General features: G+C 72.0%; 209 protein-coding genes, 12 pseudogenes and 2 riboswitches (1 of these 223 running past the window's edge). Of the genes and pseudogenes, 105 read left to right on the top strand and 116 right to left on the bottom strand.

Translation table 11 applies throughout. The features are described from left to right. The first annotated feature begins 107 nt into the window (after positions 1-107). The 10 genes from clsA (at position 108) to LMU33_RS02355 (ending at position 10,361) form a co-directional block, all read left to right on the top strand. The gene (gene clsA / locus LMU33_RS02310) at positions 108-716 is read left to right on the top strand and encodes a cardiolipin synthase ClsA (protein WP_228616882.1); all 609 of its coding nucleotides are present in this window, start codon (positions 108-110) and stop codon (positions 714-716) included. A 114-nt stretch (positions 717-830) separates the two neighbouring features. After that, positions 831-3,326: a mannose-1-phosphate guanyltransferase gene (locus LMU33_RS02315; RefSeq protein ID WP_228616884.1), complete on the top strand. Its 2,496-nt coding sequence runs from the start codon at positions 831-833 to the stop codon at positions 3,324-3,326. A 144-nt stretch (positions 3,327-3,470) separates the two neighbouring features. After that, on the top strand, positions 3,471-4,379 hold the full coding sequence (locus LMU33_RS02320) for a DUF881 domain-containing protein (RefSeq protein ID WP_228616886.1): 909 nt from the start codon (positions 3,471-3,473) through the stop codon (positions 4,377-4,379). Next, the gene (locus tag LMU33_RS02325) at positions 4,376-4,708 is read left to right on the top strand and encodes a small basic family protein (protein ID WP_003988855.1); all 333 of its coding nucleotides are present in this window, start codon (positions 4,376-4,378) and stop codon (positions 4,706-4,708) included. The genes LMU33_RS02320 and LMU33_RS02325 overlap by 4 nt, the downstream gene beginning before the upstream one ends. A gap of 5 nt (positions 4,709-4,713) precedes the next feature. Beyond that, complete coding sequence (locus tag LMU33_RS02330; RefSeq protein WP_228616888.1) at positions 4,714-5,616, top strand: DUF881 domain-containing protein; 903 nt, start codon at positions 4,714-4,716, stop codon at positions 5,614-5,616. Positions 5,617-5,806: 190 nt separating this feature from the next. After that, positions 5,807-6,634 carry a zinc-ribbon and FHA domain-containing protein gene (locus LMU33_RS02335; protein ID WP_228616890.1) on the top strand — a complete coding sequence of 276 codons (828 nt, stop codon included), beginning with the start codon at positions 5,807-5,809 and terminating at the stop codon, positions 6,632-6,634. A 43-nt stretch (positions 6,635-6,677) separates the two neighbouring features. After that, the gene (ftsR, locus tag LMU33_RS02340) at positions 6,678-7,418 is read left to right on the top strand and encodes a transcriptional regulator FtsR (RefSeq protein WP_228616891.1); all 741 of its coding nucleotides are present in this window, start codon (positions 6,678-6,680) and stop codon (positions 7,416-7,418) included. An 85-nt stretch (positions 7,419-7,503) separates the two neighbouring features. Continuing rightward, positions 7,504-7,977, top strand: coding sequence for a bifunctional nuclease family protein (locus LMU33_RS02345; RefSeq protein WP_053666762.1), 474 nt, complete (start codon positions 7,504-7,506; stop codon positions 7,975-7,977). Positions 7,978-8,205: 228 nt separating this feature from the next. Next, positions 8,206-8,889 (top strand): MerR family transcriptional regulator, encoded by a 684-nt coding sequence (locus tag LMU33_RS02350; RefSeq protein ID WP_228616893.1) that lies wholly within the window; start codon positions 8,206-8,208, stop codon positions 8,887-8,889. A 56-nt stretch (positions 8,890-8,945) separates the two neighbouring features. Next, positions 8,946-10,361 carry a DNA polymerase IV gene (locus tag LMU33_RS02355; protein WP_228616895.1) on the top strand — a complete coding sequence of 472 codons (1,416 nt, stop codon included), beginning with the start codon at positions 8,946-8,948 and terminating at the stop codon, positions 10,359-10,361. Here the strand turns inward: LMU33_RS02355 and LMU33_RS02360 are convergent. After that, entirely contained in the window at positions 10,283-10,654 is a 372-nt protein-coding gene (locus LMU33_RS02360; RefSeq protein WP_228616897.1) for a PRC-barrel domain-containing protein, read from the bottom strand. The genes LMU33_RS02355 and LMU33_RS02360 overlap by 79 nt on opposite strands. A gap of 119 nt (positions 10,655-10,773) precedes the next feature. Further along, positions 10,774-10,868: riboswitch (glycine riboswitch) on the top strand. 176 nt (positions 10,869-11,044) lie between these two features. On the opposite strand from LMU33_RS02360, the gene gcvP reads away from it, so the two are divergent. Beyond that, entirely contained in the window at positions 11,045-13,930 is a 2,886-nt protein-coding gene (gene gcvP / locus LMU33_RS02365) for an aminomethyl-transferring glycine dehydrogenase (protein WP_228616899.1), read from the top strand. Between the two features lie 52 nt (positions 13,931-13,982). Here gcvP and LMU33_RS02370 read toward each other — a convergent pair whose 3' ends face one another. Genes LMU33_RS02370 through modA form a run of 4 tightly spaced genes read right to left on the bottom strand, consistent with a single transcriptional unit; the run spans position 13,983 to position 17,203 of the window. After that, positions 13,983-14,402 (bottom strand): TOBE domain-containing protein, encoded by a 420-nt coding sequence (locus LMU33_RS02370; protein WP_228616901.1) that lies wholly within the window; start codon positions 14,400-14,402, stop codon positions 13,983-13,985. A 28-nt stretch (positions 14,403-14,430) separates the two neighbouring features. After that, positions 14,431-15,528: an ABC transporter ATP-binding protein gene (locus LMU33_RS02375; RefSeq protein WP_228616903.1), complete on the bottom strand. Its 1,098-nt coding sequence runs from the start codon at positions 15,526-15,528 to the stop codon at positions 14,431-14,433. Beyond that, positions 15,525-16,385 (bottom strand): molybdate ABC transporter permease subunit, encoded by an 861-nt coding sequence (gene modB, locus LMU33_RS02380; protein ID WP_228616905.1) that lies wholly within the window; start codon positions 16,383-16,385, stop codon positions 15,525-15,527. Before modB ends, LMU33_RS02375 begins: the two co-directional genes overlap by 4 nt. Beyond that, complete coding sequence (modA, locus tag LMU33_RS02385) at positions 16,382-17,203, bottom strand: molybdate ABC transporter substrate-binding protein (RefSeq protein ID WP_228616907.1); 822 nt, start codon at positions 17,201-17,203, stop codon at positions 16,382-16,384. Before modA ends, modB begins: the two co-directional genes overlap by 4 nt. A 206-nt stretch (positions 17,204-17,409) precedes the next feature. On the opposite strand from modA, the gene LMU33_RS02390 reads away from it, so the two are divergent. Beyond that, complete coding sequence (locus LMU33_RS02390; RefSeq protein WP_228616909.1) at positions 17,410-17,898, top strand: molybdopterin-dependent oxidoreductase; 489 nt, start codon at positions 17,410-17,412, stop codon at positions 17,896-17,898. Here the strand turns inward: LMU33_RS02390 and LMU33_RS02395 are convergent. Beyond that, positions 17,813-18,219, bottom strand: a pseudogene (locus LMU33_RS02395) (molybdopterin cofactor-binding domain-containing protein); the annotation flags it as partial. The gene LMU33_RS02390 and the pseudogene LMU33_RS02395 sit on opposite strands and share 86 nt — an antisense overlap. 75 nt (positions 18,220-18,294) lie before the next feature. On the opposite strand from LMU33_RS02395, the gene LMU33_RS02400 reads away from it, so the two are divergent. Then, a complete protein-coding gene (locus tag LMU33_RS02400) occupies positions 18,295-18,702 on the top strand; it encodes a PucR family transcriptional regulator (RefSeq protein ID WP_308280743.1) in 408 nt (135 codons plus the stop codon). 27 nt (positions 18,703-18,729) lie between these two features. Here the strand turns inward: LMU33_RS02400 and LMU33_RS02405 are convergent, their stop codons facing one another. After that, a complete protein-coding gene (locus LMU33_RS02405; protein WP_031174036.1) occupies positions 18,730-19,125 on the bottom strand; it encodes a TOBE domain-containing protein in 396 nt (131 codons plus the stop codon). An 80-nt stretch (positions 19,126-19,205) separates the two neighbouring features. Here LMU33_RS02405 and LMU33_RS02410 point away from each other — a divergent pair, with 80 nt between their 5' ends. After that, the gene (locus LMU33_RS02410; RefSeq protein WP_228616911.1) at positions 19,206-19,856 is read left to right on the top strand and encodes a DUF1707 SHOCT-like domain-containing protein; all 651 of its coding nucleotides are present in this window, start codon (positions 19,206-19,208) and stop codon (positions 19,854-19,856) included. Positions 19,857-19,948: 92 nt separating this feature from the next. Here the strand turns inward: LMU33_RS02410 and LMU33_RS02415 are convergent, their stop codons facing one another. Together LMU33_RS02415 and LMU33_RS02420 are read right to left on the bottom strand one after the other, a co-directional pair. Continuing rightward, positions 19,949-21,904, bottom strand: a complete 1,956-nt coding sequence (locus LMU33_RS02415) for an APC family permease (RefSeq protein WP_228616913.1) — start codon at positions 21,902-21,904, stop codon at positions 19,949-19,951. Between the two features lie 299 nt (positions 21,905-22,203). Next, positions 22,204-22,734, bottom strand: a complete 531-nt coding sequence (locus LMU33_RS02420; protein WP_228616915.1) for a universal stress protein — start codon at positions 22,732-22,734, stop codon at positions 22,204-22,206. 220 nt (positions 22,735-22,954) lie between these two features. On the opposite strand from LMU33_RS02420, the pseudogene LMU33_RS02425 reads away from it, so the two are divergent. The 5 genes and pseudogenes from LMU33_RS02425 to LMU33_RS02445 form a co-directional block, all read left to right on the top strand. Next, positions 22,955-23,911 (top strand): annotated as a pseudogene (locus tag LMU33_RS02425) (glycoside hydrolase family 43 protein); the annotation flags it as partial. A 267-nt stretch (positions 23,912-24,178) separates the two neighbouring features. Further along, complete coding sequence (locus LMU33_RS02430) at positions 24,179-25,474, top strand: extracellular solute-binding protein (protein ID WP_228616919.1); 1,296 nt, start codon at positions 24,179-24,181, stop codon at positions 25,472-25,474. An 8-nt stretch (positions 25,475-25,482) separates the two neighbouring features. Then, complete coding sequence (locus LMU33_RS02435) at positions 25,483-26,499, top strand: carbohydrate ABC transporter permease (protein WP_228616920.1); 1,017 nt, start codon at positions 25,483-25,485, stop codon at positions 26,497-26,499. After that, positions 26,496-27,326 carry a carbohydrate ABC transporter permease gene (locus LMU33_RS02440; RefSeq protein WP_228616922.1) on the top strand — a complete coding sequence of 277 codons (831 nt, stop codon included), beginning with the start codon at positions 26,496-26,498 and terminating at the stop codon, positions 27,324-27,326. The genes LMU33_RS02435 and LMU33_RS02440 overlap by 4 nt, the downstream gene beginning before the upstream one ends. 29 nt (positions 27,327-27,355) lie before the next feature. Next, on the top strand, positions 27,356-28,399 hold the full coding sequence (locus LMU33_RS02445) for an endo-1,4-beta-xylanase (RefSeq protein WP_228616924.1): 1,044 nt from the start codon (positions 27,356-27,358) through the stop codon (positions 28,397-28,399). 100 nt (positions 28,400-28,499) lie between these two features. Here LMU33_RS02445 and LMU33_RS02450 read toward each other — a convergent pair whose 3' ends face one another. Together LMU33_RS02450 and LMU33_RS02455 are read right to left on the bottom strand one after the other, a co-directional pair. Next, a complete protein-coding gene (locus LMU33_RS02450; RefSeq protein WP_067045924.1) occupies positions 28,500-28,706 on the bottom strand; it encodes a DUF5999 family protein in 207 nt (68 codons plus the stop codon). Positions 28,707-28,981: 275 nt separating this feature from the next. Next, positions 28,982-29,584, bottom strand: a complete 603-nt coding sequence (locus LMU33_RS02455) for a hypothetical protein (protein ID WP_228616926.1) — start codon at positions 29,582-29,584, stop codon at positions 28,982-28,984. A gap of 568 nt (positions 29,585-30,152) precedes the next feature. Here LMU33_RS02455 and LMU33_RS02460 point away from each other — a divergent pair. Both LMU33_RS02460 and LMU33_RS02465 read left to right on the top strand, forming a co-directional pair. Next, the gene (locus LMU33_RS02460; RefSeq protein ID WP_228616928.1) at positions 30,153-31,670 is read left to right on the top strand and encodes a glutamate-cysteine ligase family protein; all 1,518 of its coding nucleotides are present in this window, start codon (positions 30,153-30,155) and stop codon (positions 31,668-31,670) included. A 342-nt stretch (positions 31,671-32,012) separates the two neighbouring features. Beyond that, a complete protein-coding gene (locus LMU33_RS02465; RefSeq protein ID WP_228617605.1) occupies positions 32,013-32,813 on the top strand; it encodes a CPBP family intramembrane glutamic endopeptidase in 801 nt (266 codons plus the stop codon). A gap of 19 nt (positions 32,814-32,832) precedes the next feature. Here LMU33_RS02465 and LMU33_RS02470 read toward each other — a convergent pair whose 3' ends face one another. After that, positions 32,833-33,645 (bottom strand): PhzF family phenazine biosynthesis protein, encoded by an 813-nt coding sequence (locus LMU33_RS02470; protein WP_228616930.1) that lies wholly within the window; start codon positions 33,643-33,645, stop codon positions 32,833-32,835. Between the two features lie 192 nt (positions 33,646-33,837). Here LMU33_RS02470 and LMU33_RS02475 point away from each other — a divergent pair, with 192 nt between their 5' ends. Then, the gene (locus LMU33_RS02475) at positions 33,838-34,464 is read left to right on the top strand and encodes a PadR family transcriptional regulator (protein ID WP_228616932.1); all 627 of its coding nucleotides are present in this window, start codon (positions 33,838-33,840) and stop codon (positions 34,462-34,464) included. Positions 34,465-34,528: 64 nt separating this feature from the next. Here the strand turns inward: LMU33_RS02475 and LMU33_RS02480 are convergent, their stop codons facing one another. Continuing rightward, positions 34,529-34,957: a type II toxin-antitoxin system Rv0910 family toxin gene (locus LMU33_RS02480; RefSeq protein WP_228616934.1), complete on the bottom strand. Its 429-nt coding sequence runs from the start codon at positions 34,955-34,957 to the stop codon at positions 34,529-34,531. A 280-nt stretch (positions 34,958-35,237) separates the two neighbouring features. Between LMU33_RS02480 and LMU33_RS02485 the strand changes: the two genes are divergently transcribed. From LMU33_RS02485 to LMU33_RS02495, 3 genes are all read left to right on the top strand, one after another. Further along, on the top strand, positions 35,238-35,858 hold the full coding sequence (locus LMU33_RS02485) for a Clp protease N-terminal domain-containing protein (protein ID WP_372477857.1): 621 nt from the start codon (positions 35,238-35,240) through the stop codon (positions 35,856-35,858). Between the two features lie 72 nt (positions 35,859-35,930). After that, positions 35,931-36,935: an EamA family transporter gene (locus tag LMU33_RS02490; RefSeq protein WP_228616936.1), complete on the top strand. Its 1,005-nt coding sequence runs from the start codon at positions 35,931-35,933 to the stop codon at positions 36,933-36,935. 192 nt (positions 36,936-37,127) lie between these two features. Then, positions 37,128-38,111, top strand: coding sequence for a DMT family transporter (locus tag LMU33_RS02495; protein WP_228616938.1), 984 nt, complete (start codon positions 37,128-37,130; stop codon positions 38,109-38,111). Here LMU33_RS02495 and LMU33_RS02500 read toward each other — a convergent pair. Beyond that, complete coding sequence (locus LMU33_RS02500) at positions 38,093-38,773, bottom strand: pyridoxamine 5'-phosphate oxidase family protein (protein WP_228616939.1); 681 nt, start codon at positions 38,771-38,773, stop codon at positions 38,093-38,095. The two genes, LMU33_RS02495 and LMU33_RS02500, sit on opposite strands and share 19 nt — an antisense overlap. Positions 38,774-38,849: 76 nt before the next feature. On the opposite strand from LMU33_RS02500, the gene LMU33_RS02505 reads away from it, so the two are divergent. Continuing rightward, positions 38,850-40,181, top strand: a complete 1,332-nt coding sequence (locus LMU33_RS02505) for an aminotransferase class I/II-fold pyridoxal phosphate-dependent enzyme (RefSeq protein WP_228616941.1) — start codon at positions 38,850-38,852, stop codon at positions 40,179-40,181. 108 nt (positions 40,182-40,289) lie between these two features. On the opposite strand, the gene LMU33_RS02510 is transcribed toward LMU33_RS02505, so the two are convergent. Further along, positions 40,290-41,222, bottom strand: coding sequence for a DMT family transporter (locus LMU33_RS02510; protein WP_228616943.1), 933 nt, complete (start codon positions 41,220-41,222; stop codon positions 40,290-40,292). 74 nt (positions 41,223-41,296) lie between these two features. On the opposite strand from LMU33_RS02510, the gene LMU33_RS02515 reads away from it, so the two are divergent. Further along, positions 41,297-42,199: a LysR family transcriptional regulator gene (locus LMU33_RS02515; RefSeq protein ID WP_228616945.1), complete on the top strand. Its 903-nt coding sequence runs from the start codon at positions 41,297-41,299 to the stop codon at positions 42,197-42,199. A gap of 3 nt (positions 42,200-42,202) precedes the next feature. Here LMU33_RS02515 and LMU33_RS02520 read toward each other — a convergent pair whose 3' ends face one another. Next, entirely contained in the window at positions 42,203-42,673 is a 471-nt protein-coding gene (locus LMU33_RS02520) for a pyridoxamine 5'-phosphate oxidase family protein (RefSeq protein WP_228616947.1), read from the bottom strand. A 136-nt stretch (positions 42,674-42,809) separates the two neighbouring features. Between LMU33_RS02520 and LMU33_RS02525 the strand changes: the two genes are divergently transcribed. Continuing rightward, entirely contained in the window at positions 42,810-43,454 is a 645-nt protein-coding gene (locus LMU33_RS02525; protein WP_228616949.1) for a cysteine hydrolase family protein, read from the top strand. Between the two features lie 6 nt (positions 43,455-43,460). Here LMU33_RS02525 and LMU33_RS02530 read toward each other — a convergent pair whose 3' ends face one another. Beyond that, positions 43,461-43,958 carry a Rieske (2Fe-2S) protein gene (locus LMU33_RS02530; RefSeq protein WP_228616951.1) on the bottom strand — a complete coding sequence of 166 codons (498 nt, stop codon included), beginning with the start codon at positions 43,956-43,958 and terminating at the stop codon, positions 43,461-43,463. A gap of 162 nt (positions 43,959-44,120) precedes the next feature. Here LMU33_RS02530 and LMU33_RS02535 point away from each other — a divergent pair. The 7 genes and pseudogenes from LMU33_RS02535 (at position 44,121) to LMU33_RS02565 (ending at position 50,294) form a co-directional block, all read left to right on the top strand. Continuing rightward, positions 44,121-44,889: pseudogene (locus tag LMU33_RS02535) on the top strand (HipA family kinase). Next, positions 44,886-45,335, top strand: coding sequence for a DUF3037 domain-containing protein (locus tag LMU33_RS02540; RefSeq protein ID WP_228616953.1), 450 nt, complete (start codon positions 44,886-44,888; stop codon positions 45,333-45,335). The pseudogene LMU33_RS02535 and the gene LMU33_RS02540 overlap by 4 nt, the downstream one beginning before the upstream one ends. 151 nt (positions 45,336-45,486) lie before the next feature. Next, complete coding sequence (gene fabG / locus LMU33_RS02545; protein ID WP_228616954.1) at positions 45,487-46,248, top strand: 3-oxoacyl-ACP reductase FabG; 762 nt, start codon at positions 45,487-45,489, stop codon at positions 46,246-46,248. 13 nt (positions 46,249-46,261) lie between these two features. Beyond that, positions 46,262-47,029, top strand: a complete 768-nt coding sequence (locus LMU33_RS02550) for an SDR family oxidoreductase (protein ID WP_228616956.1) — start codon at positions 46,262-46,264, stop codon at positions 47,027-47,029. Positions 47,030-47,216: 187 nt separating this feature from the next. Next, entirely contained in the window at positions 47,217-48,794 is a 1,578-nt protein-coding gene (locus LMU33_RS02555) for an ABC transporter substrate-binding protein (protein ID WP_228616958.1), read from the top strand. A gap of 108 nt (positions 48,795-48,902) precedes the next feature. Continuing rightward, a complete protein-coding gene (locus tag LMU33_RS02560) occupies positions 48,903-49,586 on the top strand; it encodes a uracil-DNA glycosylase (protein WP_228616960.1) in 684 nt (227 codons plus the stop codon). A gap of 252 nt (positions 49,587-49,838) precedes the next feature. Next, complete coding sequence (locus LMU33_RS02565; RefSeq protein ID WP_228616962.1) at positions 49,839-50,294, top strand: hypothetical protein; 456 nt, start codon at positions 49,839-49,841, stop codon at positions 50,292-50,294. 106 nt (positions 50,295-50,400) lie between these two features. Here the strand turns inward: LMU33_RS02565 and LMU33_RS02570 are convergent, their stop codons facing one another. The 3 genes from LMU33_RS02570 to LMU33_RS02580 all read right to left on the bottom strand — a co-directional run bounded on the left by LMU33_RS02570 (position 50,401) and on the right by LMU33_RS02580 (position 52,119). Continuing rightward, a complete protein-coding gene (locus LMU33_RS02570) occupies positions 50,401-50,856 on the bottom strand; it encodes a hypothetical protein (RefSeq protein ID WP_228616964.1) in 456 nt (151 codons plus the stop codon). Between the two features lie 115 nt (positions 50,857-50,971). Continuing rightward, a complete protein-coding gene (locus tag LMU33_RS02575; RefSeq protein WP_228616966.1) occupies positions 50,972-51,484 on the bottom strand; it encodes a DinB family protein in 513 nt (170 codons plus the stop codon). Between the two features lie 44 nt (positions 51,485-51,528). Further along, entirely contained in the window at positions 51,529-52,119 is a 591-nt protein-coding gene (locus LMU33_RS02580; protein ID WP_228616968.1) for a TetR/AcrR family transcriptional regulator, read from the bottom strand. A gap of 81 nt (positions 52,120-52,200) precedes the next feature. On the opposite strand from LMU33_RS02580, the gene LMU33_RS02585 reads away from it, so the two are divergent. Both LMU33_RS02585 and LMU33_RS02590 read left to right on the top strand, forming a co-directional pair. Beyond that, a complete protein-coding gene (locus LMU33_RS02585; RefSeq protein WP_228616969.1) occupies positions 52,201-53,370 on the top strand; it encodes an FAD-dependent monooxygenase in 1,170 nt (389 codons plus the stop codon). Positions 53,371-53,380: 10 nt separating this feature from the next. Next, on the top strand, positions 53,381-54,292 hold the full coding sequence (locus LMU33_RS02590; protein ID WP_228616971.1) for a Gfo/Idh/MocA family protein: 912 nt from the start codon (positions 53,381-53,383) through the stop codon (positions 54,290-54,292). On the opposite strand, the gene lnt is transcribed toward LMU33_RS02590, so the two are convergent. After that, positions 54,210-55,784: an apolipoprotein N-acyltransferase gene (lnt, locus tag LMU33_RS02595; RefSeq protein ID WP_228616973.1), complete on the bottom strand. Its 1,575-nt coding sequence runs from the start codon at positions 55,782-55,784 to the stop codon at positions 54,210-54,212. The two genes, LMU33_RS02590 and lnt, sit on opposite strands and share 83 nt — an antisense overlap. 82 nt (positions 55,785-55,866) lie before the next feature. Then, positions 55,867-56,475: a TetR/AcrR family transcriptional regulator gene (locus LMU33_RS02600; RefSeq protein ID WP_228616975.1), complete on the bottom strand. Its 609-nt coding sequence runs from the start codon at positions 56,473-56,475 to the stop codon at positions 55,867-55,869. Positions 56,476-56,589: 114 nt separating this feature from the next. Between LMU33_RS02600 and LMU33_RS02605 the strand changes: the two genes are divergently transcribed. Further along, entirely contained in the window at positions 56,590-57,045 is a 456-nt protein-coding gene (locus LMU33_RS02605) for a nuclear transport factor 2 family protein (protein ID WP_228616977.1), read from the top strand. Here LMU33_RS02605 and LMU33_RS02610 read toward each other — a convergent pair. After that, complete coding sequence (locus tag LMU33_RS02610) at positions 57,042-57,548, bottom strand: nuclear transport factor 2 family protein (protein ID WP_228616979.1); 507 nt, start codon at positions 57,546-57,548, stop codon at positions 57,042-57,044. The two genes, LMU33_RS02605 and LMU33_RS02610, sit on opposite strands and share 4 nt — an antisense overlap. A 312-nt stretch (positions 57,549-57,860) precedes the next feature. Between LMU33_RS02610 and LMU33_RS02615 the strand changes: the two genes are divergently transcribed. Further along, positions 57,861-58,436, top strand: coding sequence for a hypothetical protein (locus tag LMU33_RS02615; RefSeq protein ID WP_228617609.1), 576 nt, complete (start codon positions 57,861-57,863; stop codon positions 58,434-58,436). 218 nt (positions 58,437-58,654) lie between these two features. On the opposite strand, the gene LMU33_RS02620 is transcribed toward LMU33_RS02615, so the two are convergent. After that, positions 58,655-60,715: a restriction endonuclease gene (locus LMU33_RS02620; protein ID WP_228616981.1), complete on the bottom strand. Its 2,061-nt coding sequence runs from the start codon at positions 60,713-60,715 to the stop codon at positions 58,655-58,657. Positions 60,716-60,891: 176 nt separating this feature from the next. Next, positions 60,892-61,071, bottom strand: coding sequence for a hypothetical protein (locus LMU33_RS02625; RefSeq protein ID WP_228616983.1), 180 nt, complete (start codon positions 61,069-61,071; stop codon positions 60,892-60,894). A gap of 316 nt (positions 61,072-61,387) precedes the next feature. On the opposite strand from LMU33_RS02625, the gene LMU33_RS02630 reads away from it, so the two are divergent. Next, positions 61,388-62,593, top strand: coding sequence for a Gfo/Idh/MocA family protein (locus LMU33_RS02630; protein WP_228616985.1), 1,206 nt, complete (start codon positions 61,388-61,390; stop codon positions 62,591-62,593). Positions 62,594-62,596: 3 nt separating this feature from the next. Here the strand turns inward: LMU33_RS02630 and LMU33_RS02635 are convergent, their stop codons facing one another. After that, positions 62,597-63,067, bottom strand: a complete 471-nt coding sequence (locus tag LMU33_RS02635; protein WP_228616987.1) for a winged helix-turn-helix transcriptional regulator — start codon at positions 63,065-63,067, stop codon at positions 62,597-62,599. Between the two features lie 137 nt (positions 63,068-63,204). Here LMU33_RS02635 and LMU33_RS02640 point away from each other — a divergent pair, with 137 nt between their 5' ends. Then, entirely contained in the window at positions 63,205-64,374 is a 1,170-nt protein-coding gene (locus tag LMU33_RS02640; protein WP_228616989.1) for a thiolase family protein, read from the top strand. A gap of 10 nt (positions 64,375-64,384) precedes the next feature. On the opposite strand, the gene LMU33_RS02645 is transcribed toward LMU33_RS02640, so the two are convergent. After that, positions 64,385-65,152, bottom strand: a complete 768-nt coding sequence (locus LMU33_RS02645) for a TVP38/TMEM64 family protein (RefSeq protein ID WP_228616991.1) — start codon at positions 65,150-65,152, stop codon at positions 64,385-64,387. Between the two features lie 98 nt (positions 65,153-65,250). Next, complete coding sequence (locus LMU33_RS02650) at positions 65,251-66,402, bottom strand: glutathione-independent formaldehyde dehydrogenase (RefSeq protein ID WP_228617610.1); 1,152 nt, start codon at positions 66,400-66,402, stop codon at positions 65,251-65,253. 141 nt (positions 66,403-66,543) lie between these two features. Here LMU33_RS02650 and LMU33_RS02655 point away from each other — a divergent pair, with 141 nt between their 5' ends. The 3 genes from LMU33_RS02655 (at position 66,544) to LMU33_RS02665 (ending at position 69,652) form a co-directional block, all read left to right on the top strand. Beyond that, positions 66,544-67,266 (top strand): DNA alkylation repair protein, encoded by a 723-nt coding sequence (locus LMU33_RS02655; protein WP_228616993.1) that lies wholly within the window; start codon positions 66,544-66,546, stop codon positions 67,264-67,266. 306 nt (positions 67,267-67,572) lie between these two features. Next, positions 67,573-68,745 carry an elongation factor Tu gene (gene tuf / locus LMU33_RS02660; RefSeq protein WP_228616994.1) on the top strand — a complete coding sequence of 391 codons (1,173 nt, stop codon included), beginning with the start codon at positions 67,573-67,575 and terminating at the stop codon, positions 68,743-68,745. A 61-nt stretch (positions 68,746-68,806) separates the two neighbouring features. Beyond that, positions 68,807-69,652, top strand: coding sequence for a spermidine synthase (locus LMU33_RS02665; RefSeq protein ID WP_228616996.1), 846 nt, complete (start codon positions 68,807-68,809; stop codon positions 69,650-69,652). Here the strand turns inward: LMU33_RS02665 and LMU33_RS02670 are convergent. Together LMU33_RS02670 and LMU33_RS02675 are read right to left on the bottom strand one after the other, a co-directional pair. Then, positions 69,614-70,909 carry an MFS transporter gene (locus LMU33_RS02670; RefSeq protein ID WP_228616998.1) on the bottom strand — a complete coding sequence of 432 codons (1,296 nt, stop codon included), beginning with the start codon at positions 70,907-70,909 and terminating at the stop codon, positions 69,614-69,616. The genes LMU33_RS02665 and LMU33_RS02670 overlap by 39 nt on opposite strands. Before the next feature lie 84 nt (positions 70,910-70,993). Beyond that, positions 70,994-72,016, bottom strand: a complete 1,023-nt coding sequence (locus LMU33_RS02675) for a DUF8017 domain-containing protein (RefSeq protein ID WP_228617001.1) — start codon at positions 72,014-72,016, stop codon at positions 70,994-70,996. Positions 72,017-72,166: 150 nt separating this feature from the next. On the opposite strand from LMU33_RS02675, the gene LMU33_RS02680 reads away from it, so the two are divergent. Beyond that, positions 72,167-72,619 carry a DUF4442 domain-containing protein gene (locus tag LMU33_RS02680; RefSeq protein ID WP_228617002.1) on the top strand — a complete coding sequence of 151 codons (453 nt, stop codon included), beginning with the start codon at positions 72,167-72,169 and terminating at the stop codon, positions 72,617-72,619. Between the two features lie 63 nt (positions 72,620-72,682). On the opposite strand, the gene LMU33_RS02685 is transcribed toward LMU33_RS02680, so the two are convergent. Beyond that, positions 72,683-73,444: a UTP--glucose-1-phosphate uridylyltransferase gene (locus LMU33_RS02685; protein ID WP_228617612.1), complete on the bottom strand. Its 762-nt coding sequence runs from the start codon at positions 73,442-73,444 to the stop codon at positions 72,683-72,685. 338 nt (positions 73,445-73,782) lie between these two features. Between LMU33_RS02685 and LMU33_RS02690 the strand changes: the two genes are divergently transcribed. The 7 genes from LMU33_RS02690 (at position 73,783) to LMU33_RS02720 (ending at position 92,343) form a co-directional block, all read left to right on the top strand. Continuing rightward, on the top strand, positions 73,783-75,693 hold the full coding sequence (locus LMU33_RS02690; protein ID WP_228617004.1) for an RICIN domain-containing protein: 1,911 nt from the start codon (positions 73,783-73,785) through the stop codon (positions 75,691-75,693). Between the two features lie 389 nt (positions 75,694-76,082). Beyond that, the gene (locus tag LMU33_RS02695; protein WP_228617005.1) at positions 76,083-83,477 is read left to right on the top strand and encodes a type I polyketide synthase; all 7,395 of its coding nucleotides are present in this window, start codon (positions 76,083-76,085) and stop codon (positions 83,475-83,477) included. A 1-nt stretch (position 83,478) separates the two neighbouring features. Continuing rightward, the gene (locus LMU33_RS02700; RefSeq protein ID WP_228617007.1) at positions 83,479-88,962 is read left to right on the top strand and encodes a type I polyketide synthase; all 5,484 of its coding nucleotides are present in this window, start codon (positions 83,479-83,481) and stop codon (positions 88,960-88,962) included. After that, on the top strand, positions 88,959-89,279 hold the full coding sequence (locus tag LMU33_RS02705) for an acyl carrier protein (protein WP_228617009.1): 321 nt from the start codon (positions 88,959-88,961) through the stop codon (positions 89,277-89,279). The genes LMU33_RS02700 and LMU33_RS02705 overlap by 4 nt, the downstream gene beginning before the upstream one ends. A 9-nt stretch (positions 89,280-89,288) precedes the next feature. Next, on the top strand, positions 89,289-90,083 hold the full coding sequence (locus tag LMU33_RS02710; RefSeq protein WP_249813298.1) for an alpha/beta fold hydrolase: 795 nt from the start codon (positions 89,289-89,291) through the stop codon (positions 90,081-90,083). Then, positions 90,080-91,261 (top strand): glycosyltransferase, encoded by a 1,182-nt coding sequence (locus tag LMU33_RS02715; RefSeq protein ID WP_228617013.1) that lies wholly within the window; start codon positions 90,080-90,082, stop codon positions 91,259-91,261. The genes LMU33_RS02710 and LMU33_RS02715 overlap by 4 nt, the downstream gene beginning before the upstream one ends. Then, on the top strand, positions 91,258-92,343 hold the full coding sequence (locus tag LMU33_RS02720; RefSeq protein WP_228617015.1) for a class I SAM-dependent methyltransferase: 1,086 nt from the start codon (positions 91,258-91,260) through the stop codon (positions 92,341-92,343). The genes LMU33_RS02715 and LMU33_RS02720 overlap by 4 nt, the downstream gene beginning before the upstream one ends. 7 nt (positions 92,344-92,350) lie before the next feature. On the opposite strand, the gene LMU33_RS02725 is transcribed toward LMU33_RS02720, so the two are convergent. Continuing rightward, entirely contained in the window at positions 92,351-93,412 is a 1,062-nt protein-coding gene (locus tag LMU33_RS02725; RefSeq protein WP_372477859.1) for a lysylphosphatidylglycerol synthase transmembrane domain-containing protein, read from the bottom strand. A gap of 251 nt (positions 93,413-93,663) precedes the next feature. On the opposite strand from LMU33_RS02725, the gene LMU33_RS02730 reads away from it, so the two are divergent. Continuing rightward, complete coding sequence (locus LMU33_RS02730) at positions 93,664-94,311, top strand: DedA family protein (protein WP_228617016.1); 648 nt, start codon at positions 93,664-93,666, stop codon at positions 94,309-94,311. A gap of 82 nt (positions 94,312-94,393) precedes the next feature. On the opposite strand, the gene LMU33_RS02735 is transcribed toward LMU33_RS02730, so the two are convergent. Further along, positions 94,394-94,921, bottom strand: coding sequence for a gamma carbonic anhydrase family protein (locus tag LMU33_RS02735; protein ID WP_228617018.1), 528 nt, complete (start codon positions 94,919-94,921; stop codon positions 94,394-94,396). Positions 94,922-95,030: 109 nt separating this feature from the next. Here LMU33_RS02735 and LMU33_RS02740 point away from each other — a divergent pair, with 109 nt between their 5' ends. Then, positions 95,031-95,795, top strand: a complete 765-nt coding sequence (locus tag LMU33_RS02740) for an acyltransferase (protein ID WP_228617020.1) — start codon at positions 95,031-95,033, stop codon at positions 95,793-95,795. Between the two features lie 551 nt (positions 95,796-96,346). On the opposite strand, the gene LMU33_RS02745 is transcribed toward LMU33_RS02740, so the two are convergent. Next, on the bottom strand, positions 96,347-97,204 hold the full coding sequence (locus LMU33_RS02745; RefSeq protein WP_228617022.1) for a DMT family transporter: 858 nt from the start codon (positions 97,202-97,204) through the stop codon (positions 96,347-96,349). A 119-nt stretch (positions 97,205-97,323) separates the two neighbouring features. Here LMU33_RS02745 and LMU33_RS02750 point away from each other — a divergent pair, with 119 nt between their 5' ends. Then, positions 97,324-97,896 carry a helix-turn-helix domain-containing protein gene (locus LMU33_RS02750; RefSeq protein WP_228617023.1) on the top strand — a complete coding sequence of 191 codons (573 nt, stop codon included), beginning with the start codon at positions 97,324-97,326 and terminating at the stop codon, positions 97,894-97,896. Positions 97,897-97,928: 32 nt separating this feature from the next. Further along, complete coding sequence (locus LMU33_RS02755) at positions 97,929-98,486, top strand: YbaK/EbsC family protein (RefSeq protein WP_228617025.1); 558 nt, start codon at positions 97,929-97,931, stop codon at positions 98,484-98,486. Between the two features lie 41 nt (positions 98,487-98,527). Here the strand turns inward: LMU33_RS02755 and LMU33_RS02760 are convergent, their stop codons facing one another. From LMU33_RS02760 to LMU33_RS02775, 4 genes are all read right to left on the bottom strand, one after another. Beyond that, positions 98,528-99,751, bottom strand: a complete 1,224-nt coding sequence (locus tag LMU33_RS02760; protein ID WP_228617027.1) for a 4-hydroxybenzoate 3-monooxygenase — start codon at positions 99,749-99,751, stop codon at positions 98,528-98,530. A gap of 168 nt (positions 99,752-99,919) precedes the next feature. Further along, positions 99,920-100,345 (bottom strand): hypothetical protein, encoded by a 426-nt coding sequence (locus LMU33_RS02765; RefSeq protein WP_228617028.1) that lies wholly within the window; start codon positions 100,343-100,345, stop codon positions 99,920-99,922. 258 nt (positions 100,346-100,603) lie between these two features. Next, the gene (locus LMU33_RS02770) at positions 100,604-102,244 is read right to left on the bottom strand and encodes an APC family permease (protein WP_228617030.1); all 1,641 of its coding nucleotides are present in this window, start codon (positions 102,242-102,244) and stop codon (positions 100,604-100,606) included. A gap of 211 nt (positions 102,245-102,455) precedes the next feature. Next, positions 102,456-102,866 carry a CoA-binding protein gene (locus LMU33_RS02775; RefSeq protein WP_228617031.1) on the bottom strand — a complete coding sequence of 137 codons (411 nt, stop codon included), beginning with the start codon at positions 102,864-102,866 and terminating at the stop codon, positions 102,456-102,458. A gap of 105 nt (positions 102,867-102,971) precedes the next feature. On the opposite strand from LMU33_RS02775, the pseudogene LMU33_RS02780 reads away from it, so the two are divergent. The 6 genes and pseudogenes from LMU33_RS02780 to LMU33_RS02805 all read left to right on the top strand — a co-directional run. Continuing rightward, positions 102,972-103,373, top strand: a pseudogene (locus LMU33_RS02780) (hypothetical protein); the annotation flags it as partial. A gap of 435 nt (positions 103,374-103,808) precedes the next feature. Beyond that, a pseudogene (locus LMU33_RS02785) lies at positions 103,809-104,243 on the top strand (hypothetical protein); the annotation flags it as partial. Continuing rightward, positions 104,240-104,782 (top strand): SixA phosphatase family protein, encoded by a 543-nt coding sequence (locus LMU33_RS02790; protein ID WP_228617033.1) that lies wholly within the window; start codon positions 104,240-104,242, stop codon positions 104,780-104,782. The pseudogene LMU33_RS02785 and the gene LMU33_RS02790, both read left to right, overlap by 4 nt. 130 nt (positions 104,783-104,912) lie before the next feature. Then, a complete protein-coding gene (locus LMU33_RS02795) occupies positions 104,913-105,539 on the top strand; it encodes a YigZ family protein (protein WP_228617034.1) in 627 nt (208 codons plus the stop codon). 106 nt (positions 105,540-105,645) lie between these two features. Further along, the gene (locus LMU33_RS02800; RefSeq protein ID WP_228617036.1) at positions 105,646-106,809 is read left to right on the top strand and encodes an exonuclease SbcCD subunit D; all 1,164 of its coding nucleotides are present in this window, start codon (positions 105,646-105,648) and stop codon (positions 106,807-106,809) included. After that, the gene (locus tag LMU33_RS02805; protein ID WP_228617037.1) at positions 106,806-109,796 is read left to right on the top strand and encodes an AAA family ATPase; all 2,991 of its coding nucleotides are present in this window, start codon (positions 106,806-106,808) and stop codon (positions 109,794-109,796) included. The genes LMU33_RS02800 and LMU33_RS02805 overlap by 4 nt, the downstream gene beginning before the upstream one ends. A gap of 27 nt (positions 109,797-109,823) precedes the next feature. On the opposite strand, the gene LMU33_RS02810 is transcribed toward LMU33_RS02805, so the two are convergent. Continuing rightward, on the bottom strand, positions 109,824-110,270 hold the full coding sequence (locus LMU33_RS02810) for an Lrp/AsnC family transcriptional regulator (protein ID WP_228617039.1): 447 nt from the start codon (positions 110,268-110,270) through the stop codon (positions 109,824-109,826). Positions 110,271-110,364: 94 nt separating this feature from the next. Between LMU33_RS02810 and LMU33_RS02815 the strand changes: the two genes are divergently transcribed. After that, on the top strand, positions 110,365-110,850 hold the full coding sequence (locus LMU33_RS02815) for a rhodanese-like domain-containing protein (RefSeq protein WP_228617041.1): 486 nt from the start codon (positions 110,365-110,367) through the stop codon (positions 110,848-110,850). A gap of 26 nt (positions 110,851-110,876) precedes the next feature. Then, on the top strand, positions 110,877-111,392 hold the full coding sequence (locus LMU33_RS02820; RefSeq protein WP_228617042.1) for an immunity 21 family protein: 516 nt from the start codon (positions 110,877-110,879) through the stop codon (positions 111,390-111,392). 7 nt (positions 111,393-111,399) lie between these two features. Here the strand turns inward: LMU33_RS02820 and LMU33_RS02825 are convergent, their stop codons facing one another. The 4 genes from LMU33_RS02825 to LMU33_RS02840 all read right to left on the bottom strand — a co-directional run bounded on the left by LMU33_RS02825 (position 111,400) and on the right by LMU33_RS02840 (position 115,141). Then, positions 111,400-112,629: a cytochrome P450 gene (locus LMU33_RS02825; protein ID WP_228617044.1), complete on the bottom strand. Its 1,230-nt coding sequence runs from the start codon at positions 112,627-112,629 to the stop codon at positions 111,400-111,402. A 34-nt stretch (positions 112,630-112,663) separates the two neighbouring features. After that, positions 112,664-114,055: an NAD(P)/FAD-dependent oxidoreductase gene (locus tag LMU33_RS02830; RefSeq protein WP_228617046.1), complete on the bottom strand. Its 1,392-nt coding sequence runs from the start codon at positions 114,053-114,055 to the stop codon at positions 112,664-112,666. Then, complete coding sequence (locus LMU33_RS02835; protein WP_228617047.1) at positions 114,045-114,311, bottom strand: ferredoxin; 267 nt, start codon at positions 114,309-114,311, stop codon at positions 114,045-114,047. The genes LMU33_RS02830 and LMU33_RS02835 overlap by 11 nt, the downstream gene beginning before the upstream one ends. A 158-nt stretch (positions 114,312-114,469) precedes the next feature. Further along, the gene (locus LMU33_RS02840) at positions 114,470-115,141 is read right to left on the bottom strand and encodes a hypothetical protein (protein ID WP_228617049.1); all 672 of its coding nucleotides are present in this window, start codon (positions 115,139-115,141) and stop codon (positions 114,470-114,472) included. Between the two features lie 537 nt (positions 115,142-115,678). Between LMU33_RS02840 and LMU33_RS02845 the strand changes: the two genes are divergently transcribed. Continuing rightward, positions 115,679-116,521: an SDR family oxidoreductase gene (locus LMU33_RS02845; protein ID WP_228617051.1), complete on the top strand. Its 843-nt coding sequence runs from the start codon at positions 115,679-115,681 to the stop codon at positions 116,519-116,521. Between the two features lie 9 nt (positions 116,522-116,530). On the opposite strand, the gene LMU33_RS02850 is transcribed toward LMU33_RS02845, so the two are convergent. Both LMU33_RS02850 and LMU33_RS02855 read right to left on the bottom strand, forming a co-directional pair. Further along, positions 116,531-118,222, bottom strand: coding sequence for a DUF885 domain-containing protein (locus LMU33_RS02850; RefSeq protein WP_228617053.1), 1,692 nt, complete (start codon positions 118,220-118,222; stop codon positions 116,531-116,533). Between the two features lie 52 nt (positions 118,223-118,274). Then, entirely contained in the window at positions 118,275-118,760 is a 486-nt protein-coding gene (locus LMU33_RS02855) for an Lrp/AsnC family transcriptional regulator (RefSeq protein ID WP_228617055.1), read from the bottom strand. Positions 118,761-118,820: 60 nt separating this feature from the next. Here LMU33_RS02855 and LMU33_RS02860 point away from each other — a divergent pair, with 60 nt between their 5' ends. Beyond that, a complete protein-coding gene (locus tag LMU33_RS02860) occupies positions 118,821-120,020 on the top strand; it encodes a trans-sulfuration enzyme family protein (protein ID WP_228617056.1) in 1,200 nt (399 codons plus the stop codon). Positions 120,021-120,888: 868 nt separating this feature from the next. Here the strand turns inward: LMU33_RS02860 and LMU33_RS02865 are convergent. The 4 genes from LMU33_RS02865 to LMU33_RS02880 form a co-directional block, all read right to left on the bottom strand. Further along, complete coding sequence (locus LMU33_RS02865; protein WP_228617058.1) at positions 120,889-122,325, bottom strand: GNAT family N-acetyltransferase; 1,437 nt, start codon at positions 122,323-122,325, stop codon at positions 120,889-120,891. 316 nt (positions 122,326-122,641) lie between these two features. After that, positions 122,642-124,225 (bottom strand): alkaline phosphatase D family protein, encoded by a 1,584-nt coding sequence (locus tag LMU33_RS02870; RefSeq protein ID WP_228617059.1) that lies wholly within the window; start codon positions 124,223-124,225, stop codon positions 122,642-122,644. Positions 124,226-124,544: 319 nt separating this feature from the next. Then, the gene (locus LMU33_RS02875; protein WP_228617061.1) at positions 124,545-125,375 is read right to left on the bottom strand and encodes an alpha/beta fold hydrolase; all 831 of its coding nucleotides are present in this window, start codon (positions 125,373-125,375) and stop codon (positions 124,545-124,547) included. Positions 125,376-125,480: 105 nt separating this feature from the next. After that, positions 125,481-126,134 carry an NADPH-dependent F420 reductase gene (locus LMU33_RS02880; protein WP_228617062.1) on the bottom strand — a complete coding sequence of 218 codons (654 nt, stop codon included), beginning with the start codon at positions 126,132-126,134 and terminating at the stop codon, positions 125,481-125,483. Positions 126,135-126,255: 121 nt separating this feature from the next. On the opposite strand from LMU33_RS02880, the gene LMU33_RS02885 reads away from it, so the two are divergent. Continuing rightward, positions 126,256-127,140, top strand: coding sequence for an RNA polymerase sigma-70 factor (locus tag LMU33_RS02885; protein ID WP_228617064.1), 885 nt, complete (start codon positions 126,256-126,258; stop codon positions 127,138-127,140). Between the two features lie 254 nt (positions 127,141-127,394). Beyond that, the gene (locus LMU33_RS02890) at positions 127,395-128,156 is read left to right on the top strand and encodes a GntR family transcriptional regulator (protein WP_228617066.1); all 762 of its coding nucleotides are present in this window, start codon (positions 127,395-127,397) and stop codon (positions 128,154-128,156) included. A 133-nt stretch (positions 128,157-128,289) separates the two neighbouring features. Here the strand turns inward: LMU33_RS02890 and LMU33_RS02895 are convergent, their stop codons facing one another. Next, entirely contained in the window at positions 128,290-129,447 is a 1,158-nt protein-coding gene (locus LMU33_RS02895; RefSeq protein WP_228617067.1) for an ROK family transcriptional regulator, read from the bottom strand. A 159-nt stretch (positions 129,448-129,606) separates the two neighbouring features. On the opposite strand from LMU33_RS02895, the pseudogene LMU33_RS02900 reads away from it, so the two are divergent. From LMU33_RS02900 to LMU33_RS02910, 3 genes and pseudogenes are all read left to right on the top strand, one after another. After that, positions 129,607-129,972 (top strand): annotated as a pseudogene (locus LMU33_RS02900) (ABC transporter ATP-binding protein); the annotation flags it as partial. Further along, a pseudogene (locus LMU33_RS02905) lies at positions 129,967-130,643 on the top strand (ABC transporter permease). The pseudogenes LMU33_RS02900 and LMU33_RS02905, both read left to right, overlap by 6 nt. Positions 130,644-130,684: 41 nt before the next feature. Further along, entirely contained in the window at positions 130,685-131,128 is a 444-nt protein-coding gene (locus LMU33_RS02910) for a hypothetical protein (RefSeq protein WP_228617069.1), read from the top strand. Positions 131,129-131,204: 76 nt separating this feature from the next. Here LMU33_RS02910 and mug read toward each other — a convergent pair whose 3' ends face one another. From mug to LMU33_RS02960, 10 genes are all read right to left on the bottom strand, one after another. Next, on the bottom strand, positions 131,205-131,726 hold the full coding sequence (gene mug / locus LMU33_RS02915; protein WP_283844077.1) for a G/U mismatch-specific DNA glycosylase: 522 nt from the start codon (positions 131,724-131,726) through the stop codon (positions 131,205-131,207). Between the two features lie 47 nt (positions 131,727-131,773). Further along, the gene (purB, locus tag LMU33_RS02920; RefSeq protein WP_228617071.1) at positions 131,774-133,219 is read right to left on the bottom strand and encodes an adenylosuccinate lyase; all 1,446 of its coding nucleotides are present in this window, start codon (positions 133,217-133,219) and stop codon (positions 131,774-131,776) included. A 73-nt stretch (positions 133,220-133,292) separates the two neighbouring features. Further along, on the bottom strand, positions 133,293-133,670 hold the full coding sequence (locus LMU33_RS02925; RefSeq protein WP_228617073.1) for a DUF4326 domain-containing protein: 378 nt from the start codon (positions 133,668-133,670) through the stop codon (positions 133,293-133,295). A gap of 10 nt (positions 133,671-133,680) precedes the next feature. Continuing rightward, positions 133,681-134,469, bottom strand: a complete 789-nt coding sequence (locus LMU33_RS02930) for an SGNH/GDSL hydrolase family protein (RefSeq protein ID WP_228617074.1) — start codon at positions 134,467-134,469, stop codon at positions 133,681-133,683. 160 nt (positions 134,470-134,629) lie between these two features. Next, positions 134,630-135,643 (bottom strand): hemolysin family protein, encoded by a 1,014-nt coding sequence (locus LMU33_RS02935; protein ID WP_228617076.1) that lies wholly within the window; start codon positions 135,641-135,643, stop codon positions 134,630-134,632. Next, positions 135,640-136,983 carry a hemolysin family protein gene (locus LMU33_RS02940; RefSeq protein WP_228617078.1) on the bottom strand — a complete coding sequence of 448 codons (1,344 nt, stop codon included), beginning with the start codon at positions 136,981-136,983 and terminating at the stop codon, positions 135,640-135,642. Before LMU33_RS02940 ends, LMU33_RS02935 begins: the two co-directional genes overlap by 4 nt. A gap of 150 nt (positions 136,984-137,133) precedes the next feature. Then, positions 137,134-137,559: a GNAT family N-acetyltransferase gene (locus tag LMU33_RS02945; protein ID WP_228617079.1), complete on the bottom strand. Its 426-nt coding sequence runs from the start codon at positions 137,557-137,559 to the stop codon at positions 137,134-137,136. Positions 137,560-137,604: 45 nt separating this feature from the next. Then, complete coding sequence (locus LMU33_RS02950) at positions 137,605-138,492, bottom strand: LLM class F420-dependent oxidoreductase (RefSeq protein ID WP_228617081.1); 888 nt, start codon at positions 138,490-138,492, stop codon at positions 137,605-137,607. A 46-nt stretch (positions 138,493-138,538) separates the two neighbouring features. Continuing rightward, complete coding sequence (locus LMU33_RS02955; RefSeq protein ID WP_228617082.1) at positions 138,539-141,109, bottom strand: ABC transporter permease; 2,571 nt, start codon at positions 141,107-141,109, stop codon at positions 138,539-138,541. 4 nt (positions 141,110-141,113) lie between these two features. Further along, positions 141,114-141,917, bottom strand: a complete 804-nt coding sequence (locus tag LMU33_RS02960; protein WP_228617084.1) for an ABC transporter ATP-binding protein — start codon at positions 141,915-141,917, stop codon at positions 141,114-141,116. Between the two features lie 117 nt (positions 141,918-142,034). Here LMU33_RS02960 and LMU33_RS02965 point away from each other — a divergent pair, with 117 nt between their 5' ends. Both LMU33_RS02965 and LMU33_RS02970 read left to right on the top strand, forming a co-directional pair. Next, positions 142,035-142,280 (top strand): toxin-antitoxin system HicB family antitoxin, encoded by a 246-nt coding sequence (locus LMU33_RS02965; protein WP_228617085.1) that lies wholly within the window; start codon positions 142,035-142,037, stop codon positions 142,278-142,280. A 4-nt stretch (positions 142,281-142,284) separates the two neighbouring features. Beyond that, positions 142,285-142,659 (top strand): fic family toxin-antitoxin system, toxin component, encoded by a 375-nt coding sequence (locus LMU33_RS02970; protein ID WP_228617087.1) that lies wholly within the window; start codon positions 142,285-142,287, stop codon positions 142,657-142,659. A 53-nt stretch (positions 142,660-142,712) separates the two neighbouring features. Here the strand turns inward: LMU33_RS02970 and LMU33_RS02975 are convergent, their stop codons facing one another. From LMU33_RS02975 to bioB, 5 genes are all read right to left on the bottom strand, one after another. Continuing rightward, positions 142,713-143,402 carry a class I SAM-dependent methyltransferase gene (locus LMU33_RS02975; protein ID WP_228617089.1) on the bottom strand — a complete coding sequence of 230 codons (690 nt, stop codon included), beginning with the start codon at positions 143,400-143,402 and terminating at the stop codon, positions 142,713-142,715. Between the two features lie 91 nt (positions 143,403-143,493). Next, positions 143,494-143,847, bottom strand: coding sequence for a VOC family protein (locus tag LMU33_RS02980; RefSeq protein ID WP_228617090.1), 354 nt, complete (start codon positions 143,845-143,847; stop codon positions 143,494-143,496). Positions 143,848-143,947: 100 nt separating this feature from the next. Further along, the gene (gene bioD, locus LMU33_RS02985) at positions 143,948-144,664 is read right to left on the bottom strand and encodes a dethiobiotin synthase (RefSeq protein ID WP_228617092.1); all 717 of its coding nucleotides are present in this window, start codon (positions 144,662-144,664) and stop codon (positions 143,948-143,950) included. A gap of 1 nt (position 144,665) precedes the next feature. Next, on the bottom strand, positions 144,666-145,955 hold the full coding sequence (locus LMU33_RS02990) for an adenosylmethionine--8-amino-7-oxononanoate transaminase (protein WP_228617093.1): 1,290 nt from the start codon (positions 145,953-145,955) through the stop codon (positions 144,666-144,668). Further along, on the bottom strand, positions 145,948-147,147 hold the full coding sequence (gene bioB / locus LMU33_RS02995; RefSeq protein WP_228617095.1) for a biotin synthase BioB: 1,200 nt from the start codon (positions 147,145-147,147) through the stop codon (positions 145,948-145,950). Before bioB ends, LMU33_RS02990 begins: the two co-directional genes overlap by 8 nt. Before the next feature lie 147 nt (positions 147,148-147,294). Here bioB and LMU33_RS03000 point away from each other — a divergent pair, with 147 nt between their 5' ends. Then, on the top strand, positions 147,295-148,422 hold the full coding sequence (locus LMU33_RS03000; protein WP_228617096.1) for an 8-amino-7-oxononanoate synthase: 1,128 nt from the start codon (positions 147,295-147,297) through the stop codon (positions 148,420-148,422). A gap of 42 nt (positions 148,423-148,464) precedes the next feature. Here LMU33_RS03000 and LMU33_RS03005 read toward each other — a convergent pair whose 3' ends face one another. Beyond that, positions 148,465-148,686, bottom strand: a complete 222-nt coding sequence (locus LMU33_RS03005) for a DUF397 domain-containing protein (protein WP_228617098.1) — start codon at positions 148,684-148,686, stop codon at positions 148,465-148,467. A gap of 9 nt (positions 148,687-148,695) precedes the next feature. Continuing rightward, positions 148,696-149,556, bottom strand: coding sequence for a helix-turn-helix domain-containing protein (locus tag LMU33_RS03010; RefSeq protein ID WP_228617100.1), 861 nt, complete (start codon positions 149,554-149,556; stop codon positions 148,696-148,698). A gap of 213 nt (positions 149,557-149,769) precedes the next feature. On the opposite strand from LMU33_RS03010, the gene LMU33_RS03015 reads away from it, so the two are divergent. Continuing rightward, positions 149,770-150,228, top strand: coding sequence for an ATP-binding protein (locus tag LMU33_RS03015; RefSeq protein WP_228617101.1), 459 nt, complete (start codon positions 149,770-149,772; stop codon positions 150,226-150,228). A gap of 792 nt (positions 150,229-151,020) precedes the next feature. Here the strand turns inward: LMU33_RS03015 and LMU33_RS03020 are convergent. Continuing rightward, on the bottom strand, positions 151,021-151,944 hold the full coding sequence (locus tag LMU33_RS03020; RefSeq protein ID WP_228617103.1) for a LysR family transcriptional regulator: 924 nt from the start codon (positions 151,942-151,944) through the stop codon (positions 151,021-151,023). 93 nt (positions 151,945-152,037) lie between these two features. On the opposite strand from LMU33_RS03020, the gene LMU33_RS03025 reads away from it, so the two are divergent. Beyond that, the gene (locus LMU33_RS03025) at positions 152,038-152,655 is read left to right on the top strand and encodes a LysE family translocator (RefSeq protein WP_228617105.1); all 618 of its coding nucleotides are present in this window, start codon (positions 152,038-152,040) and stop codon (positions 152,653-152,655) included. A gap of 222 nt (positions 152,656-152,877) precedes the next feature. Here the strand turns inward: LMU33_RS03025 and LMU33_RS03030 are convergent, their stop codons facing one another. The 3 genes from LMU33_RS03030 to LMU33_RS03040 all read right to left on the bottom strand — a co-directional run bounded on the left by LMU33_RS03030 (position 152,878) and on the right by LMU33_RS03040 (position 154,876). Further along, the gene (locus tag LMU33_RS03030; protein WP_228617106.1) at positions 152,878-153,351 is read right to left on the bottom strand and encodes a C40 family peptidase; all 474 of its coding nucleotides are present in this window, start codon (positions 153,349-153,351) and stop codon (positions 152,878-152,880) included. A 3-nt stretch (positions 153,352-153,354) separates the two neighbouring features. After that, positions 153,355-153,508: riboswitch (cyclic di-AMP (ydaO/yuaA leader) on the bottom strand. A gap of 419 nt (positions 153,509-153,927) precedes the next feature. Continuing rightward, entirely contained in the window at positions 153,928-154,233 is a 306-nt protein-coding gene (locus LMU33_RS03035; protein WP_228617108.1) for a hypothetical protein, read from the bottom strand. 7 nt (positions 154,234-154,240) lie between these two features. Then, complete coding sequence (locus LMU33_RS03040; protein WP_228617110.1) at positions 154,241-154,876, bottom strand: ATP-dependent Clp protease proteolytic subunit; 636 nt, start codon at positions 154,874-154,876, stop codon at positions 154,241-154,243. Between the two features lie 86 nt (positions 154,877-154,962). Here LMU33_RS03040 and LMU33_RS03045 point away from each other — a divergent pair, with 86 nt between their 5' ends. The 9 genes and pseudogenes from LMU33_RS03045 to LMU33_RS03085 form a co-directional block, all read left to right on the top strand. Further along, the gene (locus LMU33_RS03045; protein ID WP_228617111.1) at positions 154,963-155,241 is read left to right on the top strand and encodes a type II toxin-antitoxin system Phd/YefM family antitoxin; all 279 of its coding nucleotides are present in this window, start codon (positions 154,963-154,965) and stop codon (positions 155,239-155,241) included. Positions 155,242-155,468: 227 nt separating this feature from the next. Further along, positions 155,469-155,771: an urease subunit gamma gene (locus tag LMU33_RS03050; protein WP_228617113.1), complete on the top strand. Its 303-nt coding sequence runs from the start codon at positions 155,469-155,471 to the stop codon at positions 155,769-155,771. Positions 155,772-155,782: 11 nt separating this feature from the next. Next, positions 155,783-156,094 (top strand): urease subunit beta, encoded by a 312-nt coding sequence (locus LMU33_RS03055; RefSeq protein ID WP_228617115.1) that lies wholly within the window; start codon positions 155,783-155,785, stop codon positions 156,092-156,094. Next, positions 156,087-157,808, top strand: a complete 1,722-nt coding sequence (locus LMU33_RS03060) for an urease subunit alpha (RefSeq protein ID WP_228617116.1) — start codon at positions 156,087-156,089, stop codon at positions 157,806-157,808. Before LMU33_RS03055 ends, LMU33_RS03060 begins: the two co-directional genes overlap by 8 nt. A 10-nt stretch (positions 157,809-157,818) precedes the next feature. Next, positions 157,819-158,493, top strand: coding sequence for an urease accessory protein UreF (locus LMU33_RS03065; protein WP_228617118.1), 675 nt, complete (start codon positions 157,819-157,821; stop codon positions 158,491-158,493). Between the two features lie 141 nt (positions 158,494-158,634). Continuing rightward, positions 158,635-159,312 carry an urease accessory protein UreG gene (ureG, locus tag LMU33_RS03070; RefSeq protein WP_228617119.1) on the top strand — a complete coding sequence of 226 codons (678 nt, stop codon included), beginning with the start codon at positions 158,635-158,637 and terminating at the stop codon, positions 159,310-159,312. Further along, positions 159,309-160,076 (top strand): urease accessory protein UreD, encoded by a 768-nt coding sequence (locus LMU33_RS03075; RefSeq protein ID WP_228617121.1) that lies wholly within the window; start codon positions 159,309-159,311, stop codon positions 160,074-160,076. Before ureG ends, LMU33_RS03075 begins: the two co-directional genes overlap by 4 nt. A 119-nt stretch (positions 160,077-160,195) precedes the next feature. After that, positions 160,196-161,794 (top strand): alpha/beta hydrolase, encoded by a 1,599-nt coding sequence (locus LMU33_RS03080; RefSeq protein ID WP_228617123.1) that lies wholly within the window; start codon positions 160,196-160,198, stop codon positions 161,792-161,794. Between the two features lie 97 nt (positions 161,795-161,891). After that, positions 161,892-162,059, top strand: a pseudogene (locus tag LMU33_RS03085) (VOC family protein); the annotation flags it as partial. 7 nt (positions 162,060-162,066) lie between these two features. Here LMU33_RS03085 and LMU33_RS03090 read toward each other — a convergent pair. Together LMU33_RS03090 and LMU33_RS03095 are read right to left on the bottom strand one after the other, a co-directional pair. Beyond that, a complete protein-coding gene (locus LMU33_RS03090; protein WP_228617124.1) occupies positions 162,067-163,092 on the bottom strand; it encodes an NAD-dependent epimerase/dehydratase family protein in 1,026 nt (341 codons plus the stop codon). Between the two features lie 62 nt (positions 163,093-163,154). Continuing rightward, positions 163,155-163,880 (bottom strand): lysophospholipid acyltransferase family protein, encoded by a 726-nt coding sequence (locus tag LMU33_RS03095; RefSeq protein WP_228617126.1) that lies wholly within the window; start codon positions 163,878-163,880, stop codon positions 163,155-163,157. A gap of 170 nt (positions 163,881-164,050) precedes the next feature. Between LMU33_RS03095 and LMU33_RS03100 the strand changes: the two genes are divergently transcribed. Beyond that, entirely contained in the window at positions 164,051-164,323 is a 273-nt protein-coding gene (locus LMU33_RS03100; RefSeq protein WP_228617128.1) for a helix-turn-helix transcriptional regulator, read from the top strand. A gap of 113 nt (positions 164,324-164,436) precedes the next feature. Next, positions 164,437-165,423 (top strand): zinc-dependent alcohol dehydrogenase family protein, encoded by a 987-nt coding sequence (locus LMU33_RS03105; RefSeq protein ID WP_228617130.1) that lies wholly within the window; start codon positions 164,437-164,439, stop codon positions 165,421-165,423. A gap of 45 nt (positions 165,424-165,468) precedes the next feature. Here the strand turns inward: LMU33_RS03105 and LMU33_RS03110 are convergent, their stop codons facing one another. From LMU33_RS03110 to LMU33_RS03160, 11 genes are all read right to left on the bottom strand, one after another. Further along, positions 165,469-166,296 (bottom strand): alpha/beta fold hydrolase, encoded by an 828-nt coding sequence (locus LMU33_RS03110; RefSeq protein ID WP_228617131.1) that lies wholly within the window; start codon positions 166,294-166,296, stop codon positions 165,469-165,471. A gap of 332 nt (positions 166,297-166,628) precedes the next feature. Then, complete coding sequence (locus LMU33_RS03115) at positions 166,629-167,201, bottom strand: TetR/AcrR family transcriptional regulator (protein ID WP_228617133.1); 573 nt, start codon at positions 167,199-167,201, stop codon at positions 166,629-166,631. 188 nt (positions 167,202-167,389) lie between these two features. Then, the gene (locus LMU33_RS03120) at positions 167,390-169,858 is read right to left on the bottom strand and encodes a SpoIIE family protein phosphatase (protein WP_228617135.1); all 2,469 of its coding nucleotides are present in this window, start codon (positions 169,856-169,858) and stop codon (positions 167,390-167,392) included. A 111-nt stretch (positions 169,859-169,969) separates the two neighbouring features. Then, on the bottom strand, positions 169,970-171,190 hold the full coding sequence (gene rocD, locus LMU33_RS03125) for an ornithine--oxo-acid transaminase (RefSeq protein WP_228617137.1): 1,221 nt from the start codon (positions 171,188-171,190) through the stop codon (positions 169,970-169,972). Next, positions 171,187-171,999, bottom strand: a complete 813-nt coding sequence (gene ddaH, locus LMU33_RS03130; protein WP_228617139.1) for a dimethylargininase — start codon at positions 171,997-171,999, stop codon at positions 171,187-171,189. The genes rocD and ddaH overlap by 4 nt, the downstream gene beginning before the upstream one ends. 154 nt (positions 172,000-172,153) lie before the next feature. Next, complete coding sequence (locus tag LMU33_RS03135; RefSeq protein WP_228617141.1) at positions 172,154-172,639, bottom strand: Lrp/AsnC family transcriptional regulator; 486 nt, start codon at positions 172,637-172,639, stop codon at positions 172,154-172,156. A gap of 34 nt (positions 172,640-172,673) precedes the next feature. Beyond that, positions 172,674-172,841: a hypothetical protein gene (locus LMU33_RS03140; protein ID WP_107093214.1), complete on the bottom strand. Its 168-nt coding sequence runs from the start codon at positions 172,839-172,841 to the stop codon at positions 172,674-172,676. 89 nt (positions 172,842-172,930) lie between these two features. After that, positions 172,931-173,881, bottom strand: a complete 951-nt coding sequence (locus tag LMU33_RS03145; RefSeq protein ID WP_228617142.1) for a cytochrome c oxidase assembly protein — start codon at positions 173,879-173,881, stop codon at positions 172,931-172,933. Between the two features lie 102 nt (positions 173,882-173,983). Then, the gene (locus tag LMU33_RS03150; protein ID WP_228617144.1) at positions 173,984-175,009 is read right to left on the bottom strand and encodes a 6-phosphofructokinase; all 1,026 of its coding nucleotides are present in this window, start codon (positions 175,007-175,009) and stop codon (positions 173,984-173,986) included. A 227-nt stretch (positions 175,010-175,236) separates the two neighbouring features. Beyond that, a complete protein-coding gene (locus LMU33_RS03155; protein WP_228617146.1) occupies positions 175,237-175,965 on the bottom strand; it encodes a type 1 glutamine amidotransferase in 729 nt (242 codons plus the stop codon). 29 nt (positions 175,966-175,994) lie between these two features. Then, positions 175,995-177,233 (bottom strand): MurT ligase domain-containing protein, encoded by a 1,239-nt coding sequence (locus LMU33_RS03160; RefSeq protein ID WP_228617148.1) that lies wholly within the window; start codon positions 177,231-177,233, stop codon positions 175,995-175,997. Between the two features lie 151 nt (positions 177,234-177,384). Between LMU33_RS03160 and def the strand changes: the two genes are divergently transcribed. Further along, the gene (def, locus tag LMU33_RS03165; protein ID WP_228617149.1) at positions 177,385-177,924 is read left to right on the top strand and encodes a peptide deformylase; all 540 of its coding nucleotides are present in this window, start codon (positions 177,385-177,387) and stop codon (positions 177,922-177,924) included. Positions 177,925-177,932: 8 nt separating this feature from the next. Here the strand turns inward: def and LMU33_RS03170 are convergent, their stop codons facing one another. After that, positions 177,933-178,577, bottom strand: coding sequence for a TetR/AcrR family transcriptional regulator (locus LMU33_RS03170; protein ID WP_228617151.1), 645 nt, complete (start codon positions 178,575-178,577; stop codon positions 177,933-177,935). 170 nt (positions 178,578-178,747) lie between these two features. Between LMU33_RS03170 and LMU33_RS03175 the strand changes: the two genes are divergently transcribed. Further along, the gene (locus LMU33_RS03175) at positions 178,748-179,974 is read left to right on the top strand and encodes an acyl-CoA dehydrogenase family protein (RefSeq protein ID WP_228617152.1); all 1,227 of its coding nucleotides are present in this window, start codon (positions 178,748-178,750) and stop codon (positions 179,972-179,974) included. Here LMU33_RS03175 and LMU33_RS03180 read toward each other — a convergent pair. Genes LMU33_RS03180 through LMU33_RS03190 form a run of 3 tightly spaced genes read right to left on the bottom strand, consistent with a single transcriptional unit; the run spans position 179,971 to position 182,787 of the window. Further along, a complete protein-coding gene (locus LMU33_RS03180) occupies positions 179,971-180,492 on the bottom strand; it encodes a cupin domain-containing protein (protein WP_228617154.1) in 522 nt (173 codons plus the stop codon). The genes LMU33_RS03175 and LMU33_RS03180 overlap by 4 nt on opposite strands. Before the next feature lie 7 nt (positions 180,493-180,499). Further along, entirely contained in the window at positions 180,500-181,714 is a 1,215-nt protein-coding gene (locus LMU33_RS03185; RefSeq protein ID WP_228617155.1) for a cytochrome P450, read from the bottom strand. Positions 181,715-181,740: 26 nt separating this feature from the next. Further along, positions 181,741-182,787, bottom strand: a complete 1,047-nt coding sequence (locus LMU33_RS03190; RefSeq protein WP_228617157.1) for a type III polyketide synthase — start codon at positions 182,785-182,787, stop codon at positions 181,741-181,743. A gap of 185 nt (positions 182,788-182,972) precedes the next feature. Between LMU33_RS03190 and LMU33_RS03195 the strand changes: the two genes are divergently transcribed. Further along, a complete protein-coding gene (locus tag LMU33_RS03195) occupies positions 182,973-183,629 on the top strand; it encodes a heme oxygenase-like domain-containing protein (RefSeq protein ID WP_228617159.1) in 657 nt (218 codons plus the stop codon). A 1-nt stretch (position 183,630) separates the two neighbouring features. Here LMU33_RS03195 and LMU33_RS03200 read toward each other — a convergent pair whose 3' ends face one another. The 5 genes from LMU33_RS03200 to LMU33_RS03220 all read right to left on the bottom strand — a co-directional run bounded on the left by LMU33_RS03200 (position 183,631) and on the right by LMU33_RS03220 (position 188,346). Beyond that, positions 183,631-183,864, bottom strand: coding sequence for a DUF6213 family protein (locus tag LMU33_RS03200; RefSeq protein WP_228617161.1), 234 nt, complete (start codon positions 183,862-183,864; stop codon positions 183,631-183,633). Positions 183,865-183,890: 26 nt separating this feature from the next. Further along, a complete protein-coding gene (locus LMU33_RS03205) occupies positions 183,891-185,276 on the bottom strand; it encodes an NADP-dependent succinic semialdehyde dehydrogenase (protein WP_228617162.1) in 1,386 nt (461 codons plus the stop codon). Positions 185,277-185,351: 75 nt separating this feature from the next. Then, positions 185,352-185,825, bottom strand: coding sequence for an NUDIX hydrolase (locus tag LMU33_RS03210; protein WP_228617164.1), 474 nt, complete (start codon positions 185,823-185,825; stop codon positions 185,352-185,354). Beyond that, positions 185,822-187,360: an ATP-dependent DNA ligase gene (locus tag LMU33_RS03215; protein WP_228617166.1), complete on the bottom strand. Its 1,539-nt coding sequence runs from the start codon at positions 187,358-187,360 to the stop codon at positions 185,822-185,824. Before LMU33_RS03215 ends, LMU33_RS03210 begins: the two co-directional genes overlap by 4 nt. 29 nt (positions 187,361-187,389) lie before the next feature. Then, positions 187,390-188,346, bottom strand: coding sequence for an NAD(P)/FAD-dependent oxidoreductase (locus LMU33_RS03220; RefSeq protein WP_228617168.1), 957 nt, complete (start codon positions 188,344-188,346; stop codon positions 187,390-187,392). A 65-nt stretch (positions 188,347-188,411) separates the two neighbouring features. On the opposite strand from LMU33_RS03220, the gene LMU33_RS03225 reads away from it, so the two are divergent. From LMU33_RS03225 to LMU33_RS03250, 6 genes are all read left to right on the top strand, one after another. Beyond that, entirely contained in the window at positions 188,412-188,987 is a 576-nt protein-coding gene (locus tag LMU33_RS03225) for a helix-turn-helix domain-containing protein (RefSeq protein WP_228617169.1), read from the top strand. 107 nt (positions 188,988-189,094) lie between these two features. Beyond that, positions 189,095-190,060 carry an NADPH:quinone oxidoreductase family protein gene (locus LMU33_RS03230; protein WP_228617171.1) on the top strand — a complete coding sequence of 322 codons (966 nt, stop codon included), beginning with the start codon at positions 189,095-189,097 and terminating at the stop codon, positions 190,058-190,060. After that, a complete protein-coding gene (locus LMU33_RS03235; RefSeq protein WP_228617172.1) occupies positions 190,057-191,238 on the top strand; it encodes an acyl-CoA dehydrogenase family protein in 1,182 nt (393 codons plus the stop codon). Before LMU33_RS03230 ends, LMU33_RS03235 begins: the two co-directional genes overlap by 4 nt. Further along, on the top strand, positions 191,235-192,308 hold the full coding sequence (locus LMU33_RS03240; protein WP_228617174.1) for an acyl-CoA dehydrogenase family protein: 1,074 nt from the start codon (positions 191,235-191,237) through the stop codon (positions 192,306-192,308). The genes LMU33_RS03235 and LMU33_RS03240 overlap by 4 nt, the downstream gene beginning before the upstream one ends. 161 nt (positions 192,309-192,469) lie before the next feature. Next, positions 192,470-193,333: a phosphatidylinositol-specific phospholipase C/glycerophosphodiester phosphodiesterase family protein gene (locus tag LMU33_RS03245; RefSeq protein WP_228617176.1), complete on the top strand. Its 864-nt coding sequence runs from the start codon at positions 192,470-192,472 to the stop codon at positions 193,331-193,333. Positions 193,334-193,436: 103 nt separating this feature from the next. Further along, positions 193,437-193,631: a hypothetical protein gene (locus LMU33_RS03250; protein ID WP_228617178.1), complete on the top strand. Its 195-nt coding sequence runs from the start codon at positions 193,437-193,439 to the stop codon at positions 193,629-193,631. A 2-nt stretch (positions 193,632-193,633) separates the two neighbouring features. On the opposite strand, the gene LMU33_RS03255 is transcribed toward LMU33_RS03250, so the two are convergent. From LMU33_RS03255 to LMU33_RS03265, 3 genes are all read right to left on the bottom strand, one after another. Next, positions 193,634-194,806 (bottom strand): phosphodiester glycosidase family protein, encoded by a 1,173-nt coding sequence (locus LMU33_RS03255; RefSeq protein WP_228617180.1) that lies wholly within the window; start codon positions 194,804-194,806, stop codon positions 193,634-193,636. A 176-nt stretch (positions 194,807-194,982) separates the two neighbouring features. Further along, positions 194,983-195,342, bottom strand: coding sequence for a DUF779 domain-containing protein (locus LMU33_RS03260; protein WP_228617181.1), 360 nt, complete (start codon positions 195,340-195,342; stop codon positions 194,983-194,985). 105 nt (positions 195,343-195,447) lie between these two features. Then, positions 195,448-195,795 carry a VOC family protein gene (locus LMU33_RS03265; RefSeq protein ID WP_228617183.1) on the bottom strand — a complete coding sequence of 116 codons (348 nt, stop codon included), beginning with the start codon at positions 195,793-195,795 and terminating at the stop codon, positions 195,448-195,450. A 77-nt stretch (positions 195,796-195,872) separates the two neighbouring features. On the opposite strand from LMU33_RS03265, the gene LMU33_RS03270 reads away from it, so the two are divergent. The 4 genes and pseudogenes from LMU33_RS03270 to LMU33_RS03285 form a co-directional block, all read left to right on the top strand. Continuing rightward, the gene (locus LMU33_RS03270) at positions 195,873-196,349 is read left to right on the top strand and encodes a hypothetical protein (protein WP_228617185.1); all 477 of its coding nucleotides are present in this window, start codon (positions 195,873-195,875) and stop codon (positions 196,347-196,349) included. 22 nt (positions 196,350-196,371) lie between these two features. Further along, entirely contained in the window at positions 196,372-196,494 is a 123-nt protein-coding gene (locus tag LMU33_RS03275; RefSeq protein WP_228617186.1) for a DUF2625 family protein, read from the top strand. Positions 196,495-196,679: 185 nt separating this feature from the next. Beyond that, positions 196,680-196,877 carry a hypothetical protein gene (locus LMU33_RS41595; RefSeq protein ID WP_228617188.1) on the top strand — a complete coding sequence of 66 codons (198 nt, stop codon included), beginning with the start codon at positions 196,680-196,682 and terminating at the stop codon, positions 196,875-196,877. A 23-nt stretch (positions 196,878-196,900) separates the two neighbouring features. Next, positions 196,901-197,437 (top strand): annotated as a pseudogene (locus LMU33_RS03285) (DUF2625 family protein); the annotation flags it as partial. On the opposite strand, the gene LMU33_RS03290 reads toward LMU33_RS03285, so the two are convergent. From LMU33_RS03290 to LMU33_RS03300, 3 genes are all read right to left on the bottom strand, one after another. Next, positions 197,320-198,138, bottom strand: a complete 819-nt coding sequence (locus LMU33_RS03290) for a hypothetical protein (RefSeq protein WP_308280744.1) — start codon at positions 198,136-198,138, stop codon at positions 197,320-197,322. The pseudogene LMU33_RS03285 and the gene LMU33_RS03290 sit on opposite strands and share 118 nt — an antisense overlap. Positions 198,139-198,266: 128 nt before the next feature. Then, positions 198,267-198,902 carry a DedA family protein gene (locus LMU33_RS03295; RefSeq protein WP_228617192.1) on the bottom strand — a complete coding sequence of 212 codons (636 nt, stop codon included), beginning with the start codon at positions 198,900-198,902 and terminating at the stop codon, positions 198,267-198,269. 162 nt (positions 198,903-199,064) lie between these two features. After that, positions 199,065-200,264, bottom strand: coding sequence for a cysteine desulfurase-like protein (locus tag LMU33_RS03300; protein WP_228617193.1), 1,200 nt, complete (start codon positions 200,262-200,264; stop codon positions 199,065-199,067). Between the two features lie 108 nt (positions 200,265-200,372). Between LMU33_RS03300 and LMU33_RS03305 the strand changes: the two genes are divergently transcribed. Continuing rightward, positions 200,373-201,317: a LysR family transcriptional regulator gene (locus tag LMU33_RS03305; protein WP_228617195.1), complete on the top strand. Its 945-nt coding sequence runs from the start codon at positions 200,373-200,375 to the stop codon at positions 201,315-201,317. Between the two features lie 216 nt (positions 201,318-201,533). On the opposite strand, the gene LMU33_RS03310 is transcribed toward LMU33_RS03305, so the two are convergent. From LMU33_RS03310 to xylB, 12 genes and pseudogenes are all read right to left on the bottom strand, one after another. Then, positions 201,534-202,418, bottom strand: coding sequence for an FKBP-type peptidyl-prolyl cis-trans isomerase (locus tag LMU33_RS03310; protein WP_228617197.1), 885 nt, complete (start codon positions 202,416-202,418; stop codon positions 201,534-201,536). A gap of 293 nt (positions 202,419-202,711) precedes the next feature. Continuing rightward, entirely contained in the window at positions 202,712-202,891 is a 180-nt protein-coding gene (locus LMU33_RS03315) for a hypothetical protein (protein WP_228617198.1), read from the bottom strand. A 26-nt stretch (positions 202,892-202,917) separates the two neighbouring features. Then, entirely contained in the window at positions 202,918-203,181 is a 264-nt protein-coding gene (locus LMU33_RS03320; protein ID WP_228617200.1) for a hypothetical protein, read from the bottom strand. A 30-nt stretch (positions 203,182-203,211) separates the two neighbouring features. After that, the gene (locus LMU33_RS03325) at positions 203,212-208,782 is read right to left on the bottom strand and encodes a DNRLRE domain-containing protein (RefSeq protein ID WP_228617202.1); all 5,571 of its coding nucleotides are present in this window, start codon (positions 208,780-208,782) and stop codon (positions 203,212-203,214) included. Beyond that, positions 208,773-209,036, bottom strand: a pseudogene (locus tag LMU33_RS41320) (hypothetical protein); the annotation flags it as partial. The gene LMU33_RS03325 and the pseudogene LMU33_RS41320, both read right to left, overlap by 10 nt. Positions 209,037-209,530: 494 nt before the next feature. Next, positions 209,531-211,054, bottom strand: coding sequence for an acetaldehyde dehydrogenase ExaC (exaC, locus tag LMU33_RS03335; RefSeq protein ID WP_228617203.1), 1,524 nt, complete (start codon positions 211,052-211,054; stop codon positions 209,531-209,533). A 57-nt stretch (positions 211,055-211,111) separates the two neighbouring features. Beyond that, entirely contained in the window at positions 211,112-212,419 is a 1,308-nt protein-coding gene (locus tag LMU33_RS03340) for a GAF domain-containing protein (RefSeq protein ID WP_228617205.1), read from the bottom strand. A 56-nt stretch (positions 212,420-212,475) separates the two neighbouring features. Next, positions 212,476-213,126, bottom strand: coding sequence for an N-acetylmuramoyl-L-alanine amidase (locus LMU33_RS03345; protein ID WP_228617619.1), 651 nt, complete (start codon positions 213,124-213,126; stop codon positions 212,476-212,478). A gap of 106 nt (positions 213,127-213,232) precedes the next feature. Continuing rightward, complete coding sequence (locus LMU33_RS03350) at positions 213,233-214,246, bottom strand: acetamidase/formamidase family protein (RefSeq protein ID WP_228617207.1); 1,014 nt, start codon at positions 214,244-214,246, stop codon at positions 213,233-213,235. 40 nt (positions 214,247-214,286) lie between these two features. Then, positions 214,287-215,771 (bottom strand): APC family permease, encoded by a 1,485-nt coding sequence (locus LMU33_RS03355; protein WP_228617208.1) that lies wholly within the window; start codon positions 215,769-215,771, stop codon positions 214,287-214,289. Between the two features lie 271 nt (positions 215,772-216,042). After that, positions 216,043-217,251 carry an ROK family transcriptional regulator gene (locus LMU33_RS03360; RefSeq protein ID WP_228617209.1) on the bottom strand — a complete coding sequence of 403 codons (1,209 nt, stop codon included), beginning with the start codon at positions 217,249-217,251 and terminating at the stop codon, positions 216,043-216,045. Between the two features lie 34 nt (positions 217,252-217,285). Further along, positions 217,286-218,740: a xylulokinase gene (xylB, locus tag LMU33_RS03365; protein ID WP_228617211.1), complete on the bottom strand. Its 1,455-nt coding sequence runs from the start codon at positions 218,738-218,740 to the stop codon at positions 217,286-217,288. A 153-nt stretch (positions 218,741-218,893) separates the two neighbouring features. On the opposite strand from xylB, the gene xylA reads away from it, so the two are divergent. Then, positions 218,894-220,060: a xylose isomerase gene (gene xylA / locus LMU33_RS03370; RefSeq protein WP_228617213.1), complete on the top strand. Its 1,167-nt coding sequence runs from the start codon at positions 218,894-218,896 to the stop codon at positions 220,058-220,060. A 76-nt stretch (positions 220,061-220,136) separates the two neighbouring features. On the opposite strand, the gene LMU33_RS03375 is transcribed toward xylA, so the two are convergent. After that, entirely contained in the window at positions 220,137-221,477 is a 1,341-nt protein-coding gene (locus tag LMU33_RS03375) for an esterase-like activity of phytase family protein (protein WP_228617215.1), read from the bottom strand. A gap of 617 nt (positions 221,478-222,094) precedes the next feature. On the opposite strand from LMU33_RS03375, the gene LMU33_RS03380 reads away from it, so the two are divergent. After that, positions 222,095-222,277: a tail-anchor membrane protein gene (locus LMU33_RS03380; protein ID WP_228617217.1), complete on the top strand. Its 183-nt coding sequence runs from the start codon at positions 222,095-222,097 to the stop codon at positions 222,275-222,277. A gap of 467 nt (positions 222,278-222,744) precedes the next feature. Here the strand turns inward: LMU33_RS03380 and LMU33_RS03385 are convergent, their stop codons facing one another. Both LMU33_RS03385 and LMU33_RS03390 read right to left on the bottom strand, forming a co-directional pair. Further along, positions 222,745-223,662 (bottom strand): hypothetical protein, encoded by a 918-nt coding sequence (locus LMU33_RS03385; protein ID WP_228617218.1) that lies wholly within the window; start codon positions 223,660-223,662, stop codon positions 222,745-222,747. Between the two features lie 141 nt (positions 223,663-223,803). Next, the gene (locus tag LMU33_RS03390; protein WP_228617220.1) at positions 223,804-224,100 is read right to left on the bottom strand and encodes a hypothetical protein; all 297 of its coding nucleotides are present in this window, start codon (positions 224,098-224,100) and stop codon (positions 223,804-223,806) included. A gap of 98 nt (positions 224,101-224,198) precedes the next feature. Between LMU33_RS03390 and LMU33_RS03395 the strand changes: the two genes are divergently transcribed. After that, positions 224,199-225,104: an oxygenase MpaB family protein gene (locus LMU33_RS03395; protein ID WP_228617621.1), complete on the top strand. Its 906-nt coding sequence runs from the start codon at positions 224,199-224,201 to the stop codon at positions 225,102-225,104. Here the strand turns inward: LMU33_RS03395 and LMU33_RS03400 are convergent. Continuing rightward, a pseudogene (locus LMU33_RS03400) lies at positions 225,081-225,308 on the bottom strand (PadR family transcriptional regulator); the annotation flags it as partial. The gene LMU33_RS03395 and the pseudogene LMU33_RS03400 overlap by 24 nt on opposite strands. 6 nt (positions 225,309-225,314) lie before the next feature. On the opposite strand from LMU33_RS03400, the pseudogene LMU33_RS03405 reads away from it, so the two are divergent. Further along, a pseudogene (locus LMU33_RS03405) lies at positions 225,315-225,428 on the top strand (alpha/beta fold hydrolase); the annotation flags it as partial. Between the two features lie 48 nt (positions 225,429-225,476). On the opposite strand, the gene LMU33_RS03410 reads toward LMU33_RS03405, so the two are convergent. Beyond that, positions 225,477-225,836, bottom strand: partial view of a class I SAM-dependent methyltransferase gene (locus LMU33_RS03410; protein ID WP_228617222.1) — the 3' portion only. It continues 246 nt past the right edge of the window; 360 of the gene's 606 nt are visible here — the last part of the coding sequence; its start codon lies off the right edge, out of view; the stop codon is at positions 225,477-225,479.

The raw sequence follows: 225,836 nt of genomic DNA on the forward strand, positions 1-225,836 counted from the left end.
TCCTTTTACAGCTCCGGCTCTTGGGCACTGCCCAGGGGCCGGAGCTTTTTTGCGTTGAGGTAGGGTCAGGGGGCATCGTTGGCTCGTTTCGCACAGGAGGCCCCCGGGTGGAGGTCCAGGAGACCCGTGTCCAGACTGACCGGGTCCTCACCATCCCCAACATCCTCAGCATGGCACGGCTCGTCGGAGTACCCGTCTTCCTGTGGCTCATCCTCAGGCCCGAGTTCGGGGGTCCCAAGAGCGACGGCTGGGCTCTCCTCGTGCTGGCCTTCAGCGGGATCAGCGACTATCTCGACGGCAAGCTCGCCCGGCGCTGGAATCAGATCAGCAGTCTCGGCCGGCTTCTCGATCCCGCCGCCGACCGACTCTATGTTCTTTCCACGCTGGTCGGTCTCACCTGGCGGGAGATCCTGCCGCTGTGGCTGACCGCCCTCCTGCTCGCGAGAGAGCTGATGCTTCTGGTGATGGTGGGCATCCTCCGTCGGCACGGGTATCCGCCGCCGCAGGTGAACTTCCTGGGGAAGGCAGCCACCTTCAACTTGATGTACGCCTTCCCGTTGCTGCTCCTTAGCGACGGGAGCGGTTGGATCGCGTCACTCGCTGCTGTTTTCGGATGGGCGTTCGCCGGATGGGGTACAACGCTCTACTGGTGGGCAGGAGTGCTCTACGTGGTACAGGTCCGCCGTTTGGTTCGTGCGGACGCCATGGCCGATTGAGCTCGGCGATTGTCCGGACTTTACGCCAAGATGGCCCGCGGTGGAAAAGTGCGGGACAATCTGGACGGGTGAAGTCGGCTAGACCGTCGTCTCTTGGAGGAGGACGCTTCCGACATGAAGGCCGTCGTGATGGCCGGGGGCGAAGGCACCCGCCTGCGCCCCATGACCTCTAGCATGCCCAAGCCGCTCCTGCCCGTGGCCAACCGCCCGATCATGGAGCACGTGCTACGGCTGCTCAAAAGGCACGGGCTCACCGAGACCGTTGTCACCGTCCAGTTCCTGGCATCGCTCGTCAAGAACTACTTCGGCGACGGCGAAGAGCTCGGAATGGAGCTCACGTATGCCAATGAGGAGAAGCCACTCGGTACCGCCGGAAGCGTCAAGAACGCCGAGGAGGCGTTGAAGGACGATGCCTTCCTCGTCATCTCCGGCGATGCCTTGACCGACTTCGACCTCACGGAGCTGATCAATTTCCACAAGGAGAAGGGCGCGCTGGTCACGGTCTGTCTGACCCGCGTGCCCAATCCGCTGGAGTTCGGCATCACCATCGTCGACGAGGAAGGCAAGGTCGAACGTTTCCTGGAGAAGCCGACCTGGGGGCAGGTCTTCTCCGACACGGTCAACACGGGCATCTATGTGATGGAGCCCGAGGTGTTCAACTACGTCGAACCGGATGTTCCGGTCGACTGGTCCGGTGACGTCTTCCCGCAGCTGATGAAGGAAGGCAAGCCGATCTACGGCTTTGTCGCCGAGGGCTACTGGGAGGACGTCGGCACCCACGAGAGCTATGTGAAGGCCCAGGCCGACGTTCTCGAGGGCAAGGTCGACGTCGACATCGACGGCTTCGAGATCTCTCCCGGGGTGTGGGTGTCGGAGGGCGCCGAGGTGCACCCCGATGCCGTACTGCGCGGGCCGCTGTACATCGGCGACTACGCGAAGGTCGAGGCCGGCGCGGAGATCCGGGAGCACACGGTCGTCGGCTCGAACGTCGTCGTCAAGAGCGGCGCCTTTCTGCACAAGGCCGTCGTGCACGACAACGTGTACGTCGGACAGCACAGCAATCTGCGCGGCTGCGTCGTCGGCAAGAACACCGACATCATGCGTGCGGCGCGGATCGAGGACGGCGCGGTCATCGGTGACGAGTGTCTGATCGGCGAGGAATCGATTGTTCAGGGCAACGTCCGGGTCTATCCGTTCAAGACCATCGAGGCCGGTGCCTTCGTCAACACCTCCGTCATCTGGGAGTCGCGGGGGCAGGCCCATCTGTTCGGCGCCCGCGGTGTGTCCGGCATCCTGAACGTGGAGATCACGCCGGAACTCGCCGTGCGGCTGGCCGGCGCCTACGCCACCACCCTCAAGAAGGGCTCCACGGTTACCACGGCCCGCGACCACTCGCGAGGCGCCCGTGCGCTCAAGCGGGCGGTCATCTCCGCGCTGCAGGCCAGCGCCATCGACGTACGCGACCTGGAGAACGTGCCGCTGCCCGTTGCCCGGCAGCAGACCGCGCGCGGCAGCGCCGGCGGCATCATGATCCGGACCTCGCCCGGCGTGCCGGACTCGGTCGACATCATGTTCTTCGACGGCAACGGCGCCGACCTGTCGCAGGGCAGCCAGCGCAAGCTGGACCGGGTGTTCGCGCGGCAGGAGTACCGGCGGGCGTTCCCCGGTGAGATCGGCGACCTGTACTTCCCGGCGAGCGTCTTCGACTCGTACACCGGATCGCTGCTGCGGAACGTCGACACGACCGGGATCGCCGATTCCGGCCTGAAGGTCGTCGTCGACGCCTCAAACGGCAGCGCCGGGCTGGTGCTGCCCAGCCTGCTCGGCAAGCTGGGCGTGGACTCCCTGACCATCAACCCCGGTCTGGACGAGTCCCGGCCCACGGAGACGGCCGAGATACGGCGCAAGGGCCTGGTGCGGCTCGGCGAGATAGTGGCTTCCTCGGGGGCCGCGTTCGGTGTCCGGTTCGACCCCGTCGGCGAGCGGCTGTCGCTCGTGGACGAGAAGGGCCGGATCATCGAGGACGATCGCGCGCTGCTGGTGATGCTGGACCTGGTGGCCGCGGAGCGGCGCAGCGGCCGGGTCGCGCTGCCCGTGACCACGACCCGGATCGCCGAGCAGGTGGCCGCTTACCACGGCACCCAGGTCGAGTGGACCACCACCTCGCCCGACGACCTCACGCGCGTCGGCGGCGAGGAGGGCACCATCTTCGGCGGTGACGGCAAGGGCGGGTTCATCGTCCCCGAGTTCAGCAGCGTCTACGACGGCACGGCGGCCTTCGTACGGCTGATCGGGCTGGTGGCGCGCACGCAGCTCACGCTGAGCCAGATCGACGCGCGGATCCCGCGGGCGCACGTCCTCAAGCGGGACCTGGCCACGCCGTGGGCCGTGAAGGGTCTGGTCATGCGGCGGGTGGTCGAGGCCGCAGGGGATCGCTTTGTCGACACGACGGATGGTGTGCGGGTCGTGGAGACGGACGGGCGCTGGGTGATGGTGCTGCCCGACCCGGCCGAGGCCGTCACCCATCTGTGGGCCGAGGGACCCGACGACGCCTCGGCGCAGGCCCTGCTGGACGAGTGGTCGGCCGTCGTGGACAGCGCCGGGAGATAAGGGAACACAGACCGGAACGCAGACCGCCGGACGGCAGAACCCACGCACGCGCGCGTGCCGGACAAGTCCCCCCTGAGGGGGTCTGTCCGGCACGCCGGTGGGGCCATTCGGAGGTACTCCTCGCGACATGCGACGATGTGCGGCATGCCGCAGCAACCCCCCGTTCGGAGCAGCCCCACGCGGCCGCAGCGTCCGGACGCCTCCATGTCGTTGATCACCAACGTCATGGATCACAGCCTCGACGACGGGTATGCCGAGGCCGCCGCCCGCAGGAAGTCCCAGGGCGAGGGCGGCCTGCCCAGGACCCTGCGGGCGAAGCTCGGCCTCGCGGCCGGTCTCGTCCTCGCGGCGCTGGTCGTGACCGTCGGGGCGGCGCAGACGCGGGCGGCGGCGCCGGTGGTCGCCAAGGAGCGGCAGGAGCTGATCGACCGCATCGACGGCGAGACCGCGAACGCGGACAAGCTGGAGGGCACGGTCGACAAGCTCAGGGACGACGTCAGCGCGCGCCAGCGGGCGGCGCTGAAGTCGAGCGGCGGCAGCGCAGAGGCCGACCTGGTGGGCGTGCTGTCGGGGGCCACGGCGGTCCACGGTCCGGGTGTCGAGGTCGTGGTGAACGACGCCAAGGAGGCCAGCACCGGCGGTGACGGTACCAACCCGCGGGAGACCTCCGGGTTCTCCGACACCGGCCGGGTGCGCGACCGGGACATGCAGCGCGTGGTGAACGGGCTGTGGGAGTCCGGCGCCGAGGCCGTCTCCATCAACGGGCAGCGGCTGACCGCCCTGTCCGCGATCAGGGCTGCGGGAGACGCGATACTGGTCGACAACAGACCGCTGGTGCCGCCGTACACGGTGCTGGCGGTGGGGGACGGGGAACGGTTGAACACCGATTTCCGCAACAGCGCGGACGGCCTGTATCTGCACGCCCTGGAGCAGAACTTCGGCATCCGCGCCACCATCTCCACGGCGGGCGACCTGAGGTTGCCCGCCGCACCGAGTGTGATCGTACGCACAGCACAGCCGAGCATCGAGAAGACTGAGAAGGGCACATCGTGATCGCCGTACTGGGCCTCGTCGTGGGAGTCGTGGCCGGCCTGTTGGTCCGGCCCGAGGTTCCGGCGGTCGTCGAGCCTTATCTGCCGATCGCCGTCGTCGCGGCGCTGGACGCCGTGTTCGGCGGTCTGCGGGCCATGCTCGACGGGATCTTCGACGACAAGGTCTTCGTGGTGTCGTTCCTGTCGAACGTGGTCGTCGCCGCGTTGATCGTGTTCCTCGGCGACAAGTTGGGCGTGGGCGCGCAGCTGTCCACGGGTGTCGTCGTCGTCCTCGGCATCCGGATCTTCTCCAACGCCGCGGCGATCCGGCGGCACGTGTTCCGGGCGTGACACCGATGAGCGAGCGGAACGAGCGGAATGAGCAGCCGGACACGCCGGAGAAGCCGGACAAGCCGGAGAACAGGCTGCGCAAGGAATTGCCCGAGGAGGTGCCCGCGCGGGCGCCGGAGTCGGCGCCGGAGCAGCGGGAGCACCCTGAGCAGCAGGAGCACCCCGAGCAGCAGGCGCAAGCGCCGCTGACCGGTCGGCAGCGGCTGGTGAAGGGGCTGTGGCCGCCGCGGGTGACCCGGGCCCAACTCATCGTCGCCCTGCTGCTGTTCGGCCTCGGCTTCGGCCTGGCGGTGCAGGTGGCGTCCAACAGTGACAGCGACAGCGCGCTGCGCGGCGCACGCCAGGAGGATCTTGTTCGCATCCTCGATGAACTGGATTCGCGTACGCAGCGTCTTGAGGACGAGAAGCAGGGACTCGAAAAGCAGCGCCAGGAACTGCAGAGCAGCTCCGACCGGGCGGCGGAGGCCCGCAAGCAGACGGCCGAGAAGGAGAGGCAACTCGGCATTCTGGCGGGCACCGTGGCGGCGCAGGGTCCTGGTATCACGATGACGATCGAGGACACGAAGGGGACGGTCAAGGCGGACATGCTGCTCGACGCGATCCAGGAGCTGCGCGCGGCCGGTGCGGAGGCGATCCAGGTGAACGGTGTCCGGGTGGTCGCGGGCACCTACTTCACGGACTCCGGCAACGGCGTCGGCGTCGACGGGAACAAGATCAACGCCCCCTATCGTTTCAAGGTCATCGGCAAGCCGCAGGACCTGGAGCCGGCGCTGAACATCCCCGGGGGCGTGGTGCAGACACTGGAGAAGGAGCAGGCCACGGTGACGATCCAGCAGTCGGACAAGATCGTTGTGGACGCCTTGCGGCAGGCGAAGCGGCCTGACTACGCTCGGTCGTCCTCCCAGTGAACCGGTGGTGCATGGGGGACGTCAGGCAGGGGCATGAGGTTGCGGGGGGTCGGCGCACCGAAGGGGTGGTGCGTGGTGGAAACTGTCTGGTGGATACGGACGTTGTGAGAATGTCCGGCTCGGCCGGTGTAGGCAATCAGGGTTCGTCCTGCCCCACGGGCGGGTCTGTTTCGGTCAAGGGGAATCGCCCGTGAAGTTGTTTGCGAAGTTGTTCCGCAAGAGCGCGCGAGAAGGCAGCGACAACGCGACCGCTCGTCACCGCGCACAGCCTGACGCGGAAGGCCAGCGCCCGCTGTTCAGGGACCAGGTCGCTGGTCCGGGCGGTGACATTTCCGGAGGTCAGGGCGGGGCGTCGGTTGACCCTGCCCAGTCCGGCGGCATAGGTTTCGGCCAACCGTCAACCTCAGCTGCGGGTGGAGGGTTCGCCCCCGGTCCGTACGCTTCCAACGCCCCGGCGGGGCAGCCGCAGGAGGATCCGTCCATGTCGGTCCTGGTGTGTACGAGGTGCGGTAACCGCAACGCGGAGAACGCCCGCTTCTGTTCGAACTGTGGCGCGCCGTTGCGTCCCGGAGTGGCGCCCGAGCGTGCCTCCGAGACGACGTCCACGATCTCGATCTCCGGCCTCGAGGCCTACGACGCCGAGGTCACCGGCCAGACGCAGATGCCGATGCTGTCGCCCGAGGCGCAGGCTGCGGTGGACGCGCTGCCGATGGGCTCCGCGCTGCTGGTGGTGCGCCGGGGGCCGAACTCGGGCAGCCGCTTCCTGCTGGACAGCGACCTGACCACGGCCGGCCGTCACCCGCAGAGCGACATCTTCCTGGACGACGTCACGGTCTCGCGCCGGCACGTGGAGTTCCGGCGCTCCCCGGACGGCTCGTTCACCGTGGCCGACGTGGGCAGTCTGAACGGCACGTACGTCAACCGCGAGCGGATCGACCAGGTCGCTCTGTCGAACGGTGACGAGGTGCAGATCGGCAAGTACCGGTTGGTGTTCTACGCGAGCCGGCAGGGCATCTGACCCGCCCCCGGACCGGCGTCCGGGGGGACCCGAGGGAAGGTCCATGCTTCAAACACCGAGCGGCGGTGCCGGAAGCGGTACCGCCGCCAGGGACAGTGGGCTGATGAGCATCGGCACGGTGCTGAACGTGCTGCGCGACGAATTCCCCGAAGTCACCATCTCCAAGATCCGTTTCCTGGAGTCGGAGGGGCTCATCGAGCCACAGCGGACCCCTTCGGGGTACCGCAAGTTCAGCGCCGGGGATGTCGAGCGCCTGGCGCATGTGCTGAGGATGCAGCGGGACCACTATCTGCCGCTCAAGGTGATCCGCGAGCACCTGGACGCCATGGAGCGGGGCGAGGCGGTCCAGCTGCCCGTCGTGGGCCGTCAGCGCACCGCCGAGGACGTTCCGGGGCCGGTGGTCGCGGTGCCCACGGTGGCCCGGGTCGGCAGGGCCGAGCTGCTGGCCGCCGCGGAGATCGACGAGGGCGCTCTGAAGGAGTGGGAGTCGTACGGGCTCATCGCTCCCCTGGAGGACGGGGTGTACGACGCCGAGGCGGTCACCGTGGCCGCGCTCGTCGCCGAACTGGGCCGTTTCGGGATCGAGCCACGCCACCTTCGGGTGATGAAGGCGGCCGCCGACCGCGAGGCCGGACTGGTCGACCAGGTGGTGGCCCCGCTCAAACGTCACCGCAACCCGCAGACCAGGGCCCATGCCGAGGCCCGTACGAAGGAGCTGGCCGCGCTCACGGTCAAGCTGCACGCGGCACTGGTGAAGACCGCTCTCGGGGTGCGGCTGCCGTGAACGCCGGGGGCCGCGGGCGGCCGGATCGGGCACCTGTTCCCGGCCCGACTACCCAAACGTCCCGGGCACGGCCTAGGGTTGCTGTGTGAACGAGCTCGATGTCGTAGGTGTCCGGGTCGAAATGCCCTCCAACCAACCGATCGTGCTCCTGCGCGAAGTGGGAGGCGACCGTTACCTCCCCATCTGGATCGGGCCGGGGGAGGCGACGGCGATCGCCTTCGCCCAGCAGGGCATGGCCCCCGCCAGGCCGCTGACACACGACCTGTTCAAGGACGTGCTGGAGGCCGTCGGCCAGGAGCTGACCGAAGTACGCATCACCGATCTGCGTGAAGGTGTCTTCTACGCGGAGCTGGTCTTCGCCAGTGGCGTCGAGGTCAGCGCCCGTCCCTCCGATGCCATAGCGCTGGCCCTGCGCACCGGAACGCCGATCTACGGCAGTGACGCGGTGCTGGACGACGCCGGCATCGCCATTCCGGACGAGCAGGAGGACGAGGTGGAGAAGTTCCGCGAGTTCCTCGACCAGATCTCGCCCGAGGACTTCGGCACCAGCAGCCAGTGAAGGCGAACGGCCGGTGAGCTTCGCAGCCCGGTGCCCGGGCATGTGCCACCGGCCAATGAGAGCGTCCTACGGCCTCCCCCCGAAGCATTCGGCTAGCCTTTCCCCGCGGTGGGGCACGGGAAACCACTCCTAGGGTGATTATCACTCGGCGTGCCGAGTGTGGCGATCGTTGACGCACCCCTGGTGACTGCCTACCGTCGTGAAGGCAGGTCAAGGACGGAGGTCGGCGTGAGAACCAGCGGCGACGGTACGGCTGGGGGTGCCCCCGGACGCGGTTTCGGGGAGAGCGGTCCGTACCCTCCCCCGGGCTCTCAGCTGCGTTCGAACAGGGGGTACCCCCAACCGAGCAGCGCGGTCGATCACGCTCCGCAGCGGCCGACGGTGGTGCCGAACGGCGGAGGGGCGGCGTCCATGGCATCGGAACAGATCGGTTATCGCGGGCCGACGGCCTGCGCGGCCGCCGGCATCACCTACCGGCAGCTGGACTACTGGGCGCGCACGGGGCTGGTCGAGCCGAGCGTGCGGCCCGCGTACGGGTCGGGCACGCAGCGGCTGTACAGCTTTCGTGACGTCGTCGTCCTGAAGATCGTCAAGCGGTTCCTGGACACCGGGGTTTCGCTGCAGAACATCCGCACGGCCGTGCAGCACCTCAGGGAACGCGGTTTCCGCGACCTGGAGCGGTTGACCCTGATGAGCGATGGCGCCACGGTCTACGAGTGCACCTCGCCGGACGAGGTCCACGCCCTGCTCCAGGGCGGTCAGGGCATCTTCGGGATCGCCGTCGGCGTGGTCTGGCGGGACGTGGAAAGCGCCCTCTCCCAGCTGCACGGCGAGCGCATCGACACCGGCGAGACCCTCGTCGGGCACAACCCCGCGGACGAGCTGGCGCGGCGCCGCAACCGGGCGGTCTGACACCGGTCCCGCTCCGCGGCGGGGCATTGTCAGTGCCGTGGTGCAGCATCGGAGATGTGAGAAACGCGCCCACGATCCTGCATCTCGACATGGATGCCTTCTACGCCTCGGTGGAGCAGGCATCCAAGCCGAGCCTGCGCGGGAAGGCCGTGGTCGTGGGCGGGCTCGGACCGCGCGGGGTGGTGGCCACCGCGTCGTACGAGGCACGGGTCTTCGGGGTGCACTCGGCGATGCCCATGGCCCAGGCGCGTCGGCTGGCACCCAACGCCGCGTATCTGGTGCCGCGCTTCACCGTGTACCGGGCGATCAGCGAGCAGGTGATGGCGCTGCTGCGGGAGCTGTCGCCGCTGGTGGAGCCGCTCAGCCTGGACGAGGCGTTCGTGGACCTGGAGGCCGGCGGGACGGCCCGGGACGAGGAATCGGCGCGGCGGGCCGGGATCAAGCTGCGCGCGGACATACGGGCGGTCACCGGGCTGACGGGATCGGTGGGGCTCGCCGCCTCCAAGATGCTCGCCAAGATCGCCTCGGAGCAGGCGAAGCCGGACGGTCTGGTGCTCATCGAGCCGGGGTCCGAGCGGGCGCTGCTGGGGCCGATGCCGGTGCGGACCCTGCCGGGGGTCGGGCCGGCCACCGGCGACCACCTGCGCCGGGCGGGGATCACGACGGTCGAGGAACTGGCCGAAGCGGGCGAGGACGAGCTGGTCCGGCTGCTCGGCAAGGCGCACGGGCACGCGCTCCACGCCATGGCCCTGGCCCATGACGAGCGGCCCGTGGTGGCCGAGCGTGAGGCGAAGTCGGTGTCGGTGGAGGACACCTACGACGTGGACATCCACGACCGGCTGCGGATCGGTCTGGAGGTGCAGCGGCTCGCCGACCGGTGCGTGGGCCGGCTGCGTGGGTCCGGGCTGTCGGGGCGGACGATCGTACTGAAGGTGCGCAGGTACGACTTCTCGACCTTGACCCGCTCCGAGACGCTCAGAGGGCCCACGGACGATCCGGCGGTCGTGCGGGAGGCGGCCGCGCGGCTGCTGGACTCCGTGGACACCACGGGTGGGGTACGGCTGCTGGGCGTGGGTGTCTCCGGGCTCGCGGACTACACCCAGGAGGACCTGTTCGCGCAGGCCATGCCCGCGCGGGTGGCGGAGACGCCGGAGGAGGCCGGGGCCGAGGTCGTCGTGGAGCAGCCCGAGCCGGTCGAGAGGCACTGGCGCGCGGGACAGGACGTGAGACATGCGGACTACGGGCACGGGTGGGTGCAGGGGAGTGGGCTGGGGCGGGTCACTGTGCGGTTCGAGACGCCGCTGTCCCCTCCTGGGAGGGTGCGGACGTTCTTTGTCGGTGATCCCGCGCTGGAGTCCGCCGATCCGCTGCCGTTGGTTGCGGAGGCCTCCGATCAGGTTTCCTCCGATCCCGCCAGCTTGCCGAAGTCGTGGTCCGGGGCCGAGGGGCGTGAGGCCACGTCCAGGCCGTAGTGGTGGTAGAGCTGGAGTTCCTGTTCGGGGGACAGATGGCGGCCCACACCGAAGTCCGGGGCGTCCTTGATCAGCGCGCGGTCGAAGGGCACGTGGAGGGAGCCCTCGATCAGTTCGCTCGGCTCCAGAGGGACGAAGGCGTCGCGGGAGAACAGGCCGGTGCGTATGGCCGCCCACTCGGGCACGCCGGTCGCGTCGTCGAGGTACACCTCGTCGATGGTCCCGATCTTGGTGCCAGTGCGGTCGAACGCCTTGCGGCCGATCAGGTTGCGCGGATCGATGTCGGTCTGCACGGTCCCTCTCCCTCCACGTGGTCGCAATACATCCGTAAGCACTACGAAAGAGCACATTCAGGGCGGTGGCCACTCGAGGGCTCGGGCGTTGACCCCGCTGGTAGGCTGACAGCGGCTGCTGACCCCGTGCGGGAGAGTCCTCCGACCACTTCGGAGGCGCCGAAGGAGCAAATCCTCCCCGGAATCTCTCAGGCTCACGTACCGCACGGACGAGGTCACTCTGGAAAGCAGAGCGGGTGTCGACGGCTTCCGCTCTCACCGACGGTGAAAGCCGGCGTCCCACAGGGCGTCCGGTGAAGCTCTCAGGTTGAGATGACAGAGGGGGAGGCCGTCGGGGCACCCATACCGTGGTGCCCTTCGAAGGTCGCGTCAGACCAGGAGGCCTCCGCAATGACCGCCCATCGTATTCCGCTCTCGGAGCTCGAAGCGGGCATCCCGTTCGAGCAGCGCCACATCGGGCCCGACCAGGAGGCGCGGGCCAAGATGCTCGCGCAGGTCGGCTACGGATCGCTGGACGAGCTGACCGCCGCGGCGGTCCCGGATGTTATCAAGAACGCCGACGCCCTCGACCTGCCGGGCGCCCGCACCGAGGCGGAGGTGCTCGCCGAGCTGCGCTCGCTCGCCGACCGCAACCAGGTCCTCGACTCCATGATCGGGCTCGGGTACTACGGCACCTTCACTCCGCCCGTCATCCTGCGCAACGTCATGGAGAACCCGGCCTGGTACACGGCCTACACCCCGTACCAGCCGGAGATCTCCCAGGGCCGCCTGGAGGCCCTGCTGAACTTCCAGACGACGGTCGCCGACCTCACCGGGCTGCCCACCTCCGGCGCCTCCCTGCTGGACGAGGGCACCGCGGCCGCCGAGGCGATGGCGCTGTCGCGGCGCATGGGCAAGAACAAGAAGGGCCTGTTCCTGATCGACGCGGACGCGTTGCCGCAGACCGTCGCCGTGATCCAGACCCGTGCCGAGCCGACCGGCGTCGAGGTCGTCGTCGCCGACCTCAGCGAGGGCATCCCGGCCGACATCGCCGCGCGTGAGATCAACGGCGTGCTGATCCAGTACCCGGGTGCCTCCGGTGCCGTACGCGACATCAAGCCGGTCATCGACCAGGCGCACCAGCTCGGCGCGCTCGTCACCGTCGCCGCCGACCTGCTCGCCCTGACCCTGCTGACCTCGCCGGGCGAGCTCGGCGCGGACATCGCCGTCGGCACCACCCAGCGCTTCGGTGTGCCGATGGGCTTCGGCGGCCCGCACGCCGGATACATGGCGGTGCACGAGAAGTTCGCGCGCAGCCTGCCCGGCCGGCTCGTGGGCGTCTCCGTCGACGCGGACGGCAACAGGGCCTACCGGCTCGCGCTGCAGACCCGTGAGCAGCACATCCGCCGGGAGAAGGCCACCAGCAACATCTGCACCGCGCAGGTGCTGCTCGCCGTGATGGCCGGCATGTACGCCGTCTACCACGGCCCCGAGGGCCTGCAGACCATCGCCCGGCGCACGCACCGCTACGCCACGATCCTCGCCGAGGGCCTGAAGGCCGGCGGTGTCGAGATCGTCCACGGCGCCTACTTCGACACCCTCACCGCGCGCGTACCCGGCAAGGCCGCCGAGGTCGCCGCCGCCGCCCGGGAGAACGGGGTCAACCTCCACCTGGTCGACGCCGACCATGTCTCCGTGGCCTGCGACGAGACCACCAAGCGGGCCCAGCTGGAGGCGGTCTGGTCCGCCTTCGGCGTCAAGGGCGACATCGAGGCACTGGACGCCACCGCCGAGGACACCCTGCCCGAGGCGCTGCTGCGCACCGACGTCTACCTGACCCACCCGGTCTTCCACCAGCACCGCTCCGAGACCGCGATGCTGCGTTACCTGCGCAGGCTCGCCGACCGCGACTATGCGCTCGACCGCGGCATGATCCCGCTGGGCTCCTGCACCATGAAGCTCAACGCGACCACCGAGATGGAGCCGGTCACCTGGCCCGAGTTCGGCCAGCTGCACCCCTTCGCCCCCGCCGAGCAGGCCGAGGGCTACCTCACGCTCATCCGCGAGCTGGAGGAACGTCTCGCCGAGGTCACCGGCTACGACAAGGTCTCCCTGCAGCCGAACGCCGGCTCCCAGGGCGAGCTGGCCGGTCTGCTCGCCGTCCGCGGCTACCACCGCGCCAACGGCGACGAGCAGCGCACCGTCTGCCTGATCCCGTCCTCCGCGCACGGCACCAACGCGGCCAGCGCCGTGATGGCCGGAATGAAGGTCGTCGTCGTCAAGACCGCCGAGGACGGCGAGATCGACGTCGAGGACCTGCGCGCCAAGATCGAGCAGTACCGCGACGAGCTGGCGGTGCTGATGATCACCTACCCGTCCACGCACGGCGTGTTCGAGGAGCACGTCGCCGACATCTGCGCCCGGGTCCACGAGGCCGGCGGCCAGGTGTACGTCGACGGCGCGAACCTGAACGCCCTGGTGGGCCTGGCCAAGCCGGGCCACTTCGGCGGCGACGTCTCGCACCTGAACCTGCACAAGACCTTCTGCATCCCACACGGTGGCGGCGGCCCCGGCGTCGGCCCGGTCGCGGTCCGTTCGCACTTGGCGCCGTACCTGCCGAACCACCCGATGCAGCCGGCCGCCGGCCCGGAGACGGGTGTCGGCCCGATCTCGGCCGCTCCCTGGGGCTCCGCGGGAATCCTGCCCATCTCCTGGGCGTACGTCCGCCTCATGGGCGGCGAGGGCCTCAAGCGGGCCACTCAGGTGGCCGTGCTCTCCGCGAACTACATCGCCAAGCGCCTGGAACCGCACTACCCGGTGCTCTACACCGGCCCCGGCAACCTGGTCGCGCACGAGTGCATCATCGACCTCCGCCCGCTGACCAAGGCGACCGGCGTCAGCGTGGACGACGTGGCCAAGCGGCTCATCGACTACGGCTTCCACGCGCCGACCATGTCCTTCCCGGTGGCCGGCACGCTGATGATCGAGCCGACCGAGTCGGAGGATCTCACCGAGCTGGACCGGTTCTGCGACGCGATGATCGCCATCCGCGCTGAGATCGAGAAGGTCGGCGCCGGCGAGTGGCTGGCGGAGGACAACCCGCTGCGGGGCGCCCCGCACACCTCCGCCGCGCTCGGCGGTGAGTGGACGCACGCCTACAGCCGCGAGGAGGCCGTCTTCCCGGCCGGTGTCTCGGCCGCCGACAAGTACTGGCCGCCGGTGCGCCGTATCGACCAGGCCTTCGGCGACCGCAACCTGGTGTGCTCCTGCCCGCCGCTGGACGCGTACGAGGACTGAGCAGGTGGTGTCGCAGGGCCCCGTCCGGTTTCCGGGCGGGGCCCTCGGCGTGTCATGCCGTCGCCAGGGACACCTCGGTCGCCTTGATCAGGGCGATGACGTCGGAGCCCACGAAGAGGCCCAGGTCGGCGACCGCGTCCTTGGTGATCGCCGCGGTCAGTTCACCGCCGTCGACGGAGATCCTCACGGAGGCCATGACGGCGCCGGTGGTCAGGCCGACGACCGCGCCGGGAAGCTGGTTGCGGATCGACAGGCCCTCGACCCGATGGGTGGCCAGGGAGACCTCGGTCGACTTCACCAGCGCGCGGACGGGCGAGCCGGGGGTGAGGGAGAGATCCTCGGCGGACTCCTTGGTGATGGCGGCCATGAGGTGCTGGCCGCCGTCCAGACGGAGTTTGACGGTGGCCATGGCCTCGCCCGACTGGACCTCGGTGACGGTGCCGGGGAGCTGGTTGCGGATGCTCAGGGTCATGGGCACTCACGGTAGAGCGCCCATCCGTTCATGCCGGGTATGCGTGTGTCTGCGTCGCTTTGACCGTCGCCCAGACAGCGGCGCCCGGATGCAGGTCGAGCTCGGCTGCGGCGACCGTGGTGAGGTCGGCGGCGAGGGGGAGCCCGCCGGTGAGGTCGGCGCGGATCTGGTCGCCGTGCGTCTCCAGGCCGGCCACCTTGCAGCGCCAGAGGTTGCGGGCGCTGGCGCCGGTGGGCCGGTCCCGGAACAGGGTGACGGCGGACGGCGGGAACGCCACGAAGGCCGGACCGTGCAGCACCTCGGTGGTCGTGATCGCCGGGCCCGTGCCGAGTCGTACCGTATGTCCGTCCGCCTGGCCGCGGTAGAGGTTGAGGCCGACGAGCTGGGCGATGTAGTCGGTGCGCGGATGGCGGGCGATGTCGGCGGGGCCGCCCTCCTGGACGATGCGGCCGTGCTCGATGACGACCAGCCGGTCCGCGAGCACCATGGCGTCCAGCGGGTCGTGCGTGACCAGGACGGCGACCGCCTCGAACTCGGCCAGGTGGCGGCGCAGTTGGGCGCGGACCTCCAGGCGGGTACGGGCGTCCAGGGCAGCCAGTGGCTCGTCCAGGAGCAGCAGCCTCGGACGGGTGGCCAGGGCGCGGGCGAGGGCCACGCGCTGGGCCTGCCCGCCGGACAGGCGGCGCGGCTTGGCGCCCGCGTGGGCGGCGAGGCCCATGCGGTCCAGCCACGCGGCGGCCTGGGCCCGGGCCTCGGCCTTGGACGCGCCCTGGCAGCGGGGGCCGAAGGCGACGTTGTCCAGGGCGGAGAGGTGGGGGAAGAGCAGGTAGTCCTGGAAGACGACGCCCACCGGGCGGGACTCCGGAGGAGTGTGCTCCAACGAGGCGCCGTCCAGGCGGAGGTGGCCGTCGGTGAGAGGGGTGAGGCCGGCGAGGGCGCGCAGGGCGGTGGTCTTGCCGGCGCCGTTGGGGCCCAGGAGGGCGAGGACGTCTCCCGGGGCGGCGGTGAGGGTCATGTCCAGGCGGAACGTGGTGCGGTCGATGACGAGGCGGGCGTCCAGGCCGTCCGTGTCGGGGTGGGGGTGCGGGTGCGGATGCGGATGCGTAGTGGGGCGGGTGTTCGTCATGAGGTCGTCATCCAACGGTCCCGCAACCCCGCCAGCACCGCGATCGACACCGCCAGCAGCACCAGGCTGAGGCAGATCGCGGCGTCGGGGTCGTTCTGGAGGGCCAGGTAGACCGCGAGCGGCATGGTCTGGGTACGGCCGGGGAAGTTGCCCGCGAAGGTGATCGTCGCGCCGAACTCGCCGAGCGCACGCGCCCACGCGAGAACCGCGCCCGCCGCGATGCCGGGCGCGATCAGCGGCAGGGTGACCCGGCGGAACGCGGTGAAGCGGGACGCGCCCAGCGTGGCCGCCGCTTCCTCGAAACGCGGGTCGGCCGCGCGGAGGGTGCCCTCGACGCTGATGACCAGGAACGGCATCGCGACGAACGCCTCCGCGATCACGACCCCGGCGGTGGTGAACGGCAGCGTGATCCCGAACCAGGCGTCCAGCCCCTTGCCGATCACGCCGTTGCGGCCGAGGGCCAGCAACAGCGCCACACCGCCGACCACCGGCGGCAGCACGAGCGGCAGCGTCACCAGCGCCCGTACGAGGCCCCGGCCGGGGAACTCCGTACGGGCCAGCAGCCAGGCCAGCGGCACGCCCAACACCAGGCTCACCGCCGTCGCCGCCGTGGCGCTGACCAGCGACAGCTGGAGCGCCTGCCACACCTCGGTGCTGGACAACTGCTCCGGCAGGCTGCGCCAGGGCGCGCGGATGATCAGCGCGACCAGCGGCAGCAGCAGGAACGCCAGCGCCAGCAGGCCTGGCAGCAGCAGCGGCAACGGCACCCCGCGTCGGCCCCCCGTGCCGACGCGGCGGCGCAGCGGCCGGCCCGTGCGGGGGCCGGCCGCTGCGCCGGGCTTGTCGAGCGAGGTCACGGCTTGAGGAACCCTGCCTCGCTCAGCACCTTCTGGCCCTCGGCGGACCGCACCAGGGCGATGAACGCCTTCGCGGCAGCGGCGTTCGGCGCGTTCTTCAGCAGGACGATCGGGTAGGCGTTGATCGCCTTGGCGGACTCGGGGAACTCCACGCCCTCCACCTTGCCACCGGCGGACTTCACATCCGTCTTGTAGACGACCGCGGCGTCGGCCTCCTTCAGCTCCACCTTGTTCAGGGCGGCCTTGACGTCCTGCTCGTAGGAGACGGGGGTCAGCTTGAGCTTGCTGGCGTCCAGGGCCTTCTGCGCGGCGGCGCCGCACGGCACCGTCTTGTCGCACAGCACGACCTTCAGGCCGGACTTGGTGAGATCCTTCAGGGAGGACACCTTGTCGGGGTTGCCCGGCAGGGTGGCGATCTCCAGCTGGTTGCGCACGAAGGTGGCCGGGGTGCCGTCCGCGTCCTTCTTGCCCGTCACGATCGCCATGGTCTTGGGGCTGGCGGCGGCGAAGACGTCCGCCGGGGCGCCGCCGGTGATGCTCGCGGCGAGGGTGTCGCTGCCGCCGAAGTTGAAGCTGACCTTGGTGCCCGGGTGCTCCTGCTCGAACTGCCTGCCCAGGGCCGTGAAGCTCTCCCTCAGGGAGGCGGCGGCGAACACGGTGATGTTGCCGGACACCTTCGGGGAGGCGGAGCCCGACGTGTCCGACTTGGTGCCGGACGAGTCCGAGGACGAGGAGCAGGCGCTGAGTGCCATCAGGGCGGCGGCTCCCGCACCGGCCAGCTGCAGCATCCGCCGGGTCCGGCGCACGGAACGGGTCATCACGGATCTACTCCTCGGGTTCTGTGGAACGACTGTCGCGCCCTGTCACGGCCGGCGGCACCGGCCGTGCGGCGATGATACTGCCGCATCTGCCAGCCGTAAGTCTCCTGTCGTATCGCATGAGCTGCGAACTTGTGACTTGTAGCTTGCATGTGCGTTTGTACGGCGCTCTGCGGCGGGTACGGTCCTGCGGGAGGTGGTCGCAGATGACGCTCGTGGAAGTCGCCCTGACCGGTGATCTGGCCCGGCCCGCCCGGCTGACCGTGCCCGACCTGCGCCGCTGGCCGCAGCACCGGGTGGACGTCAGCTTCGAGTGCGCGACCAGCGGCGTCCAGCACCACCGGTTCGCCGGACCGCGGCTGTACGACGTCCTCGCCGACGCGGGGCCCGGGTTCGACCCGGCGCGGCGCAAGGACCGGCTGCGCTATCTCATCGCGGTGACCGGCACCGACGGCCACCACGCCGTGCTGTCCTGGGCCGAGATCGACCCGGACTTCGCGGACGCGCCCGTCCTGCTGGGCGTGCGCATCGACGACACCCCGCTCGACGCGGCCGGGCCTCAGCTGGTCCTCCCGCAGGACCGGTGCGGGGCCCGGCACATCAGCGGGATCACGGCGATCCGGGTGGACGGCGGCTATCACTGCGCCGGTCCAGCGCAAGCCACACCCGGTCACGCAGCAGCGGCACCTCGGTGAACCGCACGCCCGTGGCGTCCCGCAGCACGTTGGCCAGGGCCGGAGCGCCCGGGTTGAACGGGCTCTCGCTCATCGACTTGGCGCCCAGCGGACCGATCGCGCCGGAGGTCTCCATGAAGTGCACCTCGGTGCGCGGCACGTCGGCGTACTGCGGGAGCCGGTAGCGGCGGAACGCGGCCGTGTCGACCGCGCCCCGCTCGTCCAGCAGGACCTGCTCGAAGAGCGTGGCGCCGAGGGCCTGGGCGACCCCGCCCTCCGCCTGCCCCGGCACTGCACCGGGTTCATCACCTTCCCGGCGTCGTCCGCGTGCACGCTGCGCAGGCCGGCTGGGCGGACGAGGTGCGGCCGCTGGTCGCCGGCTGCGTGTCCGGTGTCGTGCTGCACGCCGGTGTCGGTATGCCCGCGGCGGAACCCGAGGGGCTGGGGGGCGCGCTGGCGCGGGCCGGTTACGCCCTCGCCTCGGCCCGCACCACCTCGCCCGACGCCTCCCGCCTGGCCGACGCCGGTTCCCTCACCACCCTCGACGCTCTGCTCACGGGCGTGCCGGCCGACCTGCGTGCCGCCTTCAGCCGTACCGTCCTCGGTCCGTTGCCGGAGGATGACCGGCCCGCCACCGCCGTCCTGCTCAGCACGCTGGAGACCTTCCTGGCCTGCGACGGCTCCTGGGCCCGCACGGCACAGGCGCTGCATCTGCACGTCAACACCGTGCACTACCGGGTGGAGCGCATCGAGCGGCTCACCGGGCGCGACCTGTCCCGGCTGCGGGACCGCCTCGACCGGTGGGCGGCGCTGCTGTGCCGGTGACGCCGGTGACGGCAGGGGTGTGACGGGTCAGACGCGGTCGATGTGCACGTTCGTCGACTTCACGCGCGCGGTGGCCTCCATGCCGACCTCCAGGCCCAGTTCCTCGACGGCCTCGCGCGTCAGCAGCGACACCAGCCGGTGCGGGCCCGCCTGGATCTCCACCTGGGCGGCGACGTCACCGAGCTTGATCGCCGTGACGATGCCGGGGAAGGCGTTGCGGACGGAGGTGTAGGAGGCGTCCTCCTCGCCGCCGCCCGCCTTGGCCAGTTCGACCGAGAACGCGGCGAGATCCCTGCCGTCGATGAGCCGCCGCCCGGACTCGTCGCGATGGGTCGCCACCCGGCCCGCGTCGGCCCAGCGGCGGGCGGTGTCCGGGCTCACGCCGAGCAGCCGTGCCGCCTGGCCGATCGTGTAGGACTGCATGCCGGTCACGATAGGGCCAGGGCACGGGAACCGTGGACGTGGGGTTGGCCGTTGGGTATAACGCGATATAGCGTTAGTGCGTGACGACGACCCCCTGCGAGGACCTGCTGAATCGGGGTGAGGGTATGGCGGCCGAGCTGCTGCACACGGAGATGCCGTCCGGGCTGCGTGCCTCGCACGCGGACCGGGACCGGGTGGTGGACGTCCTGACGGGTGCCGCGGGCGACGGCCGGATCACGGCGGAGGAACTGGAGGAGCGCGTGACGGCCGCGCTCTCCGCGCGCACGCTGGGCGAGCTGGCGGCGCTGACGGCCGACCTGCCGGACACCGCCGGAGCCGCACCGTCCAAGGACGTCGTGCGGATCGAGCAGCAGGGCGCATCGGCCGTACGAGCGGACGGCTGGGCGGTGCCGCGCCGGATGGAGGTCACGTCCGCCTGGGGGGACGTGACACTCGACTTCACCGGCGCGCTGATCACCCATGACACCCTCCGCATCGACCTCGACATGCGCGGCGGCACCCTGCGGCTGATCACCCGGCCCGGTGTCGTCGTGGACGCCGACGCGCTGGTGATCGGCTACGGCAAGACCAGGGTGCGGCCCGCCGGCGAGCCCGGCGCGCCGACCGTGCTCCGCGTGGAGATACACGGCCGGCTCAGCATGGGCGTCTGGAAGTACGACCGCCCAGGCGCTGGTTCGGCCGCTAGAACGACCTCGCCGCGGCTGGGGTGACCTCGCCGCGGCGCAGCCCCGCGCCGCGGCGCAGCCCCGCGCCGCGGCGCAGCCCCGCGCCGCGGCCTGTCCCGGTCGCGTCCAGCCCGGTGTCAGCCGGTGTGCACCCGCGGCCGGCGTTCCCGGTCCGGCTCCGCCTCGCGCAGCACCTCACGGGTGACCGGGGCGACCTCGCCCTGGCCGAAGAGGAAGAAGCGCAGGAAGTTGGCGAAGGGGTTGCCCTCGGTCCACTCGAAGTAGATGTGCGGGGTGCAGCCCGTCATGTCCCGGGCATGCAGGAGAAGGGCCGCCAGCGCGTTGGAGATGGAGGCGGACTCCAGGGTCAGCACGCGGTAGCGGTCGTGCAGGACCTCGCCGCGCACGGTCAGGCCCGCCTCGAACTCGGAGGGGTCGGTGACCGTGACCTCGACGAAGACGAAGTCCTCCTGCTCGGGCATGTCGTTGTCGGCGCGGATCTGCTCGACCTTGTCGCGGTACTCGGCCTTGTCCCGGTGGCCGGGCTCGTTGGCGATGAACCGCATCTTGCGGCTGGCCATGTCCCGGATGAATCGTTCCGCCATCGGGTCGAGCGTCACGCTGGTCACGCGCAGTTCGAAGGCACGGGCCAGCCGGGACAGCAGCGAGACCAGGATGATGCCGGCGATGAAGCAGGCACCGATCTTCACACCGTCCGGGCGCTCGATCACGTTCACGACGGTCGTGTAGAGGAACACCGCCGAGATCACGCCGAACCCGATGGTCCACTTGCGCTGTCCGGCCTTGCGCGCCGCGATGGTCACGGCGATCGCCGCGGAACTGATGAGCACCAGCACACCGGTGGCGTAGGCGCCGCCCTGCGCGTCGACGTTGGCGTCGAAGAGCCAGGTGACCAGGAAGGCGATGAGCGTGAAGACGATGACCATCGGGCGCACGGCGCGGGCCCAGTGCGGGGCCATGCCGTAGCGGGGCAGATAGCGCGGCATCAGGTTCAGCAGACCGGCCATGGCGGAGGCGCCGGCGAACCACAGGATCGCGATGGTCGAGACGTCGTAGACCGTGCCGAAGGCGCCGCCGAGGTACTCGTGCGCGAGGTAGGCGAGCGCGCGTCCGTTGGCCTGGCCGCCGGTCTTGAACTCGTTCTCCGGGATGAGCAGCGTGGTGATGAAGCTGGAGGTGATCAGGAAGGCGCTCATGATCAGCGCGGCCGTGGTGAGCAGCTTCTTCGTGTCCCGGATCCGGCCGGTCGGCTTCTCCTCGGTGTCGTCCGGGTCGCCCTGGACGTGGGGCATGACGGCGACGCCGGTCTCGAAGCCGGACAGGCCGAGCGCGAGCTTGGGGAAGACGAGCAGGGCCAGGCCGATCATGACGAAGACGTTGCCGTGCTGTGCGGTCAGCGCGCTGGACCAGTCGGTGATCACATGGCCCGCGGTGATCACGTGGTAGAGGCCGACGATGACGACGACGACGTTCAGCGCGAGGTAGACGCCGACCAGTGCCGTCGCGACGCCGATCGCCTCGAGGAAGCCCTTGAGGAACACCGCGCCCAGCAGGGCCACCAGTATCAGGGTGATCAGCATCTGCTGGCCGTGCAGCGCGCTCGTCAGATGCGGGTTCTCCACCAGGTGGGTGGAGGCGTCGGCGGCCGACAGGGTGATGGTGATCAGGAAGTCGGTGGCGGCGAAGCCGAGTAGAGTCAGCACGAAGAGCTTGCCCTGCCAGAAGGACAGCAGCCGCTCCAGCATGGCGATGGACCCCTCGCCGTGCGGGCTCTCCTCGGCGACCCGGCGGTAGACCGGAAGCGCGCCGGCCAGGGTGACGATGACGAGGACGATGGTCGCGATCGGCCCCAGCAGTCCGGCCGCCAGCGCCGCGATGCCGGGCTGGTAGCCGAGGGTCGAGAAGTAGTCGACACCGGTCAGGCACATGACGCGCCACCAGCGCTGGCCCTTGTGCGGGGGTTCGGGTTCGGCGTGGGGCCCGGTGTGGCCGCCGTGCTTGCCCATGTCGGAGAGCCCCTCCAGCATCCAGTTGCGCAAGCGACTGGGAGGGGGGTGCTCGGTCGTGGCCATCAGTGGGCTCCTGTGTGCGGCTCAGCTCTTTTCCGGCCATCAGAGGACGGCCGCACCAGCGTAAGCAGAGAGTGACGCCCGGGCCCACGGATCCCGGCTCGGGAGGCGTCAATCTTGCGTTAAGAATGGCGTGGGAGCGGTAGAGCCGCATCAAGAACCGGAGGCCGGAGACGGTCGCGGCAAGCACGGCCGTTAGGCTGGCAGGCCGTGCCGTCGGACGGTGAACGGCCACCGAGTGTCATGTCGGGGCGTCGGCCGCCCCATCGATGCGGCAGCTGCCAACGATGGCGGGGCCGGCGTCACAGGCGCCGGATGTCCATGCGCAGGTGCCAGGTGTTGCGCCGGTGGACGGACAGCAGTTGCGACTCCAGTGGGGACGGGGGCACCGCGAGGACCGGACAGACCGCGTGCGTCAGGCAGTGCCGGCAGACGCGGCCCGAGAAGGCGCGCTGCAGACCGCGCCGGCCCGCGCCCACCACCAAAACGTCGTCCTCCCGGTCGGCGGTCGCCACCAGAGCCGGCCCCGGGGCGCCGCGGACGACCAGGGCGTGCATCGGCACACCGGGGGTGTCCCCGCCGAAGATCTCCTCGAGCACCGAGGCGAGCCGCTGTCCGGCCAGCCGCTGCCAGTCCTCGACCAGCAGGCCGGCGGCGGGGGAGCGGCGCGCGGCGGAGTCACCGCCCGGCGGCTCCCAGGCCAGCACCGGCCACAGTTCCGCTCCGAGCCGACGGGCCAGCGCGGTGGCCCGGCGCAGTGCCGTGACACTGCCCAGGGAGCCGCTCACACCGACCACGACCCGAGCGGTCGCCGAGACGTCGTAACCGGACATCACTCCACCGTTCCTCGCGGGCGACGCCGGGGCGTCTCGCGCGCGGACGTGCCCGCCCTGCAAGGCCGTTGCTTCCTTCCATCCCACTCCTGTACGGGCGTTTCGACCAGCCGTGCGGACGGTGTCTTTTCAACGACATCCGTCCAGGGGCAATCGGCGTGCTCGCCGCCAAGATTCGGCGCCGCATCCGAAAGTTTCGAGTGCCTGTTGAGGGCGAACCATGCGGATCTACGACAACCCCGTCCTCCCCGGCTTCCACCCCGATCCGAGCGTGTGCCGGGCCGGGGACGACTACTACCTCGTGTGTTCCAGCTTCGAGTACTTCCCCGGCGTCCCGCTGTTCCACAGCCGGGACCTGGTGCACTGGCGGCAGATCGGCAACGTCCTCGACCGGCCGGGCCGGTTGACGCTGCCCGACGACACACCGGCCTCGGGCGGCATCTACGCGCCGACGATCCGTCACCACGACGGGCTCTTCCACGTCATCACCACCGACGTCACGGCCGAGCGCCCCGAGGGCCCCTGGTCGGACCCGGTGTGGATCGGCCTGCCCGGTATCGACCCCGGCCTGGCCTGGGACGAGGAGGGTTCCTGCTGGTGCGCCATGGCCGGGGTCACCGTGGCCCGGATCGATCCGCGCGCCGGCGAGGTGCTCCAAGGCCCGCTGCGGATGTGGTCCGGCACCGGTCTGAGGGACCCAGAGGCGCCGCATCTGTACCGGATCGGCGACTGGCGGTACCTGCTGCTCGCCGAGGGCGGGACCGCGCTCGGCCACGGTGTCTCGGCCGCCCGCACCCGTTCGCCGCGCGGACCGTGGGAACCGGCTCCCGGCAACCCGCTGCTGTCCCACCGCGGTACCGGTCTGCCGATCCAGTGCACCGGCCATGCCGACCTGGTCCAGGCGGCCGACGGCACCTGGTGGATGGTGCTGCTCGGCACCCGGCCGCGCGGCTACTTCCCGGAGTTCCATGTGCTGGGCCGGGAGACCTTCCTGGTCCCGGTGGAGTGGGCCGACGGCTGGCCCCGGGTGGGCCCGGTGCGCGAGCGGCATCCCGCGCCTGCCACCTGGGCTCCCCTCGAACCACCGCCGGTGCGCGACGACTTCACCTCCCCGGTGCTCGCGCCGTACTGGATATCCCCGCGCCGCAGGCCCGAGGGGTGCTGGTCGCTCACCGAGGGAACCGTCCGGCTGGCCCAACTGGACGGCCGCTATCCGTCGACCCAGGTGGCCACCGGATTCACCGGCTGTGTCATCGGCATGTACGTCGCCGAGGGCCGCGCGGCCTCCGACTGGCTCGACTACGCGCCCGCAACCTCCTGCGCGACACCTTGACGCTCCTCACGCGCGTTTCTAGAGTCGCGGTCCGGAACGTTCGGAGTTTTCTTCGAATGTTTCGAGATCACGTCTTCGAAGCAACTCCGGAATTTTTCGAAGGAGCGCAAGATGGGCGACCCTGCACTGTCCCGCCGTGGCTTCCTGGCGGCCTCCGTCGCCGCCGGACTCGGTGTGACCGCGCTCAGCGGCTGTGGCGGAGACTCGGACGGAGGGTCGTCCTCGGGGACGACCACGATCGAGTGGTGGAACATCTCGACCACCGAACCCACCAAGACCGTATGGGCCGGTCTCGCCAAGAAGTTCGAGGCGCAGAACCCCAAGGTCAAGATAAAGATCGTCCAGTTGGAGAACGACGCCTACAAGTCGAAGATGACCGCGCTGACCGCCTCCGGGAAGCTGCCGGACATCTTCCACACCTGGGGCGGCGGCGTCCTCCAGCAGCAGGTGGACGCCGGGCTGGTCGAGGACCTCACCGACCGCACCAGGCCCTGGGCCGACGGACTGCTGTCGGTGGCCAAGCAGCCGTACCTCCTCGACGACAAGCTGTACGGCATCCCGTTCGACATCGGCATGATCGGCTTCTGGTACAACAAGGCGCTCTTCGAGAAGGCCGGGATCAGCGCGCCCCCGACCACCTGGAGCGGCTTCCTGGACGCCGTGCGGAAGCTCAAGTCCGCCGGGATCACCCCGCTGGCGCTGGCCGGCAAGGAGAGCTGGACCGGCATGTACTACTGGGCGTACCTCGCGATGCGCACGGCGGGTGTCGACGCCCTGCAGAAGGCCGACGAGAAGAAGGACTTCAGCGACCCCGGCTTCGTCCAGGCCGGACAGCACCTGAAGGACCTCGTGGGCCTCCAGCCCTTCCAGAAGGGCTTCCTCGGGGCCGCCTACTCCTCCCCGACCGGCCAGGCCGCGACCGTCGGCAACGGCAAGGCTGCCATGGAGCTCATGGGCCAGTGGGCGCCGGTCGTGGAGGCGGACGCCGGCAAGGGACTCGGCGCGAACCTCGGGTTCTTCCCGTTCCCCGAGGTCGAGGGCGGTGCGGGGAAGATCACCGAGGTGTTCGGCGGAGGCGGCGGCCATGCCCTGCGCAAGGGCGCCCCGCAGGCGGCCGTGGACTTCCTGAAGTTCTTCGCCTCCGAGAGCACCGACAAGGAACTGGTGCGGAAGACCGGTGTCCTGCCCGTCGTACCGGCGGCCGAGAGCGTCCTCGCCGACCCCAACACCAAGGTCGTACAAGCCCAGTTGAAGGGATCCACCGGCTTCCAGCTCTACCTCGACCAGGCCTACGCCCCCGCCCTCGGCCAGCAGGTCAACGACAGCGTCGCCGGGCTGATCGCCGGATCCAAGTCTCCGCAGCAGGTCACGCAGGCGATCACCGGCACCGCGAAGCAAGGGCAGTAGGGCGGGCGATGACCTCCACCTCCCTCTCGGACCAACGGGGTGAACGGGGCGAACGCAGCGGGCCCGGCGCCGTCCTGCCGGCCCCGGCGGCCGGCGCCGGTCGGCAGCGGAGCCGCAGACGTGCCCTGCACTGGCTCACCGCCGTCGGGCTCCAGCTGCCCGCCCTCGTACTGTTCGGCGTGCTGGTCCTGCTGCCGATCCTGTTCGCGCTGTACGCGTCCTTCTTCCGCTGGGGCGGCTTCGGGATGCCGTCCGACTACACCGGCACCGACAACTTCAGCCGTCTGCTGCAGGACCCGGTGTTCCTCGGCGACCTGTGGCGGATGCTGCTGCTGGTCGTGCTGTCGCTCGCGCTGCAGCTGCCGTTCGCGCTCGCCATGGCCGTCCTGCTCAACCAGAAGGTGCGCGGCCGGGCGGTGTACCGGATGCTGTTCTTCGCGCCGTACGTGCTGTCCGAGGCCATCACGGGCGTGCTGTTCAGCATGATCTTCGCCCCGGACGACGGTCTCGCGGATCATGTCCTCGGCGCGATGGGGCTCGGCGGGCTGGGCGGCCAGTGGTTCGCCGGCACCTCCACCGTGCTGGCCACGCTGTTCCTCGTCATGACGTGGAAGTACTTCGGCTTCCACATGATGCTCCACCTGGCCGGACTGCAGTCCATACCGGCCGAGTTGACCGAGGCGGCCATCGTCGACGGCGCGAACCCCTGGCAGCGGTTCCGGCACGTCACGCTGCCGCTGCTCGCGCCCACGCTGCGGATCAGCGTCTTCCTGTCCGTGATCGGGTCGATCCAGCTGTTCGACCTGGTCTGGGTCGTCACCGCGGGCGGACCCGACCACCACTCCGAGACGATGGCCGTGACCTTGTTCCAGTACGGCTTCAAGCGCTACCAGGTCGGCTACGCCAGCGCGATCAGCGTGGTCATGTTCGCCGTCAGCCTCGTCTTCGCCCTCGCCTACCAGCGCTTCGTCCTGCGCCGCGACCTGGAAGGGGCCACCACGAACATGAGGGGAGCCGGAGCATGAGTGTCCGCCGCAAGGGTCGTACGCTCCCCTTGCACGTCGTCCTCGTGGCGGTCGGTGCCGTCATGGCCGTACCGCTGCTGTACGCGCTGCTCTCCGGCTTCAAGTCCACCGACCAGCTCTCCCGCAACCCCGTCGGGCTGCCGAAGCCATGGGTCTTCGCCAACTACGGTGACATCCTCGGCTCGGGCTCCTTCTGGCGACTGGCCGGCAACAGCACGCTCATCGCGGTCGGTACGACGGTCATCGTCGTCGCGGTCTCGGCGCCGGCCGCGTTCTCCTTCGCCCGGTTCGCCTTCCGGGGGCGGGAGGTGCTGTTCACGCTGTTCACGATGGGGCTGATGTTCCCGTTCGCGGTGGCGGCGCTGCCACTGTTCCTGCTGCTGCGCTCGATGGGCCTGCTGGACAACCCGCTGGGCGTGATCCTGCCGCAGGCCGCGTTCGGGCTGCCGATGACGATCATCGTCCTGCGCGGCTTCTTCCGGCAGATCCCCGGCGAACTGGAGGAGGCGGCCACGCTCGACGGCTGCGGACCGCTCGGCTTCTTCTGGCGGGTGCTGCTGCCGATGGCCCGGCCCGCGCTCGGCACGGTCTCCGTGCTCGCGGTCGTCACCAGCTGGAACAACTTCTTCCTGCCCCTGCTGGTGTTCACCGACAGCACCTGGTGGACCATCCCGATCGGGGTACAGCAGTTCCAGGGCCAGTACTCCGCCGACACCGCGCGCGTCTTCGCCTACCTCGTCCTCGCCATGGTCCCCGCCCTCGCCTTCTACTCGGTCGCCGAACGCCAGCTGGTCGGCGGTCTCACCGCGGGCGCCACCAAGGGCTGAGCACACCGTTGAGAGACAGGAGTCGCACCATGCCCAGCAAGAGCACGCGTCTCAGAGTCGCCGGCGCCCTCGCCGCCCTCGTGGCCACCGGACTCGCCGCCCCCGCGGCCCAGGCCCACGAACGGCAGCCCACCCTTGCCGGCCTCGCCGAACGCCACGGCCGCTACTTCGGCAGCGCCACCGACAACCCCGAACTCACCGACAGCGCCTACACCAGGATCCTCGGCGGCGAGTTCGACATGATCACGCCAGGCAACGGCATGAAGTGGTACGCCACCGAGCCCCAGCAGGGCGTCTTCGACTGGACCAACGGCGACCAGATAGTGAACCTGGCCCGGAAGAACCACCAGGAGGTCCGCGCCCACACCCTGGTCTGGCACAGCCAGCTGCCCGACTGGCTCACCTCCGGGCAGTGGACCGCGAGCCGGCTGCGGGCGGTGCTGAAGAAGCACGTCACCACCGAGGTACGGCACTACCGGGGCAAGGTGTACTCCTGGGACGTCGTCAACGAGGCCTTCAACGAGGACGGGACCTATCGCGAGACCCTCTGGTACAAGACCCTCGGCCCCGGCTACATCGCCGACGCGCTGCGCTGGGCCCACGAGGCCGACCCGCACGCCAAGCTCTACCTCAACGACTACAACATCGAGGCGGTCGGCCCGAAGAGCGACGCCTACTACGCGCTGGCCAAGGACCTCAAGGCCAGGGGAGTGCCACTCGACGGCATCGGCTTCCAGGCCCATCTGGCCCTGCAGTACGGCTATCCCACCAGCCTTCCGGACAACCTGCGCCGCTTCTCCGGACTGGGCCTGGACACCGCCCTGACCGAGGTCGACGTACGGATGCAGCTGCCGGCGACCGAGGAGAAGCTGGCCGAGCAGGCGAGCTGGTACCGGCAGCTGACCGAGGCCTGCCTGGCCGTGCGCCGGTGCGTCGGGGTGACGATCTGGGACTACACCGACAAGTACTCCTGGATCCCGGCCTTCTTCCCGGGCGAGGGCGCCGCCCTGCCGTGGGACGAGCGGCTCGACCCCAAGCCGGCGTACCAGGCCCTGCGGGAGGCGCTGCGCTAGCGCCCGGCTACGTCCGGTGACCACCCCTGGACACACATCGGGGCCGGTGCGCACCTCACAGGGTGCGGCCGGCCCCTCGGGTCGTTCGCCCGGGCTCCGCTCAGGCGGCGGTCATCACGTGCTCCGCACCGAGCGGGCGGTGCGGAGCGATGATGCGGCCGTCGGGCAGCAGCTCACCGGTGTCCTCGAAGAGCAGGACGCCGTTGCACAGCAGACTCCATCCCTGCTCCGGGTGGTGCGCCACGAGACGGGCGGACTCCCGGTCGGCGGACTCGGCTGGCGGACACGGCGGCTGGTGCTGGCACATGGGTGGGATCTCTCGCTCTGTCGTGGTCATGGCCGTCCCCCGTGGTGTTAAGTCGGTCGGAACCCAGTGTTGCCCTCTCGGCGTCGTTCCGCAGGGATTTCGCAGCACCGCTTCCCACAGGTTCATGACGCGTCACCCGCGCGGACGGTTCAGCCCAAGTGCACTGTCACTTCGGGTGGTTCGCAGTGGCCGGAATGGGCTAGTCCCTGCAGGCCAGACCCCTGACATGGACGTACCCCGCTTCCCTTCCGGGCAAGCGGGGTACGTGGTGTCCTTCAGGCGGCGGGCGAGTCGAGCACGGGGGGCGCGAGCAGGGGAAGCGGAGTGGCGCGATGGGTCAGCACCGGCAGCAACTCACTGACCCGGAACGGACGGTGCGCCGGTATGCCGGGCGGCGCCGGGGCCAGTGGGACGAGCAGATCGGTGCCGGCCGGGTGTCCCTCGGCTCCGTCGGCGGTGATGTCGCCGTGCAGCCACAGGGTGAGCATGTACAGCCCGGGCACGGACAGCAGCCGGGCCTGGTACGGCTGCGGCAGCGCCTCGGCCTGTTGCAGGGCGCGCTCGGTGGAGGGGACGTACGGGCCCTCGAAGAAGTGCGAGAAGGCCCAGCCGTCGGGGGTCAGCATGGTGTCCGCCGCGGCCACGGCACGCTCGCCGCAGCGGATCAGGAAACGCCAGCCGGCCAGCCGGGTAGCGGACAGGCCCGGTGCCGTGATGCGGTCCAGCACGTGCACGGGCAGCGGGAACTCGGGTGTCGTCGGCCCCTGCGCGGCGCGCAGGGAAGGGGTCGGGGCCTCGCGCACCGCGGTGGGGGAACCGAGGGCGGTGAGGACAGAGCGCAGGGCAGGCGCGGGGGCAGGGGGCACGTGCAGCGGCATGTGGGTCGCCTCTCTCGTACGACAGGCGCGGCGGCGCGAGGAGGGGTGGGGCGGACGGCGCTGTCTGCTCACGGAAGGCCGGAAGGGTGAAGGCCCGGGTCGGTGAACGTGGGTACGGCTCGGCCTGCCGCCCGTCATCGGGACGGCCTGAACACGGCAGGAACCAGGACCGAGGCGTCAACCTTCTGCCTTGTGGGCGAAGTTTATATGACGCATGTTCGGCCGTTGTTTCGTCTATCCCAATTCCGGAAGTCGCGCAAGGCGGTAATACGCCGAAGATTTGCGGGACTCCTCCCGGTTTCCGGACCGCCCGTCGCCGCTGACCTCGTAATACGCACTGGTAACGGTCGGCCGAATGTCGTCGGCGTTTTTCACGAGGTGCCGCGGGAACCCGTTGGTGCAGACCGACGCATGCCCCGTGAATGTGCCGCGGGGAACATTCCGACAGGGTAGCGGGTGCCGGTCCCGCGCGGGACGTTATCGATCGCTTCCACTGGGCATCATCCTCCCTGCACCCGGGAGCCCGGCGGCCGGACGTCGGCCCGCCCATCCGAGGAGGGACACTTCGATGGGGGAGAAGGTCGTGGCGGGGCAGTTCGACCTGTCCGATCGCCAGCGCTACCGTGAAAAGCTCCAGAAGTGCCTCGCGGGACTGGAGCGACTGCTGCGAGAGAAGCGATTCGATCGTCCCAAGAACCTCATGGGAGTCGAGATCGAATTGAATCTCGCGGGGCCCGACGGTATGCCGAAAATGTTGAACGGGCAGGTACTGGAGCGTATCGCGAGCCGCGATTTCCAAACAGAACTCGCCATGTTCAATCTGGAAGTCAACATCGCCCCACACCGCTTGGGCGGCCGGGTATTCGACCGGCTCGCCGAGGAACTGCGCACCTCGCTCGCCTACGCCGACCGCAAGGCGGGCGAGGTGGACGCCGGCATCGTGATGATCGGCATCCTGCCCACGCTCGACCGTGACGACCTGGTCTCCTCCAACCTCTCCGAGGTCGACCGCTACACCCTGCTCAACGACCAGATCGTGGCCGCGCGCGGCGAGGACTTCCGGCTCGACATCGAGGGCGTCGAGCACCTCGTCTGCACCTCCAAGTCGATCGTCCCCGAGGCCGCCTGTACCTCCGTACAGCTGCACCTCCAGGTCACCCCGGCCCGGTTCGCCGACGTGTGGAACGCGGCGCAGGCCGCGTGCGCCGCGCAGATCGCCGTCGGCGCCAACTCCCCGTTCCTGTTCGGTCACGAACTGTGGCGCGAGTCGCGGCCCCCGCTGTTCCTGCAGTCCACCGACACCCGCCCGCCCGAGCTCCAGGCCCAGGGCGTACGGCCGCGCACCTGGTTCGGCGAACGGTGGATCAGCTCTGCCTACGAGCTGTTCGAGGAGAACCTGCGCTACTTCCCGGCGCTGCTGCCCATCTGCGACGACGAGGAGCCGCTGGAGGTCGTCGAGGCCGGCGGCACGCCCAGGCTCGCCGAGCTGGTGCTGCACAACGGCACGATCTACCGCTGGAACCGGCCGGTGTACGGCATCGCCGACGGCGTCCCGCACCTCAGGGTGGAGAACCGGGTGCTGCCGGCCGGGCCGACCATCACCGACGTGATCGCCAACGCGGCCTTCTACTACGGCCTGGTCCGCGCCCTCGCCGAGGAGTCCCGCCCCGTCTGGACCCGGCTGCCCTTCGCCGCGGCGGAGGCCAACTTCGACGCCGCCTGCCGGTACGGCATCGACGCGCGGTTCGTGTGGCCCCGGCGGGGGCGCTACGGCGGCACGGGCGAGGTCGACGCGGTCACCCTGGTCCGCGACGAGCTGCTGCCGCTGGCCTCGGCCGGGCTGGACGCGTGGGGCGTGGAGGCGGCCGACCGCGACCTCTACCTGGGCGTCATCGAGGAGCGCTGCCGGCGCCGGGTGAACGGGGCGTCCTGGCAGGCGGCGACCTTCCACAGGCTTCTGGAGCAGGGGCTGTCCCGCGAGGGCGCGCTGGCCGCCACGACGCGGCGCTATGCCGAGCTGATGCATGTGGGGGAGCCGGTGCACATGTGGCCGGTGGGGTTGCCGGAGCCGGTGCCGCTGGGCTGACCACCGGGTGAGGGGCGGGGTGGTGGGCGGGCCGGGCACCGGCTCGCTCCGGCCGGGCCGGTCCGCCGTGGGATCGAGCGCCCCGGCGACCGCCGCTGCGCGCCGTCGTGCCGGAGAGCCGTCGTGGGCGGAGAGCTGTCGTGGCGGAGAGCCGTCGTGGTGAAGCGCGCCCGGTGCTGCCTGCCCGGTCCCCGGGTGCGCCGTCGCGGCGGCCCTGAGAAGTGCGGAGCTGCCGGGGTGCTCGGCGGAACCAGGTGGCCGTACGTCGTCCTCACATCTCCTTCTGCGATCCTTGCCAGGGCAGAGGTGGGCCAGGGGCCCATGAGCCGGATGGAGGCAGGGGTGCAGGTGGAGGCTGACTCGGTGGCCGAATCCGGGGCGCGGCGGCGTGACCCGCGGCGCGTCCTGCGGGACGAGACGCTGCTCGTCCTGGCGCTGTCGCTCGGAGCGAGCGGGGTCTCCGCGCTGATCAGCTTCGTCGGCGCGGTCACCAAGCCGGGCGGCCTGAAGGACCAGGCGGCCACCCTCAACGCCTCGGCCGCGCCCGGCCGCCCCTGGCTCGACCTGGCCTGGCAGCTGTTCGGCATCGCCAGCGCGCTGGTCCCCGTCGCCCTGGTCGCCCATCTGCTCCTGCGCGAGGGCGGCAGCCTGCGGACGCTGGGCTTCGACCGCACCCGGCCCTGGCCCGACCTGGGCCGGGGCGCCGGAGTCGCGGCCGTGATCGGCAGCACCGGGATCGCCTTCTACCTGACCGCCCGCGGCCTCGGTGTCAACCTCACGGTCGTGCCCGAGGCCCTGCCGGGCGTGTGGTGGAAGTTCCCGGTGCTGATCCTGTCCGCCGTGCAGAACGCGGTCCTCGAAGAGGTCATCGTCGTCGGCTATCTGCTGCGCAGACTGGGCCAGTTGGGCTGGACCCCGGGGACCGCGCTGGTCGCCAGCGCGGTCCTGCGCGGCTCGTACCACCTCTACCAGGGCGTCGGCGGCTTCATCGGCAACATGGTCATGGGTGTGGTCTTCGTGTGGCTGTACCGCCGCTGGGGGCGGGTCGGTCCGCTGGTCGTCGCCCACTCGCTGCTCGACATCGGAGCGTTCGTCGGCTACGCCCTGCTCGCGGGCAAGGTGGGCTGGCTGCCGACGGCCTGACCAACGGCGGGCCGCCCGCTCAGGCGTGCAGCTCGCCGTCGATGACCGTGACCGCGCGGCCGGTGAGCAGGGTGCGCTCGCCACGCAGGGCGGTGCGGACCAGGCCGGTGCGGCGGGAGGCCTGCAGCCCGGTGAGGTCGTCGCGGCCCAGGCGCGCGGACCAGTGCGGGGCGAGTGCGGTGTGGGCGCTGCCGGTGACCGGGTCCTCGTCGATGCCGACGTTCGGGAAGAAGCAGCGGGAGACGAAGTCGTAGCCGCGGGACGGGTCGTCGGCGCGGGCGGTGGCGATGACGCCGCGCGCGGAGTAGGCGCCGAGGGACTTGTGGTCCGGCGCGAGGCCCAGGACCGTCTTCTCGTCGGCCAGTTCCACCAGCAGGTCGCCCACGTTCGGGCCGGTGTCGAAGACGGCGACCGGCTGCGCGCCGAGGGCCTCGGCGACCCCGGCGGGGATCTCGGCCGGGGTGAGCGGGGCCGTCGGGAAGTCGAGGGTGATCGAGCCGTCCTCGGCGGGCGTGGCGACGAGCACGCCACTGCGCGTGGTGAACCGCACCGGGCCCTCGTGGGCGCCGGTGGTGTGCAGGACGTGGGCGGTGGCGAGCGTGGCGTGCCCGCACATCGCGACCTCGGCGACGGGCGTGAACCAGCGCAGCGCCCAGTCCGCCTCGCCGCCCTCGGGCAGCCGGTGGGCGAAGGCCGTCTCGGCGTGGTTGACCTCCATGGCGACGTTCTGGAGCCAGTCGTCGTCGGGGAAGGCGTCGTCCAGGAGCAGGACTCCGGCCGGGTTGCCGGCGAAGGGGCGGTCGGTGAAGGCGTCCACGATTCGCATGCGCATGGCGCCGACGCTAGCGGCCGCGACTGACGCCCGCCCAAGGCCAATTCAGGAGTCCTGGCACGTTTCCCGCACCCCTGCGGCATCGCGTCAGGAAGGGTCTTGTCATGCGATCGGTTCCGATATATCGTTGAGGTATCGCGAACGATACGCGATGCAGACGTGACAGATCATCGATGGAATGGAGTGATCGCGATGCGTACCCACGGATTCGAGCGTGGACATCGGCACGAGGCCCCCGGCCAGCGGGGCATGGGCGGATTCGACCGGCGGCGGGCCGCCTTCGGGCCCTTCGGCCCCGGTGGCCCGGGGTTCGGCCCCGGCAGTCCCGGTTTCGGCCCCGGCCCCTGGGGACCCCGGGGGCGCGGAGGCCCGAGGGGACGGGCCCGGCGCGGTGACGTACGGGCCTCGATCCTGGCCCTGCTCAAGGACCGCCCCATGCACGGCTACGAGATGATCCAGGAGATCGCCGAACGCAGCGGCGGCGCGTGGAAGCCCAGCCCCGGCTCGGTCTACCCCACGCTCCAACTGCTGGAGGACGAGGGCCTGATCGCCAGCGAGAGCGAGGGCGGCAAGAAGCTGTTCGCGCTCACCGAGGACGGGCGCGCCGCCGCCGACGAGGGTCCCGACGCCCCCTGGGAGGAGGCATCGCGCGGGGTCGACTGGGAGGCCCTCAGCGAGATCCGCCAGGCCGGCTTCGGTCTGATGGAGGCCTTCGGCCAGGTCTGGAAGACCGGCAGCAAGGAACAGCGCGAGAAGGCACTGGCCGTCATCAACGACGCCCGCAAGAAGCTGTACCTGATCCTCGCCGACGAGCACTGAGGCTCGTACGACGGCCCGGGCGCCCCGCGGAGCACCTCCGCGGGGCGCCTTCCCGTGTCCCGGCTCAGGCGACCAGGCCGGCCAGCTTGCGCAGCGACTCGTTCAGCGCGGCCGTCGCCGAGTCCTTCAGCTTGCCCGCCATCAGCGACACCGCCGCGCCGGTGAACTCGCCGTCGATCCGGACGGACGTGGCCTCGCCGTCGGGCGTGAGGGTGTAGCGGGTGGCCACCGTCACCGCCATCGGGCCCTTGCCCCGGATGGCGAACACCCGGGCCGGCTCCAGCTCCTCGATGGTCCAGTCGACCTCGGCCGGAAAGCCCATCAGCTTCATGTTCTCCTGAAAGGTCCCGCCCACGGCCAGGCTCTCCGGGCCCCCCTTGGGGAAGCTGGTGTGCGTGGCGTTCCACTCCCCGTACGACGACCAGTCGGTGAGCTGGGCCCACACCTTCTCGGCCGGTGCCTGGATGCGTGCCTCCGCGCTGACTTCGGCCATGGGACCACCCCTTCGGATCGGGCGTAGCGGGCTACGGTGTCGCGGAACGTAGCCGCAGGGGCGCGAACATTCAATACTGATGAACCGTCAGGAATTCCCGGCGCCGCGCGGCGGTTGCGTACGGGGCGCAGGGCAAGGCGGCGCGCGCCCTTCGGGCCGGCTCGGCCGAATCTCCTCCGTAAGGATGAGATCTCGAACGCCGAGGTCCACTCTGTGTGGGACGCGAAGATGGTTCCCCCCGTGGATGACCCGGCCCGTTGAGGCTGATGGGGTAGGGGTTGTGCAACCCCGTACAACCCCCTGGACCGCCCGTGACGAGGCGGCCGCGCACATGGACGACGATGCCGTGCTCGGCGCCGAGCTGGCAGCGGTGGTCGCCGGTGCCCGCCGCAGGGCCGTCCGGGACGGGGACCGCCAGACCGACACCGCCCATCTGCTGCACTCCCTCCTGGAGCACGACCCCGAGGTCCGCGCCGCCGTCGGCAGCCCGCAGCAGCTCGCCCGGCTGCTCGGCTACCTCGTGCAGCGCAGCATCGGCTACGGGCTGCGCTGGCAGGGCAGCGTCGAGGACTCCGGCGCGCTCGCCGTCGTCCGAGCCGCGGCCGTTCGCGGCGCACGCGAGCCGAGGGACACCGCCGGCTGGTCGCCCGCGGCCGCCGCCGCCCTCACCGACGCCCGCGAGCGGGCCCGGCTGCGCGGCGAGCCCCGCGTCACGGGCCTCGACCTCCTCGTCGCGCTCACCGCGGACCCGGGTTCGCGGGCCGTGGAGGTCCTCGAACGCGCGGGCGTCCGCGAGCTGAACACCCGGCTCGGACCCGGGGCGGACCCGAGCGGACCCGGGGCGGACCGCATCGCAACCGGCGCGGAAGAGTACGCCGCCGACGGCGGCCCGGCCCACTGACACCGGCGGAGACGTCCAGCCCCTGAGACAGGTGTCAACAGGGATGACGCTCATGTCGCCGCCTGTCATCATGTGCCGGTGCATACGTCAGAGAGCAGTCGGGGCAGCCGTGGCAAGGGCGTCGGACTCGGTCTCGCGCTCGCCTCGGCGCTCGCCTTCGGCGGGTCGGGAGTGGCCGCCAAACCGCTGATCGAGGCGGGACTCGACCCGCTCCACGTGGTCTGGCTGCGCGTGGCCGGCGCCGCCGTCGTCATGCTGCCCGTCGCGGTACGGCACCGAGCGCTGCTGCGCCGCCGGCCCGCGCTGCTCGCCGGGTTCGGCCTGCTCGCCGTCGCCGGCGTCCAGGCCTGCTACTTCGCCGCGCTGTCCCGCATCCCGGTGGGCGTGGCGCTGCTCGTCGAGTACCTGGCTCCCGCGCTGGTGCTCGGCTGGGTCCGGTTCGTGCAGCGGCGGCCCGTGACGCGCGCCGCGGCGCTCGGCGTGGTCCTCGCCGCCGGCGGCCTCGCCTGCGTGGTGGAAGTCTGGTCGGGGCTGAGCTTCGACGCCCTGGGCCTGCTGCTCGCACTCGGGGCCGCCTGCTGCCAGGTGGGCTACTTCGTCCTGGCCGACCACGGCGGCGACGCGGGCGAGGAGGCACCGGACCCGCTCGGCGTCATCGCCTACGGCCTGCTCGTCGGCGCCCTCGTGCTGACGGCCGTCGCCCGGCCCTGGAGCATGCGCTGGTCGGTGCTGACCGGTACCGCCGACATGAACGGCACCGCCGTACCGGCCCTCGCGCTGCTGGGCTGGATCGTGCTGATCGCCACCGTCGTCGCGTACGTCACCGGCGTGCTGTCGGTGCGCCGGCTGTCCCCGCAGGTCGCCGGGGTCGTGGCCTGCCTGGAGGCGGTCGTCGCGACCGTGCTGGCCTGGGTGCTGCTCGGCGAGCACCTGTCGGCGCCTCAGATCCTCGGCGGCGCGGTCGTCCTGGCCGGCGCGTTCATCGCCCAGTCCTCGACCCCCGCGAAGGGCTCCGCCGAGCCGGTGGCCGCGGGCGGCGCCGAACGCGAGTTGTCGCCCCGGGGCACGACTGCATAGAGTCCCGGTCATGCCGTCGAACGCACTCGTCCTTCCGCCTCCGGCCGCCTGAGGCGGGCCTCCGGAACATCAGCCCCGCGCTTGTGCGCCGGGCTTGACGGTGCTGCCCGCAGACGAAGTCCGCGCGTCCCGCTGAAGCGGGCGCCCCCGAACTTCCGCACCCCTGGGTGCGTTTCTGCGGAAGAGTTTCCCTTGACGACGTCGAACGCCGCTTCCGGCCTGCCCGTCGGGCGTGGCCTGCTCTATCTGATCATCACCGGTGCCGCCTGGGGCACCGCCGGAGCCGCCGCCTCCCTGGTCTACCGGACCAGTGACATGGGCGCCTTCGGACTGTCCTTCTGGCGCTGCGCGCTGGGTCTGCTCCTGCTGCTCGCCGCACGCGGACTGCGTCCCCGGACCCGCCCGGCCGGCACCGAACCCCTGGTCCGCAGGGCCGGGAAGGTCCTCGCCACCGGCCTCGGCCTGGCGCTGTTCCAGACCGCCTACTTCGCCGCCGTGGAGTCGACCGGCCTGGCCGTGGCCACCGTCGTCACCCTCGGCGCGGGCCCCGTCCTCATCGCACTCGGCGCCCGCCTGCTGCTCGGCGAACGGCTCGGCGCCGGCGGGGTGCCGGCCGTCGCCGGGGCGCTCGCCGGGCTGGCCGTGCTGACCTTCGGCGGCTCGGCCGCGACGGTACGGCCGGCGGGAGTGCTCCTGGCGCTCGTCTCGGCCGCGGGCTACGGCGCCATGACCCTGCTGACCCGCTGGTGGGGGAGGGCCGGTGGCACCGACGCCTCCGACACCACCGTGGGCGCCTTCGCGGTGACCGGCCTGTGCCTGCTGCCGTTCGCGCTGCACGAGGGCCTGCTGCCGCACACCGCCCACCCCGCGCGGCTGCTGTGGCTCGTGCTGTACATCGCCGCCGTGCCCACGGCCCTCGCGTACGCCCTGTACTTCGCCGGGGCGGCCGTCGTACGGTCCGCCACCGTGTCCGTGATCATGCTGCTGGAGCCGGTGACCGCGGCCGTGCTGGCCGTCGTCCTGCTCGGCGAGCGGCTCACGGCGAGCACCGCGGCCGGCACCCTGCTCCTGCTCGGCGCGGTCGCGGGCCTCGCGGTGAGCGAGGCCCGCGGGAGCGGCGGCCGGGAGGCGGTCCCCGTGTCAGCCCCGTCCGGGTCTCACAGCGCCTTCAGGTAGTCCGGCAGCTCGACACCCGGTGCCAGGTCGGTGCTGGGCAGCGGCGTGCCGTAGCCCTTCTGGAGCGGGACGACGCCGGCCCAGTGCGGCAGGTCGAGGTCCTCGGGCTCGTCGCTCGCGCCGCCGGTGCGGAGCTTGGCCGAGACCTCGTCCAGGTCCAGCCGGATCACGGCGGTGGCGGCCAGCTCCTTCTTGTTCGCGGGCCGGGAGTCGGCGGCGCGGCCCGGCACGACGTGGTCCACCAGCGCGTCCAGGGCCAGCCGCCGCTCCTCGGGGTCGGTGACCTGGCGCGCGATGCCGTGCACCACCACGGAGCGGTAGTTGATGGAGTGGTGGAAGGCGGAGCGGGCCAGCACCAGCCCGTCCACGTGGGTGACCGTCAGGCACACCGGCAGGCCCGGGTCGGTCTCGCCGCTCATCCGCAGCGGGCGGGAACCGGTGGATCCGTGCACGTACAGCCGCTCGCCGACCCGGCCGTACAGGGTCGGCAGCACCACCGGGGCGCCGTCGCGGACGAAACCGAGGTGGCAGACGTACCCCTCGTCGAGTATCGCGTGCACCAGTTCCCTGTCGTACGACGCACGGTTCGCGGAGCGCGTGGGCACGGTGCGGTCGGTCGGGGTGTAGGCGGCGGCCTGGGTTTCCTCGGTCGTCCCCGGCATGACGGTTCCTCCATGGTCAAGCGACGGCGGTCCGGCGATCTCGCGATCCCTTTTGCACTAGTGCATAATGTCCTTTGTGCTAGGAGAGTATCCCATCGAAGGGCGCGGCGCAGCCGAGATCGCGGCCAGCGTCGAGCGCGCGGTCGGCGCCGGAGAGCTGGGGCCGGGTCAACCCCTCCCTCCCATGCGGGAGTTGGCGACCCGGCTGGGTGTGAACCCCAACACCGTGGCGGCCGCCTACCGCACCCTGCGCGAGCGCGGGGTGATCGAGACGGCCGGCCGCCGGGGCAGCCGGGTCCGGTCCAAGCCGGCCACCACCGGCCGCGAGGAACTGCGCGTGGAGGTCCCCGCCGGGGGCCGCGACCTGTCGGCAGGCAACCCCGACCCGGCCCTGCTGCCCCGCCTGGCCCCGGCCCTCGCCGCGGCGGCGGAGGAGGGCGACCGGCGGCCCGTCCTCTACGGGGACGACCCGGTCGACCCGGAACTCGTCCGCATGGCCCGCGCCGAACTCGACGCCGACGGCGTCCCGGCGGGCCCGCTGACCGTGACGTCCGGCTCCCTCGACGCCATCGAGCGCGTCCTCGCCGCGCACCTCAGACCGGGTGACGCGGTCGCCGTAGAGGATCCGGGCTGGGGCAGTGTCCTCGACCTGGTCCCGGCGCTGGGCCTGCGCACGCTCCCGGTCGGCATGGACGACGACGGACCGCGCCCCGAAGACCTGCGCCGGGCCCTGGAGTCCGGGGCGCGCGCGCTGATCGTCACCGACCGCGCGCAGAACCCGACCGGCGCCTCGGTGACCGCCACGCGCGCGCGTGCCCTGCGCGCCGTCCTGCGCGACCACCCGCGCACCCTGCTGATCGAGGACGACCACGGGCACGGCATCGTCGACCTCCCGCTGCACCCGCTCGCCGGCGGCACCCACCACTGGGCCGTCGTCCGCTCCGCCTCCAAGACCTACGGCCCCGACCTGCGCGTGGCCGTCGTCGCGGGCGACCCGGTCACCGTCGACCGGGTACGCGGCCGCCAGCGCCTGGGCCCCGGCTGGGTGAGCCTGCTGCTGCAGCGGGCGGTGGTCCGGCTGTGGACGGAGGGCGCGGTGGACCGGGTGGCGGTGGCGAAGGCGTACGGCGCGCGAAGGGACGCGCTGGTGGACGCGCTCGCCGAACGCGGGGTCGTCGCCCACGGCCGCAGCGGCATGAACGTGTGGGTGCCGGTCCCCGACGAGACCGGCGCGGTGGCCCGGCTGCTGCAGGCGGGCTGGGGGGTGGCGCCGGGAGCCCGCTTCCGCCTGAGCAGCGGGCCGGCGATCCGCATCACGATCTCGACGCTCACCGAGCGGGACATCGACTCCGTGGCCGACGCGGTGGCGGCAGCGGTACGACCGTCACCGGCTCGCGCTTACGGCTGAGGGTGCGCTCCGAAGGGGCGCGGGGCTGTGTCGACATGCGGCTCCGCCGCGCGGGCGCGACAAGCCCCAGAGGACGGTCGGTCGCGCACGAACCCCGAGCCCTCCCCGTCAGGCGCTCCTGCGCCGCACCTGGGTGAGCGCGGCACCCGCGAGAACGATCACCGCACCCACCGGTGTGGTCCACCGCAACGACTCCCCGAGAATGGCCACACCCGCACCCGTGGCGATGACTGGGATGAAGTACGTGACCATCTGCGCGGTGGTGGGCCCGACTTCGGCGACCAGCCCGTACTGGATCAGCACCGCCAGTCCCGTGCCCAACGCCCCCAACGCGGCGATCGCGAGCAGCGGAACGAGTGAGAAATGTGTGGGGAGGCCGGTGAACAACGGCGTCACAGCGGCCAGTTGAAGCGCCGCGAGCATCAGCTGCGCGCCCGTCATCGACAGGTGGGAGTTTCCCGTGCCGGCCAGCGTCCGCCGGACGTAGATCCAGCCCACCGGGTAGCTCAGCGAGGCCAGCAGCGCCATCGCCGTACCCGTGGCGTCCAGCCCGTGGAAGCCCTGCCACACGCCCAGGACCGTCAGCACCCCGAGGAAGCCGAGGCCGAGGCCGGCCACACGGACCCGGGTCGGCCGGTCCTCGGACAGGGCGACCAGGGACAGGGCCATGCCCCACAGGGGCGAGGTGGCGTTGCAGATGCCGGCCAGCGTGGACGGGATCGTCAGCTCGGAGTAGGCGAAGAGGGAGAACGGCAGGGCGTTCAGGAAGAACGCGGCCACCGCCATGCGGGCCCACAGCCGGGCGCCGCGCGGCAGCCTCTCCCGCTTGACCGCCATCGCCGCCGCCAGTACCGCCGTACCGAACACCAGACGCCCGAGGGTGACCTGGAAAGGTGCGTAGCCCTCCGTGCCCACCTTGATCAGCAGGAAGCTGAAGCCCCAGATCAGGGACAGCGCGCCGAAGCGCAGCCGCCAGTCGAGGCGGGGGCGGGGCCGGGCAGGGGCAGGGGACTGGGTTCTGGTTGCGGTGACCGTGCTCATGACCTCAACGATGCTGCAGGCAACCTCGTAGCACAATCGACTTTTTCCACCGAGTACCTCTTAGAATGGCTTACATGTTGAACCTGGAGCGCCTGCGCACCCTGGACGCCCTCGCCCGGCACGGCTCGGTGAGCGCCGCCGCGGACGCGCTGCACGTCACCACGTCCGCCGTCTCCCAGCAGCTGGGCAAGCTGGAGCGCGAGATCGGCCAGCGGCTGCTCGCCAAGAACGGCCGCGGGGTGCGGCTCACGGACGCCGGCCGGCTGCTGTCGGAGCACGCGGCGCGCATCCTGTCCCAGGTCGAACTCGCCGAGTCGGACCTGGAGGCGCATCGCGGGCAGGTCGTCGGCGAACTCAGGCTGTCCGCGTTCCCGACCGCCGCGCGCGGGCTCTTCCCGGTCGCGCTCGGCGCGCTGCGGTCCGAGCACCCCGGGCTGCGGGTGCGCTCCAGCGAGCTCGAGCCGGAGCAGGGCATCGCCGGCGTCGTCCGCGGCGATCTCGATCTCGCGGTGGTCCTGGACTGGTACAACAAGCCGATGCCCGTGCCCGACGGCCTGGTCAAGGCACCCCTGCTGGACGACCCGGCCGACGTCGCCATGCCGGCCGGGCACCGCCTCGCCGGCCGGGACGAGGTGGACCTCACCGAGTTCGCCGAGGACGAGTGGATCACCTGGGGCGAGGGCGAGTTCTGCCACGAGTGGCTGATGTTCACCCTGCGGTCCAAGGGCGTCGAGCCGATCGTCGGCCACCGCGCAGGTGAGACCCACACCCAGCTCGGCCTGGTCGCCGCCGGACTGGGCGTGTGCATCGCGCCGCTGCTGGGCCGGCACCCGGTCCCGGACGGCGTGGTCCTCGTGCCGCTCAAGCAGCGGGTGCGCCGGCACGTGTACGTGGTCTGGCGAGCGGACGCCGACCGCCGCCCCTCGATCCGGGCGGCGGTGGAGGCCCTGCGCGCGGCCGCACAGAAGGTCGGCTGAGCCCTACTGCGGCCCCAGCTTGCGGAAGTCCCAGGAGACGATCTTCTCCGGGGTCAGCCGTGCCCAGGCGTGGCGGCCGTCGTGCGGCATCTCGTCCAGGCCGAAGTTCTTCCGTGCGAACAGCGTCTCCGGCGTGTCGAGTTCGGCGCACAGCTCCCCGGTGCGCGGCGCCTCGCCCACGAACTCCACCCGGCCGGACAGCTCGACGCCGCGCAACTGGTCGTACTCCTCGCCCGAGTCGACCACGACGGCCACCCGCGGGTCGCGCCGCAGCTGTGTCCAGCGCCTGCTGCGCACCACCGAGTACAGCCACAGCGAGGTGCCGTCCCAGGCGAACCACAACGCGCTGACGTGCGGAGTGCCGTCCGCCGAGACGGTCGCGACCCGGCAGGTGCGCTGACTGGTGAGGAACTCGTCCAGCTCGCCGGGCGTCATCATGATCTTCCGGCCCCGGCGCTGCTGAGTGACGGTCATACGGCCCCCTCTTCTCCCACGTCGTGTCAGAGAACTATCGTGTCCTGGTGATCCTCTGACATCACGTCAGAAAAGAGAACGGGTCGGCTGCGATACGGCCCGGTTCCGAACGGGTCGTCTTCCAAGGGGGCGCGCTATGCCGTCGTACGCACAGCTCAGCGAACTCCTCGACCCGGTGAGCACCGTCCTGCTCACCGTGGAGTGCCAGCAGGGGGTCGTCGGCCCGGACAGCGCCCTGCCCGAACTCGCCCGCGAGGCCCGCTCCTCCGGTGCGCTGCGCAACGTGGCCCGGCTGGTCGCCGCCGCCCACGAGACGGGTGTGCAGGTCGTCCACGCGATCGCCGAGCGCCGCCCGGACGGCCGGGGCGCGAGCCGCAACGCCCGGCTGTTCCGGGCCGCGGAACGACTGCCCGTGCAGCAGTTGTCGGGCACCACCGCGGTCCGTGTCGCGCCGCCCATCGAGGTGACCGAGGAGGACTTCGTCGCACGGCGGCTGCACGGCCTGTCCCCGATCCACGGCACCGGCGTCGACGCCCTGCTGCGCAACCTCGGCTGCCGCACGCTGGTCGTCACCGGTGTCTCCGCCAACGTGGCGATACCCAACGCGGTGTTCGACGCGGTCAATCTGGGCCACACCGCCGTCGTACCGGCCGACGCCATCGCGGGGGTGCCCGCCGACTACACCCCCGCGATGATCCGGCACACCCTCGCGCTGGTCGCCACGGTCTCGACCACCGACGAGGTGCTCGCCTGCCTCAAACGTCCGCGCGGGCGCGCGTGAGACGGCTCAGGCCAGCTTGATCTCGTCGCCGGAGACGGTGATCTTCGCCGCGGGCAGCGGCTGGGTGGCGGGACCCTTCTTCACGCTGCCGTCCTCGGCGGAGAAGTGGCTGTTGTGGCACGGGCACACGATCACGCCGTTCGCCACGCTGCCCACGGCACACCCCTGGTGGGTGCACTTGGACGAGAACGCCTTGTACTGGCCCGCCGCCGGCTGGGTCACCACGACACCCTGGTCCTTGAAGACCTTGCCGCCGCCCTCGGGGATGTCGGAGGTCTTGGCGAGGGCGGTGCCGCCGGCGGAGCCGCCGCTGCTCTGCGAGGAGCCGGTGGAACCGGTGGAGCCGCCGGTCCCGGAGGAACCGGACCCGGTGTTCGCCGTGTCCGACGAGTTGTCGCCCGAACCGCAGGCGGTCAGCGCGGCGGCGAGCCCCGCCGCTCCGGCCGCCGCCACGACGGTACGGCGGGCGGGTCCGGCATGGGGCTGGGGCGATGCGCTGGTCATGTGGAGTTCCCTTCCGCGGAGCTTCTCGTGATCCGTCCAGGGGTACGGCGCCCGGGCGCCACCCGTTCAGACGGGCACCCAGATCCTTGCCGTCCGGGCATGAGACGGCCGTAAGCCGCAGCTGTGGGCCTGCTGTCGGCGGCACCCCAGTAACCTGGGGCGATGCTCAAGGAAGTCACCGCGACCCGGTACGTCACGCCCCTCCGCGAGGGGGGGCTCGCTGCCGGGGCTCGTCGAGGCGGACGACTTCGGGGCCTACGTCCTGAAGTTCACCGGCGCCGGACAGGGCCGCAAGACACTGGTCGCCGAGGTGGTGTGCGGCGAGCTCGCCCGCCGCCTCGGATTCCGGATGCCCCGGCTGGTCACCGTCCGGCTGGATCCGGTGCTCGGTCTCGGCGAACCCGAACAGCAGGTGCAGGACCTGCTCAGGTCCAGCGGCGGCACCAACCTCGGCATGGACTTCCTCTCCGGCGCCCTCGGCTACGACCCGCTCGCCTTCCCGGTGAGCCCCGAGGAGGCCGGCCGGATCGTCTGGTTCGACGCGCTGATCAACAACGTGGACCGGTCCTGGCGCAATCCGAATCTCCTGGTGCACCGCGGCGAGCTGTGGCTCATCGACCACGGCGCGACCATGATCTGGCACCACAACTGGCGCTCCGCCGAGGCCTCCGCGGCCCGCCCCTACGACGCCTCCGACCACGCCCTCGCCCGCTTCGCCCCGGACGTCGCCGCGGCCGCGGCCGAGCTGGCACCCCGGGTCACCGCGGATCTGCTCGCCGAGGTCACCGCCGAGATCCCCGACGCCTGGCTCACCGACGAGCCCGGCTTCGACACCCCGGACGACCTGCGCCGGGCCTATGCCGGGCCGCTGCTCGCGCGGGCCGGGGGCGTCCACGAACGCATCACCGGCATCGAGGGGGGGACCAAGTGAGCGAGACCCACATCCACATGGCCGGCCATGTCACCGAGCGGCACATCACCCGGGCGGGCCAGGGCGGCGACCGGGACGTGTTCGAGTACGCGCTGCTGCGGGTCGTACCGCGCGTGGAGCGCGGCGAGTGCATCAACGCGGGCGTCGTCGTCTACAGCCGCGCGCGAGGCTACGTCGGCGCCCGCACCCACCTGGACGAGGCCCGGCTGCTCGCCCTGGACCCGGAGGCGGACGTGGCCGGGATCCGGGCGGTGCTCGGCGCGGTCGAGCGGCACTGCGCGGGTGGTGCGGAGGCCGGGCAGGCGGCCGGGGACGACGCCGGGCGCCGCTTCCGCTGGCTGATCGCGCCCCGCTCCACGGTCGTCCAGCCCGGTCCCGTGCACACCGGCCTGACCACCGACCCGGCGGGCGAGACGGAGCGGTTGCTGGACCTCTTGGTGAGGTAATGGATCACACGCACCCGGTGTGCCGTTGACACCGGGTGCCAGGGCTTCTAGCGTCACGTGTACTGAAGGTACTAAGCGGTCGCTCACCGCGCGTGAGGGGCCCACTTCCAAGGGCCCCGACAGGTTCTCTCAAGGGCGAGGAGAAACAGCAATGTCCACCACTGAACAGCGGGTCGCGGTAGTCACCGGGGCGGCGCGCGGCATCGGCGCCGCCACCGCCGTACGGCTGGCCGCCGAGGGTCGTGCGGTCGCCGTGATCGACCTGGACGAGGCCGCCTGCAAGGACACCGTCGAGAAGATCACCGCCGCCGGCGGCAAGGCGATCGCGGTCGGCGCAGACGTGTCCGACGAGGCGCAGGTCGAGGCGGCCGTCGCCCGGATCGTCGAGGAACTGGGCGCCCCCACGATCCTGGTCAACAACGCGGGCGTACTGCGCGACAACCTGCTGTTCAAGATGAGCGTCTCCGACTGGGACACCGTCATGAACGTCCACCTGCGCGGCTCCTTCCTGATGACAAAGGCCGTGCAGAAGCACATGGTCGACGCGGGCTTCGGCCGGATCGTCAACCTCTCCTCCTCCTCGGCGCTCGGCAACCGCGGCCAGGTCAACTACTCCGCCGCCAAGGCGGGCCTGCAGGGCTTCACCAAGACCCTCGCCATCGAACTGGGCAAGTTCGGCATCACCGCCAACGCCGTCGCCCCCGGCTTCATCGCCACCGAGATGACCAAGGCGACCGCCGACCGCATGAAGATGGACTTCGAGGACTTCAAGAAGGTCGCCGCAGGCACGATCCCGGTACAGCGCGTCGGCGAGCCCGAGGACATCGCCAACGCCATCGCCTTCTTCACCGGCGAGGCGGCCGGCTTCGTCTCCGGCCAGGTGCTGTACGTCGCCGGCGGACCGCTCAACTAAGGGATACGGGTACATGACTTCCGCTGAACTCCCCGAGCTCTCGGGCAAGGTCGCCCTCGTCACGGGCGCCAGCCGCGGCATCGGCTACGGCGTCGCCGAGGCACTCGTCGCCCGCGGCGACCGCGTGTGCATCACCGGCCGCAACGAGGACGCGCTGAAGGAGGCCGTCGACAAGCTCGGCTCGGACCGGGTCATCGGCGTCGCCGGCAAGGCGCACGACCTGGCCCACCAGACCGAGGCCGTCGAGCGCACCATGGAGGCCTTCGGCCGCCTGGACTTCCTGGTCAACAACGCCGGCACCAACCCGGTCTTCGGACCGATCGCCGACCTCGACCTGGACGTGGCCCGCAAGGTCTTCGAGACCAACGTGATCTCCGCGCTCGGCTTCGCCCAGAAGACCTGGCACGCCTGGCAGAAGGACAACGGCGGCGCGATCGTCAACATCGCCTCGATCGCGGGCCTCGCGCCCTCGCCGTTCATCGGCGCCTACGGCATCAGCAAGGCCGCGATGATCAACCTGACCCAGCAGCTGGCGCACGAGTTCGCGCCCAAGGTGCGGGTCAACGCGATCGCCCCCGGCGTGATCAAGACCAAGTTCGCGCAGGCCCTGTACGAGGGCCGCGAGGCGGAGGCCGCCGCCTCCTACCCGCTGGGCCGGCTCGGTGTGCCGTCCGACATCGGCGGGGCCGCCGCCTTCCTCACCTCCGGGCAGTCCGACTGGGTCACCGGTCAGACGCTCGTCGTGGACGGCGGAATCTTCCTCAACGCCGGCGTGGGCTGAGCCACCTTCCGGGCGTCGATTTTCGGACGGATCGGCGCCCGGAACCCCTTGAGGAATCCGCACAGCGGACTGACAACGTCGTCATCGCGAAGTCGATCAAGAAGCCCGGATTCAGGGGAGGTTCAGGCGACAGAACGCTGCGGTATGGTCTGCCGACCCTTGGTATGGCAGATCGAGGAGCGTGCGCGTGTTCAACCGGAACCGATTCCTGCGGAGAGTCGCGGCGATCGCGTCCATGTCCCTGGTGACCGGCTGCGGCCTGCTGTCCGACGGCGGCGGCGACGGCAAGGGCCCCATCGTCGTCGGTACCACCAGCGCCCCCAGCACGCTGGACCCCGCCGGTGCCTGGGACGGGTCCTGGGAGCTGTACCGGAACATCTTCCAGACGCTGGTCGCCTACCCCAGCGGTGCCACCGCCCCCCAGCCCGACGCCGCCGAGAGCTGCTCCTTCACCGACTCCGCCAGCCGCACCTACCGCTGCACGCTGCGCGCGGGCATGAAGTTCGCCGACGGCGACCCGCTGAATGCCCAGGCCGTCAAGTTCTCCATCGACCGCATCCGCACGATCGACGCCCCCGGCGGGCCCGCCGGTCTGCTCGGCAGCCTGGACCGGGTGCAGGTGACCGGCGACCGCGAGATCGTCTTCCAGCTCAACCAGCCCGACGCGACCTTCCCGTTCGTGCTGGCCACGCCCGCCATGTCGATCGTCGACCCGAAGGACTACCCCGCGCGCTCCCTGCGCAAGGACGACGACGTCGACGGCTCCGGGCCGTACAAGGTCCAGTCCTACGACGAGGGCAAGCAGGCCGTCCTCGTCGCCAACGGCAACTACCAGGGCTTCGCCAAGCGGCAGAACGACGCGGTGACCATCCGCTACTTCCAGGACTCGGCCGGGATGGTCAAGGCGCTGCGGGACAAGCAGATCGACGTCACCTACCGGGGCCTGGCCGCCGACGACATCCTCGCCCTCCAGCAGCACGCCGACAGCAACCTGCAGCTGGTCGACGGCTCCGGCATCGACATCAGCTACCTGGTGTTCAACCCCAAGGACCCCTGGGCCAAGCAGCCCGCCGTACGCAAGGCCGTCGCCCAGATCGTCGACCGGGGGGCCATCGCCCACAAGGTCTACAAGGACACGGTCGACCCGCTGTACTCGATGGTCCCCAAGGGCCTGACGGGACACGCCACCGGCTTCTTCGACGACTACGGCGACCCGAGCGTGCCCAAGGCCCGCAAGATCCTCTCCGACGCGGGGATCCACCAGAGCGTCCCGCTCACCCTCTGGTACACCACCGACCGCTACGGCTCCGAGACCGCGCTGATGTTCCAGGAGCTGAAGCGGCAGCTGGAGGCCTCCGGGCTGTTCACGGTCACGCTCAAGAGCCGCCCCTGGAAGACCTATGTGGTCGGCTACCAGAAGGGCGAGTACCCGGTGTTCGGCCGCGGCTGGTTCCCGGACTTCCCCGACGCGGACAACTTCATCGCCCCGTTCGTCGGCGAGCACAACGCGCTCGGTACGCCCTACCCGTCCAAGGAGATCACCGACAAGCTGCTGCCCCACTCGCGCGCGGAGAGCGACCGCGCTCAGACGGTCAAGGACATGGAGAACGCCCAGCAGGTCTTCGTGAACGACGCGCGGCTGATCCCGCTGTGGCAGGGCCGGCAGTTCATCGCCGCCAGCGAGGACATCTCCGGCGGCGAACAGGCCCTCGACCCGTCGACGATCATGATGATGTGGGCGCTGCACCGCAAGACCAGCTGGTGAACCGGGCGGAGCTCCCTTCACACGCCGGTTGTCAGTGGTCACCTGTAGGTTCTGAAGCCTGCAAGTGACCGCACGCCGGTAGTTGATCGACATTGTGAGGACGTTGACGTGACCGACATCGCCATGCTGCCCGAGTCCTGGCGCGGGGTTCTGGGCGACGAGCTGCAGCAGCCCTATTTCAAGGAGCTGACCGAGTTCGTCGAGGAGGAGCGGGCGAAGGGTCCGGTCTACCCGCCGCGCGAGGAGGTCTTCGCCGCGCTGGAGGCGACGCCGTACGAGCAGGTCAAGGTCCTCGTCCTGGGCCAGGACCCGTACCACGGCGAGGGCCAGGGCCACGGCCTGTGCTTCTCGGTCCGCCCCGGGGTGAAGACCCCGCCCTCCCTGCGGAACATCTACAAGGAGATGCAGGAGGAGCTGGGCCTGCCGATCCCGGACAACGGCTATCTGATGCCGTGGGCCCAGCAGGGCGTGCTGCTGCTCAACGCGGTCCTCACGGTCCGGGCCGGCGAGGCCAACTCGCACAAGGGCAAGGGCTGGGAGAAGTTCACCGACGCGGTGATCCGCGCGGTGGCCTCCCGCCCCGACCCGGCGGTCTTCGTCCTCTGGGGCAACTACGCGCAGAAGAAGCTGCCGCTGATCGACGAGGAGCGGCACGTGGTGGTCAAGGGCGCGCACCCCTCGCCGCTGTCCGCGAAGAAGTTCTTCGGCTCCCGCCCGTTCACCCGGATCAACGAGGCGATCGCCGCGCAGGGGCATGAGCCGATCGACTGGCACATCCCGAATCTGGGCTGAGGGCAGGCGGCGCCTCGACCCCTGCGGGGGCGCAACTGCCCCCGGGGCGCGGGGCTGCATCACTGTGCGGCTCCGCCGCGATGGGAGTCCCCCCGGGTTCGAGCGAAGCCGAGAACTTGGGGGAGCGACCAGCCCTCCACCGGCCCGCAGCCGACCACCGGCCCACGGCGCAACGGCGCCGCCTGACGAGAAATCCCGGCGGCGCCGTTTAGCGTCAGCACCACACAACGGTCGACAGCCCGGAGGGCACGCGTGGCGGAGCAACAGGAGCAGGCGGCACCGGATGCCCTGCTGACGCGGATCGGTCAGGTCGTCATGCTGCACCACGGCGGCGACCGCGAAGAGGCGCGCAGCCGCTTCCTGAACCTGTGGGCGGAGATTGGCGAGGACGGCGACCCGCTGCACCGGTGCACCCTGGCCCACTATCTGGCCGACACCCAGGAGGACCCCCAGGACGAACTCGCCTGGGATCTCAGGGCGTTGTCGGCGGCGGAGGAGCGGGGCGCCCCGCTGAGTGTGCGGGGCCTCTTCCCGTCCCTGCATCTCAATCTCGCCGCCGACTATGTGAAGCTGGGCCGGGCCGAGGCGGCCCGCAGCCATTTGCACCGGGCGCGCGAAGCCGCCGGCGTTCTGGCGGACGACGGGTACGGCGACGGGGTGTGGGCCGCCATCGGGCGGCTGGAGCTGCGGCTGGGTGAGGGCGCCTGAGGGTCTGCAGGGGCGAGGCGTTCCTGCGGCTCCGGCTCTCGTGGCTTGTCGCGCCCGCGGCGGAGCCGCAGCCGAACACGGCCCCCGCGCCCCTTCGGGGCGCGTTTCAGTGGCCGTAGGTCTGCTCGCAGATCTTCGCCTCCGGGCTGTCTGCTCGCCAGCCGCCGTACTGCCTGCCCAGGGCGCACACGTTCGGGGCCTTGGGGGCCGCGTTCGGCAGGTCAGGGGCGGCGGTGTGCGACTGCCGGGGGCGCATGCGGGGCCGTGACGGCAAGGGCGGGGCCGCCGGGGGGTGATGGACGACCGGGGGTGCCTCCACCATCCGATGCGGCGTGGCCGGCGTGACGGGCCGCGGACGGCGGGACGGCTCCGTCCTCTCCAGTGCCTCCTGGGCCGGCGCCTGCACCGCCCGCGGCTCCGCGGTGCCGTCCGGCCGGGGCGCCGTCGGCAGTGAGGGCGCCGTGTCCCGGGGCGGCGCGGGGCGCGGTACCGTCACACAGCCGGAGAGGGCCGAGACGGCCACGGTGACCAGGAGCGCTGCGGCGGTCGTCGTTCGATGCACCCGCGCAACTCTGCTGGTTCGGCGCCCGGGTTGGCAGCAGGGAGCCGAGGTCGGTCCCCCCGCACGGGTGATCTCGTGCCCCGTACGGAGGGGTTCCGGGGACCGGGGCTGACGTTCAGTCGCCGGTGGCGCCGTCGATCCGCTCGCGGATCAGGTCGGCGTGGCCGTTGTGCCGGGCGTACTCCTCGATCATGTGGGTGTAGATCCAGCGCAGGCTGAACGGCTCGTCGCCGAACCTGCTCTTTCCCTTGGACAGAGCGTCGAGCTCGAAGCCTGCCGCGTTGCGCCGCGCGATCTCGATCTCCGCCTGCCAGGTCGCGTACGCCTCCTGCCAGGTGTCGGCCTCGGTGAGATGGAACTCTCCGTCCCGGTCCTCCTCCGTGCAGTAGATCGGGCCGGGCTCGTCGCCCACGAGCACCTTGCGGAACCAGCCCCGTTCCACCTCCGCCATGTGCCGCACCAGGCCCATGAGGGACAGCTCGGAGGGCGGCACGGACGCGGTCCGCAGCTGCTCGTCGGTCAGTCCCTCGCACTTCCAGGCCAGCGTCCGGCGGTGGTAGTCCAGCCAGCCCTCCAGCATGGCGCGTTCACCGGCGTTCAGGGCGGGTTCTCGGCGTTCGGTCGTCATGCCCGTGATCCTCGCCGAAGATCACCCCTTCCACCAGGGGGTTTTCACCGGCCCAGCAGCCCCGCGAGCAGTTCCCGCAGGCTCGTGCGGATCTCCTCCAGGCCCGGTTCCTCGGCGCTGAACGAACCCGCCGCGCACGAGAACATCAGCCCGTCCGCCCAGGCGGCCAGGGACAGTACATGGCGGGCCGGGTCCGGGGAGCCCACCGCGCTGAGCATCGCGGCCAGTTGCTCCTTGAAGACGGCACCGGTCCGGTCGTAGAACGCGCGCAGCTCGGGGCGGCGGGTGGCCTCCAGGGCGAGTTCGTAGCGGGCGATCAGCAGCTCGCGGCCCCGGGTCAGGGAGCGGTGCACGGCCAGGGCCAGCCCGTCGGCCAGCGCGTCGGGTCCGCCGCTCGGATCCGGCATCTCGGCCAGGTCCAGCACCCGGGCCTCGCGCTCGGCGTGCCGACGTACCGCCAGTTCCAGCAGGGCCTGCCGGGTGCGCGCCACGTTCGACGTCGAGCCCAGCGGCAGCCCCGCCGCCTCGTCCACCGCCCGGTGCGTCAGCCCGCGCATCCCGCGCTCGGCGAGCAGGGCCAGGGCGGCGTCGGCGACGAGATCGGCACGAGGGGCGCCGGGGGTGCGTACGGACATGAGGTGACCCTATCTGTCTCACTACGGCTGTAGTAGAGTCGCTGTCACTACAGGTGTAGTCTGCAGGTCTCGGGAGGAGCCATGGTTCAGTCGGCGCGCGCGATCGTCATCGGCGGCGGCATCGGAGGTCTGGCCGCGGCGGCGGCCCTGCACCGCAGCGGCCGGCACGTGACCGTGCTGGAGCGGGCCCGCTCCCTGGAACCGGTCGGCGCGGCCATCTCGCTCGCCCCGAACGCCCTGCGCGCCCTGGACGTGCTCGGCATCGGCGAGGAGATCCGGGATCTGGCCGCCTGGCAGGGCGACGGCGGACTGCGCACCCCGAGCGGGCGGTGGCTGTCCCGGTCCAGCGCCGAGGCGGCCGCCGCCCGCTTCGGCGGCCCGCTGGTCCTGCTGCCCCGCGCGACCCTGGTCGACCGCCTCGCCGGCCTCCTCCCGCCCGGTGCCGTCCGCACCGCGGCCGCCGCGCGTCTCGCCGACCCCGGCGACGGCCGGCGGCCCGCCCGGGTGGGCGTCGGCGACGACGAGCTGGAGGCCGAGCTGGTCGTCGGCGCGGACGGCATCAACTCCCGTGTCCGCGGCGCCCTGTTCCCGGAGCACCCCGGCCCGGTGTACGCGGGGTTCACCACGTGGCGGGTGCTCATCCCGGTGCCCGGCGTGAAGTTCGCCTCGCACGAGACCTGGGGCCGGGGCCGGATCTGGGGCACCCACCCGGTCAAGGACGGCCGCGTCTACGCCTACGCGGCGGCCATGACCCCGGCCGGCGGGCGGGCGCCCGACGACGAGAAGTCCGAACTCCTGCGCCTGTTCGGCGACTGGCACGACCCCATCCCCGCCGTGCTCGCCGCCGCCCGCCCCGAGGACGTGCTCCGGCACGACGTCCACCACATCGCCACGCCCCTGCCCGCCTACCACCTGGGCCGGGCGGCCCTGCTCGGCGACGCCGCCCACGCCATGCCGCCGACCCTCGGCCAGGGCGGCAACCAGGCCATCGAGGACGCCGTCGTGCTCGCGCACCACTGCCCCGACCTGGCCGCCTACTCCGCCGCCCGGCTGCCGCGCACCACCGCGATCGCCCGCCGGGCCGTCAAGGCCGCCCGCGTGAACATGGCCGCCAACCCCGTCGCCGTCGCCGTACGCGACACCGTGATCGCGGCCGTGTCCCAGGCCCGACCCGCGCTCCTCCTGCGCGGCTTCGACGACATCGCCGGCTGGCGGCCCCCGTATGCTGCCGGAGAGGCAATCGAGCGGTAGGGGAGAGCACGTGAAGGTCGGCTGCATCGGACTCGGGGACATCGCGCAGAAGGCGTACCTGCCGGTGCTGGCCATGCAACCGGGCGTCGACCTGCACCTCCAGACCAGGACGCCCGCCACCCTCGACCGGGTCGCGGACAGCCTGCACCTGCCGGCCGGCCGCCGGCACACCACGCTGGACTCCCTGCTCGCCGCCGGGCTGGACGCGGCTTTCGTCCACGCGCCGACCGCCGTCCACCCCGAGATCGTCGGCCGGCTGCTCGAGGCGGGCGTGGCGACGTACGTGGACAAGCCGCTCGCCTACGAACTCGCCGACTCCGAGCGGCTGGTGGGCCTCGCCGAGGAACGCGGGGTCTCCCTCTTCGTGGGCTTCAACCGCCGGTACGCGCCCGGGTACGCGCAGTGTCTGGAGCACCCGCGCGAGCTGATCCTCATGCAGAAGAACCGGATCGGGCTGCCCGAGGAACCGCGCTCGATGATCCTGGACGACTTCATCCACGTCGTCGACACCCTGCGGTTCCTGGTGCCGGGCCCGGTCGACGACGTCACCGTCCGCGCCCGCGTCGAGTACGGGCTGCTGCATCACGTGGTGCTCCAGCTCGCCGGGGACGGCTTCACCGCGCTCGGCGTGATGAACCGGCTCAGCGGCTCCAGCGAGGAGATCCTGGAGGTCTCCGGGCAGGACACCAAGCGTCAGGTGCTCAACCTCGCCGAGGTCATCGACCACAAGGGCCAGCCGACCGTGCGCCGCCGCGGCGACTGGGTGCCGGTGGCCCGGCAGCGCGGCATCGAGCAGGCGGTACTCGCGTTCCTCGACGCCGTGCGCGTGGGGAAGGTGCTCAGCGCCCGGGACGCGCTGGCGACCCATGAGCTGTGCGAGCGGGTGGTACGAGCGGTTCGGGACCGTTCCGCCGCAGCCTGAGCGTCCGCAGGCTCTCGGTGACGCACAGCGCCGCCAGCACCAGCAGCGCGCCGTGCACCGGCCAGTCGCCGTAGCGGACGTACGGCGTGATGCCGTGCGCGAGCGGTACGTCGTACACGCGGGCGGCGCTCGCGTCGGTGCCGAGCCACGGACCGAGCCGCTGCCCGCCCGGACCGTACACGGCCGAGACGCCGGTGAGGGTGGCGTGCACCATCGGGCGGCCGGTCTCGGCGGCCCTGATCGCGGCCAGCGAAGCATGCTGCTCCGGCGCCCAGCTGCCCTGGAAGGTGGAAGTGGCGGACTGTCCGAGCAGGACATCGGCGCCGTCCTCCGCCAGATGCCGGCTCATGTCGGGGAACGCGGTCTCGAAGCAGATCAGCGGGCCGATCCGCAGCCCGTGCCCGACGTTCATCACGACCTGCTCGGTGCCGCGCCCGCGGTCCTCGCCGGCCGCCTTGCCCACCGAGGTTGCCCAGCCGAGCAGCGAGCGGGCCGGTATGTACTCGCCGAAGGGCACGAGCCGCATCTTGTCGTACCGCTGGCCGGTCGGGCCGTCCGGACCGACCAGCACCGAACTCTTGTAGATCCCGGGCCGGTCGGAGCGGCGGGCGTCCACGTTCACCAGCACGTCCGCCCCGGTCGCGCGGGACAGCGCGGCGATCCGCCGGGCCAGGTCGGGCCGGTCGCTCAGGTCGTACCCGACACTGGACTCGCCCCACACGACCAGGTCGACGTCCTGCCCGACGAGCCGCCGGGTCAGCTGCTCCTCGCGGTCGAAGCGCTTTCCGGCGCTGTCGTGCCCGTCCACGATCCCGGGCTGTACGACGGCGATCCGCACCCGCCCGTCGACCTCCGGGTGCGGTGCCCAGGCCCACACGGCCGAGGTCGCGGCGGCCGTGGCGACCAGCGAGGCCACGGCCGGGACGCGGGCCTCGCGCACGGATGTCAGCAGGGTCACCGCCACGTTGACGGCCACCACCAGAAAGCTCAGCAGCCACACGCCGCCGACCGAGGCCAGCCGCAGCGCAGGCGACACCTGCCACTGGCTGGCGCCCAGCATGCCCCACGGGCCGCCCAGTCCCTGCCAGGACCGCACCAGCTCCACCATCAGCCAGCCGGACGGCAGCACCAGCACCGCGGCGGCGCCCCGGCCCGGCGTCGGCTGCTCGCCCAGGAAACGGCGCACCAGCCAGCCCCAGGGCGCCCACAGGAGGCCCAGCAGGGCGGCTATCAGGAAGATGAACACGTGCAGACTCGGCAGCAGCCAGTGGTGCACGGCCACCAGGAACCCGAAGCCGCCGCTCCAGCCGTCGTACGCCGCGCGGCGCCCGCTCGGCGCCGAACGGGCCAGCAGGATCCAGGGGACCAGGGCGACGTACGCGAACCACCACAGCGCCGGCGCGGGGAAGGCGAGCACGGGCAGCGCACCCGCGAGGGCCGCGGCACAGGAGCGGCGCCAGGGGGAGGTGAGCCAGCGGTCGATCGTCCTCATGGGGCCCTCCCTACCCTGCGCCTACTCCAGTGTGCGCGTCCGAGGGGATCTAGGACAGGGGGCGTGGGGGTCGTTCAGATCTTCATCCGCGCTCGCGGGTTCCGAGTGGTGCGAGGCCGTCGAAGACGATGGCCAGCATCCGCTGCCGTACCTCCTCCTCGAGGCGGGCGTGCGCGGCGGCTCGGGAAGTGCAGACGAGCAAGGCGTACACCTCGGGCAGTTCGGCGTCGTCCCGGACGGCGCCGGCGCGTTGGGCACGCTGAAGCAGGGCGCCGACGGCCCGGCGCAGTCCGTCCGATGCCCGAGCGGCGTCGCCGCCGTTCTCGCCACCGGCCTCGAGCAGGGCCTCGGATATGGCGATCTTGCCGGCCGCGTCGGCGACGAGGTGGCTGAAGAAGTCGAAGAACGCCGTTCCCGGGTCCGTGGCGTGAAACAGCGTTTCTGCCTGCGCGCGCAGGCGGTCGAACCGCTGCACGAGAACGGCCTCCAGCAGCGCCGCCTTGGTGGGGAAGTGACGGAAGACCGTGGCGATGCCGACGCCCGCCAGGCGGGCCACCTCCTCGGTGGACGCGGACCGGCCACCCTTGCCGAAGACCTCCTCGGCGACGTTCAGGATCCGCTCGCGGTTGGTTCGCGCGTCAGCGCGTTGCGGCCGCCTGCCGCCCGTCTCTCGGTTGTCCGGGGTGCTCATCGCGCTTTCACTCGTCCACCGCTATCCGAAGTCACGACTCCGTATACTCGGAGTCCGCACTTCGGATAGTAGTTCGATGCCGCTGCATGCCGGTGCCGACGACGGGAGAGTGTCGTGACGCAAGTCCTCAGCCCCCGGGAAGTCTTCCTCGCGCTCGTGAACGGTGTCGCGGAGGGCCGCTGGAAGGAACTGCCCGATCTGTACGCGGAGCAGACCCTTGTCGTGCATCCGTTCGACCCGCTTCGCGCCGCCGCCCTCCGCACCCGCGACGAACTGCGCGAACACTTCAGGCCGACCGACTCCGGGCCCCGGCTGCACCGTCGGGCAACCAACATCACGATCCACGAGACGACCGACCCCGAGGTCATCGTCGCCGAGTTCGAGTACCGGGGAACGGTCGAGGAGACCGGAGAACCCTTCGTGCTGCCCGGCATCTTCGTGCTGCGAGTGCGCGCCGGTGAGATCATCAGCTCCCGCGACTATTTCGACCATGTCACCGTCGCCCGGGTCCGCGGGCGACTCGACACACTTGTCGCCGCCGTGCGGGCCGGCGGAGCCGCCTCGGCCTAGAGTGGGTGCCGATCGGGATCTTCAGTGGACCGGGCCGGGCTCGCCTCGGCTGAAAGACGGCGCCATTTCTCCTCCACGGTCACCTGGTGCAGACGCCAGCCCTCCCGGGTGCGCAGGAGCGCGAAGTCGTACCGGCCACCGCATACCAGGTCCGGAGCCGTAGGGCTGCCGTTGGTCGCGAAGCGCATCGGGTTGAGGTAGTCGGCCCGCACGGAGGCGGTGTCGCCGGTGTCGTGCTCCAGGAAGCCGAACCGCACCTGGCGGTTGACGATCAGATGCTGCCGCATGGCGAACAGCGCCAGGCTCTCGGCGAGCCATCCGGCGATCTGACCCGCGTCGCCCTCGATGCCGCCGGCCGAACGGTAGTCGGCGCGTCCGTTCGCCGTGAACAGCATTCGGTACGCGGTCCAGTCGCCGTCGTCGACCGCCACCGCGTACGCGGTGATCAACTCGTCCACGGCCAGCCGGTCCATCACGGTCGCGAGCTCAGCGCGCTGCGTCATCGGCACAGTGTTGGGCATGCCGGGCGCTGAGCCAAGAGGCGCGCCGGGACAATCGGTGGTGCGGCCGAATTCGGTGGTGCGTGGCGGGCCGGAGCCCCGAATCTGTCGCCGTGCACGATCAACCCTCCGGGCCCGAACGGAAGTTCCGCATCCGGGCCGGGTAAGGCACGAGAGGTCCACGAGAGAAGTGTCAACCCAGTTGGGTGAACCTGCCGAAATGTGGATCATGGCTGTGTGACGAAGTGGACGGAGAACGAACCCTCGGCCGGGCAGCCAAGCCCTGAGCCGGAGCTTTCCGCGTACCAGCAGGCGATGCGGGAAAGGCTGCTCGCGGCCCCGGTGGTACCGGCGCCCGAGCCCTGGCGGCGCAGCGCGTACGCCCCGGTCGGCGGGCTTCTCGGAATCGGCTTCGCCGTGCACCCCGGCACCGGCCAGGACTTGGTGATGGTCGTCTCGAGCGACGGTCACGGTCTCTTCGACGCCGTCACGGGGGAGAAGGTCGCCCGGGATCGTGACCCCGCCCCGGAGGACAGCGGCCCCGACGCGGATCCCGCTCTGTCGTGTCCTGGACTGGGACCAGTCGCCGGAAGCAGGGTGCGCGTCGCCGGGCTCTTCGGGGGAGGGCTGCACACCACCACCGAAGACGGCTGGAACCTGGAGGTCGTTGCCCCGGCCTGGCCCAACGAGCGTGTCCTGCTCTCCCGCGGCAGCGGACTGCCGCACTCCGGTCCGTACGGGGAGCGCTGGTGGCACATCTTCCACTCCCACTACTCCGAACTCCGCGCCGCTGGGTTCTCCCCCTCCGGCCAGACCCTTGCCGTAGCGACGAGCAGCGATCTGTCCCTGTGGACTCGCGGCGCCGGCCCCGGCGGCACTGGTAGCGACTGAACGGTCGGGTGCCTGGAGACGAGCGTGGGTGGCCGCGGCACGGCGGCACTCCGTCAGTCGAGCGCCACGACCGGGCGAACGCCGTCATCACCGTCGGCCGGCGCAGCCGCATGGGGCCCTTGCGCGGGCTGATCGACCTCGGGCTGATCGACCTCGGACCGCTCACCCTCGGACCGCTCACCCTCGGACCGCTCACCCTCGGACCGCTCATCCTCGGACTACTCGACGTCGATGCCGAAATCCTGGACGAGGCCTTCCAGGCCGCCCGTGTAGCCCTTGCCGCCCAGGACGAAGTCCCAGTCGCCGTTCGACCTGCGGCGGAACGAGCCGAGCACCAGGGCGGTCTCGCCCGGCCGCCCGTCGGAGACCTGCAGTCGTCCCAACTCGGCCAGCGACGGGTCGAGCAGCCGGATGCAGGCGTCCGTGAAGCCGGAGAGATCGGCGTTCGGGTCGGCCTCCGGGTCGATGGCGGCCACGAGCGCCAGTCGATCAGCGTCATGGGGCAGCCCGTCGAAGGAGACGCAGATTGCGGCCTTGTCGGGTGGAGTGGCAGGGAGCGCACGGACAGAGCCGTCCGGAGTCTGTGGGTTGTTGTAGAAGACGAAATGATCGTCGCTGAGGACGCGGTTGCCGCGGCAGACGAGAGCGCACACGTCCAAGGAGACAGTTCCGGTCCAGGACATGCCCAGGACGTTGTAGTCGGCGGGCAGGCGAGTGTCCACGACCGTCGGCGTCTGCTGCGCCGCGCCACGACGGGCGCCATCTCCCAAGCGGCCACGCAGTCCATGACGATGCAGCAGGTCGACGAGTTCGGTTCCCGAGATCAGCTCCAGCGGCTTGCCGTTGGCGAAGGTGTGTGAGCCAGGGCCGAACTTCGATGTCGTCACGAGGACACCCTTGTTGGCGCCGGTGTCCTGAACGGTCCCGTACAAGTCACGCACAGCGGTGGGCGGCACCGTGTTCCGGTAGCGCTTCACCTGTACGACTATCTTGCCGCCGCGGATCGGCGTCGGATCCAGTGCGTCGACGTCCACTCCGCCGTCGTTCGAGCGTTGCGTGGTGACCGCCTGCATCCCCATGGCGCGGAAGAGATCGGCAACCAGGTTCTCGAAGGCGATGGGGTCCATGCCGTACAGGTCGGGTTCCTCGTCGCCGCCCTGCGTGACGACACGACTGCCGACCTCCTGGGGTCGGCGGCTCGGCCGCACCGGCGTGAGTTGGTCGGGGCGAGCCGAGAGCTGCCCGCGCAGGGCATCGGCCAGGCAGCTGCCGGCGTCCACCTGTGCCAGGTGCAGGTCGCGGAATGTCGCGCGTGGAGCCATCACCGTTGCCAGGTAGATGTGGCCCGGTCGGCCCGTCGTGGGGTCATGCCCGTCCACGAACCCGTTCAGGCTCACCGACTCGAGCGCGCCCAGCTCGTCCGCGGCGAAGAGTTCGTGCAGGACGAGCAGCATGCACTGTGCCAGGACCTCCCGGTACAGGGCCCGACGCTGACCTACCGGGCGGGGAGTCTCCTTGTCCTGGTCCGCGCCGGACATGTATCGAACAGACTTGACGTCGGGTACGACGCCGTAGGCGGGCAGCTCCCAGTCCAGCACCAACTGTCCGGCTGCCGGGTCATAGGCTGCCGCGATCTGACGTGGGAAGCCCTCCGGCCACGCGGTCGAGGCGTAGAGAGCGGCCGAGAAGTACTCGACCACAGAAGCGGGGTCGTGGCGTCTGACGCCTTCGGTCAGCTCGACCACGCCGGCGTTGTACCGCCGCACCTCGGCCAGCCGGGCATCGGCCCATTCCCGGTACTCCCGTTGGTACGACGCCAGCTGTTGCTGCCGCTGCGCCTCCGCTGCCTGGGCCGCATGCCAGTCACGCTCGAAGCGCGCCCTGGCCTCCGCCTGAGCCTGAGCGCGGCGACCGGTGGTCCACCCCCGGTCCGTTTGGTAATGATCGAAGTTCGGCATGGGTACGGGCTGCGCCAGTGGCCCCGGAGCGAAGGGCTCGATCTCTTCGGGGCGCATGAGAGAGGAAGCCCTGAACGCCGGAGCCCGGCAGCCCGAGGCGAGAAGGTCTTGCAGCGCCGCGACCTGCGCGTCCAGTTCCTCCGTACGACGGAGCGCCTCCGCCTGCCTGTGCTCGCGGTAACTCTGGGCTGCTTGCCGTTGATACGCACGGGCCTGCTGTGCTTCCTGTCTCTGTCGTCTGGCTTCGGCCTCCCTCTGGCGCTGCTGCTGCCTCTGCATCTCAGCCCAGACGCCGACCAAGCTGTTGGAGCGACGACTCATGTGTCTGCTGGCCCTCCCCAAGGCGCTCTGGTTGTCCCCACAACCAGTTGTGACGGAACGACTTTATCCAGCGACGGCCGGCTCGCACATCCACCCGGCAAGACCACCGCCGGCAGAAAGGACCGTGAGCGCGGCTCGACCTGGATCGCGCAGGCGGCAGCGGGCCGTCGGCCGGGTCAGGCAGCCTTGATGACCTCGTCGCGGATCGCCTCGGCCCACTCGACCACCAACAGCTCGTACTCCGCGCGTTCCTGGGCCGACAGGGTGCCGCCCGCACGCAGCCACAGCGCCCGGATCTGCTCGTTCACCTCGGCGGCAGACCGCACGGAACCAGGGGGCGGGACATCGGGGGACATGCGGACAGCCTAGGGGTAAGCACTGACACTGCGCTACCGTCCCGCTACCCAGAAGGTATGCGGTTGGTCACCGTCACCGTCACCGTCAGGGAAATGTGTACGGCGGGGAGTTCGAGGAAGCTCGCGTCCCCGCCGGGGTCGCCGCCGGTCACCCGGTCGAGCGGGCGGACCGCGGCGCGGTCCGTGGTGTTGACCGGTCCCGGCGTCGCCGCTTACGTTGCAGCAGAGGAGAAAGCGCTTGCTGCATTGCTTGCCGTATTGCTTCCCCACTGTCGGCCCGCGCGCCCGCCGAACCGGAGGAGTGCTGATCCCGCCCATGCCACCCTCTCCGCTCCTGCCCAGGCCCGACCGTCCTCGTCCGACACCTCCGTTCGGCGGCCGGCGCATCCGGGCCGCGGTCATCGGCACCGGCGCCATCGGGCGCGGTTCCCATCTGCCCGCGCTGGCCCAACTCGCGCGGGAGGGCGAGACGGAGGTCGTCGCCGCCGTCGACATCGACCAGGACGCCGTCGAGGCCTTCTGCGCCGGGACGGGCATCCCGCACGCCTGCACCGACCTCGACCGGATGCTGGCCGAGCAGCGGCCGGACCTGGTCAGCATCTGCACCCCGCCCACCCTGCACCGCGCGCAGACGGTGGCCGCGCTGCGCGCCGGGGCCTGGGTGTGGTGCGAGAAGCCGCCGGTGCCCTCGCTCGCCGACTTCGACGCGATCGAGGCGGCGGAGGGCGCGGACGGCGGGCCGTACGCGGCGATCGTCTTCCAGCACCGGTTCGGCTCCGGATCCCGGCACGTGCGCCGGCTGCTCGCCGAAGGCGCTCTCGGGCGGCCTCTGGTGGCGCACTGTCAGACCACCTGGTACCGGGACACCGCCTACTACGCCGCGCCCTGGCGGGGCCGCTGGCACAGCGAGGGCGGCGGACCGGCCATGGGCCACGGCATCCACCAGATGGACCTGCTGCTGGACCTGCTCGGACCGTGGAGCGAGGTGCGGGCCATGGCCGGGCGGCTGGTGCACGACGTCGAGACGGAGGACGTCTCCACCGCGCTGGTCCGCTTCGAGGGCGGCGCCCTCGCGACGGTCGTCAACAGCGTGCTGAGCCCCGACGAGGTCAGCCGCATCCGCATCGACTGCGAGCGCGCGACCGTCGAACTGACCCACCTCTACGGGCACGCCAACGACGACTGGCGCATCACTCCGGCCCCGGACGTACCCGCCGAACTGGCCGATCAATGGCGCGACTTCGGCGCGGACGTGCCCAGCTCGCACCTGGCCCAACTGCGCGAACTGGTCGCGAGCATGCGCTCGGGTGAGCGGCCGCGCAGCAGCGGCGCGGACGGGCGCAGGAGCCTGGAGCTGATCACGGCCCTGTACAAGTCGAACCCCCGGGAAGAGGGCTCGACGGCCGTCTACCGCACGCGCGAGGCGGCCGAGGAGGTCGTCGCCGGTGACCCGTTCGTCCTGCACGGAGGGGTGAAGGCCTGGCACATCCGTGCTTGGAACGAGGCCCTCACCGCGCCCTGAGTCTCACGCCGCCGTCGGACCGGTGCGCGTCCAGCCCGGCGCCTGCGGACGGGCCGTGAGGTCCTCGTGGCGGACCTCCTCGCCGCAGGCGCGGCAGGTGACGACCGGCACCAGTTCATTGCCGCAGATGTGCTCGACGGCCATGGGCAGGTCGGCGCCCTTGCGGATGTGGCGGTCGCCCCACTCCTTGAGCGTCATCAGGACCGGCTCCAGCTCCAGGCCGGCCTGTGTGGCCCGGTACTCGAAGCGCTGCGGGCGCTCGCTGTAGACGCGCTTGGTGAGGATCCCCGCGTCCACGAGCCGGCGCAGCCGGGCGGCCAGGATGTCGCGCGGGGCGCCGATGTTGCGCACGAGCTGGTCGAAGCGGCCGTTGCCCAGGCACACCTCGCGCAGGACGAGCAGGGAGTACTTCTCGCCGACCAGCGCGAGGGCGTCGGCGATGGAGCAGGGGCGCGGGTCTTTCGTGGCGGCCATGAGGGCCAGTCTAGTGGAGAGTTTGATTTTCAAACCTGGCGCGCTATGGTGAGTTTGGATTTCCTACTCACTGGTAGCTGTCGTAGCCCGCCGCCCGGCCCGCTGCGGACAGCCAGGCGGCCAAGGAGGCCCCCGCCATGCGCGACGCAGTGATCGTCGAAGCCGTACGCACCCCCATCGGCAAGGGCAAGCCGAACGGCTCCCTCGCCCACGTCCATCCCGTGCAGCTGCTCGCCCACACCCTGCGCGCCCTGGTCGAGCGCTCCGGCGTCGACCCCGCGCTGATCGACGACGTCATCGGCGGCACCGTCGACCAGGTCGGCGAGCAGGCCATGAACACCACCCGGTACGCGGTCCTCGCCGCCGGCTTCCCCGAGACGGTCCCGGCGACCACCGTGGACCGCCAGTGCGGCTCCTCCCAGCAGGCCGTGCACTTCGCCGCGCAGGGCGTGATGTCCGGGGCGTACGACCTGGTGGTCGCCTGCGGTGTGGAGTCGATGAGCCGGGTGCCGATGTGGTCCAACGTGCCTGCCGGCAAGGACCCGTTCGGTCCCGGTGTCGCCGAGCGCTACCCCGAGGGCCTGGTCCCGCAGGGCATCAGCGCGGAACTGATCGCCGCCAAGTGGTCCCTCACGCGCGCCCGGATGGACGAGTTCGCCGTCTCCTCGCACCACAAGGCCGCCGCGGCCTGGGACAAGGGTCTGTTCGACGCCGAGATCGCGCCGCTGGACGGCGTCGCCCGCGACGAGTGCGTCCGCCCCGGCAGCACCACGGAGATCCTCGCCGGCCTCAAGCCCGCCTACCACGACCCCGGCTTCGCCGAGCGATTCCCGCAGATCGAGTGGAACGTGACGGCGGGCAACGCCAGCCCCGTCAACGACGGCGCCTCCGCCGTCCTGATCACCTCCAGCGACACCGCGGCCCGCCTCGGCCTGCGCCCCCTCGCCCGCCTGCACAGCTTCGCCGTCACCGGCTCCGATCCGCTGCTGATGCTGACGGGCGTCATCCCGGCCACGGAGAAGGTGCTGCACAAGGCGGGGCTGGGGGTGGCCGACATCGACCTCTTCGAGGTCAACGAGGCGTTCTCCAGCGTGGTGCTGGCCTGGCAGCAGGAGACCGGCGCCGATCTGGCCAAGGTCAATGTGCACGGCGGCGCGATCGCCCTGGGCCACCCGCTCGGCGCCAGCGGCACCCGGCTGACCACCACCCTGATCCACGCCATGCGCGAGCGCGGTGCCCGCTACGCCCTGCAGACCATGTGCGAGGCGGGCGGCCTGGCCAACGCGATGATCCTCGAGGGTGTCTGACCGGTGACCCTCACCGGCCGCGCAGATGGTGACGCTTGCGCCACGCCACCACCGCGCCCAGCAGCGCCGGTACGGCGATAGCGGCCATCGCGATCAGGAAGGCGGGGGACGTCGGCGCGGCGGCGCGGGCGCCGGCGACCGCGTAGGCGGCGGTGTTCGGGATCGAGCCGACGGCCGTGGCCAGCAGAAACGGCCACCAGCGCATCCGGGAGACGGCCGCGCAGTAGTTCGCGGCCCAGAACGGCACGCCCGGGAAGAGCCGGGCGGCCAGCATGGACCGGAACCCGTGCCGGCTCAGCTGCCCGTCGGCCGCCTTCAGCCAGCGGCCCCGCAGCAGCGGGCGCAGCGCGTCCTGCCCGAGCACCCGGCCGAGCCCGAACGCCACGCCCGCCCCGAGCACCGTCCCCGCCAGCGCCGTCACCAGGCCCAGCTGCGAGCCGAACAGCGCGCCCGCCGCCAGGTTGAGCAAGGGCCGCGGCACGAACGCCACGGTGCACAGCCCGTACGCCACGCCGAAGACCGCGGCCGCCGCGGCCCCGCCCAGCTGCGGTGGCCAGCCGTGCGTCAGCAGCCGCTGCGGTTCGAAGGCCAGCACGCCCGCGGCGGCACCGGCGAGCAGGGCGAGCAGCAGCGACAGCCGGGCATACGGATGCGCCAGTGCCCGCGCACACCGGCCGGCGAACCCGGCGCGGGGCAGCGGTGACACGGGTGCGACGAGCCCCGTGGCGGCGGCCCGGGGAGAGGCCGTGGCGGTGCCAGAGCGGTTGGCATCGAGCATCCGGTGACATTAACCGACGAACGCGTGTGATCGCCGTCAGGTGTGCCGCACCGAGCGGGTCCGGGCACCTCGGGCGCCCGGACCCATGAACCCATGTCTCACGCGGCGAGCGCGTGACCGGGATGCAGTACCACCTTGGTGTAGCCCTCGACCCGTTTGTCGAACTTCTCGTACGCCTGCGGCGCCTGGTCCAGCGGCAGCTCGTGGGAGACCACGAAACTGGGCTTGGCGCGCCCGGCGATGATCATGTCGCGCAGCTGGCGGTTGTACCGCTTGACGTTGCACTGACCGGTGCCCATCTGCTGGCCCTTCTCGAACATCTTGCCGATGGAGACCAGCAGCTGACCGTGCCTGGCGTGCTCGTCGGGGCCGCCCGGGTCCGAGGGCACGTACAGACCCGGCACGCCGAGCATGCCCGTGGGCCGTACCGTCATGACCAGCTCGTTGAGGACGATGGCCGGTTCCTCATGGCTGGCGTCGTGTGCCTGGGCCTGGTAGCCGACGGCGTCGACACCCTTGTCGGTGCCCTCGCCTCCGGTCTGCTCCTTGATCTGCTCCGCCGGGTCGCCCTTGGTGAAGTCGATCGGGATGGCCCCGATCTCCTCCGCCTTGGCGAGCCGCTCGGGCACCCGGTCGACCGAGAACACCTTCGCCGCACCGCGCAGCAGTGCCGAGTAGGCGGCCATCAGCCCCACCGGTCCGGCGCCGTAGACGGCCACGCTCTCGCCCGGGGACACCTGGGCGAGTTCGCAGCCGTGGTAGCCCGTCGGGAAGATGTCGGCGAGCAGCACGAAATCGGTCTCGAACTCGTCCCCCGGAGGCAGTTTCAAGCAGTTGAAGTCGGCGAACGGCACCCGCAGCAGCTCGGCCTGGCCGCCCTTGTACGGGCCCATCGCCACGTAGCCGTAGGCCCCGCCGGCGAACCCGGGATTGACCGTCAGGCAGAAGCCGGTCTTCCCGGCGAGACAGTTCTTGCAGAATCCGCAGGCGACGTTGAACGGCATCACGACACGGTCACCCTGGGACAAGGAGGTCACACCGCTGCCGACCTCCTCGATGATGCCGAGGTTCTCGTGTCCGAAGACGATGCCCGACTCGGCCGCCGTGCGGCCCTCGTACATGTGCAGGTCCGAGCCGCATATGGCGCTCGACGTGACACGTACGAGCACATCGTTGGGATGCTGGATCCGGGGATCCTGGACGTCCTTCACCACCACGCTGAAGGGCTCTTCGTAGACGACGGCTTTCACGTCTGTCACCTCCGCCGCTGTACCACCGGTACTTCCAGGTAACGCCGGTGCGGAAGGGGGTGCAACCCCCGTCCGGAGCGGGCGCTGAGCTGGGGTTCTGGTCCGCGTGTGCGAACGTGTATTCGATAGTAGGGTTCGTTCATGACCGTCACAGGTGCGGCCCCGCCGCACGTGCCGCGCAGTGCTCTCGCCGACACTGTGCTGGAGCGGGTGACGGCCGTGTTCACGGCCGCCGCCGATCCCGGGCGGGCCGGTCCGATGCGGGCGTACATGAAGGACGTGGCGCCCTTCCTCGGCATCCCCACCCCGGACCGCCGTGCCCTGTCCCGTACCGTCCTCGCGGGCACCCCGCGCCCCGACGAGGCCGACTGCACCGCGATCGCGCTGCGCTGCTGGCAGCTGCCCGAGCGCGAGTACCAGTACTTCGCGGTGGACTATCTGCGTCGGCACGCCGGACGGTGCTCCTCCGGCCTCCTGCCGGTGACCCGGCACCTCGTGACGACCGTCCCGTGGTGGGACACCGTCGATCTGCTGGCCGCGCACGTGGTCGGCCGGCTGGTCGCCGCCGATCCCGCACTCGGCACCGACATGGACGCCTGGATCACCGACGGCGACCTGTGGTTGGTGCGCACGGCCCTGCTCCACCAGCTGACCCGCAAGGAACACACCGACACCGACCGGCTGTTCGCCCACTGCCTGCTCCAGTCCGGGCATCCCGACTTCTTCGTCCGCAAGGCGATCGGCTGGGCCCTGCGCGAGTACGCCAAGACCGACCCCGGGGCCGTACGGGCCTTCCTGGCACGGGAGCGGGGCAGGTTCGCCCCGCTGACCGTCCGGGAGGCGCTGAAGAACATCGGCGCCTGAGCGGGCCCCGACGCGGGCCTCGACGCAGGCCCCGACACAGGCCTCAACTCGCCGACCGCCGAAAATCGTTCGACGCCGGACACCTGCTCGGCGATGATCGACCCCATGTTCCGGTACGCCTTCCTCCTCGCAGCATCCGCCGTCGCGGATGCGCCGAAGGCTGCCGTCCTGATCCTCGTGGCCGCTGTCGACGGCGCCCGAAGCTGACCCTCCCCGGAACGTCCGGCGGACCCCGCAGGGGGAGGGTCGGCCAGTCACCGGGGTCCTGATTCTCCTTTCACGGCTGAGAGGCTTCGAGGTACAGCCATGTCCAAAACGGCCTACGTGCGCACCAAGCCGCACCTGAACATCGGCACCATGGGTCATGTCGACCACGGCAAGACCACCCTGACCGCCGCCATCACCAAGGTCCTCGCCGAGCGCGGCACCGGCACCTTCGTGCCCTTCGACCGCATCGACCGGGCCCCGGAGGAGGCCGCCCGCGGCATCACCATCAACATCGCGCACGTCGAGTACGAGACCGACACCCGGCACTACGCCCACGTGGACATGCCGGGCCACGCGGACTACGTCAAGAACATGGTCACCGGCGCCGCGCAGCTCGACGGGGCGATCCTCGTCGTGTCCGCGCTCGACGGGATCATGCCGCAGACCGCCGAACACGTGCTGCTCGCCCGGCAGGTGGGCGTCGACCACATCGTCGTCGCGCTCAACAAGGCCGACGGCACGGACGACGAGGAGCTCGTCGATCTCGTCGAGCTGGAGGTCCGCGACCTGCTCACGGCCCAGGGCTACCCGGGCGACGCCGTACCGGTCGTACGGGTCTCGGGGCTGCGGGCGCTGGAGGGCGACCCGCGGTGGACGGCGTCCATCGAGGCGCTGCTCGACGCGGTGGACACCTACGTGCCCATGCCGGAGCGGTACCTGGACGCGCCGTTCCTGCTGCCGGTGGAGAACGTGCTCACCATCACCGGGCGGGGCACGGTCGTCACCGGCGCGGTGGAGCGGGGGACGCTGCGCCTCGGCGACCGGGTGGCGGTGCTGGGTGCCGAGCTGGAGACCGTGGTCACCGGCCTCGAGACCTTCGGCAAGCCGATGGATGAGGCGCAGGCCGGGGACAACGTGGCGGTGCTGCTGCGGGGTGTGCCACGCGACGGCGTGCGGCGCGGGCATGTCGTGGCGGCCCCGGGGAGCGTCGTGCCCGCCCGGCGGTTCTCGGCTCGGGTGTATCTGCTGTCGGGGCGCGAGGGCGGCCGTACGACGCCGGTCGCCACCGGGTACCGGCCGCAGTTCTACATCCGTACGGCGGATGTGGTGGGGGACGTCGACCTCGGTTCCGTGGGTGTGGCCAGGCCCGGGGAAACGGTGGAGATGACCGTGGAGCTCGGGCGGGAGGTGCCGTTGGAGCCGGGGCTCGGGTTCGCCATCCGTGAGGGCGGTCGGACCGTGGGGGCGGGGACCGTGACCACCGTGGAGTGAGGCTCGGGTGCGTGCGGGACTGCGGCGCCTTCGGGTCGCTGCCGCCAGGCACAATGGACAGGTGAACGAAGCCATACCCGTCTCCCGCACCACCGACCACGGCACCGCCAAACTCATGCCCGACGTCGACCGTGCGCGGGCCTGGCTGCTCACGGTCGACGGGGCGCCGCAGTCGTACGTCGATCTGGACGAACCCGCGTATCTGGAGTTCGAGTACACGCGTCGCCTCGGGCACGTGCTGGACACGGTTGCCGAGGCCGGACGGCCGCTGGACGTGGTGCACCTGGGCGGGGGAGCGCTGACCCTGCCCAGGTACGTGGCAGCGACCCGGCCCGGCTCGCGGCAGGACGTCGTCGAGGCCGACCGGGGGCTGCTGGAACTGGTCGCCGAGTATCTGCCGCTGCCGGAGGGCTCGGGCATCGCGGTGCACGCCGCCGACGCCCGGGCCTGGCTGGAGACGGCCCCCGACGATCACGCCGACGTGCTGATCGCCGACGTCTTCGGCGGGTCCCGGGTGCCGGCGCATCTGACCACGCTCGCCTACGCACGGGAGGCCGAGCGGGTGCTGCGCCCGGACGGGGTCTATCTGGCCAACCTCGCGGACGCGGCGCCGTTCGGGTTCCTGCGGTCCCAACTGGCCACGTTCGCCGCCGTTTTCGAGGAGCTGGTGCTGATCGCTGAGCCCGCGGTGCTGCGCGGCCGCCGGTTCGGGAACGCGGTGCTCGTCGCCGCGCACCGGCCCTTCGCCATCACCGCCCTGGCCCGGCGTACCGCGGCGGACACCTTTCCGGCGCGGGTCGAACGCGGGGCGTCGGTACGGGAGTTCACCGGTCCCGCGCGGCCGGTGGAGGACGCCGACGCCGTACCGTCACCCGAGCCCCCCGGCGGGTCGTTCGGCATCGGCTGACGCGCCCGGGGAGGCGGCGACCGGCCGGCTGCGGCGGGTCAGCGTACGGACGTCCGGGACCAGCAGCACCAGTGCGGTGGCCACGACGACCAGTCCGGCGCAGCCCCACAGCGCGGCGGACCGCCCGAAGGCGCTCTCGGCGGGGCCCACCAGCGCCGTCGCGAGCGGAATGAGGGAGACCGAGCCGAACCAGTCGTACGCCGAGACGCGGGAGAGCTTGTCCTCGGGGATCTCCTGGTGCAGCGCGGTCATCCAGGACACCCCGAACACCTCCACCGTCGTACCGGCGGCGAACATCACCACGTACAGCGCCTCGGCCGGTACCGGTACGGCCAGGGCGGCGGCGGGCAGGGCCGCCGGGAAGACGCACAGGGTGCCGGCGAGCAGCAGGCGGCGGGGTTTCCAGCGGGTCATCAGCAGGGCGCCGGCCACCGTGCCCGCGCCGAACGCGGCCAGGGCCAGGCCCCAGGGTCCCGCGCCGCCCAGGCTGTCGCGGGCGACGAGCGGGCCGTAGACCGCCTCGGCTGCGCCGACCACCGCGTTGGCGATCGAGAACTGTACGACGACGGCCCACAGCCAGGGACGGCCGATGAACTCCCGCCAGCCGTCGCGGAGATCGTCCAGCATGCCCTCGCCGGGTGTGCGCGGCGGGATGTGGCTGATGTCGAGGAAGGAGCGGAGGGTGCCGGCGAGCGCGAAGGCGGCTGCGTCGAACGCGAGCACCCAGCCGGGGCCGACGGCCGCGACCAGGGCACCGCCCAGGGCCGCGCCGCCGAGGGCCGCGCCCTGCGTGGCCATGCGGAAGACGGCGAACGCCCGGCCCGCCTGCTCGCCCTCCACCGAGGACAGCAGCATGCCCTCGGCCGCCGGGCCGAAGAACGCCTGACCGGTGCCGCCGAGCGCGCTGAGCAGCATCATCTGCCACAGCCGGGGCTCGCCGGCCAGCACCAGCGTGGCGAAGGCGCCCTGGGAGAGGCAGTTGAGGGCGTTGGCGGCGACCATCACCCGGTGGCGGGGCAGCCGGTCCGCGAGCGCGCCGCCGACGAGCAGGAACACCACCAGCGGCACGGTGCGCGAGGCGGCGACGAGTCCCACGTCCGCGCCGTCGCCGCCCGCGTCCAGCACGGCGAACGCGGCGGCGACGAGCGAGCCGTTGGCACCGAGTCCGGTCACGACGGCAGCCGCGGTCAGCAGGGAGTAGTTGCGGCCCGCCCAGGAGGGCCTGCGCGGGGCGTGCCGGGTGGACGGTGAGTTCACCGGGCGACTATCGCTCGCGGGCGCCGCGTGGGCAATCGGTTTCGTGCGTGTTCCGGCCCGCCGAGCCGGAACACGCACGCGGGCTCACTGGTTCGTCGGGTCTCCGTGCAGCCGGACGGTGCTGAGGATCTTCAGCACGGTCGCCTTGGACACCTCGCCGTTCACTCCCTTGGCGCCGTAGAAGTCGAACGACACGTAGTCGTGCGCCGAGTTCTGGAAGCCGAACGTGAGCGCCTTGCCGTCGGTCACACACTTGCCCTTCCGGGGCGTGTGGGTCGACTGCGCCCACGCGTAGCTGCCCTCGACACCCGAGGCGGACTTGAAGGAAGTGGGCTTCTTGTCCCACGAGATGCTCTTCTTGTCCGGCATGGTGTAACCGCCGTAGACCCACCAGGGCGGTGTGTTGATGGCGATCTCGTTCGTGCTCTTGGCGCCGCTCGCCCCCTTGGTACCCACGACCGCCAGCGGGGTGTCCTCGGTGCGGCCGTCCTTGTCGTCGTCCGAGGTGCACCAGTCGGACTTGTACTCGGCGAGACCCGACATGGTGATGCCCGAGTCCTTCTCGCTCTTCGGGAAGGTGAAGCCGACCGCGACGCCGGGGGACTGCACCTCCCACTGCGCCGGCACGTCGAACGCGACGCCCCACTTGGGGTTCACCACGACCTTCCAGCCGGGGACGGTCGGTTTCTCCGTTGCGGCCCCGCGCGGGTCGTCCGTGTCCGACGAACTGGCCGTCGGCTGGGGCGCGGGCGACTGGCTCGCGTGCTGCCCGCCCTTGCCGGCGGCCTGGTTCTTCTTGTCGCCCTTCCCGCCGAGGACGAGATAGCCGGTCACTGCGGCGGCCACCACGACCGCCGTGGCCGCGGCGATCGCGATCAGCTTGGTGCGGCCGCCGCCCGACTGCGGGGGCTGCGGGACGGGCGCGGTGGGCGGCTGCTGCGGCCCCCACTGCGGCTGCTGACCGTACGGCGCGGCCTGCGGATACTGCTGGTATCCCGGCTGCTGGTACGGGTTCGGCTGCTGGTAACCCGGCTGCTGGTACGGATTGTGCTGCGGGTTGTTCTGCGGGTTGGGCGCGCCCCCTGGCGGCTGCTGATCTGGCCACATGGCCAGTAACCCTAGTGCCGCCATGGACACGATTCGGTCACCGGCCCTCGTCAGGGTCGTAGCGAAGCGGGGCGGACTCCGTGTGGAAGAGGGGGGTGGGCTACGTCTCCCCGCTGGTCAGGCCCGGCTACCCATGAGTAACATGGCGGCATGAGCGCAGACCAGATGTCGATCGGCGAGATGCTCGCCGCCACCGTGCCCATGGCTCGGACGCTGAACCTGGAGTTCCTGGAGACCTCTCCGGACAAGGCCGTCGTGTCCCTTCCGGACCAGGGCGCCTATCACAACCACGTGGGCGGGCCGCACGCCGGGGCGATGTTCACCCTCGGCGAGTCGGCCAGCGGCGCCATCGTGCTGGCCGCCTTCGGGGACCAGCTCTCCCGCGCGGTGCCGCTCGCCGTCCGTGCCGACATCGCCTACAGGAAGCTCGCGATGGGGGCCGTCACCGCGACCGCCACGCTGGGCCGTCCGGCCGCCGACGTCGTCGCCGAGCTGGACGCCGGGCAGCGCCCCGAGTTCCCCGTGGCGATCGAGATCCGCCGCGCCGACGGCGCCGTGACGGGGGAGATGACCGTCGTGTGGACGCTGCGTCCCAACGGCTAGGGTTTACTGGGCACTTGAGGGGAGCCGACAGGTGAAGGGCCCCTCTGCTCGCGTGCGTTCGCTCTACGCCGCACGCCGCCGGCCCCTGCTGCCGGCTGCGCCCTCCTCCAGCCCTGCCACGAACTCCCTCGGCCAGTCGGCGAATTCGGGGCCGAGGCCGGGGCGGGCGCAGGCCGGCCGGACCACCGTGCGCACGGAGTCGGCCTTGTCGCCGGTGTCGTGGCGCGGACCGTCGAGGACGACCCCGTGCACGGTGCCGTCCGCCGCGAGGTCCTGGAGGGCGTCCGTCGGCTGGATCTCGCCGCCGCGGCCCGGCGCGGTGCGCTCCAGGACGCCGAACACGGCCGGGTTCAGGACGTGGCGGCCGAGCACCGCGTACCGGCTCGGCGCGATCCCGGGCGCCGGTTTCTCCACGAGTCCGGTGACGCGTACCACCCCGTCCTCGCCGGCCGGTTCCACCGCCGCGCAGCCGTAGAGGTGGATCCGCGCCGGGTCGACCTCCATCAGTGCCACCACGCTGCCCGCGTACCGCTCGCGGACCTGGAGCATCCGGCTCGGCAGGGTCCCGCGCGGGTCGATCGGATCGTCGCCGAGCAGGACCGCGAAGGGCTGGTCGCCGACGTGGTGGCGGGCGCACAGCACAGCGTGGCCGAGGCCGAGCGGGTCGCCCTGGCGGATGCGGTGGATGTCGGCCGGCCGCGCCGGATCGCGCACCGCGTCCAGCCGCACGGTGTCGCCCTTGGCCGCCGGCGCCTGCTGCAGTTCGAAGGCGCTGTCGAAGTGGTTGCCGCGGCCGCCTCGACGTTGCGGACCGGACCGGGGCATGCGGGGGCCGCTGGGAGGGTGGGAGGCGATCATGCGGGCCATGCTCGGACACGCCGATGGGAGCCCGCCCGGAGAAACACGGGAACGAGCCGTGGAAGTGATACCGACGGTAACTCCCGTGCATTTCACCGACTCTGAAGTCGAGTCAATCGAACTTCTTGTTTCCTGTGAGTCGCGTGTGCGAAGGTGAGCCTTCCCGCGGGAGGGCAGAGGCAGGCGTCGAACGCCCAGGCCGGCCCTTTAGGTATGTACCAGAACCAGGTATGCACCACATCGGCACTGCTTTCCGACAGGACGGCATTTCGTGCGCGGTCCTGCGGCTGGAAGGAAATGGTTCCGTGCAGCCCCCACACCCCCCACGCCCGCCCTATCCGCCGCTGCCCGGTTCGCCCGGGGAGTCCGACCGCGATCTCGTCGCCCGGCTCGGCGGCCCCCACTCCGTCCGCCATCACGCCGTCGCCCTGCTGCTGGCCCGCCACTGGCGCGCCGCCCGCGACTACGCCGTCGTCTGCCTGGCCTCCGCCGGTCCCGTGCCGCAACTCGTGGCCACCGCCGCCTTCCACGAGGTCCTCGGCCGGCTGGCGGGCGGAGCGGCCGGCGGCGCCCTGCGCCCGCACCTGCTCGTCGCCGTCCGCGACACCGTCCGCGCCTGGGCGGCGGACGACGTCGCCTGCGCGACCCTGCCGGAATTGCGCAAACCCGCCGGAGGTCGCGGACTGCGTGCGACAAACCCCGGAACACCGGAAAGACGACAACTCGCCGAACGCGCGTTCCAGGCACTTCCCGGCGCCTCGCAATGCCTTCTGTGGCACACCGAGGTGGAAGCGGAGCCGATAAACATACCCGCTGGTCTGCTGGGTATCGACCCGGTCACCGCGACGGCCGCCCTGGAACAGGCACGCGAGCAATTCCGGGCGGGTTGCGTACGCGGCCACCGGGAACTCGCGCCCTCCAGGGAATGCCGCTTCTACAACCGGCTCCTGGACGTACCCATGCGCCGTGGCGGCGCCCTGCTGCCGGAGGTGCGGCAGCATCTGACGGCCTGTCCGTGCTGCCGGTACGCCGCCGAGACCTTCGGGCTGTTCGACGGCGGCCTGGGCCTCCTGCTCGCCGAGACCGTGCTCGGCTGGGGCGCCCGCCGCTACCTCGACTCCCGCCCCGGACGCGGCGCCGCCGAGGAACTGCCGTGCGGGCCGGCACCCGCCCCGGTGGCCCCGGGGGCGGGCGGCAGACACCGCACCGGGCCCGGCGGCCGCCACCGCACGGCACTGGTCGTCGGCGTGGGACTGGCCTCGCTCGCGCTGCTCGCCACCGTCCTCGTGGCCAGGAGCTGGTCCGATGACAACGGTGTCCCCGTGCCCGGCGCCACCTGGGGTGCCCCCGCCGGCCACTCCACACACGCGGAGGGCACCGGCACCCGGGCCGCCACCTCCTCCACCGCCCCGGCCGGCGAAGGCGACGAGGTGGCCCACGGCGGCCTGCGCGCCCTCGCCTCCGGGCGCTGCCTGGCCGTACGCGGGGACGGCGTGCGGGCGGGCGCGGGCGTCGGGCTCGCACCCTGCGCCGCCGCCGCCTCGCAGCAGTGGTCGTACCAGGACGACGGGTTGCTGCGCAGCGCAGTCGACCCCTCCCTGTGCCTGGCCGCCGACCCCGGGACGCGGAGCGTCGTGCTGGCCGGATGCGTCGTGCACGCCGGAGAGGTCGCGTACGACATCACCGTGCGCGGCGAGATCCTGCCGCGCCGGCACGTGGGCCTCGCGCTCGCTCCGGACTCCGGCGACACATCGGCCCGCGTCACGCTGGTTCCGCGCGACGGTTCGCCGGAGCAGCTCTGGGTGCTGGAGCCGGCGGCGGAGGGGGCAGGAGCGGGTCGGCCGGACGCGGCGCAGGGCGGGGCGGACGCGCCAGGGGGGCGGCAGCCGGGGTTCTCCCAGGGCGATGGGCCTGAGCAGGGCGATGGGTCCTTGCCCGGCGAGGGGGCGCCGAAGGGCGTCGGACTCTCGAAAGGCGGTACCGAGGGCCCGCCGCACGGGAACACCTCGCGCGGGAAGCCGGAGGGCACGGGGAGCGGAGCGGGGGTGGGGGAGTCGGGCGAGACCCGGGTCGCGCAGGTCCGGGCCGGCCACGACCGGCGGCGCACCGGCTCCGTGTCGCCCGCCAGGGCGGTGCGCGCGGTGCACCGGGCCCTCCCGCCGGTCACCGGCACGGTCGCCGCCGTACCGGCGACCGTGGGCACGCTGCTGCGCTGACGCGCCGCACGGGACGTACCCCGGCCCCCGGCACCGCGATCGGGCCACGACACCGAAGTCATGTGGAATTTACAGACTTCGAGTGGATGTACCGCCGCGTTGCGGCCGGGTGAGTGGGCGGTGACGCAGGCGGGGGCTTTGCCGGGATTGTGGTGGTGTGGTGCGGGGACCGGCGTGGTTCCCCGCCCGCACCGGTGAGGGGAATTACCGCGTTTTTCCGGTTCTTGCGGCGAATTGGAACCGCTGGCCGAATCGATGTCACCGGGCGCGAAAAGGGGGCGTCGTTATTGACCCGTGAGTAGGCCGAGGCTAGTTTCCGGTGCCCTCGCACCAGAGCGTTCCGCCGCACACCCCCCACCGTGCTGTCTCGCCGATCGTGCCGGAGCATCATGACCTCGCCTGTGCGCCCCCATGACCTCGTCCTGTGCCTCACCCCCTTCGGAGAACCCGACGCCGGTCTCACCGCCGCGGCCTGCGCCGCCGGGGCGCTCGGCATCCTCGACCTGGGCATCGGGGACCGGAGATCCCGGGAGGCGCTGTCCCGGCTGAGACGATCCGCGCCGGGGCCCTTCGGGGTACGGGTGACGGGGCGCTGCGCACTGACCCCGGCCGAGGCCGGCGACGCCCCCGACACCGTGGTCCTCACCGCCGACGCGAACTGGTCTGGGTCCGAACTCCCCTCCGCCTGCCGCGTGTTGGCGGAGGTCACGGACATCCGCCAGGCGCACGCGGCCGTGCGCGCAGGTGCCCAGGGGCTGATCGCCCGCGGCGGCGAGAGCGGCGGCCGGGTCGGCGAGCTGAGCACCTTCGTCCTGCTGCAACAGCTGCTGTCCGACGAGGAGTCGCGCCGCCTCCCGGTCTGGGCCTGCGGCGGCATCGGCCCGCGTACGGCGGCGGCCGCGGTGGCCGGCGGTGCCGCCGGAGTGGTCCTCGACAGCCAGCTGGCCCTGCTCGCCGAGTCGGGGCTGCCCGAGACGGTCCGTTCCGTGCTGCGCACCCTGGACGGCTCGGAGACCGTGGTGCTGGGCGGCCACCGGGTACTACGGCGCCGGGGACCGGACGCCCCCCGCCCGCCGGCCGACGACCCCGGGGCGGTCGCACCCCTGCTGGGCGCGGACGACCTGCGCGGCAGGCTGCTGCCGGTGGGCCAGGACGGCTTCCTGGCCGCCCGGTTCGCCGAACGGTTCGGGGACCTACGGCGGTCGGTGCGCGAGGTGGCGAAGGCGATCGACGGCGTGGCCGACGGCGGAGCGGCCACGGCACTGCGACCGGACTCGGCCATGAGCCGGGCGCTCGGGACCCGGCTCCCCGTCGCGCAGGGCCCCATGACCCGGGTCAGCGACCAGGCGGGCTTCGCCGCGGCCGTCGCCGCGGACGGGGCGCTGCCGTTCCTGGCGCTGGCCCTCGCCGACGGCGCGCGGACCCGGTCGATGCTCACCGAGGCGCGGGCCGTGCTGGACGGGCGGTCCTGGGGCGTCGGCGTGCTCGGCTTCGCCCCCGAGGAGACCAGGAACGCCCAGCTGGACGCCGTACGCGAACTGCGGCCCACACACGCGATCATCGCCGGCGGACGGCCCGCCCAGGCCGAGACGCTGGAGCGGGCCGGGATCCGCACCTACCTGCACGTGCCCTCGCCGGGACTGCTGCGGCAGTTCCTGGACGCAGGCGCGCGCCGGTTCGTGTTCGAGGGGTCCGAGTGCGGCGGTCATGTGGGGCCCCGGGCCTCCTTCCCCCTCTGGGAGGCCCAACTCGCCGTACTGCAGGACTTCCTGGACCAGGCCGACGATCCGACCGCCCGGCGGCTGGAGGTGTTCTTCGCCGGCGGCGTCCACGACGAGCGGTCGGCGGCGATGGTCGCGGCCCTGGCCGCACCGCTCACCGCCCGGGGCGCCGCCGTCGGCCTGCTCATGGGCACCGCCTACCTGTTCACCGAGGAGGCCGTCGCGCACGGCGCCGTCCGGCCCGTCTTCCAGCGGCAGGTGCTCACCGCCACCACGACCACCCTCCTGGAGACCGCCCCCGGCCACGCCACCCGCTGTGTCCCGAGCCCCTTCACCGGTGACTACCGTGCGCACGAGGCCGCTCTCCGCGCGCAGGGGCTGACCGACCGCGAGGTCTGGGAACAGCTGGAACGGCTCAATGTCGGCCGGCTGCGCATCGCCAGCAAGGGCGTCGAGCGCCGAACCGACGGCGCGTTGGCGACCGTGGACGAGGAACGGCAGCTCACGGACGGCATGTTCATGGCCGGCGAGGTCGCCGTCCTGCGCTCGGCGACCACCACCCTGGCGGACCTGCACCGCTCGGTCACCGACGGCGCCGCCGATCTGCTGACGCGGCGGGCCGCCCACCCGAGCGCCGGGGCCTGCGCCGCCGAGCCGGAGCCGCCCGCACCGCTGGACATCGCCATCGTCGGCATGGCCTGCATGTTCCCCCAGGCCCCCGACCTCGCCGCCTTCTGGTCCAACATCGTCGGCGGCCGCGACGCCGTCACCGAGGTGCCGTCCGAACGCTGGGACCCGGCCGTGCACCACGCGGCCGGCACCACGGCGTCCAAGTGGGGCGGATTCCTGCCCCGCATCCCCTTCGACCCGCTGCGCTACGGCATCCCGCCCGCCTCCCTCGGCAACATCGAGCCCGTCCAGCTGCTGTCCCTGGAGGCGGCCCGCCGGGCGCTGGAGGACGCCGGATACGGCGAGCAGGGGCGGGAGTTCGACCGCACGCGAACCTCGGTCGTCTTCGGCGCCGAGGCGGGCAGCGACCTGTCCAACGCCGTCACCCTGCGCGCCGTACTCCCGTCGTACTACGGCACGGTGCCCGACGGGCTGGACGGGCAACTGCCCCGGCTGACCGAGGACTCCTTCCCCGGCATGCTCGCCAACGTCATCTCCGGCCGGATCGCCAACCGGCTGGACCTCGGCGGCGCCAACTTCACCGTCGACGCCGCGTGCGCCTCCTCCCTCGCCGCCCTCGACGTGGCCTGCAAGGAACTCGTCTCCGGCACCAGTGACCTCGTGCTGTGCGGCGGCGCCGACCTGCACAACGGCATCAACGACTACGTCCTGTTCTCCTCCGTCCACGCGCTCTCCCCGACCGGGCGCTCCCGCGCCTTCGACTCCCGCGCCGACGGCATCGCCCTCGGCGAGGGCGTGGCCTGCCTGGTCCTCAAACGGCTCGCGGACGCCGAACGTGCCGGCGACCGGATCTACGGCGTGGTCAAGGGCCTCGGCTCCGCCAGCGACGGCCGCTCCCTCGGCCTCACCGCACCCCGCCCCGAAGGCCAGCGGGCGGCCCTGGAGCGGGCGTACCGCAACGCCGGTGTCTCGCCCGCGGACGTCGGCCTGGTCGAGGCGCACGGCACCGGCACGGTCGTCGGCGACCGCACCGAACTCACCGTGCTCAGCGAGGTGTTCACCGAGGCGGGCGCGCAGGCGGCCGGCTGTGCGCTCGGCTCGGTCAAGTCGCAGATCGGTCACACCAAGTGCGCCGCCGGCCTCGCGGGCCTCATCAAGACCGCCCTCGCCCTCCACACCGGTGTCACCCCGCCCACCCTGCATCTGGAGCGGCCCAACCCGGCCTGGGCGGAGGGCGACAGCCCGTTCGTCTTCCACACCCGCGCCCGGCCCTGGACGGCACCGGCCGCCGAACGCCTGGCCGGCGTGAGCGCGTTCGGCTTCGGCGGCACCAACTTCCATGCCGTGCTGGCCGCTCACGCCGACGCCGCACCGCCCCGCCGGTCTGTGGACGCCTGGCCCGCCGAGCTGTTCCTCTTCCGGGGCCGGGACACGGCGGCGGCCCATCGGCAGGCCGCGGAGCTCCTCCGGGCCGCCGAGACCGACGGCCACCCCTGGCGCCTGCGCGACCTCGCCCTCGCCGCGGCCCGCCGCGCCGACACCTCACACGAACCGGTACGGGCCGCGCTCGTGGCCCGCGACACCGACGAACTCACCGGCCAACTGCGACGGCTCCTCGCGGGCGAGTGCGATCCGGCCGCCGGGATCCACGTGGCGGATGCGGTGGGGGAGGCGGGGGAGGACGGCACCGCGGGTGCGGGTGCGGGTGCGGGTGCGGATGCGGTACGGGGCGCGGGCGCGTATCCGGCGCGAGGCGGGCTGTCGGCTCGGGTGGAGGAGGGCTGCGCGGGCTCGGTGGAGGGGGGTGGCACTGGGTCGGGGGAGCTTGGCGTCGCGGGTCTGGTGGAGGGGGGTGGCGCTGGGTCGGGGGAAGTCGGCGTCGCGGCTCTGGTGGAGGCAGGTGGCTCGGGTCTGGCGGAGCGTGGCGTCGACAGGCTGGTGGAGGGTGGCGGCGCGGACCGGGTGGAGGGCGGAGTCGAGGACCCGGTGGAGCGTGGCTTCGCGGGTCCGGTGGAGACGGGTGGCGCGGACCGGGTGGAGCGTGGCGTCGAGAGCCTGGTGGAGGGCAAGGCCGCGGAGCCGATGGATGGCAGGGTCGCGGCGTCGTTGGATGGCGGAGGCGCGGCGTCGGTCGAGGGCAGGTTCGCGGCGTCGGTGGACAGCGGGGGCGGCGGCCCGGTGTCGGGCAAGGTCGCCCTTCTCTTTCCCGGGCAGGGCAGTCAACGTCCCGGGATGCTCGCCGAGCTCCTGGTCCACCTTCCCGAGCTGCGGTACTACCTGGACCTCGGTCGCGCGCACGCCGACGCCGTCCACCCGCCCGCCGCCTTCGACGAGGCCGCGCGGGAGCGCCGGCGGGCCGCCCTCACCGATACCCGGGCCGCGCAGCCCGCCCTCGGCATCACGGGCCTCGCCGCCCACGCCTTCCTCACCTCGGCCGGGGTCCACCCCGACCAGGCCGCCGGGCACAGCTACGGCGAGCTGGTCGCCCTCGCCGCGGCCGGCGCCCTGGACCCCGAGACACTGCTGCAGCTGAGCGCCGAGCGGGCCGGCGCGATCCTGGCGGCGGCGGGCGACGACCCGGGCACCATGGCCGCCGTCGGCGCCGGCGCCGAGACCGTCGTACGCACCCTGCGCACGACCGGCGCACCCGCCTCCGTCGTCGTCGCCAACCTCAACTCACCCGAGCAGACGGTGGTTTCCGGACCGACGGCGGATGTCGAGACGGCCGTACGGCTGCTGCGCGACACCGGAATCGGCGCGCGGCGCATCCCCGTGGCCTGCGCCTTCCACAGCCCGCTCGTGGCCGCTGCAGGGGAGCGGTTCGCCAAGGTTCTCGCGGACAAGACGGTCCGGGCCCCCGAGTTCCCCGTCTGGGCCAACCGCACCGCCGCGCCCTATCCGTCCGACCCCGACGAGGTGCGCGCCGGACTCGCCGCCCAGATCGGCGCCCCCGTCGCCTTCGCCGCCCAGATCGAGGCCATGTACGAGGCGGGCGCCCGCGTCTTCGTCGAGGCGGGCCCCGGCACGGTCCTCACCCGGCTCGTCGCACGGATCCTCGGTGACCGCCCGCATCGCACCGTCGCCTGCGAACCGGACGCCGGCAGCGGCCTGCGCGGCTGGCTCGACGCCCTCGCCCGGCTCGCCGTCGCCGGACAGCCCGTGCGCACCGCCTGGCTCCTGCGGGGGCGCGACGCCGTCGACGCGCTGCGCGGCCCGGCACCGAAACGGCCCGGCTGGACGGTCGACGGACACCTCGTCCGCACCGCCGACGGAGCACTCCTGCCCGGTGCCCTCGCACCGGCCCGACGAGTCGTGGAGACGACCGTGACCACCGACCAGCCGTACGGCGCCCCGGCCGACCGGGACGCGCTCATCTCCGAATTCCTGCGCACCAGCCGGGAGATGATCGCGGCCCAGCGCGACGTCCTGCTGACCTACTTCGGCGCGTCGCCCGGCGCCACACCGCCGGCGCCGGTTCCGGCCGTACCGGTTCGCCAGTCGGTCGCACCTGAATTGCCGCCGGTGGAAGCGGAGTTGCCCGAGCCGAACGGCGAGCCGGACGGCGAAGTGCCGGTCGCCGACATCGAGCGGGTCGTCCTGGAGATCATCAGCGAACGCACCGGCTACCCCGTCGACATGATCGAGCCCGACCTCGACCTGGAGGCGGACCTCAGCATCGACTCGATCAAGCGGGCCGAGATAGCGGGCGAACTCGCCAAGCGGCTGGGCATCGCGGGCGGCGCCGAGGTTCTGGAGGACGCCGAACTGGAGGAGCTGGCCAAGGCGCGTACGGCCGCGGCCGTGACGGGGTGGCTGACGGCGCGGGTGGGGGCGCGGTCCGGCGTCGCGGGAGGGTTGCACGAGGAGTCCGGCACCGGTGACCGGGAACCGGCCGAAGCGGCGTACCCCCTGACGGCATACACCCCCGTCCCCGGCGTCCCGCCCCGGCGCTGCGAGTTGCGTCCGGTGCCCCTCCCGGAGCCAGAGCCGGCTGTCGGCGAAGGCGGAGGCGGAGGCGGAGGCCACGCCCTGTCCGGCCGGCGTTTCGCCCTCCTCGGCGACGGTGCGGGCGTGGCGGCGGAGGTCGCGGCGCGGCTCGCCGAGCACGGTGCCGAAGCCGTGGTGCTCGACGCGGGCCACCTCCTCACCGCGGCCGACGGCCGGGTCGACGGTGCGGTGTACCTCGGCGCACTGCCCGGCCCCGACCTCCCGGTGCTGCCGGACGCCTTCCCGGTGCTGCGCGCGGCGCTCGCCCAGAGCCCGAGCCGACTGCTCGCCCTGCGGGCCGCCGATCCTGCGGGTGCTCACCGGGCGGCGGGACTGGACGGCTTGTTCCGCAGCGTCGGCCGTGAGTACCCGGACCTGCTCGCCCGGGTCGTCGCCGTCGCGGACACCGCCCCCGCGGCCGTCGCCGACGCCCTGCTCGCCGAGCTGCGGGCGCCCGAACCGGCCCCCGTCGTCCTGCGTACGGCGACCGGTGTCAGGCACGGCCTCACGCTGGTGCCCGCGCCTCTCGGCCCGCTTGCCGCCACCGGCGCCGGACCAGCCGGGGACGGTGCCGCCGAGGCGGCCGCGCTCGGCCTCGACCGGGATTCCGTAGTCCTGCTGGTCGGCGGCGCCCGCGGCATCACCGCGAGGTTCGCTGCCACGCTGGCCGGCGCCTGCCGGTGCCGTATCGACCTGCTGGGCCGTACGCCCGCGCCCGACGCCCCCGAGGACCCGCACACCGCCGCCGCGCGCACCCCCGTCGAGCTGCGGGCGGCGCTCGCCGCGCGGCCGGGTGCACCCGGTCCCGCCGGGATCAATCGGGCCGCCGCCCTGATCCTCGCCCAGCGGGAGATCACCGCGACCCTCGTGGAACTCCGCGCACTCGGCAGCGAGGCCCGCTACCGCTCGGTGGACTTCCGGGACCGGGACGCCGTCCTGCGGGCGGTCAAGGAGACCCACGCCGAACACGGCCGCCTCGACGGGGTCGTCTTCGCCGCGGGGGTCATCGAGGACCGGCTGATCGCCGACAAGACCCCCGAGTCCTTCCAGCGGGTCTACGGCACGAAGACGGCCGGCGCCGCAGCGCTGTTCGCCGCCCTGGACGACCTGCCGGGCGTCCCCGCGTTCACCGTGCTGTTCGGCAGCATCGCCGCCGTGCTCGGCAACCGGGGCCAGTCCGACTACGCCGCCGCCAACGACGCCCTGGAGACCCTCGGCGCCGACTGGGCCGCCCGTACCGGCGCTCGCGCGCTGACCGTCCACTGGGGGCCCTGGGCGCCGTCCGTGACGCACGGCGGCATGGTCGGCGCGGAACTCGGCCGTGAGTACGCCCGGCGCGGGATCGAGCTGATCGACCCCGACGAGGGCACCGCGGCCCTGCTGCGGGAGCTCGCCTGGGGCGAACCGTCCGTCCGCGCCGTCGTCTACACCGCATCGGGCTGGTGACATGTCGACACGTCAAACTCCTGTCGCCGTCGTCGGGATGGCGGTGCTGCTGCCCGGAGCCCCGGGCCTCGACGCCTACTGGCGCAACCTGCGTGACGGAGTCGACGCGATCAGCGACGTCCCGGCGGACCGCTGGGACGCCGATTACTACCGGCCCGGCTCGGACACCGGACCCGCCGCCCCCGACTGGATCTACTGCCGGCGCGGCGGATTCGTGGACGGCCTCGCCGAGGTGGACGTCACCCGGTACGGCATCATGCCCGCCTCGGTGCCCGGCACCGAACCCGACCAGTTGATCGCCCTCGACGTGGCCGCCGCAGCGCTCGCGGACGCCGGCGGCGAGGAACGGCTCCCGGCTCGGGACCGGATCGGCGTGGCTCTGGGCCGTGGCGGCTATCTGACCCCCGGCCTGGTCCGCCTCGACCAGCGCGTGCGCACGGCCGGACAACTCACCCGCACCCTGGGCGAGTTGTTACCCGATCTCTCCGGGGCCCAACTCGACCGCATCCGCGCGGCGTTCACCGAACGACTCGGTCCCGACACCCCGGAGTCCGCGATCGGCCTGGTCCCGAACCTCGCCGCCTCCCGCATCGCCAACCGGCTTGACCTGCGCGGCCCCGCCTACACCGTGGACGCGGCCTGCGCCTCCTCCCTGGTCGCCGTGGACCAGGCGGTCACCGCACTCACCACCGGCCGCTGCGACCTGATGCTGGCCGGGGGAGTGCACCACTGCCACGACATCACGCTCTGGAGCGTCTTCGCCCAACTGCGCGCCCTGTCGCCGAGCCAGCGCATCCGCCCCTTCCACCGCGACGCCGACGGCATCCTCATCGGCGAGGGCACGGGCGTCGTCGTACTGAAGCGGCTCGCGGACGCCGAACGCGCCGGCGACCGGGTGTACGCGGTGATCCGGGGCACGGGCGTGGCCAGCGACGGCCGTACGGCGGGGCTGGTCGCACCGGACCCGGGCGGGCAGGCCAGAGCCGTGCGCCAGGCCTGGCGGGCCGCCGGGCTCGACCCCGCCGCCCCGGACTCCCTCGGCCTGCTGGAGGCGCACGGCACGGCCACCCCTGCCGGAGACGCGGCCGAACTCACCACGCTCACCGAGGTGTTCGGGCCCAGACGGGGAAAAGACCGTTGCCCCGTCCTCGGCTCGGTGAAGTCGATGATCGGCCACACCATGCCCGCCGCGGGGGTCGCCGGTCTGGTGAAGGCCGCCCTCGCCGTCCACCACGGCACTCTCCTGCCCACTCTCCATTGCGACGACCCCCACCCCGCCCTCGCCGCCACCCGCTTCCGCACACTGGAGCAGGCCCGCCCCTGGGAGACGGACGCCCGGCAACCGGTCCGCCGGGCCGCCGTGAACGCCTTCGGCTTCGGCGGGATCAACGCCCATGTGGTGCTGGAGGAGGCGCCGGGGGGTCGTTCGGTGCCGGGGGAGGCACGGTGCGCGCCCTCGCCCCGGCCGCAGGCTGCGCGGGCGGGGGCCGCAGGTGCAGGTGTGGCATCGGCGGGCGTGCCGCGCGCAGATGTGGCGACGGCGGTGACTCCGCGTGCAGATGAGGCGACGGCGGTGGCCCCGCGTGCAGATGTGGCGACGGCGGTGGCTCCGCGTGCAGATGAGGCGTCTGCGAACGCCGCGTGTGTCTCTTCCGCGCCGTCGGAGGTCGCTCCGGCCAGTCCGGTGTCGGAAAGGACGCCCGGCCCGGAGCCGGCCCCGGTCCCGGCTCCGGCCTCGGCGCCGGCCCCGGCCTCGGCTCCCGCCTCAGCCCCGGACCCAGCCCCGGCCCCGGCCCCGACGTCGGCCCCCGCCCCCGCCCGCGTCGCCGAGCCCGAGCGGATCCTCCTGCTGGCCGCTGACGGCGTGCCGGATCTCGTCGCCCTCCTGCGCGCCGACGACTCGGCCGTCCTTGCCGCCGGACTCGACCCGGACCTGTCGCACCCCGACGCCGGCCCGGTCCGCCTCGGGATCGTGGCCCCGACCGCCAGGCGGCTCGCGCTGGCGCGCCGGGCCGTCACCAAGGGGCGCGCCTGGCACGGCCGTAGCGATGTGTGGTTCCGGCCGGGCCCGCTGCTCGGTCCCGTCGGCGGCGGCAGATCGGCGTTCGTCTTCCCCGGCCTGGAAGGCGACTTCACACCCCGCACCGACGACATCGCCGCCCACTTCGGCCTCACCCCGCTGCCCGGCACCGACGTCCGGGTCGGTGACGTCGGACGGCACGGCTTCGGGGTCGTCGGTGTGGGCCGCCTGCTGGACCGGGCGCTGCGCGGCATGGGTGTCCTACCGGACGCGGTGGCCGGACACAGCGTCGGCGAGTGGACGGCCATGGTGGCCGGCGGGCTCTACGCGCCGGACCAAGTGGACGCGTTCATGGCCGGGTTCGACCCGGACACCGTCACCGTCCCCGGTCTGGCCTTCGCCGCCCTCGGCACCTCCGCCGCGCACGTCCGCGGCCTGCTCGCCGAGTCCTGGGCCGGCTCCGGGATCGTGCTCTCGCACGACAACGCGCCCCGCCAGTCCATGGTCTGCGGGCCCGGCGCGGCGGTCGAGGAGTTCGTACGGTCCCTGCGCGCGCAGGGTGTGATCTGCCAGGTGCTGCCCTTCCGCTCCGGATTCCACACGCCGATGCTGGAGCCGTACCTCGCGCCCATCAAGGAGGCCGCCGACCGCTTCCGGCTCCACCCGCCGACCGTTCCGGTGTGGTCCGGGTCGACCGCCGCGCCCTTTCCCCAGGCCGAGCGGGCGGTGCGCGAGCTGTTCGTGCGGCATCTGCTGGAACCCGTCCGCTTCCGCGAGCTGACCGAGGCCCTGTACGCCGCCGGGCACCGCGTGTTCGTCCAGGTGGGCCCCGGCCGTCTCACCTCCCTGATCGCCGACACCCTGGGCGACCGCGACCACCTGGCCGTCGCCGCCAACGCGCCCGAGCGCAGCGGTATGTCCCAACTGCGCCGCGTGAGTACGGCGTTGTGGGCTGCGGGTGCCTCCGTGGCACCGGCCCTGCCACCGCGCGCCACGACATCCGGACCCGCCGCGCCGTCATCCACTGCGCCGACCCGGCCCGCTGCGCTGTCATCCACTGCGCCGACCCGGCCCGCTGCGCTGTCATCCACTGCGCCGACCCGGCCCGCTGCGCTGTCATCCACTGCGCCGACCCGGCCCGCTGCGCTGCCGTGCACTGCGCCGACCCGGCCCGCTGCGCTGTCATCCACCGCGCCGGCCGCGCCCGCTGCGCTGCCGAGCACCGCAACGACCGCGCCCGCTCAGCCGCGACCCACCACGCCGGCCGCGCCCGCTGCGCCGCCATCCACCACGCCGATCGCGCCCGCTGCGCCGCCGCGCACCGCAACGACCGCGCCCGCCCCGCCGCCACCCACCAAGCCGACCCCGGCCGCTCCGCCGCCGCGCACGGCAGTGACCCCGCCTCCCTCGCCACCCCGCACCGCAGTGACCGCGTCGGCGCACCGGCGCCGCCGGCCCGTCCGGCTCGACCTCGGTGGCGCGCTCGTCTCGCTGGACGGCCCGGTACTCGACGCCCTCCGCGCCGAACTGCGGCCCGCCCCGTCCGTCGTACACCCCTCGCCCACGAGCCACCCGGCCAGCAACCCCGACCCCGGCCCAGGTCCCGGCCCTGGCCTCGGCCTGGGCCAACTGGACGATGTCGCCCCGCACTTCCCGGCAGCCGCCGAGCTCACCGCCCTGCTGCGGGAGACCGCCGACGCGGCGGCGGAGCTGATCACGGCGAGTGGCCGGCGCGACCGTAGAACCGCCGCAGGCACAGCCGCAGCGGCAGTTGCAAGTACCGCCACGGCCACCGCCGGCGCCCCCGCCCCCACGGCCGCTGCCCCGACGACCACCACCCTCCGCGTCTCCCCCCGCACCATGCCCTACCTCCTGGACCACTGCTTCTTCCCGCAGCGCCCCAAATGGCCGGAGATCGCGGACCGTTGGCCGGTTGTTCCGGCCACCACGATCGTCCGGCACATGATGGACGCGGCCGAGGCGGCGGCCCCGGGCAAGTGCGCGGTCGCCGTGCACGAGGCCCGTTTCGACCGCTGGCTCACCGCCACGCCCCCCGTCGACGTACCCGTCACCGTGACCCCGCTCCCCGGCCGTCCGGACCGCGTCACCGTCGCCTTCGGCCCCACGGCCCGCGCCACGGTCGAACTCGCCCCGTGCCACCCCGCACCGCCCCCGCCCAGCCCCCTCCCGGACGCCGTCGAGCGGCGCCCCGAGCACACCGCAGCCCGGATCTACCGGGACCGCTGGATGTTTCACGGCCCCGGCTTCCAGGGCCTGTCCGACCTCACCGCGATCGGCGAGCGGCACGTCCGGGGAGTGATCACCGCGCCCGCCGCCCCCGGCGCGTTGCTGGACAACGTGGGCCAGTTGCTCGGCTACTGGATCATGGCGACCCGTACCGAGCGGACCGTCGTCTTCCCCGTGCGGATGCGGCACCTGCGGTTCCACGGACCGCACCCGGCCCCCGGCACCGAGGTCGGCTGCGTGCTGCGGATCACCTCCCTCACGGACACCGTCCTGGAGGCCGACGCGGAACTCACCGCCGGCGGCCGGGTGTGGGCCGTGATCGGCGGCTGGCAGGACCGGCGCTTCGACAACGACCCCACCACCCGGCCCGTGGAACGCTTCCCCGAGCGCCACACCCTCTCCCGCGCCATGCCCGGCGGCTGGGCACTGGTGCACGAGCGCTGGCCGGACCTCGCCTCGCGCGAGCTCATCATGCTCAACTCGCTCGGCGGCGCCGAGCGGGCCGAGTACGCCGAACGCCCGCCGCGCGGACGCCGGCAGTGGCTGCTCGGCCGCATCGCGGCCAAGGACGCCGTACGGCAGTGGCTCTGGCAGCAGGGCGCGGGACCCGTCTTCCCGGCCGAACTGCGCGTGCACAACGACGAGTTGGGAAGACCGTACGTCACCGGCGTGCACGGCCGCGCCCTGCCCCCGCTGGGCGTCTCGCTCGCCCACCGCGCCGAGGCGGCCGTGGCGATCGTCCGGCCGCACACCCCGCGGCCCGGCCCCGGCATCGACATCGAAGAGGTCACCGAGCGCGACCCGGCGACGCTCGCCACCGCGCTCGGCCCGGCCGAACTCCGCCTGCTGCGCACCCACTCCGGCGAGGGCGGGGAAGAAGCCGTGTGGTTCACCCGGTTCTGGGCCGCCAAGGAGGCCGTCGCCAAGGCCGAGGGCGCCGGATTCGGCGGTCGCCCCCGGGACTTCGCGGTCCTGGAGGCCGCGCCGGACGGCAGCCGGCTGCTGGTCTCCGGCCGCCTGGAACGCGTCTACACCGTGCAGTGCGCACCGGTGGCCAACCCGCCCGCCCTGCCGCGGCGCACCTACGTGGCGGCCTGGACGACCGGGCCGGGAGCCGACGACGGACACCCCGACGACGGACCCCCCGAGGGCGGCCGGACCCACGAAGCAGCCGACGACGGACACCCCGACGAAGCAGCCGAGGAGTACCCCCGATGAACCCCACCCAGCCGGCCCCGGCGCAGCCCACCGCCGACACCGTGCTCGCCGACCTCACGGGCATGCTCCGCACGGTGCTGGCGGAGTACGGCGACGACGACGTGCTCATCGGCATGTCCACCACCTTCAACCGCGACCTGGAGCTGGAGAGCATCGACCTCGTCACCCTGGCCGGGCTGCTGGAGGAGCGCTACGGGCAGCGGGTCAACCTCGCCGAGTTCCTGGCCGGCATGGAGTTCGACGAGATCATCGAGCTGACCGTCGGCAGACTCGTGGAGTACGTCGTGTGGAGCCTGAAGACCACGCAGGCGGGCTGAGCCGTGGCCATGGTCGACGCCGGCGGGATCCGGCTGCACGTCCAGCGCACGAGGCCGGCCGACGGCCGCATCCCGCACGCCACCATCGTCCTGGTGCACGGGCTGCTCACGGACAGCCTGGCCAGCTACTACTTCACCGTCGCGCCCGCGTTCGCCGCGGCCGGCCTCGACGTCGTCATGTACGACCTGCGCGGCCACGGCCGAAGCGAGCGCCCGCCGCAGGGATACACCCTCGACCACAACATCGACGATCTGGAGGCCCTCCTGGACCGGCTGGCCGTCACCGGGCCCGTCCACCTCGTCGGCAACTCCTACGGCGGCACGATCGCCTTCGGCTTCGCCGCCCGCCACCCGGAGCGCACGGCCACTCTGACGCTGATCGAGTCCGAGCCCGCGACCGCGGCCTGGGCGGCGAAACTCGGCCGCATCCTCGACCGGGTCATGACCGAACTCGCCCACAACGAGCGCGACGCCCTCGCCTGGATCATCGCCCACCGCGGCCACAACACCGCCCGGCTGGCCAAGGGCGCGGCCCGGCTCGCCCGCGAGACCACCCTCGGCCGGGACATCCCCGCCAGCCGGGTGCTGACCGAGGCCGCGATCAGGGCCGTACGCTGCCCGGTCCTCGGCGTCTACGGCGGCGAGTCGGACCTCGCGGGCCTGGTCCCGCTGATGCGCGCGCTGCTGACGGACTACCGGCCGGTCGTGCTGTCCGGGTACGAGCACTCGGTGCTGGTGGAGGCGCCGGCCGCCGTGGGCGGGCACATCCTGGACCTGGTCGGCGCCGGGGCGGGGGTCGGATGAGCGCCTTCCTCTTCGTGGTGCCGCCGCTGACCGGGCACGTCAACCCGGCCGTCGGCGTCGCCGCCCGGCTGGCCGCGCACGGGCACCGCGTGGCCTGGGTGTGCGCGGACCCGGCGCTGGTACGGCGGCTCGCGGGCCCGGACGCGGAGGCGTTCGGCTGCGCCGGCCCGGTACCGGGAGCCGAGGGCGCCGTACGGCCGCCGGACCTGCGTGGCGCGGAGGCGCTGAAGTTCCTGTGGGAGCGGTATCTGCTCCCGCTCGCCGACGCCATGGCACCGGGTGTCAGTGCGGCCGTTGAGGCGTTCCGCCCGGACGTGGTGGTGGCCGACCAGCAGGCCTTCGCCGGCGCCCTGGTGGCCGAACGCCTCGGACTGCCGTGGGCCACCTCGGCCACCACCTCGGCGGAGTTCACCGGTGCCTACGACGGCCTGCCGAAGGTGGTCGCCTGGCTGCGACACCGGCTGAGCGAACTGCGCGCCCGCGTCGGCGACCCGTCCGGCACCGCCGACCCGCGCTTCTCGCCGCACCTCCTGATGATCTTCAGCACACCCGAACTCGTCGGCCCGCTGGCGCCGTTGGCCCCGCACGTCCACTACGTCGGCCCCTCCCTCGCCCACCGCCCGGCCGGCCCCGGTTTCCCCTGGGAACGCCTCGCCCAGCCCCGGGCGAAGGTCCTGGTGACTCTCGGCACGGCGAACGCCGACACGGGCGGCCGGTTCCTCGCCGAGTGCCTCACCGCGCTGCGGGAACGCGCCGACCGGGTGCAGGCGGTGATCGCCGACCCGGGCGGCACCCTCGCGGTGCCGCCGGGGGACAAGGACGTCCTGGTCCTTCCGTCCGTGCCCCAACTCGCCCTGCTGGAGCGGATGGACGCCGTCGTCTGCCACGCCGGACACAACACCGTGTGCGAGGCCCTGTGGCACGGCGTCCCGCTCGTCGTCGCGCCCATCCGGGACGATCAGCCCGTGGTGGCCGGACAGGTCGTGGACGCAGGCGCCGGTGTCCGGGTCCGCTTCGGCCGGGTCCGCGCGGACCGGCTGGGCGCGGCCCTCGACACCGTCCTCACCGATCCGGCCCACCGGACCGCCGCCGCCCGGATCCGCACCGCGTTCCGCGCGGCGGGCGGCGCCCGGGCCGCGGCGGCCCACCTCGAACAACTCGCAGCGGAGAGCCGATGAGCGACCCCAAGGACACCAGCAGCAGCGCAGCCAGGGCGGCCCGTGTCGCCGCCCTGCGCCCCGCCTACCAGAGAGACCTGGCCACCGGCACGGAACGGTTCTTCGGCGCCCGCCGCCCCGACTGCCCCTGGTGCGGCTCGGACCGGCTCGACACCCGCCTGCGCACGACCGACCTGCTCCAGCACAAGCCCGGCCGCTTCACCCTCGACCGCTGCGCCGACTGCGGCCACATCTTCCAGAACCCCCGACTGACCGAGGAGGGCCTGGAGTTCTACTACCGGGACTTCTACGACGGCCTCGGTGAACAGCGCATGAGCGGCACCTTCGGCGGCCGTGGCGCCATGTACCGGGCCCGCGCCGAGGCGGTACTCCCGCACGATCCCACCCCGAAGGCATGGCTGGACGTCGGCACCGGCCACGGCCACTTCTGCGCGACCGCCCGCACCGTCCTGCCCGGCACCGCCTTCGACGGGCTGGACTTCACCGACGGTGTCGAACTCGCCGCCCGCGCGGGCCGCGTGGACCACGCCTACCGCGGTGCCTTCCCCGATCTCGCGCCCGAACTCGCCGCCCGCTACGACGTGGTGAGCATGTTCCACTACCTGGAGCACAGCACCGACCCGGACCGCGAACTCCGCGCCGCCCACGAGGCCGTACGCCCCGGCGGCCACCTCCTCATCGAGGTGCCGGACCCGGAGAGCCGCTACGCCCGGCTGCTCGGCCGCTGGTGGCTGCCCTGGCTCCAGCCCCAGCACCTGCACTTCATGCCGGTCGCGGGCCTGCGGCAGCGGCTGACCGAGCGGGGCTTCACGGTGGTCGCCGAGCAGCACGCCGCGGCGCACGATCCGGTCGACCTGCTCGCCGCGGTCTGGCTGGCCCTCGACCACACCGCCCCGCGCGAGGACGCCCCCTGGCTGCCCGAGCCGCCCGGCGTCCTGCGCCGCGCCACGCGCACCGCACTCCTCCTCGCGGGCGTGCCGGCGCTCGTCACGGCGACGCTCCTCGACCGGTTCGCGATCCGCCCCCTGTCCCACCGCCTCGGCCTGTCCAACGCCTACCGCCTGGTCGCGCGCCGCGAGTGACCGGAACTCACAGCACCTTGGCGCGGATCAGCGCGGACAGCGTCAGGGTGCCGGGCAGCAGCGGCACCCAGTCGGTCAGCACCCGGTAGCCGATGACCGTCGCGGTGGCCACCGCCGGTGCGGAGCCGAAGGTGACCAGCGTCCACACCAGTGCCGCGTCGACCGCGAACCCGCCCGGCGCCGGAACCGCGCCGACGGCCGTGCCCGCCGCGAGATAGGCGAGCACCACGTGCGTCCAGGGCAGTCCCAGCCCGAGCGAGGCACCGACACAGGCCAGGGTGGTCCCCTGCACCAGCGGCATCGCGACCGCCCCGCCCCACAGTGCGGCCACCCGGCAGGGCCGCGTGTGCACCTCCCGCGCGTCGGCGAGGGCGGAACGCAGCAGCCCGGTCACCGGCCGCCGCAACGGTCGTACGACCGTCAGCAGCACCCCGGCCACCGCGACGACCCCGCCGGCGACGGCGGCGACCGGGACCAGCAGCCGTCCGTCCGGGACCAGATCCCCGAGGCGCCGCCAGGCGGGCGACGCGGCGAGGAACACCAGCAGCACCACGGTCTTCGCGCCGGACTTGGCCAGCGAGTACAGCCCGATCGAGGCGGTGGCCCGGGCCGGCGGCACCCCGCGGGCCCGCAGAAAGCGCAGGGTGACGGCATGGGCACCGAGCCCCCCAGGCAGCGCGTGGTTGGCGGCACCGGCGGCGAACTGCGAGGCCAGCAGCAGCCCCGGGGGCACCGGGTCGGGCAGGGCGCCCTGCCTGACGCACGCGGCCGCCACACAGTTCAGGCAGGTGAAACCCGCCCCGGCCAGCAGCCACCCCGGGTCGGCCGCGACCAGCCGCCGGACCCCCTCGTACATCACCGGGCGGTTGGCGGCGGCCCAGCCGGCGGCCAGCAGCAGGGGAGCCAGGCACAGCGCCAGCCGCAGGTGCCGGGCCGCGAGGGGCGACGCGGGCCGGGGAGCGGCCTCGGGAGCGGGGTCCGGCAGATCACCGGAGCCGACGGGGAGCGGATCCGCCGTCCGGGGACACGGCGGGGAGGGGAGCGAAGGGGACGGAGACAGTGAGGACACGGGGACGTCGTCCTTCCGCAGCGGGTCCCGCGGCGGGGACCTGGGGAGGCGGGTCGGGCGATACCGCGGGGAGCCTTCCCCTCCCGCGTGACACGGGGATGTCCGAAAACCGAAGGCGCGAGGGCGGGACGGTGCCGCCGGGCGGGTGCGCGCAAGCCGCCGTTCACCGCCGACCAGGTAGCCTTCCCTTGGGGCGCGCTTTACATGCGGCGCCCCGCACGGCAAGGACAGCGACAGGGGAGGATCCCGCGGTGCACGTCCAGGAATGGCTCGACACGGTGCCCGCGGCCGCCGTCTACGCAGTGGTGGCCCTGGTGATCGGTCTGGAGAGCCTGGGCATCCCACTTCCCGGAGAGATCATCCTGGTCTCGGCGGCGTTGATGTCCTCCCAGCACTCGGGCATCAATCCGGTCGTCCTCGGCGCGTGCGCGACAGCGGGCGCCGTGATCGGCGACTCGATCGGCTACGCGATCGGCCGCAAGGGCGGCCGCCCGCTGCTGGCCTGGCTGGGCAACAAGTTCCCGAGACACTTCAGCGAGGGCCATGTGGCCACCGCCGAGCGGTCGTTCGAGAAGTGGGGCATGTGGGCCGTCTTCTTCGGCCGCTTCATCGCCCTGCTGCGCATCTTCGCCGGCCCGCTCGCGGGCGTCCTGCACATGCCGTACTGGAAGTTCCTGATCGCCAACGTCCTCGGCGGCATCTGCTGGGCGGGCGGCACCACGGCCGCCGTCTACTACGTCGGCGTGGTCGCCGAGGGCTGGCTGAAGAAGTTCTCGTACGTGGGGCTGGCCGCGGCGGTGGTGATCGGCGTGGCCACGATGCTGATCATCAAGCGCAAGGCGAAGAAGGCCCAGCAGGAGGCGGACCGAGCGGCAGAGCCCGTGAGCGCCGGGGAATAGGGCGCCCGACAGGCGCGCGGGAACTGCGCGAGCAACCCCCGGTCACCCGCACCCGCACCCGCACCCGCACCCGCGAAGGCGCCTACCCGTGCACCTCGTGGTGCGCCTTCGCCAACTCCGCGTACATGGTGCCGTTGAGGGTGACCCCCTGCCGTTCCTCCTCACTCAACGGCCGCTTGACCTTGGCCGGAACCCCAGCCACCAGCGACCCGGGCGGCACCACCATCCCCTGCGGCACCAGAGCCTGAGCGGCCACCAGCGACCCGGCGCCGATCACGGCCCCGTTCAGGACGGTCGCCCCCATCCCGATCAGGCAGTCGTCCTCGACCGTCGCCCCGTGCACCACCGCGTTGTGCCCGATGGACACCCGCTCACCCACGCTCACGGGAAACCCGGGATCCGCATGCAGGGTGACGTTGTCCTGCACATTCGCCTGCGCACCCACGGTGATCCTCTCGACATCCCCGCGGACCACGGCCCCGTACCAGACGCTGGCCCCCGCGTGCAGCGTGACGTCGCCGATCACGGAAGCCGTAGGAGCCACGAACGCCTCGGGATCGACCTGCGGCTCCTTGCCACCGATGCCCACGATCAGCGCCTGCTGTGTCATCACCGTCTCCTCGCATCCGTAAGTACCCCGCACGGTACGACAAAGGGTGGGGCAAAGATCACAGCAGCCCACCCTCTCGCCGAAGGCAACCGATGAGTAACGTAAGCCCGTGCCGAAGCCCAAGAACACGTTCTCGTCCTGGCGCCGCCGCCTCGCCCAACGCGCGGTGCACGCGGCCTGGGCCTGGGCTCAGCGCACGGGCTCCGTCACCGCCGATCACCCCGGCCGCCTGAAGTTCGGCGCGATCGGCGAGGCCACCCGGCTCGCCTTCCCGCTCGGCACGGTCTTCGGCGAGCCCTGGATCCACCTCGGCTCGCACTGCATCATCGGCGAACAGGTCACACTGACCGCCGGCCTGATGCCGGACCTCGACCTCGGTCCGGAACCGATCCTGCGCATCGGCGACGGCGTGGTCCTCGGCCGCGGCAGCCATGTCATCGCGGACACGACGGTCACCATCGGCAGCGACTGCTACTTCGGCCCGTACGTCTACGTCACCTCCACCCACCACTCCTACGACGACCCGCACCAGCCCATCGGCAGGCAGTGGCCGCGCATGGAGCCGGTGGAGATCGGTCCCGGCTGCTGGATCGGCACCGGCGCGGTGATCCTGCCGGGCGCGCGCATCGGCCGGAACGTGGTGGTGGCGGCCGGTGCGGTGGTCCGGGGCACGGTGCCGGACCACGCCGTGGTGGCCGGGGCGCCCGCCCGGGTCGTCCGCCGCTGGACGGCCGAGCAGGGCTGGCAGCCGCCACTCAGGACGCCCACCCCGGTCCCCATCCCGGAAGGGACGACACCGGAGCAGCTGAGGGCACTGGCGGAACTGGACGAGGACGTGGTGACCCGCCTCGCGCAACTGGAGCCCGAAAGCTGACCCGTCCGGGCTGGAGCCTGCGGGCTGACCCGTCCGGGACGGGAGCCCGCGGCCTGGTCGCCCGGGACGGGAGCCCGGGGGCTGGGTCGGCCGGACGGTAATCTGCGGGCCGGTTCGGCTGGGGCTGGAATGTGCGGGCTGGGTTGGCCGGGATGGGAATCGCGGGGCTGGCTGGGCCTGGGCGGGAGTCCGCAGGTCGGCTTGGCCGAGACTCGCCCCGCAGACCGAACCGCCCGGGACGGGAGCCTGTGGGCCGGCCCGCCTGGGACTGGAGCCTGCGGGCTGGGCTCGGGCGGGATGGAAATCTGCAGGGCTGGCTCGGCAGGGGACTCGACCCGCAGGCTGAACCGCCCGGGACGGGAGCCCGCGGGCTGGATCGGTCGGGATGGGGGCCTGCGGGCTGGCCCGCCCGGGACGGGAGCCCGCGGTCTGGCTTGGCCGGGACTGCAGCCCGCAGACCGGCTCGGCCGGGACGGGAACCCGCGGGCTTGGGCGGCCGGGACCGGAACCCGCAGGTTGACCCGGACCCGGACTGGAACCCGCAGGTCGGTTCAGCCGGTCGCCAGTAGCAGTGTGCCGAGCAGCGCGAGCCCCGCGCCCGCTGCCTGGATCGCCCGCAGGCGCTCGCTGAGGAAGCCGCGCGCGGCCAGCGCGGTCACCACCGGGTACAGCGAGGCGAGGACGGCCGCCACGGTCACCGGGCCGTGCTGGGCGGCCACGGCATAGGTGCCGTTGGCGGCCATGTCGGCGAGCCCGACGAAGGCCAGCGCGGGCAGCGAGGCCCACGGGAAGCCGCCCTCCGGCACCGCCCGGCCGCCCCGGCGGACGGAGACGGCGAGCGCGGCTCCGCCGACCGCGACGTTCGTCAGCCGCTGGACGAACAGGGCGAGGAACAGGCCCGTGACGGTGGTGGAGGCCTCCGTGATCAGCGCGAAGACCGTGCCGAAGCCAAGCGCCGCGACCAGCGTGAGCAGGATCGTCCGCCGTTGTACGGGGGCCCCGCGCAGCTGCGGACCCCCCGCGAGGACGACCCCCGTGACGGCGACCGCGATGCCCGCTACCTGGAGCATTCCGGGCCGCTCGCCGAGGACGAGGCCCACACCGACCGGCACGGCCACGCTCAGTGTCGCGAGTGGCGAGACGACCCCCATGGGGCCTAGCGCCAGGGCCTTGTAGAAGGAGAGCAGGGCCACCGGACCCACCAGCCCGGCGGCGAACGCGAACCACAGGAGGGGCCCGGCCTCGCTCCATCCGCCGGTCGCGACGACGATCGCGCCGAGGACCGTCGTCGCGATGGCCTGCGAGACGACCACGACCGTCAGCGCGGGCGTACGCCGGGTCAGCAGTCCGCCGCCGAAGTCGGCCAGTCCCCACAGGAGGCTGGTGGTGAGGGCGAAGAATGCTGTCAAGGCCGGCCTCGCAGTACAGTTTGGTGAACGATCAGGTACACCCCACCGTAGTTCAGGCAAGTGAACTCTGCCATCCCATATATTGAACCCACTATGGAACCCTCACCGTTGGACGTGATGTGTCGGACCTCGACCTGCTGACCCAGTCCCTGGCGCGCAACGTCAAGCGCTGGCGCACCGAGCGCGGCTTCACCCTGGACGCGCTCGCCGCCCGTGCCGGCGTCAGCCGCGGCATGCTCATCCAGATCGAGCAGGCCCGGACGAACCCCAGCATCGGCACCGTCGTCAAGATCGGTGACGCGCTCGGCATCAGCATCACCACCCTGCTCGACTACGAACAGGGCACCACCGTCCGCATCGTCCCCGCCGAGCAGGCCGTACGGCTGTGGCACACGGACGCCGGCAGCTACAACCGCCTCCTCGCCGGCACGGAGGCGCCCGGTCCGCTGGAGATGTGGGACTGGCGGCTGATGCCGGGCGAACAGAGCCCCTCAGAGCCGCACCCGGCGGGCACGGTGGAACTGGTCCATGTCACCGCCGGCGAGCTGACCCTGACCGTGGACGGCGTGAAGCACCTGGTGCCGACCGGCGCGAGCGCCACGTTCGAGGCGAGCACCTCGCACACCTACGGCAACGAGGGCGACGTACCGATGGAGATGGTGATGGCCGTCTCGGTACCGCCCGTGCGCTGAACGGCACCGCGGAGGCCTGTTAGCGTGCGGCCATGCGTGCACCCATCGGAGACTTCGACACCGCCACCCCGGTCCCGGACTGCCTTCAGGAGCTGACCGCCCCGGTCGCCGAAGCCGTACGCAACTGGCAGGGCGCGGTCCCCGCCGACCGGGTCCTCTACGTTGAGACGGACCCGCGCTGGGCCGACACGGCCGTCTTCGTGGAGCACTACGGCCGCGAGCTGCTGCAGCAGTCGGCGAACTGCGTGGTGGTCGCGGGCAGGCGGGGCGGCGAGACCACCCTTGCCGCGTGCGTGGTGCTCTCCACCACCCGGGTCGACGTCAACGGCGTGGTGCGCCGCCAACTCGGCGCCCGCAAGGCCTCCTTCGCCTCGATGGAGACGGCGACCGGCGAGACCGGTATGGAGTACGGCGGCATCACCCCGGTCGGACTGCCCGCCGGCTGGCCGGTGCTGATCGACTCGGCCGTGGTCGACCTGCCCTACGTCCTCGTCGGCAGCGGACGCCGGCGCGGCAAGCTGCTGGTGCCCGGCAAGGCCCTCGCGGACCTCCCGGGCGCCGTGGTGCTGGAGGGCCTCGGCGTCGCCTGAGGCGGGCGAACGGCAGACCCGTTCCACCGGGCCGGCGGAATTCAGTAGGCGCTTGCGGTGCCGAGGTACTGCTCGGCGAAGGCCGCCGCCGCGGCCGGTGAGGTGAACAGCCGGCGCAGCCGGGCCAGTGTGGTGCCCGCGCGGAACGGATCACCGGACGCGACACCGTGATAGATGTCCGACAGCCACTGCGAGAACTCCTGGTAGTCCCACACCCGGCGCAGACATGCCGCCGAGTAGCCGTCCAGGCCGCTGCCGTCGCCCTTGGTGACGCAGGCCGTGAGCGCGTCGCCGAGCAGGAAGGCGTCGTGCAGGGCGAGGTTCATGCCCTTCGCGGCGATGGGCGCGACCAGATGACCGGCGTCCCCGGCGAGGAACAGCCGCCCGTGGGTGAGGGGTTCGACGACATAGTGGTGCATGTCCAGCACCCGTTTCTCGATCAGCCGGCCCTCGCCGAGCGGGGGCGCTCCGGCCGCGCCGAGCCGCTCGCGCAGCTCGGTCCAGACCCGGTCGTGCGGCCAGTTCTCCGGATCGTCGCCGGGCGGGCACTGGAGGTAGAACCGGGTCACCTCGGGGCTGCGCGGCATCTGCCCGGCGAAGCCGCGCGGGTGGACGCCGAACAGCACGCAGTCCGTCGACGGCGGAACCTCCGCGAGCAGCGCCAGCCAGCCGATGCCGTCGTCCTGCCGCGCGATCCGCCGGCGCTCGACGGGTATCGCGTCCCGTGTGGCGCCGCGCGCCCCGTCGCAGCCCGCGACGAAGTCGCAGCGCAGCAGCCGGCGTTCGCCCGTCTGCGGGCACCGGTACGAGACCGCAGGCCGGTCCGAGTCCAGGTCGTGCAGCGAGACGTCGCGGACGCCGAAGCGGATGTCGCCGCCGCGTACGTCGCTGTACTCCCGCACCAGATCCGTCACCAGCAACGGCTGCGGGTAGACGTAGTGATGGCTGCCGGTCAGGTCGGCGTAGGGAAAGCGGTACCGCTCGCCGTCGAAGCGGAACTCGCAGACGCTGTGCGACTCCGCCCGCTCCGGCAGCCGTTCGGACAGTCCGCGCCGACCGAGTTCGCGCACCGCCCATTCCTCGATGACACCGGCCCGGGGCCGGGTCTCGATGAACTGCCTGCTCTCGGTCTCCAGGACGACACAGTCGACGGAGGCGGCCCGCAGGATGTTGCCGACGGTCAGCCCGGCGGGCCCGGCGCCCACGACGACGACCGTACGGCGTTCCCCGGGAGCGGAATCAGGGTGGGGGGAAGGGAAGACCATCCCCGCATTATGACGGTGTCCCGTCAGCCGGGGCGGCCGAGCGGATCACCAGGGGAGAGCAGGGTCGGTGCGCGGTTGTGAGCGGGCCCGGCTTTTCGGTAAATGAGAAAAACGACCCTTGAAGGGCCGTTTTCCCCCGTCTTCGTGGTCAGGCGGATCCGGATCGGATCACGAGTGGATCTTGAGGGGCTGGGTGCACAGGCTCTTGGCGGGTATGTCGCCGGTGATCTCGCTCAGACAGACCTTCATCGTGGTCCCGTTCGCGTACTTCTTGTCGAACTTCGAGGGGAAGGCGGTCAGCCAGTCCTGCGTGGTCTTCGGGGACTTCAGGCTGGACGCCAGCTTTCCGTTGATGTACAGCGTCAGCTTCGGCCTGCCCCAGATGCCCATGAAGCGTCCGTGGATCGACTTGACCGTCAATCCCTTGCCGTCGATGAAGATGCACACCATGTTCGATTCCTCGCGCGTCACCTGGTGGTTCTCGCAGTCATTGGAGGAGGCGGACGCGATGCCGTTGGAACCGACCACGAACGTGGCGGCCATCAGCGGTACCAGCAGGGCGGGCACGGCCGCCCGCAGACCCTTGATCTTCACGTGAACTTGTTCTCCGTTGGCTTTGTATGGTTATGCCTGGTTCCCAGACCTTCTCGATGATCATGGTATGGACGGAATCAGGGGTTCCGTCCTGTCCTTACTCGTCCTTGATCAAGTCATGTGCGATCTTTGGCGTGAACATGTCATTCCGGATCGTGGGAACGCCGGTGCTCGCGTGAAGGGAAGATCACTCCCGCAACATGACGGTGTCCCGTCAGCCGCGACGCGGCCAACGGGACACCGGGGGCAGAAGTGGGGTCAGTGCGCCGGGGCGTCGGTGACCACGACCTCTTCGATGTCGCGCTCGATCTGCTCGGACGCGGAGGCGGTCGCCTTGGCCCAGTAGTAGATGCCGAGCGAGAACACCGCGACGACCAGGATGTCCCACCACAGCGGGAGGTCACCGTTACCGCCGAAGGTGCTCAGGTAGGAGATCACGCCGATGCCCGCCAGGTAGGGGAGCAGCCACTGCGCGGCCTTGAAGTCCAGCCGCGGCGCGTTGGGCAGGTTCTTGCGGATCGCGTACCAGGCGTAGGAGCCGAGCAGCACGTAGCCGATCAGGATCGCGCAGCCCAGGCGCCACAGGGTGTCCCAGCCGGACCAGAAGATGATCAGGTTGGCGACCACGAAGGACAGCGGGGAGATGAACTTGCCGCCGGGCAGCTTGTACGGACGCTCGTGGTTCGGCAGCCGGTCCTTGAAGACGCCGTAGGCCAGCGGAGCACCCGCGTACATCAGCACGCTCGCCGAGGTGATGAAGCTGACCAGCGTCTGCCAGCTCGGGAAGGGCAGGAAGCAGATCACGCCGGTCACGAAGGAGATCGCGAGGCCGAACCACGGCACACCGCGCGAGTCCGTCTTGGCGAACACCTTCGGCGCGTAGCCGTTCTTGGCCAGGCCGTAGGAGATGCGGGAGGTGGCCGTGGTGTAGATCAGGCCGGTGCCGCCGGGGGAGATGATCGCGTCGGCGTACAGCACCCAAGCCAGCCATCCCAGGCCGCACAGCGTGGCGAGACCCGCCCAGGGGCCGCTGATGCCGACGTAGTCCAGGTTCGCCCAGCCCTTGGCGAAGGAGGCGTGCGGCAGGGCGCCGATGAACACGATCTGGAGCAGCAGGTAGATCACGGCGCCGATCGCGACCGAGCCGAGCGTGGCGCGCGGCAGGTCACGCTTGGGGTTGCGGCTCTCGCCGGCCAGCTGGATGGCCTGCTCGAAGCCGAGCAGCGCGAAGATGATGCCGCTGGAGCTGATGGCGCCGAGAACGCCCGCGGCGCCCTTGGGGGCGAAGCCCTCGGAGGTGAAGTTCGCCGGGTGGAAGTTGCCGATCGCGATGACGAAGATCGCCGCGAGCGGGACCGCGATCTTCCACCAGGTGGCGGCGCTGTTGGTGTGCGCGAGGATGCGGACGCCGAGGAAGTTGACCGCGACGAACACGGCCATCAGGAGCACCGCGACGACGATGCCGCTGGTGGTGAGCGTGCCGTTGGCGTTCTGCAGTCCGTCGGCGAAGTGCCAGTGCTTGGCGTAGCCGATCATGGCCTCGACCTCGATCGGAGCCACCGTCGCGGCCTGCAGCCAGGCGAACCAGCCGAAGGACATACCGGCCAGACCGCCGAAGGCGTAGTGCGGGTAACGGGCGGTACCGCCCGCCACCGGGAACATGCCGCCGAGCTCGGCGTGCACGAGGGCGAGCAGCACGATCGCCACGGCACCGATCATCCACGAGATGATCGCCGCGGGGCCGGCCGCCGTGACCGCCTTCTCGGCACCGAAGAGCCAGCCGGAGCCGATGATGGAACCCACCGAAGCCCACATCAGGCCGATGAGCCCCACATCCCGGCGCAGGCCGCCGCCGGTGTCGCTTGTGGCTACCGGCGCAGCCTGGTCGACGTTCGCCATGTCTAGTGGCCTCTCAGATCTATACGCAGCGTTAACGAGCAAGGAGGCCACAGGCTAGGGAGACTTTCCGACTGAGCAAAAGAGTGTTAACCAAATTTTGACCTGGGATCTTAGGTGTCTTGGGCGCACACTCGGTTACGGCCTTGTCACAGGTCAGATGCCTGACCGGAATGTCAATATTCAGCGACGGATTGTGAGTAGAAGGAAAGATTCACTGGTCCAGAAGGGGAATTTCGATGGCCGGGCAACGATCCATGACTATGTCGAGGCCTGCCGCGCGGGTCCGCTCGTAGGCGGTTTCGTCCACGACCCCCAGCTGGAACCACACCGCCCGCGCGCCGGTGCTCACGGCCTCGTCGGCCAGCGCGCCGGCCAGCTCGCTGTTGACGAAGACGTCGACCACGTCGATCTCGAAGGGGATGTCCGCGAGGGAGGCGTACCCCGGTTCGCCGTGCACGGTCTCCGCCTTCGGGTGTACGGGCACGATCCGCTTGCCGAACCGCTGGAGCACCCGCGCCACCCCGTACGCGGCCCGGTTCCGGTTGCCGGACAGGCCGACCACCGCCCAGGTGTCGCCCAGCTCGGTCAGGATCCTGCGGATCGTCGCTTCGTCGCCGTACACGACCGCCTCCTCGGGCTGCGGGAACTGTTCGCCTGGGCAACAGTACGGTGGCCGGTCGGGATTCCCGCCCCGCCACCTCGCCACCGTGTCCGGAATCGGCACGAGATGCCTGCGTACGGCCGCCCGCCCGCCTACGCTCAGCCCGTGCTGCGCATCCTCGACGCCCGAACCGGTGAGCCCGTCACCGCCGCGCCCGCCCGGCGCGGCCTGACCCGCATCGAAGCCCACGCCTCCGGCCCCGATCCGACGGCCCTGCGCGTTCTCCTCACCGCTGACCTGCTGGTCCGCGCCCTGGAACTGGGCGGCACACCGGTCTGGCCGACCCTCGCCGCACCCCACAGCCCCACCGACCTCCGCACCGCCGCGGCCACTCTGGCCATCCGCCCCTTCGAGGACGCCCGCGACGTCGCGTCGGGGCTGGGGGAGGCGCAGACGCTCCACGTGACGGCCGAGCTGCCGGACGGCTCCGGAGGGGGGCCGGTGGTGTGGGTCGCGGCTGTGGAGTGGAGAGGTGAGCCGGCGGGCGGCCAGGGGACGGATCTCGTCGAGGGGCATGCCCGCGCATCTGCCCCCGGGCATGTCCCCGAGCCCGCCCCCGGGCATGCCCGCGAATCCGGCCCCGGGCATGTCTCCGAGCCCGGCCCCAGCCACGCCGCCGAGCTCGCCACCGGGCGCGAACCCGAGTCCGCCCCTGAATCCGTCCCCGAGCCTGCGCCCGGCCTTGCCCCCGAGCCTGTCCCGGGTCGGACCGTCGAGCCTGCCCCGGGCCGTGCCCCGGAGCCTGCCGCGGGTCGGACCACCGGGCCTGTGCCCGGCCATGCTTCGGGGCCTGCGGGCCATGCCCCGGAGCCGCCCGCGGGCCAGACCGCCGAGCCTGTCCCGGGTCGGACCGTCGAGCCTGCCTTGGGCCATGCCCCGGAGCCTGTCCCGGGTCGCACCGCCGAGCCTGCCCCCGGACGCGCCCCCGAGCCGGCCCCGGCCCACGCCCCCGAGCCCACTTCCCACCCTCCGCTCGCCGTGCTCCTTTCCGGGCTCTCCGACCCCTGCGCTCTTCGGCTGGCTCTGCTGTCCGTCCCGCGCGGTGAGCCTGTGCGGCTGGACTCCGGCATGCTGGAGGAGGCCGCCGGGTGGCTGGACCGGTGGCGGCGGGCTGTGGCGAGGTGGGCGCGGCAGCCCTCGCGGCCGGTACCCGACGACGTGCGGGCGCGGCTGCGCGCCGCGTGGGAGGACGACCTCGACCTGCCCGGGGTGCTGGAGGTGCTGCGGACCGTGGAGAGCGCCGGGGATCTGCCCGACGGAGCCCGCTTCGAGACGTACGTCTACGCCGACCGTCTGCTGGCCCTCGACCTCGCCCGCGACCTGGGGAGCCTCGCGTGATCGTGCGGGCGGGCACGGGCCCGCTGCGCCGGCTGGTGGTCCTGCGGCACGCCAAGTCCGCCTGGCCCGAGGGGGTCGAGGACCACCGCAGACCGCTCGCGCCGCGCGGGCTGCGCGACGCCCCGGCCGCCGGACGCGCCCTCGCCGAGGCGGACTGCCTGCCCGACCTCGCCCTGTGCTCTCCGGCCGTACGCGCCCGCCGTACCTGGGAGCTGGCCTCCGCCGAGTGGGGCACTCCGCCGCCGGTGCGGTTCGACCGGCGGTTGTACGCGGCCGGCGTACCGGAGCTGCTCGAGGTGGTCCGCGAGGCGTCGCCCGAGGTCGAGACACTGCTGCTGGTCGGGCACAACCCCGGTCTCGAGGAGCTGGTCCTGGAGCTGGCGCGGGACGGTCTCGACGACTCGCTGGAGCGGGTGCGGACGAAGTTCCCGACGTCCGCGATCGCCGTCCTCTCCTGGCACGGCACCGGCTGGCCCGCTCTCGGCCCCGGAACGGCTCTTCTGACCTCGGTGATCATTGCTCGCGGGAAGAAGAAGTAGCACCACGCGCGCGTAGCGCGTGCCCGAGCCGCGACGACCGGGGGTACGCGCGCGTGCCCGGCCGCCCGTGGCCCCACCGTCGGCATGCGCCCGTCGCCGCCCACTCCGCGTCACCGCATAGGCTTGCGGGATGCAGGACGAGTACCGCACAGTCGCCCACGCGGGCGTGCACGAGATCGAGATCAACCGCTCCCGCTTCCTGTGCGCCCTCGCCCCGGCCGCCACCGAGCAGGAGGCGCAGGACTTCATCGCCTCCGTGCGCAAGGAGCACGCCGACGCCACCCACAACTGCTGGGCGTACGTCATCGGCGCCGACGCCTCCGTGCAGAAGGCCAGCGACGACGGTGAACCGGGCGGCACCGCCGGCGTCCCCATGCTCCAGATGCTGCTGCGCCGTGAGATGCGCTACGTCGTCGCGGTCGTCACCCGCTACTACGGAGGCGTCAAGCTCGGCGCCGGCGGACTCATCCGGGCCTACGGCGGCGCGGTCGGCGAGACCCTCGACGCACTCGGCACGATCACCCGGCGCCGCTTCCGGCTGGCCACGGTGACCGTCGACCACCAGCGCGCCGGCAAGGTCCAGAACGACCTGCGCGCCACCGGACGCGAGGTGCGCGACGTCCGCTACGGCGAGGCGGTCACCATCGAGATCGGCCTGCCGGACACGGACGTCGAGGCGTTCCGCGCGTGGCTCGCGGACGCGACGGCGGGCACGGCGGGCTTCGAACTGGGCGGCGAAGCCTACGGAGATGCCTGATACTCCACCTTAATCGGGCAAAAGTCACCAAAGTTGGCCTGCCGTGTCGGGTCGTTACGGGAACAACCGCCCGTGATGTCAGACCCGGCCGTTAGTCTCGGGGATCATGAGACTCCTGCACACGTCCGACTGGCATCTCGGCCGGGCCTTGCACCGGGTGAACATGCTCGGGGCCCAGGCCGAGTTCATCGGTCACCTCGTCACCACCGTGCGCGAGCACGAGGTGGACGCGGTGGTCGTGTCGGGCGACGTGTACGACCGTGCGGTGCCCCCGCTCGCCGCGGTCGAGCTGTTCGACGACGCCCTGCACCGCCTCGCGGACCTCGGCGTGCCCACGGTGATGATCTCCGGCAACCACGACTCGGCCCGCCGGCTCGGCGTCGGCGCGGGGCTCATCGGCCGCGCGGGCATCCACCTGCGCACCGAGCCGTCGGCCGCCGGCACCCCGGTCGTGCTGGGCGACGCCCACGGAGAGGTCGCCTTCTACGGCCTGCCCTATCTCGAACCGGCCCTGGTGAAGGACGAGTTCGAGGTGGAGAGGGCTGGCCACGAGGCCGTACTGTCCGCCGCCATGGACCGCGTCCGAGCCGACCTCGCCACGCGCGCCCCGGGGACCCGCTCGGTCGTCATCGCCCACGCCTTCGTCACCGGTGGCCAGGCCAGCGACAGCGAGCGGGACATCACCGTCGGCGGGGTCTCCGCCGTACCCGGCGGGGTCTTCGACGGCGTCGACTATGTGGCGCTCGGCCATCTGCACGGCTGCCAGACCATCACCGAGCGCGTGCGCTACTCGGGCTCACCACTCGCCTACTCCTTCTCCGAGGCCGACCACCGCAAGAGCATGTGGCTGGTCGACCTCGACGGCGACGGCCGCGTCCACGCCGAGCGCGTCGACTGCCCGGTGCCGCGGCCGCTGGCCCGTATCAAGGGCAGGTTGGACGACCTCCTCGCCGACCCGGCGCTGGCGGGCCACGAGGACGCCTGGGTCGAGGCCACCCTCACCGACGCGGTCCGCCCCGCCGAACCCATGGCCCGCCTCACCGAGCGCTTCCCGCACACCCTCAGCCTCGTCTTCGCCCCCGAGCGCGCCCCCGACGACCCCCAGGTCTCGTACGCCCGGCGCCTCGCGGGCCGCAGCGACCAGCAGATCGCAGAGGACTTCGTCGCCCATGTGCGCGGCGCCGGGCCGGACGAACGGGAGGCGGCCGTGCTGCGCGAGGCCTTCGACGCCGTGCGCGCCGACGCCGCCGTGCGGGAGGTGGCCCGATGAGGCTGCACCGGATCGACATCACCGCCTTCGGGCCCTTCGGCGGCTCCCAGAGCGTCGACTTCGACGCCCTGTCCACCGCCGGGCTCTTCCTGCTGCACGGCCCCACCGGCGCCGGCAAGACCTCCGTCCTGGACGCCGTCTGCTACGCCCTGTACGGCTCCGTCCCCGGCGCCCGGCAGAACGGCCAGGGCATGAACCTGCGCAGCGACCACGCCGAGCCGGGCACCCGTACCGAGGTCCGCCTGGACCTCACCGTCGCCGGACGCCGCCTCGAGATCACCCGGCAGCCGCCCTGGGAGCGGACCAAACTGCGCGGCACGGGCACGACCGTCGACAAGGCCCAGACCTGGCTGCGCGAGTACGACGCCACCACCGGCACCTGGAAGGACCGCAGCCGCTCCCACCAGGAGATCGGCGAGGAGATCACCCAGCTTCTCGGCATGAGCCGCGAGCAGTTCTGCCAGGTCGTGCTGCTGCCCCAGGGCGACTTCGCCCGCTTCCTGCGCGCCGACGCGGAGGCCCGTGGGCGGCTGCTGGGCCGCCTCTTCGACACCCAGCGCTTCGCCGACGTCGAGAAGCGCCTCGCCGAGCGCCGCCGGGCCACCGAGGCACGCGTGCGTGAGGGCGACGCGACGCTGCTCGCCGACGCCCACCGCATGCAGCAGGAGGCGGGCGAGGCCATGGAGCTGCCCGAGCTGGCCCCCGGTGACCCGGGCCTGGCCGACGCCGTCCTCGGTGCCGCCGCCGTCGCCCGCGCCACCGCCCGCGAACGCCTCACCGTCGCCCACTGCCGGCTCGCCGCCGCCGAATCCGCCCACGCCGCGACCCGGCGCGCCCTGGACGACGTACGCGAACTCGCCCGCCTGCAGAGCCGGTTCGCCGAGGCTCAGCGGCGCGCCGAGCGGCTGCAGGAGCGGGCCGGCGCCCATCACGAGGCCCAGCGGCGCATGGAGCGGTCCCGCAAGGCGGAGGCGGTCGCGCCCGCCCTGGAGCTGCGGGAGGCGGCCGAGGAGGAGCACCGCAGGGCGGCCGCGGCCGAGGCACGCGCGCGTGGCATGCTCCCCGGCTCCTACGCCGACGCAGGGGCGGCCGGACTCGCCGCCGCCGCGCGCCGGGCGGCCGAGGAACTGGGCGGCCTGGACGCGGCCCGGCGCGCCGAGCGGCGACTCGCCGGGCTGGCCGAGGAGCGGTCCGGGCTCGACCGCCAGGAGCGCGCCGACGAGGACGTGCTGCGCGAGGCCGAGGCATGGCTCGCCGAGTGGGACGCCACCCGTGCGGCGCTGCAGTCCCGTGTCGACTCCGCGCAGGAGGCTGCCACCCGCGCCGAACAGCTCGCCGTCCAGCGGGAACCGATGCGCGGGCGCCTCGAAGCGGCCCGCACCCGCGACCAGCTGGCCGCGGACCTGGAGCAGGCACGCCAGCAGGCACTCGCCTCCGAGCAACGCGCCCTCGACGCCCGCGCCCACTGGCTGGACCTCAAGGAACAGCGCCTGAACGGCATCGCCGCCGAACTGGCCGCCCACCTCACGGACGGTGAGCCCTGCGCCGTCTGCGGAGCCACCGAACACCCGGCGCCGGCCCGCAAGGTCGCCGGACACGTCGACCGCGAGACCGAGGACCGGGCCCTCGCCGCCTTCCAGCGTGCAGAGGAGCAGCACACCGAGGACGGGCGGCGACTCGGTGTGGTCCGGGAGGCCCTGGCCGCCGCCACCGCCGAGGCCGGCGACGCACCCACCGCCCAACTCGAAGCGCATGCCGCCGAGTTGGAGCAGGAGTACGCCCGCGCCCGCCGCGACGCCTCGGCGCTGCACGCCGCCCACGAGGAGCTGCGGCGCGCCGAACACGAACGCGAGCGGCGCCTCGCCGACCGCCAGCAGGCCGCCGTACGGGCCGCCTCCCGGCTCACCCGCCGCGAGACCCTGGAACGCGAACAGGAAGAGCTGGAAGCCGAGTTGACCAAGGCACGCGGCGGCTCCGGCAGCGTGGCCGCGCGTGCCGCGCAGCTGGAGCGGCAGGCGGCGCTGCTCACCGACGCCGCCGACGCGGTACGCGCCGCCGAGGACGCCGCCCAGCGCCTGAAGGACGCCGACGCCCGCCTCGCCGACGCCGCCTACCGGGCCGGTTTCGACACCCCGCAGGCCGCGGCCGCCGCCCTCCTGGACGCCGCGGCCCACCGCGAGCTGCAGCACCGCCTCGACGCCTGGCAGGCCGAGGAGGCCGCCGTACGCGCGGTGCTGGCGGAGGCCGACACCGCGGCCGCCGCCCAGCACCCGCCCGCCGACCCGGCCACGGCCGAGCGCGCGGCCGCCACGGCCGAACACCGGCTGCGCGAGGCGGCGTCCGCGCGCGACGCGGCGGCCCGCTCCTGCGCCGAGCTGGACCGCCTCTCCGCGCGCGCCACCGAGGCCGTACGCAGGCTCGCCCCGCTCCGCGAGGAGTACGACCGGATCGCCCGCCTCGCCGCCCTCAGCGCGGGCACCTCCGCCGACAACGAACGCAAGATGCGCCTGGAGTCGTATGTGCTCGCGGCCCGCCTGGAGCAGGTCGCCGCCGCCGCGACCGCCCGGCTGCAGCGCATGTCGTCGGGCCGCTACACCCTCGTCCACTCCGACGACCGCACCGGGCGCGGCCGCAGCGGGCTCGGGCTGCACGTGGTCGACGCCTGGACCGGACGCGAACGCGACACCGCCACACTCTCCGGCGGCGAGACCTTCTTCGCCTCCCTCGCCCTCGCCCTCGGCCTCGCGGACGTCGTCACCGACGAGGCCGGCGGCGTCCGCCTCGACACGCTGTTCATCGACGAGGGCTTCGGCAGCCTCGACGACCAGACCCTGGACGAGGTCCTCGACGTCCTCGACTCCCTGCGCGAACGCGACCGCAGCGTCGGCATCGTCAGCCACGTGCCCGACCTGCGCCGCCGCATCCACGCCCAGCTGGAGGTCGTCAAGGGCAGGTCGGGGTCGGTGCTGCGGCAGCGGGGTGTCTGACGGGGCATGAACCCCCGCTGGACCGGGTCAGCGGCCCAGGGCGCGCCGGGGAAGCGGGGAGGAGTACACGACGCTGGTGGTCACCGAGCCCAGGGCGCCGATCTTCCCGGAGATCTCCTCCAGGTGTGCCATGGAGCGGGCGGCGACCTTGATGACGAAGCAGTCGTCGCCCGTCACATGGTGCGCCTCCAGGAGCTCGGGCGTCGCGGCCACCAGGTCGTGGAACGGCTTGTAGTTGCCGTTCGGGTAGCGCAGCCGTACGAACGCCAGGATCGGCAGTCCGAGCCGCTCGGGGTCGACGACCGCCGCGTACCCCTGGATCACGCCCGCCTCCTCCAGCCGGCGGACCCGTTCGGTGACGGCACTCGGCGACATGGAGACGGCCCGCGCCAGCTCGGCGTAGCTGGCCCGTCCCTCCCGCTGGAGGACCTCGAGAATGCGCCAGTCGGTGGCGTCCGGGGAATACACGGTCATCCCGGATGGATAGCAGGGAAATCCCGGTGGAGACAAGGGAGGTGCCGTGGATTCCCACTTCAGGGAGCGGGTCCGGGGCCGTAGATTTCCAGTCATGATCACCAAGACCACTCGGACCTCCGGGAACCCCGTCCTGCGCGTCGCCCCCGCCGCCCCCGCCGAGGCGGCCGCCCATTTCCGCGCGAGCCTGGCCTTCCACGCCGACGTCTCCGACGTGGCCGCCGCGCTCGCGGCCGGCGGCGACCCCGGCTTCGTCGTCGTGGACTCCCGCTCGACCGAATCCTGGGACCAGGGCCACGTCCCCGGCGCCGTCCACCTGCCCACTGCGCTCATCCCCGAACAGGCCGAGCAGCTGCTGGACAAGTCCGTGCCGGTGGTGACGTACTGCTGGGGCCCCGGCTGCAACGGCGCCACCCGCGCAGCCCTCGCCCTCGCCGAACTCGGCTACCGGGTCAAGGAGATGCTCGGCGGCTTCGAGTACTGGGCGCGCGAGGGCTTCGCCTACGAGACATGGCAGGGGCGTGAACAGCGCGAGGCCGACCGGCTGACCGCACCCGTCGAAGGCGAGTGCGGCTGCTGACCCGTGCCCGTGTAGGTTCTCTGCCCATGGCTCGATACGCGGATCCAGGCGCGCTGGAGTGGGTGGAATCGGGTGGCGGCCCCTTGATAGCGGTCCCGGAGACGGTGCTGCCGTTCTGGGCCGGCGCCGACAGCGAGGAGCTCGACACCGACTACGACCGGGCGTGCGAGGTCGACGGCCACATCGGGCTGCTGCCCGTCGGCGACAGCGCGGCCCTGGTGTTCGGCGACGAACCCGCCTCCACCTCGTACCTGCCGGACCACGCCACCTTCGTACGGTGGTCCGCCGCCGACTCCGAGGCGGAACTCCTCGCCGGGGTGCCCGCCGCCCTGGACGCGGCGGTGTGGGGGAGCGAGGTGCACTGGCGGGTGCCCGGCCCGGTGCTGCTGTTCGACTCGGCCTGGCCGGGCGACAAGGCCGGCCGTACCGAACACCTCCGGGTGCCGCTGGAGGCGGGCACTTACGCGGTGCGCTCCGCGTACGTGCAGCCGGGGCCGGAGACCTGGGTCGGGCTGGTCCAGCTCAGGCCTGTCGCGCCCTGACCGAGCCTCAACGCAGGCCTTCGAAGGCGATGTTCAGATGCCGGGGCCCGCGCAGCACCGCGTTCTGCCGGTACGGTGGCGGGTCCTCGACCAGGCGGGGATCCTCCAGCCGCCGGGCCAGCTCGGACAGGGCGATCTGCGCCTCCACCCGGGCCAGCGGGGCGCCGAAGCAGCTGTGGATGCCGCTGCCGAAACCGAGGTGCTGGATGTCCTCGCGGTCCGGGTCGAAGCGCTCGGGGTCCTTGAACCGCTCGGGGTCGCGGTTGCCCGCGGCCAGCATCAGCCAGATGTGCGAGCCCTTGGGGATGGTGACCCCGCGCAGCTCGATGTCGGCGATACAGGTGCGCTGCGGCACGATCTGCACCGGCGGCTCGTAGCGCAGCAGCTCCTCCACGATCCGCACCGACAGACCCGGATCGTTGCGCAGCCGCTCCAGGACCTCCGGGTGGCGCAGCAGCGTGAGCATGCCGTTGGTGATGAGGTTGACCGTCGTCTCGTGGCCCGCGATGAGGAGCAGCACCGCGGTGGTGAGTACTTCCATGGTCGTCATGGCGCCGTCCGGACCGTGACTGTTGACCAGGTCGGAGAGCATGTCGTCGCGAGGTTCCTTCGCCCGCTGCTCCACCAGCCCGTTCAGGTACATGCCGAGCTGCAACCGTGCCTCCTGCGCGGTCCGCTCGGACTCGGCGCTCGTGCGGGTGTCGGGGTCCAGGCCGGCGACGATCGGGTCGACCCAGGCACGGAAGCGGGGCTCGTCCTCGCGCGGCACGCCGAGCAGCCGGCAGATCACGGTCACCGGGAAGGGGTACGCGAACTGGTCGACCAGGTCGATCTGCCGCGCGTCCCCGAACCCGTCGATGAGGCCGGTGACGATCTCACCCAGCTCGCCCCGCATGTTCTCGATCCGGCGCGGCCTGTGCGGTGGCCCGAAGGAGCTGTTGGCGATCCTCCGCAGCCGGTCGTGCTCCGGCGGGTCGAGCCGGATGAAGCTCGGAGGCAGCCCCGTCGCCTCTGGCCCGGACAGCGCGTCGTCCCCGGCGGCGGCCAGATTGGCGGCGTCGGAGCTGATCCGCGGATCGTGGAGCAGCGCCTCGATGTCCCAGTACGAGCTGATGACGTACGGGCCGCCCTCCTCCTCGCACAGTACCGGGGTCTTGCGGAGCTCCTCGTACAGCGGATACGGGTCGGCGCGGTTGGCGAAGTCGGTGATGCGACGGAACAGCGAGGCCTGCGTCATGACAAGTCCTTGGAGCATCGGCGCCGGTCGGCGGTCAGTGGCGGGCGGGGTGGAAGACCAGTTGCTGGTCGGCCGGTGAGTAGCCGCTGAGGGTGACGGTGGGGCCGTGGGTGGGCAGCGAGGGGTCGGGGAAGTCGGCCGCCACCGGCTGCCGGCCCTCGGGACGGCGGTCCACCGTCGGGTACTCCACCGGGAACGGCGCGCCCCGCTCGATCTGCCGTGCGTAGAACTCCAGCCAGCGGGTGTTGTCGAAGGTCACGGCTGCGATGACGCGGCCCTGGTGGCCGTACACGCCGACGAACCGGCGTTCGGCGAGCGAACCCTGCGTGATCATGAGCTGGTCGCCCATGGACGGCACACCGACCGACTTGATGTTCACGCCGAACATCGACGACCAGAAGGCGGGCATCCACAGGTGCGGGCGCCGGTCGGCGCCGTGGCAGATCATGTTGTGCGCGGCCGTCTCCGCCTGGGCGACGGCGTTGCCCCAGTGCTCCAGCGAAAGGAACTGGTAGCCGAACAGCGCGTGCGGGGAGCGCGCGACGTCACCCGCCACGAAGACGTCGTCGGTGACGATGCCCCGGAAGTCGAAGGCACGGCAGCCCGCGTCACAGGCGATGCCCCGGGGCCCGGCGCCCAGCCCCGACCCGGCCAGCCAGTCGGTGTTGCGCACCGAGCCCAGCGAAACCACGACCACGTCCGCCTCGACGACGCTCTCGTCGGACAGATGGACGGCCCGTACCCGGCCGACCGAGTCGCCCTCCAACGACGTCACCGTGACCCCGGTGCGCAGATCCACGCCGTTCTCGGTCTGCAGGTCGGCCGCGACCGCGCCGATCACCCCGCCCAGCGCACCCACCAGCGGGGCTCCCGCGCGCTCCGCCACGGTGACGGGGATGCCCGTCTCGCGGCAGGCCGACGCGACCTCCGAACCGGCGAATCCGGCGCCGATCACGAACACCCTGCGCGGCCCGGCCTTCAGCCGCTGGTACAGATCGGCCGCGTCGTCCCGGGTCCGCAGCAGGCAGACGCCGTCGAGACGGGCCTCCTCCTCCTTCGGCCAGGGCCGCGCGCGGACGCCGGTCGCGATGAGCAGCCGGTCGTACTCCACCTCGTCCCCGTCGGCCAGCCGGACCCGCTTGGCCGACAGGTCCAGTCCGGTCGCCGGGACACCGAGCCGCCACTTGGCGTCGATCTCCCGGCGGTGCGGCAGCTCGGTGCGGTGCGGGGAGGCCTTGCCCAGCAGGACCGACTTGGACAGCGGCGGCCGGTCGTACGGCTCGTACGGCTCGTCGCCGATCAGGGTCAGTTCGCCGGCGAAGCCCTCGGCGCGCAGGGTCTCGGCGGCCCGCAGGCCCGCCAGCGAGGCGCCGACGATCACGATCCGGCCTTCGCGCCTGAGCCAGTCGACGTAGTCAGCGACCATCCGACGCCTCCTGAACGTCTCCGGTCGCTCCTGCGTTTCCTGTGTCTCTCTTGTCTCCCCTGTCGTCCAGCCCGTCCGCGGTGATCGCCTGCACCGGGCAGGCGGCGACGGCGCGCGCCAGCCGTTCCCGCTGTTCCTCGGGGGCGTGCGGGTTGTAGATCAGGGCCTCGTCGCCGTGCATGGCGAAGACGTCGGGCGCGAGGAACGCGCACTGGGCGTAGCCCTGACATTTGTTGAGATCGACGACGAGCCGCATCGGCGCTCCGCCTTCCGATGGCCAGGTCCGTCGGCGCCGGCCGAGTCGCGCGGCACGCCCGGACGGCGGTCATGTCCCATGTGCAAGCTTGAGGGCGATACGGCCGCCTCGCGCGTCGGGAATGCCCATTCGAGCTCATGGATCCTCACTCGCGTCCGTCACGCGTCCGCCGCGGTACGGCCTCGGGCACGATCGCCCACCAGGAGGATGTACACGCTGATCAGCAGCGACCAGGCGGGGAAGACGAGTTCCGACCAGGGCACGTCGGACGCCACGAAGAGGAGGACGAGGGCGGTCAGGAAGCCCAGGATCGTCAGCGGGCGCGGCAGGACACCCAGGCGGAGGCCGATCACCGACAGGGAGGAGACGAAGACGGCCGCCATCCGCATGGCGTACTCCGTCAACAGCGTGTACGCGAGATGACGGCCGAAGTCCCAATAGGCCGGCGCCGGCGCCGTGCCGGTGGGGTGGGCGACGGCGAGAACGGCGCTCGCCGCGGCCGCGGCGCCGAACAGCGTGGCGGTGAAGACCAGTCCGCTGCCGATGAGGACGGTGGTGAGGAACTTGTCCTCGCCCGCACCGAGGTGTGCCCGTACGACGCCGATGAACCACAGGAAGAAGATCCCGGCGAACGGCACGAGCGCGAGGGCCGCACGCACGGTGTCACGGCGCGCGGAGTCCGTGAATCCCCGCGCGGTGACCGCCTCGGCCCCTTGGGGAATGCCCAGCCGGATCAGGACGATCGCCGCGGTGAACAGCAGCGCGAACGCGACTCCCGCGAGCCCGGCGGCCCGCGGCGTCTCCAGCACCCGCTGCCCCTTCTGCCGCATCCCGTCCCGCCTCCTCCACACCGCCTCCCGCACCAGCAAGCCGCCCCGGCACCGCTCGCGCCACCGGGGACACCCGGACGGCCGATCGACCGACGCTCCGACGGGACGGGCCATGACGACGACCACCGCGCCCCGCGGCGGGTCCAGTGGGCGGAGCGGTCTGGCCTGGTTCCGGCCCAGCGGTTTGGCCTGGGTTCCAGCCCAGCGGTCTGGCCTGGTTCCGGCCCGGTGGGCGGTGCGGCCCGTGCCGGCCCGGCGCTTCCCGCAGGGGGCCTCGGCGGGCGGGTCTGGATCCGGCTCCAGCACAATCGGACCCGAAACAGCCTCGGATCCGCTTGCACCACGCCCTGCCCGCAACGCCCGGACCTGCTCAACGGCCCGACCCTGTGCTCTCAACGCCCCAGCCCTCTGCCCCCAATCCCCGAACGCCTCTGCCCCCAACGGCCCAGCCCCCGGCCCCAACGCCCTCGCCCCGCCACCGCCCCCGCGCCCAATTCGCTCGCGCCGCGATCCCGCCGCCCCCTAGGGTGATCCGCCGTGCCTGCGAACAAGTTCCCCGTCCCGGAAGACCTGCGGCGCGACCCGTTGCCCCTGCGCGGGCGTACCGCGCTTGTCACCGGGGCGAGTCGGCGGGCCGGGATCGGGCATGCTGTGGCGCGGCGGTTGGCGGCGTACGGGGCGAGTGTGTATCTGCATCACCATGTGCCGCACGATGCCGCCATGCCGTGGGGTGCCGACAGCCCCGAGGCCGTCGTCGGCTCCGTGCGCAACGTGCTCGCAGACCCAGGGGCCCGCGTCGGCTCCGGACCCGGCGATCTGGCCGACCCGGCGGAACCGGCCCGGCTGATCGACACGGTCGGCGAGGAGTTCGGGCGCCTGGACATCCTCGTCGCCAACCACGCCCTCAGCGGCTCGGACGGCACCCTGGAGGAGATCGACGCCGCGATGCTCGACGCGCACTGGGCCGTCGACACCCGCTCGGTCCTGCTGCTCGTCCAGGCCTACGCCCGCTCGCGTGCCCGGCTGCCCGGGGAGACTCCCGGCGGGCGGGTGGTGTTGATGACCTCCGGACAGGATCTCGGCGGCGGCATGCCCGGCGAGATCGCCTACGCCCTCCAGAAGGGCGCCCTCGCCTCGATCACCCGCTCTCTGGCCGGCACGCTCGCCGAGCAGGGCATCACGGTGAACGCCGTCAACCCCGGCCCGGTGGACACCGGTTACGCCACCGGCGAGGGCCATGCCGCCGTCGCCGCCCGTTTTCCCGGTGGACGCTGGGGCCTCCCCGACGATCCGGCCCGCCTCATCGCGTGGCTGGCCACAGACGAGGCCGGCTGGATCACCGGGGAGGTCATCAACTCGGAAGGCGGCTTCCGGCGCTGACGCCGGGCGTCAGAGCCGGGCCAGCTCGTCCACGAGGACGTCCAGGCCCAGCGAACCCTGCGACAGCGCCGCCATGTGCCAGGCCTTCAGGTCGAACGCGTCGCCGTGCCGCTCGCGCGCCTTCTCCCGGCCCAGCAGCCACGCCCGCTCACCGAGCTTGTAGCCGATCGCCTGACCCGGAATCGTCAGGTACCGGGTCAGCTCGCTCTCCACGAAGTCCGCCGGCCGGCTGCTGTGCGCACCGAAGAACTCCTGCGCCAGCTCCGGCGTCCACCGCTCACCGGGGTGGAACGGCGAGTCGGCGGGGATCTCCAGCTCGAGGTGCATACCGATGTCCACGATCACCCGGGCCGCCCGCATCATCTGCGCGTCCAGGTAGCCGAGCCGCTCCTCGGGATCGGTGAGGTAGCCCAGCTCGTCCATCAGCCGCTCCGCGTACAGCGCCCAGCCCTCGGCGTTGGCGCTGACCCCGCCGATCGTCGCCTGGTAGCGGGAGAGGTTCTCCGCCACGTGCGCCCACTGCGCGAGCTGGAGGTGATGCCCGGGCACCCCCTCGTGGTACCAGGTCGAGACCAGGTCGTAGACCGGGAAGCGGGTCTGCCCCATGGTGGGCAGCCAGGTGCGGCCGGGGCGGGAGAAGTCCTCCGACGGGGCCGTGTAGTAGGGGGCCGCCGCACCGCCGGGCGGGGCGATGCGCGACTCCACCTTCCGCACCCGCTCGGCGAGTTCGAAGTGCGTGCCGTCCAGGTCCTCGATGGCCTTGTCCATCAGGCCCTGCAGCCACTCCCGCACCTCCTCCACACCCTCGATGTGCCTGCCGTGCTCGTCGAGGTGCGCGAGCGCCACCCACGGGGTCTCGGCGCCGGGCAGGATCTTCTCCGCCTCCTGCTGCATCTCGCCGAAGATCCGGTGGAACTCCGACCAGCCGTACGCGTACGCCTCGTCCAGGTCCAGATCGGTGCCGTTGAAGTAGCGGGACCAGCGTGCGTACCGCTCGCGGCCCACCGTGTTCGGGGCGCCCTCGATCGCCGGCGCGTACACGTCCCGCAGCCAGTCCCGCAGCTCCACCAGGGCATCGGTCGCCGCGCGGGCCGCCTCGTCCAATTCCGCGCGCAGCGCCTGGGGCCCGGCGGCGACGAAGTCCTCGTACCAGCCGCGGCCCTTGCCGTCCGTGTTCGTCCACTCGGAGAGCTGCTCGATGTACGTCGCCGTCGGCCGCGGCGCCGCGAACAGCTTGCGGTCCAGGCCGAGTTGCAGCGACTCACGGTAGCCCGCGAGCGCTCCCGGCACGGCGCGCAGCCGCTCGGCGATCGCCGACCAGTCCTCGTCCGTCTGCGACGGCGTGACCGTGAAGATGTCCCGCACCGAGTGGCCCGGCGTGGCCATGTTGCCGACCGCGCGCAGGTGCTCGTCCGCCTCGTGCACGGCGAGTTCGGCGGTCAGCCGCTCCCGCAGCAGCCGCCCGCAGCGCCGCTCCGCGTCACTGTCCGCCCCCGGCTGCCGCTCCGCCTCGTCCAGCTTCGCGAGCGTGGTCCGCGCCAGCTCCGCGAGGGCCGCCTGGCCCGCGGGCGAGTAGTCGGGCAGGCGGCTCGAACTCTCCTTCACACCGAGATAGGTACCGGTGACCGGGTCGAGGGCGATGAGGTCGTCCACGTACGCGTCTGCCACCTGACGGGGCAGCGGGCTCTTGGTCTCAGACATGTGCCCATCCTCGTACGAGAAGGATCACCCCGTCACCCACGTATGGGGGGATTCAGCTCTGGGCGTGGTCGGGCGGCAGCAGCGGCCCGCACTCCCACTGCTGGAAGATCAACCGGGTCTCCACCCGGGCCACCTCGCGCCGCGCGGTGAACTCGTCGAGCACCAGCCGCTGCAGGTCGGCCATGTCCGCGACGGCCACATGCACCAGATAGTCGTCCGGGCCGGTCAGATGGAACACCGTCCGCGCCTCGGGCAGTGCCCGGATCCGCTCCACGAAGGGCCCGACCAGCTCCCTCCGGTGCGGCCGTACCTGTACCGACAGCAGCGCCTGCAGCCCGCGCCCCAGTTTGGCCGGATCCAGTCGCAGCTCGTGGCCCAGGATCACGCCCGAGCGCCGCAGCCGGGTCACCCGGTCAAGACAGGTCGACGGCGCCACGCCCACCTGCGTGGCCAGATCACGGTAGGTGGTCCGGGCGTCGTTCTGCAGCAGCCGCAGCAGATGGAGATCCACCGGATCCAGTACGACAGATTCGGCCATGGGCCGAACGTAGCACGGTGTTCGAATCCGGTGAACCGTTCACTGTTCACTCTTCCGCGCATGGACACAGCGAGCACCGGTGCCTACGACGGCGTACGCACCGCATATAGAGCCCTGGCCACGGAAGCCGTGCACGCCGGCCGCGACGATCTCGCCCGCCAGGGCCTGCACGCCCCGCCGATCGACCTGTCGACCACCTATCCCTCGTACGACAGCCGTGGTGAGGCCGCCCGCATCGACGCCTTCGCCACCGACGGCGCCGACCCGGTGGGACCGCCCGTCTACGGCCGGCTCGGCAACCCGACCGTCGCCCGCTTCGAGACCGCCCTCGCCCGACTGGAGGGCACCGAGTCCGCTGTCGCCTTCGCCAGCGGGATGGCGGCGCTCAGCGCGGTCCTGCTGGCCCGTTCGGCCATGGGCCTCCGCCATGTGGTGGCGGTACGACCCCTGTACGGCTGCAGCGACCATCTGCTCACCGCCGGGCTGCTCGGCACCGAGGTCACCTGGACCGACCCGGCCGGCATCGCCGACGCGCTGCGCCCGGACACCGGCCTGGTGATGGTGGAGTCCCCGGCGAACCCGACCCTCGCCGAGCTCGACCTGCGGGCCGTCGCGCACGCCTGTGGTTCGGTCCCGCTGCTCGCCGACAACACCTTCGCCACGCCCGTGCTGCAACGCCCGGCCGAGCACGGCGCCCGCCTGGTGCTGCACAGCGCCACCAAGTACCTCGGCGGGCACGGCGATGTGCTGGCCGGAGTGGTCGCCTGCGACGAGGAGTTCGCCGGGCGGCTACGGCAGATACGGTTCGCCACCGGTGGCGTCCTGCATCCGCTGGCCGGCTATCTGCTGCTGAGGGGACTGTCCACGCTCCCGGTCCGGGTGCGGGCCGCGTCCGCGAACGCCGCCGAACTGGCCGGCCGGCTCGCCGCCGACCCGCGCGTGAGCCGCGTCCACTATCCGCGCATCGGCGGCGCGATGATCGCCTTCGAGGTGCACGGAGATCCGCACGAGGTCATCTCCCGGGTCCGGCTCGTCACCCCGGCGGTGAGCCTCGGCAGCGTCGACACGCTCATCCAGCACCCCGCTTCCATCAGCCACCGCATCGTCGACGCCGACGACCGGCGCGGTGCGGGGGTGAGCGACCGGCTGCTGCGGTTGTCCGTGGGGCTGGAGGACGTGGACGATCTCTGGTCCGACCTCGACCAGGCGTTGGGGGAGCCCGTCCGCACGCTGGTGCCACTGCGGGAGGCGGTGCGCTGAGCGGTTGCGGCCGGTGGTGGGTGCGGGTGGGTGACGGTGACCGGGGGTGAGGCGAGGGGACGGGGGTGAGTCGGGGTAAGTGGGGCACCGCCGGACACCGCCGTTGTGGCTGAGCCCCGTTGCGGCGGATTCATGGCGCGGCCGTCTCTAGCAGCGCCCGGCGTTCCGGCCGCCGATTCCCGGCCCGGTCGGCAGATTCCGGCTCCGGCCGCAGATCCCGCTCCGGGCCGCCGATTCTGGGCTGGGCCGCCGGTCCGGCCTGGTTGTCGGCCTCGGCTCTGAGTGCGGCCCCGACGGTCGGCCCCGGCCGCAGGTCCCGCCTCCTGCCGCAGATGCCGGGCCCTGCCGCCGGCCCGGCCCGACGGTCGGCCCCGGCAGCAGATCCCGCCTCATGCCGCAGCTCCCGGACCTGACCGCCGGCCCGGTCCTGGTCGTCGCCCGGGCCCTGGTCGTCGGCCTCGGGGCTGAGTCCGGCTCCGACGGCCGACACCGGCGGCTGACTCGACCCCGGGCGGCGGGCCCCACCCCGGGCTGCCCCCTCAGCCCGGCTTTCGCATCGGCTCAGGCTGCACGTTCCCGCCCGGGGTCTTCGGTTTCGCCCGGGCTGCCGGCCCCGTCCCGGTGTGCCAGTCTCCGGCCTGGGCTGTCGGTTCCCGCCCGGGGCTGCCGGCCTCGTCCCGGGCTGTCGGCCTCGCCTCGGCGTGCCTGTCCCCGGCCTGGGCTGTCGGTTCCCGCCCGGGCGGGCGATCCCAGCCGGGCCGGCGGCCTCAGTCCGGGCTGCCGGTCCCGGCCCGGCTTCCCGGCGCCGGCCCGCCTTCCCACGCCGGGGCAGGGGTGCAGACGACGGCCGGTCGGGCCGCGTGGCGTTTCAGTCGCGCCGGGCCGGGTTGCCGAGGTGGTGGAGGCCGGTGCCGTACGGCGGCCGGGCGGCGGCCGGTGTGGTGGCCAGTCGGGCGGTGATGACGAGCGTGCCCTCCTCGATCTGGTAGTCCAGGGGCAACTCGAGGCCGCGCATCGCGGCGACCATGCCGGTGTTGGACGCCTGTGTCACTGCGTACACGCTCTCGCAGCCGGCCTCCACAGCCATCGCCACCAGCCGGCCGAGCAGTTCAGCGCCGATGCCGCGCTGCTGCCAGTCGTCCTCGATCAGCAGCGCGACCTCGGTCTCGTCGCCGTCCCACAGCAGATGCCCGAGGCCGACGATGCGACCGGAGGTGGTCTGCGCGGCCAGCGTCCGGCCGAAACGGGGGCTGAGCAGGTGGTTCAGATAGCGGTCCGCGTCGCCGACCGGGCCGTGGTAGCGCATGCCGAGGGTACGGGGCGAGCAACGCTCGTGCATCGCCTTCGCCGCGGCCAGGTCTCCGGTGTCCGCCCGACGGACGGTGATGTCGCTGCCCTCGGGCAGTGTCAGCACGTCCTTGCCGCGCGGGATCCGCGGACCGAGCCGGTTGTCGAGGTCCACCAGCGCCCGGGCACGGGCGAACTCGGTGGGTGTGAACGGCAGATACGGCCGCTCGACGGTGAGCACCCCGCCCTCCGGCGCCGGCAGCCGCATCACGGTGTCCTCCAGCACGCCCTCCACCGGCACCGGCTCGGGGCCGCGCCCCCCGCCGACCGGTGTCCCGGGCAGCGAGCGGATCGTGCACCGGCCGAGCAACTGGCGCAGTGCCAGCGGCAGTTCGGCCGCGTCCAGCGCGGTGCGCGCGGCCAGCCCGAGCACTCGGGTGGGGGCGTCGACCAGGTCGTGGGCATCGGCCCGCTCGATCCAGGTGGACTCCCCGCCGGCCTGCGAGACCGCCCGGGTGATCCCGGCCGCCTCCAGCGTGCCCGGTGCCCGCAGCAGGAACTCGTCCACCGTGCCGTCGGCGAGCGGGTGCGTCTGGAGGCTCAGGATGTCGATGCGCCGCTCGGCCAGTGCCGTGCACAGCGACGCCAGCGAGCCCGGCTCGTCCTTCACCGTGGTCCGCATCCGCCACAGCGCACTGGTGTCGGCCACGGCGTCCGTGTCGTCGCCCGGCTGCCCGGACGGCCCGGCCGACCGCGTATCGGCGGTCGGCCGGGCGCCGGTATCGCCGGTCGGCGGTGCGTGTCCGTGGCGCCGTGCCCACCAGGTGTGGAAACCTGCCGTCGAGGCCAGCACGAGCGCCGAGATCACCAGCAGGGCCGGGCCGCCGGGGCCGTGCCCGACCAGGTTCGCCACCCCGTCGGCCACAGCCACGGCCGTGAACAGCGCGGCGAGCTCGACGACGTCCCGCCGCCAGTGGTGCACGGGGCGTCCGTGCTTCGTCCGGGTCACATCAGACATGTCTGGAGTCATGCAGCCACTGTGAAGGAAGGGTGTTGCGTGATCACGAACTGATTGTGACCGATGGGTAAAGCATGCTCCGTCCGTTTTGTTGCATATTTTACGGCCTGTCGGCTCCGTGCCTCTCGGCCCCAGATCGTGGTGTTGTCGTCGTCCAGTGCTCGCGTCATACGAAAACCGTAGAGGCGACCACTGACAATCGGCCCGACCTGCGAAAACGCCCGTACTGCAGAGGAGTTGACCGTGCCGCGCCCCGTGGGATGACGCCGGTGCGCGGCACGGACGAAGGGTACGTGACCGGCGGGCCGGCCGGTGTCTACTGGCCGACCCGGCCCGGCTGGAGAGTCTGCGTGAACAGCACGGTGCCGTCGTACTCGCGCAGCCGGACCGTCAGCTCACCGCTGCCGCCGTCGATGTCGACCTCGCCGAAGAACTGGTAGCCCTGGGCCGGGGACACATTGGAGGCGGTGGGCGCCTTGACGAACACCCGGTCCGGGCCGAACGTGCCGTCCAGCGCGTTGGCCGGGAAGGCGCCGGCGTTGAGCGGGCCGGAGACGAACTCCCAGAACGGCTCGAAGTCCTTGAACGCGGCCCGGGACGGGTCGTAGTGCTGTGCCGAGGTGTGGTGCACGTCGGCCGTCAGCCACACCGTGCCGGTGATCCGCCGGTGCTTGATGAACCGCAGCAGCTCGGCGAACTGGAGCTCGCGGCCGAGCGGAGCGCCCGGGTCGCCCTGTGCGACGGCCTCGAAGTTCGGCTTGCCCTCGACCGGGTCGGGCACGACCAGCCCCAGCGGCATGTCGTTGGCGATCACCTTCCACACCGCGCGGGACTTGGCGAGCTCCCGCTTGAGCCACTCCAGCTGCTCGCGGCCGAGAATGCCCACCGGGTCCGTGGTCTGGCTGTCCGGGGAGTTCGCGTTGCGGTAGGTGCGCATGTCGAGCACGAACACGTCGAGCAGCGGACCGTGGTGGACGACCCGGTAGATCCGGCCGTCCGGGCGCTCGCTGATGGTCGAGATCGGGAAGTACTCGGAGAACGCCTGCCGGGACCGCAGCGCCAGGTCGTCGAGCTTCGTGCCCGCCGGATAGGGGGTGCCGGTGCCGATGACCTCGCCCGGGTACCAGTTGTTGCGGACCTCGTGGTCGTCCCACTGGATGATGTTGGGCACCTGGGCGTTGAACCGGCGCAGCGCCGAGTCCAGCAGGTTGTAGCGGAAGTTGCCCCGGTAGTCGTCCAGGGTGGTCGCGACGTGCGACTTCTCCTCGGTGGTGACGTTCCGGTAGACGCTGCCGTCGGGCAGGGTCGCGGTCGCCGCGATGGGGCCGTCGGCGTAGATGTTGTCGCCGCTGCACAGGAAGAAGTCGGGGTCGACCTTCGCCATCGCGTCGAAAATGCGGTAACCGCCGATGGACTCGTTGATGCCCCAGCCCTGTCCGGCCAGGTCGCCGGACCAGACGAACCGCACGCCCTGGCGGCGCCGGGCGGGCGCGGTACGGAAGGTGCCGGTGACCGGCTCGCTCGTGCGGCGCGGGTCGTCCGGGTCGGCGAGCAGCACGCGGTAGTGGATCTGCTCGCCGGGCGGCAGGCCGTGCAGCCGGGTGGTGCCGGTGAAGTCCGTGCCGGAGCCCAGCAGCGGACCGTGCCATCTGCGCGGGTTGCGGAACGACTCGGTGGCCGAGGTCTCCACGATCATCCGGGCCGCCCGGTCCGAACGCACCCACACCAGACCGGAGTCGGTGGTGACATCGCCCGCCTGCACGCCCCAGCTCGCCTGGGGGCGCCCGGAGCGGGCGAACGCCGGGGCCGCGCCGAGGCCCACGGGCAGGGTAAGGGCCGCCGACGCGACGAGGGAGCCGCGCAGAACACTGCGGCGGCCGGGGAGCGGACGGTCTGACATGGCTGCGCCTCCAGGAGCGGGATCCGGCCAGTGTGCAGAGCCACACCTACTGGGACGCTGCGGCATGCGCGGAAACCCGAAGTGAACAACGAGCCCTGGGTGCAGTCGCCGATGCGGCGGCGACTGAACGGACCGCCGGCGGCAAGCACCTGCGCTCCGGCGGCTCGACGCCGGCGGGCAACGGTCCGTCCCACAGCGTGGTGCCTCACGGGCGGCCTTGGCCGGCCCGCACCGAGGACGCCCCACCGACGGCCGGAACCGGCCCCCTTCGGCGAGCCCGGTCCAGCCTGCAGCCAGGCAATCGCCGCCGGCCGCCCGTTCAGCGGCTGCCGTCCAGAATGACCCGCGCGACCAGGGCCGGGTCGTCGTTCATCGGGCAGTGGCCGCAGCCGGGCAGCCGTACCAGCCGGGCGTGCGGGATCAGCTGCTTGGCGCGCACACCCTGACGGCGTACGAGGAGCCGGTCCTGGGTGCCCCAGGCCACCGTGACCGGCAGACCCGGCAGGCCGTCGGTGAACCGGACGGTACTGCCCGCCCGCAGCGTCGCGTCGAACCCGGTGGCGCCCACCAGCGCGAGCGTCTCGGCGACGACGGCCTGCGGGGCGCGGCGCGCGGGTCGCGCGTAGATGGTGCTCGTCAGCGCGGTACGGCCGGCCGCGGTGCGCGACAGTCGCTCCACCAGGGGCAGCGGGAGCCGTTGGGCGATGCCCCGCATGGCGAGCAGCACCGCGAAGGCGTACCGGCGCTCGGCCTCCGTCCAGAACCCGGCCGGGGAGAGGGTCGTGACGGACCGTACGAGCTTCTCCCGGCCGAGTTCCAGGGCGAGCAGGCCGCCCAGCGAGTTGCCCGCGATGTGCGGCCGGTCCAGCTCCAGCGCCTCGAACAGGGCGCCGAGCACGGAGTTGGTGGTGGGCAGGTCGTAGGCGAGGCCGGCCGGCAGGGCCGGGGACGCGCCGAAGCCCGGCAGGTCGACGGCGATCACGTCGCGCTCGGTGGCGAGGATGTCCACCACCGGGTCCCAGGCCTGCCGGTGATGGCCGATCCCGTGCAGCAGCACCAGCGGCTCGCCGTGTCCCACGCGCGCGTAGGACACGGTCACGTCCTTAGGGCCGTGCGGAGTGGGGACCTTGAAGGCGACGGTGGCGGACATGGGGTGCTCCTCGGCTGGGTGCTGACGGACGCCGTAGACAGTTTGTCAGCAATTACTACCGGCCGGTAGCCCCTGGTATGAGTACGCCCTGCGCTGCGGCGGTGGTCAATCCGCCCGGCGCACCTCGATGTTGAAGTCCGCGGTCCCCAACTGCCGCATCATGGTGAGCCACAGCGGCAGATACATCTCCGTCGCCCGCGCGGCCCGGATCCCGCCCAGGTCCAGCACCCGCTCGGCCGGCCATCCGAACTCTCCGAGCAGCGCCGTCACCTGCTCCTTGGCCCCGGCGTCCTCACCGCACACGAACAGGTGGTGCGCACCCGGGACCCGGCCAGGATCCACCATCACCTGGCAGTTGACGGTGTTCAGCGTCTTCACCACGCGCGCGTGCGGAAAGGCCCGCTGGATCTGCTCGCCCACGCTGTCCGACTCCACCGGGTCCAGCCGCGGTTGGCCGTCCTCGAAGGCCAGCGGATTGGAGACGTCCACCAGGACCTTGCCGTCGAGGTGTTCGGCGCCGGCCGCCCGCAGGGCGTCGAGCGCCACCCGGCCGCCCACCGCGTTGATGACCACCTCGGCCGAGGCGGCCGCCTCCGCGAAGGTGCCCGCACGGGCCCGCTCCGCCGAGGCCGTGGCCCACTCCAGCGCCACCGGGTTGTCCTTGACGCGCGATCCCAGGGTCACCTCGTGCCCCAGCTCCACCAGTCTGCCGCCCAGCGTGCGGCCCACCTCGCCCGTGCCGAGCACCGCGTATCGCATCGGCCACCTCCCGTTGCCGGCCGCCGACTTCCGGCGGTCCGCGGTCATTGTGATCCGGACCGGCGCCGGACGGGCCGATTCCGGGTGGACAGCCCCGGCGCGTGTCGGATGGGATGGAGCGGTGACCGCCGAGACCGCGACCGATGTCTTCGAAGAGCACCGCCCCCTCCTCATGGGCGTCGCCTATCGCATGCTCGGCCGCGTGGCCGACGCCGAGGACGTGGTCCAGGACGCCTGGCTGCGCTGGTCCCGCGCCGACCGTGCGGAGGTCCGCGAACCGCGCGCCTACCTGGTGCGCACCGCCACCCGACTGGCCATCGACCGGCTGCGCCAGGCGCAGACGCGCGGCGAGGCGTACGTCGGGCCGTGGCTGCCGGAGCCGTATCTCACCGAGTTCGGCGACGCCGCCCCGGACGCCGCGGACCACGCCGTGCTCGCCGACAGCGTCTCGCTCGCCCTGCTGGTCGTCCTGGAGTCGCTGTCGCCGCTGGAACGGGCCGTCTTCGTACTCCGGGAGGCGTTCGGTTACCCGTACGCCGAGATCGCCGCCCTGCTCGACCGCAGCGAGGCGGCGGTACGGCAACTCGCCGGGCGGGCGCGCCGGCACGTCGACGAACGGCGGCCGCGCTACGACGTCGACCCCGGCCGGCGACGCGAGCTGACCGAACGATTCCTCGCCGCCGCGGCCGACGGCGACCTGGACGGGCTCATGTCCCTGCTCGCCCCGGACGTCCGCCTGGTCGGCGACAGCGGCGGCAAGGCCAAGGCGCCGCTGCGGGTCCTGCACACCGCCGACAAGGTCGGCCGGTTCCTCGTCGCCGTCGCGCAACAGTCCGCGGCGGCCCTGTCCTACCGCTTCCTGGAGGCCAACGGCGGCCCGGCGCTGCTGGTCCTGTCCGACGGCAAGCCCGAGAACCTGGTCCAGGTGGACATCGCCGAGGGCCGCGTCGCGGCCGTGTACATCGTCCGCAACCCCGACAAGCTGCGGCACCTCGCCGACCGCTGAGCCACCCGCCGCCGAACCGCACGCGGCCCGCGAGCCCCCGTTCCGCGACGGGGGCTTTGCCGCGATGTCACACACACCGCCGTGCACGAACGCCTTGTGAACGCTCCGCGGCAGGTCGGCTGTGCGTTGCCCAGGGGATCGAGGATTGGTCTTGACCAAGGGTGAAGGCCGCCCTATGGTCGCAGAGAAGTGCAACAACCTTTAATAAACAAGGGCGCTAAAAACCGCCGACCACGGCTCTTGCGGAGGACAGGGTGGGGACCACGCAGCTGGAATCGGTACCGGAACCGAAGTACTGGCATCTCAAGACCGTGCTGAGCGAGGCACTGGACTCGGAGTTCTCGGTCGGCGAGATCCTGCCCAACGAGCGCGACCTCGCGGCCCGCTTCGGCGTGGCCCGCGCCACGCTCCGCCAGGCCCTCGAACAGCTCGAGCTGGAAGGCCGGCTGCAGCGCCGCCGCGGTGTCGGTACGACCGTCGCGCCTCCGCGTGTGGGCGTGGCCGTCGGCACCGAGCAGCACGTCTGGCCGGGCGCCGCAACGGACGCGTGGCAGCCCGTCGACTGTGACCAGACGGTGCCGCCCGCCGCCGTCGCCATGGCCCTGGAGACAGGCGCGGACGAGCCCGTGCACACCGTGCGCCGCTCCCGGATGTCCCACGGCCAGCGGGTCGCCACCGAGCTCCTCTACGTCCCGGCGGCCTCCGTCCCCGACCTCACCGCGATCGACGCCCCGTCCGGTCCGGCACGCGCGCGTGCGGTGCTGCGTGAGCTCCAGCACCTGACTCTCGAGGGCCAGGACCGTGCTGTGGAGCTGGGCTCCGCCCGCGCCGACGACGCCAAGGACCTCGACCGGCTCCCCGGCTCCCCGGTCCTGGTCGTCACCACCCGCTTCTTCGCCGCGGGCCGCACCACCGCCCTGTCCGTCGCCACCTACCGCGCCGACACCTGCCGGCTGACCTTCGGCGACTCACCCGAGGTGGAGATACACCACGACCCGGAGCGCCGGGCTTCCTGACCTCCGGGTCCTTCCACAATGCCGGGTGCGGCCAACCCCCTGGGGGCGCGGGGAACCGCGCGACCAGCCACGACGGTGCCGCAGCAGCAAGACCAACCGCACCCGGCACCCGCGGCTCTCCCACGGGCACCGCTCAGCGTCGCGCCGTCGCCGAGCCGTCCACCGCGAACAACTGCTCCTCGACGTGGTCCAGAGCCAAGCGCAGCGCCCCCGTGGCCACGGCCGCCTCGCCCAGCAGGGACAGCGCCACCTGCGGAGGCCGCAGGCAGTAGCGGGCCAGTTCGCGGCGCAGCGGTTCCAGGACACCGTCGAGACCGGCCGCCCACCCGCCGATCACCACCAGCTCGGGATCCAGCGCCAGCACCAGCGCGGCCACGTCGTGCACCAGCCGCTGGATGAACCGTTCCACGGCCGCCCGCGCGCGCTGGTCGCCCTCGCGGGCCAGCGCGAACACCTCGGCGACCGCCTGTTCGTCCAGCGGGTGCAGCGGCTCGTCGGTGGTGGACAACAGCGTCTCCGGAGTCGCCTCGCGGCCCAGCAGATGGAGCGCGCCGATCTCCCCGGCCGCCCCGCCGTAGCCGCGGTGCAGCCGCCCGCCGATCAGCGAACCCGCGCCCGGGCTCAGCCCGGCCAGCACGAACACCACGTCGTCCGACTCGGTGGCCGCGCCCTTCCAGTGCTCGGCGACGGCCGCCGCGTTGGCGTCGTTCTCCACCAGCACCGGGCACTTGAAGGAGCGGCTGAGCCGCTCACCCAGGTTCAGGCCGGTCCACTGCGGCAGAGCCGTGCTCAGCCGGACCGTGCCGTCGGCCTCCACGATCCCCGGCGTGCCCACGCCCACGGCCCGCAGTGAGCTGCGCGCCACGCCGGCCCGGCGCAGCAGCTCGGCGACCGCGCCGCGCAGCCTCTCCAGCCGCTCGTCCGCCGGTGCCGTCTCGTCGACCTCCTTGGCCTGAGTTCCCAGCACCCGTCCGTCCAGGTCGGACAGCAGTGCGGCGACCCGGTGCGGCCCGATCTCCAGGCCCAGCAGATGCCCCGCCTCGGCCCGGAACCGGAACCGGCGCGCTGGTCGCCCCTGACGCCGCGCGGTGCCCTCCTCGGCCGCCTTCTCGACGACGAGCCCCGCCTCGATGAGGCCTTCCACGACCCCCTCGACGGTCGGCCGGGACAGTCCGGTGACCCGGGTGATCTCGGTGAGCGTCGCGCAGTCCGTGGCACGCAGTGCGTGCAGCACCACCGCGGAATTGATCCTTCGCAGCAGCGAGGGATCGCCACCGGTCAGCTGCCCCACCGTCCGTCCTCCCAGCTCGCGGGCGTGTTGGGCGGATCGTACTCGGCCCGGCGCGCCCCGGCGAGTGCCGGCTGCCGCACGGCCGGCCCGGCTCACCCCGGCTCGACGAACCCCCGACTCGTACGCCGCGATCACCGCCTGGGTACGGCCGCGCGCGCCGTGTGGATCCGCTCGCTGCTGCGCCGGCTCGCCGCGGAGGGCCGTACGGTGCTGGTCTCCAGCCATCTGATGGGCGAGACCGCCTCCTTCGCCGACCATCTCGTGATCCTGGGACGGGGGCGCCTGCTGGCCGACACTCCGGTCCGGGAGTTCATCCACGCGCGCGTGCGGCCGCACGTCGGGACCCGCACCACCGAGCCCGCGGCGCTGGACGACCTGCTCGCCCACGGCCTCGACGCCTCACCCGCTGCGGACGGGGCCCACACCGTGCGGCACGCGCGCGTGGAACTCGCCGCGCACGAGGGCACCCTGGTGGAGGCCCACCTCCATCTGACTGCGGCCGAGGCCGAGTTCACCGCACTGCCGATCCGTACGCTGCGCTCACTCGTCGGCGGTCTGGCCGCGCTCCTCCTCGCCACCACCGCGTTCTCGATGCTCGCGGCCGGGGACGCCGACGGCTCGGACCCGCTGTACTCGGCGTTCGTCGGTGTGAGCCTCGGCCAGATCGCCGCGGTCGCCTTCGGCACGACGGCCGTATCCGCCGAGTTCCGGGGCGGCGCGCTGCGGCTGACGCCGTCGGCGGTTCCTGGCCGCCGGCGGTGGTTCGCCGCCAAGGCCACCGCGATCGCCCTGCCCTTGCCGGCCGTCGGCCTGCTCACCGGGCCGGTCACCCTGCTCGTCGGCAAGTCGGTCCTCGGCGCTTCCGGCCCGGCCTGGAGCGAGGGCCTGCGCGGCGCCGTCGGCTGCGGACTCACCTGACGCTGATGGCGCTGTTCGCCGCCGGACTGACTGCCGTACTGCGCAGCGGTGTCGCGACCCTGTCCGTGCTGATCCCGTTCCTGCTGGTCGTGTCCTTCGTCATCGGCGACCTGTCCGCCGGCGTCGCCGGCTTCCTGTCCGACCGCGTCGGCCAAGTCGCCCTGCACAGCGCCTGGGACGGCACCCTCGGCCCATGGAGCGGGCTCGCGGTGACCGCGCTGTGGTCGGCGGCCGCCCTGCTCGCGGGCGCATGGACGCTGGACCGCGGGGACGCCTGACAGCCCGCCAATTGTCAGTGGCGCCCGCTTTACTGGATCACATGGACATCGCGAACCACCTCGCTGTGATCGACCGGCTGTGCGGCCAGGAGTTCCCGGCGGAGCCCTGCCGGTCCGAGTCGGGTACGGCAGGACCGGGTTACGCCACCGTGCCGTTAGAGACGAGCCACGGGATGCGAGTGGGCCACGCCTGGGTGCGGGAGCGGACCGCCACGGATTTCCAGGTGTACCGGGAGGCCATAGCGGAGCGGCTGCACGACCGCTGGGGCCGTCAGCCGCCGTGGGGCCAGCTCACCGTGCGCCTGCGCCTGAGCCGTGGCGAGGAGATACCGGAACCTTGGGCCACCCTCAGCCTGCTCACCGACGAGCTGGATGTGTGGCAGTTGACGGAGGCCGGTCGCTGGGTCGCCGTCGGCGTCGCCGACCGGGACCGCGCGGACGAGATACGGCTCCTCGCGGTGGTCACGGAGATACCTCCGCCGTGACCACCGGCCGCGTGGCGTCGGCAGCCGGCCCGACTCCGCACTGCGCCACCGTCACGCAGATCCCCGGCCGTGACCGCTAGGCCTGCGCGGCGACCCGCAGTCGGGCGAACTCCTCCGCCATGGTCGCCGCCGTCCAGTGCGCGTTCAGCCCGCTGGGATTGGGCAGCACCCACACGCGGCTGTCCCCGATGGTCCGCTCCTGCGGTCCCACCTGCGCCGCGCGCTCGCCGAAGGCGGCCCGGTACGCGGTCACCCCGACCACGGCGAGCCACTGCGGCCTCAGCCGCGTCACCTTCTCGGTCAGCAGCCGGCCGCCCTCGACGTACTCCTCGGCGGTCAGCTCGTCGGCCCGCGCGGTCGCCCGCGCCACGACGTTCGTGATGCCCAGGCCGTGCGACAGCAGCTCCTGCTGTTCGGCCGGTTCCAGCAGACGCGGAGTGAAACCGGACAGGTGCAGGACCGGCCAGAAGCGGTTGCCGGGACGGGCGAAGTGGTGACCGGTCGCCGCCGTCATGAGCCCCGGGTTGATGCCACAGAAGAGCACCCGGAGGCCGTCCGCGACGACGTCCGGTACGAGACGGTCGCGGGCGGCCTCCAGTTCCGCCGTGGTGAACCGGGGCGAGCGGGAGGAGCGGGGCGAGCGGGTCAGAGGATCGCTCCGGGGGTGTATCCGGCCGCCTCCGGGTGCTGCTTGACGATCTCCTCGATCCGGCCGACGACGACACCGACCTGGTCTGCGGCGGCGCCGGTGAAGGACAGCTTGTCGGCCATCAGGGCGGCGAGCTGGTCGCGGTCGAGGGGGAGACGGTCGTCGGCGGCGAGCTTGTCGAGCAGGTCGTTGCGCTCGGCGCCCTGCTCACGCATCGCGAGCGCGGTGGCGACGGCGTTCTCCTTGATCGCCTCGTGCGCGACCTCGCGGCCGACCCCGGCCCGCACCGCGCCCATCAGCACCTTGGTGGTGGCCAGGAACGGCAGATAGCGGTCCAGCTCACGGGCGACGACCGCCGGGAAGGCGCCGAACTCGTCCAGCACGGTCAGGAAGGTCTCCAGCAGGCCGTCCAGCGCGAAGAACGCGTCCGGCAGGGCCACCCGGCGGACCACCGAGCAGGAGACGTCGCCCTCGTTCCACTGGTCGCCCGCCAGCTCGCCGGTCATCGAGGCGTAACCGCGCAGGATGACCATGAGGCCGTTGACGCGCTCGCAGGAGCGGGTGTTCATCTTGTGCGGCATGGCGGAGGAGCCGACCTGGCCCGGCTTGAAGCCCTCGGTGACCAGCTCGTGCCCGGCCATCAGCCGGATCGTCCTGGCCAGCGAGGACGGCGCCGCCGCCAGCTGCACCAGCGCGGTGACGACCTCGTAGTCCAGCGAGCGCGGGTATACCTGGCCGACCGAGGTGAACGCCTGCGAGAAGCCCAGGTGCCGCGCGATCCGGTTCTCCAGCTCGGCGAGCTTGGCCGCGTCGCCGCCGAGCAGGTCGAGCATGTCCTGCGCGGTGCCGACCGGACCCTTGATGCCGCGCAGCGGGTAGCGGGCGAGGAGCTCCTCGACCCTGCCGTACGCCACGAGCAGCTCGTCGGCGGCGGTTGCGAAACGCTTGCCCAGCGTCGTGGCCTGCGCGGCCACGTTGTGCGAGCGGCCGGCCATGACCAGCTCGGCGTACTCGCCGGCCAGCTTGCCCAGGCGCGCCAGCACGGCCACCGTACGGTCGCGCATCAGCTCCAGCGAGAGCCGGATCTGCAGCTGCTCGACGTTCTCGGTGAGGTCGCGGGAGGTCATGCCCTTGTGCACGTGCTCGTGCCCGGCGAGGTCGTTGAACTCCTCGATCCGCGCCTTCACATCGTGCCGGGTGACCTTTTCGCGCTCGGCGATCGAGGCCAGGTCGACGGTGTCGAGGACACGCTCGTAGTCGGCGATCGCCTCGTCCGGCACCTCGATGCCGAGGTCCTTCTGGGCGCGCAGCACGGCGAGCCAGAGCTGCCGCTCCAGCTTCACCTTCTGCTCGGGGGACCAGAGAGTGGCGAGCTCGGCGGAGGCGTAGCGTCCGGCGAGGACGTTCGGGATGCGGGGCTTGGCGGGCGCGGCAGAAGTCACGTGACCAGATTCTACTGGCGGTTCGTGCAGGCCAGCGCCACCGCCCCCTTCGGCGGAACCTACGAGAGCCGTGTCACCGGGTGGCCTCCGTCGGCTCGGCCGGCTCCCGCGGCCCACCGGCGTCAGCCAGTTCGGCCAGCACGTTCGCGTGGCACAGCTCCGGCGCGCACCAGCACGCCAGCGTCTTTCCCCGCAGTTCTTCGACCAGCTCCAGCAGCTCCGGCCGCTCCAGCAGATAGGCCCGGTACATCGCCATGACCTCGGCTCGGGTGCCGTCCCGCTTCTTCTTCGGGGTGTCGTACGCGAAGGGGTTGTACAGCGGGTGCCGGGGCAGATCCCAGCCGCCCATGGTCCAGCGGCGGCCGACGTAGACCACATCCGCGGGCGCGTGTTCCAGCCGGGGACCGAGCTCGTGGATCCGGCCCCGGACGTTGGTCACCCGCGTGGTCATGACGGCGAGGCTACGCCTGAGCCTCGTACGGCAGAAGTTCCGGGCGCTTCGGCGGGCGGCCGTCCCCGGAGGAGCGGCCGGTCAGGCGCCGGCCTATCCAGGGGAGCAGGTGCTCACGGGCGAACCGTGCGTCCGCCGCCCGGCGCGTCACCCAGTTCGGCGGCACCGTGGCCGGCATCGGCACGTGCCACTCGGTGTCCTCCGGCTCGTATCCGAGCGTCTGCCAGACCGCTTCGGCGACCCGGCGATGCCCCTCCGCCGTCAGATGCAGCCGGTCCACGTCCCACAGCCGGGGGTCGCCCAGCGAGGGCGCACCGTACAGGTCGACCACTACCGCGCCGTGCCTGGCGGCCAGGTCCTCCACGCACGTGAACAGCTCCTCCATGCGCGGCCGGAACCGCTCCAGCACCGGGCCCTGGCGGCCGGGGCTGCGCATCAGCACCAGTTGCTTGCAGGACGGTGCGAGGCGCTCCACGGCCTCGGTCAGCAGGCTCTTCACCCGGCCCATGTCGCACTTGGGCCGCAGGGTGTCGTTGAGCCCGCCGACCAGCGTGATCACATCGGCGTTCATGGCCGCGGCCACGTCGACCTGCTCGTCGACGATCTGCCTGATCAGCTTCCCGCGCACGGCCAGGTTGGCGTACCGGAAGCCAGGCGTGCGGGCAGCCATCCGTGCGGCGAGCAGGTCGGCCCAGCCCCGGTAGGAGCCGTCGGGCAGCAGGTCCGACATGCCCTCGGTGAAGGAGTCACCGACCGCGACCAGGCTGCTGTACGGGGGAGATGTGGGATTAGTGTGCATGGCGTGAGCGATGCTATCCCGGCTCCATACCCGCCGGTCGGTCACCCCGTAAAAGCCCGCCCCCACCCCGTAAAAACCGGGACTCGCCCGGAAACGCCGGCCCCACCTCGAAGACGCCGGCCCTCATCCCGGGTCGGACCCCGTCCGATTCGCCGGAGGCTCACGCGGGCTGGCCGAAAAGCTCGCGCAGCACGTCCTCCATGGTCACCAGGCCGGCCAGCCGGCCGTCGTCGCCGAGTACCGCAGCGAGGTGCGTACGGCTGCCGCGCATCGCGGTGAGGACGTCGTCCAGCGGGGTCCGCTCCCGTACGCGCGCGATGGGCCGCATGTCCCGCAGCCGGAACGGCACGTCCCGTGGCGAGGCGTCCAGCGCGTCCTTGACGTGCAGATAGCCCACGATCCGGCGGCCCACGTCGACGACGGGGAACCGGGAGAAGCCCGAGTCGGCCGACAGCCGCTCCAGCTGCTCCGGGGTGACGCCCATGTGCGCGTACACCACCCGACTCAGCGGCACCACGACATCGCGCACCGGCCGGCTGCCCAGCTCCAGGGCGTCGTGCAGCCGCTCCTGCGCGCGGTCGTCGATGAGCCCCGCCTGGCTGGCGTCCTTGACGATCTCGGCGAGTTCGGTGTCCGTGAAGGTGGCCGCGACCTCGCCCTTCGCCTCGACCCTGAGCAGCTTCAGCAGTCCGTTCGCGAAGGCGTTGACCGTGAAGATCACCGGACGCAGCGTCCGGGACAGCGTGACGAGCGGCGGGCCGAGCAGCAGCGCGCTGCGCACCGGTTCGGCGAGCGCGATGTTCTTCGGGACCATCTCGCCCAGCAGCATGTGCAGATAGGTCGCCAGGGTCAGCGCGATCACGAAGGACACGGCATGACCCGCGCTCACGGGCACACCGACCGCGTGGAACACCGGCTCCAGCAGATGCGCGATCGCCGGCTCGGCGACGACACCCAGGACCAGCGTGCACAGCGTGATGCCGAGCTGGGCGGCGGCCAGCAGCGCGGAGACGTGCTCCAGACCCCACAGCACGCTCTTCGCGCGCCGGTCGCCCTCCTGGGCCAGCGGTTCGACCTGCGAGCGGCGCACGGAGATGAGCGCGAACTCGGCGCCGACGAAGAAGGCGTTGACGACGAGGGTCGCCAGGCCGATCAGCAGCTGTACGGCGGTCATCGCGTCCCCTCCGCGGTCTCGTGGGCCTGCGCGTCGTCCAGGGGTGCGTGCAGCAGCACCCGCGCCGCGCGGCGGCCCGTGGCGTCCACCACGTCCAGCCGCCAGCTCGCGACCTCGACCGTGTCACCGGTCACCGGTATCCGGCCCAGCAGGGTCGCGACCAGGCCGGCCAGGGTCTCGTACGGTCCCTCGGGCATCCGCAGCCCCACGCGCGCGAGCTGGTCGATGCGGGCGTAGCCGTCGGCCGAGTACAGGGCGCGGCCCTGTTCGTCCGCGCCGGCGGGGGCGAGGTCGGGCGTCTCGTGCGGATCGTGCTCGTCCCGCACCTCGCCGACGACCTCCTCGACGATGTCCTCCAGGGTCGCCACGCCTGCCGTGCCGCCGTACTCGTCGATGACGACGGCCATGGTGCGCTTGCCGCCGAGCCGGTCCAGCAGCCGGTCGACGGTCAGGGACTCGGGGACCATGAGCGGCTCGCGCATCACCTGGGAGACGCGGCGGTGGCGGCGCTGCTCGGCCGGCATGGCCAGGACGTCCTTGATGTGGGCGACGCCGACGACCGAGTCCAGACCGCCCTGGTAGACGGGGAAGCGGGACAGACCGGTGGCCCGGGTCGCGTTCGCCACGTCCTCGCAGGTCGCCTGCGCGTCGAGGGCGACGACCTGGACGCGCGGGGTCATCACGTTCTCCGCCGTCAGGTCGGCCAGGTTCAGCGTCCGCACGAACAGCTCGGCGGTGTCCGGCTCCAGCGCGCCCTCCTTGGCGGAGTGCCGGGCGAGTGCCGCCAGCTCCTGCGGACCGCGTGCCGAGGCCAGCTCCTCGGCGGGCTCGACGCCGAACCGGCGCACGACGTGGTTGGCGGTGTTGTTCAGGTGCGTGATGAAGGGGCGGAAGGTCGCGCTGAACCAGCGCTGCGGGTTGCCGACCCGCTTGGCCATGGCCAGCGGCGAGGAGATCGCCCAGTTCTTCGGCACCAGCTCGCCGACGACCATCAGGAACACCGTCGACAGGGCCGTGCCGAGCACCAGGGCGACCGAACTCGCCGTACCGGCGGAGAGGCCCATCGCCCGGAACGGGCCGGCGAGCAGCTTGGCGATGGAGGGCTCGGCGAGCATACCGACGACCAGGTTGGTGACCGTGATGCCGAGCTGGGCGCCGGAGAGCTGGAAGGTCAGGTTCCGTACGGCCTTCAGGGCACCGGCGGCGCCGCGCTCGCCGCGCTCGGCGGCCCGCTCCAGCTCGCCGCGCGACACCGTGGTCAGCGAGAACTCCGCCGCCACGAAGGCGCCGCAGGCCAGCGACAGCAGGATGGCCACCAGGAGGAGGAGCACTTCGGTCATCGGGTCACCCCTGTCCCATGATCGGACAGGGCAGGACGGGGCGCGCGGTGGCGCGGACCGGGGGGCTCGCCCATGGGCGGACGCTCACACCTTTCACAGAGGGCCGAGTGCTCCCTCCATGGTAAAGGATGGGCAAAGAATGCTCGGCGCTCAGCCGGTGAGCGGCTTCACCCAGCGCCGCCAGTGCTCCTCGGGGCCGTAACCGGCCGCGCCCCAGGCGTGGTGCGCGGTCTGGTTGCGGACCAGCACCATCGCGTCCGCGCGCCGCCCGCCGAGCCGTACGAACCGCTCCTCGGCGGCGGCGAGCAGCGCCGAGGCGATGCCCTGCCGGCGCCGCTCCGGGTGCACCGCGAGCCGGTACAGATGGCAGCGCCAGCCGTCGAAGCCCGCGATCACCGTGCCCACCAGCTCGCCGCCCGACTCGGCGAGGATCAGCGCCTCGGGGTCGCGGGCCACCAGCCGCTCCATCCCGTTCGGGTCGTCGCTGATGCTGGTGCCCTCGGCGGCCGTCTTCCAGAAGTCGAGCACCGCGTCGAGGTCGGCGCGGGCTGCCGGGCGCATGCGCAGATCGGTCATGCGGTCATCGGAGCATGCGGCGCGAGTCGCGCACGGGGATTTCCATCATGCGGACTCCTCACGCAGCCGCTCCATCACCGGCGCGAACGCCTCCATGTACGGCTCCAGCACGGTCAGGTAGGAGAAACCGAACCGCTCACGCTGCGCCCGCACCCGTGCCAGGACGTCCTGCAGCGGACCGGCCAGCACGATGGGCAGGGCCAGTGCCGCCTCCAGGGTCAGCTGGGGCTGCCGTTCCAGCAGCGGTTTCAGCACGGGCTCCGGGTCGTCGGTGACCGCCACGAGCTGGATGAGCAGGTTCAGCTCCGCCGGTTCCGCCCGGCCCGCCGCCAGGCCCCGGTAGCGCGCCACCCGCTCGTCCAGCTCCTCGGCGGTGAGCGGCTCCAGCGTGCCGCCGGCGGATCCCGGCCGGGCCCCGGTGAAGGCCGCGATGTCCGCGTGCTCGGCGGCCAGCCGCAGCATCCGGTCGCCGTTGGCGCCGATCAGCAGCGGCACCCGGGACTGGGCGGTACGGGGCTGGTACTCGTCGGAGCCCAGCAGCCCGTCCAGTTCCTCGACCGTGCGCCTCAGGTGGTCCACCCGCTCGCGCGGTGAGCCGTACGGCAGCCCCGCCGTCTCGTGCTCGGCCGGCACATACCCGGTGCCCAGCCCGAGTTCGAGGCGCCCGCCGGTGAGCGCGTCCGTGGTCGCCACCTCGCGGGCCAGCAGGGCCGGGTTGTAGAACCCCGCGTTGAGCACGAACGTGCCGAGCCGGGGCCGGTGCGTCGCCTCGGCCGCAGCGACCAGTGCCGGGAACGGGGCGGGCATCCCGAGGTGATCGGGGACGAGGATCACGTCGTAGCCCAGCTCCTCGGCGCGCCGGCACTTCGCGCGCCACTCGGCGGCGGGCGCGGGCGTGAGCAGATTGACCCCGAAGCGGAACGGACGTGACATCAACTCTCCCCGTGGGCAGGTGGCTTGGGCTACGGTCGCGATTCCATCACTCGTGCGCGATCGCCGCCAGCACGTTCAATCGCGACGCGCGCAGCGCCGGCAGCAGGGCCGCCACCACTCCCACCACCGCCGAGCCGATGACGACGGCGACGATCGTGGTCCAGGGGAACGCCAGCGCCGTCAGCCCGCGCAGGGCCAGCACCTGCTGCATGCACACGCCCCACACGAGTCCCAGCGCCAGCCCGAGGACCGCGCCGAACACCGCGATCACCACCGACTCCAGCCGGATCATCCGGCGCAACTGCCGTCGTCCCAGCCCGATCGCGCGCAGCAGCCCGATCTCCCGGGTGCGCTCCACCACCGACAGGGCGAGGGTGTTGACCACACCGAGCACGGCGATGACGATCGCCAGCCCGAGCAGCGCGTACACCAGGTAGAGCAGGACGGCGATCTGGTCGTGGACGAGCTTTTTGTAGTCGCTCTGGTTGCGCACCTGGACCTGCGGGAACGACCCCAGCGCCCGCTGCAGGCGGGGGCGCAGGTCCTGCGGTGCGGTGCCGGGGGCCGCGTTGACGTAGAGCGCGGCGTCCTGGGCTTGCGGCCCGTACTTCTCCAGGGTGGCGAGACCGAAGTACAGGCCGCCCTGGGCGCCGAAGCCCTCGGCCGTCTCCTGCTTGGTGAGCGCGGCGACGGTCAGCTCGGTGTGCCGGCCGCCGGGGAACTCCACCGGGAGGACGCTGCCGACGCGCACGCCGTGGTCCCTGGCGAAGTCGGCGTCCATGGCGAGGTGACCGTCCGCCAGCGCCGCCGCCGAACCACCCCGCGCGTAGGTGAGGTGCACGACGTCGTCGAGCCGGGGGCCGTACGCGGCGGCCGCCGTCGTGATCCGGCCGCCGTTCGGCAGCCGTACGGCGACCTGGGTGAGCCGCTGCTCCACGACGAGCCCGACGCCGGGGGTGCGGGCCACGGTGTCCCGCACCTGCCTGGTGAAGGGAGTGAAGTTGGTGTTCTGGACGATGAAGTCGGCGCCCAGCGTCTTGTCGATCTGCCGGTCGAACGACGCGGACATCGACGCGCTCGCCACCGACATCCCGCCGACCAGGGCCAGGCCCACCATGAGCGCGGCGGCGGTGGCGCCCGTACGGCGCGGGTTGCGCAGGGCGTTGCGCTGGCTCATCAGGCCGACCGGGCCGAACAGCGCGGGGAAGGCCGCGCCCAGCACCCTGATCACCGGCCGCACCAGCAGCGGACCGGCGACCACGGTCGCGATCAGGGTCAGGGCCACGCCGACCCCGAGCAGCGAGGCCGCCTGGGCGGTCTTCGTGGCCGTCGCGCACCCGGCGAGAGCGGCCGCGCCGACCACCCCGATCACCGCGCCGGCGATCGCGCGCGTCCGCAACGGCTTGCCCACACCGGCGACTTCGGCATCCGCGAGCGCCGCCATCGGCGAGACGGCCGCCGCGCGCCGCGCGGGCAGATAGGCGGCCACGAACGTGACGCCGACACCGACGACGTACGCCGCGACGGGTGTGCCCCAGCCGATGACCATCTCCGTGGCCTTCAGGTTCATCCCGAAGGCGCTCATCAGCCGGATCAGCCCCAGCGCCAGCCCGATCCCGGCCGCGAGGCCGAGCGTGGAACCGACCAGCCCGAGCAGCAGCGCCTCCGTGAGCACCGACCGCCGCACCTGCCGCCGGTCCGCGCCGAGCGCCCGCAACAGGCCCAGTTCACGGGTGCGCTGGGCGATCAGCATCGAGAAGGTGTTGACGATGAGGAACACGCCGACGAGGAGGGCGACACCGGCGAAGCCCAGCATCACGTACTTGATCACGTCCAGGAACGTGCCGAGGCTGGCCGCCGCCGACTTGGCCTGCTCGTTCGCGGTCTTCAGGTCGTAGGTGCCGGTGCCGACCGCCCGGCCGACGCGCTGCTTGAGTTCCGTGTCGGACACGCCCTTGGCCGCGTCCACCGCGATGCTGGTGGCCTTCGCGGGGGAGCCGAGCAGTTCGCGGCCCGCCACCGCCGGGTCAAGGAACACCAGGGCCGCGCCGGGGTTGGTGGTGGTGAACGTGGCGATGCCGACGACCCGCACCCGGAACGTGCCCGGCTGTGCCTCCACGGTCAGCGTGTCGCCGACCCGTACGTGCTTCTTGCCCGCGGTGTCGGCGTCCAGCAGCGCCTCGCCCGCGCCGTGCGGGGCGTGGCCGGAGGTGAGCTTCACCGGGCTGCGGTGGGTGACGTACCAGGCCAGCGCGATGGTCGGGGCGCCGGTGGTCGGGCCGACGGACCGGTTGCGGCCGTCGACCACGACGGCGTTCTGCACCGACACCTCGGCGCGGGCCGCCGCGACCCCGTCGACCCTCGCCACGCGGTCCCGCAGCGCGGCCGGCAGCGTCTGCACCGAACCGCTCACCCGGGCCGACCTCAGGTCCAGCTGTTTCGGCTGGACCGTCACGTCGGCGGCGGTGGAGGCGAACAGCCGGTCGAACGTGCGCGTGACGGTGTCGGAGAAGATCAGACTGCCCGCGACGAACGCCACGGACAGGATCACGGCCAGCGCGGACAGCGCGAGCCGCCCCTTGTGCGCGAGGAAGCTCCTCAGGGTCGCCTTGAGCACCCGGTCAGTCCTCTCGGGCGGTGCCGTCGTCGTCGCCGAGCCGGTCCCGGACCACGTCGAACCGTTTCATGCGTTCCAGTACGGCCTCCGCCGTCGGCCGTTCCATGTCGTCCACGATGCGCCCGTCGGCGAGGAAGAGCACCAGATCGGAGTGGGCGGCGGCGCCGGGGTCGTGGGTGACCATGACCACCGTCTGCCCCAGATCGTCCACCGCCTCGCGCAGGAAGCCCAGCACCTCCAGTCCGGCTCGCGAGTCGAGGTTGCCGGTCGGCTCGTCGGCGAAGATCAGCTCCGGCCGGGAGGCCAGCGCCCGCGCGCACGCCACCCGCTGCTGCTGACCGCCGGAGAGCTGGGCGGGCCGGTGCGTGAGCCGGTCGCGCAGGCCGAGCGTGTCGATGACCTGGTCCAGCCACAGCGGGTCGGGTTTCCGGCCCGCGATGTCCATGGGCAGGGTGATGTTCTCGGCGGCCGTCAGCGTCGGAATGAGGTTGAACGACTGGAACATGAACCCGATCCGGTCCCGCCTGAGCCGGGTCAGCTCCCGCTCCCTCAGCCCGGTGATCTCGGTGCCGCCCAGCCAGACCTGGCCCGCCGACACCGTGTCGAGCCCCGCCAGACAGTGCATCAGCGTGGACTTCCCGGACCCCGAGGGCCCCATCACGGCGGTGAAACGGCCGCGCGCTATGTCCACGTCCACCGAGTCCAGAGCGATGACGGCCGTCTCGCCGGAGCCGTACGCCTTGGTCAGCGCACGGGCGCGGGCCGCGACGGCGCCGTCCGGTGCGTGCTGCGCTGCAGGTGTGGACAAGACCGCCTCCCGGTCGCCGGAACCGCCCGTCCCGGGCGAGCGTAGGCGACAAGCCGACCCGGCGCACCGGTTCCGCGCGCCCTTGCTTTGCTAGCACGGCGGCGCTAGCGTCGAGGCATGGCGAAGACCCAGCTGAACGTGCGCGTGGACGAGGGCACCGCCCGCGCGGCCCGCGAACGCGCCCTGGCCCGTGGCATCAGCGTCAACCGCTACATCGAAGAGCTGGTCAGACAGGACACCGGCGAGGCCGGCCGTACGTTCGTCGAGGCCGCCGCCGACTTCATGAAGCAGTACGAGTCCGTGTTCGCCGAGGAGTTCACCGAGACCCGCGGGACCGGCAGCGGCGTCGGGGACGGCCGCTGATCCCTTGAACGAGCTCAGCATCGACCTCGCCTGGCTCCTCATGCTCGCCGAACAGAAGACGCCCGGGGATCCCCAGGTCACCGACTGGGGCGCGCTGGTCGCCGCCGTCGCCCGGCACCGCGCCGAGATATTCGGCGTGCCCGTATACGACAACCCGCACGCCCGGGCCGCATCCCTGCTCCAGCTGCTGATCCACCTGCCGGCGCTGGAGCGCTCCAACGCGCTGTTCGCCTCGGCGGTCGCCTATGCCTACCTGGTCGCCAGCGGCGAGAAGGTGGCCACCTCGCCCGAGCAGGTGCGGGACCTCGCCCGGCTGGTGAAGGAGGGCGAGGCCGACGTGGACGACATCGCGCGCGAGCTGCGCCGCTGGAGCCTGTGAGGTCGGTCGTGGCGCGGGGACCCGTCACCGTGGCTGCTGCGCGAGGCCTGTGATCAGCGTGCGTCCGGCTCGTCCGGCCGCCAGGCGACCCCGAGCGCGCAGTACGAGGACGGAAGCGCCGGGCCGTTCTCCGGCATCAGCACCTGCCGCTGCGGGCCGAGCGTGAACCCGGCCTCGCGCAGCGCGGCCACCGGCTGCCGGGCCAGATGACAGCCGCCGGTCAGAGTGGGCCACAGAGTCCGGTCCAGGGTGCGCTGGGTCGTCGTCATCAGGCGGCCGCCGCCCTGGCCGTGCTCGAAGAACCGCACCTGACCGCCCGGTTTGAGCACCCGTCGGACCTCGCCCAGCGCGCGTGCCACGTCCCGCACGCTGCACAGCACCAGGGACAGTACGGCCGCGTCGAAGGCCTCGCTCTTGACCGGCAGCGCCTCCGCCGCGCCCGGCACGACGTCGACCGGGACCTGAGCGCGCAGGGCCGACTCCAGCGCCAACTGCCGCAGCAGCGGCTCCGGTTCGATCGCGACGACCTCCGCGACGGCGCCCGGATAGTGCGCGAAGTTCAGTCCGTTGCCCGCGCCGATCTCGATCACTCGCCCGGACAGCCCGGCGAGCAGCCGCTGCCGTATTCCGGCCATGCCCATCCGGGTCTCGGCGCTCACGCTGTACCGGGCGTAGAAGCGGGCGAACAGGGGGTGGTGGACGGGACTCCGCGCCACCTTGTCGGAGCCGGACAGCAGCCGCATGGGGAACCTCCCGGAGGGACGGCCTAGGAACAGTGTCCCCCGTAGAAGGCCACCGCACCCCCGGCGCGTGTGCCACTGCGCGGGGACGAGGTCAGGCGGGCTGCCACAGCTCGACCCGATTGCCCTCGGGATCGGTGACCCAGCCGAATCGGCCGACGCCCTCCATGTCCTGCGTCTCTTCGGCCACGTCCGCTCCCTTGGCGTGCAGTTGCGCGAGCATCGCATCCAGGTCGCGGACCCGGAAGTTGAGCATGGTCTGCTGGTCGCGGGACCCGAAGTAGCCGGTCTCGGACTCGAACGTCGCGAACACCGTCGGCCCGGCTCCCTGGCGCCACAGACCGTTCTCGTCGGCGTCCAGGCCCAGGCAGTCGCGGTACCAGGCGCTCAGGGCAGCCGGGTCGGCAGCCCGCATGAAGTAGCCGCCGATTCCAAGCACACGTTCCATGCCGCCATCTTGCCAGGACGGCGGTCGGAAGGTCGGCCGACGGCGTGGGACGGGCCGGGATCCGGTGCTGCCCGGCACCGGTCCCGTACACCGTCCCGGTCTACGGCGTCACCCGTACCCGGAACGCCTCCGCGTCCCATGTGCCGTCCAGGCGGGGGGCCAGCCACTCCGGTGCCGCCCTGCGGAAGCCGGGGGGCGGCAGCGCACCCGCCCCGGAGGGGATCGCGCCCAGCAGGGGGGCCGCCGCGACCTCCGGCAGGTCCGTGACGTTGCAGCGGGTGGCGAGGTCGGGGCAGTCGGGCCAGCTGCCGATCACCACGCCGGCCAACTCCAGGTTCCGCCGGCGCAGTTCGAGCGCCGTCAGCTCGGTCGTGTTGAGGGTGCCCAGGCCCGCCTGGGCGACCACCAGCACCGGTGCGCCGAGCAGCGCGGCCGCGTCGGCCAGTGTGCCGCCGGCCGCGTCGAAGCGGACGAGCAGCCCACCCGCCCCCTCGACCAGCACCAGATCGTGCTCGGCGGCCAGCTTGGCCGCCCGGTCGGCCACCTCGTGCGGGTGGACCGGCGCCATGCCCGCTCGGCGGGCCGCCGTGCCGGGCGCCAACGGCTCGGGATAGCGGGCCAGTTCGGTGGCCGTGACGGGCCCCGCGAGCCGCGCGACCTCGTCGGCGTCCCCGCGCTCGTCCGGCCGTACACCCGTCTGTGCGGCCTTCAGCACGGCCACCGAGCGCCCGGCCGCGAGCGCCGCGGCGGCGACGGCGGCGGTGGTGACGGTCTTGCCGACCTCCGTACCCGTGCCCGTGATCACCAGTACCGGCATGTCATCCCTCCCGCGCCGCGGCGCACACCGCGCGCGCGATCCTTGCCACATCCTCGTCCGAGGTGATGTACGGCGGCATCGTGTAGATCAGGTCGCGGAACGGGCGCAGCCACACGCCCTCCCGCACGGCGGCCGCGGTCGCCGCGGCCATGTCCACCTCGTGGCCGAGCTGGACGACGCCGATCGCCCCGAGGACGCGGACGTCGCGGACGCCGGGCAGCTCGCGAGCCGGCGACAGGCCCTCCCACAGGCCCGCCTCGATGCGTTTGACCTCCGCCCGCCAGTCCTGGCCCAGCAGCAGTTCGATGGACGCGCAGGCCACGGCCGCCGCCAGCGGGTTGCCCATGAACGTCGGTCCGTGCGCGAGCACCGGCACCTCGCCCCGCGAGATGCCGTCGGCGACCCGCGCGGTGCACAGCGTGGCCGCCAGCGTCAGATAGCCGCCGGTCAGCGCCTTGCCCACACACATCACGTCCGGGGTGACGTCCGCGTGCTCAGCCGCGAACAGCGCGCCGGTACGGCCGAAGCCGGTCGCGATCTCGTCGAAGACGAGCAGCACGTCGTGCGCGTCGCAGGCCTCGCGCAGCACCCGGAGGTACGCGGGCGAGTGGAAGCGCATCCCGCCCGCGCCCTGCACCACCGGCTCCACGATCACCGCGGCCAGCTCCTCCGCGTGGCGGCCGATCAGTGCGCGCAGATGGTCGGCGTACGACTCCTCGTACTCGGTCGGCGGTGCGTCGGCGAACAACTGGTGCGGCAGCACGCCCGACCACAGCGCGTGCATCCCGCCCTCGGGGTCGCACACCGACATCGGGTTCCAGGTGTCGCCGTGGTAGCCGCCCCGCCAGGTCAGCAGCCGCTGCTTGCCGGGCCGGCCGAGGGAGCGCCAGTACTGCAGGCACATCTTCACCGCGACCTCGACCGACACCGAACCGGAGTCGGCCAGGAACACGTGCTCCAGGTCCTTTGGTGACATGTCGACAAGGTGCTTCGCGAGCCGTACGGCGGGCTCGTGCGTGAGCCCGCCGAACATCACATGGCTCATCCGCCCGAGCTGGTCGTGGGCCGCCTCGTTGAGGACCGGGTGGTTGTAGCCGTGGATCGCCGACCACCAGGAGGACATGCCGTCCACCAGCTCGGCCGAGCCGTCGGCGAGCCGCAGCCGGACCCCGCTCGCCGACTCCACGACGAGTGGTTCGGCACGTCCGGGCATCGGGCCGTACGGATGCCACACATGCCGTCGGTCCAGCTCCAGCAGCTCGGGGACGCTCAGGCCGGGCAGATCAGGCATTGGGCGCGAGGTCCGTTCCGGCGCCCCGGCGACGCACGGCCACCAGGTCGGTGCGCGGCTCCTGCGTGGCGGGCGCGGCCGCCGTACCGCCCAGGTCCCCGCCCTCGTGGCCGCACGCGCCCGTGCCCTCGTGCGAGCCGCAGCCCTGGTGCGAGCCGCAGACCGATCCGCAGCCGGCCGCGGCCTCGACCCGGTGCTCCGGCAGCGTCACCTCGCCGGCGCCCTCCACCTCGAACCCGGCGTCCGCGATCATCTCCAGGTCGGCCTTGCCGGCCTGGCCCTCGCTGGTCAGGTAGTCGCCGAGGAAGATGGAGTTGGCCAGGTGCAGCGCGAGCGGCTGCATCGTGCGCAGGTGGACCTCGCGGCCGCCCGCGATCCGGACCTCCACGTCGGGGCAGACGAACCGGACCATGGCGAGGATCCGCAGACAGCGCTGCGGGGTGAGGTTCCACTCCTTGGCCAGCGGGGTGCCCTCGAAGGGGATGAGGAAGTTCACCGGCACCGAGTCCGGGTCCAGTTCGCGCAGCGAGAACACCACGTCGACCAGGTCCTCGTCGCTCTCGCCCATGCCCGCGATCAGACCGGAGCAGGCGGACAGGCCGGCCGCGTGCGCCTTCTGCACTGTTTCCACCCGGTCGGCGTACGTGTGCGTGGTCGTGATGTCCGCGTACGTCCCCTCGGACGTGTTGAGATTGTGGTTGTAGGCGTCCGCGCCCGCCTCGCGCAACCGCTCGGCCTGGCCGTCGGAGAGCAGGCCGAGGCAGGCGCACACCTCGACTTGCTCGTTCTGCTCCTTGATGGTCCGGATGGTCTCCGAGACCCGGTCCACGTCCCGGTCCGTGGGACCGCGCCCGCTGGCCACCAGACAGACCCGCTTTGCGCCGCCCGCGAGGCCCGCGGCGGCCGCCTGGGAGGCCTCGTCGGGCTTGAGCCAGGTGTACTTCAGGATGCCGGCCGTCGAGCCGAGCCGCTGGGAGCAGTAGGAGCAGTCCTCAGGGCACAGACCCGACTTGAGGTTCACCAGATAATTGAGTTTCACGCGTCGCCCGAACCAGTGCCGGCGCACCTTTCCGGCCGCGGCCACCACATCGAGCACGTCGTCGTCGGAGGTGGCCAGAACGGCGAGCGCTTCCTCGCGGGTCGGCAGCTCGCGCCGAAGCCCCTTGTCCACCAGCGTGTTCAGCAGGTCCATGAGGCCTGATCCTGTCCTACGGGACCGCCCCGGGCCAAGGAGAGTTTGCACAACGGAGACGGATCACCGTGTGGGTATTGCCACACCCTGGGTGGCTGGTCGTGCCGCTAGGGTCTGTCCGCTACCTACAAAAGCCCCGGAGGACCCATGGCGTTCGGCTGGATCGACGAGCAGGCCGAGGCGCGCCGCCGCGCCGGACTCGTACGCACCCTGCGCCCGCGCCCCGCCGACTCAGCCCTGCTGGACCTGGCGAGCAACGACTACCTGGGCCTCGCCCACCACCCCGAGGTCACCGAGGGGGCCGCCCGGGCCGCCCGGACCTGGGGCGGCGGCTCGACCGGCTCCCGGCTCGTCACCGGCACCACCGAACTGCACACCGAGCTGGAGCGCGAGCTGGCCGCCTTCTGCGGCTTCGAGGCGGCGCTGGTCTTCTCCTCCGGTTACGCCGCAAACCTGGCCGCGGTCACCGCGCTCGGTCCGCACGGCTCGCTCATCGTCTCCGACGCGGGCAACCACGCCTCCCTCATCGACGGCTGCCGGCTCGCCCGGGCTGAGCGGCAGGTCGTCGGGCACGCCGATCCCGAGGCGGTGCGCAAGGCTCTGGCCGGCCATCAGGGGCCGGCGATCGTCGTGTCCGACACCGTGTTCTCGGTGGACGGCGACCGGGCGCCGCTGGCCGAGCTGGCCGAGGCGTGCCGGGAGCACGGCGCGGGACTGGTCGTGGACGACGCGCACGGGCTCGGGGTGCTGGGCGACGGCGGCCGGGGCGCGCCGTACGCGGCCGGTCTCGCGGGCTCCGCGGACGTGGTGGTCACGGCCACCCTGTCCAAGTCGCTGGGCAGTCAGGGCGGGGTGGTGCTCGGCCCGGCGCGGGTGATCGACCATCTGGTCAACGCGGCCCGGACCTTCATCTTCGACACGGGCCTCGCCCCGGCGGCGGCCGGCGCGGCGCTCGCCGCACTGCGGCTGCTCGTCCGCGAACCGGAGCGCGCGGCGCGTGCCCGTGCGGTGGCCGCGGACCTGCACACACGGCTGACCGCCGCGGGCCTGGACGCGGTGCGCCCGGACGCCGCGGTGGTCTCCGTGCGGGCTCCGTCCCCGGAGCAGGCGGTGCGCTGGGCGGCCGACTGCCGTACCGCGGGGCTGGCCGTGGGCTGCTTCCGTCCTCCTTCCGTGCCCGACGGCATCTCACGGCTGCGGCTGACCGCCCGCGCGGACCTGTCCGGGGCCGAGATCGAACGCGCTGTACGTGTGATCGGCGAAACGCGACCATGAGTCGGCGTGACACGGCCGTGCTTCGCGCGCGGTCGACTTCGGTCAGAGGGTGGTGAGGAATCCGGTCCAGCTCGCGGCGGAGAAGAGCAGCGCGGGTCCGGCCGGGTTCTTGGAGTCGCGCACGGCGAGCAGTCCGGCCCCGGGGCCGGAGCGCGGCCGGGCCGTCTCCACGCAGTTGTTGGCTCCCGTGCTGTGGCTGCTGCGCAGCCAGCGCACGTCGTGCAGGTCAGTACTGGCAGGGACGTTCCGAGGCAGTGCTGACATGGTGCCTCCTTACGCGCCGTCACCTATCCCGGCGATGTAGTCCAACGTTTCCTCGGGTGAAAGGGCGTGCATCCGAAGGGTGTCGAAGGCCTCCGAGTAGGCCATGAGGTCTTCTTTCCGCTCCAGGTAGAGGCTACTCGTCAACTGGTCAAGAACAACCACGTCCAGATCAGAAGTACTCGGAAATGAGAAGATAACGAAAGGCCCGGTGAGGCCGACATGCGCTCCGGCACCGAACGGCAGTACCTGGAGCCGGACTTGGGGCAGCCGGGCCGCCTCCGTCAGCCGCTCCAGCTGCCGGGCCATCACCTCGGGCCCGCCGACCTCGCGCCGCAGCACCGCCTCGTCCAGCACCGCGCTCAGCACCAGCGGCGGGTGGGCGCGGAGCACGTCCTGCCTGGCCAACCGCACCTCCACCAGTGCGTCCAGGCCCTCCTCGTCCAGGTCCTTCACGGCCGCCCGGGTCACCGCGCGGGCGTACTCGGGCGTCTGCAGCAGGCCGGGTACGACCGTGGTCTCCAGGGTGCGCATCGTGCACGCCTGCGACTCCAGGCTGATGAAGTCCCGGTACGTGGGCGGCAGCACCCCGCGATAGGCGTGCCACCAGCAGTGCCGGTCGCCCGTCCCCTCGGAACCCGCCAGCATCAGCAGCAGTTCGCGCAGTTGCCGGTCCCGCACCTCGTAGGCGTCGAGAAGTAAGCGCACATCGGCCGGCTTCACACCACTGGCACCGGTCTCGATTCGGCTGACCTTCGACTGGTGCCAGCCGACCAGCCGGGCCGCCTCACCGCTCGTGAGCCCCGCACCGGTACGCAGCGTGCGCAGTTCGGCGCCCAGTTTGCGGCGGCGCACTGCCGGCCCGTTCTGCATGGGCTCCTCCTTACTCCTTCCGGGCCGCCCAAATACGGTCTCGCGTCGTAGAGTTCACCGCTTTGGGCGACAGATATATGCACATCTTGGTGGATCGCTCCCCGTGACCGGTCCCGTGATGGCAGTCTGACGAGCGAGCACCAGTCCGGGACCGTACTCGACCATCCGGCTCCGTGTCGGACTGCGGTCCCGCCGGAAAGGGACGACGTCGCCATGGCAGACCATCTGGAAGCATCCGTCACTCTGCCGAGCGATCCCGCCTCGGTCTCCGCCGCCCGCACGTATGTCGTGGGCACGCTCGTGGAGTGGGGCCTGCCGTCGGACACCGACGTGGCCGACACCGTGCGGCTCATCGTCTCCGAACTCGCCACGAACGCCGTACAGCACACCTTCGGTCAGTCACCCACCTTCACGGTCGACATCGCTTTGGACCGTGACGAACATCTGCGCATCGGCGTCACGGACAGTCATCCGCGCTTTCCGAAGAGACTGCCCGCCGCCGTCCAGCAGGACAACGGCCGCGGCATGGTCATCATCCGCTGGCTCACCGCGGAGTGCGGCGGCAAGGTGCGCGTCCGCCCCACCCGGGAGGGCGGCAAGACGGTCTCCATCGAACTCCCTTGGATCCTCCCGCCCGAGCCGGTCCCGGCGGCGGGCTCACAGGAACCGTAGCCCTCCGGGCGGGGCCCGGTGGGCTGGGCGCGCTTTCCGGGGCGCTTCGAGTTCTGGTCGGGAGCTTGGGGCGCGGGAGAGCTTGGGGTGGCGAAGGGGCAGGTGCGAGGGGCATCGGTGGCGACGACCCTATGGGCGGCGAGGAGGAGAGGATGCCGGTGGTGTGGGATGCCGGGGCGGATGGGCCGTCCGGGACGACGGGGCGGGTGCCGGCGGAGGGCTGAGGGCGACTGGTCGGCCACGGCGGGCTCTGGGGCGCGGGTTGGCGGCGTCGGGGCCGGGTGAGGAAGGGGCGGGGAGTTCAGGCGCGGGGACGGGGCCGGTCGGTGGGGGGGGCGGGGACGGCGTGCTGGGCGGCAACCGCTGCGACTCGAGCCTTTGCTGTGGGCGAGGTGGCCGTAGCCGGGGAGAGGCGTACCGGTGCCCGGTGCCCGGTGTTCCGCGGTTCGCTCGGTGCGCGCCGCTGGAGCGGGCCGAGGCGGTGCTCGGACGGCGTTGGTGGCCGGCGTGGGTTCGTCCGCTGCGGGCAGCGGCCGTTGTGGCCGCTGGTAAGGCGTGTCGACGGCTGGCCCTGGCGGTGCCCGAGCCTCTGCGGGCCGGACCAGCCAGACGGGGCCAAGCCACCGAGGGCCGCACCAGCCGGACGCGCCCCCCGCAGGACGCCGTAGCAGACCTCGAGGGCGGGGAGGTCGTGCTCCGGGCCGAGTCAGCCGTAGCCGGGCCCTTGCAGAGCGCTGCTGTGCGCCCGCGGCGGGGATGGACGTCGTTGCCCCTGGATGGCGTACTGGGCGCTCAAGCCCCCTGTGATCGTCCCGCCCGGCCGAAAGCCCCCCGTAGCAGTGCGCGGAAGGCGTCCGCCGCCGGTGCGGATTCGGCGGGGCGGTAGGCCACCGAGATCGTGCGGTGCAGGCGGCCCCCCTCCAGGGGACGCACTCCGACCGGTGTGGATGCCGTGCGGGCCACCATCTCGGGGACGACGGCCACGCCGAGTCCGGCGCTGACGAGGGCGCAGACCACGGCGTACCCGGGGGTCGGGACCAGCAGGGCCGGTGTGGCGCCCGCGTCGGACAGCAGGGCCTCGATGTCCCGGCGGGCCGGATGGTGCGGGGCCATGCTGATCAGCGGCTGGCCGGCCAGCTCCGCCAGGGGCAGCCGGGACGCGGTGCTGCTCAGGGCGTGCCCGGGCGCGGTCACCAGCACCAGTTCGTCCACCAGGATCGGCTCCAGACGTACCGAGGACGGCACGGGGGAGGGCTCGGCGGGGTGGTAGGTGTGGGTCAGGGCCAGGTCCACGTCGCCGGCCGCTACGGCGGTGACGCCGGTCGGCGGGTCGTAGTCCGCGACCGACAGCGTCACGTCCGGATGCGCCCGGCGGAACGCGCTCAGCGCCGGCGGCAGCAGATGCACCCCGGCGGTCGGGAAGGTGCCGAGCCGCAGCGCGCCGCCGGTGAGACCGGTCAGCCGGGCCAGTTCGTGCCGGGCCCGCTCCAACTCGTCCAGCACTCGCCGGGCCCGCGCCACCAGCACCTCGCCCGCCTCGGTCAGCCGGGCCCCGCGGTGGTGCCGGACCAGCAGCGCGGTACCCGCCTCCCGCTCCAGCTTGGCCAGCTGCTGGGACAGGGCGGGCGGTGTGTAGCCGAGGCGGTCGGCGGCCCGGGTGATCGAGCCTGCCTCCGCGACGGCCACCAGCGCGGCCAGCCGGGTCGGGTCGTACACGGGTTCAGGATAAGTCAGCCTGAAGCAATGCTTAAGGCTTACCCAGGAAAGCCGAAATACCTGCTGAAGGCTTCGCCGGGGCAGTCTGGGCGCATGGACGGACAGCTCATCGCCTTCACCGGGATCGCCGCCGGACTGGTCGCCATGCCGGGCGCCGACTTCACCGTGGTCGTACGCAACGCGCTGGTCTCGCGCCGGGCCGGCGCCGTCTGCGCACTCGGCATCGCGGGCGGACTCCTGGTGCACACCGCCCTGGCGGTGGCCGGTGTCGCGGCCGTGCTGGTGGCCGTGCCCGCGCTGTTCCGGGCCTTGCAGCTGCTGGGCGGCGCCTATGTGCTGCAGCTCGGGGTGCGCACGCTGTGGTCGCTGCGGGGGGCCGTCCCGGCGTCCGAGGAGAAGACGCCCGAGCCCGCGCATCCGCTCCGGCAGGGCTTTGTCACCAACGTCCTCAACCCGAAGGCCTCGCTGACCTTCCTCAGCCTGCTGCCGCAGTTCGTGCCCGCCGGGAGCCCCGCACTGCCCCGGACACTGCTGCTCGCGCTCATCGTGTGCGCGCTGGCGCTGGCGTGGTTCCAGGCGGTCGCGCTGCTGGTCGACCGGCTGGGCAGATGGCTGCGCCGGCCCCGGGCCGCCCGTGGGCTCCAGGCGGGCACCGGGGTGGCCCTGACGGTGCTGGGAGCGGCCCTGCTGCTGGAGCCGCTCCTGCGCTGACGGCGGGTCAGCCGGCCTGCCACAGCAGGCAGGCCGACCGACCCCGCCACGGCGGATCGGTCGACCGAACCCGCCACGGCAGATCGGTCAGCCGGCCCTGCCACAGCGGACCGGTCAACCGAACCCGCCACAGCGGACCGGTCAACCAAGCTGCTACGGCCGACCGGTCAACCAAACCTGCCACGGCAGACCGGTCGGCCGGCGGCGCCGTAGCAGACCGGGTCAGCTGACCCGGCCGTACCAGACGCTGTTGGTCCAGATCTTCTGGAGCCGCACCACGTCCCCGGTCCTCGGCGCATGCCAGATCTTCCCGTGCCCGGCGTAGATGCCGACGTGGTAGACGTAGGAACCCGAGTGGAAGAACACCAGGTCACCGGCCTTGCGTTGGCCGGAGGAGATGTGGTGCGTCTTGTTGTACTGCTGGGCGGCGGTACGCGGCAGGGTCTTGCCCGCCTTCTTGAACGAGTAGAGCGTCAGCCCCGAGCAGTCGAACCTGCGCGGCCCGGTGGCCCCGTACTGGTACGGGGACCCCTTCTTGGAGGCCGCGACCTGCAGTGCTTTTGTCGCGAGAGCCGCGGCCGAGGCATCGGTGGCGAGACCGGGGACCGCGATCGAGCCGCCGACGGCGGCGAGGGTGAGGGCCGAGGCCGTGCCGGCCCGGGCCATGAGCGACGGGACACGATTTGGCGCAGTCATGCGCAACCCTTCGTCAGCCGCCTGTGAAGGATGACCTGTCGGATTCGGGCTGGCGAAGTTGCCCGGCCGCGTTGCCGCGGCTTCACCCCAAGGGCTGCTCGGAACCTCCGGCCGTCTGCGGTGAACAGACGAACATCCGTTCCGGCGACCCGTCTTGCTCGGGTCCTCCACTCCTGCCGATCCACTCCTGTCGACCGGTCGTCCGGGCGGCGGCAGGACTCGGCGTCCGCCCGGACCGCCCCGCCGCGGTGGCGGGGGCTTGTCGTCAGTCAGGGATCTTCACGCACACCGGTCCGAAAATCCCAATACCTGAGGGGATTTGTGGCGTTACTCACCACTCACCCGTTCGGGTGGACAGTGTTCCGCTCGAAACGTCGTCAGGTCCCTGACGTAGCCCCGGACCTGGGGCTAAGCGCTTTCCCGTGAACGGCGAACCCGCGTGGAGCGCAAGTCGAAAGGCCCCGAGAACGATCTGGATATACACCGGTCGGCGGTACATCGTTCGGGTCGTTTCAAGTCCGTCCCGAACGGCGCCTGTCGACATCCGGGTCCCGTACGGCTGGTCCGGCGTCCGGATCAGCCGACGCCGTCGGGCGGGAGCGCGACGCGCGCGGTACGGCGGTCACCGTCCAGCACGCGCAAAGCCCGTGCCAGCGTGTCCCCGTGCAGCTCCGTCTCGCCTCGCTGGTGCATCAACGCGAGGGCGTCACGCAGCTCTGCGGCCTTGCGCACGAGGGCCTGGGCGGCCCGCAGCCCGCGATAGGTGTCCCCGCCGTGCGCGGGATTGACGCGGCCCAGCAGGTCGGCGGCCTCCAGGTAACGATCGATCAGATCGCCCTCGGCACGCGTCAGTGCGGGCAGCGGCGGCAGGTCCGGCAGCATCGGCGGCTCACCTCGCGTCCGGTGCGCCGGGGGTGCTCCGCCGGCCGGGCACGACGGCGTCCACCAGGCCGTAGTCCACCGCCGCGGGGCCGCCCAGGACCAAGTCCCGCTCCAGGTCGCGGTGCACCTGCTCGGTGGTGCGCCCGGTGTGCCGTACCAGCATCTCCTCGGTCAGCGCGCGGACCCGGGCCAACTCCTCGGCCTGGATGAGCAGGTCGTTGGTCTGGCCCTGTACCGGCTCGGCGAGCCGGGGCTGGGAGAGCACCATGCGCGCGCCGGGCAGGGTGAACCGCTTGCCCGGCGTGCCGGCCGCGAGCAGCAACGCGGCGTGGGAGGCGGCCTGGCCCAGGCAGTAGGTCGCCACGTCGCAACTGACGTACCGCATCGTGTCGTAGATCGCCGTCAGCGCGCTGAACGCGCCGCCCGGGGAGTTGACGTACAGCGTGATGTCCCGCTCGGGGGCGGCGTGTTCGAGGTACATGAACTGCGCCATCACGTCGTTCGCGGCCGCGTCGTCCAGCGGGGTGCCGAGGAAGACGATCCGGTCCTCGAAGAGCTTGCCGTAGGGGTCGAGCGTGCGGACACCGCCGCCGGTGCGCTCGGTGAACTCGGGCAGGACATGACGGGCAGACGCTCGGGACATGGGGCACCCCTTCTCATCGCACGGCCTCCGACGGGCTCGGCTTCTGTAAAAAATGTACAGGACGTACGTGACGTTATGATGGGGGTATGGCCTACGAGATTCCGGTGACGCAAGCCAGGGCTGAGCTCGCCGACCTGATCAACCGCGTCGTGTACGGCGGTGAGCGCGTCGTCGTGACACGGCACGGCAAGCCGCTGGTCGCGCTGGTCTCGGCCGCCGACCTGGAGCGGCTGGACGCACTCGGGGAGCCGGCCGAGGAGCAGGTCGTCAGTTCGGTCTCGGGTGTCCGTGAGGCCGGTTCCGCCGCGCGTGAACAGCGGCGGTTCGGAATCGCCGCCGAGCACCGCGGTCCCGGCGTGTCCTGAGCCGCGCCGCGTATCGCCGGCCCCGCCGCGCGGTCATCGGTGGATCAAGGTCTGGTTAACGTCGCTGAAACTCCGGCGTTCTAGCCTGCCGGTCCACGCCATCAGGGGTTCTCCTGCCCGGATTGAGGACGATCCGGGGATTTGTCTGTGTGTTACACCTATCCCCGTCGTGATGGCTGCGGCAACCGGACCCCGCACGGTCCGGAGCAAGGACTGTGAGGTGGGACGTGCAACTGACCCCGCACGAGCAAGAGAGGCTGCTGATCCACGTGGCGGCCGACGTGGCCGAGAAACGCAGGGCGCGCGGGCTCCGGCTCAACCACCCGGAAGCGGTCGCCCTCATCACGTCGCACATCCTCGAGGGCGCGCGTGACGGCCGTACGGTCGCCGAGCTCATGTCCTCCGGCCGCAAGCTCCTCACCAGGGACGACGTCATGGACGGGATCCCCGAGATGATCCACGACGTCCAGGTCGAGGCCACCTTCCCGGACGGCACCAAGCTCGTCACCGTCCACGACCCGATCATCTGAGGGGGGCCGCGATGATTCCCGGAGAGATCCTGTTCGCGGACGGCCCCGTCCTCGTCAACGAGGGCCGCGAGGTCACCCGCCTCACCGTCCTCAACGCCGCCGACCGGCCGGTCCAGGTCGGCTCCCACTACCACTTCGCCGAGGCCAACCCCGGCCTGGAGTTCGACCGCGCCGCGGCCCGCGGCAAGCGGCTGAACGTCGCCGCCGGCACCGCCGTGCGCTTCGAGCCCGGCATTCCGGTCGACGTCGAGCTCGTGCCCCTCGCCGGTGCCCGGATCGTGCCGGGGCTGCGCGGGGAGACCGGAGGTGCCCTCGATGCCTGAGATCTCCCGCGGCGCCTACGCCGACCTGTTCGGGCCGACCACCGGTGACCGCATCCGGCTCGCCGACACCGACCTGCTGATCGAGATCGAGGAGGACCGCTCCGGCGGACCCGGTGCCTCCGGCGACGAGGCGGTGTTCGGCGGCGGCAAGGTCATCCGCGAGTCCATGGGCCAGTCCCGCGCCACCCGGGCCGAGGGCACGCCCGACACAGTGATCACCGGTGCCGTCGTCGTCGACCACTGGGGCGTCGTCAAGGCCGACATCGGCATCCGCGACGGCCGGATCACGGCCATCGGCAAGGCCGGCAACCCGGACACCATGGACGGTGTCCACCCCGACCTGGTCATCGGACCCGAGACCGAGATCATCGCGGGCAACGGGCGGATCCTCACCGCCGGCGCCATCGACGCGCACGTCCACTTCATCTGCCCCCAGATCGCCGACGAGGCGCTGGCCTCCGGCATCACCACCCTGGTCGGCGGCGGCACCGGCCCCGCCGAGGGCTCCAAGGCCACCACCGTCACGCCCGGCCCCTGGCACCTCGCCCGGATGTTCGAGGCGATGGAGGCCTACCCGGTCAACGTCGGCTTCCTCGGCAAGGGCAACACCGTCTCGCACGAGGCGATGCTCTCCCAGATCCGCGGCGGCGCGGCCGGCCTGAAGCTGCACGAGGACTGGGGCTCCACCCCGGCCGTCATCGACGCCGCGCTCACCGTCGCCGACCGCACGGGCATCCAGGTCGCCATCCACACCGACACCCTGAACGAGGCCGGTTTCGTCGGCGACACCCTCGCCGCGATCGCGGGCAGGGGCATCCACTCGTACCACACCGAGGGCGCCGGCGGCGGGCACGCGCCGGACATCATGACCGTGGTCTCGCAGCCCAACGTGCTGCCCAGCTCCACCAACCCGACCCGGCCCTACACCGTCAACACCGCCGAGGAACACCTCGACATGCTGATGGTGTGCCACCACCTCAACTCCGCCGTCCCCGAGGACCTGGCGTTCGCCGAGTCCAGGATCCGGCCGTCCACCATCGGCGCGGAGGACGTCCTGCACGACCTCGGCGCGATCTCGATCATCTCCTCCGACTCCCAGGCCATGGGCCGGGTCGGCGAGGTCATCCTGCGCACCTGGCAGACCGCCCATGTGATGAAGCGCAGGCGCGGGGCACTGCCCGGTGACGGACGCGCGGACAACCACCGCGTGCGTCGCTATGTCGCCAAATACACGATCAACCCCGCGCTCGCCCAGGGCCTCGCCGCCGAGATCGGCTCGGTCGAGACCGGCAAACTCGCCGACCTGGTGCTGTGGGAGCCCGCGTTCTTCGGGGTGAAGCCGCAGCTCGTGCTCAAGGGCGGGCAGATCGCCTACGCGCAGATGGGCGACGCCAACGCCTCCATCCCCACGCCGCAGCCGATCCTGCCCCGCCCGATGTACGGCGCGATCGGCCGCGCCCCGGCCGCCAACTCGCTCAACTTCGTGGCCCCGTCGGCGATCGAGGACGGTCTGCCGGAGCGGCTCGGGCTCGGCAAGCGGTTCGCGGCGATCACGTCCACGCGCGCGGTGACCAAGGCCGACATGCGTGAGAACGACGCCCGGCCCGACGTCCGGATCGACCCCGACAGCTTCGCCGTGCACATCGACGGCGAGCTGGTGGAGGCGAGCCCGGCCGCCGAACTGCCCATGGCCCAGCGCTACTTCCTCTTCTGATGGGGGCGTGATGGCACGGGCAGCACTTCTCGTCCTGGCCGACGGCCGCTTCCCCGCCGGGGGCCACGCGCACTCCGGCGGGGCGGAGGCCGCCGTCAAGGCGGGCCGGATCACCTCCGCCGCGAACCTGGAGGACTTCTGCCGGGGCCGGCTGCACACCGCCGGGCTGGTCGCGGGCGCGCTGGCCGCCGCCGCCGTACTCGGTGTGGATCCGGGGGACTTGGACGCGGCGGCGGACGCCCGTACGCCGTCGCCCGCACTGCGGACCGCCGCGCGCAGGCTGGGGCGGCAGCTGATGCGGGCGGCCAGGGCCGGCTGGCCCTGCGACGAACTCGACGCGCTGGCCCGCCGGTTCCCGAAGGGCGCGCACCAGCCGGTGGTCCTCGGTCTGGCCGCGCGGGCGGCCGGGCTGGGGCCGGACGACGCGGCGTACTGCGCGGCGTACGAGAGCGTGAGCGGTCCGGCGACGGCCGCAGTCCGGCTCCTGAGCCTCGACCCGTTCGACGCGACCGGTGTGCTGGCCCGGCTCGCGCCGGAGCTGGACCGCGTCGCGGTGACGGCGGTGGAGGCGGCGCGGAGGGTGCCCGACGAGGGTGTCGATGCGCTGCCGGCCGCGTCGGGGCCGTTGCTGGAGGTCGGTGCGGAATGGCATGCGGCCTGGCCCGTACGGCTGTTCGCGTCGTAGCCATCACCCCCCCCGCGCCCCTACTCTTCCCGTCCTCCAGGGGCTCCGCCCCCTGGACCCCCGATCGGCCTGAACGGCCTCGCCCTCGCACGCCGGACAGTCTGATTGACGCCGGACCCGGCTGAAAACGGAGCCACTGCCATGCACCTCGACCACACCCACTCCGGCCCCGCCGCCCTCAGCGCGGACGCACACCGTCCCGACGGCTCGCACCGCGCCCTGCGCATCGGGCTCGGCGGCCCGGTCGGATCCGGGAAGACGGCCACCGTCGCCGCGCTCTGCCGGGCCCTGCGCGACGAGCTGTCGCTGGCCGTCGTCACCAACGACATCTACACCCGTGAGGACGCCGAGTTCCTGCTCCGGGAGGCCGTGCTGCCACCCGAGCGGATCACGGCCGTGGAGACGGGCGCCTGCCCGCACACCGCCATCCGCGACGACATCTCCGCCAACCTCGAAGCCGTGGAGGACCTGGAGGACGCGGTCGGCCCGCTGGATCTGATCCTCGTCGAGTCCGGCGGCGACAACCTCACCGCGACCTTCTCCAAGGGGCTCGTGGACGCACAGATCTTCGTGATCGACGTGGCCGGCGGCGACGACATCCCACGCAAGGGCGGCCCTGGCGTCACCACCGCCGACCTGCTCGTCGTCAACAAGACCGATCTCGCCCCGTACGTCGGCTCCGATCTCGCCCGGATGGCCGCCGACGCCAAGGACCAGCGGGCCGAACTCCCCGTGGTCTTCCAGTCGTTGCGCCGCGAGCGGGGCGTCGCCGACGTGGCGGCCTGGGTGCGCGAGCGGCTTGCCGCGTGGACGGCATGACGGCCACCGGGGTCCGGGCGGACGCGCGGATCGTGGCCCGCGCCGACGGCCGCGGCGGCACCGCGCTGCCCGTACTGGACGGCGACGGCCCGCTGGCCCTGCGCCGCACCCGGTCCGCCGGCTGCGAGGCGAGGGTCATGGTCGTCGGCGCGATGAGCGGCCCGCTCGGCGGCGACCGGTTCTCCCTCACGGCGAGCGTGACGGAGGGCGCCCGGCTGCACGTCGGCTCCGCCGCCGCCACCCTCGCCCTGCCCGGGCAGGCCAAGGGCGAAGCCCGTTACGACGTACGGCTCGACGTGGCCGACGACGCCGAACTGCACTGGCTCCCGGAGCAGTTGATCTCGGCCCGCGGCAGCGACCTGCACGTCACCACCCGCGCCGAACTCGCCGCCGGAGCCCGGCTCGTGCTGCGCGAGGAGCAGGTGCTCGGGCGGGCGGGGGAGGAGCCCGGGCGGCTCACCAGTCGCCTGACCGTGCGGATCGCGGGACGTGCGGTGCTGGACCAGGAACTGGCCTGCGGGCCCGGGGCGCCGGGGGGCTGGGACGGACCGGCGGGGCTGGCGGGGCACCGTGCGGTGGGTCAACTGGTCGTCGTGCGACCCGAGTTCGCGGGGCATCCGGTCGAGCCCCAGCTGCTGGACGAGTGTACCGCCCTGATACCGCTGGCCGGTCCGGCAGCACTGGTCAGCGCCGTGGCACCGGACGCACTGCGGCTGCGACGACTCCTGGACGCGTCACTGGCAAGTCTCGACGGGCGAACGTGACCATCCGTTTATCGGATTGGTAAAGATGACAGGCACCCCCTGTTCTCAGACGGCTCACAGCCGAGAGGATCCCCGAACTGACCACTCGCAGTGATCCTGATGTAGGGGGAGGGGCCCACTTGAGGGACAACAGACCGAAGAGCCGCCTGCTGGCGCTCGGTTCGGCCGGAGCACTCGTCACCGCCACCCTGATCGCCGGTGCCGTCACGGCGCCCGCGGCCAGCGCCGCCGGCCGGACCGGCCAGGACCGGGAGGCCCAGGGCGCCGCCGTCGCCGCCGCCCGCGCCGCCAAGGCCGGCATCGACTGGCAGGACTGCCCGGCCGACTGGGGGCTGGAGAAGCCCATCCAGTGCGGCTGGGTCAGCGTGCCGCTGAACTACGCCCACCCGTACGGCAAGCAGATCAAGCTCGCCGTGGACCGTATCGGCAACACGGGAACCAAGGAGGAGCGCCAGGGCGCCCTCGTCTACAACCCGGGCGGTCCGGGCGGCTCCGGCCTGCGCTTCCCGCGCCGGGTCACCACCAAGAACGCCGTCTGGGCGAACGTCGCCAAGGCCTACGACTTCGTCGGCTTCGACCCGCGCGGCGTCGGCCATTCCGCGCCCATCTCCTGTGAGGACCCGCAGGAGTTCGTGAAGGCGCCGAAGATGGACCCGGTGCCGGACACCGAGGCGGACAAGACGGCCCAGCGCAAGCTGGCCCGTGAATACGCGGACGGCTGCCTGGAGCGCACCGGCCAGGCCATGCTCCAGCAGATGACCACGCCGAACACCGCCCGCGACCTGGACGTCATCCGCGCCGCCCTGGGTGAGAAGAAGCTCAACTACCTCGGTGTCTCCTACGGCACCTACCTCGGCGCCGTCTACGGCACCCTCTTCCCGGGCCACCTGCGCCGCATGATCGTGGACAGCGTGGTCAACCCCGCCCGCGAGAACATCTGGTACCAGGCCAACCTGGGCCAGGACATCGCCTTCGAGGGCCGCTGGAAGGACTGGGAGGACTGGGTCGCCGCGAACGACGCCGCCTTCCACCTCGGCACCACCCGCGCCGCCGTCCAGGCCAAGTGGCTCGAACTGCGCGCCACCGCCAAGAAGAACCCCATCGGCGGGGTCGTCGGCCCGGCCGAGCTGATCTCCTTCTTCCAGAGCGCGCCGTACTACGACTCCTCGTGGGTGCCGGTCGCCACGGTGTTCGGCAAGTACTTCGCCGGTGACACCAAGGCGCTGGTCGACGCCGCCGCGCCCGACCTGTCGAACACGGCCGGCAACATCTCCGCCGAGAACGGCAACGCCGTCTACACGGCCGTCGAGTGCACCGACGCCAAGTGGCCCACCAGCTGGAAGAAGTGGGACCGGGACAACACCCGGCTCAACGCGGACTACCCGTTCATGACCTGGGCCAACGCCTGGATGAACCTGCCCTGCGCCACCTGGCCGGTCAAGCAGCGGACCCCGGTCGACGTGAAGACCCACAAGGGCCTGCCGCAGGTGCTGATCGTGCAGTCCACCCGGGACGCGGCCACCCCGTACGAGGGCGCCGTCGAACTGCACTCGCGGTTCCAGGGCTCCCGGCTGATCACCGAGAAGGACGCGGGCTCGCACGGTGTGACCGGCCTGGTCAACCCCTGCATCAACCAGCGCGTCGACGCCTACCTGCTCGACGGCAAGCTGGACGGCGCGGACGTGACCTGCGGCCCGCACGCCACGCCCAAGCCGTGACCGGGATCGTACGGTGACGAGGGGCGGCCGGGCTCTCCGGCCGCCCCTCGCTCATGCCACGGCCGCGGCGCGGGTCCGTGGAGACCGCGAAAGACCTGTCGGCACCGGGCTCGTGGGTGAAGAGCGCCTCGCCGCACTCGAGGCCGAGTGCGCACGACTGGTCGCACTCGGCGCGGTACGCGTGCGACTACTGCGTGCCGATGGCTTCGACGAGTCGTGCCTCGCGATGCGGGACGTCGAGGGCAACGAGTTCTGTCTCGACTGATCCGGAATCACCCTTCGGTGTCCGCGGCGTCCTCGGCCGGGTAGTCGAACAGGTCCGGATACGCCCGGGCGAGGAGCGGAAAGCCCTCCCGCCAGTCCCGCCCGGCGAGCGCCTGCGTCAGCCACTCGACCGTCTCCGGCAGGCTCTCGGCGTAGGAGACCACCGGACGGTAGTCCAACTCCCGCTGGGCGGCCGACATGTCGAAGACGACCGGCAGTGGAACCGACCATGGCGTCCTCCCCACGGAACCCTCGGGAGGACCGTCCAGCAGTGCCGTCTCCGTCTCCACGCCCATCACCGCGTCGATCGCCGCCCCGATCCCGGCCACCGTCGGCGCCTCGCCGTCACAGGCGTTGAGTACCCGCGTACCGGGCCGGGCCGCCGCCAGCCGGACGAGCTCGGCGATGTTCCGGGCGCTCGACGGATGGAACCGGCTCTCGCCCCGGTACGACAGCACGCGCCTGCGTCTGCCGTCGAGATTCCGCTTGACGAAGTACAGCTCACGGGCCAGCGGACTGTACGGCCCGTGCACCGCGCCCGGCCGCAGCACGGTCACCGGCAACCGGTCGGCGGCCGCGAGGAGTCCGTGTTCCAGAGCGGCCTTGCGGGTGCTGTACGACGCCTCGCCCGGGGCCACCGTCGGCTGGGTCTCGGGGACCGGCACCGGGTAGGCCGGGAAGCCGTCCGGCTCGTGCAGCGTGTCGAAGTTCCGGCCCTTGCGGTCGTCGTACACGGACACGCTGGAGATCACGACCGCCGAGCCGACACGGCCCGCGAGGGACGTCAACTGCCGGGCGTGCGCGGCATCGTACGCGACCACGTCGACGACCAGGTCGCAGCCGTCGCCGACCACCGCGGCCAGGGCCGCGTCGTCGGAGCGGTCCAGCCGGACCGTGCATACCTCCTCGCCCCACGCCCGGTCCCGGCCGCCGCCCCGAGAGGCCGCCGTCACCTCCCAGCCGTCCCGTACCAGCGCCGCCACCGTCGGACGGCCGATCTGCCCGCTCGCCCCGATCACCAAAGCCCTCTTCATACGGCGAGCCTAGGCACGCCGGCCGCCCGGTCGGCGGCCCTTCTGCCGTCGGCAGAGGCGGCTCAGCCGAGCGGCGCCCGCGGGAACCTGCGCTCCCTGGTGCCCTTCTCGGCGGCCTGCCGCTCCTTGACGACGGCCGCGTACTCGTCGACGTACTCCTGCTCGGACAGCGTCAGGATGGAGTACATGATCTCGTCCGTGACGGCCCGCAGGATCGCCTTCTCCTGCTCCATGCCGGCATAGCGGGAGAAGTCGAGCGGCTTGCCGAAGCGGATGGTGACCGGGCGGATGTGCGGGATGACCTTCCCCGGCGGCTGGGCCTCGAACGTGCCGATCATCGCGCACGGCACGACCGGCACCCCGGCCTTCAGTGCCATCACCGCGACGCCGACCTTGCCCTTGTAGAGCCTGCCGTCGTGCGAACGGGTGCCCTCCGGATAGATCCCCAGCAGCTCGCCCCGGCGCAGCACCTTCAGACCCTCGCGGATCGCCGCCTGCCCCGCATCCTTGCCCGAGCGGTCCACCGGGATCTGTCCGGCGCTGCGGAAGAAGAACGCGGTGAGCCGGCCCTTGAGCCCCGGTCCGGTGAAGTACTCCGCCTTGGCGAGGAAGGTGATCCGGCGCCTGAGCATCGCCGGCATCAGGAAGTGGTCGGAGAAGGACAGATGGTTCCCGGCGACGATCGCGGGGCCGGAGTCCGGCACGTTCTCCAGGCCCTCGATCCGGGGCCGGAAGAACAGTCTCAGCAGGGGACCCAGCAGCACGTACTTGAGCAGGTAGTAGAACACGGCTCGCTCCTCACGTCACCGGCTCCGCTTGGAACCGGCGCTCCCCAGGCCAGATCATCACCCCGGGCATGGGCTGATGTGCACCTGTCGTCATCTGTAGCCATGTTCAGTCGGTCTCATGCTGACCCATTGCGGAGTGTACTGATAGGTAGTCAGGACCTTTCAGCGCCGTGGGGTTGGGCACCGAGGAGGCCGTCCGGATCGGGGCGGCCTGCGACGCGGTCGTGGTGGGCTGCGGCTTCGGCCTCGGCGAGGCCAATGCCGTGGTGCTCGTCGGTGTCCTGCCGCCGCTCATGTCGAGGTCCCGGTTTGCCGCCGGGTTCACCGAGAGCGTCGGCCTGTACCTCGCGAGCCGGCGGATCCGTCCGGCGGCGCGGGAGCTGAGAACGACCGACCGCGCAGTCCCCGGGATCCGCTGTGACGAGCACCCTTGCCCCCACTAATCAAACATACTAGTCTGTTTGATTAGTGGGGGAAACTTAGAGCCCTGCGCCGGAATCCATGCCGTACGGCGCTTCCCGCCGGCGGGGCGACCACCATGAGAGAAGAACGACCCATGCGTGCACTGGTCCTGGAAGAGTTCGACACCCCGCTGGTCCTCAAGGACATCGAGAAGCCCAGTGCCGGCCCCGGCCAGATCCTGGTCCGGGTCAAGGCCAGCGGCGTCAACCCGCTGGACACCAAGATCCGGGCGGGCAAAGCCCCCCACGCCAAGCGCACCCTGCCCGCCGTACTCGGGCTGGACCTCGCCGGGGTGGTCGAGCAGGTCGGCGAAGGGGTCACCGGCTTCGCTCCCGGCGACGAGGTCTACGGCATGGCGGGCGGCGTCGGCGACCTGCAGGGCTCGCTCGCCGAGTACGCCGCCGTCGATGCCCGGCTGCTCGCCCGCAAGCCGGCCTCGCTCAGCATGCGGGAGGCCGCGGCGCTGCCGCTGGTGGTCATCACCGCCTGGGAGGGACTCGTCGACCGGGCACAGGTCCGCGAGGGCTACAAGGTCCTCATCCACGGCGGCGCCGGCGGCATCGGGCAGGTCGCCGTCCAGATCGCCCGCGCCCGCGGCGCCGAGGTCTACGCCACCGGGTCCGCGCGGAGCCTGGAGACCATCCAGCGACTGGGGGCGACCCCGATCGACTACACCACTGCGACGGTCGAGGAGTACGTCGCCAAGTACACCGGCGGCGACGGCTTCGACGTCATCTTCGACACCGTGGGCGGAAAGACCCTCGACGCGTCCTTCACCGCGGCACGCACCTACACCGGCCATGTGGTCAGCGCCCTGGGCTGGGGCACCCACAGCATCGCCCCGCTCTCCTTCCGTGGTGCCACCTACTCGGGCGTCTTCACCCTGCTGCCCCTGCTCACCGGCCGTGGCCGCGAGCACCACGGTGAGATCCTGCGGGAGGTCGCCGCCCTGGCCGACAGCGGGTCGCTCAAACCCGTTCTCGATCCGCGCCGTTTCACGCTGGACACCGTCGCCGACGCCCACGCCGCGGTGGAGGCCGGGGCTGCCACCGGCAAGGTTGTCGTTGACGTCGAGGCGTGACTCCCGAGGTCGGGCGGGAGTCACCAGGCGCCGCCGGGTCCCTGGTCAACTCCGGGCGAAGGCCAGCAGATCGGTGTCGAACGTGTCCTTGAAGGGGGCAACCATCGACAGCCCGTGCGGGGCCCCTTCATAGACCGTGAACCGCGCGTCCTTGACGATCTTCGACGACTTCTCGCCGGCGGCCACGATCGGGACGATCTGGTCGTCGCTGCCGTGCACGATCCAGGTCGGGATGTCGAACCGTTTCAGATCCTCCGTCAGATCGGTCTCGGAGAACGCCTTGACGCAGTCGTAGGCGCCCTTGATGCCCGCCTGCATCGACCACAGCCAGAACGCGTCGCGCGTGCCCTGCGACACCTGGGAACCCGGTCGGTCGGCGCCGTAGAAGGGCGCGCTGAGGTCTGCGTAGAACTGCGAGCGATCGGTGGCGACGCCCTGGCGGATCTCGTCGAACACCTCGCGCGGCAGGCCCTCGGGATTGGCGTCGGTCTTCAGCATCAGGGGAGGGATGGCGCCGAGCAGGACGGCCTTGGCGACCCGGTCGGTGCCGTACTTCCCGATGTAGCGGGTCACCTCGCCGCCACCGGTGGAGTGGCCGACGAGGATGATGTCGCGCAGGTCGAGCTTCTCGATCACTTCGGCCAGGTCGTCGGCGTAGGTGTCGAGGTCGTTGCCGTTCCAGGTCTGCGAGGAGCGTCCGTGCCCGCGTCGGTCGTGCACGATGGCCCGGAACCCGTTGTCGGCCACCAACTGGGCCTGTGGATCCCATGCATCGCCGTTCAACGGCCAACCGTGGCTGAACACGACCGGCCGGCCCGTGCCCCAGTCCTTGTAGAAGATCGAAGTGCCGTCCTTGGTGGTGACGAAAGACATGTCCGGGGAATCCTCTCGCTGAGTCGGCCGGACACGGTGACCGCGGGGATTCCGGCGCTGCCGGCAGCTCGCGGAGCCGTTGTCCATCGAGGCCCGCGCCCGCGGTGTCGTGCGGTGGAAGCGGCATGTGGGCCCAGTCTGCTGCGGGCCCGGAGGGGCGGGGACGTCAACTCTCGCCGCCACCACCACGCTAGCCGAACGAGTTGCCGCAGGCACTTCAAGCTGCATGCCGGATGGCCAGGGGCGATCGGCTTCGTGTTTCGTCCACCGGGACGCCGGATTCAGGTGTCGGCCGTACTCAGGTGTCGGCCGTACTCAGGTGTCGGCCGTACTCAGGTGTGGCTGGCGACGAGTCGGCGGGCTGCGGTCTTCGCCTCGTCCACGACGGTGCGGTCCTGCAGCAGACGGCCGGAGGCCAGGGCGCCGTCGATCAGGAGCCCTATGTGCCAGGCGAGCGACTCGGGAGCCTCGGCTCCGGCCTTCTCGCTCAGCTCGGTCAGCCACGCCTGGCGGCGCTGCGTGTGCTCCAGGGTGATGGCCCGGGCCTGCGAGTCCGGTTCGGCCTCGACGGCCGCACTGATGAACGGGCACCCGAAGAAGCCGTGCCGGTCAAAGGCGGCCTCCAACGCGTCGAAGAGCCCGACGAGCTGCTCGCAGGCGTCGTGGCCCGCGAGCTCGGCGGCGCTCTGCAGCTGGCTCATCCAGGAGTCGTCGGTTCTGCGCAGATACGCTGCGACCAGCTCCTCCTTGGTGCGGAAGTGCGCGTACAGGGTCGACTTGGCAACGCCCGAAGCCTCGATGACCTGATCGACACCGACACCGCGCAGTCCGTGCGCATAGAACAGATCGGCCGCCGCAGTGAGGATCTTCTCCTCGGACCTGGTCTTCCGGAACCGCGTCGCCATGGGTTTCCTCCTTAATCGAACATACTAGTTCGTCTGATTTAAGGAGGGCAAGGCTTCCACGCGGACCCCACCGGGCACAGCCGCACGACGACGAGCGCCGTGTCCTCCGTGGCACCCTCGTCGAAGGTCGTGTCCGCCTCGGGTCTCGGGACCGCGTCGGGGCCGGCGTCGAGCACGGTCCGCCCCGGTCAGGCCGGCTGTTCCGTCGTGGACTGTTCGGCCCAGATGATCTTCCCGCCGGGCGCGAAGCGGGTTCCCCACCGCTGGCTGAACTGGGAGACCAGCAGCAGTCCGCGGCCGCCCTCGTCCGTGGCGCGCGGATGGCGCAGATGGGGCGCGGTGGCGCTGCCGTCGGAGACCTCGCAGATCACGGCGGCCCGCTCCCTGATCAGCCGGAGCCGGACGGGGCCGTCCGCGTGCCGGATGGCGTTCGTGACCAGCTCGCTCACGACCAGTTCCGTGGTGAACGCCAGCTCCTCCAGCCCCCACTCGCTCAGCTGCCGGGTGGCCTCCTTGCGGGCGTCGGCGACCACGGCCGGGTCGGCGGGCAGATCCCAGTCGGCGACTCGGCCGGCGCCGAGCAGCCTGGTGCGGGCCATCAGCAGGGCCACGTCGTCGTGCGGCCGGGCGGGAACCAGCGTGTCGACCAGGGCCCGGCAGCGGGCGTCGAGGGTGGGGGCGCGCTGTTCCAGGGCGCGGCGCAGCCGGTCGCGGTTCACGGCGACTGCCACGGCGCCGTCTCCGTCGTCGCCGTGGACCAGCAGCCCGTCGGTGTGCAGGGCCAGCGTGCTGCCCTCGGCCAGCGTCAGTTCGACCGCCTCGAAGGGCGGACCGCCCGCGCCGAGCGGCGGCCCCTGCGGCAGGTCGACGAAGCTGACGGCGCCGTCGGGCAGGACGACGGCGGGCGCGGGATGGCCCGCCGCGGCCATCGTGCACAACCCGTTGACGGGGTCGTAGATCACATACACGCAGCCCGCCCCCACCGCCTGGATACCGGCGGCCTCCGGGTCCTCGGGCCGGACGCCCTCTTCCCGGGCCATCCGCCCCACCAGGTCGTCGAGGTGCGCGAGGACCTCCTCGGGCGGCAGGTCGAGCGCCGCGAGGGTGTGCACGGCGGTGCGCAGCCGCCCCATGGCCGCCGCGGCGTCGATCCCGTGCCCCGGCACCTCGCCCACGATCAGGGCCACGCGCGCACCGGACAGCGGGATGACGTCGTACCAGTCGCCGCCGAGGCCGGTCAGCTCGTCGGCCGGCCGGTAGCAGGCGGCCACCTCCACCGCGTCCTGCTCGGGCAGCCGGTGCGGCAGCAGGTTGCGCTGCAGGACCAGGGCCGCGTTCCGCTCCCGGGTGTAGCGGCGGGCGTTGTCCACGCAGACCGCCGCCCGGGACACCAGGTCCTCGGCGAGACTCATGTCGTCCTCGTCGAACGGCTCCGGACGGCGGCGCCGGAAGAACGTGGTGACGCCCAGCGTGATGCCCCGGGCGCGAATGGGCACGATCATCACGCTGTGCACGCCGAGTTCCAGGAAGGTCGCCATCCGGCCGCCCGGGATGTCCGTGGCCCACTCCTTGGCCAGCGGGTCCAGACGTTCCTCACGCCAGGACCGGCCCGTGGTCAGACTGCGGATCGGGGGCGATCCGGCGAGGTAGGTGGCCACCGCTCCGATCTCGACGACGGCCTCCGGGACCCCGGGGTTCACCGACTGGTGCCCGGCCCGCCGCAGCGGCACCTGGTCCGTGTCGCCCGGCGGCTCGGGCTCCGCACCCCGCAGCACGGAGTCCAGCAGGTCGACGCTGACGAAGTCGGCGAAGTCCTGCACGGCCACGTCGGCCAGTTCCTGCGCCGTCCGCACGATGTCCAGGGTGCGGCCGATCTGCTCGCCGGCCCGGTCGAGCAGGGCCAGTCGCTGCCGGGCCCGGTGCCGGTCGGTGATGTCGACGACCGTGTAGTACACGCCCATCGGGTGGCCCCGGTCGTCGTCGAGGCGGGCGAACGACATCATGTGCGCCGTCTCCCGGTGCGGCGCGGACCGCACCTGGCCCACATGCTCGTAACCGACCACCGGCCGGCCGGTCGCCAGCACGTGCCGCATCTGCGCCTCGATGTCGGCGGAGTCGATGCCTGGCTGGATCTCCGCGAGCCGCCGGCCCAGCCGCTCGCCCGGGGAGCCGCCGCCGTACCGCTCCAGGGCCTCGTTCGACCACACGCACCGCAGATCGGTGTCCACGATGGCCATCCCGACGGCGGCATCGGTCACCATCTGTTCCAGCACCCCACGGCTCATGTCCCAGCCACGTGCCCCCGCCACGTCGGAGACGAGAACCAGCCAGTGCGGGGCCCCGCCGGGTTCCACCGCCGGAGTGATCCGCACCATCACCCGCTTCGGCTGCCCGCCCTTGCACCGCGCGGTCAGCAGCCCCGCCCAGCCGCCGTCCCTGCGGCAGCGTTCGGCCAGTTCGGGCACCCGCGCGGCGTCCTCGGCGGACAGCAGGCCGGTCACCCTGGTGCCCACCACCTCGGCAGCCGAGTAGGCCAGCAGGCGCTGGGCGCCCTGCGTCCAGCTCGTCACCACGCCCTGTGCGTCGAGCAGCAGGGGCGCGGCGTCGGCCACGTCGAACCGCTGCCGGGTGACGTCCTGCTCCTCGTGAGTGCCCACGGCCGACCTCTCCTCAGCTGAGAGTGGTCTACCCCCTCCTGGCTCAATCTTCACCCTTCGGGCAGACGAGCGGTGGGCGGGGGGCGGCGCGCGGCCACCCCCCGGCCCACGTCAGGAACCCAGCACCTTCTCCAGTGCCGCCAGCGCGGAGCGCAGCTCCTCCGCCGTGATCGTCAGCGGCGGTGCCAGCCGGATGGTGGAACCGTGGGTGTCCTTCACCAGGATCCCCTCCCGCATCAGCCGCTCGCTGATCTCGCGACCGGTGCCGATCGCCGGGTCGATGTCGATGCCCGCCCACAGGCCACGGGAGCGGAAGCCCACCACGCCCCGGCCGGCCAGCTCCGTCAGCCCGTCCCGCAGGAGCACGCCCAGCTCGGCGGCCCGGCGCTGGAACTCACCGGTCTGCAGCAGCTCGATCACGGCCGTGCCGACCGCCGCCGCGAGCGGGTTGCCGCCGAACGTGGAGCCGTGCTCGCCCGGGTGCAGCACCCCCAGCACCTCGCGCCGGGCCACCACCGCGGACACCGGCACGATCCCGCCCCCCAGCGCCTTGCCGAGCAGCAGCACGTCCGGTACGACGTCCTCGTGCTCGACGGCGAAGGTGCGGCCGGTGCGGCCGAGGCCCGACTGGATCTCGTCGGCGATGAACAGACAGCCCTTGCGGCGGGTCAGCTCGCGCACCCCGGCGAGATAGCCGTGGTCCGGGATGACGACACCCGCCTCGCCCTGGATGGGCTCGAGCAGCACGGCCGCCGTGGTCTCGTCGACGGCCTCCTCCAGCGCGGCCAGGTCGTTGTACGGCACGATCCGGAAGCCGGGTGTGAAGGGGCCGAAGCCCGCCCGGGCCGTGTCGTCCGTGGAGAAGCTGACGATGGTCGTCGTACGGCCGTGGAAGTTCTCCGCCGCGACCACGATCGTCGCGCGGTCGGCGGGCACGCCCTTCACGTCGTAGGCCCACTTGCGGGCCACCTTGATGCCGCTCTCCACCGCCTCCGCACCGGTGTTCATCGGCAGCACCATGTCCAGGCCGGTGAGCTCCGCGAGCCGCTCGGCGAACCCGGCGAGCCGGTCGTTGTGGAAGGCGCGGGAGGTCAGCGTGAGCTGGTCGAGCTGGCGGTGCGCGGCCTCGATCAGCGCGGGGTGGCGATGGCCGAAGTTCAAGGCCGAGTAGCCGGCGAGCATGTCCAGGTAGCGGCGGCCCTCGACGTCCTCCACCCAGGTGCCCTCGGCGCGGGCGACCACCACCGGCAGCGGGTGGTAGTTGTGCGCCAGGACCGGCTCCTCCGCACGGATCAGGTCGTCGGACGTACGGGTGCGCGGGGGTGCGGTCATGAGCGGATCTCCTGGGTGCAGCACTTGATGCCGCCGCCGGCCTTGTGGAACTCGGACAGGTCGACGGGGACGGGGGCGTAACCGTGGCCGGCGAGCCGCTCGGCGAGCGCCTCGGCCTGGGGGGCGATGAAGACGTTCTGTCCGTCGGAGACGGAGTTCAGGCCGAACGCCATCGCGTCGTCGCGGGTGGCCAGCACCGCGTCCGGGTACAGCCGGCGCAGCACCTCGCGGCTGCCGGCCGAGAACGCCTCGGGGTAGTAGCAGATGTTGTCGTCGTCGAGGACGAACAGCGCCGTGTCCAGGTGGTAGAAGTACGGATCCACCAGGGTCAGGCCGATCACCGGATGACCGAGGAACTCCTGTGCCTCCCGGTGCGCCTCACGGGTGGTGCGGAACCCCGTGCCGGCGAGCACGTACCGGCCCGTCCACACCAGGTCGCCCTCGCCCTCGGTCACCGACTCGGGGCGGTAGACGTCGTAGCCCGCCGTCTTGAACCAGGTGTCGTAGTGCAGCGACTCCGGGCGCCGCTCCGGCGCGTGGAACAGGGAGCCGAAGACCCGGCCGCCGACCACGAACGCCGCGTTGGCGGCGAAGACCATGTCGGGCAGGCCGGGGACCGGCTCGACCGACTCGACGGTGTGCCCGTGGTCGCGGTAGGCGCGGATCAGCGTCTGCCACTGCTCCCGGGCGAGGTCCACGTCGACCGGCTTGTCGGGCTGCATCCAGGGATTGATCGCGTACTGCACGGCGAAGTGTCTGGGTTCGCAGACGAGGAAGCGCCGAGGACGCTGGGCACGGCTTTCGGACACAGAGGGTTTCCTCCGCTTTGCTGTGTGTCACTTGGGGATGCACACCACGGTAGAAAGGGAGGCAGACGGCCGACAAGAAACAAGAGCTGCGTGGATGCGCAGCATCGCTGCGTTCTTCAGGGCATACGCGCAGGACTCCTGCGCATGGCTCGGCTCATTCCGGTGCGGCGTGGGTCGCGCCGGCTTCCGGGCTTTCCGGGAGGAGGTGGGACAGCACCATCACGCTGATCGTCTTCCGGATGAACGGCTCGACCCGGATCCGCTCGAGCACCTCCTCGAAGTGCTCCACGTCCCGCGCCCGCACGTGCAGCAGCGCGTCGGCGCCGCCGGTGACCGTCATGGCCGCCGTGATCTCCGGATGGTTGCGCACCACCTCCGCCAGCCGCCGGGGCGGAGCCGCGCCCTCGCAGTAGACCTCGACGTACGCCTCGGTGCGCCAGCCGAGCGCGGCGGGCTTGACCGTCGCCGTGAACCCGGTGATCACCCCGGTCTCCCGGAGCCGGTCCACGCGCCGCTTGACCGCGGTCGCGGACAGCCCGATGTCCGCGCCGATCTCGGCGAAGCTGGTCCGGGCGTTCGCCATCAGCGCGGTGATGATCTTGCGGTCGAGGTCGTCGAACGAGGTGGTCCTGCTGTTCATGCGGGAACTGTAGTCAGCCCCGGGGCGGCCGGCCTCACGACTGGGTGACGACCATGGCGAGTGTCAGCAGCCCCAGCACCACCCATCCGAACCACAGCCAGCCGTTGCTGCCGAGCGCGACCGTGTAGGCGGTCACGACGACCAGCCCGCCGACCGTGAGAGCCCCCATCGCCTTGGTGGAACCGTTCGTGGAACCGGGCATCGCGACACCCTCCTCTTGGTCCGTCCATGACCATGGTGCCCCGGTTCTCGCCCGGACGGGACGGCTCCGCACCAGCTGCCGCGTGCGGCTCAGCTCTCGCGTGCGTTGAGCGAGGCCAGATAGGCGTTGTACGCCTCCAGCTCCTTGTCGCCGTCCCGGTCCGCGGCCCGGTCCTTGCGCCTGGCCTGTCGCTGCTCGGAGCCGTACCACTGGAACAGCAGCGCGATCAGCACCAGCACGGACGGGATCTCGCTGAACGCCCAGGCGATCCCGCCGGCCGCGTTCTGGTCGGACAGCGCGTCGATGCCGAGGGAGGCCGAAGGGTGCTTGAAGGTGTCCACCATCGGCTCCGTGGCCATCATCAGCGCGATACCGAAGAACGCGTGGAACGGCATGCCCGCGAACAGCTCCAGCATTCGCATCACGTACCCCGGACGGTGCGGACCCGGGTCGATGCCCATGATCGGCCAGAAGAACACCATGCCCACGGCGAAGAAGTGCACCATCATCGCGATGTGCCCGGCCTTGGACCCCATCAGGAAGTCGAACAGCGGGGTGAAGTACAGGACGTACAGGCTCGCGATGAACATCGGGATCGTGAACGCCGGGTGCGTGACGATCCGCGTGTAGCGGCTGTGCAGCAGCGCCAGCAGCAGCTCGCGCGGGCCCTTGCGGCCCCGGCCGGCGGTCGGCAGCGCCCGCAGCGCCAGCGTGACCGGGGCGCCGAGCAGGATCAGGATCGGCGACAGCATGCTGATCACCATGTGCTGCACCATGTGCACGCTGAACATCACCATGCCGTAGTCGTTCAGCTTGGTGCACATCACCAGGGCGACGGTCAGCACACCGACGACGTACGACACCGTGCGGCCCGCGGACCAGGCGTCCCCGCGCCGCCGCAGCCGTACGACACCCCAGCCGTACAGGGTGAGCCCGGCCAGGCAGGCCACGAGGAAGAACGGATCCGCCGACCACTGGAGCCCCCGCCCCAGCGTGAACGGCGGCAGATCCATCATCATGCCGTGTCCGCTGTGATCCATCCGGCGGCTCCTGATTCGTGGGGGTTGTGCGAGTTGTCCGCCCCAAGAGTAGAACCGCCCCCGGTCACTGCCGTGACCGGGGGCGGGTTGTTCCCGGGCGAACTACAGGACGCACTCCGCCTCGTCGTACCGCTCCACCGGGACGGTCTTGAGGGTCTCGACCGCCTCCGCCAGCGACACCATCACGATGTCGGTCCCGCGCAGAGCCGTCATCCGCCCGAACTCACCCCGGTGCACGGCCTCCACCGCGTGCCAGCCGAAACGGGTCGCCAGCACCCGGTCGTAAGCCGTCGGCGTGCCGCCCCGCTGCACATGACCCAGGATCACCGGACGCGCCTCCTTGCCGAGCCGCTGCTCCAGTTCGACCGACAGCTGCCGGGCGATCCCGGCGAAGCGCTCGTGGCCGTAGATGTCCTTGCCGCCCTCGTCGAAGTCCATGGTGCCGGCCTTCGGCTTGGCGCCCTCGGCCGCGACCACGATGGCGAACCGCTTGCCCGCCTCGAACCGTTCGCCGACCCTCTGCGTCAACTCATCGATGTCGAAGGGCCGTTCCGGGACGACGATGGCGTGGGCGCCGGCCGCCATGCCGGAGTGCAGCGCGATCCAGCCGGTGTGCCGGCCCATGACCTCCACGATCAGCACGCGCTGGTGGGACTCGGCGGTGGTCTTCAGCCGGTCCAGGGCCTCCGTCGCCACGGTGACGGCCGTGTCGAAGCCGAAGGTGACGTCCGTGACAGCGATGTCGTTGTCGATGGTCTTGGGCACGCCCACGATCGGCAGCCCGTTGTCCGACAGCAGCCGGGCCGCCTTCAGCGTGCCCTCACCGCCGATCGGGATGATCGCGTCCAGGCCGAGTTCCGCGACATGGCCCTTGGCCCGCTCGACACCGTCCCGCAGATGCTCCGGGCGGACCCGGGAGGAGCCGAGGATGGTGCCGCCGCGCGCCAGGATGCCGCCCACGGCGTCGAGGTCGAGCTTCAGATAGTCGCACTCCAGGAGGCCCTTCCAGCCGTCCCGGAAACCGATGACCTCGTCGCCGTGGTCGGCGACGGCACGGTGCACGACGGACCGGATGACGGCGTTCAGGCCGGGGCAGTCGCCGCCGGACGTGAGGACACCAATGCGCATAGCCCGAAATACCTTCTCAACGTGGGCCGGGAAACCGGACCACGTTGTCCGGCGGATTCACGGCCACCCTACCGGCGTGAGGGGGTGGCTCCGTAGCGGGCGTCCGCCTGCTGGACGCGCCCGCACATGTGAGCGGACGGCCCGTCAGGCGGGCCCGCCACGAGGCTGCCGCACCACGCCGGAACGTCGCTGAGGTCGCGCCTGGGCAGGCTGCTGCGCAGCGGTCCCTACGCAGGCTGCTGCGCAGCCGCGATGCGCTCGTTGCGGAGTGCCTCGTACCAGCGGTCGTCGATCGGCGGCAGCGCGTTGACGTCGAGGGCCAGCTTCAGCAGCAGGTCGGCGATCTGCGGGTTGCGGGCGAGGACCGGGCCGTGCATGTACGTGCCGAAGACGGTCCCGTTGTACGCGCCCTCCGTGCCGTCCCCGGTGCCGTTGCCCTTGCCGATCTTCACCTGCGCGAAGGGGCGGGCGGTGGGGCCGAGGTGGGTGACGCCCTGGTGGTTCTCGAAGCCGGTCAGCTGCGGCAGGCCCAGCTGCGGGTCGATGTCGCCGAGCACGTCACCGACGCACCGCTCGCCCTCGCCGCGCACCGACACCACGTCCAGCAGGCCGAGGCCGGGCTCGCGCTGGCCGAGGTCGTTGATGAACTCGTGGCCGAGGATCTGGTAGCCGGCGCAGACGGAGAACACGATCGCGCCGTTCTGCACCGCACGGGACAGGTGCCCGTCACGGCGCAGCCGCTCGGCCGCCAGCCGCTGCGGACGGTCCTCGCCGCCGCCGATCAGGTAGATGTCGCCGGAGGTCGGGATCGGCTGGTCGCTGCGCACGTCCAGCCGGGCCACGTCCAGGCCGCGCTGCCGCGCCCGCCGCTCCACGACGAGCGCGTTGCCCTGGTCGCCGTACGTGCTCAGCAGGTCCGGGTAGATCCACACCAGCCGCAGTTGGTTGTCGCTCATGAGGTGATCGCCCTTCGAGGATCAGAAGATCAGTTGCCGACGCGGCGGCGCAGGTCCTGGAACGCGGTGTAGTTCGCGATGACCTCGATCCGGCCCGGCGGGCACATCTGCACGGCCTGGTCGAGGTCGTCGCAGACCTGGAAGTGCTGGTTCGCGACCTCCAGACGCACGGCGAGGTCCAGCTTCCGGTCGCCGATCACGAAGATCGGGTGGCCGGTCAGCCGGGTGTAGTCGACGTCCCAGAGCCAGGAGGTGTCGGTGCCGTCGGCGCCGCGGGCGTTCACGGACAGGATCACCGGGGCGGGCGGCGGGTCGATCAGGGAGAACGTCTCCAGCCAGCCGGCCGGGTTCTTGGCCAGCAGCAGCCGCAGATCGCGGTTCTGGAACTGCACGACGTCATAACGTCCCGCGACGGCCTGCACCTGGTACATCCGCTCCAGGGCCACCTGCGGCGGCACCCCGAAGACGGCGGCGACGGCCGCGGAGGAGGCGGCGTTCGCCTTGTTGGCGCGGCCGGGAAGCTGCAGATGAATGGGCCAGGCGGAGCCGTGCGGATCCAGCACGTGATCCCCGGACAGCGCCCAGGTCGGCGTGGGCCGCCGGAACCCGCACTCACCGCAGAACCAGTCCTCGCCGGGGCGCTGCATCACGCCACCGCAGGACGGGCAGGACCAGGCGTCGTCCTTCCACATCTGTCCGGCCGCGACCCAGATCACGTTCGGGGACGAGGAGGCGGCCCACACCACCAGCGGGTCGTCGCAGTTGGCGACGACGACGGCCTTGGAGCCGGCCAGGCCCTCGCGCCAGTTCTCGGCGAGCATCCGGGTCTCGGCGGCACGGTCGAGCTGGTCCCGGGAGAGGTTGAGCAGGGCGATGCACTTCGGGTCGGTGTCCCGGGCCACACCGGCCAGGTACTTCTCGTCGACCTCGATGACACCGAACTTCGCGTCCGAGCCGCCCGCCAGCGCGGAGGTGATACCGGCCGGCATGTTGGCGCCCAGCGCGTTCGACACGACCGGGCCCGCGGCGCGCAGCGCCTCGGCGATCAGCCGGGTGGTCGTCGTCTTGCCGTTGGTTGCCGACACCAGGACGACGTCCAGGTTCTGCGCGAGCCGTGCGAGCAGGTCGGGGTCGAGTTTCAGCGCGACCCGGCCACCGATCACCGACCCGCTGCCGCGCCCCGCGGCGCGCGATGCCGCAGCGACCGCCTTGCCCGCGGTCACGGCCAGCTTGGCCCGCGGCGTGAGCGGGTCCGAGTTGCCTGCCATCAGTTCTCGATCCTCCTTGCGTACGCGCCGCGCCTGGGGCCATCCGGCAGCGTGGTGTGACCTCAGCCTATCGAGATCCGTTCGCACACCCGAATCCCGGCCCACGCCTTGAGCGGCGGGCATGGGCTGAACGAACCGTACCCTTGCCGCCATGCGACACGGTTCCATTCCGGGCGCCCACGGGCGCGTCCGGCCTCTCACCCTGCTCGGCGACGCGGCTTTGCGCGAACAATGCCGGGAAGTCACCGAATTCGGCCCCGAACTGGCGGCCCTCGTGGAGGACCTGTTCGCCACGATGTACGCGGCGCAGGGGGTCGGACTGGCGGCGAATCAGGTGGGGGTGCCGCTGCGGGTGTTCGTGTACGACTGCCCGGACGACGACGATGTCCGGCATCTTGGACATGTGGTGAACCCGCGTCTGGTGGAGACGGACGGGGTGGTGGTCCGGGGCCCGGAGGGCTGCCTGTCCCTGCCGGGCCTGGAGGCGGGCACCGAGCGCTACGACCATGCGGTGATCGAGGGCCGCACGGTGACGGGGGAGCCGGTGACCGTGCACGGCACGGGGTTCTTCGCGCGGTGCCTGCAGCACGAGTACGACCACGTGGAGGGCCGGGTCTACGCGGATCACCTCACGGGTTGGCGCAAGCGCAGACTGGCGAGGCAGATGAAGCGAGCTTCATGGCACCGGTGAGGGGGCCCTCAGAACCCCGGACCGCCCATTCTGTCCCCCGCGGCCGCAAGCCGTCCCCAGAGCAGATCGGCCAAGGACCGCACCAACTCGGCCCGGGAGCAAGGGCGTTCACCCAGCCACCAGTCACCCGCCGCATGCATCATCCCGACGATCCCATGCCCCCACACGCGGGCCAGCTGCTGGCTCTCCGGACCGAGATCCACCCGCTCCTCGATGACCTGGGCCAACTCCTCGCCCATTCTGCGGAGCAGCGGCGCCGAATGCTTGCCGACGTCGAAGCCCTGCTCCGCACCCGCGCTCCCCTCCGCCGGATGCATCAGGAAGCGGTACACCTGGGGCCGCGCCTCGATCGCGGCGAGATACGTGTCCAGCGTCGACTCGACCCGCTCCCGCCGGTCCGCGGGAGCGTCCAGCGCCGCCCGCAGCGAATCGAGCAGCGCGTCCGTGTGCCGCTTGGCCAGAGCCGCGTACAGGCCCCCCTTGTCGCCGAAGTGGCGGTAGAGGATCGGCTTGGTGATGCCCGCCTCGGCCGCGATCGCGTTCATCGACGCCTGCGGGCCGTCGCGCAGCACCACCCGGTCGGCGGCCTCCAGCAGCTCGCGCCGTCGGCGGTCGGCGGACCGCTGCTGATCGGTCCGCTGTGTGGTGTCCATGTGCTCTCCCCACCCGTGCTGATTCGCTGACGCCTGCGCAAACTAACACTGACCGCGCCCCTGACATCGAACGGGATGCCGAGACGTCATCAGCGGTTGACTTTTCCTACCCGTCGGTAACAGACTCGGGTTACCGCTAGTAACATCGCACCGCCGCCGCTGGAGGGGACATGGCCGAGTTCACCATGGAGCTGAACGACGAACAGAAGGAAGTCCGGGACTGGCTCCATGGCTTCGCCGCCGACGTGATCCGCCCCGCGGCCGCCGAGTGGGACGAGCGCGAGGAGACTCCCTGGCCGATCATCCAGGAGGCCGCGAAGGTCGGCATCTACTCCCTCGACTTCTATGCGCAGCAGTACTTCGACCCCACCGGCCTCGGCATCCCGATGGCCATGGAGGAGCTGTTCTGGGGCGACGCGGGCATCGCCCTGTCCATTGTGGGCACCGGGCTCGCCGCCGTGGGCGTTCTCGCCAACGGAACCGAGGAACAGATCGGTACCTGGATCCCGCAGATGTACGGCGACGTCCACGACGTCAAGGTGGCCGCGTTCTGCTCCTCCGAGCCCGACGCCGGCTCCGACGTCGCCTCCATGCGCACGCGTGCCGTGTACGACGAGGCCAAGGACGAGTGGGTGATCAACGGCACGAAGACCTGGGCGACCAACGGCGGCATCGCCAACGTCCACGTCGTCGTCGCCGGCGTCGACCCGGAGCTGGGCTCGAAGGGCCACGCCTCCTTCATCGTCCCGCCGGGGACACCGGGCCTGTCCCAGGGCCAGAAGTTCAAGAAGCACGGCATCCGCGCGTCGCACACCGCCGAGGTCGTCCTCGACAACGTCCGGGTCCCCGGCTCCTGCCTGCTCGGCGGCAAGGAGAAGCTGGACGAGCGGCTGGCCCGGGCGCGGGAGAAGGCCGCGAAGGGTGGCGAACGTGTCAAGAACGCGGCGATGGCCACGTTCGAGGCGTCCCGCCCGGCGGTCGGCGCCATGGCGGTCGGCACCGCCCGCGCTGCGTACGAGGTCGCCCTCGACTACGCCATGACCCGCGAGCAGTTCGGCCGGCCGATCATCGACAACCAGGGCGTGGCCTTCCAGCTGGCGGACATGCGGACGCAGGTCGACGCCGCCCGCCTGCTGGTCTGGCGTGCGTCCTGGATGGCGGTCAACGGCAGGCCGTTCACCGCCGCCGAGGGCTCCATGTCCAAGCTGTTCGCCAGCGAGACGGCGAAGAAGGTCACCGCCCAGGCCATCCAGATCCTCGGCGGCAACGGCTACACCAGGGAGTACCCGGTGGAGCGCATGCACCGGGACAGCGCGATCTACACGATCTTCGAGGGTACGAGCGAGATCCAGCGGCTGGTGATCGCCCGCACCCTCTCGGGCATGCCGATCCGCTAACGGTGCCTGAGCGGCGTCAACTGCTCGATGTCGTACTTGGCCCGCAGCGCCTCGATCGCCTCCTGGTCCGGCGGGCCCCCGTTCCCCAGGATCTCCAGCAGCTCCTCGAAGTAGCGCTCGTGATCCGGCGGCGGAGCGGCCTGGAAGAACATCTTCGCCGGGGTGTCCGTCGGATTGGCGAACGCGTGCGGGCACCCCGGTGGTACGACGATGACCGTACCCGGCGTCGCCCGCACCACCCGGCTGCCCGAACTGGACTCCCATCTCTGCCAGTTGTCGGAAGTGCGGATGCGCGGCTCGAAGGCGAGGACGTCCAGTTCGCCCTCCAGGACGTAGAACAACTCCTCGCTGCGCGTGTGCACATGGGCGCCCACGTCGAAGCCCGGCGGGACCTCCACCTCGAAGGTGGAGGCCATCCGCGAGTGCATGCCGGTGACCTTGAACGTCACCCGCTGGGCCGGTGTGTCGACGACGCGGCCGTGACCCGGCGGTACGTACAGTCCCTCGGTCTCCGTCATCGGTCACTCACCAGGTCACCGGAAGGGCCTCGGGGCCCCGGATCAGCGCGCCCTTCTTGAAGGGCACCTTCTCCGGTGCCACGGCCAGCCGCAGGCCCGGAATCCGGTCCAGCAGGGCGTCCACCATGAGTTCCTCCTCCAGCCGGGCCAGCATGTTGCCGGGGCAGAAGTGCGGGCCGAAGCCGAACGACACGTGCGGGTTCGGGCTGCGGGAGAAGTCGATGGTCTCCGGGTCCGGGAAGACCTCCGGGTCGCGGTTGGCGGCCAGGTAGGAGTTGTACACCGCGTCGCCCGCGCGGATCCGCACACCCCGGATCTCCACGTCCTCCAGGGCGATCCGGGACAGGCCGACCGCGTTGCGGTGCGGGATCCAGCGCAGGAGCTCGTCGATCGCCCTGGGGCGGATCTCCGGTTCCGCGCGCAGCCGCTCCACCAGGTCGGGGCGGGTCAGCAGCAGATAGAACATCTGCCCGCTGTTGTTGGTGACCGCCTCGCCGCCGATCTGGAGGAGACCGGCGAGTCCGACGGCCTCCTCCAGGGTCACCTCGCCCCGGCCCACCGCGGCGCCGAGCAGCGAGGTGACGTCCTCGGCCGTGCTGTTCTCGCGCAGCCCGATCAGGTCGGAGAAGTAGGCGGCCATCTCCCGTTTGGCCTTCTCGCTGATCTCCTTGCCGTTGGAGGAGGACAGGATGAGCTGGGTCCAGGTGTGCATGGTGTGCCGGTCGGCGGCCGGGACGCCCATCAGCTCGCAGATCACCGCGATCGGGAACGGGCTGAGGACCGCCGCCGTGAGATCGGCGGGCGGGCCGTCCTGGAGGAGTTCGTCGACCAGCTCCTCCAGCATGGCGCGCGCCTTCTCCCGCACCCGTTCCACGCCCTTGGCGGTGAACGCGGCCGCCACCGAGCGGCGCAGCCGGGTGTGGTCGGGCGGGTCCAGGAAGCCGACCGCGCCCGGGTCCGGGATGAAGTGCGGAGCCAGCCGGGTGACCGGCTTCTTCATGACCTCCTCGCGGCTGAATCGGGGGTCGTTGGTCACCATGCGCACGTCGTCCATCCGGGTCACCAGCCAGGCCCAGCCCTCGCCGTTGGGCAGCTGGATGCGGGTGACCGGTCCTTCGCGCATGAGCTCTCTCAGCACCGGGTCGAAGTCCGTCCCGGGCAGGTCGAGCGCCGGCCAGTGCCGGATCGGGGGCAGGGTCTCGGTGAGCGTCTCTTCGGTCATGCCGTACTCGAACCGTCTTTCGGTGTTCAGCTGCGCCAGCGGCCCAGCGCCATTTCCGCGGTGATGCCGGGGCCGAACCCGGCGAGGAGCCCGCGCGCCCGGTGCTGGGCGCCGCCCTCGTCGAACATCCGGCGCAGCGCGTCCAGCACGACGCCGGAGGCGATGTTGCCGTACTCGGTGAGGGTGGCCCGGCTGAACCGGAAGGCGTGCGGGTCGACCTGGAGGAACTTGCTGAGGTCGTCGAGGATGCGCGGCCCGCCGGCGTGGACGATGTAGAAGTCCAGGTCGGACGCGTCCCAGCCGTGCATGCCCGCGAGATCCTGCAGCGCCGGGGCCAGCGGCTCCATGGTGGCCGGCACCCGCTTGTCGAGCAGGAAGTGGAACCCCGTCGCCCGGACGTCGTACATGATCCACTCCTCGGTCTTCGGGATCAGGTACGAGCCGTTGCGTTCCAGCTCGACGCCGGTGCCGCCCTTGCCGCGGACCACGGCGGCGGCTATGCCGTCACCGAACAGGCCGTTGGACAGCAGCGAGCCCACGCCCAGGTCGGTGGGCTGGTAGCACAGCGAGCAGAACTCGCAGGCCACGATGAGTGCGTTGGCGTCGGGGTAGGCCGTGCAGAAGTCGTGCGCGCGGTTGATCGCCGCGCCGCCGGCCGCGCAGCCCAGCTGGGCGATGGGGAGCTGTCGGGTGGTCGGGTCGAAGTCCATCTCGTTGATCAGCCACGCCGTGAGCGAGGGCATCATGAAGCCCGTGCACGAGACGTAGACGATCACGTCGATGTCGCTGGTGAGGAGTTCCGCGTCGTCGAGCGCCCGCTGGATCACCGCCGGGACCCGGGACTTGGCCTCGGCCTCGTAGAGCTTGTTGCGCTCCTCGAAGCCGGGGTGCTTCAGGGTCTCCTCGATGGGCTGCACGATGTGCCGTGTCCGGACGCCCGTGTTCTCTATCAGCCGCAGTGCCAGCGGCAGTTGTGGGTGGTCCGCGTGGCGGGAGCGCGCCAGCTCCAGCGTCTCCTCCATCGTGATCACGTGTTCGGGAACCGACACCGAGGGTCTGCACAAAGTCGCCATGAACCGTGCCTACTTTCGCCTTCCGGAGGGCTTGCGCCCCGCCGGTCAGAGGGTCGTTCACCTCAGGAGGTGGTTCACCCACGATCACTCGACCCGGCGACGATCTCGCGCCGGACTACTCCAGACCGGGGACACCGGCGTCAGGTCCGGGTAGGAATCCGCGTGTCCACGGGAGGGAGAACACCATGACCGCAGCGGCCAGGGATCTGCTGGAGACGACCACCGGGGCACTCGCCCCCGACCCGGTCGCCAACCCCTTCGTGCCCCTGGTGGAACGCGGTGAGGCACCTCCTGGGGCCCTCGCCCGTCTGGCCCTGGAACAGCAGTGGGTGATCCCCGCCGACCGCCGCTCCTTCGAACACCTGGCCGGGCGCGCCGACCCCGCCTCGGCGGCCTTCTTCACCACGCTCGCGACCGGCGAGGAGCTGGCGGCAGCCCATCTGGCGGGCTTCGCCCGGGCCTGCGGGGTGACCGAGGAGCGCGCCCGCACCCATGTCCCCCTGGCGGGTTGCCAGGCCTACCCCGCCTACGTCTCCTGGCTGGCCCTCAACGCCTGCCCGGCCGACGTCGTCGTCGCCCTCACCGCGAACTTCTCCGCCTGGGGCGGCTACTGCGCCCGCATCGCGCAGGGCCTGCGCACGCACTACGGCTTCGGGGACGCCGCCTGCGCCTTCTTCGACTTCTTCGCCCGACCGGCCCCGGACCTGGACGAACAGGCGACGGCGGCGGTACAGGCGGCCCTGGACACGGGCACCTTGACCGCGGACCGCGCACACACCTACGGGAGCCTGCTTCAGACGTACGAGGGGATGTTCTGGCTGACGGTGGGGCAGGCGAACTGACCTAGGGGGCCCCGCTGCTGTGCGCGATGCAGGCCACATCGATGCGATCCGCGAGCTTGGCCAGCTCAATGGTCAACGCAGCGACCGTATCCTCGTCCAGCCCCTGTTCCCCGGTCTCGACAAGCCGCAGCCATCGCCCGCCCACGGTCCGCAGCAACTTACTCACGTCGGCCGCAGCCACCTGCAAGGTACCGCAGTCGTCGACGATCAGAGGCAGGGTCACTTCGCGGTTCACAAAAGGGGATGGTAGCCGCGCACCGCTCACGCACCCTGCCAAACCGTGGTGATGTTGCAGAACTCCCGGATTCCGTGCCCGGACAGCTCACGCCCGTATCCGGACCGCTTGACCCCGCCGAACGGGAACGCCGGATGGGAGGCGGTCATGCCGTTGACGTACACGGATCCGGCCTCCAGGTCGCGGGCGAACCGCTCGATCTCGCCCTCCTCGCGCGTCCAGACGTTCGAACTGAGGCCGAACAGCGAGTCGTTGGCGATCAGGATCGCCTCGTCCAGGTCACCGGCCCGGTACAGCGTGGCCACCGGCCCGAACGCCTCCTCCCGGTGGATGCGCATCTCGCGGGTGACACCGGCGAGCACGGTGGGCGGGTAGAACCAGCCCGGACCGTCGGGGCGCTCGCCGCCGCACAGCACCTCGGCCCCGGTGCGCCTGGCGTCGTCGACGAGTTCCTCCAGATCGGCCCGGCCGCGCTCGCTGGCGAGCGGCCCGATGTCCGTCTCCTCCTCCAGGGGGTCGCCGGTCCTGAGCGCCTTCATACCCGCGACGAACTTCTCGGCGAAGGCGTCGTAGACGTCGGTGTGCACGATGAACCGCTTGGCGGCGATGCACGACTGCCCGGTGTTCTGCGCCCGCGCGGTGACCGCGACCGCGGCCGCCCGGTCCAGGTCGGCGGAGGGCATCACGATGTACGGGTCGCTGCCGCCCAGCTCCAGCACCGTCTTCTTGATCATCTCGCCGGCGGTGGAGGCGACCGCCCGGCCCGCCGGCTCGCTGCCGGTCAGGGTGGCCGCCTTGACCCGTTCGTCGCGCAGGATGTCGTCCACCGCCGCCGAGCCGATCAGCAGCGTCTGGAAGCAGCCCTCGGTGAAGCCCGCCCGGTGGAAGAGGTCCTCCAGGTACAGGGCCGTCTGGGGGACGTTGGAGGCGTGCTTGAGCAGGCCCACGTTGCCCGCCATCAGCGCGGGCGCGGCGAACCGGATCACCTGCCACAGCGGGAAGTTCCACGGCATCACCGCGAGCACGGGCCCCAGCGGCCGGTACCGCACCCGGACCCGGGACGCGCCGGAGTCCTTCACGTCCGGCTCGGCGGGCTCCTCGTCGGCCAGCAGTCCCTCGGCGCGTTCGGCGTACCAGCGCATCGCCTTGGCGCACTTCGCGACCTCCGCGCGGGCCTGCTTGATCGGCTTGCCCATCTCCGTGGTCATCATCCTGGCGGCCTCCTGCTGATCCTCGTCCAGCAGGGCAGCGGCCTTGTTCAGCAAGCGGGCGCGGTCGGCGAACGTGGTCGTGCGGTAGGTGCGGAACGTGGCCTCGGCGAGCTGGAGCCGGCGTTCCAGCTCCTCCTCGCCCATGGGCTCGTACGTCTTGAGCGTCTCGCCGTTCGCCGGGTTCACCGTCGCGATGGGCATGGCTGACCTCCCTGGGAGCGGGCTTATTCAGACCTTCGCGCGCGGTACGGCCGTCCGCAACGCGTGCTACCCCCTTCAGCCCGAGTGCTCCGCCAGCCGGTCGAGAAACGCGGTCTGCGCCGCGATGATCAGCGCACGGGCCCGGTCCAGGCCGAGCCACTCCACGCGGTCCAGCTCCGGGAACTCCCGCACCCGGCCCGACCGCGGCGGCCACTCCATGGAGAAGGTGCCGGGGCTGAATCCGCTCAGGTCGGGGTCCGCCTCGACGGCCCACGCCGTGACGATCTTGCCGTTCTTCTGCACCACCTCGCCCAGCGGTACGGCCTTCCCGTCGGGCGGCGCCAGCCCCAGTTCCTCCCGGAACTCGCGCCGGGCCGCCTCCCAGGCGGGCTCGTCGGGGTCGTACTCGCCCTTGGGGACGGTCCACGCCCCGGCGTCCTTCTTCGCCCAGAGCGGACCGCCCATATGGCCGAGCAATACCTCAAGGCCCTCATCGGTGTGCCGGAACAACAGCAGTCCCGCGCTGCGCTTCGTCGCACGCACCGTCATGGCCTGACCTCCGGGTGGGCCGCCAGCAGGGCCTCCACGGTATCGGCATCCTCGGGGCGTTTGCCCTCGCGGTAGCGGACCACGCGGGCGAAGCGCAGGGTGACGCCGGCCGGATAGCGGGTGGAGCGCTGGAGGCCGTCGTAGGCGATCTCCACGACGAGTTCGGGGCGGACCCGGACCACCCAGCCGTCGTCCTCCACGGCCAGCTCCTGCAGCCGCTCGGTCTGCCAGGCGAGCATCGCGTCGGTCATGCCCTTGAAGGTCTTGCCGAGCATGGCGAAGCCGCCGTCCGGGGTGCGGGCGCCGAGGTGGAGGTTGGAGAGCCTGCCCGTGCGGCGGCCGTGACCCCACTCGGCGGCCAGCACGACCAGGTCGAGGGTGTGGACGGGCTTGACCTTCAGCCACGCGGCGCCGCGCCGGCCCGCGCTGTACGGCGCGTCCAGCGCCTTGACCACCACGCCCTCGTGACCACGGGCCAGGGTCTCGGCGAGGAACCGTTCCGCCTCGGCGATGTCCCCCGGTCCGGAGGCGACCGTCCGGCGCACCCGCATCGGCTCGGGCACCAGCCGGGCCAGCCGCGCGTGCCGCTCGGCGAAGGGCAGGTCCAGAAGATCGGTGCCGTCGACCGACAGGACGTCGAAGAAGACGGGGGAGACCGGGGTCTCCTCGGCGGCCTTCGTCACGTCCGTCCGGGAGCCGACCCGGCCCGAGGTCTCCTGGAAGGACCGGGGCCGGCCGGCCGCGTCGAAGGAGATCACCTCGCCGTCCAGGATGAACCGCTCGCCCAGCAACCGACGTGCCGCGGCGGTCACTTCGGGCAGCCGTCCGGTGATGTCGTCCAGGGTGCGGGTGTGCACCCGGACGGTGTCGCCGTCCCGGTGGACCTGCACCCGGATGCCGTCCAGCTTCTCCTCCACCGCGCAGGCGCCGAGCTTCTCCACCGCCTCGGCGACCGAGGACGCGCTGTGCGCCAGCATCGGCAGCACCGGGCGGCCCACGGTGAGCCGGAACCTCTCGAGCGCCCCGGGTCCCTCGCCGAGCAGGGCCTGGGCGACCGTCTGCAGGGACCCGGCGAGCATCACCGCCCGGCGTACGGCGGCCGGGTCGGCGCCGGTCGCCCGGGCGAGCCCCTCCACCGCGACCGCGTCCAGCGCGCCCTGCCGTACCTCGCCGGTGAGCAGACCGCGCAGAAAGAGCTGTTCCTCCTCGGTGGCCGAGCCCATCAGATCGCCCACCAGCCGGACCCGCTCCGCCTGCGAACCCGCCCCCGAGACCTTGCCGAGCTCGCTGAGCAGGGCGTCGACCTCCCGGACCGTGAGCGTGGGCTCGTCGGCCGGGGGCGCCGGGCGGCTCAGCACCTTCCAGCCGACGCCCAGCCGGCCCTGCGGCAGCCGCCCCGCCAGGTACGGGATGACGATCGGCACGTCGTCCGCCTCCGCCTCCCGGAACAGCTCCGCGAGCAGCGCCGTCTTGCGGGACCGGGCCGCCGTCGCGGCGACCTCCCGGGACACCTGGGCCAGCCGGGTCAGCAGCATGGCATCAGAGTGCACCCGGGGCCCGGGGCCTACACCCGGACGGCAGCGTCGAGATCGGCGAACAGCAGGTCCCCGTTGATCGCAGCACCGGCCCGGTAGCCGCGGCTGGCCGCGTTGATCACCTGCTCGGCGAAGCCGCCGGCGTTGCCCGCCGCCCACAGCCCGGGCACGGTCGTCAGTCCCCGCTCGTCGATCACCGGGTAGGCGCCGAACGGCGTCTGCTGCAGCTCGGCGCCCAGCTTCAGCAACAGCTCGTTGTTCGGGGCGGCGTACAGCACCGCGCGGTCGTGGACCGTGCCTCCCCCGGAGGGGGTGCCCCCAGCGAGCCGGACCCCGGTGAGCCGGTCGTCGGCGACGACGAGTTCCGCGACCTTCCCGGGCACGACCGTGACCCCGGCGGCGGACAGCCGGCGCAGGTCGGTGTCCGTCAGTTCCGACTCGCTCACCTCGTGCAGGAAGAGCCGCACGTCCTTCGACCACTGGGTGACCATGAGCGCCTGGTGCACGCTCAGCGCGGAGCTCGCGAGCACCCCGGTCGGCAGGTCGCGGGCCTCCCAGCCGTGGCAGTACGGACAGTGGATCACATCCCGGCCGAACCGCTCGGCCAGGCCGGGGACATCCGGGAGCTCGTCCCTCAGGCCCGTGGCGATCACCAGCTGCCGGGCCCGGACGGTCCCACCGCTCGCGAGTACCACGGTGAACTCCTCGTTTTCGTCCTTGTCCGCGTCCACGACCCGGTCCCGGACCAGCTCCACTCCGTACCGGGCGATCTCCTCGCGCCCGACGGCCAGGAACTCGGCCGGGGACATGCCGTCGCGGGACAGATAGCCCTGCATGTGCGCGGACGGCGCGTTGCGCGGCTCGCCCGCGTCGACGATCAGGGTGCGGCGCCGGGCGCGGCCGAGGACCAGCGCGGCGGAGAGCCCGGCGGCTCCGCCGCCCACGACCACTACCTCGTACCTGCCGTTCTCGGTGTTCTGGGTCATGACGCGACGGTCGCCCGAGGCCTGCGGGATTGACAAACATATTTGCCGTTCCTGCAATAGGGGGTATGAGCACGGACGACGTACTGGCCGAAGTGGGCCCCCGGCTGCGCCGCATCCGCAAGGACCGGGAGGTGACCCTGGCAGCGCTCTCCGAGGCCACCGGCATCTCCGTCAGCACGCTCTCCCGGCTGGAGTCCGGTCTGCGCAAGCCCAGCCTCGAACTGCTGCTGCCGATCGCCCAGGCCCATCAGGTGCCGCTGGACGAGCTGGTCGGGGCGCCGCCGGTGGGGGACCCCCGGGTGCGGTCCGAGCCGATCGTGCGGGGCGGGCGCACCCACTGGCCGCTGACCCGCCAGCCCGGCGGTCTCCAGGCCTTCAAGGTGCTGGAACCGAAGCGCGAGCTCGAACCGGAGCCGCGCACCCACGAGGGCTACGAGTGGCTGTATGTGCTCTCCGGGCGACTGCGGCTGGTCCTCGGCGAGCACGACGTGGTGCTGACGGCGGGGGAGGCCGCCGAGTTCGACACCCGCGTGCCGCACTGGTTCGGGTCGACGGGGGAGGGGCCGGTGGAGTTCCTCAGCCTGTTCGGGCCGCAGGGGGAGCGGATGCACGTGCGGGCGCGGCCGACGTCCCGGAAGTGACCGACACGACGCGCACCGGGGTGCGGCCGACTGTTCCCTGATCGGCAAGCGACCGCTTAGTATGCGGTCGGACCCGGTCAGACGAAGCAGTCCCGTGGAGGCCCCGCATGCAGGCATGGCAAGTGCACGAGAACGGCGAGCCGAGCGAGGTGATGCGCCTGGCGGAGGTGGAGCGGCCCGTGCCCGGAGAGGGCCAGGTGCTGCTGCGCGTGCGCGCCGCCAACATCAACTTCCCGGACGCGCTGCTGTGCCGGGGCCAGTACCAGGTGCGCCCGCCGCTGCCGTTCACGCCCGGTGTGGAGATCTGCGGCGAGACCGAGGACGGCCGCCGGGTGATCGCCAACCCCGCCCTGCCGCACGGCGGTTTCGCCGAGTACGCCCTCGCCGACGCCCGCGCCCTGCTGCCCGCGCCCGAGGCGCTGGACGACGCCGAGGCCGCCGCCCTGCACATCGGCTACCAGACCGGCTGGTTCGGCCTGCACCGCCGGGCCCACCTCCAGGCGGGCGAGACCCTGCTCGTGCACGCCGCCGCCGGCGGTGTCGGCAGCGCCGCCGTCCAGCTCGGCAAGGCGGCCGGGGCCCGCGTGATCGGTGTCGTCGGCGGCGCGGACAAGGCCGCCGTGGCCCGCGAGCTGGGCTGTGACGTGGTGGTCGACCGCCGCTCCGAGGACGTGATCACGGCCGTGAAGGAGGCCACCGGCGGCCGGGGCGCGGACGTGATCTACGACCCCGTGGGCGGCGAGGCCTACGCCCAGTCCGCCAAGCTCGTCGCCTTCGAGGGCCGGATCGTCGTCGTCGGTTTCGCGAGCGGCACCATCCCCAGCCCGGCCCTCAACCACGCGCTGGTGAAGAACTACTCGATCGTCGGCCTGCACTGGGGCCTGTACAACACCAAGAACCCCAAGCTGGTCCAGCGCTGCCACGAGGAACTGACCGAACTGGCCGCCCGGGGTGCGATCAGGCCGCTGGTCAGCGAGCGGGTGCCGCTGGGCGAGGCCGCCGTGGCCGTGCAGAAGGTGGCGGACGGCCGGTCCACCGGCCGGATCGCCGTGGTGATGGAGGGAGCAGCATGACCGACGCCGAAGAACTGCGCCGCCGCACACGGGAGTTGCTGGCCGCACACCCGCCCGCGGACACCGGCCGCCTCGACTTCCTGCGCGCCCGCTTCGACGCCGGCCTCGCCTGGGTGCACTACCCGGAGGGCCTCGGCGGACTGAACGCGCCCCGCCACCTCCAGGCCGTCGTGGACGCCGAGCTGGAGGCCGCCGGCGCCCCCGACAACGACTCGCGCCGCAACGGCATCGGGCTCGGCATGGCCGCGCCGACCATCCTGAAGTACGGCACGGAGGAGCAGAAGCAGCGCTATCTGCGGCCACTGTGGACGGGGGAGGAGGTCTGGTGCCAGCTGTTCAGCGAGCCCGGCGCCGGCTCCGACCTGGCCGCGCTCGGCACCCGGGCCGTACGGGAGGGTGACGAGTGGGTCGTCAACGGGCAGAAGGTGTGGACGTCCGGCGCACACAACGCCCGCTGGGCCATCCTCATCGCCCGCACCGACCCGAGCGTGCCCAAGCACGCCGGCATCACCTACTTCCTCTGCGACATGACCGACCCCGGCGTCGAGGTCCGGCCACTGCGCCAGATCACCGGCGAGGCGGAGTTCAACGAGGTCTTCCTCACTGACGTCCGCATCCCCGACTCCCGCCGCCTCGGCGAGGTCGGTAACGGCTGGCGGGTCGCCCAGACCACGCTCAACAACGAACGCGTGGCCATCGGCGGCATGCGGCTGCCCCGAGAGGGCGGCATGATCGGCCCGGTCGCCAAGACCTGGCGCGAACGCCCCGAGCTGCGCACCCACGAACTGCACCAGCGCCTGCTGAAGCTGTGGGTCGAGGCCGAGGTCTCGCGCCTCACCGCCGAACGCCTGCGCCAGCAGCTCGTCGCCGGGCAGCCCGGCTACGAGGGCTCCGGCATGAAGCTCGCCTTCGCCCGCCTCAACCAGGAGATCAGCGGCCTGGAGGTCGAACTCCGGGGCGAAGAGGGCCTGTTGTACGACGACTGGACCATGCGCCGCCCCGAGCTGGTCGACTTCACCGGCCGCGACGCCGGCTACCGCTATCTGCGCTCCAAGGGCAACAGCATCGAGGGCGGGACCAGCGAGGTCCTGCTGAACATCGTCGCCGAGCGGGTCCTCGGCCTGCCCGCCGAGCCGCGCACCGACAAGGACGTCGCCTGGAAGGACCTCGCCCGATGACGGACCTGCTGTACTCGGAGGAGGAAGAGGCGCTGCGCGCCGCCGTCCGCGACCTCCTGACGGACCACTGCGCGTCGGCGCACGTCATCGCCCGCGTCGAGTCGGACACCCCGCACGACCTCGCCCTGTGGAAGTCCCTCGCCGAGGGCATGGGCCTGGCCGGGCTCCTGGTGCCCGAGGAGCAGGGCGGCCAGGGTGCCTCCGCCCGCGAAGTCGCCGTTATCCTCGAGGAGTTGGGGCGGGCGGTCGCACCGGTGCCGTACCTCACCAGCGCGGTGGTGGCCACCGAGGCCCTGCTGGCCTGCGGTGACGAGGAGCTGCTGGGACAGCTGGCCTCGGGGCGCACCATCGGCGCCCTCGCGGTCGGCCTGCACGCGGCTCCGGGCGCCCCGTTCAGGGCCGTACGACTCGACGACGGCCTCCTGCACGGGGAGCTGACCGGGATCGCCGACGCGGCCGTGGCCGACGTCCTGCTCGTCCCGGCCGACGACGGCGGCCTGTACGCCGTGACCGCGGACGCCGCGACCGTCACCGCGCAGACCGCCCTCGACCTGACCCGGCCACTGGCGACGGTACGGCTGGACGGCGCTCCCGGCCGCCGCGTCGGCGACGCCGAACCCGCCGTGCGACGTGCCCTGGGCGCCGCCGCCGGACTGCTCGCCTCCGAGCAACTCGGCGTCGCCGACTGGGCGTTGACCGAGACGGTCCGCTATCTGAAGGAGCGCAAGCAGTTCAACCGGCCGGTCGGCGGATTCCAGGCGCTCAAGCACCGGCTCGCCCAGCTGTGGCTGGAGGTCGTCAACCTGCGGGCGGCCGCCCGGGCCGCGGCCGACGCGCTGGCCTCCGGCGAGGACGCGGACGTCGCGGTCGCCCTCGCCCAGGCGTACGCGGCGCCGGTCGCCGTCCACGCCACGGAGGAGGCCCTGCAGCTGCACGGCGGCATCGGGATGACCTGGGAACACCCGATCCACCTGTATCTGAAGCGCGCCAAGGCGGACTCGATCGCCTACGGCACGGCCGGCGCCCACCGGGAGGCCCTGGCCGAACTGGTCGACCTCCAGGCACCCTGACGCGACCCGTGTGAAGCCCGCCCCACCTGGGGCGGGCTTTTCCGCGTGCGTGCTCCGCAGAAGTGAACAACGCGCCAACTCCCCGCGAGAGGAGGTCTCTTCGGTGGTGAGGCCACGCATACTCCCTTCGGTCCCATCCGGCACCTCAAGGGAGGCAGAGCATGGCCCTCACCACCCGTCGCAGAGCCCTCACCACCCTCGCCGCCGCCCTCGCCGGCGCGGCCGCCCTGCCCGCGTCGCAGGCCAGGGCGGGCACCGCACGGCCCGGTCCGCACCCGCTGTGGAACGCGCACGCCCACAACGACTACGAGCACCCCCGGCCGCTGTTCGACGCGCTCGACCACCGCTTCAACAGCGTCGAGGCCGACATCTTCCTCGTCGGCGACCAGCTCCTCATCGGGCACGACAGCTCCGAGCTGGACCCGACCCGCACCCTGGAATCCCTCTACCTCGACCCGCTCGCCGCCCGGGTCTGCGCCGACCACGGCTCGGTGTACCGGGGTTGGCGCAGGCCGCTGCAGCTCCTGGTCGACATCAAGACCGAGGGTTCCTCGACGTACCTCGAACTCGACCGCCATCTGCGCCGCTACCCGCACCTGTTCACCCGGTACGCCCACGGCCGCGTGCACCCCGGACCCGTCACCGCCGTCATCTCCGGCGACCGCGCCGCCCGCATCCCCATGGAGGCACAGGAAGAGCGGCGCGCCTTCTACGACGGCCGGCTCACCGACCTCGGCACCGCCGCCCCCGCCACCTTCATCTCGCTGATCAGCGACAACTGGACGCAGAACTTCACCTGGTCGGGCGAGGGCGCCTTCCCCGACGCCGAGCGCCAGAAGCTGCGGAGCATCACCGCCGCCGCGCACGCGCGCGGACAGCAGGTGCGGTTCTGGGCCACCCCGGACGCCGCGGGCCCGGCCCGCGACGCCCTGTGGACGGAACTCCTCGCCGCCGGCGTCGACTACCTGAACACCGACGACCTGGCCGGTCTGGAGAACTTCCTCGACACCCGCCCCACCGCGTAACACCACACGTTTGGGGGACACGTCAGCCGCCCGGACGAACCCTCCGCTACGCCACACTTGCGGCCGGAACGCCACTCAACGGGCGTGGCGGAGGAGGTTCCTGGTGGTCATTCCCGTCTCTGCGGTCCTGCTGCTCCTGATCCTGGCCGTGATCTTCATTCGCAACTGCTCGCTGAAGATCTCCCACGCCGTGGTCTGCCTGCTGCTCGGCTTCTTCCTGGCCGGCACGAGCATGGCGCCCACCATCCACAGCGGGCTCATGACGACCGCCGACCTGGTGAGCAGCCTGCGGCCCTGAGATCAGCCGGCGGAGAACACCCCGATGCCGTTCGCGACGGGGCGCTCGGAACCACCGCTCGGATGGTTGCGGACCGTCACGGCGCTCGCCCCGTCATCGCGGGTGACCAGCTCCGTCGAGCCGCCGCCGTCGAGGTTGAACGCGTCGGACGCGCCCAGCGAGCGCATGGTGTCGGCCTCTTCCGCGACCGTCATACCGGTCCGGTACTCGGTGGCCCCGTCCAGCGCCAGGATCAGCAGCTGCTGTCCGTCGCCCCTGAAGCCCACGACCGTGCGCACCGCCGAGGCGGTGTCGTCCAGGCCGGACAGCGCCTCGCCGTCCCTCAGGACCGGGAAGCCGCCGATCGCGAAGGCGTACGGCACCCCGGACGAGGCCGCCACCAGGGAATGCGTCACGGTCACCGCGTCCCCGACGGACAGCTTGCGCAGCCGCTGCGCACCCTCCTCCCGGCCCACCAGGACCGTGGTTCCCGCCGGAATCGAGCCACTGCCCGGGGTGTCGGAGGCGGACACCACCCGGCCGCCCTCCACCCTCACCTCGTAGGTGTCGGTACTGCACGGCGCCGACCGCTGGGTGTCGGTGCCGCAGACGGCACGCATCCGGGACGCGCTGCCCCACAGTGCGGTGAAGGCGCCGACCGAGTTCTCCGGGAGCGCGTACTGGTTGAGGCCCCGCAACGGGTAGGAACCCTCCGGTGTGTTCACGTTGCCGACGAGGGACAGGCGGTCCAGCCGGGCCCGTCGGTCGGTGCCCACGCCGAAGACGTCCTGGGTGCTCGTGCCCGGCGGCAGTGCGGGGCCGAACCGCTGGCCCTGCGGCACCGCCGCCTTGAGCACCTGCCCGGCCGCGATCGCCGGTCCGACGCTCGCGCCGGTGGCCTCCACGCCCGGGTGCTGGGTCTCGGTGATGTTGAAGAAGTCACCGTTGACCCCCGCGACCGCCCCCGCCGAGTCCGCCATCCGGGACACGGTGGCCCGGGCCGCCACCGCGCCCGGGTACAGCAGGTCCACGCGGACGTGCGGATTGGCCAGGTCGACCGTGAGCAGATGGGCGTGTGCCGGGCCCGCGGCCGCGTCGACGTCGAACTGCCGGTACGTGACACCCGGCGCGATTCGTCTGTCGGCCGGTACGGCGCCGGCCGGTGCCGCCCCCGTCAGGGCCGCACCGGCCAGCACACCCAGCGCCGTGACAACCGTGAGAACCGCTCTGCCCGCTGCTGAACGCCTGCGACGTCTGATCACCGTGCCCCCTGATGCCTCGTCAACTGTCCCTGCTCGTACGAGCTGTCGTACGGGCTGCCGTAACGGGTTCCAAGGGGCAGTGGACCAGAGGGCGGCGACGGCCGGGCCGACTAGGCGTCGACTACGCGAGAACGAGTGAGAAAACGCACCCCCTCGGGTGCCTCCAGCGAGAAGCCGCTGCCCCGTCCGGGGACCACGTCCACGATCAGCCGGGTGTGGCTCCAGGCCTGGTACTGGCTCCGGGACATCCAGAAGGTGACGGGCTCGGCCACGCCGTCCACCGAGAGCTCCGCCAGCAGCACGTCCGAGTCGCCGGTGCGGAACTCGCCGTCCGGGTAGCACATGGGCGCGCTGCCGTCGCAGCAGCCGCCGGACTGGTGGAACATCAGCGGACCGTGGTCGGCGTGCAGCCGCCGCACCAGGTCCGCGGCCTCCGGGGTGAGTTCGACGCGCGGGGTTTCCTCATCCATGGGGTCACCGTCCTGAAGAGCCGGGGCGCGGGGCGTCGGACCCGGCCCAGTCTCACGGATCGTCACCGCCCCGTCCAGAACGCCTCGCAGTCCCGCGGCCGGCGTTCAGAGATGGCTGAGCACGTTCACCACCCGGCCGCACGGATCCCGCACGAAGAACCGCCGTACGCCCCACTCCTCGTCCGTGAGGGAATGCACGATCTCCGCGCCGCGCTCCAGCATCGCCGCGTACGCCGCGTCCACGTCATCGACCTCGATGCTCAGATCCGGGGCGACCGGCGCGGTGCGGTCCTCGGTGATCAGGCCGAGCTGCACGGACGGGTTGTCGGGGGAGGCCAGCGTCATGATCCAGCCGAGGTTCATGACCTCCTCCAGCCCCAGCACTCCGTAGAACTCCGCGCTCTGCGGCAGCGCGGTCGACCGGACGTCGGGCACGACACGGCGTACGTGCATCTCGCGGCTCCGAGGGGCGGTGGGCTGCGGTGGACGGCGACCACGGTAGTAGGCCGTGACCCTGAGAGGATGGGCTCATGCGCGCTTTCTTCGACCGGTCCGAGCCGCGCCTCGTGCTCGACGGCGAACATCCGCTGTGGGACGAGGCGCTGGCGGCCGTCAACCGGGACCTGGCGGCGACCCTGCCCGATCAGCGTCCCCTGCGTCTGATCGCATACCCGGAGTGCGAGGACCTGGACGAGGTCTACGTGGCGCTGTCCAACGGCGAAGCGCACGGCAGCCCCCTGACACCCGTGCGGTCCGCCGTCGAAGCCCTGATGGCCGTCGCCGACGCCGCCCAGGACACGGTGACGGAGCGTCTGTGGCGGGCGTGGCCGGTCTGCACCGTCCATGACCTCGGCATGCACCCGCGGGACGTCGACGGCCGGCCGTCCTGGTGGTGCGCCGGTGGCGCGCGCCGGGGCGACCCGGCTCACATCCGCGCGGCGATAGGGGAGTTGGACGCGGTTCGGCGCACCCCCCGCCCCAACCGCAAGCGCCGCAAGTCCAGCTGATGCGTCCGGTGCGGGGCCGCAGGTGTTCGCCACGAGCGCCGTACCGCTACGGGTCCTGCCCGCCGACCCCGACGAGGGGCGCCGCCGTCTGCTGCAGCTCCAGGTCAGCGCGCGCTCGGTGCTGGGGGCGCTGACCCTGCACTGAGGCGGGCTCGTCCTGGACGACGGATGGGTACGGGTGTACGGCGCGGGGTCGGCCGCGAGCGGGCTGCCGGGCCTCGGCCGGGCCAACGCCTTCCCCGTGCAGCCCGACCCCGGCTGGTCCTTCGGCAGCCCGCCGCCAACACCGCGAGCGCACCCGCTCCCCGGAAACGGGAGGCGGACGCTCGCGTGTCCTGCCGGCATGGCGTCGACTGCGGGAACGCGGCGCAGACGGCGGCGCGGGACATGGCCGGGCGGGACGCCTGGCCGGCCGGGGCACTGAAGTCGCTCGGCGAGACCGGGCGCGGCGTGCCGGCGCTGACGGCCGGGCTGATGGAGCGGCTGGGAACGGGAGCGCTGGAGGCGGACGACCGGGCCGAGACCTAGAAACCCCCGCCCCGGCGGACGGGCTCGTGGCCGGCCACGACGTGCTCGGCGGGGCGTTCCGCCTCAACGCCCACGCCCCGGCCCGCGCCGGCCGCCCCGGCGCGCCCGGACAGATGCCGTACTTCGCGCCGGCCACCCTGGAGTGGGAGGCGCTGGACATGGGCCACTCCGCCTGGGTGCGGTGGCTGCTGTCCGGCCGGCTGGAGACGTTCCACGACGGGCTGCGTCGGCCGCCCCGGCGCGAGGAGGCGGCGGTCCTCGACCTCGGGCAGGCCATCACCGTCTTCCCGCCCCTGTGGAGCGGGGAGGCGCACCGGGACCTCGCCGCGAGCAGCCGGCGGGCGGTGGCGCTGCGGGAGGTCCTCGGCGTGGCCGCCGACTCCGCCCGGCAGCTGGGCCCGGCCGGCCCCGGTTTCCTCGGCGAGGGCCCGCGGGCGGTGTCTCACCCGGTGACGCGCAGCTTGCGCATAAGCAGCGCGTACACCGCCGCGGACACGATCAGACCCGTCGGCAGGGCCAGGTCGACACCGCCCAGGGGGGCGGCCACCAGGCCGGTGTAGACGGTGTCGACGCACACCGCGGAGGCGCCCGCGCCCGCCCCGAGCGCAAGGACCCCGGACCGGTTGAACCCGCCCGTGTACCAGAAGGGCCGGGTGCGGGACTCGTCGCCGAGGGCGAGGCCGACGTAGCGGTTGCGGCGCAGCAGGATGTCGGTGGCGTAGACGGCCGTGCTCGGGCCGAGCAGGACCACCGTCAGCTGCAGCACGGTGCCGACGGTGTCGGGGAAGTCCGAGACGAGCAGCGCGTACAGGGTCAGGGCGACGGAGACGGTGCCGTCGACGAGGACGCTCAGCGAGAGCCGGATTGGTTCATGTCGACGGCGGTCGCGGCGAACGTGCCGATGCCGCAGACCAGGACGCTGGACAGGAAGCCGCCGAACGCCGTCCAGGCCGGCCACCGCCCTGGCGGGCGCGCCGGTGGTGTACGACAGCGGCCCCGAGGCGGTGAGGGCGACACCGGCCGGCAGGGTCGCCCCCTGGGCGGTGCAGGTCAGCGGCCGGTCCGGGACGCGACCGAAGTCGGTGTGCCGCACCACCACGAAGTTGATCGCGGCGTGGCTGCAGACGCTGATGGCGAGGGTGACCGCGGCGATGAGCACCACGACGAGGGCCTTCACGCCGGTGTTCACCGGCAGACCGGTCCGGGCGACCAGCGAGAAGGCCGCGGTCGCCGCCGCGGCCAGGTTCGGGGGCTGGCTCACGTATCGGGGTGGGGGGGGGCTGAGCGCCTGGAAGGGGCGCGGGGCAGGTTCTGATGTGCGGGTACCCTCGCGTGGGCGCTACCGGCCACAACGCTGCGGCACACGAAACACGGCACAGCGCGGAGGCGTCAGCGGCGGGAACGCCCTTCGCGGCGGGCGCGGAGGGCCTCGAACAGCACGGGCAGCATCGACAGGACGACGACCACGGCGACCAGCGGCAGCAGATAGTCGTCGATGTGCGGGACCGACGTACCGAGGCTGTAACCGGCGAGGACGAGCAGTTGCGACCACAGCACCCCGCCCACGGTCTGCCAGAGCGTGAAGGTCCGCACGGGCACCCCGAGCACGCCGGCCACAGGGTGCAGCACCGTCCGCAGCAGCGGCACGAACCGGCCGATGACCAGTGCCTTCCCGTGGCCGTACCGGGCCAGCAGCTCCTCGGCGCGGACGGCCGCAGCCTTCACCCGCCCGCTGGAGGTGCGGGCCAGCAGCGCCCGACCGCCGTGCCGGCCGACCAGGTACCCGACCTGCCCGCCGGCCACCGCCCCGACCGCCGCGCACAGCAGCACCTGCCACAACGCCAGCCGGGGTTCCTGGTGCGCACCGCCGGCGCACAGCACGCCGGCCGGGAACAGCAGGGTGTCACCGGGCAGGAAGAAGCCGACGACGAGGAGACCGGACTCCGCGAAGATCACCACCAGGACGCCGATCGCCCCGAAGGCGGCCAGCACCGAGGCGCTGTTCAACGGATTGACGGCTGTCACGGCCGCGCCTCCCGGCCTGCTCGCAGGGCTCCCCGCTCACCAGCATCGCCCGACCGCTGCGAAAGCGCCCGCCCCGTAGCCGTACCTGTGGCTCCCCCGGTTCCCCTGCGGGCTGCGATGGGCTGGGAGGCGCGCACCAACCCGACGGTACGAGCGCGGCTGTCAGAGGAAGCCGGCGAGCCCGTCGAGGAAGCGGGCCACGTCGTCGGTGGTGTTGTAGGGGGCCAGGCCCGCGCGCAGGGCGGGGCCCTCGAGCTTGAGCGCGGTGAAGGGTTCGTAGGCGTAGAACGACCCGGCCGGTGCCACCACGTCGCGCGCGGCCAGATGTGCCTGGGCGTCGCGGGCGTCGCGGCCTTCGATGGACATCAGGAGCGTCGGGGTGCGGTCGGCGGCCTTCGGGTGCACGGTGATGGCGTCGCCCAGGGACTCCACACCCTCCTGCAGCCGTGCCCGCAGCGACCGTTCGTGCTCGTGCATGGACTCCAGGGAGTGGGTGAGGCGCTCCCGGCGCGAGGCCGCCGTGCCCGGGTCCAGCTCGGCGAGGAAGTCGACGGCGGCGGTGGCGCCCGCCAGGATCTCGTACGGCAGCGTGCCGAACTCGAAGCGTTCGGGCACCGTGTCGGGGGACGGCAGGAGCTTGTCCGGGCGCAGGGTTTCGAGGAACTCGGGCGCCGCCGCGAGCACCCCGCAGTGCGGTCCGAGGAACTTGTACGGTGAGCAGACGAAAACGTCGGCCCCGAGGGCGGGCACGTCCACGAGGTGGTGCGCCGCGTAGTGCACGCCGTCCACGTACACCAAGGCGCCGACTTCATGGGCGCGGTCGGCGATCCGGCGGACGGGCGGCTTGGTGCCCAGCACGTTCGAGGCCGCCGTGACCGCGACCAGCCGGGTCCGGGGCGACAGCGCCTGGTCGTACGAGTCGAGGTCGAGCTCCGTGGTCTCCGGGGCGATCTCGATCCAGCGGACCGTCACTCCGGCGCGCTCGGCGGCCTGGACCCAGGGGCGGACGTTGGCGTCGTGGTCGAGGCGGCTGAGGACGATCTCGTCACCAGCGGTCCAGGTCTTGGCCAGGTGGTGGGAGAAGTCGTACGTCAGCTGGGTGGCGCTGCGGCCGTGGACGATGCCGTTCGCGGGCACGTTCAGCAGATCGGCGTAGGCGGCGCGGAAGTCCGCGACGGCGCGCTCGGCGTTGAGCTCCGACGGGCTGACGGTTCCCCGGTTGGACAGGGGGCCGGTCAGCGTCGCGGCGATGGCGTCGGCAACGGGGCGGGGGGTCTGCGTTCCGCCCGGACCGTCGAAGAAGGCGAGCCCGGTGGCGAGAGAGGGGAAGTGGGCCCGCAGGGCCGTGAGGTCGATGGCCATCGTCTCTGCTTTCTGTCGGGCGGAGTGCCTGGCGTCGCGGTGCCTCTACTCTGACGTCGACCAAGAGACACGTAAAGCGATGGATCCCGAAGAGAAAGTTCATGAACCGTGAAGTCTCAGCCGGATCTGAAGCTCCTGGCCACCTTCCTGGCCGTCGTACGCCGCGGCTCGATGGCCGAGGCCGCGACCGAGCTCGGTTATGTGCCCTCGGCGGTGTCCCAGCACATCGCCGCGCTCGAAAGCGACATGGGCGTCGAACTGATCACCCGGCGCCCCGGCAGCCGGCTGATCCTCACCGCGGCCGGCCGCTCCCTCGCCCAGGCGACCGAGACGCTCTTCGACGCGACCGCGCGCTTCCAGGACGCCGCCCACGGCATCGCGAACCGTGAGATCGCCGAGCTCCGCGTCGGGACCTACCCCAGCGCCATGACCTACCTCCTCCCCCAGGTCCTGTCCACGCTCAGGGCTCGCCGCCCGGGTCCCCGGATCCGTCTCGTCGTCGTGGAGACGGACGAGGGGGTGCCGAGAGTGAAGTCGGGGGACATCGACCTGCTCGTCGCCTACCGCTACCTGCCCGAGGATCCGCCGGCCCCGTCCGAGGCGTTGACGATCACCGTCCTGGGCCGTGAACCGCTCGTCCTGGTCACGGGTGCCGAGCCTGGGCGCCGACGCCCGGTGGAGCTGGCCGAATGCCTGGACCGGGAATGGGTCTCGGGCCACGCCCACAACCCCGACCGGCGTCTGCTGCACCGCTGGGCCGGAGAGCTCGGGATCACGCCGCACGTGACGTTGGAGACCGAGGACCTGCACAGCATGCTTGCCATGATCCGGGCGGGCCTCGCGGTGGGCCTGATCCCGGCCACGCTCCTCGGAGCTGGACGCGACGCCGGAGTCGACAGGGTGGTCCTGCCATCCGGGGTCGCGCCGCTCCACCGGGAGATCCTCGCCGTCGGCAGACCCGGTGCCCGCTCCCCGCTCATCGACGACCTGGTCACGCTCCTGGCCGGTGCCGCAGGCGGCGCGCAGTCGTCAGGGGCGATCACCGTCCGTTGATCACATGGGCGACGCGTCGCTCCCGCCCGGGCTGCGGGGCCGCTGTCCGTCGTCGCATGCGCCTTCGCCAACTCCTCGGCCAGGCGGTCGGCGATGAAGTCGTACCAGGTGCGGGCGCTCTCCTCGGTCCAGGGGCGAGCCCGAAAGGGGCGCCTGCCAGGCATCTCCCCTGGTCAGGAGCCCTTTCCCTCTCATCGCGACCGGCCCCGGACTGTCTCAGGCGGCTGCGAGGATGTCGAGCACCGAGATCACGGTGGCGCCGGGTGCCAGGCCCTTCGGGGGATGCTGACCGTACGCCAGGTTCGCGGGAATGACGGCCAGCACACGGCTGCCGACCCGCTGGCCGACCAGGGCGCGGTCCCAGCCCGCGATGACGTTGCCCCGGCCGATCACGACGGGCAACGGGCCGCCGTCCGCGTGGGAGCTGAGGAAGAGGTCGGTCCGGTCCTTGCCACGGGCGGTGTCCCACGCGGCCGAGGAGTGCTGCAGGACCACGGTCTGCCCGGCTTCGACCACCGGACCGGTGCCGTCCACCAGGCGCTTGATGACCAGGCCCTTGGGGGCCGCCTGGTCGGGGACGGACAGAGTCGCGGTGCCGTCGTCCTTGTTCATGTGCACCTCGGGCAGCGCGTCGGAGATCGACTGCTGCTCGCCGGGGACGATGGCGTGGGCGCCGATGACGTCCAGGATGTCGACGGCGAACACGACGGTGTCCTTGCCGGTGACATGGAGCCGCGCGTTGCCGGTCGCCCCATACGCAGCCGCGGGGGGTGCGACGACCAGGATTCGGCTACCGGCGCGCCGGCCTTGCACGGCCCGGTCCAGGGCGGTCAGGGTCGCGCCGCGCCCGACGGCGAACACCTGCGGCCGGGCACCCTTGTCGTACGAGCTGGGAAGTGCCTTGCCGGTGCGCCACACCTTGGCGGTGTAGCGGACGACGGCCACGTCGCCGGTGTGCGCGGCAGGTCCCCGCCCCGGCGCCTGCGGTGCGACGACGAACTTGCCGCTCGGCGCGGACTTCGGCAGCGAGATCGTGGCCGGACTCCCGAACTTCCCGGAGACGGTGGGGAGTACGGCGTCCGTACGCACCGCGGTGGGCACGGATCGCGCGTGCACGGTTACCGAGGGGGCCGCGAGCGGCCGGTGCCAGCCGTCGGGCCGCGGCCTGTCGGACGAATGGTTGCTGCTGCACCCCACGAGCAGGAGGGCGGGCGCTATCAGCAGTGCTGCGAATCGACGCATTTGTTTCTTTCCCGAGGTTCGGGCAGGTGCGACCGCCGGAGGTTCGGATCGATCGCCCCACCGTGAAGTGTCTTCGCCAGTGCCCCAAGAGTTCTCGGGGCAAGGTGTCAGGGGCGGTGCCGGGATGACCCGGCACCGCCCCTGACGATGGGTCAGCTACTCCTGACCTTGCGCCAGGCCGCGCGTGCCAGTGTCACCGCACCGAGCACCACGAACGCGACCACCAGAAAGGCCACGGCCTCTGTCGGCGACGGGAGTTGATGGCGACCGATCAAGGAGGCGAGCGTCATGCCCACCGCGGCGAACACGAGTGACAGAGCCGCTCGTTTCATGAAGGACCTCCCAGAAGGCTGCCCCGTCATGCGTACCACCAGCCGACGAAGGTTGCCCGGATCCGGTAGACGGTCCACCAGTGGTGGTGTCCGGGCCACTTCCAGGCGAACAACAGCCACTTGGCCCGCGGGTGCCACGAGTCCGAGATGTGGTTGCTGATGACCGCGGCGAGGAATCCGATGACGAAGTAGCAGCCGAAGCCGGCGCACCATGAGCCGATTGCGCCTGCCAGACCCCAGACCGCCCCCTGCGCGAGGTCACGCTGGAGCGTGCTGCTCAGGTACACCATGATGTAGTGCCATTGGCCCCACTTCCAGCGCTAGATCCGGAAGGTGCCCGCGAGGTCGAATGCGTTGACGGGGTCCTGCCCCGCGTAGTCGTACGCGTTGGCGCTGCCGCCCAGCACCGGGTCCACGGACAGGAAGCGGCCGGCGGTCGGGTCGTACAGCCGTACTCCCATGAGCGTGAGCCCTGAGACAGGCGCCTCGGCCCGCTGTTTGCCGCCGAGCCAGCCGTAGCGGGCGGCGGTGGCGTCGCCCTCGGCGTTGCCGAACTCGTCGTAGGCGAGCGCGGTCGGCGCCTGGGAGATGTCCAGCGGGAGACGCACCGTCACATCGCCGTGGATGTCGGTGAGTTGCAGGACGGTGTCACCCGTGGCGCTGGTGATCGCGGCCAGTTCGCCGTCGACGGCCTGGACGTTGCGGGTGATGGTGCCGGTGTCCTCCTGGGTCCAGTCGGGGCTGTCGCAACCACACCCGTAGTGGTTGGTCTTCGACTCGGTCTGGGTCCAGGTGCCGGCGTTGTTGGTCTCCGTCGTCCAGGACGCGAGACGCTGGGCGGCGTCCAGGGTCCAGGTCTGCCGGCTGGTGCCGTCGGCGGAGGTCTGCTGGCGGACCAGGTCGTTGGCGTAGTAGGCGATGGTCACGCCGGACGCCTGGGTGGTGGTGCGGCCGAAGGCGTCGTAGACGATGCCCGCGTTCACCAGCCGGTCGGCGCTGTCGTAGGAGTTGTTCGTGGTCGTGGCGCCGGTGGAGCTGCACGCCGTGCCCGCCGCGCTGACGCTGGTGGCCAGAGCGGTACGGTTGCTGTTGTTGTCGAAGGTGTAGCCGCGGCGGGTGCAGGTTCCGTCCGGGGCGCTGTCGTCCGCCTGGGTCAGGCGGCCGGTGTTGTCGTAGGAGTAGGCGCGGTCGTAGGTCTGGCCTCCCGTGTCGGTATCGGCGACGGTCTGGCCGTGGACGGAGTGGTCGGCGGTGTCGGAGGCGACGACGGTGCCGTCACTGTCCTTGGTGTAGACCCGGGAGGTCTCCGCGCCGGTCTCGTCCTGGGTCAGGTTGAGGGTGTAGCCACCGGGCATCTGCTCGGTGGCGACATTGCCGTCCGCGTCGTAGGTGGCGTTGAAGGTGCCTGCGACCGAGTCGGTGCGGGAGGTCTCCAGACCGCGCGGGTCCTTGGCGGTGTCGTAGGTGTAGGTGGTCGTCGACGGAGCCGAGTCGGTCACCTTGGTGGGCCGGCCGAGCGCGTCGTACTGGGTGGCCGCGGTGTTGCCGCTGCCGTCGTTGTAGGAGATCTCCCGTCCCAGCATGTCGGTGACATGCGTGATGGTCTGACCGCCCGACGTGACGGAAGCGACGTCTCCGCTGTTCTGGTCGTATGTGGTGGTGGTGTCCGGAACCGCGGTGCCCACCCCGCCGGTCACCGACACCAGGGTCGGACGGCCGGCCGCGTCAGCAGTGATCGTGGTGGTACGGGTCACGCCGTTGGCGGTCTCGGTCAGTTTCGCCGTATTGCCCCACCGGTCGTACTCGGTGGTCTTGGCCGGCATCTGGGTGGGATTGGTACCGCCGCCGGTGATGGCACCGGCAGGACCCACCGAGCAGACCAGGTCCGCCCACTCCGGACGCCCGTTGCAGGCACCCGTACCCGTCGCCGAGTAGTAGGTGATCACGGTCGCACCGGCGTCGGCGCCGTTCGACTTCGGCAGGGTGGTCTTGGTGACCCGGCCCTGGGAGTCGTACGTCGTCGTCTTGACAAGGTTCAGACCGCCCGGATCCTCCGTCGCGGAGGTGGTCAGGCCTTTCACCCAGTCATAGGCCGTCTTCGTCGTGCGGGTGTCGCCGTCGGACGGGTAACCGCCCACGTAGGCGCCGATGGTGACGGTGGTCGGCTGGTTGGACACGGTGGCCGTACCGTCGGTGGGGCGGCCCTCGTCGTAGGCGGTGATCGTGTGCTGGCGGGCCGCCACCTCGCTGCCGGCGGGCAGGTCGGTGCCACCGGTTCCGGCGTGCAGCACTCCGGTCAGAGTGACCAGGTGCAGCGGGCCGAAGCTCTCCAGCTCGCGCTGGCCGTCACTGGAGTCGATGTGCGTGGTGGACAACTGCTCCGCGCGGTCCGCCGTGGACAGGCCGTTGACGCCGAGCAGGGTCAGCTCGTTCAGCCCCGCACCGCTGGTGGACAGCGCCAGCTCACGGTTGCCCGCGGTCAGTTCGCGGATGGTGTTGCCGAGGTGGTCGTACTCGGTCACGCTCAGGTGACCGCCAGGGGTGGAGCTGTCGACCTCACGACCCGACGCGTCCGCGTACGAGATCGAGGCACGGGTGTAGCTCGCCGCGGTCATCGCCGAGCCGTCGTGCGACGCGGGCACGGAGTCAGCCGGGAAAACCGCCGTGGCGTCGGTGGGAACGTCGGTCTGGCCCCAGGCCGCGACGTCGGTGGCGCCCACCGGGTAGGGGGCGTTGGTCCCGGTCAGCGGAACGTCGTAGACCATGCTGGTCGTGGCGGTGCCGCCGTCGGTCTGCGTCTTCGAGCCCGCCACCAGGGTGGGACGGGAGGCGGAGAGCAGCATGCCCGGGCCCGCGGTGGCCGTGTTGCCGGCCTGGCCGTAGGTGAAGGTCCACGGCAGCTCACCGGGCGGCGTCAGGGTCGCGACCCGGCCGGCGCTGTCGTAGGTGTAGGCGGTCTTCAGCGCAGGCGAGATGCGCGGGTCCCAGCTCTCGCGGAGCCGGCCGGAGGTGTCGTAGTCGTACTGCGCGATCACCGACGCGGTCGCGGAAGCCGCACCCGGGTCGGTGACCCACAGCTTGATCTGCGACACCTGACCCACGTAGTCGCCGAACACCGAGGACGTGGCGGTCGTGGAGGCCGCGTACACGTACTCCAGGATGCGGCAGCCCTTGGTGGACGGGGTCGACGCACAGGTGGCGGACGACACTGCCGACGTGGGCGCGATCACGTACTTCGGGCGGGCCAGCGTCAGCGAGCCGTTGACGACCTTCTCCGAGACCACCGTGGTGGTGGTGTTGCTGGTCGGCAGAGAGGAGGTGGACACCTGCCAGGTGGTGGCGGCCGGATCGACCTTGGCGAAGGTGGTCGTCGTGCCGTCGGCGTCCTTCAGCGTGAAGGAACCCGTCAGGGAACCGGTCAGGGTCAGGTCCTCGGAACCCGGCTCGCTCTTCCAGCCACCGGTGGAGGTGGCGGTGAACCCGGTCTCGTCACCGTCCACGTTCACGACCGCCACCGAAGTGGACGACGTCTGGCGGACGTAGGCGTAGTCGGAGTCGGAGATCTCCGCGGTCGTGCCGGCCGTCCACTGCGGGCCGAAGATGGCCACCTGGCCCTGGGCGTCCGCGCCCGCGGTCGGCTTCCGGGACGACGCCGTGCGCGACACGCTCATACCGAACGCGGACGCGTCCGTCGCCGACAGGGTGTAGTCACCGGTCAGATCATTGACCGTACCCGGACCGACCTGGTCCGACGGAGCTGTGCCCGCGTTGCGGTCCACGGTGACCGTCGACACCGGCGAGTAGCCCGTCGTCGTACCGTCGGTGAACGCGGCACGCAGGTCGACCGGGCCGTCCTCCGTCAGCGACGTGGTGATGTTCCACGTCAGCGCCGGCGGCGCACCGCTCGGCGCTGCCAGCGGCCACGCCGTCACCGGCGAACCGTCACTGTTCTTCGTCACGTCCGCGAGCGGCACGTTCTGCCAGCTGTCGGTCTCACCACGGCGGTACTGGTACGTCACACCGGTGTAGGTGTTCTTGCCGGTCGACGCCAGCGCCACCCGGCGCGCGGGCCGGTCACCGTTGCCGGGGCTCAGCAGCGCGGCACCGTCCGCACCCACACCGAAGGAGTACTGGGTCTTGGCCGTCGACAGGTTGCCGCCGGAGTCGATCGTCTGCGCATACAGCGTGTGCCAGCCGTCAGCGGGCGTGATGGTGATGTTCAGCGGGTCGCCGCCGCTGCCGTCCACCGTGTCGTCGATGCGCTTCGCCATCGTCGGGTCGTCCAGGCCCCACTTGAAGCCCTGGCCGTCCGTCGACGTCGTGTCGAGGGTGCAGGTCACCGAGCCGGGTGCCTTCGCCGACCACGTGTTCAGCGGGTAGGAGGGGCAGCTGATGGTCGGGGCCGCCGGCAGTGCGGTGTTCAGCACGAAGGTGGTGTAGCCGGTCCAGGACCCGTAGTCGGTGGAGTCGTACCCCCGCACCCGGAACCGCAGGTGCGCCCCCGCCGGGAAGGCGTTGGCCGACGGGATGGCAAGAGTGGCAGTGGAACCCGACGCCACCCCACCGCTGGTTGCGGTGTAGGTGTAGGTGGTGTCGTTGTACGCGGGGTCCGGGGTCACCTCGAACTGCGCCTTGACCGTGCCGCCGTCCGCGTCCGTCACCTTCGCCGACAGCGTCGGCGTCAGCGAGGTCGCGTACCGCTTGCCGTTGTAGGCGTTCAGGGCCGAGGGCGAGATCGCGGCGGACGTCGGGACGGCCGGGTAGGAGTTGTACGTGACCGTCAGGTGCGGCTCGGCCGAGTTGTCCCCGGAGACGTAGTTGGCGGAACGGAAGCGCCGCCACGTCAGCGGGTCGGTCTCACTCGCACCGGCAATCCGAAGGCCGTAGTTGGCCGTTCCACTCGCCCACGCCGCCACGATGGAGTCGATGTCGAAGTTCATCGTGCCGCCCGGGCACGAACTGTCGTAACCCAGCGCGGCCTTGTTCACCACGGCACCGGTCGTCGTGGTCGCCGGCTGGGTTCCCCAGGTGATGGTGGAGGAGTCCCAGTTCGCGGTGATGCGACGCACCTCGGTTCCGGCGCCCGTCGTGGCGCAGGTCGAGGAGTAGTACGAGTACAGCGCCAGGTTCGTGTCGATGATGTGCTTGCCCGCGAAGGGCGACACATCGAACTTCAGGTACGAACGCGCCACGTCCGTGCCCGTGTCGTACGTTCCCGACTTCAGCTCCGGTGACGAGAGCTGCGAGTCCGGGTAGTCCGGGGTCTGTACCCACGTGTCCGTGGTGACCGCCAGAGTGGACGTCGGGTCCACGGTCACCGGGTACGTGAGCGCCGGATCGGCCAGGAACTTCGCATCCGGGGTCAGGACCAGGGTCTGCGAACCGTCCTTCGCCGTCTCGATCTTCGTGGCCACGCGGGCCAGATGCTTGGACTCACCCGAACGCCGGTCCTTGGAGGAGTCCCACATCATCGGCGCCGGCGCCTCGGCCACCAGCTTGCCGCCTGCGTCCTTCAGCAGCAGGTGCCCCGACCGGGCCTGGGACAGCTTCAGTCCGTCCAGCCGCAACGGAATCCGGTACGACACCGGGCCGTTGGGCCTGCTCGCCAGGACCACGTCCTCGGAGAAGCCCTGCTTCTGCGCGGTGACCTTCAGCGTCTGGCCGGCGCCCAGCTCGTAGGAGGCGGTCGAACCCTTCACCTTCGGCGCAGGCAACTTGTCCTGCCAGTCCATGGCGAACCGGGTCTTGCCCCGGGCGACCGATGCCAGCCGGCTGTCACCGCCGTCGGAGACGGCCACGTCCGCGGCCGCCGCCTTCGGCTTCAGATCGGCACCCACATCCGACAGCGACGTGTCGATGTCCTGCCACTTGCCGTCCCGCTTCACCCGCACCGGGCCGGCGAACGACTCTGATCTTCGGGTAGGTGAATTCCCGAAGCGTTTCGACGGCGTGCTCGCGCCCGTAGCCGCTGTGCTCGGTGCCTCCGAAAGGGGTGCCGAGGGTGCCGCGGAAGTAGTTGTCGACGCACACTATCCAGACCTCCAGCCGTGGCCACCCGGAACGCGGTCGCGCTGTCGCGGCTGTACACGCCGGCCAGCAGCCCGTCGTCCGATTCGTTGGCGATCTCGACGGCCTCGTCCTCCGAGGAGAACGTGACCGTGAGTCGTCGACGTCACTGACGGGCGGCCAGGACACGTCGACCGGCGCCTCGAATCGCTGGGCAGACCGAGGCGAGCGAGCGTGACCGTGCCCTGCCACGCGGCGGCCGCCGTCGCGGTCCCGGGAACCCGGTTGGTGGCGACCCTGCCGACGAGGTTCGCCCTCCAGCACGCGGCCCCGGGCGTCACCACCGTCGTCCCGGCACCGGACGAAATCGGCCCGATGAGCTACGCGATGTCCTGGCACCCCCGCCTGGACGACGACGCCGCACATAGGTTCCTCCAGCTTGCTGACCGGCGGGGAGTGCCGCTCCAGCCAGTCCAGTGCCGCCTCCCGTTCGACGTGCGGATCGGAACTCCCCGCCTTCTTGTTGAACGCTGGTGGAACGAACGAGAAGGCCCGACGCGCTGCAGGCGTGCCTGTGTCAGCCGGTGTTCACCGTCGAGATGATCGTGTCGCGGAGCCAGATTTTGCCTGTGCCTAGAAGAAGCCCAGCTTCTTCGGCGAGTACGACACGAGCAGGTTCTTCGTCTGCTGGTAGTGCTCCAGCATCATCTTGTGCGTCTCGCGGCCGATCCCGGACTGCTTGTAGCCGCCGAACGCCGCGTGCGCGGGGTAGGCGTGGTAGCAGTTGGTCCACACCCGGCCCGCCTGGATCGCGCGGCCCGCGCGGTAGGCGGTGTTGGCGTCCCGGGTCCACACGCCCGCGCCGAGGCCGTACAGGGTGTCGTTGGCGATCTTGATGGCGTCGTCGAAGTCGTCGAAGGAGGTCACCGAGACGACCGGGCCGAAGATCTCCTCCTGGAAGATCCGCATGCGGTTGTCGCCCTCGAAGATGGTCGGCTGGACGTAGTAGCCGCCCTTGAGCTCGCCGTCGTACTCGATGCGCTCGCCGCCGGTGAGGACCTTCGCGCCCTCCTGCCGGCCGATGTCCAGGTAGGAGAGGATCTTCTCCAGCTGGTCGTTGGAGGCCTGGGCGCCGATCATCGTGTCGGTGTCGAGCGGGTGGCCCGGCCTGATCTGCCGGGTGCGTTCGACCGCCGCCTGGAGGAACTCCGCGTAGTGACCGCGCTGGACCAGCGCCCGGGACGGGCAGGTGCAGACCTCGCCCTGGTTGAGCGCGAACATGGTGAAGCCCTCGAGCGCCTTGTCGCGGAAGTCGTCGTCGTGCGCCCAGACGTTGTCGAAGAAGATGTTGGGTGACTTGCCGCCGAGCTCCAGGGTGACGGGCTTGATGTTCTCGGAGGCGTACTGCATGATCAGCCGCCCCGTCGTGGTCTCCCCGGTGAACGCCACCTTCGCCACGCGCGGGCTGGACGCCAGCGGCTTGCCCGCCTCCACGCCGAAGCCGTTGACGATGTTCAGTACGCCGGGCGGCAGCAGGTCCGCGATCAGGCCGACCCAGTAGTGGATGGAGGCCGGGGTCTGCTCGGCCGGCTTGAGGACGACCGCGTTGCCCGCGGCCAGCGCCGGCGCCAGCTTCCACGCCGCCATGAGAATCGGGAAGTTCCACGGGATGATCTGCGCGACGACCCCGAGCGGCTCGTGGAAGTGGTACGCCACCGTGTCGTCGTCGATCTCGCCGAGCGACCCCTCCTGCGCCCGGATCGCGCCTGCGAAGTAACGGAAGTGGTCGATCGCCAGCGGGATGTCCGCCGCCAGCGTCTCGCGGACCGGCTTGCCGTTCTCCCAGCTCTCCGCCACCGCGAGGGCTTCGAGGTTGGCCGCCATGCGGTCGGCGATCTTCAGCAGGATGTCGCTGCGCTCCGCCACCGGCGTACGGCCCCACGCCGGCGCGGCCTCGTGCGCCGCGTCCAGCGCCCGCTCCACGTCCTCCGCGGTACCGCGCGCGATCTCGGTGAACGGCTGTCCGTTGACCGGCGACGGATTCTCGAAGTACTGCCTGCGCAGCGGCGGCACGTACTCCCCGCCGATGAAGTGGTCGTAGCGCGCCTGGTAGGAGACGATCGCGCCTTCGGTGCCCGGCGCCGCGTAACGAGTCATGCTGGTCTGCCTCCCGGTGCAGCGCTGCCCGCCGTTGGGCAGCTCTCGGGCGCGAGGCTAGGCGGGCGGACGTTGCAACCACGTTGCGCCGCGGGCCCGCCCCGGCATCAGGCCGGCCGGTGCCGCCAGCTCCGCCTCCAGCGCGGCCAGCCGGGACCGCACCGGCGCCGTGGGCCGCACCGCGGCCAGCGCCCGCCACACCTCCAGGTCGTCCTCGCCCCACGGCGCGTGCGCCCAGTCCGCCAGCAGGTCCGGGTCGCGGTGCGCGACGAGCGCCGCCCGCAGCTCGGCCGCGAGACGGTCCCGCAGCCGTACGATCGCCGGCGCCTGCGAACCGGGCAGCAGCGGGCCGGTGTACGCCTCCGCCGCCGCCGTGACCGCGCCCGCCCGCAGCCGCCGCTCCACCACGGTGACGTCCGACTCGACCGCGGCCGTGAGCCGGTAAGGCCGCGAGGAGAGCAGGCCGGGATCCAACAGTCTGCGCAGCCGGGCCAGTTCGGCTCGCAGGGTCACCGGTGTCACCGACTCGTCCGCGTACAGCGCGCACAGCAGCTCGTCACCGCTCAGCCCCTCGGGGTGCCGGGCCAGCAGCACGAGGATCTCGCTGTGCCGCCGGCTGAGCCGGATCCGGTTGCCGTTCACGACGAACTCGGCCTCGTCCCGGCCCAGCGCGCCGAGCAGCGGCGTGTCCACCGCACTCCCCGGCGGATCGAGCAGCGCGAGCTGTGCCTCCGCGGCCCGCGCCACCGCCTGCACGAACCCGAGGCTGTGCGGATGGGCCAGCCCGTCCCCGCCGGTGATGTCCACGGCGCCCAGGACCTGCCCGGTGCGCGGATCGTGCACCGGTGCCGCCGCACACGTCCACGGCTGGACCCGCCGTATGAAGTGCTCCGCGGCGAACACCTGCACCGGCCGGTCCACGGCGACCGCGGTCCCCGGCGCGTTCGTGCCGACCGCGCTCTCCGACCAGCGCGCCCCCGGCACGAAGTTCATCCCGTCCGCCCGACGCCGGGTCACCGGATGTCCCTCGACCCACAGCAGCCTGCCGTGCGCATCGCACACCGCCAGCAGGTGCTCGCCGTCGGCCGCGAACGTGCCGAGCAGCTCCCGGAACAACGGCATCACCCTCGCCAGCCGGTGCTCCGCCCGGTACGAGCCGAGGTCGCCGTCGGTCAGTTCCACGCTGGCGGTGCCGTCCGGCCCGACACCGGCCCGCGCGCTGCGCCGCCACGACTCCGCCACCACCGACCGCACCGGGCGCGGCACCGTGCCCACCGTCGTGAACGTCTCGTGCGCCCGGCGCAGCACACGGATCCGCTCGGCGGGGTCGGCTCCCGGCTCCAGGGCCACCCACGCATCGGTCAACTCGGCCTCCCCGACGGTGAAAGAGCGACATCGGTCCCGCGACCATCGTCTGCCCGCTAGGCGAAGTTGACCAGCCTGAGGTAGCGGACCCAGTCCCAGTACGCGCCCGGGTCGGTGTGATCGGTGCCGGGCACCTGGTAGTGGCCGATGATGTGCTCCCTGTCCTTCGGGATGCCGTATGTCTCGCAGATCGCCGCCGTGAGCTTGGCCGACCCCTCGTAGAGGGCGTTGGTGAAGTAGCCCGGCTGGTCCACCCAGCCTTCGTGCTCGATGCCGATGCTGCGGGTGTTGTAGTCCCAGTCGCCCGCGTGCCACGCGACGTCGGCCTCGTGCACGCACTGCGCGACGTGCCCGTCCGCCGAGCGGACCAGATAGTGCGCGGAGACCTTTTTCTCCGGATTCGCGAAGATCGCCAGCGTGTTGGCGTACGTCTCCTGCGTGACATGGATGATCACGCGGTCGATGGCGTAACTGCCGGGGCGGTCGGACGCGGTGTAGTTGGAGGTGCTCGCCGCCTGCCACTCGGCGGACGGATAGTCGACGGACGCGGTCTGCGCACCGGCGCGTGGGTCGGGCAGCAGCGCATAGGGGACGGCGGCGAGCGCCGCGCCCTTGAGCAGCCGTCGTCTGCTCAGGCGCGGCTCGGCCTTGCTCGCCGGTTGCTCCGGTTCGCTGCGCCGCGCAGGTCCGTCCGGGTCCAGGTCCATGTCCATCGGCGGGTGCCTTTCGGGGGTGTGGGGGGCGTCAGGAGTTGTGGGGTGGGGGTGCGGGGACGTCACCGGTCCGGAGGGCGTCTTCGGGGCGTGGTCGGTGTCAGCCCCGCAGGGCCCGCGCGGTTTCCCGCAGCCGCGCGTGCACACCCCGGTACGTCTCGCGGGCCGGCAGCCACTCCTTGCGCAGCTTGGCCACGCACGTGTAGTTCGTGTCGCACACGTTGGCCAACGGCGATTCCACCGCCTGGGTTGCGAATTGGTACGCGTCCGGCTCACTGAACCCGTAGTCGCGCGCAAGCCACTGCACCAGGTCCAGCTGCGATATCCGGAACGCGTCCTCCAGTGGGCGGGCTGAGCCGGTCGAGATGATGTGGGTGTCCGACTCCAGCCGGGGCCACGGCGTGGCGACATCCTTGAGGAGCTCGACGACCACCACGGTGTTCATCGCGCACTCCACGGCCACGCCGCAGGTCTCGCCCTCGCCCTGCCGGGCGTGCCCGTCGCCGAGGCTGAGCAGGGCGCCCTCGACTTTGACGCCCAGATAGCAGGTGACGCCGGCCCGCATCTCAGGGGTGTCCATGTTCCCGCCGTGCGCGTCCGGCACCAGGGCCGAGCGCACTTCGAGATTGGCGGGGGCCACGCCCACCGTGCCGTGCATGGGGTCCATGGGCAGCTCCACCTCGATGTCGCTGTCGTGCGCCTGGAAGAGGGCGGTGCGCCGCGCGCGGTCCAGCTGCCAGATCCAGACGCGTTCCGGCAGTGGGGGCTGCAGCGTGGCCGTGGTGTGCGTGGAGGTGAGCGCGCCGAAGAGCGGGACCGTCGTCGACGCCGCCCAGTCGCGGGCCGGTTCGATCGACACGAAGTGCACGGCCACCGTGTCGCCCGGCTCGGCGCCCTCGATGTGGAAGGGGCCGGTCTGCGGATTCAGGAACGGGAACTCGCAGACCTCGGAGACGAGGTCCTTCTCGGAGCGCACCCGGCCGGCGAAGCAGTCCTCCGTGTACAGGTCGAGAACCGTGCCGGGCGCGATCCGCGCCACGGGCGGTGCGCCGCCGAACGTCCAGGCGTACGAGTCCGGTTCCGGGCGCACGGTGAGGATCCGGGGGTCTGTCATCGTGGAGGTGGTCCCTTCTGACGGAAGAGGGTCCGGCAGGTCAGCGGGGCACGGTCCCGTCCTGGCGGGGACCGGCCTGGTCGTACCTGTCGAGGTGCACTCGAGCGGTCTCGGCTATGCGCTCCGGGTGACGCCGTATCAACAGGAGCAGCACCAGCACGCCGGCCGCCATCCAGATGCCGACGATCGGGCCGGCGTAGGACACCGGGGCCGTCAGTTCGGTGACGAAGTCGAAGACCGGGAGACCGGCGGCCGTCAGGAGGGCGGGGACGAAGGCGGCGATGCCGAGCACCGGGAACAGCAGATGTCGTACCGGCTTGAGGGCGGCCCGGCCGGCCCGCAGGAAGTAGCCGGCGCAGGCGAGGTTCACGACGATGTACACACCGACGACGACCGTGACGATCACCGTGGCGAGCAGCAGGAACGCGGTCACGGGGTCGTAGCCGAAACCGAGTCCCAGGACCGCCCCGACCGCCACGACGGTCTGCAGTGCGATACCGGCCACGGGGGAGCGGTGCCGTGGGTGGAGCGTGGCGAGCAGGCGGGGCAGGACCCGGATACGGGCCAGGGCGAAGGCCGTACGGGTCGAGACGTTGGCGCACGCGTTGGCGTTGGCGATCGTGGAGTTGATCACCGCCAGGAAGACCAGAACCCAGAAGAGGCCGAAGGAGGCCCGGGCGACGCCGTCCCAGGAGGCTTCGCCCGAGGCACCGAACTTCGCGAAGCGGTCCGGGCCGAAGTAGACGGTCATCGCATACGTCGTGACGACATAGAACAGGCCGATGCCCAGGGCCGCGCCGAGGACCGCGCGGTGCATCGTCCGCCGGGGGTCGCGTGTCTCCTCGGCGAGGGGCGCGGCGGCCTCGAACCCCGCGAACGCCAGCACCGTGTACACGGAGCCGGCGAACACACCACTGATCCCGGCGTAGCCGTCGGCGGTGTGCGACGTCCCGAAGACCGACAGGGTGTTGGCGTCGCCCGCCTTGCCGATGAGCAGGACCGCGAACACCAGGAAGACGAGGATCTCGAAGACGCCGAGGACGGTGCCGAAGCGGGCCGAGGCGCGGACCCCCAGGTAACCGGCGACGGTGATCACGCCTGCGCCCGCCAGGGACCACGGCCACCACAGGCCCGCCGGGTAGGAGGACCACTCCTCGTGCAGCGTGCCCGCCGCCGTGAAGCCCAGTTGGAGAAGCAGCAGCGGGGGGACCAGCATCTCCACGAAGACGTAACCCCAGCCGACCAGGAACCCGACGGCGGGGTGCAGCCCCCGCGCCGCATACGTGGCCACCGAGCCGGCGGCCGGCAGCTCGCGGGCCAGCTCGGCCACGCACGACGCCGTGAACAGACAGGCCACGAGGGCGATCAGCACCGCCAGCGGCAGGCTGCCGCCCGCGAAGGCGGCCCCGGCCGGGATCGACGCGGCCACGGCGGCCGCCGGCGCCATCGCCGTGACGCTCTGGAACAGCACTTCGCGCAACCCGACGGCGTCGCGCCGCAGCACCCCGGTCGTCTCCTCGTGCATGTGTGTCCCCCCGCTGCCTGTCAGCCCACTACCACCCGACGCGTCTGAAATACCGTCAACGGTTCGGCATCCGGCGGCCTTGACGGCCCCCCGGCCGGTGCCTCGCGTGAATCACGGTACGGCGCGGGCGGGTTGGGCAGAAGAGCGCACACCGCATCCGTGGAGAAGCCTCCACTTGTGGAAAACCCGGCCACCCGATCGGGTGAACACAGGCGGCCGTGCCGCCCTGGATCTCGACGGCGCGGGGCCCCTGGCGACTCGATCCGAGCCGTCAGGAACGTTCCGCCACCACCGCCGGATCGTCCAGCACGCCCCGGACGACCGAATGCGCCGCCCCCAGCAGCGGTCCCTCGGGGCCCAGCCGGGACACCGTCACCGGGCAGGGCGGGCCCGCCGTACGGCTCGTCAGCTCTGTCTCCAGCGACGGCAGCAGCCAGGGAGAGAGGCCCGCCAGGGCGCCGCCCAGGACCACCGCCTCGGGGTCGAGGAGGTTCACCGCCCCGGTCAGGGCGATGCCGAGCGCCGTACCGGCGTCGCGCAGGGCTGCCCGTACGCTCTCGTCGCCCTGCTCGGCGCACTCCGCGAGCAGGCCCACCAGATCCTCGCGCGGCTCCAGCCCCGCCGCGCGCAGTACCGCCTCCTCGCCCGCGTACTGCTCCAGGCAGCCCCGGCCGCCGCACGGACATAGCGGTCCGTCCGGCCGCACCGGCACGTGACCCAGCTCGCCCGCGAAGCCGCGGGTGCCACGCAGCAGTCCGCCGTCCACGACGACCGCGGCGCCGATGCCGATCTCGGCCGACACGTGCAGGAAGTCCCACGGCGTGCCCTCGCCCAGCCACAGCTCGGCGAGCGCACCGAAGTTCGCCTCGTTGTCCACGGTCAGCGGCCACAGGTCGGGCAGCAGGGCGCCCAGGTCGGTGTCGTGCCAGTCGAGGTTCGGAGCGCGCACGACCGTACGGCCGTCCCGCGCCACCAGTCCGGGCACGGCGACCGCGAGCCCGGCGGGCCAGAGTGCCTCCCGCTCCGCCTCCGCGACGACCCGGCGCACCAGCTCGGTCAGTTCCTCGACCACCGGTGCAGCCGGCCGGCCACGGTTCGCCCCGTGCCGCACGGCCCGCGCCCGGACGACGCCGCGCAGGTCGACCGCGCACACCGCGAGGTGGTCGACGCCGATCTCGGCGCCGATGCCCGCCGGACCGCGTCCGCTCACCGCGAGCGCCGACCCGGGCCGCCCCACCCGGCCCGGCCGCTCCGGACCCAGTTCCTCCAGCAGGCCCCACCGGATCAGCTCGTCCACCAGCGTCGACACGGCCGCCCGCGTCAGCCCGATGCGCGAGGCGACCGCGGCCCGCGACAGCGAACCCTCCGCGCTGACGGCGTGCAGCACGCGCGCCAGATTGCGCCGGCGCATGCCCTGCTGGGTGTCCGGCAGGGCGCGGCCGGCGCCCGGCGGGCGGGCCTCGTGCAGCGGTGCGGTCATGCCTGAAGTCAGTCCTCGGTGTCTGCTGCCCGGCTCATGCGCGCGGGGTGGTCTGCGGCCCCCGCTCCAGCAGCGGGGCCGCGTCGGAGAGTACCCCGGTGATCCGCTCCAGCGTCTCCTGGTCCCGTTCCACGGCGTCCAGCACCGGCCCCGCGGCCGTCTTCCAGCGGCGGGCCACCGCGGCCGGGTCCTCGCCGGTGAGCAGGCCCGCGGCCTGTGCCGCGGCTCCGAGGGCGACCAGTTCCCTGGACTCGGGGACCTGCACCGGCCGTCCGGACAGCCGTCGTACCGTCTGCTGCCAGGCCGTACCCCGCGCTCCGCCTCCGATCAGCAGCAGTGGCGTGCTGCGGTCGGCGTCCTCGTCGAGGACCAGGTCGAGCGCGCCCAGGAGCGCGTGCACGGCGCCGTCGTACGCGGCCTGAAGCAGCTGCCCGGCCGTCGTGTCGTGGCGCAGGCCGTGCAGGAGGCCGGAGGCGTTCGGCAGGTTGGGGGTGCGCTCGCCGTCCAGGTACGGCAGCAGGGTCACGGAGCCGCCGGACGCCACCGCCTCGCGGTCCAGGCTCAGCAGCGCCGCGACGCGGTCCACGGCGAGCGTGCAGTTGAGGGTGCAGGCCAGGGGCAGCCAGTCACCGTGCGCGTCGGCGAACCCCGCCACTGTGCCGGTCGGATCGGCCGGGCGGCGCCTGGAAACGGCGTACACCGTGCCGGACGTGCCGAGGCTGAGCACCGGGGTGCCGGGCCGCAGACCGAGGCCGAGCGCCGCCGCCGCGTTGTCGCCGGTGCCGGGGGCGACCAGCGTGCCCTTGGAGAACGGCAGGTCGTGGCTGCCGCGCACGGTGCCGGCCACCTCTCCCGGCCGCACCACCCGGGGCAGCAGCGCCGGGTCGAGACCGACGTGCGCGAGGGTCTCCGTGTCGTACGTCTCCGTGCCGGACGCCCACCAGCCGGTGCCGGACGCGTCGCCGCGGTCGGTGGTGCCCTGCCCGGTCAGGCGCTCGGTGAGGTAGTCGTGGGGGAGCCGTACCGCCTTGGTCGCACGGACCGACTCCGGCTCGTGCTCGGCCAGCCACGCCCACTTGGTGACCGTGAAGGACGCGCCGGGCACGCTGCCGGTCCGCTCCGCCCAGGCCTTCGGCCCGCCCAGTTCCTCCACCAGCCGGCGGGCCTGCGGTGCCGAGCGCACGTCGTTCCACAGCAGCGCCGGACGCACCGGCTCGCCCCGCTCGTCCAGGGTGACCAGCCCGTGCTGCTGGCCGCCGATCGACACGGCGGCCGCCTCGTGGGCCGCGTCACCGCACTGGCGCAACGCCTCGCACAGCGCGCCCCACCACTGACGCGGGTCGCTCTCGCGGCCCGCGCCGGCGGACACGGTGTGCGGCGCCTGGCCGCTCGCCACCACCTGGCCGGTGGCCGCGTCGACGACCAGTGCCTTCGTGGACTGGGTGGATGTGTCCACGCCGACGACGAGCGGACCCTCGGCTGCTGACATCGGGCTCTCCCTTTTCCGCGACGTTCCGCGATTTCCGTGACTTTCCGCGACTCTGCGGGACAAAGACATCTTGTCTCTTCCCAGAGGCGCGAGCGCATACTAATTTGTAAACGGCCATGACGAAATAGTCGCAACGCAGCAAGGAGCCGCGGCATGAGCTTCCAGCCCACCCCCGAGGACAGGTTCACCTTCGGCCTGTGGACCGTCGGCTGGCAGGGAAGGGACCCGTTCGGCGACGCCACCCGCCGCGCCCTGGACCCGGTCGAGACGGTGCGGCGCCTGGCCGGGCTCGGCGCCTACGGGGTGACCTTCCACGACGACGACCTGATCCCGTTCGGGTCGTCGGAAACCGAGCGCGAGTCGCACGTCAAGCGGTTCCGCCAGGCCCTGGACGCCACCGGCATGACCGTGCCGATGGCCACCACGAACCTGTTCACGCACCCCGTGTTCAAGGACGGCGCGTTCACCGCCAACGACCGCGACGTGCGCCGCTACGCGCTGCGCAAGACGATCCGCAACATCGACCTTGCCGTCGAGCTGGGTGCGAAGACATACGTCGCCTGGGGCGGCCGCGAGGGGGCGGAGTCCGGCGCCGCCAAGGACGTGCGCGTGGCGCTGGACCGGATGAAGGAGGCCTTCGACCTGCTCGGCGAGTACGTCACCGCCCAGGACTACGACATCCGCTTCGCCATCGAGCCCAAGCCGAACGAGCCGCGCGGCGACATCCTGCTGCCCACCGTCGGCCACGCGCTGGCCTTCATCGAGCGCCTGGAGCGCCCCGAGCTGTACGGCGTGAACCCGGAGGTCGGCCACGAGCAGATGGCCGGCCTGAACTTCCCGCACGGCATCGCGCAGGCCCTGTGGGCGGGCAAGCTGTTCCACATCGACCTCAACGGCCAGTCCGGCATCAAGTACGACCAGGACCTGCGGTTCGGCGCCGGGGACCTGCGGGCGGCGTTCTGGCTGGTGGACCTGCTGGAGAGCGCCGGCTATCAGGGGCCGCGGCACTTCGACTTCAAGCCGCCGCGGACCGAGGACCTCGACGGCGTGTGGGCCTCGGCGGCGGGCTGCATGCGCAACTACCTCATCCTCAAGGAGCGCGCCGCGGCCTTCCGTGCCGACCCGGAGGTCCAGCAGGCGCTGCGGGACGCGCGCCTGGACCAGCTGGCCCAGCCGACGGCCGCCGACGGCCTGCAGGCCCTGCTCGCCGACCGCACCGCTTTCGAGGACTTCGACGTCGAGGCGGCCGCCGCACGCGGCATGGCGTTCGAGCGTCTCGACCAGCTTGCGATGGACCACCTGCTGGGCGCGCGGGACTGAACGCACGGAGGGCCGGGCGGCATGTGCCGCCCGGCCCTCCGTCAGTCCACTTTCCGGACTGTCTGGTCGAGGAACGTCACAGCCCCTCGGGCAGCCGGACGTACACGACGGTCGTCTTGATCCCGCTGTCGACCAGCCGGCCCTGCGCGTCGAAGGCGCCCGCGCCGTCGGTCATCCCGAAGTCGTTGTCGTTGATCAAGGCGAGCGTGTCGTGGTCCACGCGCGCGATGCCCTCGATCTTCTGCTGCACGCCGTCGACCTTGTTGAGGTCGACCACGAGCCGCTTGGCCAGTACCGGCACGCCGGCGGCGGCAGGATCGTCGAGCTGCTCCAGGGAAGGCGAGGTCGTGTCGTCGTCCCAGGGGGCGCCCAGAACGCTCGACTCGCGCCCCAGCCGAACCAGTTGGAGCCGCGCCGCCTTGTCCGTGCGCTCCTCGACGAGCAGCCGGTCGCCGCCCGCTGCGACGATCGAGGAGATCTTCAGTTCGGAGGTGTCGTCCTCGCTCGGGTCGACCACGTCCACCGGGTCGAACCGGTAGGCGTACTCGGCGGTGACGGCCTTCTGGCGCGGCGAGAACCGCAGCAGCCGGGTGGTGCGCGAGGCGTCCCCGGCGCCCGTGTCGGGCAGCGACAGCGGGCTCTGCAGAGCCATCACCAGGTCACCGTCGGGAAGCTGCGCCAGCCCCTCGAAACCCCGGTTGATCTTGCGGTGCAGGAAGATCGACGGCAGCGCCTCCACCACCGGGTAGTCGGCGCCCGTCAGGCCGAGCCCCTTGGGTACGTACCGGGTGAGCACCTGCCCGCGCGCGGAGACGTGGATCAGCGAGGGGCCGTACTCGTCGACGAGCCAGAACGTACCGTCCGCGGCGCGCACGATGCCCTCGGTGTCGAGGCCGTTCGCGTTGTACGAGAGCGGCGTCTTCGCATCGTAGGTGTACGGCGTCTCGTCGCGGCTCTGCTGATCGGGCAGCCCGGTGACGGCCTTCCCGCCGGTAGTGGTCAGGGGGATGGCGTCGATGACCTGGACCCTGTCTCCGCAGACCCGGATCTTCACGATCGTGGGGTCGAATCCCGGCACCGGAAAGGTGCGCCGCTTCTTGCCGTCCACCTTGATCTGGCCGTTGGGGCCGCGGTCGGTCACCGTCCAGTACTCGCCCTTGCGGCCCGCCGGGTAGATGTCACTGCCGATGCCGCCGAGCTTCACCCCGTGGTCGTCGTCGACGCTGCCGGGCAGCAGGGCGTTGCTGAACGCGCCGAGCGGGATCTCGCCGAGCGTCGCCGTGCGGATGACGCGGGCGTCCGGGGACGGCGCCGCCGTGGCCGTTCCCGCGGCCACGAGAGCGGCCGCCAGGGCCAGCGGCAGTCCCGTGGTGACGGAACGGTGGACGCGGTGCCGGCCGGCATCGTGCGGGGACATCGGGCCTCCTGGGGACAAGTTCGTTGACAGCGGCCAGACTTGGACCCCATGGGGAACGCCGTACGGCCGCGGGGTGAACGGCCGGCATCGGCCGCTCATCGGATCACGGTGGTCGTTGCGGTGACAGGCCATCAGAAGACGTTCATGTCCTGCGGGTCGGAGTCGAGCTGTGCCGCCGCCAGTACCGTCGCCGGATCGCGGTCCGGTACGCCCGCAGCCGCACTCATCAAATTTGACTACTGGGATCGAATTCGCCGAGGGTGCAGCACGCCGAGGTGGCCACGGCCGAGCCGGCCTCCGCGATCCGGGCCACTTCACAATCTGTTCGAGTGATGGCCAACGTTCCTGGCAAGCGCGGGAACGGAATGCATCGGGAACTCGCCCGCCCAGGAGCACGCTGGTGCGTGGAGTGCTATCACGGTCTTGTCCGGCGCGGGTGAGGCCGCGCGGATCCACAAGGGCAGTGAGTCACGAGGGCGGTGAGTCACGGGGGCAGCGAGCCCCATCCACTAAGGGTGGGCCTCAGGGATGTCTCAGGGGCGGGCTCAGGAACCGCGGGGAGCGGGCGGCCGTTCTCAGGGCAGAGAGCGGCAGTGGCCGCGAAGGAGGCGACGCTCATGTCGAACAACGCGAAGATCGCCGTCGGGGGTGTGGCGGTCGGGCTGATCCTGCTGATCTGGCTGCCCTGGTGGGTGGCGTTCCTGGTCGTGGTCGGGGTTCCGGCGGCCGCGTATCTGGCGCTGGACCCCTCACAGCGGCGCAGGCTCCGCAGGGTGACGCGCAAGGAAATCGGCCGCTGACCGGAGCGGGGGCGCCGCCGGGAGGCGCGCTGAGGTGGCTGCGGGGGCCCGGTCGGCCCCGGTAGCGCGCCCGTTCCACGGGGTGCGCCTGGCCCTCGCAGCACCGCCGGGCGCGTGCCTGGGGCCTCGTGCCGAGCGCGGCCACCAGCGCTCAGCACCGGCCTTACGGCCGTCGCGGAACACGCCGGCGGGCTGGGTGGCACGGTCCCGGCCCCAGATCGCCGCACGTAGTCCCGAGACCGGTGGTGTCGGCCCCGCGACCCCGGGCCCTGCGGTCGTCGTCCGGTCCCCGCCGGCGGCAGGATCGTCCGCCGCCCCGGATGGCGAGCTTGCCGCCGCTTGTTGCCTCTCGAACGGTGACCGTGTGCGTGTCCGACGACAGACGGCAGGCCATAGGGAGGCCCGGCATCGCGCGGTGGGTCACAGGGGCGCCCCGCCTCGCGTGCCGGCCCGGGCGCCGTCCGGCCTCAGATGGGCCGTACGGCCATCTTGTCGAGTGCCTCCAGCAGGCCCGGCAACTCGGGGCCCCGGCCCACCGGCAGGATCTCGCCGGGCTCGTCGTCGAGCAGGACGAAGGCGATGTCGTCGGTGCGGGCCACGATCGACCAGCCGGGGCCGTCGGCGCGCAGCGTACGGGCGTCACCAGGGGCGAACGACGAGCGCACCCGGCCGAGCGGCGGCGGTGAGTCGACGTAGCCGCGTGCCTCCGCGAGCACCCGCCTGATCCCCTGGTGGCCGCTCTGCGGCACACCATGCCCGCTCTCCGGCGACGACTCCTCGGCCTTCTGGTGGCCGCTCTGCGGCACACCATGCCCGCTCTCCGGCGACGACTCCTCGGCCTTCTCCGGCTCGCCCGGCGTCGCCCGCCCGCCCGGTACGGAGAATTCCTCGTCGTTGACCTGCTCCCGCCATGCCGCCCACTGCAGGGCTATCTCGTCGGCGCCCAGGCGGCGCTGGGCCGGTCCCCAGACGCTGGTGTCCGGCGGGCTCAGCGCAGGCCGGTCCGCCACCTCGGGACCGGGGTCGTGCGGGGCGGGGACACCCGGAGCCGCAACGGCGACGGCCAGCGGCCAGCCCGGGAGGGCGGCCACGACCGCGCGCTCGTCCGGGGACAGCTCGTACTCCATGCCGCAGTCCCAGGACGCGATCGCCACGGCGACCAGCGAGACGTCGTCGATCACGACCGTCCAGCGCGCACCGTCGCCGTCCTGGCCCAGCACCAGGCCGTACCCGTCGGCGAGCGGCGCGAGTCCCAGCGCCGCGCACGCCTCCGGGTAGTCGTCGCCCAGAACGCTCGGAAACTGCGCCGGCGTCAACAACACCGCCGTCAGAACGTACAGCGCATCGTCCGCGGCGGCGACGGCCTCATCGTCGGCTACGGCCATCCCTGCCTCCCAGTGGTTCGTCCATCGGCGCGCACCCTAGTGCGAGCGGAAGCCGCTTGTCACGACTCCTCACACCACGCGGAGCTGCAGGTTTCCGCCTGGACGGGGGCGAAACGACCACTGCGGACGGTGAGCTTCCGTTCAGCCCGTGGGCAGCCCGAGGAGATCACGGGCCACTGCCGCGGGCGACTCGTCGCGATCCCGGGCCAGCGCGACGACGGCCCGGCAGGCGAGTTCGCTCACTCCGAACGACAGCGCCTCCGGCGACACCCAGGCCGCAGCCTCCTCGATCCGGTCCTGATCGTCCTCCGCACGCGCCACGACATAAGTGGCCGCCGCTTCGAACAAGTTGTGCGCACGTCTCTCCCGAGTGTCCGCCGGCTGCGTGTGTGTGGAGGTGCGGAGTCTGGCGGTGTACTTGCGTATCTGAACGAACACGCGGACCACCCTCCCCCCGAACGGGGACGTCGTCAATCGTTCATCTGCTCTCTTTCAACGTAGGGTTGGACTTTCCGCGGCAGAAGGGGGACGACGTGGTGAAGCGCTTCGAGCGGCTCGGACAGATCCGTCGGCTGGACCCGGTGGCGGACGCCCTGGAGATCTACCGGCTCAGTGTGGCGTTCGAGTTCCCCTGGGACTACACGCGCGCCTTGGAGCTGGCCCTGTATCGCACGTACGCGGTGCCGAGCATCGGGCGGCTGCTCGCGCGGACGGCGGAGCTGACCGAGCGCACGCAGAAGCGGTACGACGACACCGCCCTGCTCCTCGACACCGTCGTCGAGCACGGCTTCGCCTCCGAGGAGGGCCGTACCGCGATCCGCCGTATCAACCAGATGCACCGCAGCTACGACATCAGCGACGACGACATGCGGTATGTGCTGAGCACCTTCGTCGTGATGCCGAGGCGCTGGATCGACGCCTACGGCTGGCGGCGGCTGTCGCGACACGAGGTCGTCGCCGCGACCGAGTACTACCGCACTCTCGGTCGGCACATGGGAATTCCTCGCATCCCGGAGACGTACGAGGAGTTCGAGGCGCTCCTCGACGCGTACGAGGAGGAGCACTTCGGCTGGGACGAGCAGTCCCGGCGGGTATCGGACGCCACACTCGACCTGATGGCGTCCTGGTATCCGCGCCCTCTGGCGCCGTTGCTGCGCACCGCGACGCTCGCCTTGCTCGACGAGCCGCTGCTGCACGCCTTCCGCTACACCCCGCCCGGCGCGGCCACCTCGGCGTTCGTGCGTCGGGCCGTACGCGCGCGTGGCCGGCTTGTCCGGCTGCTGCCGCCGCGCCGGGCCCCGCACTTCGCACGGCAGAACCGGGAGATCAAGGGCTATCCGGACGGCTACCGAGTGGCGGAGCTGGGCACCCGCCCGGTTCCCGGACTGCGCGGCTGCCCGGTTCGGCACCAGGACAGCTCAGCGGCCGACGCCGTCGAGTGAGGCGAGGGTGTCGCGCAGCCAGGCCAGTTCGGCCCGGCTCGTGGCACGCGCGGCGGTGAGGACACCGCGCCGGAACGGGTTGTCCAGTTCCTCTGCGCCCAGCGGCCGGTCACCGTGGTAGAAGAAACCAGTGGGCTCCTCCGGACTTGTGGGCTCCTCCAGAAAGGCCAGCCGGCGGGGCAATGCGGCCGCCTGGGCGGGCGGATAGCGCACGCGCGCGTGGCTGGGACCGTCAGTCCGCTGTGGGCGGCCACCATACGATTGGCCGATCCGCGCGCCCTGCACCGCAGGGCCGTCGGCCTGTGCCGGGGCTCGGACCCTGTGCCGTGGCCGGAACGGCCCGACTCGCCCGGCTGTCAGTGAATACGGCGTTCAGTTGTCGCGTCCGCGTACCGCGAGCGCGAGGAAACGGGCGTCCTCGTCGACGTAAGACGTCATGTTCCACCCCGAACGGGCCAGCAATGGACGGAGGTTGGCCTCGGCGCGCAGGTCGTCGGGTGTGATCTGCCGGCCCTGGCGCGCCGCCAGTGCCGCGCGGCCGATGGGATGGAACAACGCCAGCGTGCCGCCGGGCCGCACCACCCGGACAAGCTCCCGCAGGTTCTCCTCCGGGCGCGGCAGATGGGCGATCAGTCCGGCCGCGAACACCGCATCCAGTGACCCGGACCGCAGCGGCAGCGCGGCGACGTCCGCCAGCAGCAGGTGCCCGTTGCGGCCGCGGCCCGCCCGAAC

Origin of the sequence: Streptomyces barringtoniae, from assembly GCF_020819595.1 — a bacterium.
Lineage (GTDB): Bacteria > Actinomycetota > Actinomycetes > Streptomycetales > Streptomycetaceae > Streptomyces > Streptomyces barringtoniae.

Bases quoted from the DNA above. Each gene is read 5' to 3' on its own strand.
- LMU33_RS02315 (WP_228616884.1), top strand. From the start codon at position 831: ATGAAGGCCGTCGTGATGGCCGGGGGCGAAGGCACCCGCCTGCGCCCC.
- LMU33_RS02320 (WP_228616886.1), top strand. From the start codon at position 3,471: ATGCCGCAGCAACCCCCCGTTCGGAGCAGCCCCACGCGGCCGCAGCGT.
- LMU33_RS02330 (WP_228616888.1), top strand. From the start codon at position 4,714: ATGAGCGAGCGGAACGAGCGGAATGAGCAGCCGGACACGCCGGAGAAG.
- ftsR (WP_228616891.1), top strand. From the start codon at position 6,678: ATGCTTCAAACACCGAGCGGCGGTGCCGGAAGCGGTACCGCCGCCAGG.
- gcvP (WP_228616899.1), top strand. From the start codon at position 11,045: ATGACCGCCCATCGTATTCCGCTCTCGGAGCTCGAAGCGGGCATCCCG.
- LMU33_RS02370 (WP_228616901.1), bottom strand. From the start codon at position 14,402: ATGACCCTGAGCATCCGCAACCAGCTCCCCGGCACCGTCACCGAGGTC.
- LMU33_RS02375 (WP_228616903.1), bottom strand. From the start codon at position 15,528: ATGACGAACACCCGCCCCACTACGCATCCGCATCCGCACCCGCACCCC.
- modA (WP_228616907.1), bottom strand. From the start codon at position 17,203: ATGACCCGTTCCGTGCGCCGGACCCGGCGGATGCTGCAGCTGGCCGGT.
- LMU33_RS02390 (WP_228616909.1), top strand. From the start codon at position 17,410: ATGACGCTCGTGGAAGTCGCCCTGACCGGTGATCTGGCCCGGCCCGCC.
- LMU33_RS02400 (WP_308280743.1), top strand. From the start codon at position 18,295: ATGCCCGCGGCGGAACCCGAGGGGCTGGGGGGCGCGCTGGCGCGGGCC.
- LMU33_RS02405 (WP_031174036.1), bottom strand. From the start codon at position 19,125: ATGCAGTCCTACACGATCGGCCAGGCGGCACGGCTGCTCGGCGTGAGC.
- LMU33_RS02415 (WP_228616913.1), bottom strand. From the start codon at position 21,904: ATGGCCACGACCGAGCACCCCCCTCCCAGTCGCTTGCGCAACTGGATG.
- LMU33_RS02420 (WP_228616915.1), bottom strand. From the start codon at position 22,734: ATGTCCGGTTACGACGTCTCGGCGACCGCTCGGGTCGTGGTCGGTGTG.
- LMU33_RS02430 (WP_228616919.1), top strand. From the start codon at position 24,179: ATGGGCGACCCTGCACTGTCCCGCCGTGGCTTCCTGGCGGCCTCCGTC.
- LMU33_RS02435 (WP_228616920.1), top strand. From the start codon at position 25,483: ATGACCTCCACCTCCCTCTCGGACCAACGGGGTGAACGGGGCGAACGC.
- LMU33_RS02440 (WP_228616922.1), top strand. From the start codon at position 26,496: ATGAGTGTCCGCCGCAAGGGTCGTACGCTCCCCTTGCACGTCGTCCTC.
- LMU33_RS02445 (WP_228616924.1), top strand. From the start codon at position 27,356: ATGCCCAGCAAGAGCACGCGTCTCAGAGTCGCCGGCGCCCTCGCCGCC.
- LMU33_RS02450 (WP_067045924.1), bottom strand. From the start codon at position 28,706: ATGTGCCAGCACCAGCCGCCGTGTCCGCCAGCCGAGTCCGCCGACCGG.
- LMU33_RS02455 (WP_228616926.1), bottom strand. From the start codon at position 29,584: ATGCCGCTGCACGTGCCCCCTGCCCCCGCGCCTGCCCTGCGCTCTGTC.
- LMU33_RS02460 (WP_228616928.1), top strand. From the start codon at position 30,153: ATGGGGGAGAAGGTCGTGGCGGGGCAGTTCGACCTGTCCGATCGCCAG.
- LMU33_RS02470 (WP_228616930.1), bottom strand. From the start codon at position 33,645: ATGCGCATGCGAATCGTGGACGCCTTCACCGACCGCCCCTTCGCCGGC.
- LMU33_RS02475 (WP_228616932.1), top strand. From the start codon at position 33,838: ATGCGTACCCACGGATTCGAGCGTGGACATCGGCACGAGGCCCCCGGC.
- LMU33_RS02480 (WP_228616934.1), bottom strand. From the start codon at position 34,957: ATGGCCGAAGTCAGCGCGGAGGCACGCATCCAGGCACCGGCCGAGAAG.
- LMU33_RS02500 (WP_228616939.1), bottom strand. From the start codon at position 38,773: ATGCCGGGGACGACCGAGGAAACCCAGGCCGCCGCCTACACCCCGACC.
- LMU33_RS02510 (WP_228616943.1), bottom strand. From the start codon at position 41,222: ATGAGCACGGTCACCGCAACCAGAACCCAGTCCCCTGCCCCTGCCCGG.
- LMU33_RS02515 (WP_228616945.1), top strand. From the start codon at position 41,297: ATGTTGAACCTGGAGCGCCTGCGCACCCTGGACGCCCTCGCCCGGCAC.
- LMU33_RS02520 (WP_228616947.1), bottom strand. From the start codon at position 42,673: ATGACCGTCACTCAGCAGCGCCGGGGCCGGAAGATCATGATGACGCCC.
- LMU33_RS02525 (WP_228616949.1), top strand. From the start codon at position 42,810: ATGCCGTCGTACGCACAGCTCAGCGAACTCCTCGACCCGGTGAGCACC.
- LMU33_RS02530 (WP_228616951.1), bottom strand. From the start codon at position 43,958: ATGACCAGCGCATCGCCCCAGCCCCATGCCGGACCCGCCCGCCGTACC.
- fabG (WP_228616954.1), top strand. From the start codon at position 45,487: ATGTCCACCACTGAACAGCGGGTCGCGGTAGTCACCGGGGCGGCGCGC.
- LMU33_RS02550 (WP_228616956.1), top strand. From the start codon at position 46,262: ATGACTTCCGCTGAACTCCCCGAGCTCTCGGGCAAGGTCGCCCTCGTC.
- LMU33_RS02575 (WP_228616966.1), bottom strand. From the start codon at position 51,484: ATGACGACCGAACGCCGAGAACCCGCCCTGAACGCCGGTGAACGCGCC.
- LMU33_RS02580 (WP_228616968.1), bottom strand. From the start codon at position 52,119: ATGTCCGTACGCACCCCCGGCGCCCCTCGTGCCGATCTCGTCGCCGAC.
- LMU33_RS02585 (WP_228616969.1), top strand. From the start codon at position 52,201: ATGGTTCAGTCGGCGCGCGCGATCGTCATCGGCGGCGGCATCGGAGGT.
- lnt (WP_228616973.1), bottom strand. From the start codon at position 55,784: ATGAGGACGATCGACCGCTGGCTCACCTCCCCCTGGCGCCGCTCCTGT.
- LMU33_RS02600 (WP_228616975.1), bottom strand. From the start codon at position 56,475: ATGAGCACCCCGGACAACCGAGAGACGGGCGGCAGGCGGCCGCAACGC.
- LMU33_RS02610 (WP_228616979.1), bottom strand. From the start codon at position 57,548: ATGACGCAGCGCGCTGAGCTCGCGACCGTGATGGACCGGCTGGCCGTG.
- LMU33_RS02615 (WP_228617609.1), top strand. From the start codon at position 57,861: ATGCGGGAAAGGCTGCTCGCGGCCCCGGTGGTACCGGCGCCCGAGCCC.
- LMU33_RS02620 (WP_228616981.1), bottom strand. From the start codon at position 60,715: ATGAGTCGTCGCTCCAACAGCTTGGTCGGCGTCTGGGCTGAGATGCAG.
- LMU33_RS02625 (WP_228616983.1), bottom strand. From the start codon at position 61,071: ATGTCCCCCGATGTCCCGCCCCCTGGTTCCGTGCGGTCTGCCGCCGAG.
- LMU33_RS02630 (WP_228616985.1), top strand. From the start codon at position 61,388: ATGCCACCCTCTCCGCTCCTGCCCAGGCCCGACCGTCCTCGTCCGACA.
- LMU33_RS02635 (WP_228616987.1), bottom strand. From the start codon at position 63,067: ATGGCCGCCACGAAAGACCCGCGCCCCTGCTCCATCGCCGACGCCCTC.
- LMU33_RS02640 (WP_228616989.1), top strand. From the start codon at position 63,205: ATGCGCGACGCAGTGATCGTCGAAGCCGTACGCACCCCCATCGGCAAG.
- LMU33_RS02645 (WP_228616991.1), bottom strand. From the start codon at position 65,152: ATGCTCGATGCCAACCGCTCTGGCACCGCCACGGCCTCTCCCCGGGCC.
- LMU33_RS02655 (WP_228616993.1), top strand. From the start codon at position 66,544: ATGACCGTCACAGGTGCGGCCCCGCCGCACGTGCCGCGCAGTGCTCTC.
- tuf (WP_228616994.1), top strand. From the start codon at position 67,573: ATGTCCAAAACGGCCTACGTGCGCACCAAGCCGCACCTGAACATCGGC.
- LMU33_RS02675 (WP_228617001.1), bottom strand. From the start codon at position 72,016: ATGTGGCCAGATCAGCAGCCGCCAGGGGGCGCGCCCAACCCGCAGAAC.
- LMU33_RS02680 (WP_228617002.1), top strand. From the start codon at position 72,167: ATGAGCGCAGACCAGATGTCGATCGGCGAGATGCTCGCCGCCACCGTG.
- LMU33_RS02685 (WP_228617612.1), bottom strand. From the start codon at position 73,444: ATGCCCCGGTCCGGTCCGCAACGTCGAGGCGGCCGCGGCAACCACTTC.
- LMU33_RS02695 (WP_228617005.1), top strand. From the start codon at position 76,083: ATGACCTCGCCTGTGCGCCCCCATGACCTCGTCCTGTGCCTCACCCCC.
- LMU33_RS02700 (WP_228617007.1), top strand. From the start codon at position 83,479: ATGTCGACACGTCAAACTCCTGTCGCCGTCGTCGGGATGGCGGTGCTG.
- LMU33_RS02705 (WP_228617009.1), top strand. From the start codon at position 88,959: ATGAACCCCACCCAGCCGGCCCCGGCGCAGCCCACCGCCGACACCGTG.
- LMU33_RS02710 (WP_249813298.1), top strand. From the start codon at position 89,289: ATGGTCGACGCCGGCGGGATCCGGCTGCACGTCCAGCGCACGAGGCCG.
- LMU33_RS02715 (WP_228617013.1), top strand. From the start codon at position 90,080: ATGAGCGCCTTCCTCTTCGTGGTGCCGCCGCTGACCGGGCACGTCAAC.
- LMU33_RS02720 (WP_228617015.1), top strand. From the start codon at position 91,258: ATGAGCGACCCCAAGGACACCAGCAGCAGCGCAGCCAGGGCGGCCCGT.
- LMU33_RS02735 (WP_228617018.1), bottom strand. From the start codon at position 94,921: ATGACACAGCAGGCGCTGATCGTGGGCATCGGTGGCAAGGAGCCGCAG.
- LMU33_RS02755 (WP_228617025.1), top strand. From the start codon at position 97,929: ATGCGTGCACCCATCGGAGACTTCGACACCGCCACCCCGGTCCCGGAC.
- LMU33_RS02760 (WP_228617027.1), bottom strand. From the start codon at position 99,751: ATGGTCTTCCCTTCCCCCCACCCTGATTCCGCTCCCGGGGAACGCCGT.
- LMU33_RS02770 (WP_228617030.1), bottom strand. From the start codon at position 102,244: ATGGCGAACGTCGACCAGGCTGCGCCGGTAGCCACAAGCGACACCGGC.
- LMU33_RS02795 (WP_228617034.1), top strand. From the start codon at position 104,913: ATGCAGGACGAGTACCGCACAGTCGCCCACGCGGGCGTGCACGAGATC.
- LMU33_RS02800 (WP_228617036.1), top strand. From the start codon at position 105,646: ATGAGACTCCTGCACACGTCCGACTGGCATCTCGGCCGGGCCTTGCAC.
- LMU33_RS02805 (WP_228617037.1), top strand. From the start codon at position 106,806: ATGAGGCTGCACCGGATCGACATCACCGCCTTCGGGCCCTTCGGCGGC.
- LMU33_RS02810 (WP_228617039.1), bottom strand. From the start codon at position 110,270: ATGACCGTGTATTCCCCGGACGCCACCGACTGGCGCATTCTCGAGGTC.
- LMU33_RS02815 (WP_228617041.1), top strand. From the start codon at position 110,365: ATGATCACCAAGACCACTCGGACCTCCGGGAACCCCGTCCTGCGCGTC.
- LMU33_RS02820 (WP_228617042.1), top strand. From the start codon at position 110,877: ATGGCTCGATACGCGGATCCAGGCGCGCTGGAGTGGGTGGAATCGGGT.
- LMU33_RS02825 (WP_228617044.1), bottom strand. From the start codon at position 112,629: ATGACGCAGGCCTCGCTGTTCCGTCGCATCACCGACTTCGCCAACCGC.
- LMU33_RS02830 (WP_228617046.1), bottom strand. From the start codon at position 114,055: ATGGTCGCTGACTACGTCGACTGGCTCAGGCGCGAAGGCCGGATCGTG.
- LMU33_RS02835 (WP_228617047.1), bottom strand. From the start codon at position 114,311: ATGCGGCTCGTCGTCGATCTCAACAAATGTCAGGGCTACGCCCAGTGC.
- LMU33_RS02840 (WP_228617049.1), bottom strand. From the start codon at position 115,141: ATGCGGCAGAAGGGGCAGCGGGTGCTGGAGACGCCGCGGGCCGCCGGG.
- LMU33_RS02850 (WP_228617053.1), bottom strand. From the start codon at position 118,222: ATGTCTGAGACCAAGAGCCCGCTGCCCCGTCAGGTGGCAGACGCGTAC.
- LMU33_RS02855 (WP_228617055.1), bottom strand. From the start codon at position 118,760: ATGGCCGAATCTGTCGTACTGGATCCGGTGGATCTCCATCTGCTGCGG.
- LMU33_RS02860 (WP_228617056.1), top strand. From the start codon at position 118,821: ATGGACACAGCGAGCACCGGTGCCTACGACGGCGTACGCACCGCATAT.
- LMU33_RS02865 (WP_228617058.1), bottom strand. From the start codon at position 122,325: ATGTCTGATGTGACCCGGACGAAGCACGGACGCCCCGTGCACCACTGG.
- LMU33_RS02870 (WP_228617059.1), bottom strand. From the start codon at position 124,225: ATGTCAGACCGTCCGCTCCCCGGCCGCCGCAGTGTTCTGCGCGGCTCC.
- LMU33_RS02875 (WP_228617061.1), bottom strand. From the start codon at position 125,375: ATGTCCGCCACCGTCGCCTTCAAGGTCCCCACTCCGCACGGCCCTAAG.
- LMU33_RS02880 (WP_228617062.1), bottom strand. From the start codon at position 126,134: ATGCGATACGCGGTGCTCGGCACGGGCGAGGTGGGCCGCACGCTGGGC.
- LMU33_RS02910 (WP_228617069.1), top strand. From the start codon at position 130,685: ATGGACATCGCGAACCACCTCGCTGTGATCGACCGGCTGTGCGGCCAG.
- LMU33_RS02925 (WP_228617073.1), bottom strand. From the start codon at position 133,670: ATGACCACGCGGGTGACCAACGTCCGGGGCCGGATCCACGAGCTCGGT.
- LMU33_RS02930 (WP_228617074.1), bottom strand. From the start codon at position 134,469: ATGCACACTAATCCCACATCTCCCCCGTACAGCAGCCTGGTCGCGGTC.
- LMU33_RS02935 (WP_228617076.1), bottom strand. From the start codon at position 135,643: ATGACCGCCGTACAGCTGCTGATCGGCCTGGCGACCCTCGTCGTCAAC.
- LMU33_RS02940 (WP_228617078.1), bottom strand. From the start codon at position 136,983: ATGACCGAAGTGCTCCTCCTCCTGGTGGCCATCCTGCTGTCGCTGGCC.
- LMU33_RS02945 (WP_228617079.1), bottom strand. From the start codon at position 137,559: ATGACCGATCTGCGCATGCGCCCGGCAGCCCGCGCCGACCTCGACGCG.
- LMU33_RS02950 (WP_228617081.1), bottom strand. From the start codon at position 138,492: ATGTCACGTCCGTTCCGCTTCGGGGTCAATCTGCTCACGCCCGCGCCC.
- LMU33_RS02965 (WP_228617085.1), top strand. From the start codon at position 142,035: ATGGCGAAGACCCAGCTGAACGTGCGCGTGGACGAGGGCACCGCCCGC.
- LMU33_RS02975 (WP_228617089.1), bottom strand. From the start codon at position 143,402: ATGCGGCTGCTGTCCGGCTCCGACAAGGTGGCGCGGAGTCCCGTCCAC.
- LMU33_RS02980 (WP_228617090.1), bottom strand. From the start codon at position 143,847: ATGGAACGTGTGCTTGGAATCGGCGGCTACTTCATGCGGGCTGCCGAC.
- bioD (WP_228617092.1), bottom strand. From the start codon at position 144,664: ATGCCGGTACTGGTGATCACGGGCACGGGTACGGAGGTCGGCAAGACC.
- LMU33_RS02990 (WP_228617093.1), bottom strand. From the start codon at position 145,955: ATGCCTGATCTGCCCGGCCTGAGCGTCCCCGAGCTGCTGGAGCTGGAC.
- bioB (WP_228617095.1), bottom strand. From the start codon at position 147,147: ATGGACCTGCTGAACACGCTGGTGGACAAGGGGCTTCGGCGCGAGCTG.
- LMU33_RS03000 (WP_228617096.1), top strand. From the start codon at position 147,295: ATGGCGTTCGGCTGGATCGACGAGCAGGCCGAGGCGCGCCGCCGCGCC.
- LMU33_RS03005 (WP_228617098.1), bottom strand. From the start codon at position 148,686: ATGTCAGCACTGCCTCGGAACGTCCCTGCCAGTACTGACCTGCACGAC.
- LMU33_RS03010 (WP_228617100.1), bottom strand. From the start codon at position 149,556: ATGCAGAACGGGCCGGCAGTGCGCCGCCGCAAACTGGGCGCCGAACTG.
- LMU33_RS03015 (WP_228617101.1), top strand. From the start codon at position 149,770: ATGGCAGACCATCTGGAAGCATCCGTCACTCTGCCGAGCGATCCCGCC.
- LMU33_RS03025 (WP_228617105.1), top strand. From the start codon at position 152,038: ATGGACGGACAGCTCATCGCCTTCACCGGGATCGCCGCCGGACTGGTC.
- LMU33_RS03030 (WP_228617106.1), bottom strand. From the start codon at position 153,351: ATGACTGCGCCAAATCGTGTCCCGTCGCTCATGGCCCGGGCCGGCACG.
- LMU33_RS03035 (WP_228617108.1), bottom strand. From the start codon at position 154,233: ATGCTGCCGGACCTGCCGCCGCTGCCCGCACTGACGCGTGCCGAGGGC.
- LMU33_RS03040 (WP_228617110.1), bottom strand. From the start codon at position 154,876: ATGTCCCGAGCGTCTGCCCGTCATGTCCTGCCCGAGTTCACCGAGCGC.
- LMU33_RS03045 (WP_228617111.1), top strand. From the start codon at position 154,963: ATGGCCTACGAGATTCCGGTGACGCAAGCCAGGGCTGAGCTCGCCGAC.
- LMU33_RS03055 (WP_228617115.1), top strand. From the start codon at position 155,783: ATGATTCCCGGAGAGATCCTGTTCGCGGACGGCCCCGTCCTCGTCAAC.
- LMU33_RS03060 (WP_228617116.1), top strand. From the start codon at position 156,087: ATGCCTGAGATCTCCCGCGGCGCCTACGCCGACCTGTTCGGGCCGACC.
- LMU33_RS03065 (WP_228617118.1), top strand. From the start codon at position 157,819: ATGGCACGGGCAGCACTTCTCGTCCTGGCCGACGGCCGCTTCCCCGCC.
- ureG (WP_228617119.1), top strand. From the start codon at position 158,635: ATGCACCTCGACCACACCCACTCCGGCCCCGCCGCCCTCAGCGCGGAC.
- LMU33_RS03075 (WP_228617121.1), top strand. From the start codon at position 159,309: ATGACGGCCACCGGGGTCCGGGCGGACGCGCGGATCGTGGCCCGCGCC.
- LMU33_RS03090 (WP_228617124.1), bottom strand. From the start codon at position 163,092: ATGAAGAGGGCTTTGGTGATCGGGGCGAGCGGGCAGATCGGCCGTCCG.
- LMU33_RS03105 (WP_228617130.1), top strand. From the start codon at position 164,437: ATGCGTGCACTGGTCCTGGAAGAGTTCGACACCCCGCTGGTCCTCAAG.
- LMU33_RS03110 (WP_228617131.1), bottom strand. From the start codon at position 166,296: ATGTCTTTCGTCACCACCAAGGACGGCACTTCGATCTTCTACAAGGAC.
- LMU33_RS03115 (WP_228617133.1), bottom strand. From the start codon at position 167,201: ATGGCGACGCGGTTCCGGAAGACCAGGTCCGAGGAGAAGATCCTCACT.
- rocD (WP_228617137.1), bottom strand. From the start codon at position 171,190: ATGACCGCACCCCCGCGCACCCGTACGTCCGACGACCTGATCCGTGCG.
- LMU33_RS03135 (WP_228617141.1), bottom strand. From the start codon at position 172,639: ATGAACAGCAGGACCACCTCGTTCGACGACCTCGACCGCAAGATCATC.
- LMU33_RS03140 (WP_107093214.1), bottom strand. From the start codon at position 172,841: ATGCCCGGTTCCACGAACGGTTCCACCAAGGCGATGGGGGCTCTCACG.
- LMU33_RS03145 (WP_228617142.1), bottom strand. From the start codon at position 173,881: ATGGATCACAGCGGACACGGCATGATGATGGATCTGCCGCCGTTCACG.
- LMU33_RS03150 (WP_228617144.1), bottom strand. From the start codon at position 175,009: ATGCGCATTGGTGTCCTCACGTCCGGCGGCGACTGCCCCGGCCTGAAC.
- LMU33_RS03155 (WP_228617146.1), bottom strand. From the start codon at position 175,965: ATGAGCGACAACCAACTGCGGCTGGTGTGGATCTACCCGGACCTGCTG.
- LMU33_RS03160 (WP_228617148.1), bottom strand. From the start codon at position 177,233: ATGGCAGGCAACTCGGACCCGCTCACGCCGCGGGCCAAGCTGGCCGTG.
- def (WP_228617149.1), top strand. From the start codon at position 177,385: ATGCGACACGGTTCCATTCCGGGCGCCCACGGGCGCGTCCGGCCTCTC.
- LMU33_RS03170 (WP_228617151.1), bottom strand. From the start codon at position 178,577: ATGGACACCACACAGCGGACCGATCAGCAGCGGTCCGCCGACCGCCGA.
- LMU33_RS03175 (WP_228617152.1), top strand. From the start codon at position 178,748: ATGGCCGAGTTCACCATGGAGCTGAACGACGAACAGAAGGAAGTCCGG.
- LMU33_RS03180 (WP_228617154.1), bottom strand. From the start codon at position 180,492: ATGACGGAGACCGAGGGACTGTACGTACCGCCGGGTCACGGCCGCGTC.
- LMU33_RS03185 (WP_228617155.1), bottom strand. From the start codon at position 181,714: ATGACCGAAGAGACGCTCACCGAGACCCTGCCCCCGATCCGGCACTGG.
- LMU33_RS03190 (WP_228617157.1), bottom strand. From the start codon at position 182,787: ATGGCGACTTTGTGCAGACCCTCGGTGTCGGTTCCCGAACACGTGATC.
- LMU33_RS03195 (WP_228617159.1), top strand. From the start codon at position 182,973: ATGACCGCAGCGGCCAGGGATCTGCTGGAGACGACCACCGGGGCACTC.
- LMU33_RS03205 (WP_228617162.1), bottom strand. From the start codon at position 185,276: ATGCCCATCGCGACGGTGAACCCGGCGAACGGCGAGACGCTCAAGACG.
- LMU33_RS03210 (WP_228617164.1), bottom strand. From the start codon at position 185,825: ATGACGGTGCGTGCGACGAAGCGCAGCGCGGGACTGCTGTTGTTCCGG.
- LMU33_RS03215 (WP_228617166.1), bottom strand. From the start codon at position 187,360: ATGCTGCTGACCCGGCTGGCCCAGGTGTCCCGGGAGGTCGCCGCGACG.
- LMU33_RS03220 (WP_228617168.1), bottom strand. From the start codon at position 188,346: ATGACCCAGAACACCGAGAACGGCAGGTACGAGGTAGTGGTCGTGGGC.
- LMU33_RS03225 (WP_228617169.1), top strand. From the start codon at position 188,412: ATGAGCACGGACGACGTACTGGCCGAAGTGGGCCCCCGGCTGCGCCGC.
- LMU33_RS03230 (WP_228617171.1), top strand. From the start codon at position 189,095: ATGCAGGCATGGCAAGTGCACGAGAACGGCGAGCCGAGCGAGGTGATG.
- LMU33_RS03235 (WP_228617172.1), top strand. From the start codon at position 190,057: ATGACCGACGCCGAAGAACTGCGCCGCCGCACACGGGAGTTGCTGGCC.
- LMU33_RS03240 (WP_228617174.1), top strand. From the start codon at position 191,235: ATGACGGACCTGCTGTACTCGGAGGAGGAAGAGGCGCTGCGCGCCGCC.
- LMU33_RS03245 (WP_228617176.1), top strand. From the start codon at position 192,470: ATGGCCCTCACCACCCGTCGCAGAGCCCTCACCACCCTCGCCGCCGCC.
- LMU33_RS03260 (WP_228617181.1), bottom strand. From the start codon at position 195,342: ATGGATGAGGAAACCCCGCGCGTCGAACTCACCCCGGAGGCCGCGGAC.
- LMU33_RS03265 (WP_228617183.1), bottom strand. From the start codon at position 195,795: ATGCACGTACGCCGTGTCGTGCCCGACGTCCGGTCGACCGCGCTGCCG.
- LMU33_RS03270 (WP_228617185.1), top strand. From the start codon at position 195,873: ATGCGCGCTTTCTTCGACCGGTCCGAGCCGCGCCTCGTGCTCGACGGC.
- LMU33_RS03300 (WP_228617193.1), bottom strand. From the start codon at position 200,264: ATGGCCATCGACCTCACGGCCCTGCGGGCCCACTTCCCCTCTCTCGCC.
- LMU33_RS03315 (WP_228617198.1), bottom strand. From the start codon at position 202,891: ATGAAACGAGCGGCTCTGTCACTCGTGTTCGCCGCGGTGGGCATGACG.
- LMU33_RS03320 (WP_228617200.1), bottom strand. From the start codon at position 203,181: ATGGTGTACCTGAGCAGCACGCTCCAGCGTGACCTCGCGCAGGGGGCG.
- exaC (WP_228617203.1), bottom strand. From the start codon at position 211,054: ATGACTCGTTACGCGGCGCCGGGCACCGAAGGCGCGATCGTCTCCTAC.
- LMU33_RS03345 (WP_228617619.1), bottom strand. From the start codon at position 213,126: ATGGACCTGGACCCGGACGGACCTGCGCGGCGCAGCGAACCGGAGCAA.
- LMU33_RS03350 (WP_228617207.1), bottom strand. From the start codon at position 214,246: ATGACAGACCCCCGGATCCTCACCGTGCGCCCGGAACCGGACTCGTAC.
- LMU33_RS03355 (WP_228617208.1), bottom strand. From the start codon at position 215,771: ATGCACGAGGAGACGACCGGGGTGCTGCGGCGCGACGCCGTCGGGTTG.
- LMU33_RS03360 (WP_228617209.1), bottom strand. From the start codon at position 217,251: ATGACCGCACCGCTGCACGAGGCCCGCCCGCCGGGCGCCGGCCGCGCC.
- xylB (WP_228617211.1), bottom strand. From the start codon at position 218,740: ATGTCAGCAGCCGAGGGTCCGCTCGTCGTCGGCGTGGACACATCCACC.
- xylA (WP_228617213.1), top strand. From the start codon at position 218,894: ATGAGCTTCCAGCCCACCCCCGAGGACAGGTTCACCTTCGGCCTGTGG.
- LMU33_RS03375 (WP_228617215.1), bottom strand. From the start codon at position 221,477: ATGTCCCCGCACGATGCCGGCCGGCACCGCGTCCACCGTTCCGTCACC.
- LMU33_RS03380 (WP_228617217.1), top strand. From the start codon at position 222,095: ATGTCGAACAACGCGAAGATCGCCGTCGGGGGTGTGGCGGTCGGGCTG.
- LMU33_RS03385 (WP_228617218.1), bottom strand. From the start codon at position 223,662: ATGGCCGTAGCCGACGATGAGGCCGTCGCCGCCGCGGACGATGCGCTG.